Annotated in this window: 201 protein-coding genes, 3 tRNA genes, 1 other RNA gene and 3 pseudogenes (2 of these 208 running past the window's edge); 76 read left to right on the top strand and 132 right to left on the bottom strand. The window is 38.9% G+C overall.

From position 1 onward, the window contains the following. From D172_RS04725 to D172_RS04705, 5 genes are all read left to right on the top strand, one after another. A protein-coding gene (locus D172_RS04725; RefSeq protein ID WP_007376092.1) for a PelD GGDEF domain-containing protein crosses the window boundary here: on the top strand, positions 1-998 show its 3' portion. It extends 304 nt beyond the left edge of the window; 998 of the gene's 1,302 nt are visible here — the last part of the coding sequence; its start codon lies off the left edge, out of view; its stop codon occupies positions 996-998. Further along, a complete protein-coding gene (locus D172_RS04720; protein WP_007376091.1) occupies positions 991-1,974 on the top strand; it encodes a hypothetical protein in 984 nt (327 codons plus the stop codon). The genes D172_RS04725 and D172_RS04720 overlap by 8 nt, the downstream gene beginning before the upstream one ends. Next, a complete protein-coding gene (gene pelF / locus D172_RS04715) occupies positions 1,967-3,484 on the top strand; it encodes a GT4 family glycosyltransferase PelF (protein ID WP_007376090.1) in 1,518 nt (505 codons plus the stop codon). The genes D172_RS04720 and pelF overlap by 8 nt, the downstream gene beginning before the upstream one ends. Continuing rightward, complete coding sequence (pelG, locus tag D172_RS04710) at positions 3,472-4,836, top strand: exopolysaccharide Pel transporter PelG (RefSeq protein ID WP_007376089.1); 1,365 nt, start codon at positions 3,472-3,474, stop codon at positions 4,834-4,836. Before pelF ends, pelG begins: the two co-directional genes overlap by 13 nt. Before the next feature lie 82 nt (positions 4,837-4,918). After that, a complete protein-coding gene (locus D172_RS04705) occupies positions 4,919-5,227 on the top strand; it encodes a hypothetical protein (RefSeq protein WP_007376088.1) in 309 nt (102 codons plus the stop codon). Between the two features lie 99 nt (positions 5,228-5,326). On the opposite strand, the gene D172_RS04700 is transcribed toward D172_RS04705, so the two are convergent. The 3 genes from D172_RS04700 to D172_RS04690 all read right to left on the bottom strand — a co-directional run bounded on the left by D172_RS04700 (position 5,327) and on the right by D172_RS04690 (position 8,853). Further along, positions 5,327-6,328: a D-Ala-D-Ala carboxypeptidase family metallohydrolase gene (locus D172_RS04700; protein ID WP_007376087.1), complete on the bottom strand. Its 1,002-nt coding sequence runs from the start codon at positions 6,326-6,328 to the stop codon at positions 5,327-5,329. Between the two features lie 11 nt (positions 6,329-6,339). Further along, positions 6,340-7,665, bottom strand: coding sequence for a L,D-transpeptidase family protein (locus tag D172_RS04695; RefSeq protein WP_007376086.1), 1,326 nt, complete (start codon positions 7,663-7,665; stop codon positions 6,340-6,342). Positions 7,666-7,875: 210 nt separating this feature from the next. Further along, positions 7,876-8,853 (bottom strand): DNA topoisomerase IB, encoded by a 978-nt coding sequence (locus D172_RS04690; protein WP_007376085.1) that lies wholly within the window; start codon positions 8,851-8,853, stop codon positions 7,876-7,878. A gap of 311 nt (positions 8,854-9,164) precedes the next feature. On the opposite strand from D172_RS04690, the gene D172_RS04685 reads away from it, so the two are divergent. Both D172_RS04685 and purU read left to right on the top strand, forming a co-directional pair. Continuing rightward, positions 9,165-11,051 (top strand): hypothetical protein, encoded by a 1,887-nt coding sequence (locus D172_RS04685; protein WP_007376084.1) that lies wholly within the window; start codon positions 9,165-9,167, stop codon positions 11,049-11,051. Positions 11,052-11,256: 205 nt separating this feature from the next. Further along, entirely contained in the window at positions 11,257-12,087 is an 831-nt protein-coding gene (gene purU / locus D172_RS04680) for a formyltetrahydrofolate deformylase (protein ID WP_007376083.1), read from the top strand. 100 nt (positions 12,088-12,187) lie between these two features. On the opposite strand, the gene D172_RS04675 is transcribed toward purU, so the two are convergent. Both D172_RS04675 and acs read right to left on the bottom strand, forming a co-directional pair. Continuing rightward, positions 12,188-12,838: a response regulator transcription factor gene (locus D172_RS04675; protein WP_007376082.1), complete on the bottom strand. Its 651-nt coding sequence runs from the start codon at positions 12,836-12,838 to the stop codon at positions 12,188-12,190. A 104-nt stretch (positions 12,839-12,942) separates the two neighbouring features. Continuing rightward, complete coding sequence (acs, locus tag D172_RS04670) at positions 12,943-14,883, bottom strand: acetate--CoA ligase (RefSeq protein ID WP_007376081.1); 1,941 nt, start codon at positions 14,881-14,883, stop codon at positions 12,943-12,945. Between the two features lie 443 nt (positions 14,884-15,326). Here acs and D172_RS04665 point away from each other — a divergent pair, with 443 nt between their 5' ends. Both D172_RS04665 and D172_RS04660 read left to right on the top strand, forming a co-directional pair. Next, positions 15,327-16,496, top strand: a complete 1,170-nt coding sequence (locus D172_RS04665; protein WP_007376080.1) for a DcaP family trimeric outer membrane transporter — start codon at positions 15,327-15,329, stop codon at positions 16,494-16,496. A gap of 267 nt (positions 16,497-16,763) precedes the next feature. Continuing rightward, positions 16,764-18,872, top strand: a complete 2,109-nt coding sequence (locus tag D172_RS04660; RefSeq protein WP_007376079.1) for a TonB-dependent siderophore receptor — start codon at positions 16,764-16,766, stop codon at positions 18,870-18,872. Positions 18,873-19,407: 535 nt separating this feature from the next. On the opposite strand, the gene recA is transcribed toward D172_RS04660, so the two are convergent. Beyond that, positions 19,408-20,451, bottom strand: coding sequence for a recombinase RecA (gene recA / locus D172_RS04655; RefSeq protein WP_007376078.1), 1,044 nt, complete (start codon positions 20,449-20,451; stop codon positions 19,408-19,410). A gap of 68 nt (positions 20,452-20,519) precedes the next feature. Continuing rightward, positions 20,520-21,008, bottom strand: coding sequence for a CinA family protein (locus D172_RS04650; RefSeq protein WP_007376077.1), 489 nt, complete (start codon positions 21,006-21,008; stop codon positions 20,520-20,522). A gap of 21 nt (positions 21,009-21,029) precedes the next feature. Here D172_RS04650 and mutS point away from each other — a divergent pair, with 21 nt between their 5' ends. After that, positions 21,030-23,615, top strand: a complete 2,586-nt coding sequence (gene mutS, locus D172_RS04645) for a DNA mismatch repair protein MutS (protein ID WP_007376076.1) — start codon at positions 21,030-21,032, stop codon at positions 23,613-23,615. Between the two features lie 94 nt (positions 23,616-23,709). Here mutS and rpoS read toward each other — a convergent pair whose 3' ends face one another. The 11 genes from rpoS to D172_RS04590 form a co-directional block, all read right to left on the bottom strand. Further along, positions 23,710-24,684, bottom strand: a complete 975-nt coding sequence (gene rpoS / locus D172_RS04640; RefSeq protein ID WP_007376075.1) for an RNA polymerase sigma factor RpoS — start codon at positions 24,682-24,684, stop codon at positions 23,710-23,712. Positions 24,685-24,719: 35 nt separating this feature from the next. Then, positions 24,720-25,544 (bottom strand): peptidoglycan DD-metalloendopeptidase family protein, encoded by an 825-nt coding sequence (locus tag D172_RS04635; RefSeq protein ID WP_007376074.1) that lies wholly within the window; start codon positions 25,542-25,544, stop codon positions 24,720-24,722. Positions 25,545-25,584: 40 nt separating this feature from the next. Then, positions 25,585-26,163: a YqaA family protein gene (locus D172_RS04630; RefSeq protein ID WP_007376073.1), complete on the bottom strand. Its 579-nt coding sequence runs from the start codon at positions 26,161-26,163 to the stop codon at positions 25,585-25,587. 9 nt (positions 26,164-26,172) lie between these two features. Beyond that, on the bottom strand, positions 26,173-26,811 hold the full coding sequence (locus D172_RS04625) for a protein-L-isoaspartate(D-aspartate) O-methyltransferase (protein WP_007376072.1): 639 nt from the start codon (positions 26,809-26,811) through the stop codon (positions 26,173-26,175). After that, positions 26,801-27,565, bottom strand: coding sequence for a 5'/3'-nucleotidase SurE (gene surE, locus D172_RS04620; protein ID WP_007376071.1), 765 nt, complete (start codon positions 27,563-27,565; stop codon positions 26,801-26,803). Before surE ends, D172_RS04625 begins: the two co-directional genes overlap by 11 nt. Further along, positions 27,546-28,598, bottom strand: coding sequence for a tRNA pseudouridine(13) synthase TruD (gene truD / locus D172_RS04615; protein WP_007376070.1), 1,053 nt, complete (start codon positions 28,596-28,598; stop codon positions 27,546-27,548). The genes surE and truD overlap by 20 nt, the downstream gene beginning before the upstream one ends. Continuing rightward, positions 28,595-29,092 carry a 2-C-methyl-D-erythritol 2,4-cyclodiphosphate synthase gene (gene ispF, locus D172_RS04610; RefSeq protein ID WP_007376069.1) on the bottom strand — a complete coding sequence of 166 codons (498 nt, stop codon included), beginning with the start codon at positions 29,090-29,092 and terminating at the stop codon, positions 28,595-28,597. The genes truD and ispF overlap by 4 nt, the downstream gene beginning before the upstream one ends. Then, the gene (gene ispD / locus D172_RS04605; RefSeq protein ID WP_007376068.1) at positions 29,089-29,790 is read right to left on the bottom strand and encodes a 2-C-methyl-D-erythritol 4-phosphate cytidylyltransferase; all 702 of its coding nucleotides are present in this window, start codon (positions 29,788-29,790) and stop codon (positions 29,089-29,091) included. Before ispD ends, ispF begins: the two co-directional genes overlap by 4 nt. Further along, positions 29,780-30,067 carry a cell division protein FtsB gene (gene ftsB / locus D172_RS04600; RefSeq protein ID WP_007376067.1) on the bottom strand — a complete coding sequence of 96 codons (288 nt, stop codon included), beginning with the start codon at positions 30,065-30,067 and terminating at the stop codon, positions 29,780-29,782. The genes ispD and ftsB overlap by 11 nt, the downstream gene beginning before the upstream one ends. Positions 30,068-30,107: 40 nt before the next feature. Then, entirely contained in the window at positions 30,108-30,740 is a 633-nt protein-coding gene (locus D172_RS04595) for a hypothetical protein (RefSeq protein ID WP_007376066.1), read from the bottom strand. Positions 30,741-30,815: 75 nt separating this feature from the next. Beyond that, positions 30,816-31,295, bottom strand: coding sequence for a DUF2947 domain-containing protein (locus D172_RS04590; protein ID WP_002958965.1), 480 nt, complete (start codon positions 31,293-31,295; stop codon positions 30,816-30,818). 60 nt (positions 31,296-31,355) lie between these two features. Here D172_RS04590 and D172_RS04585 point away from each other — a divergent pair, with 60 nt between their 5' ends. From D172_RS04585 to D172_RS04575, 3 genes are all read left to right on the top strand, one after another. After that, positions 31,356-31,595, top strand: a complete 240-nt coding sequence (locus tag D172_RS04585; RefSeq protein WP_007376065.1) for a DUF1653 domain-containing protein — start codon at positions 31,356-31,358, stop codon at positions 31,593-31,595. Between the two features lie 52 nt (positions 31,596-31,647). Further along, positions 31,648-32,493 (top strand): AAA family ATPase, encoded by an 846-nt coding sequence (locus tag D172_RS04580; protein ID WP_007376064.1) that lies wholly within the window; start codon positions 31,648-31,650, stop codon positions 32,491-32,493. Positions 32,494-32,806: 313 nt separating this feature from the next. After that, positions 32,807-33,994 (top strand): vWA domain-containing protein, encoded by a 1,188-nt coding sequence (locus D172_RS04575; protein ID WP_007376063.1) that lies wholly within the window; start codon positions 32,807-32,809, stop codon positions 33,992-33,994. A gap of 145 nt (positions 33,995-34,139) precedes the next feature. Here the strand turns inward: D172_RS04575 and D172_RS04570 are convergent, their stop codons facing one another. The 10 genes from D172_RS04570 to tkt form a co-directional block, all read right to left on the bottom strand. Beyond that, the gene (locus D172_RS04570) at positions 34,140-34,793 is read right to left on the bottom strand and encodes a hypothetical protein (protein ID WP_007376062.1); all 654 of its coding nucleotides are present in this window, start codon (positions 34,791-34,793) and stop codon (positions 34,140-34,142) included. Positions 34,794-34,885: 92 nt separating this feature from the next. Then, entirely contained in the window at positions 34,886-35,440 is a 555-nt protein-coding gene (locus tag D172_RS04565) for a hypothetical protein (protein ID WP_033023280.1), read from the bottom strand. 282 nt (positions 35,441-35,722) lie between these two features. After that, entirely contained in the window at positions 35,723-36,178 is a 456-nt protein-coding gene (locus tag D172_RS04560; protein ID WP_007376060.1) for a GNAT family N-acetyltransferase, read from the bottom strand. 71 nt (positions 36,179-36,249) lie between these two features. After that, positions 36,250-37,425, bottom strand: coding sequence for an NRAMP family divalent metal transporter (locus tag D172_RS04555; protein WP_007376059.1), 1,176 nt, complete (start codon positions 37,423-37,425; stop codon positions 36,250-36,252). A 202-nt stretch (positions 37,426-37,627) separates the two neighbouring features. Continuing rightward, a complete protein-coding gene (gene hpf, locus D172_RS04550) occupies positions 37,628-37,984 on the bottom strand; it encodes a ribosome hibernation-promoting factor, HPF/YfiA family (RefSeq protein ID WP_007376058.1) in 357 nt (118 codons plus the stop codon). 188 nt (positions 37,985-38,172) lie between these two features. Further along, positions 38,173-38,487 (bottom strand): pyrimidine/purine nucleoside phosphorylase, encoded by a 315-nt coding sequence (locus tag D172_RS04545; RefSeq protein ID WP_002958974.1) that lies wholly within the window; start codon positions 38,485-38,487, stop codon positions 38,173-38,175. A 379-nt stretch (positions 38,488-38,866) separates the two neighbouring features. Beyond that, a complete protein-coding gene (locus D172_RS04540) occupies positions 38,867-39,691 on the bottom strand; it encodes a hypothetical protein (protein ID WP_150115552.1) in 825 nt (274 codons plus the stop codon). Next, positions 39,666-40,472, bottom strand: coding sequence for a hypothetical protein (locus D172_RS04535; RefSeq protein WP_058230535.1), 807 nt, complete (start codon positions 40,470-40,472; stop codon positions 39,666-39,668). Before D172_RS04535 ends, D172_RS04540 begins: the two co-directional genes overlap by 26 nt. Further along, entirely contained in the window at positions 40,469-41,659 is a 1,191-nt protein-coding gene (locus tag D172_RS04530; protein ID WP_007377798.1) for a hypothetical protein, read from the bottom strand. The genes D172_RS04535 and D172_RS04530 overlap by 4 nt, the downstream gene beginning before the upstream one ends. Before the next feature lie 234 nt (positions 41,660-41,893). Beyond that, a complete protein-coding gene (gene tkt, locus D172_RS04525) occupies positions 41,894-43,885 on the bottom strand; it encodes a transketolase (protein WP_007377799.1) in 1,992 nt (663 codons plus the stop codon). A 304-nt stretch (positions 43,886-44,189) separates the two neighbouring features. On the opposite strand from tkt, the gene metK reads away from it, so the two are divergent. From metK to serA, 5 genes are all read left to right on the top strand, one after another. After that, the gene (metK, locus tag D172_RS04520; protein ID WP_007377800.1) at positions 44,190-45,341 is read left to right on the top strand and encodes a methionine adenosyltransferase; all 1,152 of its coding nucleotides are present in this window, start codon (positions 44,190-44,192) and stop codon (positions 45,339-45,341) included. A gap of 417 nt (positions 45,342-45,758) precedes the next feature. After that, positions 45,759-46,310: a hypothetical protein gene (locus tag D172_RS04515; protein ID WP_007377801.1), complete on the top strand. Its 552-nt coding sequence runs from the start codon at positions 45,759-45,761 to the stop codon at positions 46,308-46,310. Positions 46,311-46,330: 20 nt separating this feature from the next. Further along, entirely contained in the window at positions 46,331-46,927 is a 597-nt protein-coding gene (locus tag D172_RS04510) for a 5-formyltetrahydrofolate cyclo-ligase (protein ID WP_007377802.1), read from the top strand. A gap of 53 nt (positions 46,928-46,980) precedes the next feature. Next, positions 46,981-47,634, top strand: a complete 654-nt coding sequence (rpiA, locus tag D172_RS04505) for a ribose-5-phosphate isomerase RpiA (RefSeq protein ID WP_007377803.1) — start codon at positions 46,981-46,983, stop codon at positions 47,632-47,634. A 9-nt stretch (positions 47,635-47,643) separates the two neighbouring features. Continuing rightward, a complete protein-coding gene (gene serA / locus D172_RS04500; protein ID WP_007377804.1) occupies positions 47,644-48,873 on the top strand; it encodes a phosphoglycerate dehydrogenase in 1,230 nt (409 codons plus the stop codon). A gap of 411 nt (positions 48,874-49,284) precedes the next feature. Here serA and D172_RS04495 read toward each other — a convergent pair whose 3' ends face one another. Beyond that, positions 49,285-50,217 carry a hypothetical protein gene (locus D172_RS04495; protein WP_007377805.1) on the bottom strand — a complete coding sequence of 311 codons (933 nt, stop codon included), beginning with the start codon at positions 50,215-50,217 and terminating at the stop codon, positions 49,285-49,287. An 87-nt stretch (positions 50,218-50,304) separates the two neighbouring features. Further along, positions 50,305-51,690, bottom strand: coding sequence for a DNA repair protein RadA (gene radA, locus D172_RS04490; protein WP_007377806.1), 1,386 nt, complete (start codon positions 51,688-51,690; stop codon positions 50,305-50,307). Between the two features lie 356 nt (positions 51,691-52,046). On the opposite strand from radA, the gene D172_RS04485 reads away from it, so the two are divergent. Further along, positions 52,047-54,524: a PilZ domain-containing protein gene (locus tag D172_RS04485; RefSeq protein ID WP_007377807.1), complete on the top strand. Its 2,478-nt coding sequence runs from the start codon at positions 52,047-52,049 to the stop codon at positions 54,522-54,524. A gap of 19 nt (positions 54,525-54,543) precedes the next feature. Here D172_RS04485 and serB read toward each other — a convergent pair whose 3' ends face one another. Continuing rightward, complete coding sequence (gene serB / locus D172_RS04480) at positions 54,544-55,572, bottom strand: phosphoserine phosphatase SerB (RefSeq protein ID WP_007377808.1); 1,029 nt, start codon at positions 55,570-55,572, stop codon at positions 54,544-54,546. Positions 55,573-55,720: 148 nt separating this feature from the next. On the opposite strand from serB, the gene D172_RS04475 reads away from it, so the two are divergent. Further along, entirely contained in the window at positions 55,721-56,341 is a 621-nt protein-coding gene (locus tag D172_RS04475) for an AhpA/YtjB family protein (protein ID WP_007377809.1), read from the top strand. Here D172_RS04475 and D172_RS04470 read toward each other — a convergent pair. The 4 genes from D172_RS04470 to prfC form a co-directional block, all read right to left on the bottom strand. After that, positions 56,308-57,075, bottom strand: a complete 768-nt coding sequence (locus D172_RS04470; RefSeq protein ID WP_033023766.1) for a TatD family hydrolase — start codon at positions 57,073-57,075, stop codon at positions 56,308-56,310. The two genes, D172_RS04475 and D172_RS04470, sit on opposite strands and share 34 nt — an antisense overlap. 21 nt (positions 57,076-57,096) lie before the next feature. Then, a complete protein-coding gene (pdxH, locus tag D172_RS04465; RefSeq protein WP_007377811.1) occupies positions 57,097-57,735 on the bottom strand; it encodes a pyridoxamine 5'-phosphate oxidase in 639 nt (212 codons plus the stop codon). Between the two features lie 295 nt (positions 57,736-58,030). Then, entirely contained in the window at positions 58,031-59,773 is a 1,743-nt protein-coding gene (argS, locus tag D172_RS04460) for an arginine--tRNA ligase (RefSeq protein ID WP_007377812.1), read from the bottom strand. A 59-nt stretch (positions 59,774-59,832) separates the two neighbouring features. After that, positions 59,833-61,422, bottom strand: coding sequence for a peptide chain release factor 3 (prfC, locus tag D172_RS04455; RefSeq protein WP_007377813.1), 1,590 nt, complete (start codon positions 61,420-61,422; stop codon positions 59,833-59,835). A gap of 559 nt (positions 61,423-61,981) precedes the next feature. Here prfC and D172_RS04450 point away from each other — a divergent pair. Further along, complete coding sequence (locus tag D172_RS04450; protein WP_007377814.1) at positions 61,982-64,648, top strand: hybrid sensor histidine kinase/response regulator; 2,667 nt, start codon at positions 61,982-61,984, stop codon at positions 64,646-64,648. 17 nt (positions 64,649-64,665) lie between these two features. Here the strand turns inward: D172_RS04450 and rimI are convergent, their stop codons facing one another. The 5 genes from rimI to guaB all read right to left on the bottom strand — a co-directional run bounded on the left by rimI (position 64,666) and on the right by guaB (position 69,099). Continuing rightward, entirely contained in the window at positions 64,666-65,133 is a 468-nt protein-coding gene (rimI, locus tag D172_RS04445; RefSeq protein WP_007377815.1) for a ribosomal protein S18-alanine N-acetyltransferase, read from the bottom strand. Further along, positions 65,120-65,485 (bottom strand): hypothetical protein, encoded by a 366-nt coding sequence (locus D172_RS04440; RefSeq protein WP_007377816.1) that lies wholly within the window; start codon positions 65,483-65,485, stop codon positions 65,120-65,122. The genes rimI and D172_RS04440 overlap by 14 nt, the downstream gene beginning before the upstream one ends. Before the next feature lie 65 nt (positions 65,486-65,550). After that, positions 65,551-65,627: transfer RNA gene (locus D172_RS04435), tRNA-Trp, on the bottom strand. A 154-nt stretch (positions 65,628-65,781) separates the two neighbouring features. Then, complete coding sequence (guaA, locus tag D172_RS04430; protein ID WP_007377817.1) at positions 65,782-67,359, bottom strand: glutamine-hydrolyzing GMP synthase; 1,578 nt, start codon at positions 67,357-67,359, stop codon at positions 65,782-65,784. Between the two features lie 270 nt (positions 67,360-67,629). Continuing rightward, positions 67,630-69,099, bottom strand: coding sequence for an IMP dehydrogenase (guaB, locus tag D172_RS04425; RefSeq protein WP_007377818.1), 1,470 nt, complete (start codon positions 69,097-69,099; stop codon positions 67,630-67,632). A gap of 147 nt (positions 69,100-69,246) precedes the next feature. Here guaB and xseA point away from each other — a divergent pair, with 147 nt between their 5' ends. Next, positions 69,247-70,581: an exodeoxyribonuclease VII large subunit gene (xseA, locus tag D172_RS04420; protein WP_007377819.1), complete on the top strand. Its 1,335-nt coding sequence runs from the start codon at positions 69,247-69,249 to the stop codon at positions 70,579-70,581. A 24-nt stretch (positions 70,582-70,605) separates the two neighbouring features. On the opposite strand, the gene D172_RS04415 is transcribed toward xseA, so the two are convergent. The 3 genes from D172_RS04415 to D172_RS04405 form a co-directional block, all read right to left on the bottom strand. Next, entirely contained in the window at positions 70,606-71,250 is a 645-nt protein-coding gene (locus D172_RS04415) for a hypothetical protein (protein WP_007377820.1), read from the bottom strand. Positions 71,251-71,266: 16 nt separating this feature from the next. Beyond that, the gene (gene cysE / locus D172_RS04410) at positions 71,267-72,085 is read right to left on the bottom strand and encodes a serine O-acetyltransferase (RefSeq protein ID WP_007377821.1); all 819 of its coding nucleotides are present in this window, start codon (positions 72,083-72,085) and stop codon (positions 71,267-71,269) included. A gap of 350 nt (positions 72,086-72,435) precedes the next feature. Beyond that, positions 72,436-75,318 (bottom strand): M16 family metallopeptidase, encoded by a 2,883-nt coding sequence (locus D172_RS04405; RefSeq protein ID WP_007377822.1) that lies wholly within the window; start codon positions 75,316-75,318, stop codon positions 72,436-72,438. A gap of 259 nt (positions 75,319-75,577) precedes the next feature. On the opposite strand from D172_RS04405, the gene D172_RS04400 reads away from it, so the two are divergent. After that, positions 75,578-76,534 carry a methylenetetrahydrofolate reductase gene (locus D172_RS04400; protein ID WP_033023767.1) on the top strand — a complete coding sequence of 319 codons (957 nt, stop codon included), beginning with the start codon at positions 75,578-75,580 and terminating at the stop codon, positions 76,532-76,534. A gap of 318 nt (positions 76,535-76,852) precedes the next feature. Here the strand turns inward: D172_RS04400 and D172_RS04395 are convergent, their stop codons facing one another. From D172_RS04395 to D172_RS04380, 4 genes are all read right to left on the bottom strand, one after another. Further along, the gene (locus D172_RS04395; RefSeq protein ID WP_007377824.1) at positions 76,853-77,836 is read right to left on the bottom strand and encodes a sensor domain-containing diguanylate cyclase; all 984 of its coding nucleotides are present in this window, start codon (positions 77,834-77,836) and stop codon (positions 76,853-76,855) included. Between the two features lie 58 nt (positions 77,837-77,894). Then, entirely contained in the window at positions 77,895-79,142 is a 1,248-nt protein-coding gene (locus D172_RS04390; protein WP_007377825.1) for a DEAD/DEAH box helicase, read from the bottom strand. Between the two features lie 189 nt (positions 79,143-79,331). Then, positions 79,332-80,033, bottom strand: coding sequence for a DUF3581 domain-containing protein (locus D172_RS04385; RefSeq protein ID WP_007377826.1), 702 nt, complete (start codon positions 80,031-80,033; stop codon positions 79,332-79,334). A gap of 350 nt (positions 80,034-80,383) precedes the next feature. After that, positions 80,384-81,814 carry a serine hydrolase domain-containing protein gene (locus D172_RS04380; protein WP_007377827.1) on the bottom strand — a complete coding sequence of 477 codons (1,431 nt, stop codon included), beginning with the start codon at positions 81,812-81,814 and terminating at the stop codon, positions 80,384-80,386. 159 nt (positions 81,815-81,973) lie between these two features. On the opposite strand from D172_RS04380, the gene D172_RS04375 reads away from it, so the two are divergent. After that, on the top strand, positions 81,974-84,040 hold the full coding sequence (locus D172_RS04375) for a winged helix-turn-helix domain-containing protein (RefSeq protein WP_007377828.1): 2,067 nt from the start codon (positions 81,974-81,976) through the stop codon (positions 84,038-84,040). Between the two features lie 212 nt (positions 84,041-84,252). Next, complete coding sequence (locus D172_RS04370) at positions 84,253-86,073, top strand: winged helix-turn-helix domain-containing protein (protein ID WP_007377829.1); 1,821 nt, start codon at positions 84,253-84,255, stop codon at positions 86,071-86,073. A 73-nt stretch (positions 86,074-86,146) separates the two neighbouring features. Here D172_RS04370 and D172_RS04365 read toward each other — a convergent pair whose 3' ends face one another. The 3 genes and pseudogenes from D172_RS04365 to D172_RS21905 all read right to left on the bottom strand — a co-directional run. Further along, positions 86,147-87,811: an SUMF1/EgtB/PvdO family nonheme iron enzyme gene (locus tag D172_RS04365; RefSeq protein ID WP_007377830.1), complete on the bottom strand. Its 1,665-nt coding sequence runs from the start codon at positions 87,809-87,811 to the stop codon at positions 86,147-86,149. A 685-nt stretch (positions 87,812-88,496) separates the two neighbouring features. Next, positions 88,497-88,937 (bottom strand): SLATT domain-containing protein, encoded by a 441-nt coding sequence (locus D172_RS04360; protein ID WP_050554136.1) that lies wholly within the window; start codon positions 88,935-88,937, stop codon positions 88,497-88,499. A 219-nt stretch (positions 88,938-89,156) separates the two neighbouring features. Beyond that, positions 89,157-89,290, bottom strand: a pseudogene (locus D172_RS21905) (transposase); the annotation flags it as partial. 160 nt (positions 89,291-89,450) lie between these two features. Between D172_RS21905 and D172_RS04350 the strand changes: the two are divergent. Together D172_RS04350 and D172_RS21190 are read left to right on the top strand one after the other, a co-directional pair. After that, positions 89,451-90,631 (top strand): IS3 family transposase gene (locus D172_RS04350; protein ID WP_150115549.1). Its coding sequence is split into 2 segments (ribosomal slippage): positions 89,451-89,709 and positions 89,709-90,631, totalling 1,182 coding nucleotides; the frame shifts between segments, so codons are not numbered across the junction. A gap of 6 nt (positions 90,632-90,637) precedes the next feature. After that, a pseudogene (locus tag D172_RS21190) lies at positions 90,638-90,963 on the top strand (group II intron maturase-specific domain-containing protein); the annotation flags it as partial. An 82-nt stretch (positions 90,964-91,045) separates the two neighbouring features. Here D172_RS21190 and D172_RS04345 read toward each other — a convergent pair. From D172_RS04345 to D172_RS04335, 3 genes are all read right to left on the bottom strand, one after another. Then, positions 91,046-92,863, bottom strand: coding sequence for a serine hydrolase domain-containing protein (locus tag D172_RS04345; RefSeq protein ID WP_007376996.1), 1,818 nt, complete (start codon positions 92,861-92,863; stop codon positions 91,046-91,048). 118 nt (positions 92,864-92,981) lie between these two features. After that, positions 92,982-93,965 (bottom strand): hypothetical protein, encoded by a 984-nt coding sequence (locus D172_RS04340; protein WP_007376997.1) that lies wholly within the window; start codon positions 93,963-93,965, stop codon positions 92,982-92,984. A 498-nt stretch (positions 93,966-94,463) separates the two neighbouring features. Continuing rightward, complete coding sequence (locus tag D172_RS04335; protein WP_033023614.1) at positions 94,464-94,778, bottom strand: hypothetical protein; 315 nt, start codon at positions 94,776-94,778, stop codon at positions 94,464-94,466. A 207-nt stretch (positions 94,779-94,985) separates the two neighbouring features. Between D172_RS04335 and D172_RS04330 the strand changes: the two genes are divergently transcribed. Then, positions 94,986-96,068 carry an IS110 family transposase gene (locus tag D172_RS04330; protein ID WP_007376998.1) on the top strand — a complete coding sequence of 361 codons (1,083 nt, stop codon included), beginning with the start codon at positions 94,986-94,988 and terminating at the stop codon, positions 96,066-96,068. A 466-nt stretch (positions 96,069-96,534) separates the two neighbouring features. On the opposite strand, the gene D172_RS04325 is transcribed toward D172_RS04330, so the two are convergent. Then, the gene (locus D172_RS04325; RefSeq protein ID WP_007376999.1) at positions 96,535-96,870 is read right to left on the bottom strand and encodes a hypothetical protein; all 336 of its coding nucleotides are present in this window, start codon (positions 96,868-96,870) and stop codon (positions 96,535-96,537) included. A 509-nt stretch (positions 96,871-97,379) separates the two neighbouring features. Here D172_RS04325 and D172_RS04320 point away from each other — a divergent pair. Continuing rightward, complete coding sequence (locus D172_RS04320) at positions 97,380-98,261, top strand: CPBP family intramembrane glutamic endopeptidase (RefSeq protein WP_033023617.1); 882 nt, start codon at positions 97,380-97,382, stop codon at positions 98,259-98,261. 108 nt (positions 98,262-98,369) lie between these two features. Continuing rightward, positions 98,370-98,765 carry a hypothetical protein gene (locus tag D172_RS04315; protein ID WP_007377002.1) on the top strand — a complete coding sequence of 132 codons (396 nt, stop codon included), beginning with the start codon at positions 98,370-98,372 and terminating at the stop codon, positions 98,763-98,765. 13 nt (positions 98,766-98,778) lie between these two features. Here D172_RS04315 and D172_RS04310 read toward each other — a convergent pair whose 3' ends face one another. The 4 genes from D172_RS04310 to proB form a co-directional block, all read right to left on the bottom strand. After that, positions 98,779-99,078 (bottom strand): hypothetical protein, encoded by a 300-nt coding sequence (locus D172_RS04310; protein ID WP_007377003.1) that lies wholly within the window; start codon positions 99,076-99,078, stop codon positions 98,779-98,781. 159 nt (positions 99,079-99,237) lie between these two features. Next, positions 99,238-100,722 (bottom strand): glutamate--tRNA ligase, encoded by a 1,485-nt coding sequence (gltX, locus tag D172_RS04305; protein WP_007377004.1) that lies wholly within the window; start codon positions 100,720-100,722, stop codon positions 99,238-99,240. 39 nt (positions 100,723-100,761) lie between these two features. Beyond that, positions 100,762-101,121 carry a glutaredoxin family protein gene (locus tag D172_RS04300; RefSeq protein ID WP_007377005.1) on the bottom strand — a complete coding sequence of 120 codons (360 nt, stop codon included), beginning with the start codon at positions 101,119-101,121 and terminating at the stop codon, positions 100,762-100,764. A 116-nt stretch (positions 101,122-101,237) separates the two neighbouring features. After that, positions 101,238-102,341, bottom strand: coding sequence for a glutamate 5-kinase (proB, locus tag D172_RS04295; protein ID WP_007377006.1), 1,104 nt, complete (start codon positions 102,339-102,341; stop codon positions 101,238-101,240). 119 nt (positions 102,342-102,460) lie between these two features. On the opposite strand from proB, the gene D172_RS04290 reads away from it, so the two are divergent. Then, positions 102,461-103,420, top strand: a complete 960-nt coding sequence (locus D172_RS04290; RefSeq protein ID WP_033023620.1) for a DMT family transporter — start codon at positions 102,461-102,463, stop codon at positions 103,418-103,420. Here D172_RS04290 and D172_RS21185 read toward each other — a convergent pair. From D172_RS21185 to pdsO, 3 genes are read right to left on the bottom strand one after another with little or no spacing between them, the layout of a single operon-like run. After that, positions 103,315-103,920, bottom strand: a complete 606-nt coding sequence (locus D172_RS21185; protein ID WP_081824594.1) for a class GN sortase — start codon at positions 103,918-103,920, stop codon at positions 103,315-103,317. The two genes, D172_RS04290 and D172_RS21185, sit on opposite strands and share 106 nt — an antisense overlap. After that, complete coding sequence (locus D172_RS04285) at positions 103,917-105,935, bottom strand: marine proteobacterial sortase target protein (protein WP_007377010.1); 2,019 nt, start codon at positions 105,933-105,935, stop codon at positions 103,917-103,919. The genes D172_RS21185 and D172_RS04285 overlap by 4 nt, the downstream gene beginning before the upstream one ends. A 46-nt stretch (positions 105,936-105,981) precedes the next feature. Beyond that, positions 105,982-106,713: a sortase-associated OmpA-like protein PdsO gene (gene pdsO, locus D172_RS04280; RefSeq protein ID WP_007377011.1), complete on the bottom strand. Its 732-nt coding sequence runs from the start codon at positions 106,711-106,713 to the stop codon at positions 105,982-105,984. Positions 106,714-106,917: 204 nt separating this feature from the next. Here pdsO and pdsR point away from each other — a divergent pair, with 204 nt between their 5' ends. From pdsR to D172_RS21565, 3 genes are all read left to right on the top strand, one after another. Beyond that, positions 106,918-107,607 (top strand): proteobacterial dedicated sortase system response regulator, encoded by a 690-nt coding sequence (gene pdsR / locus D172_RS04275; RefSeq protein WP_002961631.1) that lies wholly within the window; start codon positions 106,918-106,920, stop codon positions 107,605-107,607. Next, the gene (pdsS, locus tag D172_RS04270; protein ID WP_058230534.1) at positions 107,607-109,745 is read left to right on the top strand and encodes a proteobacterial dedicated sortase system histidine kinase; all 2,139 of its coding nucleotides are present in this window, start codon (positions 107,607-107,609) and stop codon (positions 109,743-109,745) included. The genes pdsR and pdsS overlap by 1 nt, the downstream gene beginning before the upstream one ends. Before the next feature lie 252 nt (positions 109,746-109,997). Further along, positions 109,998-110,162, top strand: coding sequence for a hypothetical protein (locus D172_RS21565; protein WP_002961633.1), 165 nt, complete (start codon positions 109,998-110,000; stop codon positions 110,160-110,162). Positions 110,163-110,168: 6 nt separating this feature from the next. Here D172_RS21565 and D172_RS04265 read toward each other — a convergent pair whose 3' ends face one another. Further along, the gene (locus tag D172_RS04265; protein WP_002961634.1) at positions 110,169-111,428 is read right to left on the bottom strand and encodes a multifunctional CCA addition/repair protein; all 1,260 of its coding nucleotides are present in this window, start codon (positions 111,426-111,428) and stop codon (positions 110,169-110,171) included. A 132-nt stretch (positions 111,429-111,560) separates the two neighbouring features. Between D172_RS04265 and D172_RS04260 the strand changes: the two genes are divergently transcribed. Both D172_RS04260 and D172_RS04255 read left to right on the top strand, forming a co-directional pair. Next, a complete protein-coding gene (locus D172_RS04260) occupies positions 111,561-111,779 on the top strand; it encodes a hypothetical protein (protein ID WP_033023621.1) in 219 nt (72 codons plus the stop codon). Positions 111,780-111,907: 128 nt separating this feature from the next. After that, positions 111,908-112,345, top strand: a complete 438-nt coding sequence (locus D172_RS04255) for a hypothetical protein (RefSeq protein ID WP_033023622.1) — start codon at positions 111,908-111,910, stop codon at positions 112,343-112,345. 363 nt (positions 112,346-112,708) lie between these two features. Here D172_RS04255 and D172_RS04250 read toward each other — a convergent pair whose 3' ends face one another. From D172_RS04250 to D172_RS04230, 5 genes are read right to left on the bottom strand one after another with little or no spacing between them, the layout of a single operon-like run. Then, entirely contained in the window at positions 112,709-113,860 is a 1,152-nt protein-coding gene (locus D172_RS04250; RefSeq protein WP_007377015.1) for a murein transglycosylase domain-containing protein, read from the bottom strand. Positions 113,861-113,893: 33 nt separating this feature from the next. Further along, complete coding sequence (locus D172_RS04245) at positions 113,894-114,394, bottom strand: DUF1543 domain-containing protein (RefSeq protein WP_007377016.1); 501 nt, start codon at positions 114,392-114,394, stop codon at positions 113,894-113,896. 10 nt (positions 114,395-114,404) lie between these two features. Then, positions 114,405-115,751, bottom strand: a complete 1,347-nt coding sequence (locus tag D172_RS04240; RefSeq protein ID WP_007377017.1) for a sigma 54-interacting transcriptional regulator — start codon at positions 115,749-115,751, stop codon at positions 114,405-114,407. A 2-nt stretch (positions 115,752-115,753) separates the two neighbouring features. After that, positions 115,754-116,296: a hypothetical protein gene (locus tag D172_RS04235; protein WP_007377018.1), complete on the bottom strand. Its 543-nt coding sequence runs from the start codon at positions 116,294-116,296 to the stop codon at positions 115,754-115,756. A 1-nt stretch (position 116,297) separates the two neighbouring features. After that, on the bottom strand, positions 116,298-117,755 hold the full coding sequence (locus D172_RS04230; protein ID WP_007377019.1) for a sensor histidine kinase: 1,458 nt from the start codon (positions 117,753-117,755) through the stop codon (positions 116,298-116,300). 331 nt (positions 117,756-118,086) lie between these two features. Between D172_RS04230 and D172_RS04225 the strand changes: the two genes are divergently transcribed. From D172_RS04225 to D172_RS04205, 5 genes are all read left to right on the top strand, one after another. Next, positions 118,087-118,320 carry an EF-hand domain-containing protein gene (locus D172_RS04225; RefSeq protein WP_007377021.1) on the top strand — a complete coding sequence of 78 codons (234 nt, stop codon included), beginning with the start codon at positions 118,087-118,089 and terminating at the stop codon, positions 118,318-118,320. Positions 118,321-118,344: 24 nt separating this feature from the next. After that, complete coding sequence (locus tag D172_RS04220) at positions 118,345-118,572, top strand: hypothetical protein (protein ID WP_007377022.1); 228 nt, start codon at positions 118,345-118,347, stop codon at positions 118,570-118,572. Between the two features lie 290 nt (positions 118,573-118,862). Further along, complete coding sequence (locus D172_RS04215) at positions 118,863-119,099, top strand: calcium dependent protein (RefSeq protein ID WP_033016114.1); 237 nt, start codon at positions 118,863-118,865, stop codon at positions 119,097-119,099. A gap of 9 nt (positions 119,100-119,108) precedes the next feature. Then, complete coding sequence (locus D172_RS04210) at positions 119,109-119,345, top strand: calcium-binding protein (RefSeq protein WP_007377023.1); 237 nt, start codon at positions 119,109-119,111, stop codon at positions 119,343-119,345. A gap of 133 nt (positions 119,346-119,478) precedes the next feature. Continuing rightward, positions 119,479-121,155 (top strand): amidohydrolase, encoded by a 1,677-nt coding sequence (locus D172_RS04205; RefSeq protein WP_007377024.1) that lies wholly within the window; start codon positions 119,479-119,481, stop codon positions 121,153-121,155. Positions 121,156-121,207: 52 nt separating this feature from the next. Here the strand turns inward: D172_RS04205 and D172_RS04200 are convergent, their stop codons facing one another. Continuing rightward, a complete protein-coding gene (locus D172_RS04200; RefSeq protein WP_007377025.1) occupies positions 121,208-121,444 on the bottom strand; it encodes a YgjV family protein in 237 nt (78 codons plus the stop codon). Between the two features lie 287 nt (positions 121,445-121,731). Between D172_RS04200 and D172_RS04195 the strand changes: the two genes are divergently transcribed. Next, positions 121,732-122,388 (top strand): Crp/Fnr family transcriptional regulator, encoded by a 657-nt coding sequence (locus D172_RS04195; protein ID WP_002962665.1) that lies wholly within the window; start codon positions 121,732-121,734, stop codon positions 122,386-122,388. Positions 122,389-122,822: 434 nt separating this feature from the next. Here the strand turns inward: D172_RS04195 and D172_RS04190 are convergent, their stop codons facing one another. Further along, a complete protein-coding gene (locus tag D172_RS04190) occupies positions 122,823-123,662 on the bottom strand; it encodes an HDOD domain-containing protein (protein WP_007377026.1) in 840 nt (279 codons plus the stop codon). 300 nt (positions 123,663-123,962) lie between these two features. Here D172_RS04190 and D172_RS04185 point away from each other — a divergent pair, with 300 nt between their 5' ends. Next, entirely contained in the window at positions 123,963-125,663 is a 1,701-nt protein-coding gene (locus tag D172_RS04185; RefSeq protein WP_007377027.1) for a dipeptidyl-peptidase 3 family protein, read from the top strand. Positions 125,664-125,704: 41 nt separating this feature from the next. On the opposite strand, the gene D172_RS04180 is transcribed toward D172_RS04185, so the two are convergent. Then, positions 125,705-126,109 (bottom strand): HIT domain-containing protein, encoded by a 405-nt coding sequence (locus D172_RS04180; protein WP_007377028.1) that lies wholly within the window; start codon positions 126,107-126,109, stop codon positions 125,705-125,707. 111 nt (positions 126,110-126,220) lie between these two features. On the opposite strand from D172_RS04180, the gene D172_RS04175 reads away from it, so the two are divergent. Then, the gene (locus D172_RS04175) at positions 126,221-128,446 is read left to right on the top strand and encodes a S9 family peptidase (protein ID WP_033023629.1); all 2,226 of its coding nucleotides are present in this window, start codon (positions 126,221-126,223) and stop codon (positions 128,444-128,446) included. A gap of 145 nt (positions 128,447-128,591) precedes the next feature. After that, entirely contained in the window at positions 128,592-130,226 is a 1,635-nt protein-coding gene (locus D172_RS04170) for a methyl-accepting chemotaxis protein (protein ID WP_007377030.1), read from the top strand. Positions 130,227-130,588: 362 nt separating this feature from the next. On the opposite strand, the gene D172_RS04165 is transcribed toward D172_RS04170, so the two are convergent. Next, positions 130,589-132,124, bottom strand: a complete 1,536-nt coding sequence (locus D172_RS04165; protein WP_007377031.1) for a M17 family metallopeptidase — start codon at positions 132,122-132,124, stop codon at positions 130,589-130,591. A gap of 130 nt (positions 132,125-132,254) precedes the next feature. Further along, on the bottom strand, positions 132,255-133,307 hold the full coding sequence (gene dinB / locus D172_RS04160) for a DNA polymerase IV (RefSeq protein ID WP_033016120.1): 1,053 nt from the start codon (positions 133,305-133,307) through the stop codon (positions 132,255-132,257). A 202-nt stretch (positions 133,308-133,509) separates the two neighbouring features. On the opposite strand from dinB, the gene D172_RS04155 reads away from it, so the two are divergent. Further along, positions 133,510-133,941 carry an acyl-CoA thioesterase gene (locus tag D172_RS04155; RefSeq protein WP_007377033.1) on the top strand — a complete coding sequence of 144 codons (432 nt, stop codon included), beginning with the start codon at positions 133,510-133,512 and terminating at the stop codon, positions 133,939-133,941. 12 nt (positions 133,942-133,953) lie between these two features. Further along, positions 133,954-135,006 carry an aldo/keto reductase gene (locus D172_RS04150; protein ID WP_007377034.1) on the top strand — a complete coding sequence of 351 codons (1,053 nt, stop codon included), beginning with the start codon at positions 133,954-133,956 and terminating at the stop codon, positions 135,004-135,006. A gap of 54 nt (positions 135,007-135,060) precedes the next feature. Here the strand turns inward: D172_RS04150 and D172_RS04145 are convergent, their stop codons facing one another. From D172_RS04145 to D172_RS04120, 6 genes are all read right to left on the bottom strand, one after another. Further along, positions 135,061-135,675: a fumarylacetoacetate hydrolase family protein gene (locus tag D172_RS04145; RefSeq protein ID WP_007377035.1), complete on the bottom strand. Its 615-nt coding sequence runs from the start codon at positions 135,673-135,675 to the stop codon at positions 135,061-135,063. Between the two features lie 284 nt (positions 135,676-135,959). Continuing rightward, positions 135,960-137,927: a hybrid sensor histidine kinase/response regulator gene (locus D172_RS04140; RefSeq protein ID WP_007377036.1), complete on the bottom strand. Its 1,968-nt coding sequence runs from the start codon at positions 137,925-137,927 to the stop codon at positions 135,960-135,962. 10 nt (positions 137,928-137,937) lie between these two features. Beyond that, entirely contained in the window at positions 137,938-138,399 is a 462-nt protein-coding gene (locus tag D172_RS04135; RefSeq protein ID WP_007377037.1) for a response regulator, read from the bottom strand. Next, complete coding sequence (locus D172_RS04130; RefSeq protein WP_007377038.1) at positions 138,400-139,884, bottom strand: sensor histidine kinase; 1,485 nt, start codon at positions 139,882-139,884, stop codon at positions 138,400-138,402. Positions 139,885-139,912: 28 nt separating this feature from the next. Next, positions 139,913-140,104 (bottom strand): histidine kinase, encoded by a 192-nt coding sequence (locus D172_RS04125; RefSeq protein WP_033016122.1) that lies wholly within the window; start codon positions 140,102-140,104, stop codon positions 139,913-139,915. A 58-nt stretch (positions 140,105-140,162) separates the two neighbouring features. Further along, complete coding sequence (locus D172_RS04120; protein WP_007377040.1) at positions 140,163-141,503, bottom strand: sigma-54-dependent transcriptional regulator; 1,341 nt, start codon at positions 141,501-141,503, stop codon at positions 140,163-140,165. Positions 141,504-141,786: 283 nt separating this feature from the next. Between D172_RS04120 and D172_RS04115 the strand changes: the two genes are divergently transcribed. Continuing rightward, the gene (locus tag D172_RS04115; protein WP_007377041.1) at positions 141,787-142,302 is read left to right on the top strand and encodes an NUDIX hydrolase; all 516 of its coding nucleotides are present in this window, start codon (positions 141,787-141,789) and stop codon (positions 142,300-142,302) included. A gap of 78 nt (positions 142,303-142,380) precedes the next feature. Here the strand turns inward: D172_RS04115 and D172_RS04110 are convergent, their stop codons facing one another. Then, entirely contained in the window at positions 142,381-143,421 is a 1,041-nt protein-coding gene (locus tag D172_RS04110; RefSeq protein ID WP_007377042.1) for an NAD(P)H-dependent flavin oxidoreductase, read from the bottom strand. A gap of 201 nt (positions 143,422-143,622) precedes the next feature. On the opposite strand from D172_RS04110, the gene D172_RS04105 reads away from it, so the two are divergent. After that, positions 143,623-144,999, top strand: a complete 1,377-nt coding sequence (locus D172_RS04105) for an NAD-dependent succinate-semialdehyde dehydrogenase (RefSeq protein ID WP_007377043.1) — start codon at positions 143,623-143,625, stop codon at positions 144,997-144,999. A 686-nt stretch (positions 145,000-145,685) separates the two neighbouring features. Continuing rightward, positions 145,686-146,042 (top strand): hypothetical protein, encoded by a 357-nt coding sequence (locus D172_RS04100; protein ID WP_058230533.1) that lies wholly within the window; start codon positions 145,686-145,688, stop codon positions 146,040-146,042. A gap of 34 nt (positions 146,043-146,076) precedes the next feature. On the opposite strand, the gene D172_RS04095 is transcribed toward D172_RS04100, so the two are convergent. Then, positions 146,077-146,424: a hypothetical protein gene (locus tag D172_RS04095; RefSeq protein ID WP_139016133.1), complete on the bottom strand. Its 348-nt coding sequence runs from the start codon at positions 146,422-146,424 to the stop codon at positions 146,077-146,079. Between the two features lie 150 nt (positions 146,425-146,574). On the opposite strand from D172_RS04095, the gene D172_RS21645 reads away from it, so the two are divergent. Then, entirely contained in the window at positions 146,575-147,300 is a 726-nt protein-coding gene (locus D172_RS21645) for an NBR1-Ig-like domain-containing protein (protein ID WP_007377046.1), read from the top strand. 84 nt (positions 147,301-147,384) lie between these two features. Here D172_RS21645 and D172_RS04085 read toward each other — a convergent pair whose 3' ends face one another. Both D172_RS04085 and D172_RS04080 read right to left on the bottom strand, forming a co-directional pair. Then, entirely contained in the window at positions 147,385-148,464 is a 1,080-nt protein-coding gene (locus D172_RS04085) for an endonuclease/exonuclease/phosphatase family protein (RefSeq protein WP_007377047.1), read from the bottom strand. A gap of 114 nt (positions 148,465-148,578) precedes the next feature. After that, complete coding sequence (locus D172_RS04080) at positions 148,579-148,827, bottom strand: TIGR03643 family protein (RefSeq protein ID WP_007377048.1); 249 nt, start codon at positions 148,825-148,827, stop codon at positions 148,579-148,581. 125 nt (positions 148,828-148,952) lie between these two features. Here D172_RS04080 and D172_RS04075 point away from each other — a divergent pair, with 125 nt between their 5' ends. The 3 genes from D172_RS04075 (at position 148,953) to D172_RS04065 (ending at position 152,536) form a co-directional block, all read left to right on the top strand. Then, positions 148,953-149,654, top strand: coding sequence for a substrate-binding periplasmic protein (locus D172_RS04075; RefSeq protein WP_007377049.1), 702 nt, complete (start codon positions 148,953-148,955; stop codon positions 149,652-149,654). Between the two features lie 90 nt (positions 149,655-149,744). Then, entirely contained in the window at positions 149,745-150,401 is a 657-nt protein-coding gene (locus tag D172_RS04070) for a YoaK family protein (RefSeq protein WP_007377050.1), read from the top strand. 74 nt (positions 150,402-150,475) lie between these two features. Then, the gene (locus tag D172_RS04065) at positions 150,476-152,536 is read left to right on the top strand and encodes a TonB-dependent receptor (protein ID WP_007377051.1); all 2,061 of its coding nucleotides are present in this window, start codon (positions 150,476-150,478) and stop codon (positions 152,534-152,536) included. A gap of 7 nt (positions 152,537-152,543) precedes the next feature. Here D172_RS04065 and D172_RS04060 read toward each other — a convergent pair whose 3' ends face one another. Then, a complete protein-coding gene (locus tag D172_RS04060; protein WP_007377052.1) occupies positions 152,544-153,338 on the bottom strand; it encodes an AraC family transcriptional regulator in 795 nt (264 codons plus the stop codon). A 106-nt stretch (positions 153,339-153,444) separates the two neighbouring features. Here D172_RS04060 and D172_RS04055 point away from each other — a divergent pair, with 106 nt between their 5' ends. Then, positions 153,445-154,641 carry an MFS transporter gene (locus D172_RS04055; RefSeq protein WP_007377053.1) on the top strand — a complete coding sequence of 399 codons (1,197 nt, stop codon included), beginning with the start codon at positions 153,445-153,447 and terminating at the stop codon, positions 154,639-154,641. Here D172_RS04055 and D172_RS04050 read toward each other — a convergent pair. The 4 genes from D172_RS04050 to D172_RS04035 form a co-directional block, all read right to left on the bottom strand. Further along, positions 154,630-154,851, bottom strand: a complete 222-nt coding sequence (locus D172_RS04050; RefSeq protein ID WP_007377054.1) for a hypothetical protein — start codon at positions 154,849-154,851, stop codon at positions 154,630-154,632. The two genes, D172_RS04055 and D172_RS04050, sit on opposite strands and share 12 nt — an antisense overlap. Before the next feature lie 93 nt (positions 154,852-154,944). Then, positions 154,945-155,358 carry a GFA family protein gene (locus D172_RS04045; RefSeq protein WP_007377055.1) on the bottom strand — a complete coding sequence of 138 codons (414 nt, stop codon included), beginning with the start codon at positions 155,356-155,358 and terminating at the stop codon, positions 154,945-154,947. Between the two features lie 225 nt (positions 155,359-155,583). Beyond that, the gene (locus tag D172_RS04040; protein ID WP_007377056.1) at positions 155,584-156,876 is read right to left on the bottom strand and encodes an amidohydrolase; all 1,293 of its coding nucleotides are present in this window, start codon (positions 156,874-156,876) and stop codon (positions 155,584-155,586) included. A gap of 399 nt (positions 156,877-157,275) precedes the next feature. Beyond that, positions 157,276-158,265 carry a fatty acid desaturase gene (locus D172_RS04035; protein WP_007377057.1) on the bottom strand — a complete coding sequence of 330 codons (990 nt, stop codon included), beginning with the start codon at positions 158,263-158,265 and terminating at the stop codon, positions 157,276-157,278. Positions 158,266-158,799: 534 nt separating this feature from the next. Here D172_RS04035 and D172_RS04030 point away from each other — a divergent pair. Then, positions 158,800-159,183 carry a DUF1842 domain-containing protein gene (locus D172_RS04030; protein ID WP_007377058.1) on the top strand — a complete coding sequence of 128 codons (384 nt, stop codon included), beginning with the start codon at positions 158,800-158,802 and terminating at the stop codon, positions 159,181-159,183. 440 nt (positions 159,184-159,623) lie between these two features. On the opposite strand, the gene D172_RS04025 is transcribed toward D172_RS04030, so the two are convergent. Continuing rightward, positions 159,624-159,708 (bottom strand) — tRNA-Leu (locus D172_RS04025). Between the two features lie 282 nt (positions 159,709-159,990). On the opposite strand from D172_RS04025, the gene D172_RS04020 reads away from it, so the two are divergent. Further along, positions 159,991-160,485: an RDD family protein gene (locus D172_RS04020; protein ID WP_007377060.1), complete on the top strand. Its 495-nt coding sequence runs from the start codon at positions 159,991-159,993 to the stop codon at positions 160,483-160,485. 91 nt (positions 160,486-160,576) lie between these two features. Here D172_RS04020 and lptG read toward each other — a convergent pair whose 3' ends face one another. Both lptG and lptF read right to left on the bottom strand, forming a co-directional pair. Continuing rightward, positions 160,577-161,644 (bottom strand): LPS export ABC transporter permease LptG, encoded by a 1,068-nt coding sequence (lptG, locus tag D172_RS04015; RefSeq protein ID WP_033015376.1) that lies wholly within the window; start codon positions 161,642-161,644, stop codon positions 160,577-160,579. Continuing rightward, positions 161,641-162,753: an LPS export ABC transporter permease LptF gene (gene lptF, locus D172_RS04010; RefSeq protein WP_007377062.1), complete on the bottom strand. Its 1,113-nt coding sequence runs from the start codon at positions 162,751-162,753 to the stop codon at positions 161,641-161,643. Before lptF ends, lptG begins: the two co-directional genes overlap by 4 nt. Positions 162,754-163,040: 287 nt before the next feature. On the opposite strand from lptF, the gene pepA reads away from it, so the two are divergent. From pepA to D172_RS03995, 3 genes are all read left to right on the top strand, one after another. Then, positions 163,041-164,552: a leucyl aminopeptidase gene (gene pepA / locus D172_RS04005; protein WP_007377063.1), complete on the top strand. Its 1,512-nt coding sequence runs from the start codon at positions 163,041-163,043 to the stop codon at positions 164,550-164,552. 158 nt (positions 164,553-164,710) lie between these two features. After that, complete coding sequence (locus D172_RS04000; protein ID WP_007377064.1) at positions 164,711-165,157, top strand: DNA polymerase III subunit chi; 447 nt, start codon at positions 164,711-164,713, stop codon at positions 165,155-165,157. 60 nt (positions 165,158-165,217) lie between these two features. Next, positions 165,218-168,073, top strand: coding sequence for a valine--tRNA ligase (locus D172_RS03995; protein ID WP_007377065.1), 2,856 nt, complete (start codon positions 165,218-165,220; stop codon positions 168,071-168,073). A 112-nt stretch (positions 168,074-168,185) separates the two neighbouring features. On the opposite strand, the gene D172_RS03990 is transcribed toward D172_RS03995, so the two are convergent. Beyond that, positions 168,186-169,454 carry an outer membrane protein transport protein gene (locus D172_RS03990; RefSeq protein ID WP_007378487.1) on the bottom strand — a complete coding sequence of 423 codons (1,269 nt, stop codon included), beginning with the start codon at positions 169,452-169,454 and terminating at the stop codon, positions 168,186-168,188. 284 nt (positions 169,455-169,738) lie between these two features. Between D172_RS03990 and D172_RS03985 the strand changes: the two genes are divergently transcribed. Continuing rightward, positions 169,739-170,062: a hypothetical protein gene (locus D172_RS03985; protein ID WP_007378486.1), complete on the top strand. Its 324-nt coding sequence runs from the start codon at positions 169,739-169,741 to the stop codon at positions 170,060-170,062. Here the strand turns inward: D172_RS03985 and D172_RS03980 are convergent. Both D172_RS03980 and D172_RS03975 read right to left on the bottom strand, forming a co-directional pair. Next, a complete protein-coding gene (locus tag D172_RS03980) occupies positions 170,022-171,236 on the bottom strand; it encodes an HD-GYP domain-containing protein (protein ID WP_007378485.1) in 1,215 nt (404 codons plus the stop codon). The genes D172_RS03985 and D172_RS03980 overlap by 41 nt on opposite strands. Positions 171,237-171,582: 346 nt before the next feature. Further along, positions 171,583-171,657 (bottom strand) — tRNA-Arg (locus D172_RS03975). Between the two features lie 245 nt (positions 171,658-171,902). Between D172_RS03975 and D172_RS03970 the strand changes: the two genes are divergently transcribed. After that, positions 171,903-172,085: a hypothetical protein gene (locus tag D172_RS03970; protein ID WP_007378484.1), complete on the top strand. Its 183-nt coding sequence runs from the start codon at positions 171,903-171,905 to the stop codon at positions 172,083-172,085. On the opposite strand, the gene D172_RS03965 is transcribed toward D172_RS03970, so the two are convergent. From D172_RS03965 to D172_RS03955, 3 genes are all read right to left on the bottom strand, one after another. After that, complete coding sequence (locus tag D172_RS03965; RefSeq protein WP_007378483.1) at positions 172,082-172,888, bottom strand: choline kinase family protein; 807 nt, start codon at positions 172,886-172,888, stop codon at positions 172,082-172,084. The two genes, D172_RS03970 and D172_RS03965, sit on opposite strands and share 4 nt — an antisense overlap. Positions 172,889-172,891: 3 nt before the next feature. Next, positions 172,892-173,509 (bottom strand): nicotinamide riboside transporter PnuC, encoded by a 618-nt coding sequence (pnuC, locus tag D172_RS03960; RefSeq protein WP_007378482.1) that lies wholly within the window; start codon positions 173,507-173,509, stop codon positions 172,892-172,894. Between the two features lie 201 nt (positions 173,510-173,710). Continuing rightward, complete coding sequence (locus D172_RS03955) at positions 173,711-173,962, bottom strand: hypothetical protein (protein WP_007378481.1); 252 nt, start codon at positions 173,960-173,962, stop codon at positions 173,711-173,713. 100 nt (positions 173,963-174,062) lie between these two features. On the opposite strand from D172_RS03955, the gene D172_RS03950 reads away from it, so the two are divergent. Beyond that, a complete protein-coding gene (locus D172_RS03950; protein WP_007378480.1) occupies positions 174,063-174,302 on the top strand; it encodes a DUF2960 domain-containing protein in 240 nt (79 codons plus the stop codon). An 18-nt stretch (positions 174,303-174,320) separates the two neighbouring features. Here the strand turns inward: D172_RS03950 and alr are convergent, their stop codons facing one another. The 9 genes from alr to rpsF all read right to left on the bottom strand — a co-directional run bounded on the left by alr (position 174,321) and on the right by rpsF (position 180,726). Further along, entirely contained in the window at positions 174,321-175,400 is a 1,080-nt protein-coding gene (gene alr / locus D172_RS03945; protein WP_007378479.1) for an alanine racemase, read from the bottom strand. Next, complete coding sequence (gene dnaB / locus D172_RS03940; RefSeq protein ID WP_002963050.1) at positions 175,400-176,779, bottom strand: replicative DNA helicase; 1,380 nt, start codon at positions 176,777-176,779, stop codon at positions 175,400-175,402. The genes alr and dnaB overlap by 1 nt, the downstream gene beginning before the upstream one ends. Positions 176,780-176,891: 112 nt before the next feature. Continuing rightward, on the bottom strand, positions 176,892-177,830 hold the full coding sequence (locus D172_RS03935) for a DUF4097 family beta strand repeat-containing protein (protein WP_007378478.1): 939 nt from the start codon (positions 177,828-177,830) through the stop codon (positions 176,892-176,894). A 9-nt stretch (positions 177,831-177,839) separates the two neighbouring features. Then, the gene (locus tag D172_RS03930) at positions 177,840-178,322 is read right to left on the bottom strand and encodes a hypothetical protein (RefSeq protein ID WP_007378477.1); all 483 of its coding nucleotides are present in this window, start codon (positions 178,320-178,322) and stop codon (positions 177,840-177,842) included. After that, complete coding sequence (locus tag D172_RS03925; RefSeq protein WP_007378476.1) at positions 178,309-178,857, bottom strand: RNA polymerase sigma factor; 549 nt, start codon at positions 178,855-178,857, stop codon at positions 178,309-178,311. The genes D172_RS03930 and D172_RS03925 overlap by 14 nt, the downstream gene beginning before the upstream one ends. 437 nt (positions 178,858-179,294) lie before the next feature. Further along, positions 179,295-179,747, bottom strand: a complete 453-nt coding sequence (rplI, locus tag D172_RS03920) for a 50S ribosomal protein L9 (protein WP_002962755.1) — start codon at positions 179,745-179,747, stop codon at positions 179,295-179,297. A gap of 35 nt (positions 179,748-179,782) precedes the next feature. Further along, positions 179,783-180,010: a 30S ribosomal protein S18 gene (gene rpsR / locus D172_RS03915; protein ID WP_007378475.1), complete on the bottom strand. Its 228-nt coding sequence runs from the start codon at positions 180,008-180,010 to the stop codon at positions 179,783-179,785. A 12-nt stretch (positions 180,011-180,022) separates the two neighbouring features. Continuing rightward, the gene (gene priB / locus D172_RS03910) at positions 180,023-180,340 is read right to left on the bottom strand and encodes a primosomal replication protein N (protein WP_033015549.1); all 318 of its coding nucleotides are present in this window, start codon (positions 180,338-180,340) and stop codon (positions 180,023-180,025) included. Between the two features lie 44 nt (positions 180,341-180,384). Further along, the gene (rpsF, locus tag D172_RS03905; protein WP_007378473.1) at positions 180,385-180,726 is read right to left on the bottom strand and encodes a 30S ribosomal protein S6; all 342 of its coding nucleotides are present in this window, start codon (positions 180,724-180,726) and stop codon (positions 180,385-180,387) included. 924 nt (positions 180,727-181,650) lie between these two features. On the opposite strand from rpsF, the gene D172_RS03900 reads away from it, so the two are divergent. Continuing rightward, positions 181,651-184,704: a hypothetical protein gene (locus D172_RS03900; RefSeq protein ID WP_007378471.1), complete on the top strand. Its 3,054-nt coding sequence runs from the start codon at positions 181,651-181,653 to the stop codon at positions 184,702-184,704. Between the two features lie 235 nt (positions 184,705-184,939). Here D172_RS03900 and D172_RS03895 read toward each other — a convergent pair whose 3' ends face one another. Then, complete coding sequence (locus D172_RS03895) at positions 184,940-185,617, bottom strand: glutathione S-transferase family protein (RefSeq protein ID WP_007378470.1); 678 nt, start codon at positions 185,615-185,617, stop codon at positions 184,940-184,942. 176 nt (positions 185,618-185,793) lie between these two features. Between D172_RS03895 and D172_RS03890 the strand changes: the two genes are divergently transcribed. The 5 genes from D172_RS03890 to D172_RS03870 all read left to right on the top strand — a co-directional run bounded on the left by D172_RS03890 (position 185,794) and on the right by D172_RS03870 (position 191,052). Then, positions 185,794-186,564 (top strand): DUF1223 domain-containing protein, encoded by a 771-nt coding sequence (locus D172_RS03890; RefSeq protein WP_007378469.1) that lies wholly within the window; start codon positions 185,794-185,796, stop codon positions 186,562-186,564. 307 nt (positions 186,565-186,871) lie between these two features. After that, entirely contained in the window at positions 186,872-187,552 is a 681-nt protein-coding gene (locus D172_RS03885) for a CsgG/HfaB family protein (protein WP_007378468.1), read from the top strand. Next, entirely contained in the window at positions 187,552-187,899 is a 348-nt protein-coding gene (locus tag D172_RS03880) for a DUF4810 domain-containing protein (RefSeq protein ID WP_007378467.1), read from the top strand. Before D172_RS03885 ends, D172_RS03880 begins: the two co-directional genes overlap by 1 nt. Before the next feature lies 1 nt (position 187,900). Beyond that, positions 187,901-188,578, top strand: coding sequence for a DUF799 domain-containing protein (locus D172_RS03875; RefSeq protein WP_007378466.1), 678 nt, complete (start codon positions 187,901-187,903; stop codon positions 188,576-188,578). Positions 188,579-188,874: 296 nt separating this feature from the next. Beyond that, positions 188,875-191,052: a GAF domain-containing hybrid sensor histidine kinase/response regulator gene (locus tag D172_RS03870; RefSeq protein WP_007378465.1), complete on the top strand. Its 2,178-nt coding sequence runs from the start codon at positions 188,875-188,877 to the stop codon at positions 191,050-191,052. A gap of 3 nt (positions 191,053-191,055) precedes the next feature. Here the strand turns inward: D172_RS03870 and D172_RS03865 are convergent, their stop codons facing one another. The 5 genes from D172_RS03865 to D172_RS03845 form a co-directional block, all read right to left on the bottom strand. Beyond that, entirely contained in the window at positions 191,056-191,397 is a 342-nt protein-coding gene (locus D172_RS03865; RefSeq protein ID WP_007378464.1) for a YajD family HNH nuclease, read from the bottom strand. 283 nt (positions 191,398-191,680) lie between these two features. Continuing rightward, positions 191,681-191,872, bottom strand: a complete 192-nt coding sequence (locus tag D172_RS03860) for a hypothetical protein (protein WP_007378463.1) — start codon at positions 191,870-191,872, stop codon at positions 191,681-191,683. Between the two features lie 45 nt (positions 191,873-191,917). Next, the gene (locus D172_RS03855; RefSeq protein ID WP_007378462.1) at positions 191,918-192,514 is read right to left on the bottom strand and encodes an ACP phosphodiesterase; all 597 of its coding nucleotides are present in this window, start codon (positions 192,512-192,514) and stop codon (positions 191,918-191,920) included. 154 nt (positions 192,515-192,668) lie between these two features. Beyond that, on the bottom strand, positions 192,669-193,163 hold the full coding sequence (locus D172_RS03850; protein WP_007378461.1) for a hypothetical protein: 495 nt from the start codon (positions 193,161-193,163) through the stop codon (positions 192,669-192,671). Positions 193,164-193,670: 507 nt separating this feature from the next. After that, entirely contained in the window at positions 193,671-194,417 is a 747-nt protein-coding gene (locus D172_RS03845; RefSeq protein WP_007378460.1) for a type II CAAX prenyl endopeptidase Rce1 family protein, read from the bottom strand. 434 nt (positions 194,418-194,851) lie between these two features. Between D172_RS03845 and D172_RS03840 the strand changes: the two genes are divergently transcribed. Beyond that, positions 194,852-195,160: a hypothetical protein gene (locus D172_RS03840; RefSeq protein WP_007378459.1), complete on the top strand. Its 309-nt coding sequence runs from the start codon at positions 194,852-194,854 to the stop codon at positions 195,158-195,160. Between the two features lie 72 nt (positions 195,161-195,232). Here the strand turns inward: D172_RS03840 and D172_RS03835 are convergent, their stop codons facing one another. Next, a complete protein-coding gene (locus tag D172_RS03835; RefSeq protein WP_007378458.1) occupies positions 195,233-196,234 on the bottom strand; it encodes a metal-dependent hydrolase in 1,002 nt (333 codons plus the stop codon). Between the two features lie 384 nt (positions 196,235-196,618). Between D172_RS03835 and D172_RS03830 the strand changes: the two genes are divergently transcribed. Beyond that, on the top strand, positions 196,619-197,662 hold the full coding sequence (locus D172_RS03830; RefSeq protein ID WP_007378457.1) for an acyltransferase family protein: 1,044 nt from the start codon (positions 196,619-196,621) through the stop codon (positions 197,660-197,662). Between the two features lie 286 nt (positions 197,663-197,948). On the opposite strand, the gene D172_RS03825 is transcribed toward D172_RS03830, so the two are convergent. Further along, on the bottom strand, positions 197,949-199,259 hold the full coding sequence (locus D172_RS03825) for a hypothetical protein (RefSeq protein WP_007378456.1): 1,311 nt from the start codon (positions 199,257-199,259) through the stop codon (positions 197,949-197,951). Positions 199,260-199,851: 592 nt separating this feature from the next. Here D172_RS03825 and D172_RS03820 point away from each other — a divergent pair. Further along, positions 199,852-200,889: an IS110 family transposase gene (locus D172_RS03820; protein ID WP_007379114.1), complete on the top strand. Its 1,038-nt coding sequence runs from the start codon at positions 199,852-199,854 to the stop codon at positions 200,887-200,889. Between the two features lie 457 nt (positions 200,890-201,346). Further along, positions 201,347-201,580 (top strand): annotated as a pseudogene (locus tag D172_RS03815) (hypothetical protein); the annotation flags it as partial. Between the two features lie 236 nt (positions 201,581-201,816). On the opposite strand, the gene D172_RS03810 reads toward D172_RS03815, so the two are convergent. The 11 genes from D172_RS03810 to D172_RS03770 all read right to left on the bottom strand — a co-directional run bounded on the left by D172_RS03810 (position 201,817) and on the right by D172_RS03770 (position 215,356). Further along, positions 201,817-202,710, bottom strand: coding sequence for an Abi family protein (locus D172_RS03810; protein ID WP_007379111.1), 894 nt, complete (start codon positions 202,708-202,710; stop codon positions 201,817-201,819). A 394-nt stretch (positions 202,711-203,104) separates the two neighbouring features. Further along, positions 203,105-204,073, bottom strand: coding sequence for an IS30 family transposase (locus tag D172_RS03805; protein ID WP_007377509.1), 969 nt, complete (start codon positions 204,071-204,073; stop codon positions 203,105-203,107). A gap of 79 nt (positions 204,074-204,152) precedes the next feature. Next, positions 204,153-204,578: a hypothetical protein gene (locus D172_RS03800; protein ID WP_058230532.1), complete on the bottom strand. Its 426-nt coding sequence runs from the start codon at positions 204,576-204,578 to the stop codon at positions 204,153-204,155. Continuing rightward, positions 204,568-206,079, bottom strand: a complete 1,512-nt coding sequence (locus tag D172_RS03795; RefSeq protein WP_007378842.1) for an AAA family ATPase — start codon at positions 206,077-206,079, stop codon at positions 204,568-204,570. Before D172_RS03795 ends, D172_RS03800 begins: the two co-directional genes overlap by 11 nt. Before the next feature lie 162 nt (positions 206,080-206,241). Then, positions 206,242-206,379 carry a hypothetical protein gene (locus D172_RS21560; protein ID WP_007378843.1) on the bottom strand — a complete coding sequence of 46 codons (138 nt, stop codon included), beginning with the start codon at positions 206,377-206,379 and terminating at the stop codon, positions 206,242-206,244. Between the two features lie 579 nt (positions 206,380-206,958). After that, positions 206,959-208,557: a hypothetical protein gene (locus D172_RS03790; RefSeq protein ID WP_007378844.1), complete on the bottom strand. Its 1,599-nt coding sequence runs from the start codon at positions 208,555-208,557 to the stop codon at positions 206,959-206,961. A gap of 32 nt (positions 208,558-208,589) precedes the next feature. Further along, on the bottom strand, positions 208,590-208,718 hold the full coding sequence (locus D172_RS21845) for a hypothetical protein (protein ID WP_007378845.1): 129 nt from the start codon (positions 208,716-208,718) through the stop codon (positions 208,590-208,592). 1,341 nt (positions 208,719-210,059) lie between these two features. Further along, positions 210,060-212,951 (bottom strand): aminomethyl-transferring glycine dehydrogenase, encoded by a 2,892-nt coding sequence (gene gcvP, locus D172_RS03785; RefSeq protein ID WP_007378848.1) that lies wholly within the window; start codon positions 212,949-212,951, stop codon positions 210,060-210,062. A gap of 161 nt (positions 212,952-213,112) precedes the next feature. Further along, positions 213,113-213,502, bottom strand: a complete 390-nt coding sequence (gene gcvH / locus D172_RS03780; RefSeq protein ID WP_002958029.1) for a glycine cleavage system protein GcvH — start codon at positions 213,500-213,502, stop codon at positions 213,113-213,115. A 73-nt stretch (positions 213,503-213,575) separates the two neighbouring features. After that, positions 213,576-214,658 carry a glycine cleavage system aminomethyltransferase GcvT gene (gene gcvT / locus D172_RS03775; protein ID WP_007378849.1) on the bottom strand — a complete coding sequence of 361 codons (1,083 nt, stop codon included), beginning with the start codon at positions 214,656-214,658 and terminating at the stop codon, positions 213,576-213,578. A gap of 98 nt (positions 214,659-214,756) precedes the next feature. Continuing rightward, positions 214,757-215,356: a hypothetical protein gene (locus tag D172_RS03770; RefSeq protein ID WP_007378850.1), complete on the bottom strand. Its 600-nt coding sequence runs from the start codon at positions 215,354-215,356 to the stop codon at positions 214,757-214,759. Positions 215,357-215,482: 126 nt separating this feature from the next. Here D172_RS03770 and D172_RS03765 point away from each other — a divergent pair, with 126 nt between their 5' ends. Continuing rightward, entirely contained in the window at positions 215,483-216,328 is an 846-nt protein-coding gene (locus tag D172_RS03765; RefSeq protein WP_007378851.1) for a LysR family transcriptional regulator, read from the top strand. A 283-nt stretch (positions 216,329-216,611) separates the two neighbouring features. Further along, the gene (locus D172_RS03760; RefSeq protein WP_007378852.1) at positions 216,612-218,768 is read left to right on the top strand and encodes a TonB-dependent receptor family protein; all 2,157 of its coding nucleotides are present in this window, start codon (positions 216,612-216,614) and stop codon (positions 218,766-218,768) included. 489 nt (positions 218,769-219,257) lie between these two features. Here D172_RS03760 and rlmB read toward each other — a convergent pair whose 3' ends face one another. From rlmB to D172_RS03725, 7 genes are all read right to left on the bottom strand, one after another. Beyond that, positions 219,258-220,001: a 23S rRNA (guanosine(2251)-2'-O)-methyltransferase RlmB gene (rlmB, locus tag D172_RS03755; protein WP_007378377.1), complete on the bottom strand. Its 744-nt coding sequence runs from the start codon at positions 219,999-220,001 to the stop codon at positions 219,258-219,260. Next, positions 219,998-222,493 (bottom strand): ribonuclease R, encoded by a 2,496-nt coding sequence (gene rnr / locus D172_RS03750; protein WP_007378378.1) that lies wholly within the window; start codon positions 222,491-222,493, stop codon positions 219,998-220,000. The genes rlmB and rnr overlap by 4 nt, the downstream gene beginning before the upstream one ends. A gap of 201 nt (positions 222,494-222,694) precedes the next feature. Beyond that, entirely contained in the window at positions 222,695-223,429 is a 735-nt protein-coding gene (locus D172_RS03745) for an enoyl-CoA hydratase/isomerase family protein (protein ID WP_007378379.1), read from the bottom strand. Positions 223,430-223,860: 431 nt separating this feature from the next. After that, positions 223,861-225,027, bottom strand: coding sequence for an FAD-dependent monooxygenase (locus D172_RS03740; RefSeq protein WP_007378380.1), 1,167 nt, complete (start codon positions 225,025-225,027; stop codon positions 223,861-223,863). Further along, a complete protein-coding gene (gene ubiH / locus D172_RS03735; protein ID WP_007378381.1) occupies positions 225,024-226,211 on the bottom strand; it encodes a 2-octaprenyl-6-methoxyphenyl hydroxylase in 1,188 nt (395 codons plus the stop codon). Before ubiH ends, D172_RS03740 begins: the two co-directional genes overlap by 4 nt. A 15-nt stretch (positions 226,212-226,226) precedes the next feature. Further along, positions 226,227-227,549 (bottom strand): Xaa-Pro aminopeptidase, encoded by a 1,323-nt coding sequence (gene pepP, locus D172_RS03730; protein WP_007378382.1) that lies wholly within the window; start codon positions 227,547-227,549, stop codon positions 226,227-226,229. A gap of 28 nt (positions 227,550-227,577) precedes the next feature. Continuing rightward, on the bottom strand, positions 227,578-228,141 hold the full coding sequence (locus D172_RS03725; protein ID WP_007378383.1) for a UPF0149 family protein: 564 nt from the start codon (positions 228,139-228,141) through the stop codon (positions 227,578-227,580). A gap of 193 nt (positions 228,142-228,334) precedes the next feature. Between D172_RS03725 and ssrS the strand changes: the two genes are divergently transcribed. Beyond that, a non-coding RNA gene (gene ssrS / locus D172_RS21175) (6S RNA) lies at positions 228,335-228,517 on the top strand. 186 nt (positions 228,518-228,703) lie between these two features. Here ssrS and D172_RS03720 read toward each other — a convergent pair. Further along, on the bottom strand, positions 228,704-230,686 hold the 3' portion of the coding sequence (locus D172_RS03720) for an efflux RND transporter permease subunit (protein WP_007378384.1). It continues 1,101 nt past the right edge of the window; 1,983 of the gene's 3,084 nt are visible here — the last part of the coding sequence; its start codon lies beyond the right edge, outside the window; the stop codon is at positions 228,704-228,706.

The raw sequence follows: 230,686 nt of genomic DNA, 5'->3' as shown, positions 1-230,686 counted from the left end.
TAATTATGATCGCGGGTGAATTTAGGGATGTTTGGGAGCGTACTAATCAACAACAGACTATTCAACTAGAGTATGTGTCTGATCGGCTTGAAAAATTCACTCGTCAATATCATTTAATTAGCTCTTCACACGATCGAATAGAACAAATGTTAGCTGGGCATACATTGAGTTTAAGGGAGTCATTGCAAGCTGTAAGAGCATCTATAGGCCAACTTAAAGAAAGACGTTTAGATAGTGCAGCGCAAGTGATTATCAATTTATTTGTAGAGTATGGAGCATTAGAAAAAGCCGGGCTATATAAAGTGGAAAACAATAATATAGTGGAGCCCCCTCTTGCTGTTATTGGTAAAATGACTTCGCCAATAACATCTGACCCACTAATCCTTGCTATGTTTGAAGAAAAAGAACTGGTGTCGGTTAAAAGCTCTAAAGTTTATTTAGGCAGCAGTAAATACCATATCGCAATTCCACTTATTGATGTAAACGATACCATTTATGGCGCTATTTTAGTCGAAAAAGTACAGTTTTTTGCGCTCAAAGAAAACACGCTTACTTTACTTGCCGTAATGGCCGGACACGTTGGAGACTTACTTCGACATGAGATAACCAACCCGATAATGACTAGCGAAGAATCTCCGTACTTTGTTCGCCAAGTAAAACGAGCTAACAAAGAAGCTAAACGTTACAAAATTCCTGCACATTTATTAAAAGTTAAAACATTAAATATTACCAACGAATCCCGTCGACTTATGGAGTATTTAACTGAAGCCCGTCGAGGCTTAGATATTTACTTATATGATGATGAGAAGCAAACTCTGTTAATACTTATGCCACTTACTGATGAATTAGAAAAAGACGGTTTTATAACGCGTATAAATGGGTGGAGTAAAGAACGTACAGGTAAAAATTTAGCTGAATTAGATATCGTTATTGAACAACAAATTGCTTTGCCAATTAGTAAAGATGCGATTAAGCCACTGGTAACACTTCATGATTAGAATTGTCATTGCTGTAATAGTGGGATTTATATGTGAATATTTTGCTTTAATAGAAACACTTGATACACCCAATTGGCTTATCGCTATTTTATTACATGCTATAGCAAGTATGCTTTTTACTTTTGTAAGCTATATTGTCATCCCAGCTAAATACAAAAGTACATTATTTGGTGCCCTATTACTGTTATTTTCACTACTGTTTACGCTTCCTCTATTTGGTATTTTAGGCGTTATGTTCGCACTCACGTTTGCTTTGTGTAAACCGCTTAAAAATAATGATATTGAAATACAAGAACACAAAATCCCAGGTCTCCCTTTTGAAGTTCGTAGTATTTCAGCTAATCCAACCTATTCGATGGGTGGATTGAAAGCGATCCTCAAGTATGCAAGTGAGCCAAACAAACGTCTTAGTGCAGTAATGGCTGCACGTCACATGAGTGATACGCAGGCAATTCCTATTTTAAAACTCGCCCTTAAAGACTTAGAAGATGATATTCGTCTGCTTGCTTACTCCACTCTCGATGCTAAAGAAACTAAGTTAAACGAAAAAATAGGCCTATATCAGCAAGAGATATTGTTAACGACTCAGCAACCAAAACTGAGTAACTTGCAACAACAATTAGCTGAAATATATTGGGAACTTAGTTACTTAGGATTGGCACAAGGTGCATTGCGAGAATACGTGTTAAAAAAAGCAGAAACACTTTCCTTGCAAAGCATCGAATATGTGAAAAAGCCTGCAACCTTTGTATTTTTGGGCCGGCTTTGTTTAGCTCTTGGTAAATATGAACTTGCACTTAGTCATTTAGCACAAGCCACAGACCTTGGTATGGCACGTCGTCATGTTTTGCCCTATAAAGCTGAAGTTGCTTTTTGTATGAATAAATTCGATGACTGTAAACGTTATTTAAAAGAACTACCAGAGCAACCAAAGGGTAGCGAGTTACGCCATTTACAGGAGTATTGGAATGCCTAAACCAAACGCTGATGTATTACTGCTTTTAGAAGGCACTTACCCCTATGTCCGAGGCGGCGTATCGAGCTGGGTCCATCAAATTATTGAAGGCTTACCACACTATAACTTTGAGCTGGTTTTTTTGGGCGGTGCACCTGAGCATTATGGTGAAATTCAATATACATTACCTAAAAATGTAACCAAATTACATGTTCATTATTTAGTTGAAAACAACGCCTCTGAAATAAAAGCAAAACATGGCGTAAAGTATAAAAAAGAGTTGTTCGAATTTTGGCAACAACTGCAAAACTATTTCCGTGACTCTAAAGAACCGATCCCTAGCGAGTTACTAAAGTTTGCTTTTAAAAAGCTTGCCCAAAAAGACGGCATAAACGAAGCCGACTTTTTGTATAGTGAATCCTCATGGCAAGTTCTCGCAAAATATTATTTAACCTACTGTGATGAATCATCATTTATCGATTTCTTTTGGTCGTATCGTAACTTATACAAACCGCTGTTTAAAATAGCAGAGATAGCTCGCGAATTACCTAATGTTAAACTTATACATTCAATATCAACAGGCTATGCGGGATTCCTAGGTTCTGGTGCTAGCGCAATTAGCAACACTGCGTATTTACTAACCGAACATGGTATTTATACCAAAGAGCGTAAAATAGACCTTATTCAAGCCAGCTGGATCAAAGAGTCAGAGCAAGTATTAGGTAAAAATTTAAATACCGAAATGGGCTTTATTCGCAGAATGTGGATTAGTTTCTTTGAGCAGATCGGCAGAACATCTTATCAAGAAGCCGATAAAATAATTTCTTTGTATGATGGTAATAGACAACGACAAATAAAAGATGGCGCCGCACCAGAAAAAACACGCGTAGTGCCAAATGGTATTAAAACATCGCGTTTTATTGAAGCACTTGCACAGCGTCCAAAAACGATTCCACTCACGGTAGGCTTAATTGGTCGTGTAGTGCCTATAAAAGATATTAAAACTTTTATCCGTGCAATCAAAGAGGTTCAGTCTAGTATACCTACAATTGAAGGCTGGGTTATTGGCCCATACGAAGAAGACCCTCAATATTATAAAGAATGTCAATTACTTGTCAGCAGTTTAGATTTAGAAAATAACGTTACGTTTTTAGGTATGCAAAATATAGCTGAAATACTGCCTAAATTAGGTATCGTTGCACTAACCTCTATTTCTGAAGCACAACCTTTAGTACTACTAGAAGCGATGGCAGCTGGCGTACCAGTCCTTGCAAGTGATGTTGGTTCGTGCCGAGAGATTATTGAAGGCGCAACTGACGAAGACAAAGCACTTGGCAAAGCCGGAGAAGTGGTATCAATCGCCTCTCCTAGCGAAACAGCAAAGCAAATATCAAATATCTTAAATAACGACGAAAAGTGGCATGAGTATCAATCGAGTGGTCTTAAGCGCGTAAAAGCGTTTTATGACGAAAGCCATATGTTTGCGCAATACGACACACTTTATAAGGATGCAATGTCATGGCCGGAATAGGTTTTGAGATACGAAAAATTCTCAAAAAAAACACCCTACTTTCAGTATTTGAAGCTTATAGTTACGCTGGATTAATTGGTTCTGGCCCGTGGCTACTGTCAATTATTGCGCTTATGCTGATTGGCATTTTAAGTTTAGGTATTGTGCTACCGAAAGTGTTGATCATTCAGTTCTTAACGCTTGTAACCTATATGATGGCCGCATCGCTTATTTTAACGGGTGGTCTGCAATTGATGCTAACCCGTTTTATTGCCGATTTATTTTTTACAAAAGATGATGGATTAGTGCTACCAAACCTACTTGGCGCACAACTAATTACTACAATTGGCGCCCTATTGGTCGGTCTTGCTGTTTGGCCATTTTTACCTTTACCCATTATGACTAAAGTGATTATTTTAGGTGCCTTTATTAGCTTATGTAATCAGTGGCTTGGCGCAATATTTTTATCAGGCATGAAAGAATACAGGCTGATTTTAGTCACGATGCTGAGCGGCTATGCTTTCATGGTATTACTGGCTTACTTGCTTAGGGACTGGCAGTTAGACGGGTTGTTTTTTGCCTTTTTTGCTGGTGAAGCCTTATTATTTTTCAGTTTTCTATTTATGATTATTCGCCGTTATCCGGGTGATAAGCTCATAAGTTTCGATTTTTTGAACAATAAAAAAGTGTATTACAGCCTATTTTTATGCGGCCTGTTTTATAACATCGCTGTATGGGCCGATAAAATCATTTTTTGGTATTCACCAAGTACATCAATCCAAATTATTGGAACTCTCAGAGCCAGCCCTATTTATGATTTACCTATATTTTTAGCCTACCTATCTATTATCCCAGGTATGGCCGTATTTTTAGTAAGGATGGAAACTGACTTTGTTGAAGAATATGACCGTTTTTACTCTGCAATTCGCGACGGCTCAACGTTACAAGAAATTTATCATTTGAAAGATAATATGATCCGCACTGCGCGCAGTGGTCTTTACGACATATTTAAAATTCAAGGAATTACTGTCGCTTGCTTATTATTATGGGGAGAGCAAATACTAACTTTTATTGGTATTGATCCAAACTATAAAACCCTCTTATTTATTGATGTAGTTGGTGTAGGCGTACAAGTTATATTTTTATCTATTTTAAACATTTTATTTTATTTAGATAAACGTTCAACCGTGCTGTTTTTGGCTGGATTATTTTTAGTTATAAATGTAGTTTTAACCTTACTTTCAATTGCATTTGGGCCACAATTTTATGGTTATGGCTTTGCGTTAGCGACCATAATTAGCTCCGTTATTGGTTTATTTTGGTTGTCGAGACAATTTGAAGATTTAGAATACGAAACGTTCATGCTGCAATAGACTATTTAAAACGTAATTGAAAACACATTATTTTTCAAAAGGCATACGTGTAGAGATCTTTTTATGTTTAACGGAGAATTATATGGAAATAGACTATTTAAATTATTCACTCCAAGAGCTACGTGAAGCTTGGATGACAATTGATGATTACACATACCCAGAGCGCGCAATCAAGGTTTATCAACTTTTGAAAAGTGCTGAGGCTAAAGCGTCAGAAGATAGTTATTCCAATGCGTCTTCAACGTGGGTCGTGTCAGTATTACGTAATTTCAGTAGGCCTAGGCTATATGACCCAAGCTTTAGCGATATATTACTAGAAGAAAGTAGTGCAACGATGAAAGAGCAACGTGTCATAAAGCTCATCGCTGAAAGAAAAAGTATTGACCACTAGCAGGCGCTCAATACTTTTAAATAAAGTGAAACTCAACATTACTCATTAGTCTGTACTTGCATAACCCCTTTGCTATCAACAATAGTTAAACTAATGCAATTACTTACTCACCCAACGCGCTTTAAAACCACGCGTATCAACGTGTATAAATGCGCCTCTGTGCGACTTAGGCCCATAAATACCTAAACCACCTAGTAAACCTTTAAATGATTCACGTCTAGCTAACGACTCCACTATATCGGCCATCGCTTTAGCATCCCCTATTGAATGCTTACCGTCGTTATTTATATCATCCATACGGTAGTTGCCATCGTTATCTATAAAAATATCGGCTGCATCACCAAATACATGTCGACTAAGTTTTACATTGCCGATTGATTTGTTGTAGTACGGAGTTCTATAACCGCTCATAACCACCATATTACTAACCGGTATACCTTCTAAAATGAGTTCTTTACGTATCTTTTCTAGTTTAAGTAGTAACTTATTTTGTAAAAATAAATACTTTGGATGCTTACTTCGCTGTTTACTAACAAACTCTTTGAGTGAAAAGTGAGGTGAAATTTTTACGTTTTCATTTTCAGGCGTCACCTCAACAAATCCATCGGGCACTATGTAATGAGCAGTGTCTTTAATCTGCGAAGGTTTAGGGTAGTGGCCAATATGGTAATACTTGAGCTTTCCTCCTTCAACGTTGTCTGCGGGTACTTTTACAAAAACGTTGATTTTCATACGCTGTTTTTTATCGGGCGACTCAATAATTACCGTTGTTAAACCAGGCTCTTTGGGTGCTTGCCATTGCCAACGGTTGGTGTCTGTAAGCTTAGATTTCCCTTGAGTGTTAATTAGTGTGTAAGCATTTTTTGACTGCGCAAAAAGCACCTCAAACTCAACCTGCTCTTGGGGCATTACAAATACCGAAAACACTGAGTATGGCATAACTATATCGTTAATTTTCAAACTAAATTCTGCATCTTCAAAATTGGCTTTGTTTTTTATATCAACTACCTGATGTGCAGGTTTTGTAAGCGCTGCAGCAAATACACTATTGCTAAATATAAGTGTGAATATGGCGATAGAAATATAATGAATAAATTGCATAAACCCTCTCATTATTTATTTTTTAACAAAGCAGCAATTACCGACTGCTTACTATTGTTTAAAAGTGCTTTTTTATCACGTTGATATATGTCATCTCTAAAGTTAACCAGTTTGTTTTCATCAACCCATGCAGTCCAATAGACTAAATGAATAGGAAGAGGCTCATCTAAATGAAACGTTTGAGTATTATTTTGGTCACGAGCGCTATCGATATGACTGAGTGTTTGCGCTTCTCCTTCGTGCTTAATAATCTCACGCGCTAACGAAAAGGGTTCTTCTATCCTTATACAGCCATGCGATAAAGCGCGATTTGATTGGCTAAAGCGCTGCTTAGCTGGTGTATCGTGAACATAAATTGCTTCAGCGTTGGGGAATAAATACTTAACCTCCCCTAGAGGGTTTTCTTCACCAGCACGTTTTACTAAAAAGTGATCAAATTGGTACGGCTTAATAGAATCCCAATCAATATTGTTAGGATTAACAGTTTGTGAATCTAGGTAACTGTTTTTTCTAATTTCAATATTATTTTTTACAAGATAGTCAGGATCCTCGGCTACCTTTGGTGCAATTTCTTTGGTGGCAATTGAGGTGGGTATACGCCATTCAGGATTAACTACAAACTTTTCTATTTCGTCGCTAAATGCAGGTGTTTCCCAACTTGGTTTACCTACAATTACGTTATTTTTTAATTTTACATCGCCAGCTTTTACAAATCGTAAGCTGTATTCTGGAATATTTACATACACATATTGCTCATCACTTGCGCCTGCAAAGTTAGTTATTCTATAAAAGTTAAGTTTTAATTTATCGAGTTTTTGCTGTGCGGGCACATTAAGCGATGCAAAAGTACGCTTACCGACTCGGCCATCAACTTTTAAACCATGGCGGCTTTGAAATTGCTTAACAGCTTGCTCTATATCTTTATCAAACGTGCATATAGCTTCGTCGCATACATTACTTTTTAAGTCGCGCTCTTGATATAAACGCTGTGCAAGTAAGCTCACCTCTTTACTATTACTACCTAGTTCAAGCAATTCGTCGTTATATAAGTGTGTAAAACCACCGTTGTTAACTATTTCTTGATACCAATTAATTGCTTTTTCTGTACGTTCAATTAACTGCGCTGAATATTGGTCAAAGTAGTAGGTGTCATCAGCTTGCATGTACTTTTGTGAGTTGTAAGTAGTTAGTGAAGAGTTAGCGAGTACCACACTTTCGAGCTCATTAGCAGCGAGTGTTGGTGCTGAGCATAAGCCGCCCATGCCAATAAACAATGCTGTTTTTAAAGTAATACCCTTTGCTTTAGTAAGCGCTTGATTTGAAAATGACCCCTTCACTGTGTACCTCCTCGCTAAATATCGTTGATAAATGCTTATGTACTTATCACTAAGTAGTGCTTTGAAGGTGCAACGGTAATGCCAAATTAAACTTTTAAATTAAACAATTGAAATTTAATGACTTTTTAAAATAACTTATTCTAAACGTTAATAAATAAAATTAGAGAATATGTAATTAATATGCCCATGTGTGTAAAGTTGCTATGGCAATTAATCGTTTAAAAAAGCTAAAAAACCACGTTCATAACGACTCAAGTACTTCGTTTTTCGTGGTAATGAAAGGGACTCCCTCCACGCAGTTTGAGTATCTTCATCTTCTTTACACAGCGTAATTAAATCGGGATGCACATACGATTTACGTGCTATAGCTGGAGTATTACCGAGTTGCTGGGAGACACTATCAAGCATGTTTTTTAAAGTAAGCGCCCCTTTAGCTTTAGCTAATTGTTTGAATGCAATAACGCTTGCTCGCCAAGTTCTAAAGTGCTTTGCACTAAACTCCTCGCCCATTATTTGCTGAATGTATTGATTTATTTCACTTGATGTAACATTTGTGCGCTCACCTTCATTTATATACTGAAATAAATGCTGCCCGGGTAAATCTTGTAAGTCTTTTATTACATGGCTAAGCACCCTATCGGTTATATTTACTTCACGTTCTTTACCTGATTTAGCACGGTACTTTAGCTGAATATTTTTACCCGTGAGTTTTGCATGGCGTGTGCGTAGTGTTGTAGCGCCAAAACTTTTATTTTGCTTTACGTTACGCTCGTTACCTACCCTCAACGCGCCTAAATCCATAAGTCTTACAACTGCCGCTAAAGTACGTTCAATATTAAGCTCATCGCCTTGTAAGTCTGTTTCTAAACGCGCTCTTAACAAAGGGAGTTTATTACCAAATACTGCACATGCTTGGTATTTTTTTGCTTCTTGCTGTGCCCTAAATTCAGGATGGTAGCGGTATTGCTTTCGCCCCTTACTATCAAATCCTGTCGCTAAAATATGCCCGTTTTCTTCTGGGCAAAACCAGGCGTTTTTATAGGCAGGCGGAAATGCCAATCCATTCAAACGATCAATCACATTTTGCCCTTTTATTTGCTTACCGATTGGATCAAAGTAAAGCCAACTTTTATGTTTAAGTTTACGAGTGATCCCTGGTAAATTATCGTCTACATAAATTAGCTTCATTAACCCTCCAGTTTTATTTAAGCATGCGTCGAAATATAAAATGTATCACTTTAAAATAACCTTAAACTGAACAAGATTATTGATATATAATAAAAAACCAACAACAATTATAAATACTTAATATATATTAATAATTCTATTTAGGTTTTCGTAAAGTAGGTCTAACTTACGCGCCAGCAACAAGTCTATTACGATTAAACTCAATGCACCTAGCGCTAAAAATAGCTACTTGAGGTAGATTTATTATCCTAAGTTCAGATTAATTACACTTTGTCCCCTGCAATTGGGGTGCTGTTTAAATGGAGAATTCAATGGCTTTTGATTATGGATCGATTGATCTTGGACTAAAAAACCCCTTCAAACTGGAAGGTAAAGTAACAGCATTAAGAGGACTCATTGAGTCTATAGCTGGTATTAGTTTACTTGTTATTGCTGCGGGCTCTGTGAAAGAAGATACAACCGCAGGTTGGATTTTAATGGTGTTTGGCATGCTTATTTTAGCATTCGGCATTCGCTCACTATCGGCAGGTATTTATGCAACTCTTAAATACTTTGTAGGCAGAAACCACCCTACTTCACTTGCTTATAACTACAGCAAATCACAAGCATCAACCGCTCAAGAAGAGCAAAAAGAAGTAGCCTATACAGCGCAGTCACTTGAAGAAATGCTGGTTGGTCGTAAAAACAGTACATTTAAAGAGCCTAATGGTTTTTTATCACGATTACTTCACAGCTTAATCCCTAAGTTATTGTTTCTACCATATCCTATTCGTAATGTTGCCCAGCGATTATTTGGCTCATGGGTAAGCACCTTTGTCGCCCTTATTGCTTATGGCCTTGTTGCATTTGTGTCTTTGTCGGGCTTTACCGGTGAAGCTGGGGAATTAGCATTTCCGGTTTATAGTGCAATATTAATGTTTTACGTTCTTTTTTCGTGGCGCTCTACAGGTAAACCTATCTCTCGAAATGCAGAAAAGAATATTGAAGCACTTGGTACTGGTGCGCTTGCAAAAATTATTTCTTTATCTTTTATTTTACCCATCGCTATTGGTCTTTCTATGTCATGGTTGATGAAAGAGCAGCGCATTAGTAAACAAGAAATAGATAGCTGGCTTGAGCAACTACCTAGTCTTCACGCTGGAATGTACTTAATTGCAATTATTATATTAGCGACTCTAAGTTGTGCGCTTGCTTTTATCATGATTAAAGCGCGTTTAAATTCAGTTACCCCTTCAGCTGAAGTATCTGAACTACGTGAAAACTGGCAAGAGTCTGTTCATCCAGACGAGATTTTCATAAACCTCGATAACCTAGTAATGGCTAATCGTCGCTATAAAGAAGTACCTAACAGAGTTTACAGAGAATTAGACCCTAAGCTTCAAGAACAAATAGAAGGTAAAGGCGGTTTTAAAGGTGAAATGATCCAAGAGATTCAGCCTAAACTGCACTCAATGGACTTAGGTAAAAACTTTACACTCGCGAGATTACTTGCTTTGGTGAGCGGTAACTTACTTTATATTGTAGCGTTAGTATTTACTGTGTTTTTAGCGTATTCGTTTATTAATATTTACCATTACATTGATGCGGCAAATATTAATAGCTTTAAACAAGCATTTAATAACCAACATGTTATTCAATTTAGTGAACTATTAATGACAAGCTTTCACTTATTGCTAATAGGTATACTTATTAAAGCATTTGCACAATTGCTAACAAATACGGCTCATCTGTTTTTTGCTGAAATGCAATTTGAATCACTGCTTGTGTACTTTAAATGCGAAGGTACTTTTACTGAGTCTAAAATATCAACAGGTACTGGTATTCACGATAGCACCCGCTCAGAAAATACTTTAGTACGCAGTAGCATAACGCCTTGGATTATTGTTTCTCGTGTTATTTCTACTACGTTTGCTGCAACAGGTATGAAAAACCTTGAACATCCTCGCCACATTATGGAAATGCATAAAGACGAAGGACAATTACAAGCAATCAAAAAAGACGTTATTGCATTCTTAAAAGACCGCGAATCTATCGCCTCAATCACCAGCGAGCGCGATTTAGGTAATGCGTCACAAATACATCAACTAAACCAACAAACGCGCGCTATACCTACTCAGCAAGCGATAGCGAAAGATGATGAAGAAGCTGCCGGGTATTTAAGACAAGAAGAAAACTTATCTCCCGAGCCCAAGGGTTAATTAACCTCAAACCTAGATAATTTTTATTAATGCCACCTTGGTAACTTAGGTGGCATTTTTTTACCCTCTATTCAATACTTTTTAACTTTATTACCTCTTTTGCACTCAACAACATGATTAATATTGGATTAGTTCACAAAGCCCTTGCTTTATGTGCCAAAACACAAATAATGAAAGGATTAATTACAGGGTAAGAATGAGGACAATGAGCTATATACTAACCACCCAATGTGCTGATGATGTAGGCTTAATAGCTAAAATTACAGGGCTTTGCCATAAAAATAATTTAAACATTACGCGTAACAACGAATTTGTAGATAAAGACGCGCAGCGATTTTTTATGCGTACAGAGCTTACAGGCGAGCCACAAAGCGACTTTTTAGATCAACTACGCGCATTGTTGCCAGATGGGGCTAAACTTGCGCTACATTGCGGCGCAAAAACTAAAGTAGTTTTATTGGCAACTAAAGAAGCTCATTGTTTAGGTGGTATGCTGTTAAAGCAATTTGAACAAACTCTTAATATTGAAGTACTCGCTGTAATTGCTAACTATGCTGATTTAGAGCCGCTAGCTAAAGGGTTTGGTGTGCCATTTCATGTTGTATCGCACGAAGGGTTAACCCGTAGCGAACATGACGAAAAAGTAGGCGATCTAATTGCCAGCTACAATCCTGACATTATTGGCCTTGCCAAATACATGCGTATTTTAAGTCCTGAATTTGTGGGTCGATTTGAAGGTAAAATAATTAATATTCATCACTCATTTTTGCCAGCATTTATAGGTGCTAAACCTTATCATCAAGCATTTGAGCGCGGCGTAAAAATTATTGGTGCTACCGCTCACTTTGTTAATAATGAGCTTGATGAAGGTCCTATTATTTTGCAAGATGTAACCAGCGTTACACATGCGAATACCGCCGAAATGATGGCTAAAATGGGCAAAGATGTAGAGAAAACTGTGTTTTGTAAAGCACTTCAACTTGCCTCAGAGCATAAGCTATTTATTAATGGTAATAAAACCGTGGTGTTTTCTTAGCGTTATTCCAACCGCTTAATTATTCTACATATAAAAAATGCCAGCATTGTTGCTGGCATTTTTTTGCTCATAAATAAGCTAATAACTTTTTAAATCTAAATTATGCCTGCTCTATTGGTTCGAGCTTTAATTTAGCGGCAATTAAAACGGCTTGGGTACGATTGTACACACCGAGTTTTCTAAATATGGCTGTAATGTGTGCTTTTACTGTCGCTTCTGAGATGTGTAGTTCATAAGCAATTTGCTTATTAAGTAAACCTTCGTGCAGATATTGCAGCACTCGGTATTGTTGAGGCGTTAATGAGGCAACTTGCGCTGCTATTTCTCTATCTTCACCTTCAATTTCAGCTACTTTGTTTTTTAACTCTTTTGGTAGCCATGTATCGCCTTCAAGTATTTGGTTAATTGCACTGGCAATATCATCAGACGATGACGATTTAGGAATAAAACCCATAGCGCCGTAACCCATTACTTTTGAAACTATATTCACGTCTTCACTACCCGAAACAACGGCTATAGGTAAACTTGGGTATTCTTCTCGAATACGAATAAGGCCATATAAATCACCATTACCTGGCATGTGAAGGTCTAGCAGTAATATATCAAGATCCTCTTGCTCGCTTAACACTTGCAATGTGCTGTCAAAATCGGATGATTCAAAAACGGCTAAACCTTCAAATTTTGCGCTCAGTGCGCCTTTTAGTGCTTCACGAAATAACGGATGGTCGTCCGCTATTAAAAACTGACTCATGGTTCACTCCTAATAAATTCGGCTGCCAGTTAGGTTTAAAACCCTTACTGACAGCCGATATACTACGTTTAGAATCAACTTGTAATCAAGTTTTTAACGCACATTTAACGATTTAATCTGTTCTCGATTAGTTCATCGACAACTGAAGGATCCGCAAGCGTTGACGTATCACCGAGTTGTTGGTGCTCATTTGCAGCGATTTTACGTAAAATACGACGCATAATCTTACCTGATCGTGTTTTTGGCAATCCAGGTGACCACTGAATCATATCTGGAGATGCTATTGGGCTTAGCTCTTTACGAACCCAGTTACGTACCTCTTTGGTTAACTCATCGCTTACCGTTACACCTTCGTTAGGCGTAATATATACATAAATACCTTGGCCTTTAATATCATGCGGGTAACCCACTACAGCTGCTTCAGCTACAGCTTCATGCGATACAAGTGCACTTTCAATTTCGGCAGTCCCTAAGCGATGACCCGATACGTTTAATACATCGTCCACACGACCTGTGATCCAGTAATAACCATCCTCATCACGACGACAACCATCGCCTGTAAAGTACACTCCTGGGTAGGCGCTAAAATAAGTTTGTTCAAAACGTTCATGGTCGCCATAAACAGTTCGCGCTTGCGATGGCCAGCTATCTAAAATAACTAAATTACCATCTACAGCACCTTCGAGTGTACTACCTTCGGCATCAAATAATGCAGGCGCAATACCAAAAAATGGATGTGTTGCAGAACCTGGTTTTGTATCAGTAGCGCCTGGAAGTGGTGTGATCATTATGCCACCGGTTTCTGTTTGCCACCATGTATCAACAATCGGGCAATTAGATTTACCAATACTCTCGTAATACCATGTCCACGCTTCTGGATTAATTGGCTCACCTACTGAACCTAAAATACGTAAACTATCGCGATTTGACGAAGCTGTTGGCTCATCACCTTTGGCCATTAGTGCTCTAATTGCTGTAGGAGCGGTATATAAAATAGTCACACCGTGTTTATCAACTACTTCGCCCATACGCCCAGCTGTTGGATAGGTAGGTACACCTTCAAATACAACTTGAGTACAACCGTTTACTAATGGCCCGTACGCTATGTAACTGTGGCCTGTGATCCAACCTACATCGGCACTACACCAATACACATCATCTTCTTTTAAATCAAATACGTATTCATGTGTCATTGATGAGTAAACTAAGTAACCACCGGTGGTATGCACAACACCTTTAGGCTGACCAGTAGAACCTGATGTATACAATATAAACAAAGGATCTTCAGCATTCATTGGTTCTGGCTCACACTGTGCTGGTAAGTCAGCAACTAGCTCGTGCCACCATATATCGTGCTTATTCCAATCAACTTCACCACCGGTTAATTGGTGCACAATAACATGTTCAATTGTGGTTACAGAATCTTGCGCTACCGCTTCATCAACGTTTGCTTTTAATGGTACGCAATTACCTGCACGTCGACCTTCATCAGAAGTAATAACGACTTTAGCGCCCGAATCCCTAATACGGTCGGCAATCGCTGATGGTGAAAAGCCACCAAATACAACAGAGTGAATAGCACCAATTCGTGCACAAGCTTGCATTGCGTAAATGGCCTGAGGCGTCATTGGCATATAAATAGCTACACGGTCACCTTTTTTAACACCTAACTTTTTTAAGCCATTGGCAAATTTAGCCACTTCATCATGAAGTTTTTGATAAGTAATGTGCTCACTTTGAGAAGGATCATCACCTTCCCAAATCAGCGCCACTTTATCGGCTTTTGTCTTTAAGTGGCGGTCAATACAGTTATAAGAAGCGTTAAGGTAGCCATCTTCATACCATTTAATGCTGATATGGCCTTTATCAAATGAGGTGTTTTTAACTTTAGTGTAAGGAGTAGACCAATCGAGGCGTTTGCCGTGCTCATCCCAAAAACTTTCTGGATCGTCAATAGATTGCTTATAAAGCGTATTATATTTATTTTTATCAATGAGTGTTGCGTCTTTAATGTGCGCAGGAACTGGATAGATACTTTGTGACATCTTAGTCTCCATTTAAATTACTTGCCTTGGGCTCTTATCAAGGATTACTCAGCAGTGCTTTATTAAGTATTAGACCTTAGTTGTACACACCTTTAAATTCTTCAGTTGTAGTTTATAATTGGCTTGGTTTAATTATTTTACATAAATAATACAAGATGTTAAATGTAAGTAAATGCAAACTACTTATACCTTAAACCTTAGTCTTATAGACCAATAGGTAATTGAGTATATCTCGTACATATTTAACAGTGTTGCCGTAAAATAATAAAACAATTTTGCTAAAACTTAACTAATCTATTATTTAACAAATAAAAATAGAATGTGTATTAGTAATGACAAGTCACGCAAAAAAGCACTTTTTATTCGTAAGTAATACCTTTAGCAAGTAATACAAAATAAATGAATAAAAAGTAATAAACAAGTAGCCTATAAAGGACACCAAAATGAAATTTACTCCATTAAAAACACTCGCAGCAAGTGCTGTTCTTTGCGCGCTTTCAAGCGCAACATACGCAGCAACTGTTGCAAAGGTTGGTGATACCGAATTTACTTACGGCGGATACATTAAACTTGACTCTATGTGGAGTGATTATTCAGCCGGTGCACCAGCAGGCACAAGTGTTGGTCGTGATTTTTACGTACCAAGTACACTTACAGTTGGCGATGATAATAGCTCTGATGCAGTTTTTGATATGCACGCACGTCAATCTCGTTTTAATTTTGGTACAGCCACGTTATTAGATAACGGTAAAACGGTAAAAACTAAAATTGAAATTGACTTTTTAGCGTCTGCAGCCGGTGGAAACGAGCGCGTTTCAAATTCATACGCACCACGCATTAGACATGCATTCATCACTTATGACGGTTGGTTATTTGGTCAAACTTGGTCAAACTTTCAAAACGTAGGTGCTCTTGCAGAAACACTCGACTTTGTAGGCCCAGCTGAAGGCACTGTGTTTGTTCGTCAATCTCAAATTAAATACACAACTGGCGCATGGTCTTTTTCATTAGAAAATCCAGAAAGTACAATTACGACAGCGGGCGGCACACGTGTTGCCACTGATGATGCATCACTACCTGATTTTACAGCACGTTATACGCACAAAGCTGATTGGGGTAACATCGTTGTTGCAGCACTAGCACGTCAACTTACTTATAAAGCCGGTGAAATTGACGCTGATGAAACATCATTTGGCATTAGCGCATCAGGTATGGTTAAGTTAGGTGAAGACAACCTTAAATTTATGCTTACCCAAGGGCAAGGTTTAGGCCGTTATGTAGGCTTAAACGTAGCACATGGCGCTGTTCTTGATGGTGATGATCTTGATGCTATTGATTCTACATCAGGTTTTGTAGCTTACCAGCATAAATGGAACAGTCAGTGGCGTTCAACGTTCTTATACTCTTTCTTCTCTGCTGATAACAATACCGATTTACTCGCTATCTCTGGTGATCCTACAGAATCAAGCCAAAGCTACAGCGCAAATATCTTATACTCCCCCGTTAAACGCTTAACATTTGGCGCTGAACTAAAGCATGCTGAGCGAGAAACTGAAAGCGGCGTTGATGGTGATTTAGACCGTTTACAATTTTCTGTTAAATACTCTTTTTAATAGCTAAAAATCTAATTACTTCCTTAAGCGGCCTTGGCCGCTTTTTTAATAATTCAATTTAAGTTAAAAAACAAAGCATATTTTTATAAGCTGTATCGTTTATCCTAATCATAATATTATTTACAGACTAAGTAATTTACCCTAAAAAAATGTTAACGCGCCTGTAAATGATAATGGTTTTTGTTTGAGTTTTTTAATTCTAACTAGTAGAATGCCCTAATTATTTATATAAATTCAAATAATATTGAATATTAATTAAGGGAAAACATGAAACTCAATCGCACTTTTGCACTTTCTTCTTTAGTTTTAGCCATGGGTTTTTCAGCTCAAGCGCAAGAAACATCAACTAAGAATACAGTTGAAAATAATAATGAAAAAATGGAAGAAATATTAATAGTAGGTGTACGCCAAGATCGCGTTAGCAAAGGTGCTACCGGTTTAACGATGGAGCTTAACGAAACACCACAATCGATTAGTGTAATTGGCGCAGAGCAACTTCAAAACTTTGCAGCAAATAGTATTAATGATGCATTGAAAATGGCCACGGGTATTACTGTTGAACAAGGTGAAACTAACCGCACACGCTATACTTCTCGCGGTTTTGATATTAAAAGTACTCAAGTTGATGGTGTTGGTCTACCTAATAATTGGGGTCTTGTTACTGGTGCTATGGAAAGCTATGGTTATGAAAAAATAGAAGTTATTCGTGGTGCTAATGGGCAATTAACAGGTGTAGGTAATGCTGCGGGCACTATTAACTATGTTCGAAAGCGCCCAACAAATGAAAATGAAGGTGAAGTAGGTATCTCTGTAGGTACTTATGGTTTAAAGCGCTTACAAGCTGATTATTCATTTTTGTTAACAGATTCTGGTAGCTGGGCTGCACGTGCTATTGGTGCTGTAGAAGGATCAGATTCATACCTTGATGGTTTAGAAAACGATCGCACTTACTTCTCTGCAGTAATTGATGGGCAACTTACTGGTAATTCGACACTTTCATTTGGTGCTTCACATCAAGATGCAAATACAGATGGAACAATGTGGGGAGGATTACCGCTTTCATATGCCGATGGTACACAAGCAGAGTGGGACGTAAGTGCGAGCCCAACTCAAGAATGGACTAAATGGGACACTCTTAATACCACTGCTTTTATTGAATATACTTATGTATTTGATAATAACTGGGAAATTAAAACAACTTATAATTACCAAGACTCAGAAGATCAAAGTAAATTACTTTATCTTTATGACCATTATGGAATGTTTGATAGTGAAACTAATTTAGGTTTAGTTAGCCTTCCAGGACGATATGATACAGAATTCTCTGCTGATTTATTTGATATAACAGCTAAGGGTGAGTACAGCTTGTTTGGTCAAGAACATGAGTTAATGCTTGGTGGAAGTATTTCGCAAAGTACATCTTACTCTTTTACCAACTCTTACGATGCAGTAACAACTGAAGCTTATGGCTTGGCGCCTGCTTTTCCATACGCATTAGATGCGATAGCTGAACCTATTTGGGGTGAACAAACCAAGTATGCTGATATTGATGTTACTTTGAAGCGTTTTTTTGGTTCTACTAAATTAAACCTAACAAGTGACTTATTTGTTATTGCAGGCTTTAACGCTATCGATTATGAGCGTACAGGCTTTAGCCAAGGCGTTGATATAAATAATGATGAAAGTGAGATAAGCCCTTACCTTGCAACAACGTATGCAATTAATGATGATGTTAATGTATATGTGAGCTATTCCGATATTTATCAGCCACAAGAGCAGTATGATTACGATGGTAACTTTTTAGATCCAAGCAAAGGTGTTAATTACGAAGTTGGAGTAAAAACTCAATGGTTTGATGATCAACTACTTGCAACCTTTGCAGTATTTAGTGCCAAACAAGATAATATTGCAACTTATGCAGGGCTAAACGCATCTGGATTTACTTACTATAAAGGAGCTGATCAAGATACCCAAGGCTTTGAATTAGAATTAACCGGACATATAACTGATGATCTAAATGCTGTATTTGCATATACATATTTAGATATCAATGATGACGCAGGCGATAGTTCTCACGAATGGGAGCCTGAAAATGTTGTTAATTTTTCATTGGATTATACGCTGCCTCAACTACCTGAGTTTCAGTTTGGCTTAGCCGGAAAATGGCAATCAAAAACAGCAAATATAGCCAGTAATGTTAAGCAGGATTCTTATTTACTTATGAACGCATTTGCTCGATGGGATGCGAGCGAAGACTTATCAATTCAAGCTAACATTGATAACATCACAGATGAAAAACATATTACTAGCTTAGCCAATGTTGGTTTTTATGGCTCCCCTATTAGCGGAAAAGTTAGCTTAACTTATCGCTTCTAAAGTTCTATTTTAATTAAGGCCCATTCTTTAACTATTAGGGCGTGTTTATCTTTGGTGGTTGAATTTGCAGCAGCATATTTGGTTTTTAGGCAAGGCAGAGCCTATATAGTGTGGTTATTCCCCATAAATAGGCGATAACGCAGCATAAATACCAAATATGCGCTACCCTTTGGGTTCTTTCTAGGGACGATTAACTCTTTGTTGCTCGATTTTTACTTAGTCCACTAGGTTACAAATCTCACGCCGCGATTTAACCGCCCCTAGATTGAACAAATTTCAACACGCCCTAAAGAATGCTTTTACCTGATTAAAACGTATAGCGTATGATCGCTCTGCTCTTCATTTAGTATAGTAATTACTAATGCGCGATTTAACCGTAGATTTTTATAGGTTAAATTAAAAACGACACATTTTTATGTGTCGTTTTTATCTTATCTACTTTAAGTTTTTAACAATAAAAAGCGCCAACCATTACTGATTAGCGCTTTTTTAAAGCTCGGGTCAAATCAAGCTAAGAAACTCATTTTGATATAGCTTAAAGGTCTGCGTCATCGCCTAACTTATCTTCACCATCTTCTGGTTCAATAGTTGCTTTTAGTAAAAGCATTTCGCGTAACTTACCTTCAATCTCATCTGCAATTTCTGGATTTTCTTTCAAAAATTTAATTGAGTTAGATTTACCTTGGCCTACTTTGTTGCCACAGTAACTATACCAAGCACCTGCTTTTTCAACAATTTTGTGCTTAACACCTAAGTCAATTAACTCGCCTTGCTTAGAAATACCTTCACCGTACATGATGATAAATTCAGCTTGTTTAAATGGCGGCGCTACTTTGTTTTTAACAATTTTAACGCGGGTTTCGTTACCAACAACTTCATCACCTTCTTTCACAGAACCAATACGACGAATATCAATACGTACCGATGCGTAAAACTTAAGTGCATTACCACCCGTTGTTGTTTCTGGGTTACCAAACATAACACCAATTTTCATACGGATTTGGTTAATGAAAATACATAACGTGTTAGAGCGTTTAATATTACCAGTAAGCTTACGTAATGCTTGTGACATTAAACGTGCTTGTAGGCCCATGTGCGAGTCGCCCATGTCGCCTTCAATCTCAGCTTTTGGTGTAAGTGCAGCAACCGAGTCAATAATAACAACGTCTACCGCGCTTGAACGTACTAACATGTCACAAATCTCTAGCGCTTGCTCACCTGTATCTGGTTGCGATACAAAAAGATCGTCAATGTTAACACCAAGTTTTTGTGCATAAATTGGATCTAGAGCATGCTCAGCATCGATAAAGGCACATGTTTTGCCTTCTTTTTGAGCTTCTGCGATAACTTGTAAAGTAAGCGTTGTTTTACCAGATGATTCAGGACCGTACACTTCAACAATACGTCCCATAGGTAAACCACCTATGCCTAAGGCAATATCAATACCTAATGAGCCTGTAGATACAGATTCAATGTTTAACGCTTTGTTATCACCCAATTTCATAATTGAGCCTTTACCAAATTGACGTTCAATTTGTGATAGTGCTGCGTCTAACGCTTTTTGTTTGTTATCGTTCATTTTGTTCTCCAAATCCAGCTAATGGAACCAAGTATACTGTATGAAATCACAGTATCAAGCTAATTTTTTTATTTTATCTCATCTATTACATTTTTTAATGCAAATACAATAGCTTGTAACCTAACCTGAGCTCTATCACCAATAAATACTTGTTTAAATGTAAGCAACTTATCATTAATTTGTATGCCAAACCACACAAGTCCAACAGGTTTACCTTCAGTTGCACCACCAGGCCCGGCAATGCCCGATACAGCTATCGCAATATTAGCGTTTGTTGCTTTAATAGCACCTACTGCCATTTCTCGCACTGTTTGTTCGCTTACAGCACCATACTTTGCTAATGTACTTGCACTTACATTTAATAAGTCTTGCTTTGCTTGGTTGCTATAAGTGACAAATGCACGGTCAATATAAGCCGAGCTCCCAGGGGTATCGGTAAGGGCATAACTCACTCCGCCACCAGTACATGACTCAGCACTAGTGATCCATAAGCATTTATCCGTTAAAATAGCGCCTAATTGCGCAGCAAGTGTTTTAATCTCTTGATGTAATTCCATATTCAGCCTTTGGGTAAATACATGTCGTTTGATCTTTATGCACCACACACTATAAAACAACAAACCCCTATGATGCAGCAGTATCTAAAAATAAAATCAGAGCATCGCGATATTTTATTGTTTTATCGTATGGGCGATTTTTACGAACTCTTTTTTGATGACGCTAAACGCGCCGCTCAATTACTCGATATTTCGCAAACACATCGCGGTAAAGCCGGTGGCGATCCTATCCCTATGGCGGGCGTACCTTATCATGCAGTAGAAAACTACTTAGCACGCCTAGTCCAAATGGGCGAATCAGTCGCTATTTGCGAACAAGTTGGCGACCCTGCAACCAGTAAAGGTCCCGTTGATCGTAAAGTTGTACGTATAGTTACACCCGGTACAATTTCTGACGAAGCGCTTTTACAAGAAGGACAAGACAACCTTCTTACCAGTGTTTGGCAAAGTAAAAAAGGCTTATACGGTATTGCCTACCTTGATATTAATTCAGGTCGTTTCAACATAGTTGAAGTAAACACCGACGAAGCCTTTAGCTCAACTATTCAGCGCCTATCACCAGCAGAACTTCTGTATAGCGAAAGCTTTGAAAACTTTCATTTAATTGAGCATATAAAAGGCGCTCGTCGTCGCCCAGAGTGGGAATTCGACTTAGATACGGCCCAACACTTATTATGCGATCAGTTTGGTACTAAAGATTTAGTCGGCTTTGGTGTTGATAAAGCTCACAGCGCACTGGTTGCTGCCGGTTGTTTAATGCAATACGTAAAAGATACACAACGTATGGCATTGCCGCATATTCGTGCAATTACACTTGAGCACAACGAGCACGCCGTTATTTTAGATGCTGCAACACGTAAAAATTTAGAGCTTACCGTTAATTTATCCGGTGGGTTCGAAAACACGCTTGCCCAAGTGCTTGATAAAACAGCAACCCCAATGGGTTCTCGTTTATTAAAGCGCCGTATTCATACTCCTGTACGTAATAAAGATGAGCTAAACTCACGCTTAAATGCAATTAGCGCCATTTTAGATGTACAACTTTGTGGTGAATTGCACGAATCATTAAAAGAGATTGGTGATGTAGAGCGTGTTATTGCCCGCCTAGCTTTATGTACTGCTCGCCCACGCGATTTAACGCGTCTGCGCAGTGCGCTACAAGCACTTGCACCACTGCATACCCTGTTAGGTGATGCTAACGACTCTCGTATAACAAGTATTATCAAGCACTCGCCTGAGCTCCCTGATTTACAAGAATTATTAGAACGTGCAGTGATAGAAAACCCACCGGTTCTTATTCGCGATGGTGGCGTTATTGCACCGGGTTACAACAGTGAACTTGATGAATGGCGTAACTTAAGCAAAGGTGCAACCGATGTTCTTGATCAACTAGAACTGCGAGAACGCGAACGTACGGGTATTAGTACGCTTAAAATTGGTTATAACCGCGTACATGGCTTTTTTATTGAAGTAAGCCGCGCCAACGCGCACTTAGTACCAGCCGACTACATTCGTCGTCAAACGCTTAAAAACAACGAACGCTACATTATTCCAGAGCTTAAAGAGCACGAAGATAAAGTGCTTGGTAGCCAATCAAAAGCACTCGCACTTGAAAAGCAACTATACGAGGAGTTGTTTAGATTTATTGCTCCACATATTGAACAGTTGCAAATGATGGCCGCGGCACTGGCTGATTTAGACGTATTAAATAATCTGGCCGAACGTGCATTTGCACTCAATTATGCAAAACCAGAACTGTGCGATAACGACAACATTAGCATTAAACAAGGTCGTCACCCTGTTGTTGAACAAGTAATGAAAGAACCGTTTATTGCCAACCCTGTTGAATTAAACAGCCAACGTAAAATGTTAATTATTACCGGTCCAAATATGGGCGGTAAATCAACCTATATGCGCCAAACAGCACTTATTGTACTAATGGCTCACATTGGCAGTTATGTGCCCGCTGACAGCGCTAAAATTGGTAATATCGACCGTATATTTACACGTATTGGTGCAAGCGATGATTTAGCATCAGGGCGTTCAACCTTCATGGTAGAAATGACCGAAACAGCAACGATTTTAAATAATGCGACTGCGCAGTCTTTAGTATTAATGGATGAGATTGGTCGCGGTACAAGTACCTACGATGGGCTTTCGCTTGCGTATGCAACAGCGAATCATTTAGCATCAAAAATATCTGCTAAAACATTGTTTGCTACGCACTACTTTGAATTAACAGAACTTGCTGAGCAAACCACAGGCCTTGTAAACGTGCACCTTGATGCAATAGAGCACAACGATACGATTGCATTTATGCATACAGTTCTCGACGGTGCAGCAAGTAAGAGCTTTGGTTTACAAGTAGCCGCTCTTGCAGGTGTGCCAAAAGCTGTGATTGCACAAGCAAAGCAAAAACTTAAGTTGCTTGAAAATCATCAAAGCGTTACTGCACCAAATACAGAGCAGCAAGCCTTTACTTTTAATAACGAAATTGCACAAAGTACACCTTCTGAAGTTGAAGAGCAGTTAAGTGCAATTGACCCTGATAATTTATCGCCACGCCAAGCGCACGATTTGTTATATAAACTAAAAGCATTGTTGTAATTTATATCATCTGATTTACAAGCATAAAAAAAGCCGAAGAATAAATTCTTCGGCTTTTTAACACACATAATAGTCTCTTAAACTATTTAACTAGCTACGAAAACTGATTAAATAAGCTGTCTGTACTTAAACCTTCTTGTTGCAAAATGTCTTTTAAACGACGTAATGCTTCTACCTGAATTTGTCTTACACGTTCACGTGTTAAGCCTATTTCGCGGCCTACATCTTCAAGTGTAGATGGCTCATAGCCAAGTAATCCAAATCGACGTGCTAACACTTCGCGTTGTTTAGGATTTAACTCACCTAACCAATCTACAATGTGTTTATTTATATCATTCGTTTGTACTTGGCCTTCAGGGCCTGCACTTTTTTCATCAGGAATAATATCTAATAACACACTGTCATTTTCGCCGCCGATTGGCATATCAACAGAGGCTATTTTTTCGTTAAGACGTAGCATTTTTGTTACGTCTTCAACGGGTCTATCTAAGCTCTCTGCAATTTCTTCAGCAGTGGGTTCATGGTCCAACTTTTGAGTTAATTCACGAGCGGTACGTAAATAAACATTAAGCTCTTTAACCACATGAATAGGCAAACGTATCGTACGTGTTTGATTCATAATGGCACGTTCAATTGTTTGGCGTATCCACCATGTCGCGTAAGTTGAGAATCTAAAGCCACGTTCAGGATCAAATTTTTCAACAGCGCGGATTAAACCTAAATTACCCTCTTCAATTAAATCAAGTAAGGCAAGTCCACGGTTATTATATCGGCGAGCTATTTTAACAACCAAGCGTAAATTGCTTTCAATCATGCGTTTACGAGAGGCGTCACAACCTTTAAGTGATTTTCGTGCAAAAAAGACTTCTTCTTCTGCACTCAGTAATGGAGAGAAACCTATTTCACCAAGATAAAGCTGAGTGGCGTCAAGGTTTTTTGTTACTTCTTCTTTGGCAAATATATCTTCGTCATCTACTTTTTCAAGTAACGATGTGTTTTCTTCAACGGTGGTATCATCGAACTTGTCATCATTCGTGATGTTTTTGTCAAATTTTGCTGCGTTAGCCATAAGCCTTCTCCCGAGCAATTATCAATACCTTAAAATTAGGGTAGGTATTTAGCAGGATTGACAGCTTGCCCTCGGTAGCGAATTTCAAAACGAAGTGCCGTAACCGAAGATTCTGAATTACCAATTTCTGCTATTTTTTGTCCAGCCTTAATTTTCTGCTTTTCTTTAACAAGTAATTTCGAGTTATGTGCATAAGCACTTAGGTAATCATCATTATGTTTCAATATGATTAAACTACCATAACCTCGAAGTGCGTTACCCGCGTACACCACCGTTCCTTGTGCCGCGGCTAATACTGAAGCCCCTTTTTTATTAGTAATCTGTAAGCCTTTGTATCCGTTTTCCTTATTAGAAAAGCGTTTAGTAATTTTACCTTTTGCTGGCCAAAACCACTTCACCTTACTACTCGACAAATACTTTTTATTACTAACTTTGTTACTGGCTTGTTTTTGAACATACTCTCGTTGTTTTGGCTGATCAAGCTCTTTCTTTAATTTTTTGTTATTTTTTTGTGTGCTTTTTCTAGACTTTTTACTCGAATTCGTATATTTTTTCGACTTTTTATTTTCTGACTGCAATGGTGTTAAAGAGATATCTTGCCCAGGATATATTACATAAGGTGATGAAATAGAATTGTTTTTTGCTAATTTACGAAAATCTTGACCTGCACTAAAAGCAATTGAATATAAAGTATCTCCTTTTTGAACTTTATACTCATCACCACTAATGTTAATTTTATGATCTAAATAGTTAACATTATTATTTAGACTGCTGACTGGTGCTGGAACATGACGAGACGAGCAGCCAAAAAGCAAAATACTAATAAATAAAGCAACATAACGCATAAATTGTTTATTCATTGTATTTAGCTCCTTATGTAAAAAAGTTATTTTATAAAGCTTAACGCAACAAAAAGTACGCTACTGCAATTAATACTACTAATCCCCAACCAAGTATTTCAATATATTGACGTAATTTTTGCTCCATCTTAGCTCCGCCCCACTTCATTAAAGCTGAAACTAAAAAGAATCGCGCACCGCGCCCGATGGCAGATGCAATTAAAAAAGGCAAAAAGGCCATTTGTAAAACACCCGCGCCAATCGTAAATACTTTATAAGGTATAGGTGAAAAACCAGCTAAAAAAACAACCCAAACACCGTAATCTTTAAACCAGTTTAATGCGACATCAAACTTTTCTTGCCAGTGCATTTGTGCAATTAATGGATCAACAACGGGTTCAAATAACCAAAAGCCGAGTAAATACCCAATTATTCCGCCAACAACCGATGCGATTGTGGCAAAACTTGCAAAGCGCCATGCTTTTTTAGGTTGAGCAAGCGACATAGGCGCAAGCATAACATCAGGTGGGATTGGAAAAAAAACAGACTCAGCAAAGCTCATTGCAGCCAAATAACGCTCGGCATGGCGATGCTTGGCCCATACAAGGGCCATATCATATAACTTAGTAAACAACTTCAAAATGAATTCCTATTCAATATCGCCAGGTACTAACGGCACAAATCTAACGGGAGCAATAACATGCTCTTTATAATTATCGCCTTTGCGGATAACCATTACTAATTTTTGATCGCTCTCACCAATTGGGGCTAATAACACGCCACCATCGGCCAACTGAGCAAGTAAGTCTTGCGGAACTTTAGAGGCCGCAGCAGTCACTATAATACCGTCAAACGGCGCTTGTGATTGCCAGCCTTGCCAACCATCGCCATGCTTCATGGTTACATTATATAAATCGAGTTGCTGCAAACGTCTTTTTGCCTGCCACTGAAGTGTTTTAATACGCTCTACCGAGTAAACCTTTGTAAACGTTTTGGCCAATATTGCAGTTTGATACCCAGAGCCGGTACCTATTTCTAGCACTTTATTGCGAACACCCGCAAGGCGAAGTAGCTCAGTCATACGGGCAACAATATAAGGTTGCGATATAGTTTGCCCCTGCCCGATGGGTAACGCTGTATTCTCATACGCTTTATGTTGCAACACGTCATCAATAAAAACATGGCGCGGAATATTCGCAATAGCACTAAGCACTTGGGTATCTTCTACGCCTTCGCGCTGTAGTAAATCAGATAACGCTTTGGCGCTGCGCGTATAATTAGCGAGCACGGTTTATCTCCAAATCGGCAAGCCAGTCTCCTACCGCTTCTAAGCTATCTTTAGCGGTCATATCAACACTTAATGGCGTAACTGAGGCATAGCCATTATTGATTGCGTAAAAGTCGGTGCCTTCACCTGCATCACTTTCGGTGCCAAGCGATCCATACCAATAAATATCACGACCCCAGGGATCCGTTTGTTTGGTCATGGTTTCGGCTTTATGACGAGCGCCTAAACGTGTTACTTGCACCCCTTTTAATTCACTTAGTGGAATATCTGGCACATTAATATTTATTATTTGATCTTTTGGAAGCGGATGCGAAGCCAAGCCCTTAATAATATTTACGGTAACAGCAGCGGCTGTTTCAAAATGCTCGCCTTTATGTGAGCAAAGCGATACCGCAATTGCAGGTAAGCCCAAATGACGTCCTTCAGTCGCGGCAGCCACTGTGCCAGAATACAGCGTGTCGTCACCTAAGTTGGCACCATGATTAATACCAGCAACAACTAGATCTGGTTTTTCATCAACCAGCTGATTTACACCTAAATGTACACAATCTGTAGGCGTGCCATTAACCGACATAAAACCATTTTCGAGTGTCGTCGCTCGTAGCGGGTTCATTAATGTTAAAGAATTACTCGCGCCACTGCAGTTACGATCGGGCGCAACAAGAGTTACCTCTGCAATTTGTATAAGCGCCTGATATAAAACCGCAATGCCTTTGGCATTTACGCCATCATCGTTACTTAACAGTATCTTCATTTATGCCATTATCCTTTTCTTTGCGCTCTCGTGGGCTTGCATCTGTATAATCCACCAGCTCGCGTAATAATGCGGTTGCAAAACACCCTTTAGGCAAACCAAAACTCAGTTTTAAACTCGTTTCATCTATGGTCTCAACCGTTAAGTTTTGCGGAATTAAACGCAGCATTCTGCGCTCATTTTTAAGGCCGAGTTCACCCAAGCCATCGCACCATGCTTGGTAAGGTGCAAGCCATACTTTTTCTTGCTCGGTTAAGCCTTTTTCACTTTTACCCACCATAGGTGCCGACATCATAATATCGCCAGTGGCTAATCGCTCAATGTTTTCATCGTTAATCGCATCTTCAAAAAATGCATTACTGCCGCTGAGCATAAATACTTCACGGTGCATTGTTTTAGCTAAACCATGCTCTTTTACACGCAGGCTCACTAACTGATTAAATACATGCGATCGTGCTGCTGAAATAATAATACCGCGCAACTTTTTATCGCGAATACGCTCACCGGCAAACATTTTTTCAGCCATAACTAAGTTATGACCACCATGACCAAAGCGCTGCTCGCCAAAGTAATTAGGCACGCCTGCGCGTACTGCGTTAATACGGCATAGAATATCAAGAGGCTTGGTTACATTACGAAGCGTAATAGTAAATTTATTACCTTTGTGGCAGCCCGTACGTAACTTACGGTCGTGGCGCTGTTGCGAAACAATAAAAATACTCTCGCTATTCAAGTCGCTAAAATCGATAGGCTTTTTAATCGGTACTTTTACACTAAACCACTGCGAGCACACACCGTGGCGATCTTTCATGCCTGCGTAACTTACGTCTCGCGGTGAAACACCCGCACGCTGCGCAATTAGCTTTGCAACGTATTGCGTGTTTTCGCCTTTTTTAACCACCTGCAAACACACGTGTTCGCCACTGCCGGTAAATTCTATACCTAAGTCTTCATCAACCATAAAGTCTTCAGCAGTGGTTTTAAAATCAGCTTTAGAAAGCGGTGCACCGTATAAATAATTTAAATCGCTCATGCGTTTTTTGTACTCGCAAGCTCTTTACTCATAATAACCACCGCATGGCTCGAAATACCTTCTTTGCGCCCTTCAAAGCCTAGCTTTTCGGTAGTAGTGGCTTTAACGTTAATTTGGCAAAGGTCACAATTTAAATCACTGGCTAAATTAGCACGCATAGCTTGAATATGTGGCAGCATTTTTGGCGCTTGCGCAACAATAGTCACATCGCCATTGCCAAGTACGTAACCTTGCTCTTTAGCTAAGCCCACCACATGGCGAAGTAAAATACGACTGTCGATATTTTCATACTCACTAGCTGTATCGGGAAAGTGCTTACCAATATCACCCATAGCAAGGGAGCCTAAAATAGCATCACATAATGCATGAATAGCAACATCGCCATCGGAGTGCGCTAAAAAGCCCTGTGGGTAATCAATTTTTTCACCACAAATAGTTAACGGGCCTTCGCCGCCAAATTTATGTACGTCAAAACCATGGCCAATTCGTATCATGATGCACTCTCGTTTTGTTGTTTATGTAATAAAAACCCAGCCAAATCTAAATCCTCTGGTGTGGTTATTTTAATATTGTCGCTGCGCCCTGCCACAAGCTTTACCGGTTTGCCCGCCCATTCAATAGCACTGGCTTCATCGGTAATAGTTGCCCCACTTGCTAATGCGTTTTGAAGTGCATTTTTAAGCTCGTCATATTTAAAAAATTGTGGGGTAAGTGCTTGCCATAAATCGTCTCGTGGCACAGTTTGTAGGGCATGTGTGTGGCCACGTTTTATGGTGTCTTTTACTTTGCTAGCTAAAATACCACCTTCGTCAGCACACATGCATTCATCAATTAAGCGTTCTATATCACTAATATTAACTAACGGGCGTGCAGCATCATGTACCAGCACCCATGCTGGAGGATTGGGCGCTAAAAAAAGTAAGCTATTGAGCACTGAATCGGCACGTTCATTTCCGCCACTGGCGCGAACAATGCGTTTATCAACGAATGAAAGCTCGTCAAAATAGGGGTCGCTGTCGCTAAGAGCAACAACAATAGTGCTTAATTTAGGTAATTGAGAAAGTTTAGCTAAGGTGTGTTCTAAAATGGTTTTACCCGCTAATTGTATGTATTGCTTAGGCGCATTGTGCTGCATTCTACTGCCAACACCTGCAGCAGGTACAATTGCTGCAATAGTCTGTTTATTTGTCATATTGTTTGCCCGGTAAAACACGAATAAATGTTTCGTCCGGTTTAATCATTCCCAATTCGTTGCGTGCACGCTCTTCAATACCTTCTTGGCCAAGCTTTAAATCTTCTATATCAGCTGTAAGCACTTTATTTCGTTTAATAAGCTTTTCGTTAGTGTGTTGGTGTGATGCGACAGCGCCTTTTAATCGCGTGTAGTCTTGTACGCCATTATGACCAAACCATAATCTATATTGCACAAACAGTGCTAAGCACAATAAGCAAGCTTGAAAAAATCGCATTTAACACTCCTTATTTTAAATCCCGAATACCTTAACTTTATTAAGCTAAAGGGCGCTTTAAATTGCGCCAATTAATACTACCCGCTAAAAGCATTTCGCGTAGTGATAAGAGCCGTGGTGAGCAGCGCTTTGAAAACTGCCATTGATGCCCACAACAAGCTGCGGTAAAACTTACCTTACTTGGCTTTATTAACTGAGCGTTTTGCTGCTCAAGCCCATTTCCTAAAAAATCAAACCAACCTAGCTCGTTACAATGCAGCTTATTTTCGTCTAACTGATCGATACTGTCTATTCTCAGGCGCACCTGATCGTAGCCATGCAACATAACAGGCACTATTAACCCCACTTTGGCATGTGTTTGATAAAAAAGTTCATTAGCTTGAACATTCACATCGGGTGGTGTCGGTTTTTGTTTTTCAAGCCAAGACCCATTTTGCGAGTCCAACGTAAAAGGTGTGTCACCATTGGCAACTAACGTTGCCGCTCGCTCAATATAATAGGGTAGGCTTTTTAACTGCCGACGTAGCTTATCAGCATTAGGCTCTGCGACTAAACGCAAAACCTCACGCTGATAAAATGCATTGCACAATTGTGCATATAACACTTTTTGCGCATCAGTTTGCCAAATTTCAACTTGTTGCAGAGCACCAAGTGACTGATTTTTCGCTACCAATAGCTCTACTCAAAAACATTTAGGTAAATGTTTTATAGCACAGTACTGAATGCTTTTTAAGCATTACATACTAATTTAAGCGCTTGGCTTTTCACCTAATTTAGCTTTACCTGATTCTAAAAATTGCACAACCGTATTACGCTTTTTACCAATTAATAAACTGCCATCAGCTAAAAACATAAAGTTTTGCCAATTGCGTTTAAATACATCAAACGTCGTTTCGATAATATTATCGCGCGCCATACAAAAATAAACCGTGGTGTTAGCTTCCCAATCTAAAAACGTTAAGATTGCTTCTGGTGGTAGCGCATCACCATTTTCCCACGCATCTTGCCAATCTACTTCTTGGCTAAAGCTTTTTTCTTGGCCACACCAATCGGTGTCTTCAAAAAAATCAGGGTGATCAAACTCACGGCTCACCATGGTTGTCCAAAGTACTGCTGCGCGCTCGTCGCTCATAGGCTTTATTTTTGCTGCGTCTTCATCAGATACAGGTAAATCTTTGTGGCGAAAAACCCACGCCTTTTTGTAATCATCTAAAGAAATATAGTTCATAGTATTGGCAAATTAGTTAACATTAAAAGTGCAAAGCCAAATTATACAAGAGATCAAAACATGACTACAGCAATAAAACCACTTTCCCTAAAACCAGGCATATACCAACACTACAAAGGCCCGCAATATAAAGTTATTCATGTTGCCACCCATAGCGAAACCGAGGAACAGCTTGTGATTTACCAAGCACTTTATGGTGAATTTGGTATATGGGCGCGCCCATTAAGCATGTTTAACGAAACAATAGAAAAAGACGGTAAAACTATACCGCGTTTTGCTTATATTGGACCTGCAGCTTAACTATGGCATTATAACAAAATAACTTACTGCTCAGACCAGACAAGGGTACACCGTGCAATTTAATTCAACTGACAATTACATAGCGAGTAGCGCGCTTAAACAAGCTGTAAATGCTGCCATTATGCTCGAAAAACCACTTTTAATTAAAGGCGAACCAGGCACAGGTAAAACCATGCTGGCTGAGGAGTTAGCTAAAAGTTTAGATACCACACTTATTCAGTGGCATATAAAATCGACCACTAAAGCGCAGCAAGGTTTATACGAGTACGATGCGGTTTCGCGCCTGCGCGACAGCCAACTAGGTGACGAGCGCGTACACAACATTAGTAACTACATCGTTAAAGGTAAGCTTTGGCAAGCATTTACGTATGCAGAGCTCAACGGCAAACGCCCAGTGCTTTTAATTGATGAAATAGACAAAGCTGACATAGAGTTCCCAAACGACTTACTACTTGAGCTTGATAAAATGGAGTTTCATGTTTATGAAACTAACGAGCGCATTGTCGCAAAAGAGCGCCCTATTGTGATCATCACTTCCAATAACGAAAAAGAATTACCGGACGCATTTTTACGCCGCTGCTTTTTTCATTATATTGATTTTCCAAGCAGCGACGAAATGCAGCAAATTATTGACGTGCACTACCCTAACGTTAAACAGGATTTAGTACGCCAAGCACTTGAAGTGTTTTTTAACCTGCGCGAAGCAAACGGCCTTAAAAAGAAACCTTCCACCAGCGAATTACTCGACTGGTTAAAGCTTTTAATGGCTGAAGACATAGACGCAAAAACACTGCACGACAAAGCTAAAAAAGGCGGTTTAATGCCCTTGTTTGGCGCATTACTTAAAAATGAGCAAGATATAAGCCTAATCGAAAAGCTCGCGTTTATGAGCCGCTAGGGCCTGTTGACCTTTCAGGATTAAAATTTGTTCTAACTAGGGACGATTTAATCGTGGCGCGAGGTTTGTAACCTAGTGGGCTAAGTAAAAGCCGAGCAAAGCTTCCGCGTCCTGCTCACGCCCCTTACCTACATCCATGTAGGCAACAAAGAGTTAATCGTCCCTAGGACGAACCTTCAGGCAGCGCGTGTTTGGTATTTATGCTGTGTTATCGCCTATTTATGGGGAATAACCACACTACATAGGCTCTGCCTTGCCTAAATACCAAACACACTGCTGCAAATTTAACCTCGAAAGATAAACAGGCCCAAACATGCTAGTACAGTTTTTTTTCAAATTACGTGAGTACCGCTTGCCTGTAAGCCTGCGCGAGTTACTCGATTTAATTAACGCCTTAAAAAAAGGCGTTATATTTGCCGACGTAGACGCCTTTTACCATTTAGCGCGCACCATAATGGTAAAAGACGAAACGCACTTTGATCGATTCGACAAAGCCTTTAGCGACTACTTTAGTGGTATTGCCGACCTTGATTTGCTCGAGAGTTTAAAGCAACAGCACAACTTACCTGAAGACTGGCTACGTAAAGAGTTTGAAAAAAACCTAAGCGATGAAGAAAAAGCTCAACTTAAAGCCATGGGCGGACTCGACGAGCTTATGAAAACCCTAAAAGAGCGTTTAGAAGAGCAACAAAAACGCCACGCAGGTGGCAATAAATGGGTAGGCACTGGCGGCACATCACCTTTTGGTGCATACGGCTATAACCCAGAAGGTGTGCGCATAGGGCAAGACGGCAACCGTAATCGCCAAGCGGTAAAAGTGTGGGACAAACGAGAATACAAAAACCTCGACACCGACAGAGAAATTAGTTCGCGCACAGTTAAACTCGCCCTTAAAAAGTTACGAAAGTTCGCCCGCACTGGCGCAAGCGACACGCTTGATTTAAACGAGACTATTCGCGCTACTGCAAAACAAGGCGGCATGCTTGATGTAAAAATGGCACCCGAACGCCACAATGCAGTAAAAGTATTGATGCTGTTTGATATTGGCGGCTCAATGGATGACTATATCCACACCTGCGAAGAATTATTTAGCGCCGCTCACAGCGAATTTAAACACCTAGAGTTTTACTACTTTCATAACTGTTTATACGAGCACGTTTGGCAAGACAACGCACGCCGCCATTCAAACGTAATAGACACCATGACGCTGATTAATAAATTTACCAGCGACTATAAAGTAATATTTGTTGGCGATGCCACTATGGGCCCATACGAAATAGCTTATGCGGGCGGCTCGGTAGAACACTACAATGAAGAGCCCGGCAGTGCATGGTTACAACGTATAACAAACCACTTTGATAAAGTCGCCTGGCTCAACCCACAACCCGTTGAACACTGGCCGTACTATCAATCAATTGGCTTTATAAAAGAGTTAATGAACAATCGCATGTATGCGCTGAGTTTGGATGGGATAAGTAGAGCGATAAAAGAGCTGAGTTGATAGTTAATATCAATGACAGCTCAGTGCCATGAGCGGACGTTGGTAGCGCCTTTGCCGCAGGCTCAGTTGGAGCGTAGTACTTTGGTAGTAATTGTGAAGCCATGCCAAAGTGTGGAGGAAAATGTAAGTCCCGTTCACAAACCTATTAAGCATTTTTATACTGGTTTTGAAAAGCATCTCTTGAGAAGTCAAAGAATACTTTTTGATGCTCTTTCAGGAATGAATCAATACTAGTGTTTGTTAGATCTAATATGTTCTCTAAACCCTTCTCTGCCTTTGGGTTATCCCAATTCAGATTTGGGCTCCCAATCATGACTGCAAAAGCTTGTAACCTGTCGTATTGCCATAGAAGGTTGTTACATGAATTTATGCAGTCAACAAAGTTTGGGATACTATAGATTTGCCCTTTAACTAAAAGGGATTTAATCTTATTGTAACTTGCTTCACTGTCCCTGAGAGAAGCAAATAATCTTTCAGAAGTTTCTTTACCTTCTTTCTCGATAAATTTAATCACCCATAACTTTTTATCTGAGTTCTGACCTACGTTCATATCAAATTGGTAACTATCAATACCTATTTGTGCAAAGTTTAAATACTGGATTGTTACGCTTAGAGATTGAAGATAAGAATGGACGCTATCCGTTAGTTGATCCAATAAATTAGAAACTTGAGAAGCCTTATGTTGTTTTTTCCAAACATTTAAAGCGGAGATTGCTATACACAGTGTTGCGAAGCCAATAAGGCTTTGAGAAATTCCAATCCAATTCCAGCTTAATATACTACATATGATTTCTTTCATTACTTTCCCTGCTTAACAGCTTTATAAAATTGGATTTCCCAGCTACCACTAGGCTTTTTTTAAAAGGTGATGGCTTTTACTTGTTAGAGACTCTATTTTTCTAGTGAAAATACCTTACTCTTTCCTATCTTTTGTTCTCTTCTACACTGAGTTGCAGATTTGAGCGTGATTAGCATTGATGCCAGAGGGTCTTTAGTTTCCTTAGCAAGATTCATAAAGCGTTCATCACAAAGTTTATCCCTTCCAAGATACTTAACACATTGGAATTTAACATTCGCAACGTGAATATCATTATAATCACCTTTATCATTCAACAAGGAATTAAACGCAATCATAGAAAGCCTTACTCTATCCAGTGATATTCTTTCCAAGTGTTCAGAACATTTACCTTTTCCAACAGGGAAAAAGTTGTCTTTGTACAGCCCGGCACCACTGTATGAATAGTCATTTCCTTCCATGCTCTCCCCGTTGGGGCCGTACCCAATAATACTCAGATATTCATGGGGCTGATTATAATCGGGTTTTAACCACCTAGTATTATTGTCAATGCAGCTATACAGAATGACTATAGGAACCAGAAGCCATAACCCTTTTATGAATATACCAGCCATTTTATTGCCTATACTTTCTAATTGTTCCCAAATCATATTTTACTCTAACAGTTTTATCAGAGGACGCTTTCCGTATTTTAGTGCGAAAACGTCCTTATTTTGTGAACTTACATTAATAGCAAATAGTGTAAGTGATTGCCATCTATGAAAATTATGCTTTCTGTAACTCATTTAAACATGTAAAAAAGAGGAACGTTTCTTCTTATTCTTACCAAACTAATGAAGACTCACCTGACTGACCGGTTATCGCTCTGAGCAGCCATGCAGATAATATTTAAATCATACAACTACAAAACGTTACTTCTCGTTCATTTTAGTTTAAATCGATTTACTCATAAACAAGCTGTACGGATCTACCTCATAATCACCAAATGGCTCACACTCTTTAAAACCAAATTGAGCATAAAGCTTTTGTGCGGGTAAAAATGCCTCTGCAGTGCCGGTCTCTAAACTTAACTTTTTGTAACCTCGCAAAGTTGATTGCTCAATAATATGCGTAAGTAACTTAGCAGCGATGCCTTGGCGTAAATAGTTGCTTGATGTGCGCATTGATTTAATTTCGCCATGCGTTGTATTTAGTGCTTTTAAAGCGCCAACACCCGCTAAATTATTATCAATCCATAAGCTATAAAAAGTTATATCGGGCTGAGTGAGTTTACTCACATCAAGTGCATGTACGCTCTCAACGGGCGAGTGTTTTAACATATCGTTATGATGCGCTTGTAGTAACTTTATAACGTGTGGGTTTGAAAGCTCACCTATTCTAACATCCATTTATACCTCGTTTAATCCTAGAATTTAATGCTTTAGGGCTTTAATTAAAACCCTAAAGTAAGTGGCTCTATTTAGGCTGCTAGTTTCCATACTACAAAAGCGACAGCAAACCCAACTAAGTACACCAAACCTAACCACGTTAAACTACGTAGTAAAACGCTATGCCTTATAGCAGGCTCTGATCGCACGAGGCTAAAGTTGAGCCATGCAAATACAGGCGTTGTAACAAATGAAAGTGTCATTGCAAACGTAAGCATGGGGCCAAGGGCTGATTTAAAAAATAAAATAACGGCCATACCGGCAAGTGCTTGTAGTATTAACCAAATATTTAGGCTGTGTTTTGATTGCTTAAAGCCAAGTAGCTTATGGGATTCGTTAAGTGTGCGAGCGTAGCCATCTAGCACGGTGAGTGTAGTGCCAAACATACATAAAGAAGCGATTGCTGATACAAGTGGCCTTGCCCACTCGCCTATTGTTAATGCGTACATATCAATAAGCTGCTTGGCAAACGCGACACCGCCGAGCTCTATACTACTGGTTTGCCCGTACTGCACTAATACACCTAAGCTAAAAAATACCAAGGCTAAGCCAGCTGTAAGCCAGTAACCTACGTTAAAATCGAACAAGCCTTGGCTTTTAGAAACTGTTTGCTGCGCTTGTTTTTCTTTTAGCCAAAGCGAGCTAAGAGCTGATATTTCTATTGGGGCAGGCATCCAGCCCATTAAAGCCACCATAAAGCTAAGCATGGCAAGCTCATATGGTGAAGGCCCTACATAGTCAGCAGGCGCCACTGGGCCGTTACTAAACGCGATAACTAACGCAATAACGGTAGCCAGTGTTAATAATCCCATTATGCCTTTGGCCACACTGTCGAGCGCTTTAAAGTGCCCTAACAATAATATGGCTAAGCACACTCCTAATAATATCCAACATAGCAGTGTTACCTCTATCACTACAGGCAGCGCGTAATGCAGTAAGCTTGCGGTAAGTAGTAGTACGCCGGCGGTGTTAACGACGGCGGCTACAATGTTTAAACCGATAAAGCTGTAAAAATAAAACGGGCCTTGACTCTTATAGCCCTCCACTAGGCTATTTTTAGTCGCGAGTGTGTATTCCATACCAAAGCGAAAAAACGGGTACTTTAAAACATTAACAACAAGGATTAGCCAAAATAGTTGCCAACCAAATATTGCTCCAGCTTGCGTAGAGGCAACTAAGTGAGAACCGCCAATAGCGGCTGTTGCCATGAGTATTCCAGGTCCAAGCGCACCTAGTCGATACTTCCATACTGCTTTTGTTGTGTGCATTAATTTCTCAAAATATGTGTGTTGTACGCTGCTTTTATTAATTCTTTTGATTAATAAACTGCAAGAACGCATAACTTACCTAAATTACAGGCAATAAAAAAGAGCCATACGGCTCTTTTTTATAATACTTTGGAACTAAATTTTATTTAAGATCCATCTCTTGGATGATCTCGTGTGCGATTTCAGGTGTCGTGCTAACAGGCTTTTCGTGTAGGTTTGCTTTTATCTGCCCTTTTCGATGTTTTAGTGCCGCATCGAGTTTTTTAGCTGCACTTGCAATGGCAGGGTACATAACTTCGTTTTCCCCTTTTACCGATATGCGCGTGCCTTCGTAATTAGTGCTAATTTCAGCTTGGATTTTATGATGCTCTTTAGACAAAATAATATCGAGTGCAATAAGCGATGGAAAGTGGCTCTCGATTTTTGAAAATTTTTCGTTGATGTGCTCTCTAATAGAGTCAGTAACTTCAACATGGTGACCAGAAAGATTAATTTTCATAGGGTATCCTTTTATTTGTTACCTCATAAATAGTATTGGGGGCTATTTAGATTAACACAAGGAAAAAAGAGAGATATTTGAGGTTTATTTGCGGCTTTTGGTGATTTAAATCATGCGTTGTGCAAAGTTTATGCAAAGCCCATTGTACATGGGCTTTCAGACGTCTACTTAACTTAAACTAAGATTGGTTAATCTGTGTACGAACAACAGTAGTCAGCAAAATCAGATACTTTTACTTTAAAGCTTACATTTGCATCAACATTAAACGACTCACCCGCGTTAAATGTTTTCCACTCACTTGCACCTGGTAATAAAATATCCCATTGGCCAGCTAAAAGCTCCATGCATTCTTTTTGGTTTGTATCAAAAACAAACTCACCTGGTTGCATAAAGCCTAACGTTTTCGCTTCGCCATCACCTAAAATAACGGTACGGCTTGACACTTTTCCGTCAAAATATACATTGGCTTTTTTTACTACACTTACGTTATCGAACTTTGGCATTTTTAGCTCCTGCTAATTTTTATATTTAATTGCGGTCACATTGCCTGATACATAATGAGCTTGCAAGGAAGTGGAGCGAAAAACATTAAGTCAAAATATCATAACGGCAAACAACAACTTATTTTTATTGAATATTAGCTTTTAGAGGATATGTTAAATAATTAGAAGCTACGCTTCTCACGTGAGCAAGCTCTACGTCTACAAATAACGCTCCTTAACTTTTGGTGCAACTTTTTGTAAAGCTAGCTTTTCTTGTTTTAAAAGTAACTCTTTTACAAAATTTTAAACCAGCGAGATCGCGCAACAGAACTTATAATTTATTACAAGGAGGAATAAGAGACACTGCGCTTTCAAAAAAAGAGATAAGGCTCTGACAAAGTTAAACGCCCTGCGAGTTATTAGTAATTAAATTATCGTGGTCGGGGGGTAACTCAGTAAGCTTTATTGATTCCATAATCCGCTGTTGTGACTCAAGTGCATGCTTAGCCCATTTTTTATGCTTATCAGAGCGATCAATACGATGATTAAATTCAACCTCTAAAAAAGCATGTTCACTTAATGGTAAACAATAAAAATCTTGGCGAGAGAGGCTATTATTTCTTTTTACTTGGTAGAACACCCACTGGCAATTGTTAAATATAACTTCTTTGGCTGCTGGTAGTGGTGGATATCCTCGAGTCTCAATACGCCCTAAAATTTCTTCTTTCAGTGCCTCACCTTCCCAAGGGTTTGCTCTTTTACTGGATTCTAACGTGGTATCATTTTTAACTTCGGTATTTCTGCCATCAGGTCCCCAATGGAAGTTATCGTATGATTCAATCACAAAACGCTTTAATTGCACGGTATCCAGTACATTGATTTCATTAGTTTGTTTAATCCTTAGTTGGCAACTAAGCATGCCATACTCACTACTTGGTAAATAGCTTACTGGTGGCAAGTACATCCAGTTTTTAGTAAGCATATGTACATATACGTGGTGGAAATAATCTTCCTTGTGCTGATTAAACCAACTTGTTGAATTATAGGGAAATGAGACATCAATTGTAGAAGGTACAGCAGCAACATTACTACTAGGCATATCAAGGGTTAATAGCTTACCTTCTAAAATAAAGCGATAGTAGATGCAATTTTCAAAATTAGGCCCCTCAATAAAACCACGATAAAACGCCTTGGCTAAATTAAACACTTTTAGAATTATCAGCAATTAAATTATCGTGATCTGGAGGTAAATCACTGAGCTTTATTGATTCCATAATCCGCTGTTGTGATTCAAGTGCATGCTTAGCCCATTTTTTATGCTTGTCAGAGCGATCAACACGATGGTTAAACTTTACTTCTAAAAAAGCATGCTCACTTAATGGCAAACAATAAAAATCGTGACGAGAGCGCCTATTACTTTTTTTTACTTGGTAAAATACCCATTGGCGATTATTAATCATAACCTCTTTAGCGGCAGGTAATGGCGGCTTTCCATAAGATTCAATACGACCTATAATTTCTTCTTTTAAAGCTTCCCCCTGCCAAGGATTTGCTCTTTTACTCGATTCTAAGGTGGTATCATTTTTGATTTTAGTGTTTTTTCCATCTGGGGCCCAATGAAAGTCATCGTACTCATCAATTACAAAATGTTTTAATTGGCTGATATCAAGCACATTGATTTTATTGGTTTGTTTAATCCGTAACTGACAACTGAGCATGCCATACTCACTACTGGGCAAATAACTAACTGGTGGTAAATACATCCAATTTTCAGTGAGCATATGTACGTATTCATGGTGTAAATAGTTTTTTTTATGTTGTTTAAACCAGCTGGTCGAATTATAGGGAAACGATATATCAATAGTAGACGGTACAGCTGCGACATTGCTATCCGGTACATCGAGAGTGAGTAGTCTGTCTTCTAAAATAAGACGATGGTGAACACAATTTTCAAAATTGGGCCCACCAATAAAACCACGATAAAACGCCTTAGCTAATTTGATCATAACCGTGCATCCGTAGTCGGTAGAGTTTTAATAAACTTTCTTACTACATCGGCCTTATCATTATAACCAAGCATTTGAAGTTGGTCAGCGTAAGTGACTAGACCTAAAAATGGTAAAGTATGAGGGCTGGCACCAGCATCATCACCTGTAACTAAGCCTTTAAATTTCATCGAACGGACAAGACTGCTTGACGATAAGTCATTACGGCCAGCTAGATTAGGTACTAAATCATAGGGGTTATTACGCACCGCAACAACTTTTAATCCGGTACTATGGGCAATGCGTTTTAAACGCTCGATATTTGAGCCTGAGCCATGCACGGCTAATTGTTGGCCTGTAAGTGACTTACCATAATATATACGATAGTGCTCCAGGGCTGCGCAAAAAATTATCGCGCCTTGGCTGTGCGCTAACCATTTAACCTGCTTACCTTGCTGGTTATTTTGTGCCAACACCGCTGCTAAATGTTGAGCGTTATGGGATTTAGTACCTAAGCGTTTATCAAACGCACATTCCACCAAATCTAGCTTTGGTCGATCTGTTGGGTTATGAAACAGCGTATAAGCTTTAATACCGTCTCCCTCATAAGCTCTATCAAGGTGGGTGCCCATTAACCATGTAGCTTTGGTAAGCTCATTTTGCATACCATTGACTGCTGCGTGTTGTGTATTGACTCGAGTCGTTGGAGTAACGTCTTCATCCCACGCTCCTTGTATTTCTTCTATCTCTTCCCTCTTCATGGCTTTATTATAAGTATGATTACTAAGCCTTTTTACTTCATAAAGCATCGTACGCTCTGCAGCAAAGTTACTTTTAGCTCCCTGCAATTGCCTATCGAAAAGTATATCTTCCAAATTGATAAAATTATTTTTAAGTGAGTATTCAATTAAAAAATGATAATTACGAAATGGGTACTTTGTTCGCCATAAACGGCGCAGCGGGTTACGGCTATGCTTAATTGAGTTTGTAGCATTAGGGTTCGAGCATATTTGAATAATATCGGCGCATACCATTTTTAAATCATAGTCATTGAGCTGCGATAGCATAGCAAGTGCTTGGCAAGTAAATTTAGCTTTACTAAATGGGAAGTTAACGGGGAGCTTAACACCAAAATCTCGACAGCTAAGCGCGTCAAGTGGGATAACAGAATGAGCATTGATAGTTTTATTGAGTTTAGACCAAGACATATTTCTTCCTTGTAAATGAGTCTGGGTTAAAATACTACGTTAAATTATTTATTAGAGCAAAAATAATTTAACGCAGTATTTTAATGTTGAATTACATCTTTCTGGCTCCATTGTAGGTCGTCATTTATGGCGTCATATTTTTGATTTACCTTTAACGCGCTAAAGCACGACCTACAAACAAAAAAGCCCGCCCTGTTTTAAACAGAGCGGGCTTTTAATCTTTAAAGCAATCGATTAAAAAAGCTCGTTTGCTTTGCTTACAATGTTTGCCACTGTAAAACCAAAGTGCTCAAACAACTCATTAGCTGGTGCCGACTCACCAAAGGTAGTCATACCTACTACTGCGCCATTTAGACCTACGTACTTGTACCAGTAGTCAGCAATACCCGCTTCTACTGCTACGCGGCGTGTAACAGATGCCGGTAATACGCTTTCTTTATACTCTGCGCTTTGATCTTCAAAGGCATCAGTACATGGCATAGATACAACACGTACCTTTTTACCTTGGCTGCGTAGCTCAGTTGCTGAATCTTGTGCTAGTTGCACTTCAGAGCCCGTCGCAATGAAAATAATCTCAGGGTTGCCGTCACAGCTAAGGATGTAACCACCCTTTTTAACATCGCTTAATTGCTGTGCGTCACGCGCTTGTTGCTCAAGACCTTGGCGAGTAAAGATTAACGATGTAGGACCGTCTTTACGCTCAATAGCTTGTTGCCATGCAATTGCCGACTCAACTTGGTCACATGGACGCCAGTTGTATAAGTTAGGCGTTAAACGCATGCTTGCAATTTGCTCTACTGGTTGGTGAGTTGGACCATCTTCACCTAAACCGATTGAATCGTGCGTGTATACAAAAATGCTTGGTTGCTTCATTAATGCAGCCATACGTACAGCATTTTTTGCATATTCAACAAACATTAAGAACGTAGCACCGTAAGGAATAAAGCCTTTATGAAGGGCAATACCATTCATAATTGCCGACATACCAAACTCACGTACACCGTAGTAAATATAGTTACCGCTTGCATCGTCGTGTGTTAAACCTTTAGAACCATCCCAAATTGTTAAGTTTGAGCCTGCTAAATCGGCTGAGCCACCCATAAATTCTGGTAATAACGGACCAAATGCGTTTAATGCATTTTGCGATGCTTTACGAGACGCTGGGTTTGCAGGGTTTGCTTGTAATTGCTCAATGTAAGCTTGAGATTTTTCAGCCCAATCACCAGGAAGCTCGTTGTTAATACGACGCTTGTATTGTGCTGCAAGCTCTGGGTATGCTTTTGCGTATGCTGCAAATTTTTCGTCCCAGCTTGATTCAAGCTGTTGACCTTTTTCTTTGCTATCCCATTGTGCGTAAATATCATCAGGAATTTCGAACGCATCGCCTGTCCAACCTAAGAATTCGCGAGACGCTTTAATTTCGTCATCACCTAGTGGTGCACCGTGGCAATCGTGGCTACCAGATTTATTAGGTGAACCGTAACCAATAATTGTTTTACAACAAATTAGTGATGGCTTATCGGTAACACTTTTAGCCTCTGCAATTGCAGCGCTTATAGCATCGCTGTCGTGACCATCAACATCGCTAATTACATGCCAACCGTATGCTTTAAAGCGAGCTGGCGTGTCATCTGTAAACCAACCTTCTACTTCACCATCGATTGAAATGCCGTTGTCATCCCAAAATGCAACAAGTTTACCCAGACCTAATGTGCCTGCAAGTGAACCTGCTTCATGAGAAATACCTTCCATAAGGCAGCCATCGCCCATAAATGCATAGGTAAAGTGATCAACAATATCGTGACCTTCACGGTTAAACTGTGCAGCTAGCGCTTTTTCAGCAATGGCCATACCTACGGCATTTGTGATCCCTTGACCTAATGGACCCGTAGTAGTTTCGATTCCTGGTGCATAGCCGTATTCAGGGTGACCTGGTGTTTTAGAATGCATTTGACGGAAGTTTTTAATTTCGTCCAATGGTAAGTCGTAACCACTTAGGTGCAATAGAGAATAGATAAGCATTGAACCGTGGCCGTTTGAAAGAATAAATCTGTCACGGTCAGCCCACTCTGGATTTGTTGGGTTATGTTTTAGATAATCGCGCCATAATACTTCTGCGATATCAGCCATGCCCATAGGGGCTCCAGGGTGACCAGATTTGGCCTTTTGTACTGCGTCCATTGACAAGACGCGAATTGCATTTGCAAGTTCTTTGCGAGATGGCATGAATTCTCCTACCTTTATATGTGTATTTGCACGGGTATTTATTATTCGTTTATGTATCCAAGTTTATTGAATACTGTTATACCGACCATTCTTACTTATTGTGGGGGCGGTGTGCAATTAAAAACCCCATAAAAGGGAGCATTATGAATATTTTTTAAGACCAGAACGACATTCGTAATTTTATTTAGACGTCTAGGCGTAAAAACACTATGCAAGGTGTTTTGTTTTCGATAAAATACGCCCCTTAATTTTTTAGCGCTAATACCGACGTTTGTGAAGCGCAATATTTGTGAGCAGAAATACAATGGCAAAACATTTATTTACTTCTGAATCAGTTTCTGAAGGTCATCCGGATAAAATCGCCGATCAAATCTCTGATGCGGTACTTGATGCTATCCTAGAGCAAGACTCTCATGCTCGCGTAGCGTGTGAAACGTACGTGAAAACCGGTATGGTTATGGTTGGTGGTGAAATCACGACTAGCGCATGGGTTGATATCGAAGAAATTACACGTAAAACAATTCGTGACATTGGCTACACAAATTCAGACATGGGCTTTGATGCCGATTCATGTGCAATTTTAAACACAATTGGTAAACAGTCTCCAGACATTAACCAAGGTGTTGACCGTACTAGCCCAGAAGAGCAAGGCGCTGGCGACCAAGGCTTAATGTTTGGTTACGCATGTAACGAAACAGAAGTACTAATGCCTGCTCCAATTACTTACTCACACCGTTTAGTACAGCGCCAAGCGCAAGTTCGTAAAAGCGGCGAGCTTAACTGGTTACGTCCAGATGCAAAATCTCAAGTTACTTTTGCATACGAAAACGGCAAGCCAGTAGGTATTGATGCTGTAGTGCTTTCTACTCAGCACAGCGAAGACATTTCGCAAAAAGATTTAGTAGAAGCGGTGATGGAAACAATCATCAAGCCGGTACTTCCTGCAGAACTTATTACAAGCGCGACTAAGTTTTTCATTAACCCAACAGGTCGCTTTGTAATTGGCGGACCAATGGGCGATTGTGGTTTAACAGGTCGTAAAATCATTGTAGATACATACGGTGGTATGGCTCGTCACGGTGGTGGTGCTTTCTCTGGTAAAGATCCATCAAAAGTTGACCGTAGTGCTGCATACGCTGCACGTTATGTTGCTAAAAACATTGTTGCTGCTGGCCTTGCTGACAAATGTGAGCTACAAGTTTCTTACGCAATTGGTGTTGCAGAGCCTACTTCTATCAGCGTTGAAACGTTTGGTACAAGCAAGCTAGAAGAAAGCCGTTTAATCGAGCTTATTCGTGAACATTTTGACCTGCGCCCTTACGGCTTAATTCAAATGCTTGATTTAGAACGCCCTATCTACCTTCCTACAGCGGCTTACGGCCACTTTGGTCGTGACGAATTCCCTTGGGAACGTACAGATAAAGCTGAAGCACTTCGCGCAGCTGCTGGCCTTTAATTGGTTAGGTAACTATCTAAATACAAAAAAAGCGCCAATTGGCGCTTTTTTTATGTATTATAAATAGCAGAATAAATTCAAACTTAATTAAAATAACGGTACATTAATAAAAATATTAAGGCAATTTACTCTTTGTTGCTCGGTTTTTACTTATTCTTACATGGATGTAAGCCAGTAGCGCAGCGCAGGAGCCGTTACCGAGCCCACTAGGTTACAAACCTCACGCCGCAATTAAACAGCCCCTAGATTGAACAAATTTTAATCCTGAAAGGCCAACAAGCCCTAATCCACAGACTTTATTTTGTGATCGCACAGAAAGTAGCTCATAAGTTAAAATAATTTAATTTTACATATGGATGCCTTTATAAAGGAGTTCGGTTTATACTCTTTTTATTAAAAAGCTTTAGGGGTACTTAAATGGCCGACAATTTTCGCGTTATATTTGCTGGACTTGCTGATGGAATAGACAGTAACGCTGCATCTATCAACCTTGCAGATAAACTAAAAACCTCAGAAGAAAAAGTAGCTCTTTTTTTTAAAGGAAAGCCACTGTTTGCACCGAGCCATAAAGACAAAGCACTAAAACAAGCCAAACTATTAGCTAGTTTGGGCATTAAAAGTAAGTTGCAGGCAGTTTCAAATGCAGCTAATACCTCAACTGAGCAGCCTCAAAGCAGTCAACGTGATGAACGTATTTTTGATGCCCTTGATTACATCACCAGTAGCTTAATTCGCCTTGAAGAAAAACTCGAAGAACTTGAACAACGCTTACCAGAAGAGCAATCAAAAAACCCTGAAATAGATGAGGATGACGATTGGCAAGACGACGATTTATTGCTTGATGAAGAGTTAGTAAGCACACCTAAAAAACGCAGTAATGTGCTTTTATATTCTTTAATAGCAACAGCCGTGACGTTACTTATTATATTGGCTGTATATTTGGCATTTCCTAGCTTATTTTCTTTATAATTGCATAGTGAAAGCATCAAATGAATAATAACCGTGCGCAGATAAGAAAATCTATCCGTGAAATACGTAATAACTTGTCAAAAAATCAACAAAATTTAGCGGCGCAATCGCTATATATGAATTTTATTCAACATTTAAAAAGTAAAAAAACGAATAAAACAGAGCATATAGCAATCTACTTAAGTAATGATGGAGAACTAGATACCTCACTGTTAATTAAAGAGTTATGGAATCTAAATCACCACATTTACCTCCCAGTAATACACCCATTCAATGGCGCTAATTTACTATTTCAGCGCTATGAGAAAAACTCACCCATGAGAGCAAATCGCTATGGTATCTTGGAGCCTAAGCTGAACTGCTCTCAAATATGCCCATTACCAGTGCTTGATTACCTCCTTATGCCATTAGTTGCATTTGATAAACAAGGTAATCGCCTAGGAATGGGAGGTGGGTTTTACGACCGGACATTGGCGCGTTTACACGAACAAAATTGGCAAAAACCACAACTAATTGGCCTTGCACATGAATGCCAAAAAGTTGAGGCTCTACCAATCGAGTCGTGGGATGTACCACTTAAAACCATTATCACTCCAGATAAAACATACTGTTGGTAACAATTAAATTTGATTACTAACCGCATATTTCTGACATACATGAGCACAAAGCAATGACACAAGACGAATTAAAAAAAGCAGCTGCTTGGGCAGCACTCGAGTTTGTAAAAGAAAACACTATTGTAGGTGTGGGTACAGGCTCTACTGTTAATCACTTTATTGATGCACTTGGCTCAGTAAAGGACACTATTGTAGGCGCTGTATCAAGCTCTGAAGCCTCTACCGTTCGTTTAAAAGAATTAGGTATTGAAGTATTTGAGCTCAATAACATTGATGTTTTGGATGTCTACGTTGATGGCGCTGATGAAATTAACGCTCAAAATGAAATGATTAAAGGTGGCGGTGCAGCCCTTACTCGCGAAAAAATAGTAGCGGCAGTAGCTAAACAATTTGTGTGTATTGTAGATGACACCAAATTAGTAGAAACGTTAGGTGACTTTCCGCTTCCGGTAGAAGTTATCCCTATGGCGCGCAGCTACGTTGCACGAGAATTATTAAAACTTGGTGGTGACCCTGTTTACCGTCAAGGTGTAGTTACCGATAATGGTAACGTTATATTAGATGTATTTAACTTAAAAATTACCAATGCCAAACAACTTGAAACACAAATTAACTCAATTGTTGGCGTAGTTACCAACGGCCTATTTGCGATGCGTGGTGCTGATAAAGTGATTATCGGCACTAAAAATGGGCCTCAAATTAAATAGGATGAGGTTATGAGTAAGGTATCGTTAGCAAAAGACAAAATTAAAATTCTCTTGCTTGAAGGTGTTCACCAAAGCGCTGTTGAAACGCTAAAGCGTAACGGTTACAGCAACATCGATTACGTTAAAACATCCTTACCTGAGGACGAACTAAAAGAACGCATTAAAGATGTACACTTTGTAGGCCTTCGTTCTCGCACTCATATAAGCGAAGCGGTATTAGATGCCGCTGAAAAGCTCGTTGCAGTTGGTTGTTTTTGTATTGGCACAAACCAAGTTGACCTAGACAGCGCACGCGAACGTGGTATTGCTGTATTTAACGCACCGTTTTCTAACACTCGTTCTGTTGCTGAGCTTGTACTTGGCGAAATTCTGCTTTTACTACGTGGTATTCCAGAGCGTAATGCAGCAGCTCATCGTGGTGGCTGGTTAAAAACAGCAAATGGTTCGTTTGAAGCACGTGGTAAAACATTAGGTATTATTGGCTACGGTCACATTGGTACTCAGCTGGGTATTATGGCTGAAAACATCGGTATGAACGTGGAGTTTTACGATATCGAAGATAAGTTATCACTGGGTAATGCCAAACAAGTTCATAACCTAACTCAGCTATTACAACGCTCTGATATTATTAGCTTACACGTACCAGAAACGCCGCAAACTAAAAACCTAATCGGCACAGCTGAACTTGCTGTTATGAAGCAGGGATCTATTTTGATCAACGCTTCTCGCGGAACTGTTGTTGATATTGATGCACTTGCAGAAGCGCTTACCGAGAAAAAGCTAAGTGGTGCAGCAATCGATGTGTTCCCTACTGAGCCTAAATCTAACGATGAAGAATTTGTATCGCCACTGCGTCAATTCGACAATGTTATTTTAACACCACACATTGGTGGCTCGACACAAGAAGCACAAGAAAATATTGGCATTGAAGTAGCAGGTAAACTGGCTAAATACTCAGATAACGGCTCAACGATTACTGCGGTTAACTTCCCCGAGGTATCGCTACCAGAGCTTGCTAATCGTAGCCGTTTATTACACGTGCACCACAATCGTCCTGGCGTACTAACACAAATTAACCAAGCGTTTGCACAGCACGGTATTAATATTGCCGCGCAATATCTGCAAACAGATTCAGCAATTGGTTATGTTGTTATTGATGTAGATACTGATCACTCTGAAGTTGCACTTAAAGAGCTAAGCGCTGTTGAGGGTACAATTAGAGCACGTATTCTTCATTAATAATGAGATTGGCTCTTTGAGCAATAACTACAGTTTTATAAAAACACCGCACTTAATTTAAGCGCGGTGTTTTTTTATAAGCTGTGTATTTCTCATAAGTTACATGTGCGCGATGTAAAATCGCACCTACCGCTTGGATATATATAATTTTGTAGGTGAGGTTTTATACCTCGCTTTTTAAACATTAAAGCGATATTGCACAAGCGCGAAATAAATTCGCACCTACCGCTTGGACATATATAATTTTGTAGGTGAGGTTTTATACCTCGCTTTACATATCTAAATATATTAAATAACACCGTTTAAAATAAAAACCTCAAGGCACAAAAAAGCGCGAGTAAAACTCACGCTTAAATCATTTAAATTGAACTATCAACACCTTTTCGCTTCACTGACAGCTCAACGCGATTATTAATCACCTTTTACTTCTAAATTAATAAACTTAACGAGCTCTTCAGGTTGCCCTACTAGCATCATAATGTGTTGATTAACTTCCATCATGGTTTTACCTTCAGGTAATTTTGCAGATACGCTAAATGAATTCAAACCTTTAGCAAAGCTAGTTAAAGCCTCAGCTATGTCTTGCGTTACGGGAGCTTGTTGTAACTGCTGCTGTAGCATAAGTTCCATTTGCTCTAACGTCATACCTTGCTTTTCAAGCTCACTTGATAATAAATCTTTTAGCTTACCTTGATTATTTAAGGCAAAACTAACATTGCGCGGCTCCAGTTTGCTCATTGCTTGCATAACAAGTGTTTGCTGCTGTAACTCTTGCTCGTAAGTCAGAGGTTGATTACCGGCTTCTTGTTGCGCCTTACTAATAGCCAATGACGCATCCATTAATGCTTTTGAATTAGCTAAGCCCATATCCATATTAAAACTAACAATATCTTTTGCATCTAATTTAACAACCACATCACTGTTGCCCGACTGTTCGTCGTAATCAAGCGATGAGTGTAAGTCATAGCTTGCCGATGCTAACATTTCGTTCGTATCTGCTGGTAATTTTGCGGCAAAGTCTTTATCAAACTGGAAGCTTTTTACATCAAACGATGTATGAGGCGAAATATTATCCGGATCGTAACCCGTTATTTCAATACTTTGAATCTTAGCAACATTGTCACCCTCAGGGCTTATTACTTCCATATTTGTTATTTCTACGCTTTTTGAAATAACACTTGCTGATAAACCAGCATATTTAAATATAGCGCCCGTTTGCTCACTTACTAAAGCAAGTTGCTTATCTACTTCTGCACGCACTTCTTGTGTTGCTACGTAATTTGCATAACTTACACCACCAACACCTGCTGCAACAATAGCGGCAACTATAACTAATTTTTTCATGTTATCTCCTTATTTAATTCTTAATATAAAATGCTCTTAACTCAAGAGTAACACTGATGAACATTACCGGTTAAGCGTTTTTGCTGGCTAGTTAATTAAACTAAGTAACTCATGCACTGTTTTTACTGGGGTAATTTTAGCACCCAACCCTTCCATGGATTTATGATAATTACGAAATGGAATAAATATTTCAGTAAAACCATGTTGTGCTGCTTCTTTAACGCGCGGTACACCACTATCAATTGGGCGTACATCGCCGTTCAAGCTAAGTTCCCCCATAATACACGTGCTACGAGGTACAACAAATTCATTTAAACTACTAAGTAATGCGGTAACTAACGCCAAATCAATACAGGTTTCTGATTCATCAATTCTTAAACCACCTACTATATTGAAAAACGTATCGTGAAATATTTTAGTTTTAGTGTGCTTGCGCAATATACCGGTCAGCATTTTTATACGATTCATATTTAAACCAACGCAAACACGCTGCGGAAATTCCGCCTCAGTTTCGGTGGTTAAACATTGAATTTCGAGTAATAAATTACGATTTCCTTTACGAATACAAGTAATTGTAGACCCAGGTGAATCGGTGGTTGAACCCGATAAAAATATTTCGCTTGGGTTATCAACACTTAACATACCGCGTTCGCACATTTTAAAAATGCCCACAGTATCAATATCACCAAAGCGATTTTTATTGGCTCGCAAAGTACGAATTTGCCCATCGTTGGTGTCAATATGTAAAAGCGCATCCACTATATGCACCAAGGTCTGCGGGCCAGCTATTTCGTTATTCTTATTTACATGAGCAATAATGAACATGGTGACATCATTTTGCTTACAATATTGAGTCAATGCTTGTGCGGCACTCTTTACTTGCGAAGGCGAGCCTGGGCTACCATTAGCGGTATCGGTTACAACAGCTTGAATAGAGTCGATTACAGCAAACTTAATTTTATTCTTCTCAAGCTCATCAATAATTGTTTCAACGCTTGTTTCTGAAAGTAAATAAAGCTCGTCCGGGTTGTAGTTTAACTTTAAACGGTTAACCCTGTTTTTAAACTGTGATAAAGACTCCTCTGCCGTACAGTAAAGTGATGGCATACGCTGTGACATCCTAGCCACTAAATCAGACAGCAATGTAGTTTTACCAGCGCCAGGGTCGCCAGAGATTATATTAACCGACCCAGTTGTGACACCACCGCTTAGCACACGATCGAGTTCGCCGATTTCAGTTAGCTGTTTTTCAGCCTCTGTTGTAGTAATGTCATTAATTTTTTTAGAGCCGCCACCAATACCACCAGCATAACCGCCTACACTTGCTCGCACTGCCGCTTTTTTACTGTGCCCTGCTGAAGGTTTAAATTCTGCTAATGTGTTCCATGCACCGCAGCGGCATTGACCTTGCCAACGTTGGTAGTTCATGCCACATTCAGTACAAACAAACTCTACTTTTGCCGCTTTTGCCATTAATAACCTTACCTACTATTCTTTAATTTTTAAAATACTTACTATTAAATGATTATCTTGCCATTCCACGCTTTTTCTCAGCAACGATTTTTACCTGTGAAAAACCTAGCATCACAATCATTAAATACAATTCTGTTTTTATTCCCTGTAATTTAGGGCATACTTTTTGCTTTGAAATAATTTAAAGTAACTTGCCAACAAAATGGCATTTAACACATAATAACAAGAGCTAAACTGTAGTTACTCAAATAACCGTACCTATATTAATAACATAGAATGGTTTAACGTTTATTTTTTTTAATAAATAGACTCAACAGTATACCTACTTTTTCAATTAGACGGTGATGGTTTTATAAATGGCTGATGACATAATGCTCAAACACGAAGACCTCGTGAATGAGCTAAAACAATATTTAGGTAACACCAAGTTTGACATGATTTTCAAATCAAAAACGGCAGAGCTTACAAAGCCTGAACAATTTTTGATGAAAATGGAGATGTCACGCTTATCTCAGCCTGTTGCCCGATTTGTTGATTTACGCGGTTTAGTTACCGGACATGTAAAGCCCTATGAACACAATGGCAAACAGCACTTTATGGATGATACTGCCATTGAGGTTTTTGAAAAAGCTTTAGAACAACATGGTGAGTACACGTTAGCCGTTTACGAAGCAGTAATGAATACTGAGAATAATCATCGTGTGTTACAAAAAAAGGCTATAGAAAAGGCTGAATTACCAGAACTAGATGACTCGTTAGATACCGATGTCATTAAATTTGCCTCTTATGAGAGTCGCCGTGAAGAGCGGATGAACTACTCAATAAAAGTCACTATTACCTACGATGACAAGAAAAACATTGCGGCAAGTACCTCTGACATTTCTCTTAGTGGCTGTAAAGTAAAGCTCGTTACCCGCCATATTTTAAAGAAAGGTCAACTCATCGCAATGCGTTTAGTCGGGCTTGAGCAAGACTTTGAGCTAGGCTTAAAAAACGGTATTCAATACGAAGTAGTGGCTGTGGAAAATATATCTCGTGAATACAACCACATTCGTTTAAAGCGTACTTATGTAGAAAATAATGAAGCATTTGATCGCTTTTTAAAGAGCTTTATTCATGGCAATAAACGCCGTTATAAAGTCAACCTTGATAACACTCTTGATGCTGTCGTTTCAAAAGGCTATGAGCAATATTACATTCCGCGAGTAACTTCTTTATATGTATTTTTAAGCAAAAAAGATGATCACTATTACCCAAGCTTGAGCTTAACAACAGAAAATAATATTTTTATTCAGCGCTATTTTACTGACGAAAGAGCAACCCCTTGCTTGTACAATGTACTCAATCACCAGCGTATAACCCAATTGCTAACGCAAACAACGGCCGTTAAAGAAGATTATCTATATACTTTTACGCATGTATCCTCAGGTAAAATTTACTATTATTCTGCAACACGTAGTGAACTTGAAAAAACGCCTGAGTTGAGCAGTTTATTTTTAAGTTTTGGCAGTCAAAAAGAAAGTTGGCAATGTTTTAAACTTCAAATCATGCCTACTCACCCAGACGATTCGTACATTCCACTTTCTTTACCTAATAGTGCTGGTGAAAACATTGAAAAGCTTAATAAGCCGCCTTCGCCTCGCGTTGAAGGGCTAGTAAAAGATGTAAAGTACATTGTTGTTTTAACAAGTATTGGTAATGCTGTAGAACAAGAGCAGTATAAAAAATTAAATTATGATAAAGCACTTGTTAATCAGCTTAAACATTTTGGTCATGCTAAACATCAAACACCACCTTATTTAGATATTGTTGCACTTGAATATGTAAATTTACGTTCGCATAAGCGCTATCTATATAAAACAGCAGCAAAAGTAACCTTAGGTGATATTACCTTTAGTGGCTACACGCGTGACTTTTCTGTAATGGGCTTACAACTTGAGTGCGAGCAACCCATCACCTTTAAAAAAGGTGACATTATTTTATTATCATTTCCTGACTTGCAAAAAATAACTAAAAAGCACCAACTTAGTGAATTAAAATATGAAGTAATGGCAATTGGTAAATCGTTTACTACCATTAACTTAAAAGCAAGTCGGGTATCTGACTTCCCTCATGCTGGCGTTACCTTTTTCACTCAGTTAATTGAAAACAACAAAGACAAACTTAAAGTATCTGAAGAAGCACCTAAAGTGGAAGGCTTATCTACCGCGCTTAGAAATATGGTTACAAAAAGCGTATGTCAATTTCCATTATACTTACATAAAGAAGCAGCTCATTTTAAAACGGGAGCCATTGGTTTTGGTTTATACGCTAGCCCGTTACATGTAATTTTACAAAACTTTGGGCTGCTGAGTAATAAAACAGACTTATCTAGTATATTGACCGATGAGCAAATAATTAATGTAATTTCGCCGCATATTAAAGATAGAAGCCGCCAAGATCCTCCTCTGGCATTTACAATCGCTATTAACTTTGATCCCCGCAAAGGAGATATCAAAGAGGCTATTACAAGCCAATGTGTACTAGGTGAAGACTACAGCGGCTTTGAGAAACAAATTAGCCAAGGTATTAAATCGGATCTAATTTTTGTGATGCGTTTATATTTATCACGTACGGGACGTCCTGATACCGATTACTTATCTAACGAATTAAAATATGTAAGCCAATACGCTATGCATAAAGCAAAAGATTTGGAAAAAGCATTATGGTCTGTAGCAGGCGTAGGTGACGTAGTAGATATTACTGAAGAAGCGCTTAGCCACCTAGACCTCAATCAACAACAAATTGAGCAAATGGGACGTCGTAAACTTATTTGGTTAAACCGCTTACGTTAACCGGTTTAACCTAATCTATTTAAAAAGTAGGCTCTTCTCCTAACGGAATAGCCAACATATACAACAATTGCAATAATGATCCTTGGCAAATAGCAGCTTGTGCCTGCTCAACTACTTTAGGTTTACCATGTACGGCAACACCTAGGCCTGCTTTAGCCATCATGACTAAATCATTTGCACCATCACCGATAGCAACCGTTTGTATTTTTTCAAGTCCTAGCTTTTGTTGAAGCATCTCTAAAACAACCGCTTTTTGCTGTGCATCGACAATTGTACCCAGTACTTTACCCGTTAGTTTATCGCCTTCAAATTCAAGTACATTAGCATGAACTTCATCTAAATGAATAAGCGCTTGTACACGTTCTGCAAACGGTACAAAACCACCTGATGCGATAGCTAAGTACCAGTTATGTTGTTTTAAAATTTGGCAAAGCACTTTAATACCTGGCATGAGTGGTAATGTATTTTTAAGCTCTTCAATCAAGCTTTTTTCAATACCAGCCAGTTTAGCGACACGTTGATTTAAGCTTTCGCTAAAGTCGAGTTTACCTGCCATCGCGAGTGCTGTAACCGACGCTACTTCGTCATACACATTGGCCAAACGCGCTATTTCATCAATACATTCAATGGTAATCGCCGTTGAGTCCATATCCATAACCAACAAACCAGGCTCATAAAGGTTAGGAGGTGTGGCTACTTGTACTAACTGGCAATCAAGCGTACTTGAAAACGTTTGAAGCTCTAACGGGTTTATAGCTTGCTCTGCATTTTGCGTATAAAAGCACAGTGCGGGGGCTAGCCCTAAATCAGGTTGATACTGGCATATAGCTGTAACTATTTGGTTATGCTTAGCTAAAAAATCAATAATGCTAGTCACATGGCTTGTGTTAAAGTCACCTGCAAATGCGATACTAAATAATCCCAGCTGTTTATTTGGAACATTATTAAGCGGTAAAAAAGTACAATCCTGATAACTAAACCATTGATTTAAAGTTAACATTGATAATGATTGATCAGTATTAAGCTGTGCCATGCTCGTTTGCGCCATGAGATCTCCGTATTTATTTTTATTTTCCTGATATAAACTAATTGATGTAGGTATTATTAGCGCTAAATTCGCCATCAGGTGAGGTTTAAGGTTATAGTGCTAGTTGTAACATCAAATCAAAATCCTGTCAGCAGCATATACGGTGACTATGAAAAATAACCATCTTAAAAATCCTATATCGGCTTCTCAAAGAAAGCGGCTTGTGCGCCTGCTACTTGCGGCTGCCTGTTTTGTGTTGCTAAGTTGGGTTGCTGTCAGTAGCAGTTTCCAAAGCCACCAACTGCTTTATAATAGTGCCGATAGCACTGCAAAAAGTTTAACTAAGTTTATGGCTTTGAATGTAAAAACACCTTTAATCGAAAAAAACAAACCACAGCTAAATACAATTTGTAACGATATAAGCAAAGATGAATTTGTACTTTCGGCCACTATTTACGATCAACAAGGTATTTTAATAGCCAGTAGCGATAACTGGCAATCGCATCATATTTTTGGCCAACTTCCTGATTCAACACCAGGTATTAGCAAATTAAAAACCCCCTTTGTAGAGCCTGTGATAAGTGATGATGATCGTCCACTTGGGTTTGTGTCAGTTACGTATTTAACACGAGCAGCAATTGCCGACAGTCATAATCATTTTCATGATTTAGGTCGCCAAGTACTTTTAATGCTAGTGATTGCCTGCATTTTCACGTGGCAATTAGGGCGAGGCTTAAAACGTTGGCAGGTTAATCGCTACATGCAAAAAACATCTGAGCAAGAATCATAAAGCAGCTTAGCAAGCGTCTCTCTCTTACTGTGTGGCTTTAAATCACACAATGCATTAAACACATCGGGTATATGCAATGGCGTGTTAACTTCACCTTGATAGCCGCTTAAGGGCATTGAGGGAGAATCTGTTTCTAGCACTAAATTCTCTGGCTCGATAGCAGCAATAACGGCGCGTGTTTTAACTGCGCGCTCATAGGTAATAACACCGCCTACTCCTAGCTTAAAGCCCTGTTTGATATAGTACTGCGCTTGTTGGATTGAACCTGAAAATGCATGAATCACTCCCCCATTTTTTGGCTTACAACGTTTAAACGATTGCGCAATTAAATCATGGCTTTGCCTATGATGCACAATGAGCGGCAAGTTAAGCTCGTTTGATAGCTCTATTTGCTGTTCAAATAAATAAGTTTGTTTGGATAGGTTTTCAATACTTCTATCAAGCCCACACTCACCAATGGCCACCAGCTGATGCGTATTTGTAGTTGCAAACTCAAATAACGCTTCAATGTGAGATTCTTCATGTTGCTCTAAAAAATAAGGGTGTAGCCCTGCCGCTATTTTTATACTTGGATAGGTTGCTTTGAGCTCTATGAGGGCATGCGATTGAGCAAGGGTAATGCCTGGCACAATAAACTGATTAACTCCCTTTGCTAGACACTCTCTTATGAGAGATTCACGATTTGAATCAAACTCACTAAAATCGAGATGGCAATGAGAGTCAATAAATTGCACAGTTACTTACTCATCTATTGATTAAGGATTTAAGCGCGTAATTTGCCAGCTATTATCTGCTTGGCGCTGATATATAAAGCGGTCATGCAAACGATGCGCTCCACCTTGCCAAAACTCAATTTTAGTGGGCACTACACAATATCCGCCCCAAAAATCGGGAAGTGGAATTTCACCTTTAGCAAACTTGTTTTTCATATTGGCAAAGGTTTCCATTAGTACTTTACGTGATGACACAGGACGACTTTGCGCTGATGCCCAGGCGGCTAATTGGCTTTCTTTAGGACGAGATAAAAAGTACTTTGCCACAGCAGAAGTTGGTAATGGTTTAGCCTCGCCATAAACAATAACTTGGCGCTCCATGTGATGCCACGGAAAGTGCAGCGATATTTTGTTATTACCTTTAAGCTCTTGCGCTTTACGCGAACCTGTATTGGTAAAAAACACAAAGCCGTTATCATCAAAATGCTTTAAAAGCACTATACGCTGTGAAGGCTGACCGGTTTCATCAACAGTTGCTACAACCATCGCTGTTGGATCGGGTAATTGGCTTGCTACAGCATGCTCAAGCCATGTTTCAAACTGCTTGAATGGGTCATCTTGCAAGTTATCTTCGCTTAACGCGTCTTGCAGGTATTCACGGCGGATATCTTCGAGTTTCATAACAAATCCTTTAAATAAAGCCTTAGAAAAGAGCTTAGAGTAGCGAGCTTAAAACATTAGATGTTGAGCAGTAACAAATATTAAGATTCAGGTGTATCGATAGCAATAAACATAGAGTCTCAGGTGTATCGTTGGGTTTCGTTTCACTCAACCCAACCTACACAGCTCAGATATCTGCAAGTGTAGGAGTGCTAGCAAGGCGGTAAAACTATTTATGCCAAGGAGCATACGGTTTGTATGTGACTTAGGCTAAATAGTTTTACCAACGCAGCTAAAGCGAACTACACGCAGCAGATTACATTTGCTCCATAACTTCAATACCTAGCAAATCCAATCCCGTTTCTAGTGTTTTAGAAACCAAATTACACAGCACTAAACGGCTATCGCGCACGCTTGGCTCTACGCCTTCTTTAAGTACTGGGCAGGCTTCGTAAAATGTCATGTATAAGCTTGCAAGCTCATATAAGTAACCACATAGTACGTGCGGTGTTGCTTCGTTGATCATTAAATCAAGGACTTCTTCAAGCTGTAGTAGCTTAAGTGCTAGTGCTTTTTCTTGAGGCTCAACAATTACAACATCTGAATTTAATGTAGTTGCATCAACGCCTGATTTACGGAAAATACTGCGTATACGTGTATAAGCATATTGTAAGTAAGGAGCGGTTGCACCTTCAAAGCTTAGCATGCTGTCCCAGTTAAAAATGTAATCGCTGGTGCGATGCTTAGAAAGATCGGCGTATTTAACTGCACCAATACCTACTTTACGGGCAATCTCGCTGCGATCGCTATCACTTAAATCAGACTCACGTTCAGCTAGTTTTGCGGCTGCACGGTTAATTGACTCTTCTAATAAATCAGCAAGTTTTACTGTGCCGCCAGTACGTGTTTTAAATGGTTTATTATCGGCGCCCATCATGGTGCCAAACGGGCAAAACTCGTAGCTTGTTTCGTCTCGTAATAAACCAGCTTTACGCGCTGTTAGCTCTACTTGGTTAAAGTGTAGATTTTGACGTGCATCTACAAAAATTAAGATACGATCGGCACCTAATTTATTTGAACGGTAGTCACATGCAGCTAAATCTGTTGTTGCATATAAAAAACCACCGCCAGATTTTTGTACGATAAACGCTGATGGCTCGCCATCTTTATTAGCAAGTTCATCTAAAAACACCACTTGCGCGCCTTGCGACTCAACGGCAATATTTTTATCTTTAAGTAGGCTAATAATATCGTTAAGCTCTGCGTTGTATGCGCTTTCAGCCATAATATCGGCTTGAGTAAGCGTTACATTTAAACGCTTGTATACTTCTTCAGAGTGTTTAACTGAGGTGGCTATAAATAGTTTCCAAAGCTTTTCACAGTGCGTATCGCCGCCTTGTAGTTTAACAACATAGTCACGTGCTTTATCTGCAAAGCCTTCTTCATCGTCAAAACGTTTTTTAGCATCGCGATAAAAGGTTTCTAAATCAGCAAGTGCTACAGAATCTAAATCAACACCTTGGCTAATTTGATCTTCTAAATGCGCGATTAACATACCAAATTGCGTGCCCCAATCACCCATGTGATTTTGACGTACAACCGTATCGCCTCTAAATTCAAGCGCACGCACAATTGAGTCACCAATAATGGTTGAACGTAAATGGCCTACGTGCATTTCTTTAGCAAGGTTTGGTGATGAATAATCAACAACCACTTTTTGTGGCTTAGCATGCTCATTTACAGCAAGCTTTGCATCACTGTTAGCGGCTTGTACGCTTTGCGCTAAAAACTCAGGCTTTAAATGAATATTAATAAAACCTGGGCCTGCAATTTCAGTCTTTTGAGCAATATCGCTTACATCAAGGTTATCTATAATTTTTTGCGCAAGCTCACGTGGGTTGCTTTTCATTTTTTTAGCCGCGCCCATGGCTGCATTAATTTGGTAATCACCAAATTGTGGACGTGTGCTTTGCGTTACTGCTGGGTTTGTATCTTCAGGTAAGCCTGCACCAACCATAGCTGCAACGGCTTTTTCGATTAAAATAGTACGAATATTCATATTTTTTACCTTTGTAAGCCCGACAAAGCAGGCTTTCAGTTAACTGTAGTCAGTCGATTCTAGTTTTCGCGTGTATGGCTAAACGTTACTTCAGGGTAGCGCTCTACCGATAAGTTAAGATTTACACGGCTAGGCGCAATGTAAGTTAAGTTATCACCGCCATCGAGTGCTAAATTACTTTCGCACTTGCGCTTAAAGTCTTCAAACTTTTTCACATCATCGCTACTTACCCAACGCGCTGTATTTACGTTTACACCTTCGTAAATAGCATCTACGTTATATTCGGCTTTTAAGCGCGCTACAACTACATCAAACTGAAGTACACCTACCGCGCCCACAATTAAATCGTTGTTTATAAGCGGTCTAAATACTTGCACAGCACCTTCTTCAGAAAGCTGCACTAAGCCTTTTAATAATTGCTTTTGCTTAAGCGGATCGCGAAGACGAATACGGCGGAATAATTCAGGCGCAAAGTTAGGGATACCACTAAATTTAAGTTTTTCGCCTTGCGTGAATGTATCACCAATTTGAATAGTTCCGTGGTTATGCAAACCAATAATGTCGCCGGCGTAAGCGTCAGCTGCGCGCTCGCGGTCGCCCGCCATAAAGGTTACCGCATCAGAAATGCTCACTTGCTTGCCAATTCGCACGTGATTCATTTTCATGCCTTGGCTGTACTTACCCGATACAATACGCATAAATGCAATACGGTCACGGTGCTTTGGATCCATGTTGGCCTGAATTTTAAATACAAAACCAGTAAAGTTTTCTTCAGTTGCAACAATAAGTCTGTCTTCTGTTTCGCGTGGTAATGGCGTTGGCGCCCATTTAGTTAAACCATCTAACACGTGGTCAACACCAAAGTTACCAAGTGCTGTACCGTAATAAACTGGCGAAAGCTCACCGGCTAAAAACAGATCTAAATCAAATTCGTTTGATGCGCCAATAACAAGCTCAAGCTCATCGCGTAATTGCGCAGCTAAATCTTCACCAATGGCAATATCAAGCTCTGGGTTATCAAGACCTTTAATGGTACGAACTTCTTGAATTTTATGACCCTGACCTGTTTTGTATAAAACAGCTTCGTCATTATGAATGTGGTAAACACCTTTGAACTCTTTACCACAGCCAATTGGCCAAGTGATGGGGGCACAGGCAATATTTAGCTCTGTTTCAACTTCGTCCAGCACTTCCATTGGGTCGCGAATATCACGATCACATTTGTTCATAAAGGTAACAATAGGTGTGGTACGCAGGCGTGTAACTTCCATTAACTTGCGGGTACGGTCTTCTACACCTTTTGCTGCATCAATAACCATTAAACACGAATCTACCGCTGTTAATGTGCGGTAAGTATCTTCAGAGAAGTCTTCGTGCCCTGGAGTATCAAGTAAGTTAACAAGTGCGTTGTTATATGGAAACTGCATTACAGAGGTAGTAACAGATATACCACGCTCTTTTTCCATTTCCATCCAGTCAGACTTAGCATGTTGGTTAGAACCACGGCCTTTTACAGTACCAGCTCGTTGAATAGCTTGTCCGAATAACAATACTTTTTCGGTGATGGTTGTTTTACCAGCATCTGGGTGAGAGATGATAGCAAAGGTTCGTCGTTTATTAATTTCGCTAAGGAGATTTTGATCTGCCATTAAAAAGTTCTTTTAGTTTGTATACGGATATTATCCACTTTAAGTATGCTGAGCTTTCAAGGCTTAAATAATAACAATTGCATTAAATTAGTGATCTATTATAGCGATAAGTAAATAGTGTAATAACAAGGCGAAAATTATCACATAGAGTTGTTCTCTATGAATAATTTTTTAACCTAGTTAGTGAGCTATTCAATACGCTAGAATGATCATATTTTTAATAAAATTGGTATAAAGCAACCTCGAAAGCTCAACACACCATCAGAAAAGCCCTAAATTGGCTCTTCACATGCGATCCGTTATGTTAATCGTAATTGAAGACTATTTTCGCTGATCTTGGCCTTATAAACAATCAATGGTTAGTTATTAACTGATCTTTTTATTAAAGGCCGTTGAGTTCTAAAATAAAATGCAAAGCTCGCCTCCCCATCCCCTTATTATTTTACGTAAGTTTCTTTGGTTGGTTACAGAAATTAGCCATCAAGACACCTACAGGCTTGTGTAATATAGCGGTTACGCATATTATTGATAAATTGCATGGAGGATAAGTAGTTTGGTCATGAAAACCAGTAAGTTAAGCATTCGATTATTATGGTATATAACGCCGCTTGTTATATTGCCTCTATTATTTTTAGGGGGCTTCACGCTCACGAATGTAACTAACTCCACTCAAAAACAAGCCGATCTAATAATGAGTCGTTTTGTTGAGCAACAACAACAAAAAGTATTTAACTATATAGACTCTTTTCATTCAACTACAAAGCTGCTCTCGACTTCTCCCGTACTGAGTGACTTTTTAGCAAATGATGTACGAGCTAATGGCAGTTATACACGCCAACTAGGTGCCTTAATGGATGTATTTGCCAGTTATAGCGAAGCCTATCCAGATATAGTTAGTATTAATTTAGTCTCTGCAAGCGGAAAAAGCGACGCTTATTATTCAAACAACCTGACTACAGCCCCTAAAAGCTATCCCTTTTTAAATAAAGTACTGCAAAGTAATTTAAGCCAGCAACAGTTCATGGATCAAAAATCAGACGGAACAACCAGTTTGTATTTTATTCAGCGAATTTATAGTGTTGACTACTATTTAAAACGCCCTCAACAGTTAGGCTTTATCGTTGTCCATGTTGAGCCTTCAATACTCAATACCAGTATTTTAGAGGCGCCTTATAACAATACACTTAATTTACTACTCACCAAAGATGGTAAAATTTTATTTAGTTCCGATTACAGTATGCGCGGCCAATACATTAGCGAATACGAACTAAACCGAATACATGATTTAGCTGATATTGGCACCTTGTCGACTATCGAACTATCAAGTATAGATAAAATAGAGCGCATGATTTTTGCGGTACAAATGAGTGGCGGTTATTATTATGTTTCTACTATTCCTAAAGCTGTACTTTATCAATCTGGTAAGGCTATTAGTTTAATAACAGGCTTAATTGTTCTTATTTCTGTGATCACCCTGCCTATATTAATTTTTGTGGTTGTGCGTAACTTACTACTCAACCCTATCGAGTTATTAGGTGCAGCAAGCCACCGCGTTGGGGATGGTGATTTATCGGTGAATTTACCTGCGCATACAAATGATGAAGTAGGCATTTTATTTAACGATTTTAATCACATGGTTAACCAGATAAGACACTACCAACAACAGCTGGAAGATTATAAACATCACTTAGAAGATAAAGTAGAAAGCCGTACCAAAGCACTTGAAGCAATGAACAGCCAACTAGAGCTGGCGATTGCTCAAGCTGAACAAGCGAATCAACTTAAAAGTCGTTTTTTAGCAAATATGAGTCACGAAATACGTACACCGCTCACTGCTATTATGGGCTTTACAGAACAATTACTACACAACGATAAAATAGCGAACGATAAACAGCACCTCAGTACTATTTTACGAAATTCAAAACACTTGCTAGAACTAATCAATAACATTTTGGACTTATCTAAAATTGAGGCCGAAAAGCTTGCAGTAGATCAAGCGCCTATCAATGTAGTACAGCTCGTACATGATATTGAATCTATTATTGAACCCTTAGCAAAAGAGAAACAGCTTACTTTAAATATAAACTATGAATTACCACTGCCTCGTACCATATACAGTGATATTACGCGTTTAAAACAAATATTAATTAACGTTGCGAATAATGCAGTTAAATTTACAGAGCAAGGCAGCGTTTCTATTTGCGTACACTTTCATCAAAAAAGAAAAATGCTTGAATTTGTTGTCACAGACACCGGCATCGGCATGTCTGAAAATCAAATAAAGCGTGTATTTAAACCATTTGAGCAAGCTGATGCAACGACTACCCGTCGATTTGGCGGTACAGGGCTTGGTTTATGTATTTCCAAAAACTTGGCGCAACTACTCGGTGGTGATGTAGTACTAAAAAGTGAAATAGGTAAAGGAAGTAAGTTTTCTATTAGCGTGTCGTGTCATTTAACAGGCAGAAAACCCGCACTACAATTACTTACAGATAAAAGCCAATTAACGCCAGAAAGAGATCCACTACTATCGTTTGCAACCAACCACTTTGATGCCAATATTTTAGTGGCTGAAGACAACCCTGATAATCAACTACTAATAAAACTGCTTCTGCAAACGTGGGGCCTAGAACCCGATATAGCAAGTAATGGCGCACAAGCAGTAGAAATGGCGCTAGTTAACGACTATCAGTTAATTATTATGGATATGCAAATGCCGGTTATGGGCGGGTTAGAAGCAACTAAAATGCTACGCCACGCTGCGTACGACGGCCCTATCATCGCATTAACCGCAAACGTAATGAACCATGATATAGGCACTTATTTGGAGGCTGGTTGTGATAAAGCACTTGGTAAGCCGATTGATAAAGACGCATTAGAAAACGTACTAGTGAGTTATTTACACCTTGAAAAAGATAACCAAAATAAATGGGATAACTTATTAAAAAGTGAAAAATTCCAACAAATTGCAGACAACTACTTAGCTAATTTGCCGACTTACTTAGATGAAGTAAAAACATATCAACGTTCTGATGACTGGGAAGCACTACGAAATGTTGCCCACAGTATTAAAGGAAGTGCTGGGTGCTTTAACTTTGACGATATTTATCACAGCGCAGGCGCACTCGAAGATTCATTAAAAAGTGATAACAAAATAGTTCGCGATGATCTTATAGCCGACTTAATTACCGCTATTGAAAACTCTATAAATAATAAGCAAGTATAAACAACACATGCTCGCTGTTATTGGAAACCTAAACTTAATGCCATCCCCATTAAAATGGCATCTTCAAAGCCATTTTTAGCTGGGTTGTCGCTTGGGTAGTAGTTTTTACGCACTGACATTTCTATAAAGCCAGCGTACTCATACAGCGCAATTGCTCGCGTGTTAGATTCGCGTACCTCTAAAAATAAGTTTTCAGCGTTTTGTTGCTCACCGTATTCAATAAACTGAGCTAACAACTGCTTAGCAATGCCCTTGCCTTGATAACTTGGTGTTACGCAAATATCCATAAGCGTAAAATCAGGACCTGCTTTTTCACCAATATAAAAACCAACCATAGTCTCATTTTCAAACGCGGCTACATTAAAATAGCGCCCACCTAAACACGAACTCATTGTATTTAACGTCCACGGATGGCTATGGCATGCTGTTTCTATTGCCATTAATTGAGGTATTGCGGTTTCGTCTACTGGTTTAAAGTTTATCAAGGTGTTCACTCATTAAAGCCCATAAAGCGCGCTTATCGGCCGTGCTGAGCTGTGGTTTTGTAAGTACTAGCTGATTGTCATTTAATTGCATCTCAGCGCTTTGTACAACGCTGTTAATAGCAATTGGTAATGCTGCACGTCTAATATCTGCAAATAATTGTTCACAAAGCACTATAGGCTCAAGTACATTGTTTTTTGGTGCAGTATCAGGTGCATGACTACTTGCCGCAACACTATCTATTAAAAGATTATCTGCAGGAGGGCTATCCGCTGGAAATTTATCGGCTGGTTTAAAGTGTTTATTTAATTCGAGGTTTTCAATACCAAAAACAGCTGCGTACCGTGAATGCATAACGACTCGATGAAATTAGTAAGTAAGGTAATATAAGAATTAATAAATACGATGTAAAGAAGAAATGGCAGGGGCGGAGAGACTCGAACTCCCAACCATCGGTTTTGGAGACCGCTGTTCTACCAATTGGAACTACGCCCCTGCAATGACGACGAATTATAGAGAAGTTTCGCCAAAGGTAAAGAGAAAAATCACACTTTTAGTTCAACTGCTTTTTAAATAAACAAAACGGCGAATTAGCATGCTAATCCGCCGTTTTTAATCACTTTATTTTATCTGACTAAAACTAAAATTAATTATTCCCATTCGATAGTTGCAGGTGGTTTACCTGAAATATCGTAAACAACACGAGAAATACCATCAATTTCGTTAATGATACGGTTTGAAACCAAACCTAAGAACTCATACGGTAAATGTGACCAGCGCGCTGTCATAAAGTCGATTGTTTCCACACAACGAAGTGATACAACCCAATCGTACTTACGTGCATCGCCCATAACCCCTACCGATTTAACCGGTAAGAATACAGTAAACGCTTGGCTTACTTTATGGTAAAGCTCTGCTTTGTGTAGCTCTTCGATGAAAATCGCATCGGCGCGGCGTAATAAATCACAGTATTCTTTTTTAATCTCGCCAAGTACACGCACACCTAAACCTGGTCCAGGGAAAGGGTGACGGTAAAGCATGTCGTACGGTAAACCTAGTTCTAGGCCAATTTTACGTACTTCATCTTTGAATAATTCACGTAATGGCTCAACAAGGCCCATTTTCATGTCATCTGGTAATCCGCCCACATTGTGGTGAGATTTAATAACATGCGCTTTACCAGTTGCAGATGCCGCTGATTCAATTACATCAGGATAAATTGTACCTTGCGCTAACCATTTTGCATTTTTAAGCTTTTTGGCTTGCTCATCAAATACATTAATAAACGTATGACCAATGGCTTTACGTTTATCTTCTGGGTCTGACTTACCCGCTAGATCATTTAAAAACTGCTCTTCAGCTTCAACTTTAACAATATTTAAGCCAAATTTATTACCAAACATGTCCATTACTTGTTGGCCTTCGTTTAAACGAAGTAACCCATTATCAACAAATACACATGTTAACCTTTCGCCAATTGCACGGTGAATAAGCATAGCCACAACCGATGAATCAACACCACCAGATAAGCCTAGAATAACTTCGTCATCGCCAACTGTTTCTTTAATACGCTCGATAGCATCATCGATAATTTTTGCAGCAGTCCATAATTTTTCACAGCCACAAATATCAATAGCAAAACGTTCTAATAAGCGCTGACCTTGATGTGTATGTGTTACTTCTGGGTGAAACTGTACGCCGTAGAAACGTTTTTCTTCGTTAGACATTGCAGCATGTGGACAAGTAGATGTTTTAGCTGTTGTTGCAAAACCAGCTGGAATATCCATTACTTTGTCGCCATGGCTCATCCATACGTCGAGTATGCCGTTGCCGCCATCGGTAATGCTGTCTTCAATTGCATCAAATAATGCACAGCTGCCTACTTTTTCTACTTGTGCGTAACCAAACTCTTTTTTATCAGAGCTGTGTACACTTCCGCCAAGTTGAGCTGCCATTGTTTGCATACCGTAGCAAATACCTAGCACAGGCACGCCTGCATTAAATACATACTCAGGAGCGCGCGGGCTGTTTTCAAGTGTTGTTGATTCTGGGCCACCAGAAAGAATGATACCTTGTGGGTTAAACTCGCGGATTTGCTCTTCAGTCACATCCCATGCCCACAGTTCACAGTAAACACCAATTTCGCGTATACGGCGCGCGATTAGTTGAGTGTATTGTGAACCAAAGTCTAAAATGAGAATTCGTGAATCGTGAATATCTTTGCTCATGGAGTATCTCGTAAAGTAGATGCTAATGCTAAATGCCGTTTTGAATACCAATTTTATTAAACATTACTAATTCTTGCAGGCTAAATAACTCTCTAACCACGTTAAAAACTTCTTATTTAGAAGAAACTAAAAGTCGAAGTTTTTGCCTCGTTATTGAGCCATTTATCTGTCGCAATAATTGACCACTTTATTAATGCAATTGGTATTTATATAAACGACTAAAAAGAGGGCTTGCAAAGCAAGCCCAGTATATTAAATTAATTACGCTGCTTAACCTAAGCGGTAATTTGGTGCTTCTTTAGTGATTTGCACATCATGAACGTGCGACTCACCCATACCTGCTGAAGTAACACGTACAAATTGTGGTTTTGTATTTAGCTCTTCAATTGTTGCACAACCCGTTAAGCCCATAGCGCTTCGTAGGCCGCCCACTTGCTGATGAATAATTGTTGCAATAGGGCCTTTGTAAGCTACGCGACCTTCAATACCTTCAGGTACTAACTTGTCTGCTTCGTTTGATTTTTGGAAGTAACGATCTGATGAACCTTCTTTTTGATCCATCGCGCCCAATGAGCCCATACCACGGTAAGATTTGTAATAACGGCCTTGGTACAATTCAACTTCACCTGGTGCTTCTTCAGTACCAGCAAGAAGAGAACCCACCATTACACACGATGCACCAGCAACAAGTGCTTTAACAATATCACCAGAAAAACGAATGCCGCCATCAGCAATAACAGGAATGTCGCGACCTTTTAAGCCTTCAACAGCATCTGAAATAGCTGTAATTTGTGGAACGCCACAACCGGTAACAATACGTGTAGTACAGATAGAACCTGGGCCGATACCTACTTTAACTGCATCCGCTCCCGCATCAGCTAGTGCAATCGCACCTTCTGCTGTTGCAATGTTACCTGCAATAATTTGTAAGTCTGGGTACTCTTTACGCGTTTTAGTTACACGGTCAATAACACCTTGAGAGTGACCATGTGATGTATCGATAAGTAAAACATCAATACCCGCTTCAACTAATGCAGCAATACGCTCATCAGTACCCGCGCCAACACTTACAGCAGCACCTACACGTAAACGACCTTGGTCGTCTTTACATGCGTCAGGTTTGTCTTGGGCTTTTTGGTAATCTTTTACTGTGATCATGCCTTTGAGTTTAAATTCATCATCAACAACAAGGATTTTTTCAATGCGGTGTTCGTGCATTAAGCCTAAAATTTCTTCGCGTGCTGCGCCTTCTTTAACGGTAACAAGCTTTTCTTTTTTAGTCATAACGGTAGAAACAGGCTGTTCAAGCTTAGTTTCAAAACGCATATCACGGCTAGTAACAATGCCTACAAGTACATTATTGCTGTCGGTAACCGGAAAGCCTGAAAAACCTTTTTCGTGCGAAAGCTCAACTGCATCAGCAATTGTTAAATCGGCAGTCACCGTTACAGGGTAAGAAACAATACCTGCTTCGTAGGTTTTAACTTTACGTACGTTTTTCGCTTGTTCTTCGATAGTCATGTTTTTATGAATAAAACCAAGACCACCCTCTTGCGCAAGGGCAATAGCTAAACGAGCTTCTGTAACAGTATCCATAGATGCTGAAATAAGCGGCAAGTTAAGTTTGATACCACGCGTTAAGCGAGTTGAAATGTTTGCCGTGTGTGGCAAAACAGTAGAATGACCAGGTACTAAAAGTACGTCATCAAAGGTAAGAGCTTCTTTAGCGATTCTAAGCATTTTGGCAACTTCTCACATGTGGAACTACGATAAGGAATTGCGGCCAAATTTTAACAGCGTTGTTGGCATGAGTAAATAATATTTCGTAAATATTTATGATAAACTTACCTTATAACTTGCCTCATAAATAGTTTTAGGTTGTTTTTTATGTTTTCGAAGCCTTCGCAGACGGTTTACACCGTGTCACGCCTTAATAGAGAAATTCGCACATTACTTGAGCAAGGCTTTGCCTCATTAGTATTAACAGGCGAAATTTCTAATTTCATTACCCCTGCATCCGGTCATTGGTATTTTTCGCTAAAAGACGATAAAGCACAAATTAAAGCCGCAATGTGGCGCGGCAACAACCGCAACCAAAGCTACCGCCCTGTAAATGGAGCACAAGTCACAGTAAAAGCGCGTGTATCACTTTATGAACCTCGCGGTGACTACCAGCTTATTGTTGAGCATATGGAGCCCGCAGGCGAAGGTCAGCTAAAGCAAGAGTTTGATGCGCTTAAAATGCGTTTGGCCGCCGAAGGATTATTTAGCTCTGCTCACAAGCAGCCATTACCGCAAAATATTAATCGTATTGGTGTTATTACCTCAGCAACCGGCGCTGCTATAAAAGATATTTTAACGGTACTTAAACGCCGTGCGCCGCAATTAGAAGTCATTATTTACCCTGCGATGGTGCAAGGCAAAGAAGCACATGCACATTTAATTAATCAAATTGAATTAGCTAATGCTCGTGATGAAGTAGACGTACTTATTTTAGGACGAGGCGGCGGATCACTTGAAGATTTATGGTGCTTTAATCACGAACAGCTCGCCCGCGCTATTTTTAAAAGTGAATTACCCATAGTAAGTGCGGTAGGCCACGAAATAGATACTACCATTAGCGACTACGTGGCTGATGTTCGTGCAGCAACCCCATCAGCCGCAGCTGAGCTTGTAAGCCCAAATACGCAAGAGTTACACAACAAAGTAACGCAATTAGTTAATCGTTTATCTAACGCGTTTAAGCACGGCATTGCCGACAAGCGCGCATTAGCAACGCAGTTACAACACCGCCTTAATTTATGTCATCCACGTAATCAGCTTAATCAAAAAACGCAACGTTTGGATGAGCTAAGCATTGCACTGCAACAAGCTATGCGTAATCGCTTATACCAGCAAGAACGCACACTTAATAACTTAACGCCGCGTTTAATGCGCCAATCGCCTGACAAAAAACTCGCTACAGCAAACCATATACTCACGCAATTACACACAAGACTAAACCAAGCTATACAGCATCAATTGCAGCAAGCAAATAACAACTTGGCACTACAGGCAAGTAAATTAGATTCGGTAAGTCCGCTAAATGTTTTAGCACGCGGTTACAGCATTACAAAAAATGAAAAAAATAAAGTGGTTAAGTCAGTAAGTGATGTGAAAACCGGTGATGCACTTATTACCGAACTTGTTGATGGTGTTATACATTCTAAAGTAGTGAGCTAGCACGCTTAACTAAAATAGGAGCACTTACTCTTTGGTGCTCACTATAAATTCTATTCGCTCGTCGTTTGAGCTTGATGAGGTGATTTTAAACTGTTGCCACCAAGGTGTCGTTGCCAACTTATCATTAAGTTCACGCCACTGTGCATGGCCTTGTTCATTATTCTTATCGGCTAGTAATTCAAATTTACAGATAGTTTGTTTACAAGTTAAATAGCTTAGCTGCGCCGTATTACTTAAATCACTGATGATTAAAAAGTCAGTAAGTGCCGTTTCTATTTCGAAGCTCCACTGCGTATTTTCACTTTCACTATCAAATTTTTCATCAAGCTGCTTAGCAAAATCAGTGCCTTCTAAGCGAGTTCGCTTTAACTGCTGCTGAGCAACTTTCAGCTGTTTTGTAGCTACTGACAATTCGTTATTTAGCGCACTTATTTTCGTAATGTACTCTTTTTCCAGCGGTTGTTGAAGTGCTTTGGTTGTAGTGTTTATAGGTGATTTTTGAACTGATTTATTACCGCTTACTTCAATAATAACATCTTGACTAGCATGTATAAATTGAGCCGTTTTATCGTTAAACGGTTCATACAAATGCAAAAAGTAACCACTTGTTAATCCTACCCCCACAAAAAAGCTGAGTATCATTGCAAATAAGTTACTTTTATATGGCATTTATTTTCGCCTACTTTTATAGCATTGCACTTGTATGTGAAGCATTTTCAGGCTCAGGATTTGCTAAAAAGTTTTGGTTCATACTTTGCGCCGGACACTCACAATCCGGTCGACCAATAATTTTAGCGGGTACGCCAACAGCGGTTGTGTGTGCTGGAACATTGCTAAGTACAACTGAGCCTGCACCAATTCGTGCGCCCTCGCCCACTTCAATATTACCAAGTACTTTAGCACCAGCGCCTATTAACACACCGGCTCTAATTTTAGGATGACGATCCCCCTGCTCATTACCCGTGCCGCCAAGCGTTACAGATTGCAAAATTGATACGTTATCTTCTATTACCGCTGTTTCACCAATAACAATACCGGTTGCATGGTCAAACATAATACCTTTACCCACTTTACATGCTGGGTGAATATCGACCCCAAACACTTCAGATGTTCGGCTTTGTACAAAGCGCGCTAACTCTTTACGGTTTTGTTGCCATAAGCAATTTGCTAAACGGTGCGCTTGAATAGCATGAAAACCCTTTAAGTTTAATATCACCGTAAGGTAAGTTTCGGCTGCGGGATCTCTGTCTTTTACCGCTTTAATATCCTCAGCTACATAAGTAAGCATACGATCGCACTTTACAAATGCTTGATCGAACAACTCACGAATAGTAAACGCAGATACCACCGCGTCCGCCAATTTATTAGCAACAATAAAGCTCAACGCTGAACCCAAACACTCATGATTCAAAATACATGAATACACATGACTCGCTAAAAGAGGTTCACGGGTTACGACTTCATTTGCTTCACTACGAAGCTGTTGCCAAATTTCATGACGCATAATACTGCACTGCCTTAAATTGATATAAAAGAGCCTTTTGCCAAGTCTAACGGATTTAAAGCCTAAGGTGTTAACCCCTTAGTTATTTGTTCTGGTTATTAGGTATAACCGTTTATTAAGTTTCATTATTAAATAACCTGAACTGTGGATAATAAATCTATCTGGAGCAGCTATTTTCAGCGCTAACTGCGTTGAATTTACTGAAAACCTCTGGCTAGAGAAAATAAATTTAAATACCACCATGATTCAATACGTTAGTAAATCTCTTAACCAGAGTTCAGATTAAATAATAAAAAAGCCCCAATACTTTAAGCATTGAGGCTTTTTCTAACGCTTAAAAACCACTTAAATTATTGAAATACTTTATCGACTTTCATCACTTCAATATTTTTTGCAGGAATTGCTAATTTGTAATCAGCAATCACTTTATCTTCAGCCACTAATTCGGCAGGTTTATTCGTGTTGTAAATCATTGGCGATGTTTGCTGCGATGCTAAACGTTTTTGCATATCAGCGCCGTCACCAGTAATAAATACATAGTGAACATTGTTTGTTTGTAAGTTTTCTTTAATAACGCGATTAACATCAGCAAGCGTTAGCGTTTTAAGTTTGTTAGTTACGTAACTTACAAAGCTATCTGTGTTGTAAAATTCGCTATCAAGTGCGTAACCTAATTGGCGGTTTTGACTTGCAACCATTTGCGGCACAAAGTTAATTAAAAAGTTACGCGTAGCTTCAAAGTCGTCTTCGCTCATACCATTTTTAATTAGCTTATCTAGTTCAAACAAGGCGGTACGTGTTGCAAAGTGCGCATCGTTATTAGAGCGAAGTGGGCGTAACCACACTTGAAATATTTGCTCTGAGCGCCCTAGGTTTGCATCTGGCTTGGTTTGAAACATACCACGTGGAAAGTATTCAATGTATGCGTAATCGCCATAGTTCATGCCGCGAGTTTCACGAATGCGCTCATATAAAAAGCTGTTAGAACTACGGTGCTCACCAAAGTACGAACGCACAAGCCAAAGGGTTGTCCAGTCTTCGCTACTTCTTATTGTATCAATAGGGAAACCAAATGATACCGCAGTCGATTGCGCTGACTTTTCTACAATAGTTGCATGATGACCTTTAAGCGCTGGCGCATCAGGAATACTTAAACGGCTTTGCTCACCTTTTGGTAGCGTTGCAAAGTCGCTCATCATTTTAGCTTTAAGTTTTGCTGGCACAGCCCCAATTAAGCCAACCGTGAGTTTAGATTGCGTAAGCTCGCTGTTATAAAACGCTTTAACATCATCTAGCGTCAGCGCTTCTAAATCCGAAATATCACCGTAGTTGTAGCTTTCGTAAGGGTGATTTTTGTAAAGCGCACTGTATAGCACTTCTTTACCTAGCTCTTCATCGTTAGATGCTTTTAAGCCTGACTTAATACCATCGATCATTTCTTTTTTAAGGCGTTTAAAGTCGTCATCTCTAAAGCCTGGGCTTAATAATTGATCGCTCACAAGTGAATACCACTGCGCTGCATTGTCTTTATGAATACGCCCTTGAAACGACAGCATTTCTTTATCTATTTGATAACCAAAGCTACCTGCAAGCGGATAAAGTGCTTTTTGAATATCTTTATAGCTTGTCGCCTCTGAGCCACCTTGTGCAAGCATAGCCGCAGTTAACGCAGCAACACCTTTTTTGCCTTGTGGGTCGGCAGCCGCACCGGTATTGAATAAAAAGTTAACATCGATTAATGGCGAGCCATTGGTTTTATCAAGTACTTTAAATGCAGGCTTCGCAGGTGCTTGTTCAAGCTTTGCAGTAAGCGCATTTAAATCAACTTCTTGCTCAAAACTTGGCGCTTTATCAAGTGCCGACATTGTTAATGTGGTACGTGCGTTATCAGTAAAGTATTTATTAGCAACGGCTTTAATATCTGCGCTGGTGATGTTATCTGCCGATTTATACAGCTGGTTTATAACCTCAGGATCACGCTCAAAATGCATGTAGCTGGCAAGGGTTGATGCAATCGCTTGCGACGAATCTAAACCATTAATAAAGCTGTACTTAAGGTTCGATTTTAAATCACTGAGCTTTTGCTCATCAACAAGCTCAGTGCGTGCTTTTGCATAAGTGCGGTTAATGGCATCGCGTGCAGTGGCTAAATCATCTGCGTTTTCTACTTTAACAAATACGTGTAATAAACCCGGATCTTTAGTCTCTGGGTTATAGGTAAACATTTGGCTGGCAATTTGTTTGTCGACCACTAGCTCTTGGTATAAATCTGAATTATTTGAAAAATAAAGCTGTGAGATTAAATCAAGTGCCGCTCTGTCTTTTTTAGCAGGTTCCCACGCAGCGCCTTTGTACGATACGAGTAACCAATGTCCTGGTAGCGCTTCATCTTGCTGGTGCAAATATTTTGGTGCTTGTTGAACAGGCTCTGCTTTAATGTCAGCAACATAGTTACCCTTTTTCCAGCTGCCCCAATGCTTTTTAACCATTGCCATTGTTGCTTGCGGGTCTACATCGCCCACAATGACAAGTGACACATACTCAGGCTTATAAAATTTAGCAAAAAACTCTTTCCCGTACGCCATTTGATCTGGCATGGCTTCTATGTCTTTAAAAAAGCCCATAGTGGTGTGTTTATACGTGTGCTTATCAAACGCTTCTTCGCGTACAGCGCTTAATAATTTACGAATTGGACTCGCGTTGTTTTTTAAGTACTCACCTTTTACCGTTTGTGCTTCTGTTCTAAATTGCTCTTCGGTGTAGGTTAAGTTTTGAAAAATATCAGCTTCAAGCTCAAGTACTTTATCAAGATGCTGCTTTGAAAAGTTTAAATGGTAATTTGTGTAATCGTTTGTTGTATAAGCGCGGTTATCAACACCTGAATTTTTTAATATGTCTGAGTAAGCATCTTCAGGGTATTTTTGTGAGCCTTTAAACATCATGTGTTCAAAAAAGTGAGCAAAGCCTGTTTTGCCCTCTTCAACTTCGTTACGCGATCCAACCGATACCGGAATTTGCAGCGACACTACATCAGGGTAATCGGTTTTAACAACCATGACACGTAAGCCGTTTTCTAGCTCTTCAATGACATAATCTTGCGAAAAAACACGATCATCAGCTTTATTTACTTGTTCTTGTTGTGCTGTTGTTTGGGTGCTTTGGTTTTGTTGCATGGCGCAACCTGTTAACGCCAGCGATACCGCTAAGCTGGTTGCTAATAATTTAAATTTCATTGTTGTCCCTTTTTAAATTGAGCAAATTTGTTGTCAGATGTATTACTAACTCACCCTCGATTATGCCCCAAAGCCAATAAATATAAGACCCCCAAGGGGATTTATTATGTAAACAACTGTGTCAATTATAAATTATGGGAACAAGCCCTATGAATAAACATCATGTTAGTTGAAAAACTTTCATTAAATAAATCTATCTAGACGTCTAAATGGCTGCTATATTAAATCCATCAAAACAAACTTAGCTGGAATGAGGATTATGGCTTTATCACTAAAAGAGAAGATAGTGGACACCAATCAAGGTGTTTATCTTATTGGTACTACCCCGCCTAAAATTGGCACCGATAAAGCGCAATTAAAAACCATTGCAGAAAAGCTATTAGGTCGCTTACACGAAATTGAATACGACGGCGTGATAATTTACGACATTCAAGACGAAAGCAGCAGAACTAACCAAGACCGCCCATTTGCGTTTAAACAAACCGTTGATCCGCGTGAATACAGCCATTTACTTCGTAATTTATCTGCACAAGATGTGATTACTTATAAAAGTGTGGCGCAGCGTGGCGTAGGCGAATTTAAAGATTGGCTAAGTGAAACTAAAAATGACTACGATTTACAAAATGTTGTTTTAGTAGGTAGCCCATCATCGATAGGCGATATAAAGCTAAGCCTGCCAGATGCTTATAAAGCGATGGCAGAGCAATCCGATGATTTCTTTTTAGGTGGCGTTACGATTGCCGAGCGCCATTCAAGTAAACGAAATGAGCACGAACGATTAATAGAAAAAACAGCACAAGGTTGTCAGTTTTTTATATCGCAAGCTGTTTACGATGCACAAGCTACTATAGAGCTAATCACTAGCTACGCACGTACGTGTAAAGCACAGAGTATTACACCTCAACGTATTATATTAACGTTTACCCCGTGCGGCGGCGAAAAAACCTTAGAGTTTATGCAATGGTTGGGTATCTCAGTGCCAGAGGCAACTAAATGGCGCATGCTCGATGCAGACAATACATTAAGTGAATCCGTCCGTATTTGCCGCGAAAACCTCGACTTAATACTTAAAAGCTGTGCGCACCTAGACGTGCCACTGGGCTTAAATATTGAAAGCTTAACAAACCGTAAAGAAGAAATTGACGCGTCAATTAACTTATACCGTTTATTAAAAGCCATTATGGAATTGAACCTTGCGGAAAAGCTAATAGCTTAAAGGCTAGGTTAGAGCTAATTAACACCCTTCTTGGCAAGCCTAATGGCTTGCTTTTTTATGTCCGTTCTTTGAAAAATTAATTAATAAATACAAGTAAAGATTTGCAGCTTAAGCTATCAATGAAAGCTATTTTTGGTTATTACTCTCAAGCCTTTTTAAGGCAACCCCCATCGATGAGCACATAACACCAAAAATTATTCCCTCATTAGATATAAATCTAATGCTAGGGAACGTTTCAAATAAGCTTATTATTGCTAAGGAAAAAATAAAACCTATCGCAGAAAAAACTAGCCAAGTTTGTGTGGCATGAACCTCCTTTTATAATTGTGCTTTTTTAGCGAGCTTATACGCTTGTTTATTTTTATACATTGCCTGGTCTGCATCATTTAATAGTTTTTCAAATGACTGCCTTTGTTTGTCAGTAAAGCTATAACCAATACTGAGCGATAAATCGCAAACGTCTTCTTTGAGTAAGGCTTTTGAATACTCAGTCGAAATTTTATCCATAATGTAGCCAATCTTACTTTTATCGCTTACTTGCATTACCACAACAAACTCATCACCTCCGATACGCCCGACTATATCAGCATCTCTTAAATGGGTTTTTAGCGTATCTGCCAATATAATTAAGGCTTTGTCACCCACTTCATGACCAAAGGTGTCATTTAATTTTTTAAAGTCGTTTATATCAATAAATAAACAACATACATCAAAACCTAAGCGCAGCGCTAAATTAAGCTTTTGCTGAGCGAGTAAACTAAGTGCTCGGCGGTTATAGATATTAGTTAGCGCATCGAGCATGGCTATTTCGCGCATTTGTTCATAACTATAAATAAGCGCTAAGTCGTCTTCAATTAAATCGCGTAGTTGTTCTATAAGCTCAAAATATTCATTGGTATAAGTTGTTTTTTTAGTGTCTTTTAAGCATAGCGTGCCAAATACTTCGCCTTCTGGCCAATGGATTGGTAAACCTAAGTAGGATTCAACACCATCTTCAACAACCTCCGGTAGAGTGTTCCATGCATCATTATTACTTGCATTATTAACGTATAAGGTATTGTTATTCTCTGCTACGTACTTACAAAAAAGAGGTGTTTGGGGAGGAAGGATAGGATTGGTCTCAAAGTTAGAGCCACCTTCGTTATTTCTAATAACAACGCGATAGCCTTTGCTTGTTGCCTGAACTATATAACCTGACGGGGCCGAAAATAGCCCCGTGATAAGATCAATTGTTTTTTGCCATTTATGCAAAGATATTTGGCCATCAATACCAGAAAATGCCCACTTATCAATTTCAAACATTGCTTTACCTCAGCTACTTATTAGCTTCAGTATAGGCAAAAAAGCAAAGGAAAAGCTATTATTTACGACGCCTACTTGGCTCTCTTTTTCCTGTGATGCGTTTTTTATCGCGATCTTTTCGCGACTTGTTGGTGTTTTTACGATTATCTTTTGGCTTTTTATTAGGATCTGGCTCGTAACCTTCTAACCACTGCGGCGTTAAACGCGTATCGAGTAGTACTTCAATTTCTTCTAGCAGCCATTGCTCTTCAAGACTTACCAGCGACATGGCAAGCCCTTGCTCACCAGCACGACCTGTACGGCCAATACGGTGTACGTAGTCCTCGGCAATATACGGTAGTTCAAAGTTAATTACGTATCTAAGTGTAGAAATATCTAAACCACGCGCGGCTACATCGGTTGCAACAAGTACGCGTGTAATACCTTCTTTAAAATTTTGCAATGCACGGTCGCGTGCGCCTTGAGATTTATCGCCATGGATTGATTCTGTTTTTAAACCGTCTTTACACATTTCTTTAGCGAGCTGATCAGCCATTTGTTTTGTGCGAGTAAAAATAAGCACTTGGCGCCAGTTTTTCATGCCAATCATGTGCGATACAAGTTCGCGCTTGCGGTCTTCATCTACAGCGTAAATAACTTGCTCTACTTCAACTGCGGCTGAGTTGCGCTTATCAACTTCAATTAGTTCTGGATTTTTAAGTAGTTTTTTACTGAGTTCAAACACGCTGTCATCAAACGTAGCAGAAAAGAGTAAAGTTTGGCGATCGCCCGGGATATGTCGCAATATACGTCTAATTTCATCAATAAAGCCCATATCAAGCATACGGTCTGCTTCATCAAATACGAGCGAATCTACACTTGAAAGTACCACACTGCCTTTAACTATATGATCGAGCAGACGCCCAGGTGTTGCCACGATAACTTGCGCTGTTTTAAGTGCTTTTATTTGTGGGCCAATACTTACGCCACCATAGGCTAAAGCGCCATTGATATGAGTGCCTTGTGCGTACTTTTCAAAGCTGGCAAATACTTGCTGAGCAAGCTCACGGGTTGGCGTTAAAATTACAACGCGGGCAAGGCCTTGCTCATCTTTTTTAGGGGTATTTAAAAGCTTATGTAACAGCGGTAAAACAAAAGCAGCTGTTTTACCCGTACCTGTTTGCGCGCTGCCCATTACATCACTTCCGGCTAAAATAGGCGGAATGGTTTTAATCTGAATTGCGGTAGGTTGAGTGTAATTATTTTGCTCAATCGCTGTTAATAATAACGGGTCGAGATTAAGTGATGAGAACGTAGTGACAGACATAAGCTTAGCTTTAAAATAACAAAGAGCGCTATTGTACGCATATTACTGTACTGCGTAAATTAACCAGTCCAGAAAAGTATTTAATCGTGATTGCTCACTTTCGCTTTAGCGCTAAAACAATAAAAAAACCCAATAAAAAAGGCGCTAAATAACAGCTGTATTTAGCGCCTTTTATAATTTGCTGTAGCTTTAAGCTGGCTTTAGTGTTGCTTTACGTTCGTTGTAAAACGCTATTAAATCGTCAACTGTTGCTTGGCAGTATTCGCGAATACCCGAAACCACCATGTGCTTTTCACCACAGCCCACTTTAACGCCGTTTTCTAGCAGGTTAAAACGTAGTGTAATTTTTCCGCGCTTACCGGCATACTCAAAACTAGGCTCTGCAAATTCAAGTATTGGCGCTGTTATATCAAGGTTATCAAGATTAATAAGCATTGATTCGTAAATTACCATCGGACGAGCAGGGTTTATCATTACCTCTTGCTTGCCCATTAATGGGATAATTACATGCGGAAAGGTAGTACCAGAAAACTCAACATAATTTTTTATTAGACTATTAGTTAGTGCTGGGCATTGGCTGGTTTTACCGCTGCGCTTTACCTTTAAAATAACTTTTTCGCCATTGGTTACATCAAACTCATCAGCCCCCTCAGGGAAGTTAAGTTTGGTGTTTTCATCAACCATACCAGCAAAAGTAAATTCCATTTGTTCACTAATACCGTAGCGATCTAGTACCAATGAAAAAAGTAAGTCTCCTGGCGCGCAAAACTTTTTGGCATCTTTGTCATGAAGTGGATTGTAATCATCAGCAACGCATTTAGCGAAGCGACAACCTTGCTCACGAGAGATAGAAACATAATCAGCGTGCTGCTGAAAAAAAGGACTTAACATAGTGTGTTCACTGCTTAAACTGCTTATAACCTGTCCATACTACCAGAAAAAAAATACTGAGAGGTCGAATCTGTTAGATTAGTTACAACCAATGCTATATTCCACTTTTAAAGCACTGCGTTTAATAGATCACTTTTAGTGATTTTTTGCCTATTTGAATAAACACAAACTAGGCAAGTCGGGCTCAATTACTATTCAATCAATTTGATAATCGCCTTGCTACCAATCTGAGTCAATCGAGTAATGCCTAACGATTGTGCGAAAAATATAAAAGTAGGCACCTGCTAATATTTAAAAAGGGACTGGAGAAAAGACCAATCCCGTCAACTTATTTCCTTAGAACGTATTTATTACAAACGCTCTATCAACTGATCTACTTTTGCTACAATAGGCCATGCTGAAGATTGAAAGTTACCTAATACCACTAAAATGTAACCTTTGTCTTGATACATATTTAGTCTGGCAGTCATACCTAAATGAGCACCATTATGACCCACTATTTTGTTATTATCAGCGCCTCTCACTGAAAATCCATACCCCCAGTTTTCTGCACCAAGTTCGGGCTTAGAAGTAAGAGCTTCTTGGGAAAGTTTACGACTAATTAAAGTTCCATTTTGCATTGCTAAAGCGAACTTATATAAATCGCCTACTGTCGAATACCCACCTCCAGCGGGACCTCCTTTAACTGATTGAAACATTAAGTTTTCAGTAATTTCTCCAGTTTCTACTGAAAACCAATAGTTACGCGCAGTGTTCTTTATAGGCACATCCAAATCAAAACTACCACTATGTTGCATATTAGCTTTCTGATAGATGTTTTTATCAATGTATTTAAAATAACTTTCCTTAGTAACAGATTCAATCACCTGACCAAGTAATAACATACCTGTATTACTATATCGCCATTGAGAGCCTGGTTTAAACGTTGTTTCAATGGAGCTGTATAAGTGTTGAATATCTTCAAGTGAACGTACTTTATGCTGTATTTCGTCAAACCCAGCTATATTACCAATTCCTGATGTATGACTTAGTAAGTGGTGAATCTGGATTTTATCAAAGTCTCCCTTACCTAAAAGGGTTTTATCAATGAACTTAGTAATCGGATCATCGAGCAATACTTTTCCTGCTTCAACAAGTTGCAAAATAGCGACGCTAGTAAACATCTTATTCATCGAACCTATTTGAAATTTAGTATCTAAATTATTTTTAACGTCATAGCGTCGAGAGGCTAAGCCATGCGCTTTAGTAAATAAAACTTTGTTACCTTTGGCAAGCAGTATTGTTCCTGAAAAAATGCCATTTATAGCAAGTAGATTGCTATAATTTTTTACCTCATTAACTAATTGTGACTCAGTTAAAGAAATCATATCAAGGCTTTTGGGATTTTCTCCAACAAACCAGCCCGTAACGGCTTGTTCTTCGTTAAAATCGATAACTATTTCGTACTGCATGTCGGTATTTTTTGAATACACTTTACTAATGTGTTGTATGCGGTTATTGGAAGTATCAAGCTCCGTTGAAAGTAGGCTTAATGACCCATGAAAAAGTGCTACGTTCATCGAATAACCAACATAACGATCTTTTCCTGTATTATCCCAGCGAGAAAGTGCATCCGGCGAAAAGTTTTTTACAATAAAATCTTCGACCTGTTTTAAATCTTTGCTGTTTAAAACAGATATAAACTCATCAGCTAGCTTATTGTAGTTTAGCTTATCTGCTGCTAGCGCTTGATTGCAGATAATTGTTATTAAAAATAATAGTGTTACTAAATATCGCTTCATAATGTATTCCTTTTGTAATTTATTTATTAATATGGCGCTGACCTTTCGATTCCTTTTTAACTGTTGTTACCAAGAGAAAGCGATGAATTAGTAATTAAGAAAACGTTAAGAAAAGCTTAAGGGATATATATCTATTAATAACAGTGGGATGGGAAAGGTTTGAGCGTAAACGAACTACCAAATAAATTTTATATTGATGATTTTTTAATTAATATCAAAACCGGTGAGATTATATATAAAGAAAAATCTCAGGTAATTGAACCAAAAGTAATGGCGCTTTTGAAAGCGTTAGCACAAAACCCCAAAAAAGTTATTGCAGCTGAAACGCTTTTTGAAATTGTTTGGCCTCAGGCAATTTACAGTCCAAACTCAGTTCGTAGAAATATAGCCTTGTTAAGGCAAGCGTTATCTGATGACGACAAACGCATTATTAAAACACATCCTAAACGAGGCTACAGCCTAGACTCCGAAGTTAGCTTTCCAGAAAAAAAAGCAAAGGCATCATCAAGAAAAAGCCCCCTTATAAAGTATTTAAAATTATCTTTACTCCTCATTCCTGTTTTCATCCTAATTAGCGTATTTTTTAATTTATCAGATACAAATAAACAGGTTTTTTTGTTAAACCTAAAACCAATAACTGCAAGCAATGAACAAGAGCGCTATATGCAAATCAGTCCTGATGGACGATTTATGGCGTATATTCAAAATACCAATCAACCAAACAAGAGAAAAATATTAATTAAAGATCTAGTAACTGGCTCAAGTTGGCCCTTAAAGGATACTTTAAACGCATATACCTACCTTGCATGGGATTCTCACAAAAATGCCTTGGTGTATTCATGCCAAGGTGAGAAAGGTATTTCATTTAATCGCTTGCTACTCGACGCACAATTAAAAGTAGTAAGTGAAGAGCTACTTTTTTCGCGTAGCGATATAACTTGGAATAGTTTATTTTTTATAGATAAGCGCCAACAACTTTATTATTTGGCCAATCAAAACAGTTCTGAGCATAGCCGAAACGTTAGTTTATATCGGCATAATTTGGAGTCAGGACAAACTGAAAAACTACTTAAACCAAATGACTACTTTAAGCCTTATAAGCTTGCTTTGTCTCCGTCTCAAACACAATTAGCGTTAGTCGGTTTTAATAAACAAGCATTATCAGAAGTAAAGTTGTTAAACTTAGATAGTAATGATGTTGTCTCAATCAGACAAATAGATCATAACTGGTACTTCTTAACTTGGTTTGAAAACAGTGAATCTTTATTGCTTAGTAATGGCAGTGAATTAAAGCAACTCTCATTAAATGGTGACCTCACAACGCTTAACTACAAAAGTTATAACTTTTTAGTTTATCCGCAAATTATTAAAGATAAAGTGTACTTTATTGGAGCTAAATCAGATCAAGACATTTTACTGAGTAAATTAAAACAGCTTTCACCTCCCCAAAAAATAATAAACTCAAATACAATTGATAAAGCTGCAGCGCTTTCAGCAGATGAAAAACACATAGCCTATATATCAACAAAAAATGGCTATCCTCAGATTTTTGTCAAACATCTTGAGACAAACAAAGAACGAATATTATTCGAAAATTCAAAGCAAGAACTTGCTTTAACCAAACCAGTTTGGCACTGGTCAGGAAAGCGTATAGCGAGCAGTGTAAATAACAAACCGTTTATTATTGAGTTGGAGTCAAACCTATTCTCGATAAAATGGCTAAACGTGATTATTGGTGAGCCTATAGCTTGGTACAACAAATCTGACGCTATATTGTATGTTGATAAAAAAACTCACAATGATGAACTAGTAAAGTTTAATTTTACAACTGATGAAAGAACAACATTAAAAATAAAACGAGCACATGATACATTCTTTTTAAACCATAAAGACGAACTACTGAGCTTTGTAAAAGGTCAAGTTATACGCCATGATTCAGATAACACTTTACTCAAAAGTCCCTATTTATTTACTCAAATATATCCCGAAAAAAATGGTTTTTATTATCAATACACACAAAATGGCAAGTCATTAATAAACTATTACGATTACGAGTTAGGTGCACAAAATTTAAGTAGTAAAACCGAAGAGTTTTGTGCGAAATTTTGTGATCAAATAACCGCATTAAGTGACAATATAATCTTACTCAAAAGCAAACATAAATCGGCAGACATTTTGGTTTTAGATATTACTTCAAAAAGCACAAAAGTGAGGGGGAGTTTATAGTTTCGTAGCAACCAATCCTCAATCAGGGATTGCGTTGCCCTCACCCACTGGACTCATAATTATTTGCGACAAGCATGGATTGCCCCCTTTAGCTGCACAGGATACAGGGCCATAGTATTTTTAATATATGATTAACAAACTTATACTCTTTATCAGCTAATAAGTTAAGATGAGTGAAATAAATAACCAAATGATCCATTTTTATAAAAACAATGCGTTATAAATTTAATAATTTTGAATTTGATAGTACAAGCTGTGTACTAAAAAAAAATGGTAATGACTTAGCCATTCGACACAATGAAGCCAAAGTACTAAAACTATTGCTAGAGCATTCGAATCAAGTCTTTAGCAAAGAAGATATTTTATCTCATGTCTGGCAAAATAAAGTTGTATCTGAACAAGCCGTTTTTCAAAGTATTAGCAATCTAAGGAGACTGTTGGGTAACCACGCAATTAAAACCTTTTCAAAACGAGGTTATCAGTGGCAACTCCAAATTGATTCTAAACATTCTGATATTGAGGCACACTGTAACATCAGTCAAAATAAACCACTGCAGCATGCAAATACTTTATCAAAACCAAAAAGCCGAAACCATTGGATAACCATTGCACTTACCGGTATTGCCCTTCTTGTATTTACTATCATTAATAACAGTACTGACCAACCTCAAACAGATGAGAGCTCAGTTATTAATATTTCTTATATAGCAATAAGTAATCAACAAGGGACGGAAACCTTTAAACTCAATGATACTGAACTCTTTAACTTTACCGAATTACCTCAGCTAAATACGGCGCATTTTCAGGTTTCAGCGGAGTTTGAATACCCGCTTTTAGCAAAAGAACACCCATTGATTTTATCTGGCACTATTCGCACACATCATAATTTGACATATATTGATTTTATATTAAAAGGCCCATTTGCAGATTGGCAAGGGCAATTATCTGGAGTAAATCAACAAGCCGCTTTAAATCAGTTACAACAACATTTACAGCAGCCAGTTATTTTAAAATTACTTAATAAAGCCCAAACACTCGAACTCAAGCAAGCAAATTTATCCATTGCTCATCAGCAAGCACCACATGATCTCATTATCCTTGGTCATCTAGCTAATACTTATATAATGATGGGAGAACTTGATAAAGCGATGGTGATGGCAAATAAACTAGAAAAAATAGCTATTTCACAAAATAAGACACACCATGTAGGTAATGCTTTGCTCTTTCAAAGTGAGGTATTAATCCGTAAAGAGCTATTTGATTTAAGTAAATATAAGCTCAGTAATGCTATTAAGCAGTATCAAAATATTAATGATTTGCACAGACAAGCAGACGCGTGGTTTACGCAATCTTGGATAGACCATAACCAAGGCAATTACCAAGCAATTAAACAAAGCCTACTTAATTCAGTGCAATTAGCTTTTGATGCACAAGATAAACGACGAGAGCTAAGCGCCTTAACTTATCTATCTGTATTAGCCCATAAGCATCAGCAAGAGGATGATAAATACCTTTATTTACAACAAGCAGAAAATAAAATGAAGGATTATCAAATGCCTAACTATCACTTTGCTATAGTGCCGTATCACTATGCTATTTTTGCTAAAAGCCTACAAGATAAAGAGCCTCATTTAAAACAAGTACTAGAGCTTGCTACATTAACACCTGATTTTTGGGCTGCACAAAGCAGTCGTCAGCAATTGATGGAATATTATATAAATCAAAATAATCTGGCAGAAGCACAAAATCTTATTAATGGTATTACTACGGATAATGCCAAGAACTCCTACTTAAAAACATTGTTAGCTCAAGCACTGAAAAATGATGATGCATTTACAACTCATGCACAGCGCACTTTTGAGCAAGCTGAGTTGGCGGGTGATCTTTATCTCAGTTTAGATATGGCGTTACTAATTTGTAGCTCCCAAAGTATGCAAGATAATTATGATTTTTATTCTCAATATATTGATAAAAAAGGGACTGACTACTGGCGACGTAATAATGAAAAAAAACTGTTAGCATTAAATTTATAATGTTATCCAAAACTGGATTTAAAATAGTAAGAGACAGCAATACCACGGCCTCTTATTTTATACTTTACAGAAACTAATGTGGGTTAAAGCTTACCCAATTTAATTTCCAGTTTTTATCAAGTGATTTTAGGGTCAGCTTATTTTCACCTTGTTTCAGATAAAAATAAGTGGATCCTCTTTGTGTTTGCCATTTTTTATAACCACCGGTACTCGTTATTTTTTCTACTGCTAATTCCTTGCCATTGATTACAACTGCAAAACCTTTTGTATCTCTAGGAGCCGCTACACGGTAGCTAAGGTTATAATTTCCTGAGTGTGCAACTTCAAGCTGATAGTTTATTATCGCATTATCACTAATTCCCTCCCCTCCAGTTAAATTAAATTTACCATCAATATCAGAGGTTCTTCCTATGCTAGCGTTACTGAACTTAATGGCAGATTCTGCTTCCACTCTGCCAGGTGCATGCACCCATGATGTCGGCGTTTTTACGACACTACTGTAATCACCTTGTTGATTATGCCTTACCGCAACAACAGTATATTCATATTGATGGTTATCTATATTGGCATCTTTAAATGTAGTTTCAATTATATTTGCAGCTAATAGTTTAAACACGCCGCCAGTAGCTGCATTTCTATAGATTCGATAACTTTCAATATCACTTTGGGAACTTTTATCCCACTTTAAGGTAATAATACCCGCTTCTTTATCTAGTTTTAAGTTTGTTACAGTGGCAGGGTAAGGTAAAACAGCATCACGCCTTAATTGTTCGCTGCGTTGAGCTGTTTTGAGTGCTTTGATAAATTTTACAGTGTTGCTAGATATAGCTGGAGCAGCTCCATCTAGTGCAATTCGAAACCCCTCTACCGCCCCCACAAAGTCCTCACCCACAACGCCCCTCTGGCTTACGGGAAAAGTATTCCAATGCCAACTACCTCCTCGTGCTACCCTGTATTTACAATCATTATCTATCCAAGCCTGACCATTATTGTGCGCGTTTTTATAATTATCTTTATAACAATCAGTAATGAACTCAACCACATTACTAACGATATCGTGTAATCCAAAGGGATTAGGTTTGTACATTCCAACGATGCTTGCATAAGCCGCGTGATCAACACAGTTCGATTTGCCATTAAAAAAATTGACATAACTCGTACTCGAGTCCCGTTGTAAAATATTCTCACCGGTTAAGTCTGCGGTGTTTTCGTATTCACAAACTAAGGCTTGTTCAAGATCGTCACCAAAGTAATACTTACTAGTTGTACCAGCCCTCGCCGCATATTCCCACTCTGCTTCACTCGGTAAACGATAAGGACGGCCAGTTTTTTTTGCTAGCCACTGAGTATACGCGTTGGCTGCGAGCCAACCAATGCAATTTACTGGTTGAAAATCACTAGTATTGAGAGAGTTATTCTCCCATGAACCATTGGTTTCTCCATAATTAAACCAACCATTTAACTGATGAATGCACTTGGTTGGCATTTCATAATCAGTTTCTTCAACAAACTGCCGAAACTCTCTTACGGTTACTTCATATTTCCCTAAACTAAACTCAGTTAGTGTCACTTTATGAATAGGTTGAGCATCTTCGTCTTCGGTGTTACCCATTTGAAAACTACCAGCAGGGATAGTTACCATAATGGGCTCAATTAGCTCACTGGCATTTTGATTAGCATAAATTACAGCGCTATTTACTGATAAAAATAGGGGGATTATTAGTTTGTTTAGTTTCATTTACCTTTCCTTCTTAATGAAAGTACCATCATGAAAAAATAAGCAAAATAAATCTTATGAAAAACCTAAACACTTATAAAAATAGAAAAAATATAGATAAACAAACCCTAATCACAAAACAACCTGACACAAAAAAGCCGAGCTTATTTTACTAAGTTCGGCTTTTAATACCTTTAAAAACAGACTATTGAGCCGTTATTATTAAATATTATACGCTTGGGTATTCGCGGTATGCGCGCTCTATATTTTTAGCCTGCTTTTTAGAAATACCTAAATGAGTAAGTGCTACACGTAAACGAGTTAGAGTGGGTGTCTAGTTTAATTATTTTACGATGAATCAACTTACTTAACTGCATTGAAAAGTAAGGGATCACCGCTGTTAAAATTTGCGATGGAAAGTGAGCTTTAGCGCTTGCCATCCACCTCAGGCCGTGTTGTTAGCCTTTTGGTAATAGCGGAACCAATATATCACTAAGAACAGATATGATTTTTAGCATATCTAAGATTATTAACGAAGCCATTAAAAACATAAAAACAGGGCCAATAAATGTAAACCACTTTCTCAGGTACGCATTAATAATGACAACTAACCTCTTAACTCCATTCAAATTATAAATAGTGGAAAGGTGCAAACGCGCAAAACAATAATCAACTCGAGCATGATTTTCTGAGTCGACTTCAATATCTAAATAACGGTTATGAAAGTCTTGATAACATGGTGATTATTATTATTTAGATCAAAGCTTAGCTGTCTTTGTAATTCTTTAATTTTATCTCCACATTGATTTAACTTCTCAGCTCTCAAACTATACCGTGCTTTGGTGTTTATTACAGAAAACACTAAAACAGAAACAGCCAAAAAGACTTGAATTACATTCATCAAAACCGTAGGAAAAGAAAACTCTAATCCCGCAATCTGCATTAGAGGCATAAAAATTAGAAGCATAGATAATAAGGTTGTTGTATGGGATGCGACTTCTCCTAAGTGCTTTAGTCTTGCTGAAGCCAGGTATCTGCATTTAGCAGCCATCATAAAAGAGCGATTTAACTCTTCTATTGCCGTTAAATCCCTCTTTTTGTATCCATCTTCTCCCAAAAACCACTTAACCACACTTTTAAAATTCATCCTTGCTCCTTGAAAAAGGCTAACGAGCCTGTAGATTAACTCGTTTTTAAATTTGTTTTTATTGATAAACAAACCATAGCTGAGTTCCTATTTTGGTTCAATTGATTACTGTATTTTTACGCAGAATATTGAAGTGTTTGATATTGTTTTAATTGGCGTTTTAGAAGAAATTACGGGTGTTTGAGTGGCTTTTATTTAGGGTAAAATGGCTTATCCTTCTTAATGCATCGTGTTTTGCAACTTTTCTATATTATGAACAAGGCAATACAGTTGCCGCAGCGTAAACTAAAGGCATTCACTTTCATTTGACCCCGTAAGGTCAATTTATTCATGCCTTTATTCACTGTAATATTCCGCTAGAGAAATTTAAAGCAAATGTAAGAGAACTCACTAACCGCAACTGGGGGATCTCAATGACCCTACAAATTCATAAACTTGTAGTGGTACAGTGATTTTGGCCACCCATTAAGAAAGAAATGTTATGCTAATAAGCATACAAATTTGGGTGAAAAAATGACGAAATTAAAACGCGCAACATATTCAGCGGCAATTAAATTAGAAACGGCTCAGCTTGTAGTAGACCAAGGTTATACGCAAGAAGACGCAGCAAAAGCGATGGGGGTGGGTAAATCAACCGTAAGTAAATGGGTTACTCAATTAAAGCTAGAACGCAATGGTCAGTCACCATCAGCGTCACCAATGACGCCCGAACAAATTGAAATCCGCGAACTTAAAAAGCAAATCCAACGCATTGAATTAGAAAAGGATATATTAAAAAAGGCTACCGCTCTCTTGATGTCCGACTCCCTGAACAATTCTCGTTAATCGAGAAGTTAAATCAACGAGAGCGTTATCCAATTAATGTGCTATGTCGCGTATTCAATGTGCATCGCAGCAGCTATAAGTACTGGGCCATACGGGATACAACGCCGACACCTGAGCAAGTAAGGTTAGAGGCTGAAGTAAAAGCAATACATGCGATGAGTGGTGGTTCAGCAGGGGCACGGACAATCGCAGCGATAGCAACGAACAATGATTTTGAATTGAGCCGTTATCGTGCAGCTAAGCTAATGGTTAAATTAAAGCTCGAAAGCTGCCAAGTACCTCAACATTCATATAAACGTGGTGGTAATGAACACCTTGAAATCCCAAACCTGCTTGATAGACAGTTTGATGTTGTTGAGCCGGATACCGTGTGGTGCGGTGATGTGACGTATATTTGGACAGGCAATCGCTGGGCTTATTTAGCCGTGGTTATTGATTTATTTGCACGCAAAGTGGTTGGCTGGGCAATGTCGTTGTCACCAGATACTAATTTAACGCTAAAAGCGCTTGAACTCGCATATGAAAGCAGAGGGAAACCGACAGGACTCATGTTCCATTCAGACCAAGGTAGCCATTATACAAGTTTAAAATATCGCCAACGTTTATGGCGCTATAAAATCACACAAAGTATGAGTAGACGTGGAAATTGTTGGGATAATGCGCCAATGGAGCGATTTTTTAGAAGCTTTAAGACGGAATGGATGCCAAAGATTGGATATGGAAACTTTATAGACGCTAAATATAGCGTAAGTGATTACATAAATGGATATTACAACAATGTTAGGCCGCATCATTATAATGCCGGTTTAGCACCAAATGAATCTGAGGTTAGATATCAAGGTTCTAAAACTGTGGCCAAAATTAGTTGACCACTACAACTCACGCAGTATTTACGTGGCTGGGGACACTATTACCTAATAGCCAACGCTTATCAGTTAACGGTGGATTTAGATCATTGGATCCGCCGTAGGATAAGAATGTGCTACTGGTGGCAATGGCGTAAACCACGCACGACAGTACGCAGTTTAATAAAACTGGGTGTTAGCGAACGACTCGCGATAGCATGTGGTATCACCAACAAAGGTCTTGTCGAAGCTCAAAAACAAAAGGAATTAACATTGCGCTAGGCAATGACTATTTAGCATCACAAGGTTTAGTGTCATTGAGAGATATTTGGATCGGTATTCATTACGGGAGATGAACCGCCCATTGCACTTCCTGTCAATAAAAAGCGCATGATGGGTGGTGTGAGACCTCCGGCTACCCGATTAAAGCGCTACTCTTTATTGCCAAAATATAACGGGGAGCTGCCCCCAGAAAACCAATACTAAAACTAATTGTACCGATATCAAAATTGCCGCAACATCCAATTTAATTAGTTTACTTTGTAATTTTACTCTTAGAGAAATCCATAAAGAAAATAACAGTGTTAGTGGCAAAATTCCTGAAAGAAAAGCCAAGGAAACACTTGCCGCTGTAATATCACCAAATTGTAGAAAGGATTGCTGAACATAGAGGTATACAGGAAAGCTGAACAATAGTAGGTTTATAAATCCCCATTTTATTCGAACGAAGCTTTCTTTGTCTCGTTTAATGACCCTAATTAATCCGACTAAAAATATATAAAACAGTCCTATTAGACCAAAGCTTAAGCTTAACCAATAAAGTACCAATGCTATAATTGAAACTTGCTTAAACGTTTTAAGACCATCACTAACAAACAATCTCCTCTCACTATCCCAATAGAAAACATGGGAAGCTTGTGTCCTGTTAACATCTCTAAATAAGTGATCGCCGACTTGAATTAAGCGCCTATCGGCATTTTGCAATGACTTCATTAGAAGGTGCTCGTTTGATTGTTCTAACCAAATAAAATTGAAAAGCATATCAATGAATTCAAATTCGGCCATGTTATTTGGGGATGGTAGATAAATGCCCTCCAACTTTGACAACCCAGTTCCCTTTCCCGTGCTCTCTGCAATAGACGCTGACACCACGCTTAGTTTATTGATAAATAATTTATTAAACTTTTCATAGTCGGCAGTTTCGTTATCCGTGTTAGCGGCGTAAAAAAATCCCTTTTTTTCATCTGGAAAAAGGCAAATATAGGCTCTAAATCCAAATGTTGTACCCGGATGACACATGCCAAGCACGTTATGCCGATCTCTATTAGCAAACGCAAGGCCATGCCCAATATTCAGGCCTTCTATATGTGCTTTAGTGTTGAAAGGATTAGTAAGCATTTTCATATGCTCAGGTTTTACAAAATTTTGACCATTTACTTTGCCTTCATTCAAAATAAAATTCATAAACTTAGCCATGTCAGGGGCGGTAGTTGTGAATTGTCCCGCAGGTCTAAGATAGCTAGACACAGCAATTTGAGTAACATTATTTTCATGATAGCCCATCGCTAATAAAGGATCGGCGTACTGACCTTGTTGGCTGATAAACTCAAAGCTACTGTCATACATTTCTAAAGGGGCTAAAAGGTTGTCATCGAGGAACTCTTCATAACGCTGGTTAGTTACAGCTTCTATAACCATTGCAAGTAATGTATATCCCATATTGGAATATGAGTATTGCGTTCCTGGTTCAGTTCTAATCTTTAATAAGTTTTGTCTGCTTGATTCAAAAGCTTTTCCAAGTGGCGTATTTGGCAAAGGTTTAGTGCTTAGTAACTGCCACATCCTGATATTGTCTAATCCAGCAGTATGATCGAGTAAGTTTTTGACCTTGATAGGTGAACGATGATGCCAAACATTGTCGAAGTTCAATCCTGGCAATAGTGCTTCAATATTACTATCTAATGAGAGTCTTCCTTCAAATATTAAATGGAGAACGCCCATTGCCAGAACCGATTTGGTAACTGAGCCTACATGCATTTTTTGTGCAGGCATCATATGTTCAAGTTTTGAAATATTTGCATATCCAACACTACCAACCTCAACATGCCCCTTTGAAATTGTTGACCAAGATAATCCTACAATATCTTCAGTGTCGATAGTATTTTGGATTTCGGTTTCAATATGAGTATCGCTTTCGGCATAAGTAATATTTAATGAAAACAAAACTAAAAATAATGATAAGAACTTTGGGTGCATCAACTTCTCAGAATACGACTAGCGCTTTAACGCCCTGTTAATGGGCAAAATATAGTTGGTTAAAATAAGCGACGAAGGAGCAAAAACCAACTGTATTTTGTCCTTATTAAACAGATTGTTATAACGATTTTTCTCGATACTTTTCCATAGTCATTAGAAATTCACTGGGTGAATCTACGCCTAAATAGATGAGCTTACCCGAATTAAGCTTAATCTCAATATTTGGATTACCAGCCAAATTGAATCTATTAACATTACCTGACCGATGTATGAAAATTGAATTAGATTGAACGTGAGCAATTTCACTTAAAGTAATTCTTAATGGATTCCAAACACCATACCTAACAATAATGCTGTCAGGTAGAATTGAAATAGGTCTAATTGCAATGGCTTTATACTCTGCAATAAAAAACACTAAACCAAGAAGAGTTAAACCCGTTGTGACATTAGCCGCAAGTGGTGACCATAAAAAATGTAACAGCAAATGCATTACGGGTAGTTCAAATAAAATCATTAAAATAAAGCCTAATTGATTGCTTTGAGCGCCATCTTTTTTATGACAGCTAAAATGACTATCTCCAGTAAAACTTTGTTGTCTTATCTTTTTTGAAAATAACGCGTATGTCCAAACTCGCGCCTCAAAAGTGAGTAAAGAGCTTATAGCACCTTTCCCTAAAATTCTTTCAATTGGTTTGGATATAGCCAAATCAGGATCTTGCTCTTTGGTAAGAGAAGCTTTGATCGCAAAAAACACGGTCAAAATAGTAGTGATTTCTAAAACGATAAACGCAGCTAAAGCAAGATAGCGCAATGATTCAAGGTAAGGCCATAAAACCTTTGAACTTTCAGGAATTACAAAGCTGCCAAGAAAAATAATTAAACAGCTGTAGGCAACAGCTTTGATAGCGGCTTCTTTCTTATCTTTAACAAACCAAAAGCATAAAATAGGTAAGACAACTAAACCATCGATTAGCAAAAGCCATTCTGATTTTTCAGCGCCATACCCATTAAGAGCATTGGTGCTTTGATAGTAAAAAGTCCAGAAAACAGAAATAACTACAAGAAATATAAAAGGGATATTCTTTTTAGTTAAAGTTTGCACCGATGATCCTTATCGTTATAACGAGCCTGTAGATTAACTCGTTTTTAAATTTGTTTTTATTGATAAACAAACCATAGCTGAGTTCCTATTTTGGTTCAATCGATTACTGTGTTTTTCATAGAATATAAAAAGCTGGTTTGGTGTTGTTTCAATTGGTGTTTTGGAAGAGATTACGGGTGTTTGAGTGGCTTTTATTTAGGGTGAAAGGGCTTACACTTCTTAACGCATCGTGTTTTGCAGCTTTTCTATATTATGAACAAGGTAGCGTGGGTGAATAATATCTATTAAATTAGATCAAAGCGAACAGATGGATTGGAGGTTGAAAGACAATCAATTCAAAGTAGTAGGATACGTTCCTATAAAGATTAATTTCTACAGCATCCACGCCTCATTTAGCGGAAATTAATATCATCTTAAATTCAATGTTCAAAAAATATGTAATGTGGGAAACAACAAAAGTTATAGATTAACTATTGACATAATAGTCTCTTGTTATATTTATTCGAGTTCAACTATAGAAAGGGTACAAATCTCATTACTATCTTTGTTATATGATAATGTTGATATTTTCTTAGCCCCCATTTTTGCAGCCAACAAAGTTGACAAATAACCCCTGCCAGAGTAACTGCTTAAATCAAAGTAAATAACACCATACCTACACGGGAGTGTTAAAGGTTCAGCAACCTTTACATAAGCTTTATTATTTGGCTCTACAGCAATTTTTTGAACAGTCTTACTATAATCGACTTGATAAGATAAAGCATTCGATGATATCAATAATAATGACAATCCTAATTTCATTTTAAACTTCATTTATACCTCTAATTGATAAATATAACGTCTTAGTATTTATGCGTTACGTTGTTTATATCGTATAAATACCTTGTTGAATGAAGCATGCTGCTCACTCAACACTTTTATTGCTATGCTTAATGCTATAGGAATTATCTTTTTTAGGGAAGTTGTTGATTGCAAAACTTAGAATGGGTGATGAGATGGACGCTCCCCAAAACGGCGTCAATGCGCCAAACTGGTTATAACTCACACTCAGTTAAAGGGAACGTCCACCATGAAATTAGCACATTATCAATTGATTTGGCAAAAAATGTATTCCAAGTCGCTGGCTTTAGTTCTAACCATAAAAGGGAGTGCAATAAACGCTTAAAAAGACCTAAACTCAACGCCTTTATGGCAAATACCCCACCGTGCCGTGTCGTGATGGAAGCCTGTTATTCTTCCCACTATTGGGGAAGAATATTTACGTCTTACGGTCATACCGTTGACCTTATCCCTGCACAACACGTTACACCCTTTGTTCGCGGTAATAAAAATGATAGTAATGATGCGCTTGCTATCTATGAAGCCAGCTTACGCCCTAGTATTAAATTCGTTCCCATAAAAACCGAAGCCCAGCAAGAAATACTCGCGCTTCATAAAATACGCGAGCGGTTGCTACAAAATCGCATTGCTGCAACCAACCAATTACGCGGTTTATTGGTCGATTTCGGGTATGTATTTCCTGTCGGTATTAAGGCGTTTGAGCAAGGGATAATTGCGTTAGAAAGTGATTCTGAGCTTCGCCCACTATTACGTACAATGGTGAGTGATATTTACGCTGAGTACAAAAGCCTTGTTAAACGCATTAACGCCATTGAGGCAATGTTGCATAAACACGTTGATACCGATACGAATGCTAAAATATTGCATTCTATTCCTGGCGTCGGTGTACTCAATGCCTCCACCTATGCGGCATCTATCGGGAGCGCTCAGGCATTTGAAAATGCAAAAGAGCTGGGGTTGTGGCTAGGATTAACACCTAAACAATATGCGTCAGGTGATAAAAGTAAAATGTCTGGTATTACTAAACCTGGTAACAGTTACCTACGAAAACAACTTATTTATGGTGCTCGCGCCATTATCGCCAGAAGCCACCATAAAACAGATGCGTTAAGTTTGTGGATAAACCAATTACGCGAGAAAAAACATGTTAATTGTGTGGTGGTTGCCACCGCGCACAGATTGGCGCAGCTGATGTGGACATTGCTGACCAAGCAAACTCTCTACTCTCCTCAGCCTGTGAAAAATACACGCAAGGATGCTTAATTATGCCTATTTTACACGTCAATCACACCAGAGTTTACGACTTGAGACAGCCCGTCGAAGACATTGGTTTTTTTAGGTCCCTTGGTACGAAGCTCATTAGGAGCATGGCGTATGATAACCATAGCTCGAATATATGTCAGTACCTTTGCTTTTTAGCGAGCTTGTGATGCATCATTACTGCGAAATGGAATACATGATAATGAATAAAAGCACCAACTTAGATGTTTATACATCGGCTCGTCTTGACTTCAAGGGAGCGTCCATATATGTCATCCTAATTTTGGAGCTCGAAAACAAAAGGAACTAACATCGCGCTAGGCAATGACTCTTTAATGTCACAAGGTTTAATGTCATTGAGAGATATTTGGATCAATATTCATTATGGGAGATGAACCGCCCATTGCGGACCCGCATGATGGGTGGTGTGGGGGCTGAAGGTTAGAGACCTCCGGCTACCCGATTAGCTTTACTTGAGTGCTATATATCCAATATGACAGTAATCTTGGCCAGACGAAGTTTCTTTATTAGAATAAATAACCACCTCTCTATCTCCCATCTTTGCTGCTAACAAGACACTAACAAAAGTATTATAATTAGAATCTGACTCATTTAAATAAGCCCACGCATGAGAACTCCCACATAATTTTGGAGCACCTATAAATGAAACCCTAAAACCATAACTTTGACCAGGCGCAACATCAATAGTGTTAATTTTTCCTGCAAGTGCACCATCCCATGAAGCGAGTGCGCTTGATGATACTACGATAGAAGTGGTAAATAATAATTTAGAAATGATATTCATAATGTTCCTGTAAAGCCAACAATTTTGTCTACGACATTTGTCGTTTTATAAACCGACAAATGTCCATATTACAATGCATTTATCTTAACCATCAAATAAACATATGTAAACAATTGGTTAAATGAAAATTATTTTTAATCAGTGCAAAAATACACCAAAATAGTGGAGATCAGTAATATTGGACAAAACAACAATCACTGTCTGTATTCACAGCATTTATTAACCTAGGCAACCAACTAAATTGATAACAAAAGACGGTGTTACTAATAACAAGTACTGCTTTGGCAGTTGCTTTTTATAGGCTGACCAAGATCAAATTTTAATTTCATACACTAAGTACTGCCTAGCTACTTATCGCTCATTACTGTCTGTTTAATAAGATAAGCCTGTTCATTAAATCTATAAACACACACCAACGATGACAGTACCGATTAGTGAAAATATAATGGTTTATTAATACAAAATTGCACGTTATTGTTTAGTACTTAACACTAGAAAATGATAAATAAATGGCTTTTTATATTCTGGCATTGTCAATATTATGCGTTTTTTCTCGCTGCAATATTCTTATAATACGACAACCCCTTTTGCACTACTTAGTAGCTTTAAGTGTTGTAAGTGCTTATGCTGAAGGTTATATAAATTTATATGCTCTGCTGAACACTGGGCTTTACGTTGTTTTATACTACTGTGCGCTAAATACAAAGCGGGCAATAATACGCACTATATTAAGTACTGTCTTTGTTATTACCTCATTAGCATTAGCACTTCATTGGGTGCCTGGTTTTAGTAACCTCCCTATTGTTATAAACGAGCGTATTACCAGCGATGCGATTACTTTTACCCTTTATGCTAATTTTGATAAAGCTATGGCTGGGTTATTTCTTTGTACTTACTTTTTTTCAAACTTAGATTCAAATAAAAAGCCTTTAAAAACAGACTCTAATAAAGCGGGTCAATTAAACGTTAAACAACCCATTTTAATAGTTATTGCTACTGTTTTAGCTACGCTCATAGCGGCTTTAATGCTTGGACTTGTAAGCTTTAACCCAAAAGTGCCCGACTTTTGGTTAGCCTTTATTGCTATTAATCTTTTATTTACCTGTGTTGCCGAGGAAGCTTTATTTAGAGGATTACTGCAAACTAAGCTTAGCCAAATTATTATACCAACCCGTTTAGCGCTACTTGCTCCTTTAATTACGGCTGGTATTTTTGCTTTGGCACATTTTGCAGGGGGCATTAACTATGTGCTGGTCTCGTTTATAGCAGGCTTAGGATACGGCTATATTTTTTATAAAACGCAGCGTTTAGAATGGGCTATTTTATGCCATTGGTTAGTGAACGTTTGCCACTTCTTTTTGTTTACTTACCCTATGCTCAGTAAAATCTAAATACATTTACAAATGCTAACAATTTACCCGTTGGCAAACATTGCCCGCATTTGATTTTGTTAGTAATTTATTACTTTATTTAAATAATAAATTAAGGGACTAATAAATATGCGGCGTTTTATAACAATAATGAGCGTGGTGTTCGTGTTAACTGGCTGTTCTGGCGTTACTTTTCATACAGATATAGACAACGGCGTTTTATCTCAAGAAATTGGCACCTACATTAATAAAAGAGATTTACAGCAATTTTATAGCGACCAAGAAGCACACGAAAGTGGCGCAACACTTTTAGGCCGAATAGAAGCTGAAAGCTGTGATGGCGATGGACTGGGCAGCAATAATGTAAGCTACAATCGCTCTAAATCAAATGCTATCGATTTACTTAAAGCGGATGCCATGCGCAAAGGCGGAAATGCTTTTACTATTAATTCTTGTAGCGAAACGTCTGTATCGTATTGCGACCTATCTGTTTTATGTAGCGGACAAGCCTACGACTATCAATAAGTAAAAGTGCAAATTATATATTAAGCGCAAAGCTAAGTAGTACGCGCTTTCCAGACTCGATTTTAGATACGCTGTGTTCGTACTTATCGGGTCTAAACAAATACACGCGATTAAATAAATTTATAATGCATTTTGAGCATTTAAATACCCCACCTGTTTTAGGTTGCTCTAATACAAAATTGAGCTTGTAATAGCGCCCTTGCTGCACAGGGTCAATATGGTTCATTACGCTGTGATTAGTTGGGTAAGTAACAAGGTTTATCGAAAATGTATTACTGCTAAAAATAGCTTTGTTTTTAACGGTTGCAATCATACTGCCTCCTATGAGTTTATATGCTGCATTGTAGCATTTAGTAAATTATGAATGCTTAGGCTAAACAATATCAAAATACGATGTCATATAGCTAAACAGCCTGAAACAAAAAAGCCGAGCTTAGTAAAGCTCGGCTTTTAAAAGTACATTGTTTAGCAATTATGCACTTGGGTATTCGCGGTACGCACGCTCTATATTTTTAGCCTGCTTTTTAGAAATACCTAAATGAGCAAGGGCTACACGTAAACGAGCACGTGATAAGTCAGACCCCAATATTTCCATTGCATCAAGCACTGACGTACTTGATGTTTTGCCTGTAATTGCGACAAAAATTGGCTCTAAAAAGTCTTTAATTTTAAGCTCGTGGAATGTTGCCACTTCTTTTGCAATTGCAAAAATAGCTGGCTTTTCAAAGCTACGTAAACCTTCAAGCTGCCATACAAAAAATTGCAGCGCTTGGCGAATCACGTTTTCGTCTGCTTTGCCGGCTGTTAATAGCGCAGGATCGTAAGTTGGAATACCACCTACAAAGTGCCCTGCAAGCTCAACCATATCCGACAGCGTATTAATACGTGTTTTAACTTCTGGTAATATTTTAGCGAGCATTTCGCCGTTAAACTTCCAATCAACAAAGCGCTGAATTAACTGCTCGTCGGTTAGGTTTTCGCGGATCCACATGCCGTTTAACCAGCTTAATTTATCTACGTCGAATACTGGACCACCAAGCGATACGCGCTTCATGTCGAAGTTTTCAATCATCTCATTAAGTGTGAACTTTTCACGCTCATCAGGCATTGACCAACCCATACGACCTAAGTAGTTAAGTACGGCTTCTGGCAGGTAACCCATTTCTTTATAGTAATTAATAGATGTTGGGTTTTTACGCTTAGACAGCTTTGATTTATCTGGGTTACGTAGTAATGGTAAGTGACCAAGTACTGGCGCTTCCCAACCAAAATCTTCGTAAAGTTTTAATAACTTAGGTGCTGAGTTAATCCATTCTTCACCACGGAAAATATGGCTAATTTGCATGTGGTGGTCGTCAACTACGTTCGCTAAAAAGTACGTTGGGAAACCATCTGCTTTTAATAACACTTGCATGTCTACGTTTTCCCACGGGATCTCAATTTCATCACGTAGGTAGTCGTTAAACTTAAATGTGCCTTCGCTTGGGATTTTCATACGTATAACGTAAGGTTTGCCTGCCGCTAAGTTTGCTTTAATTTCTTCATCTGTGTAGTTTAAACCACGACCGTCGTATTTAGGGCGCAAGCCTTCTGCCATTTGCTCTTCACGCATTTGATCAAGCTCTTCGCTTGTTGCAAAGCAGTAAAACGCTTTGCCATCGTCAACTAACTGATGCGCGTATTTTTTATATAAATCGCTACGCTCAGATTGACGGTAAGGACCAAATTCGCCACCCACATCAGGACCATGATCCCACTCAAGCCCTAACCAACGTAGGCTATCCATAATCGCAAGTTCAGACTCTGGCGTGCTACGTACTTGGTCTGTATCTTCTATACGAAGTACAAATTCACCGCCTTGTTGTTTAGCAAAACAGTAGTTAAATAAGGCGATATAAGCGGTGCCAAGATGCGGGTCACCAGTTGGCGACGGGGCAACACGGGTGCGAATTGTCATGGTATATTCTCTTTAAATAAGTGAGATAATAAAAGTGGTTTATGCAGCTACTTTGTTTAAGTAAGCAATAATATCGTTTGATTCATACAGCCATTGTACTTGACCGTTTTGCTCTATACGCAGGCAAGGAACTTTAACTTTACCGCCTTGCTCTAGTAGCTCTTGACGATATTGCTCATTGTCTTTTGCATCACGCGTTTCTATGTTTAAGCCTTCGCGTTTAATGGCGCGACGTACTTTTACACAAAACGGGCATGCTTTAAATTGATACAGTTTAAATTGTGAGGTTTGCAGATCAAGCTGTGCTTGCTCGTCGCTTGCGCGCTTTTTACTGCGAGGAGTAAATACAAAATTAAAGAATAAGATTATACAACCTAAAAACCAACGAACTAATTTCATGTTCTGTGCTCTGCTTACAACAATTTAAGGAGCCAGATTTTAGCACAAATTTACAATCAAAAAAGTGTAATACTGCGAGAATTACACCCAAGTAATTTAATTTACTAAAAGTGCTTCTATAGCAATACCATATCATCCCTATGAAGTACTTCTGCGCCACTATCGTAATCGAGTAATTGGCCTATTTGACTAGAATGAGCACCCTTTATTTTGTTTACCTCGGTACTACTAAAGCGCGTTAAGCCCCGTGCAATCACTTGATTTTTATTATCTATTAAATCAATTAAATCACCGCGTTCAAAACGTCCAAATGCATTAGTAACGCCTTTAGCAAGTAAGCTTGCGCCTTTATTTTGCAGCGCTGCAATAGCACCTGTATCTATAACAATTTGGCCGGTACTTTTAGGCCCAGCGAGTAGCCATTTTTTACGGCCATCTTTTGGAGCGGTGAGTTTTAAAAAGCGTGTACCTGGTAACTCGTCACTCATACATTTTAAAATAACGTTTTTACCTGCGCCTTTAGCAATAATAACTTCAACACCTGCACGCCTTGCGATGTCGGCTGCTTGTAATTTGGTTGCCATGCCGCCAGTACCTAAGTTTGTACCACTGCCACCAGCAAGTTGGCGCAGCTCATCGTTTATATGTGTTACTTCGCCAATGAGGGTGGCATCGGCGTTTGTGCGCGGATCGCTGGTAAATAACCCTTCTTGATCGGTAAGTAGCAGTAACTTATTAGCATTAGCCAAAATAGCGACAAGTGCCGATAAATTATCGTTGTCGCCTACTTTTATTTCACTGGTTGCGACTGCGTCATTTTCGTTAATGATGGGTACAACGTCGTAATTTAATAACGCATTGAGTGTATCGCGGGCATTAAGGTAGCGCTCTCTGTCGTCTACATCGGCGCGAGTAAGTAGCATTTGCCCTACGTTTACACCGTATAAAGCAAATAGGCTCTGCCAAATATGAATAAGTTGACCTTGTCCAATTGCAGCAAGCATTTGTTTATCAATTAAGCTTCTGCCACAGGGTTTTAATAGTTGTTCGCGCCCAGCAGCAACCGCGCCGCTCGATACTAAAATAACGTGATGCCCCTGCTTTTTAAGCTCGCAGCATTGGCGTACTAATTCAACCATATGTGCTTTATCTAGTTTATCGGTGCCGCCAGTGAGTACGCTTGTACCAAGCTTTACAACTATTACCTGTTCCCTTTGCATGTGCTTTTTACTACTGATTAATTAAAGATGAATTAATTTATACCAGCTCGGTATTTTTGAACAAGTTAAAAATATTCATGCTAGGATCTGATTTTATTAAATTATGTAAATTACTCTCTATGCCTGCCAGTTTATGTTTAATTATTGCCACCTTTTTATGGGGCAGCTCTTTTATTGCGCTCAAATACGCCATTGCCATTTACGACCCTGCATTGGTGATATTTTTACGCATGCTCACCACGTTAGTTTTGTCGCTTTGTTTATGGCGCTACGTTATTCGGTTTGAGTACTTAAAAGGTGACTGGAAGTATTTAGTGGGTATGTCGCTTGCTGAGCCTTGCTTGTACTTTTTATTTGAAGGCCATGCAATGGAATACACATCAGCCTCGCAGGCCGGTGTTATTGTCTCTTGCTTGCCTATTATTATTGCGCTGCTTGCCTTTGTATTACTTAAAGAACATATAAGCAAAGCCATTGTTGTCGGCTTTACGCTGTGTATTGGCGGCAGTATTTTACTTACGCTTCTTTCACCCAGTTCTGAGCAGGCACCTAATCCGTTACTGGGTAACTTTTTAGAGCTTATGGCTATGGTGTGCGCTGCATTTTATACCGTAAGTATTAAACATTTAGCTAATCGCTACTCGCCCCTGACTTTAATTGCGTTGCAAGGTATTAGCGGCAGCTTGTTTTTTGCGCCGTTTTTGTTTTTTATCGACCTACCAAGCGAAAACCAACACGACTTAACCGCGCTTATGAGCATTTTGTATTTAGGTTCGTGTGTAACCCTTGGCGGGTATGGCATGTACAACTATGCAATTAGCAAGGTATCGGTATTAACCGCTGCTGCGTACTCTAATTTAATTCCTATTTTTACACTTATTTTGTCAGCTATTATTTTGGGCGAAGTGCTCAACGTTTGGCAATGGCTGAGCATATTTGTGGTATTTATTGGCGTAATGGTAAGCCAGCGCCATCAAGAACTCGTGGTGGATATACCGCTTAGCGAATCAGGCGAAGACATTTGCGCAGATACAAGCAATCTTAAATCAGTACCCGAGGCAAGCGAATCAAAAGGGTAACAGGTAAGCAAATACAGCCCAGGTGTTTGTAAAAATGAGTTTTGGGATTGATGAATAACCTCAATCCCCGTTACCTTATAATTTTGAATCACCCCACTTTGCAGTTGCAAAGTAAACGCCTCTCCCACTTTGGCGTTTTGTAAAAATGCAAAGTGGGTGTCGTTATGCCCGGCTATTAGCGCGCCCTTTTCGTTTCCAAACTCTTTTCCGCCAAGCTCTCCTGCGGGTAAAAATTGGCTAGGCGCAAACGCTAAGTTACGGCCACTCGCTCCAGCCAATACACTTAATGTTTTATTATGACTTGGCCAATCAAGCTTTGCAGTAACGTAGCTGTCGGCGTAATACCACGGTTTTACTTTAGTGCCGGGTGATTTAAGCGCCTCTTGCCATGCTTGCTCAATTAATACTTGAGCAAGCCACGCTTTTGCCTGCATATAAGCGCCGTGACCAAATAATCCAAGCCCAGCTATTAGTAAGCCCACGCTTAGCCACTTTTTCATTTACGTGCCCTGCTTAATTTAAGCCCTCGATTTATTTTAAGCGCGCTAAATCCCAATAATAAAATACAGCCTAGTAATATATGTAACCTGCTTTGCCCATCGGTTTGCGGTAAACGCATTGCCATACCTTGTGGTAATGCATTAGTAGCTTGCGCCGTTTGCTCTGCCACTTCTTTTATTTGAGTTTGTTCAATCGCTATAAAAGCAGTAAACGGACTAAGTAATTGATGAGTAAGCGCAAGATCCTGTACTTCATCTTTAACTGTACTTTGCTCGTTGTATAAAAGTAATGACTTGATTTTTTGGCGCGCCCACAGTTTTGCTATACCTTGAGCGCTTGAACTATTTTGTGTACTTAATTTAATACTTAAAGGCCCTTGTGCTGCTTGCCCAGCAAGTACCACATTTTTAGCATTATTAAGTTTTATAGCGACCATGATAGGCTCGCCAAAATATAAATCAGGTAGTGGTGATGGCCAAAAATCTAAGTTGTTACCGCTTTCATCGCTTAGTGCCAAATTAGTAATAGCCGGATGTGCTAGCTTATCAAACAACTGCTGCATTTTAGGTTGCACCTCGCTTGTGCTGCCTATAAACGTGAATGAGCCTTTACCTATATCTGCTGCTCGGCGCATAAAAAAGCTGTTAGGTGCGCTGCCAATACCCACTGTAAATAAGCGGCTATCGCCTAACTTACTTTGAATATTTTTAAATAATGCATCTTCATTACTTACGCTGCCATCAGTTAAAAATACAACTTGGCGTACAAAACTATCAAACTCGCTACCATCAAGTACGGCATTAAGCGCACCTTGTATTTCAGTGCCGCCGTCGGCCTCTAGGCTATAAATAAATCGCTCTGCACGGCGCAAATTAAAGTCACTGGCTATTAGTGGTTTATCGCTCATTGGAGTTACTATGTTGTCAAAACCAATAATGTTAAAGCTGTCGTCGCTATCAAGTAATGAAAGTGCATAAAACAAGGCTTTTTTAGCTTGCTCCATAGATTGCCCGTGCATAGAGCCTGACGTATCAACTACAAATACCATTTCACGAGGTAAGCGCTGAGTTTGTGTAAAGTGATCCCCTGGTGGCATTAGCATAGCAAGCCCGTATCGATCACCATTTTCAAACTGCTGAGTAAAAAATGCGGCTTGAGCCTGCTCTTTTTGCAGCGGTTTAAACTCAAGTACAAAATCGCGATTAACTGCATTTGTCTCATTTAAGGCTATTTTATATTGTCCAAACGCAGTGTTTTGTACATCAACATTATGAAATTTAGAATTGATATCCACCAGCTCTAAGCCTACGTCTATATTAATGTTTAAGCTAAATTGGCTGCTTGGTACGTTATCATTTTGAGTACTGCTTTTAATACTGTAAACAGGGCTTAACCATCCCGTTAGGAGTGAGTTAACGTGCGCTTGATTTTGAGTATTAACCTCAACCTCACCACTAATCGCGTGATAACGCGGTGTAATGGTAGTAGGAAACCTAATAGCAAATGTGCCGCTGCTGTAATCAATTATTTCTTGATACTCAAGCTCAATAATCACTTGCTCACCAGGGCCAATATTCGCCACATTAGTAATAAACATATTGGCGCGTTGCTGGCGTACAAGGGCCGCTTGCTTACCTGCTTTTTTAGCCTCCTCGTATTTTTTTTCGGCTTCCACTTTTTTATCAATTTGGCCTTTAATGACTCGCTCACCTATACGCATCGTCATGGCATGTACGGCGCTTTCATCAGGCAATGGAAAAACGTAGCGCGCGTTGACTGCAAACGGGTTTTCGTTTTGATAGGTTTGCGTTACTACAACATGATTAATTAGGCCTGTTAAGGTCATATTGGCGTCGCTTTTTAATATTATTGCTGGGCTTGCTGGCGCACCATTACTATCAAAAAGCTCTAACTTGGGTGATTGCGCATGGCTTTTGAAGCTCGCTAACAGCACAATCGCTATGAATATAAAAATGCTTACTTTAGTAAGCATTTTGGTTGGTTTACTCAACATAAAATCACTCCATCGAACGCTTTATTTTACTTAGATTCAGTTAGATTTAGTTACTCGCCGTTTGGCCATTTACTGGGTTCATTGAGCGAGTGGTAAGCGTTACGCGTCTATCAAAAAAGTTATCTTCCACCGTGTTGCTGTTAGCCAATGTTTGCTGCTCGCCAAATGCCTGCGTACTTAAGCGTTTGTGGCTCACACCGTGTTTTATTAAATAGCTTTGCACGGCATTTACACGCGCTTTAGAAAGTAAAAGGTTAGCTTGCTCATCGCCGCGCTGATCGGCAAAGCCACTTAAATCAAGTGCGAGTTGTGGTTGGTTGTTTAACAAGGTAACGAGTTGGTCTAACTGCAGCGCAAAATGCGGGGCAATAACACTTGAACCTGTTTTAAATTGCACCGTCATCGCCAATAAGTTATTAATTTGAACTTGAGTCAACTGCTCATTTTGATTGGCAAGCACTTCTAGCTGTTGCTCTAACATATTATTGTGGTTAAGCACGTGTTGGTAATCGCTGGTTTTTTCTTTCATGACCGTAATTGCACGCTCTTGCTCTGCAATTTTGTTATCAGCTACTTTTGAATCACCTATTAAACCACCAGCAAATGCCCCAATAAATGCACCAATTGGCCCGCCTACTACGCCGCCAATAATAGCGCCTGCACCTAGCCCAATAGCCGTTTCTTTATGGGCTTCTTTTGATGGCGTGTTAGATGTTGAGGCAATTGCTGGAGTACAAAAACTAGCAACGAGTGTTAACGCAATTAATGTCTTCTTCATGATGTGATCCTTAAACTTACTTTTTAATTTGTGATGTTTTGTTTTGATGGGTGTATTAAAACAAGCTCAAGTGGCAGCAAAGGGGATCAAAAATGGCAAACTGCTGAGCAATTGTGGCAAAAAAATGGCAATTGCCTTTTTAACCTTACTTAGCTTAAAAACTTCGATATAGTGCACAACAGAGCCGATAGGATAATGATTAAGATGAAAAAAATAGCCATCATTGAAGATGAACCCGCAATCCGCGAAAACTACATAGAAATGCTGAGCGCACAGGGCTACCAAGTGAGTGGCTTTGCAGATCGCGCCAGCGCTGAAGCTGCATTTAAAAATACCCTGCCCGATTTAGCCATTGTTGATATTGGCCTAGGCCATGAAATAGATGGTGGTTTTTTACTCTGCCAAACATTGCGAACGCTTTCTAAAACACTGCCTATTATTTTTTTAACCGCCCGCGATAGCGAAATAGATACCGTATGCGGCCTGCGCATGGGCGCCGACGACTACCTAACAAAAGACATAAGCTTGGCTCACTTGGCTGCACGTATTGGTGCGCTGTTTCGCCGAATGGAAGCACTTGAACAACCCGCTGATGCAAACGCCCTCATAACACGCGGGCAGTTAACGCTCGACACGCAACGTATGCAGGTATTTTGGCAGCAACAATTAGTTGATTTAACCGTAACCGAATTTTGGATGCTGCATTCACTCGCCCAGCGACCAGGCCATGTTAAAAGCCGTAACGATTTAATGAGCGATGCAAAAATTTATGTAGACGACAGCACTATTACTTCACACGTAAAACGTATTCGTAAAAAGTTTATAGCACTCGATAGCACCTTTGATTGTATAGATACCGTGTACGGTATGGGCTATCGGTGGGAACAACACTAATGCTACGATTTGGTCTGCGCAGTAAATTTATATTGCTTTCATGTTTTTTGTTTTTGCTGCCATGGCTTGGCTACGAGTACGTATGGGAAATGGAAAAGTTTTTACGCCAAGGCCAAGAAAAAACCCTCGTAGGCACTACTCGCGCACTTGCCACTGCACTACATGAACGCCCTGCATTATTTGACGAGCAAACCAACTTTTTAGACCAAGTAGTAAAAGGCCGCGATTTATACGCTTATAATCTTAAAAATCCTATTCAGCTCGACGGTAAACTTAACGATTGGGACAGCTATCAACCGCTATTTTGGCATTACGATAAGCGCTACTTACAAAAAACAGATAACAAACATCAAGCCAGTGACTTATCGTTTGATCACATGGTGGGAAAATTTGATAACTACTTATACGCCGTATTTAAAGTCACCGACAATACCCTTATTTATCGCGCTAAAAATAGCTTAAGTATTACCAATAACGATTATTTACAAATTGGCTTAAAAACACCTGACGGCCAATTTAATACCTATATAATTGCGCCACGCCAAGATGCCTGGGTTAATGCGTTTGATGCAAATACCAAAGCCCCTTTTACAAAAATTCAGGGCTATTTTGAAAGTACCGAATCAGGTTATAACGTAGAGCTGCGCTTTCCTATTAGCATGCTAGGCAACAAACTTGGCTTTGCTATTGTTGACGTAGATAGTAAAGAGGCATTGTTAGAGCCTAAAATAATGTCGACCTCAAACTTAAATAACCCAAACGATTTAGGCTCAGTATTAGTCCCTTCTCCAGAAATTAGCCGTATTTTAAAAGGCATGGGCCACAGTGGTAGCCGCATTTGGGTGGTCGATAACCATCATCGCGTACTTGCGCAATCGGGTACTATTCAAAATGCAGATGGCGTATGGGCTGATGGGCTTGCTAACCAAGCACCTGAAACGTGGTGGCAGCGCTTTGAGCAAAATTACTTACACCCTATTTACTATAAAATATTAACGCGCCCCGAAAATGAGTTTTTAGATACCCTGCACGATGTAGCCTCTATGCAGGGCACACATTTAGCGAAAGCATTAAAAGGACAACCAGCATCGTCTTGGCGATTAACACCCGACAGTAAAGCCGTTATTTTATCGGCCGCTTACCCTATTTGGATCCAAGACCAAGTAATTGGCGCGGTAATAGCAGAGGAAACCACAAACGGCGTACGTACGCTGCGTAACAAATCGCTAGAAAAACTCTTTAACGTTATTTTAGCTGTGATGCTAATTGGTACTGTCACCTTGTTCTTTTTTGCCTCACGTATATCAAACCGAATTAGGCGACTGCGCGATACTGCTGAGCAAGCGATTGATGCACAAGGGCGTGTTACCGGCAGTATTAATTACAGCGACGCTAACGATGAAATTGGCGACCTATCACGTAGTTTTTCAAATATTGTAAGCCGACTTGGCGGCTATACCGATTACTTAGAAAATATGTCGTCGCGGTTGTCACATGAGCTGCGCACGCCGGTTGCCGTAGTGCGCTCGTCACTCGAGAACTTACAAAGCTTGCCACAAAACGAGCTGAGTCAAAAATACCTCGATCGCGCCAGTGAGGGCGTTGAACGCTTAGGGAAAATAATAACCACCATGAGCGAAGCCACTCGCCTTGAGCAAAGTATTCAAAGCAACGAGCCTGAGCCTTTTGATTTACAAAAAGTAATAAATGGCTGCATGCAAGGCCATCAGCTTACTTACCCAAACCAGTTATTTACGCTTGATGTATGCCAAAACAAATTACCAATGCAAGGTGCACCGGAGTTTATAGCTCAGCTGCTTGATAAACTTATTAATAACGCGCTGGAGTTCAGTGAAGTCAATACGGCTATTAATGTAAGCCTTACGCAGAGCGAAAATAAAGCAATATTAACTGTGAGAAACACAGGTCCTGCTTTACCCGAAGGATTAACTGAGCATATTTTTGATTCAATGGTGTCGGTACGTAGCCAGCAAATGCAGCAACAGCCACATTTGGGGTTAGGGCTTTATATTGTAAGGCTGGTGTGCGATTACCATAAAGGCAGCGTAACTGCGCAAAACAACGAACAAGCCGATGGTGTAGTATTTACCGTAACACTGCCGTTAGTAAATGGTTAAGGCTGTATTTATACCGTTATATTTATAGCCACAGCATTATATGCAAATAGTAAGTACGTAATAAATTAAGCTGTATATTTTTAGTTAAAAAGAGTTAATTTAATTTACCTTAACTCCATATAAATTAACAAACAAACCCCTCTCACCCCTTAAAACCTGCCGATTACAATTTAGTACAACTTCATATGTAACTATTCACTTTTAATTCAGTCGAACGACCATACCCTAGTTGCTTATTGAGGAGATTACTTTATGAAAGAATTACTAGAACGTGAAGAGCTAGACTTTATTTTTGACCTATATAGGCCATCTAAAAAGCCTAAATCTGAAAATGTAAAACCAAAGAACGCTAATTATAAAGAACTTCGAAAACCCGACATACCTAAAAACGAAGGCGTGTCACACTATTTAATTTAACTCAGCCTAACGTTGTTGAGCTTCCAATTTCTCGCTTTGTAAAAATGCTTTAATGCAGTTTATTTCTGCTAGTTTTACTTCTTCGCCTATTTCAGGGCCTTTTTTGCCATTTTTAAGCGCATCTTGCACTACTTGCTTCTTATCCATTTTTTGCAGCTCAGTATGAATTGCTCGCAGTTTAGCTGCTTGCGGGTATGGCTTATCAACCAATGTTTCACCACGGCCTTGCGCATCACATTGGCACGCTTGAGTAAACGCTATAAAACGATTCGGATGCACCAAAGCATTTAAGTTAGTCACTATTAGCTTGTGAACGGTTTGCGGCCTTAACTGATCAATTGTGTGGCAAAGGGTGTGATTATCACTGGTGAGTACACCAACATCGCGAAAGCGATTAGGCACTTTTAAGCGCTCACAAAACGCCTCAATAATTGCAACACCTTCGCGTTCGTGCCCACGTAAATTTCCATACTTTTTAAAACTAAGCGCCTTACCAAAGTCATGAGTCAGCGCTGCAAAACGAGTTTCCAAATCAAAATTTAAATCTGCGGCGCGTCTAAGTACCAACATAGTATGCACAAATACATCCCCTTCAGGATGATGGTTTGCTGGCTGCGGTACATTAACCATGCGCTCAAGCTCTGGAAAAATACCCAAGCCTTGCAATGCTTCAAAATAAAGCTCAGGGTGCTTTTCACCCAGTGCTTTTTCTGTTTCGAGCCACACGCGCTCAGGTACTAAATGATTTAGCTCACCTTTATTTTTAAGCTCGCGCATCAATGCATACGTACTTGGGTGAATACGCCAATCGCTGCCATAGCGCGCTAAAAAACGGGCAATACGCAGTACCCGTACAGGGTCTTCTACAAATGCAGCGGTGGTATGGCGCAGTATTTTATTTTGTAAGTCTGTTTGGCCATTAAACGGGTCAATAATATTACCGTGTTCATCAAGCGCCATTGAATTTATAGTTAAATCGCGTCTTGCTAAATCTTCTTCGAGCGTAACGGTTGGGCTGGCATCAACCACAAAGCCAGTATAGCCTTTGCCACTTTTGCGCTCTGTGCGCCCTAGTGCATATTCTTCTTTTGTTTTTGGGTGTAAATAAACCGGAAAGTCGCTACCTATTGGCACAAAACCAAGCGATTCCATCGTTTTTGGTGTTTCCCCAATCACTACATAATCGTTATCTTTTGATTTTATATTTAGCAGTTTGTCGCGCACTGCACCGCCAACGAGGTAAACTTGTTTTAAGTTACTTTTCACTTTATTCCCAATAACACTTGCCCAATTGTTTGACGCTAATCATATCATTAATTAAAAAATTCTGCGGTATTTGCCAAGCCTAAACAAGCTCATTACAATGGCGCATTATTTTTAGCTACAGCCTCGTATTCAATGAAAAATCATTCATCAAAAAAAGAACTTATGTTACTGCCTATTTTATTGGTAGTTATTTTAATGTGCGTAGCAGGTCACTTTTTGCTACAAGCAAACTTTCAAGACAGTAATGTGGTTGAATACATGTTGGCAGCACTGCCGTTTGCTATGTTTGGATTGGTTATTGTGGCGTTTAAAATGGCGGCTAAGAGTGAAAAAGAAGAACAGGAGGAATAACTGATTTTTCGTGGCGTAATTAGCGAGGGTATAGTTACCAATAGGTCATGCCTTATCCTTCGGTGTAAAAACGAGATTCCAATCCAGCCTAACACTTCATTATTTATGAGCCATGGGGATATATTGCAATGTCAAAAGAGTACTTAAAAGAGCATAGGCTAGGCGAAGTCATCGCACTAATTCAGGTCTTAGCATTCCATCGACATACAAGTCGTAGTGAAGAAGGCTTAATTGAAGAACTAAAACTAATTCCAAGGTCTGCGAATTCTTGGGTGGAGCTATCAAAATCCCACCCTGAGCTATTTCGTGTTAGAGATGAGGAAGATAAAATAAATAGGGTCTCTTTAGTATCTCGTTACGTAGCATCTTACGAAACCAAAAATGGTAAGAAAATACGTGAGCGATTAGAGCCGAGTTTAGTGCAAAAATTAATTGAAGTTGCTATTGAAATTCATGATAGGCAGGTTTCAAACTTTGAGCGATGGAAGGTTATAGTCCCACTACTAGTAGCATGTATTAGTGCAACGGCTGTCATAACTGCAACTCTAATGAAGATAGCTAATTAACAGATAACAACACACGCTGATGAGCACTAAAACTTATTTTCCACCGCAGATTTTAGTAACGTTGTTCCGTTATTTTTCAATGCAGTAAGGAAGCTGATTCATCATAGGGCGTATGTATTTTCAAGCACCTAAATAATATTCACTTAAATGCCAATGTTTTGAAAGTAAACAAGATACACAGCCTAAAAAAACACACAAAGAAAGTAAAGCCACTCCCACTCAAACACCAGTAACAGCCTTTAAACGGCAGTTAAAATAGCACCAAACCTCCTTTTAATATTTCATCTGAAATTGAAGTAACCGATTGAACCAAAACAGGAACTCAGCTATGGTTTGTTTATCAATAACAAATAAATTTGAAACTTATTGATATGCTTTTTCTGCTACGGTCACTTTTTCTAAGTAATGTCTCGATTCAGCTCTAGAGTGCTTAGTTGTGAGTATTTTATAAAACTGGCTCGACGTTAGTTGGTTAATTTTTGAAAATGCGATTGTTCTATTTGAATTAAATATTTTTAGTACATTGCCTGCGCCACCGTTATATGAAGAAATCATGGCGTAATGTTGGTTTTGTTTGGTTTGTATTTTATTTAAATAGCTATTTTTTAGTACACTTAAATACGCACTGCCAATATCTATATTTCTTTTAGGATCAAACAATACTTCTTTACTGGGCTCCCCTGGTATTTTCTTTATTTTTTGATAGACGTCTCTTCCTGCGCGCGATGGAATTATTTGCATTAAACCATACGCATTTGAAGAACTTACTGCGTAAGGGTTAAAGTGACTCTCTGTTTCAATAATACCGTAGATAAGCGACGCAGATATTTGGTATTTCTTTGCCGCAGCCAAAACATACTCACTGTATTTTTGCTTTCGTAAGTGAGCGTTTTGTTCTACCAGAGGAAAAGATACCGATGTAATTGAATGACCATCACTACGTTTTTTTTGTACCTTAGTGTCTACTAAGTAACGAGCAAAACGATTTGCCCGCCATTGGTATTTTATGGGGAGCCCGTCTTCATCAAGCACTTGTTGATACAAAAAAGGTTCATCCCCTAAAATAGGCGATTCACTGGTAAAAATGTCTGTTTTATGTGGATCACTTGAGGTTAATAATGTCATTACAATTGCTTGAGTTAGAAGCGAATTGGTATTTTTAGTGGCTATGGTTTCGACCTGTACCATATTACGGTCAAAATCAATAACAGCGCGTGCTTGGTAATCATTGCTGTATTTTACATACTTTCTGCGTGTTGGTTGCTGAGTATTTTTTTTACCCCATTTACGACTAACTACACTTTCTAACGTTGCTAATAGCTGACTAACGCTCCCTACTTGCTGCTTAATTGAACGCCGCGTTTTTTTTACTTGTTTTTCAATTGCTTTAACATCGGTGGGATTGTTTTTTACTTGTTTTGCAAGTTTATTGAGATCCCTTACTGGCGCTAAGTGCGATATTGACTCGCAACCGGTCAATAATAGAATAAACACTAAGAAGCCATACTTTTTCACAACTTATCCCTATTGAACCAAGTAAAATTATAATTACAATATATGGTAGCCAAACCAATCTGGCTTTATGGTTTGTGCTTCACCGCTGGGGGTTAACTTTATATTCAATTGGCTGTCGAGTAAATCAATGGCAAAGCAATCGTCTACATCATGTAAATCATCTTTATGAATATGGCTAAGCCCTGCAAGTAAATCGTTTTTAGCACGCTCTTTAGCTTCATGGCTACTGCTTGCAACATACAGTGCAAAGTCGTGTTGCTCAGCCATAGAATCACTTCGGTAAGCGCCTAAATTTACAAAATAGAGTTGTTTATTTTGCTCCACATAGCTCTCGACTACTTCTACTTTAAAACCATCTATATGATTAATTGCCATGTAGCTATCCATGTGAACATTACTTCTGTCGCCTACCCACTGGCTTTTTAACTTTGAGTAGGTTTGTTCTATATTCTCCCCTACAACAAAACGAATATCATGCATTTCTATATGGCAACCCTGAATTCGCCCCCCTAAATACACCATAAATAACTGCATTTGCTTCTCTTTATAAATTATCTACATCAATATTATGTTTTTTAATCAGTTTATAAAAGTCTGAACGGTTACGTTTGGCAAGCTTAGCGCCTTCAGCTACGTTACCACCAGCCATTTTTAAAGTGTTAATTACATAGTCGCGTTCAAACTCTTTTTTAGCATCGTTTAGTGATAATGGTTCTACGTTTTTTTCATTACTATTAAGAGCTGCTAACACTAAGTGTTCTGATATTACTTCGCTTGGCGTTAATGCAACAACTTGCTCTACTACGTTTTGTAATTGGCGGATATTACCTGGCCAATCGTAACGTACAAGTGCATGCATAGCATCGCTTGCAAAGTGTTTTTCATTTTGGTTCATGCGCTTAGCAATGCTTGCACTAAAATGTTGTGCTAATAAGCTTATATCTTCGCGGCGTTCACACAGTGGCGGTAATTTTAAATTAACTACGTTTAAGCGATAGTATAAATCTTCTCTAAATTGCTGGTTTAAAATAGCTTCAGGAAGATTTTTGTGTGTTGCCGATACAATACGCACATCTATTGCTATCTCTTCTTGAAAACCTACTGGGCGAATTGTTTTTTCTTGTAATACGCGCAGTAACTTAACCTGCAAGTTAAGCGGCATATCGCCTATTTCGTCTAAAAATAACGTGCCACCCTGTGCTTGTTGAAACAAGCCTTGGTGATCTTTAATTGCACCCGTAAACGAGCCTTTTTTATGACCAAATAATTCGGATTCTAAAAGCTCCCCCGGTACAGCGCCGCAGTTAATTGCAACAAAAGGGCCACCGCTTACATGACTATGCTGATGAATCGCCTGTGCGAGTAATTCTTTACCAGTACCACTAGCCCCCGAAATAAGTACATTAACTTGCGTTGGCCCAAGTAGTTTTACTTGCTCTAACAAGTGCAGCATTGCACCACTGCGCGTAACTATATTACTTTTAGGTGCAGCTTCATCAGCGTTAACACCGTGAATTTCAATTGCTTTAGCAAGGCTGTCAAATAGCTCATCTTTATCTACAGGTTTAGTTATAAATGCAAAAATGCCCTGCTTAGTTGCCTCTACTGCATCAGGAATTGAGCCGTGCGCTGTCATCATGATGACAGGTAATGCTGGGTAGCGGCTTTGCAGCTGACGATGCAGTGCCATACCATCCATTTCATCCATGCGTAAGTCGGTTATTACGGCATCAAACACTTGGCTTTTAAGTATTTGTAGTGCGGTTAAGCCGCTTTCACAGGTTGTCACTTCGTATCCTTTTGATTCAATACGAATAGCGAGCAGTTTTAATAAGCTAGCGTCGTCGTCAACGAGTAATACTTTTGCACTTTGCACTTTAGTTGCTGCCATCGTTACTGCTCCTTCGTTTCTTCTCGTAGTAAAAGTTGCTGCTCAATCGTAGCTAACGATGAGAGGGTTTCTTGCATTTTATTATTAAGTGCTTGCTGCTCTTTTTTAGCATTTATTTGCATAGTTACTTGCTGCTTTTGAAGCCATAAATATTGCTTTATGTCATCAGGCCAAAAGTAAGCAAGATCGAGTTTTAGCAACTTAGTCATTACCGTATTTGGATCATCATTTATGTTTAAGCACATAAATTTAAAAAAGCGTTTAAGCTCGTTTTCACCTGTAAAAACATCTTTGTTAGGTACCAATTTAAATCCGCCACACTGATTAGCGTGCCATGCAATAACTTGCTCTGCAGGAGGATAGCTTGGTTCAATTTTTGGTCTAGGTTTTGGACTAGGGTTACTGTTTTTGTCGTTCGTTTTTTTTGTATCGACCACAGGTGCAGGTGTAATTGACACACGCTCTTTTTGCCCATTATTAATTTCACAACCTGATATAACCATGCTACTAAGCACACATAAAATAGCAATTAAACGCAAGCGCATGTTAATTAACTCCTAGACTTTTTGTTATGGGAATTTTAATTGAAAACCGGCAACCATGTGGCTCGTTATGCTCAACAGTAAGTGTACCTCTTAGCTGTTCAACAGACTCTTTTACAATAGTTAAGCCCAGCCCACTGCCTTGCAGCGTAACATTTTTACTGTGTTTACCTTGATAAAATGCGCTGAAAATTTGAGTTTTTTCTTGCTCTTTAATACCGCACCCTTTATCAAGTACAACGATACAAAGCTGGTTTTGCTCAAGCGCTAAATTAATAGTAACGCTTTGCTTATTATCTGAAAATTTTAAGCCATTTGAAATAAGCTGAATTAAAATCATCTCAATAAGCTCACTAGGTAAAGCAAGCGGTTTGTTAGGTAAAGTGTTTTGCCACTGCAGAGCTTGCTCACGCGCACTTAAGCGATGCTCAAAATGGCTATTAATTTTATTAATAAGAAGACTAAACTCAACTTCACTTAAGCTGTCTTTACTGGTGCGAATCGCATTATAACTCAGCAGGCTGTCAATCATTGTGCGAAGGCGCACCATAGATTGGCTAATAAGCTCAAGCACTGCTTTTTGCTCAGCGGTAATTGGGCCTACTATTTCATCAGTTAATAAGTCAGTGCCTTCAACCATTGAAGCAAGGGGCGTTTTTAGCTCATGGGTAACATGGCGTAAAAAAGTATCTTTTTGCTGCTCAAGCATATGAAGTTGCTCTTGCACCCATTGGAGCTTTTCTCCTAGCTCAACAAGCTCAGCTGAACCTTTCACAGATATTTTTTGCTGCCAATGCCCCTGCCCTAGCTTATCAATAACCGTAGTTAACCCTTTTAGTCGCCCACTTATACGCCATAAAAAACCACCACCAACAATTAAAGTAAGCGGAATAAGTGCCACCAGCCAGTTTATAAATGACGCTTGCAGGCTTGTAAGCTCATTTTGGTTATTGGTAATTTGCGCTTCGTTTTTATCACGTAACCATAAAGTAAGCTCAGCAACTAAATCGCTCACTGGCACAAATAGCTCAGCTTGTTGTTGTTTTTGCTCAACGAGTTTTACATGCGCGGTTTGTAAGGTGGTATATAAGCGTTGCCATTGGTGAATATACTCTTTATTCGTGTTTACAAATTTAAGTTCATCAATGCTTTGTAGGGATGATTGCCATTTATCGACAATGAGCTTATCAAGCGATTCACTTTTTAATACCCAGTTTTGCCTAGTGGCGCGCTCAAGGCTGTTGAGCTCTTGTTTTAGAGTATTAAACGATTTGGTAACTTGATAGTTGTTACTCACGATACTTTGAGTAACTGCTAATTGCTTGTTAAGCGCATTTAAAAATACAATCACCACTATAGAAAGCGGGAGTAACGAAAGCAGCATACTCATTGCAAATTGCCCAATTAAATTAGGCCGCCAGTTAAGCATTGCTTGGTATTTTTTAGCTATGGTTGCTGGCATTTCGTTTAGTCCTTTTAAGTTAAGCGTTCTATTATTAAGTGCTTACCTTATACACTAGCTGAACCAGCAATTATATTTAATACGATTAACAGCCAGCGCTACAAAAACAATGTGTCGCCAAATAGAGACAGCGTAACTCGTTGATTTTAATAAACTCCCTTTCACCCCCACCAAATAATGTTGCAAAAGGCGCACAAAAATTACAATAAACCCAGTAAAAACTTCTCATTGGCTTAAAGCAAAAACAATAACCAATTGAAAAATAACAATAATTATTATTGGCACCATTTTTGTAACAGGAGTAATAACTTTAATCAATAAGGAAATAATTATGAACAAACGCATTTTAGTAATTTCATCATTACTGACTTTAGGCTTTTTCGGCGCTAATGCACACGCAGTGGACGTTCACGCGACTTTTAACGAACTTGATCAAGACAGTAACGGCACATTAAGTGAAGCCGAAGCAGGTGAAGATGCTGTGTTACACGAGAATTTTTCTCAAATTGATACTAATCAAGATGGGCAATTGTCGCTAGATGAATTCAAAAAATTTATTCAATAAACTCATTTAATAAGGAACGTGATTATGAAACAACTTATCGCCGCTTTTTCATTAATGTTTTTAGCAATTAGTGCCACCGTAATTGCATCGCCAACAAATGTGCGTTTTGCCCACTTAGATAAAGATATGGATGGACAAATATCAATTATCGAAGCCAAGCAAGACAAAGAAGTAATGAAGCAATTTACCGATTTAGACGAAAACGATGATGAAGTAATTTCTAAGACAGAGTTTAAAAGCTTTAAGCCTTAACAAGTTAAGTTTTGCTTAAGCTTTTATCTAGTAGAGTGAACTAAAGCATTTGCCATAATCCCTGAGGGAGTGTGTAAAAGGATTTAATGTTGGGATTTAAATTATGGCAAGTGCTTTCCCCGCTTCTACTAAATTGTTTATAACCTAAATAACCTGAACTCTGGTTAATAAATCTATCTCAAGCAGCTATTCCCAGCGCTGACTGCGTTGAATTTACTTGTAATAGGCCTGATGTGTTAATTAACCTCTCAACCAGATTACAGGTTAAATAATCTTTTGGAAGAAATACCATGAGGATACTTTCCTTTGTTACAAGCATCTTAATACTATCAAGTTTTGACGCCCTAGCACTTGATGTTAAGCAACGCTTTTCCCATCTCGATACTAACAAAAATGGTTATTTAACCCATGATGAACTTGAACCTCAACCACAATTATTGAGCACATTTTTGATATGGGATAAAGATCAAGATAACCAAATTTCATTAATCGAATTTAAAAATTATCTAACCAATAACCTCTACTGAGTATTTCCTATGAAAAAAATACGCTATATGGCACTTTTTGCATTCAGCACTTTTTGCACTCTAAGTTTTGCCGCAAGCAATAATATTGTTGAACAATTTAATAAATTTGATAGAAACCAAGATGGCTTTTTAACACGTGGCGAAGCATCAATAGACCCTGCTCTTTGGTCTCGATTTTCAAGCTATGATCAAGATAAAGATGGTAAGCTAACATTAAATGAATACGGTTTATACGCGAGTAAATAATTGTTAACTCTTAAGCTAGGTAGGTATCACTAACTAGCTTTAGTTTACTTCGTCCCCCAACCATCTCATCATATTGGTATTATAAAAATGATTTTGTTAGTGTTGATTCACTAACAATAAAAAATAATGCCTTATGCTACTCAAAAAACTAATCAAACCACTCATACTAGCCAGCCTTTGCGCAAGTTCTAGCTACACTCTTGCACAAACAAAAGTAATTTATAACGCCAATGGTTACACCCCTTTATACAAAGGCGAAGTACAGCAGTTTTCTACCCTTGTCATTAAAGATGGAAAAGTAGTAAAAGTAGGTGGCGATACACTAAAAAATAGCTACCCAGACGCCAAGCTCATTGATGTACAAGGTAGCACCTTATTACCAGGCTTAATTGATGCTCATGGTCATGTTATTGGCCTGGGAGATAACTTATCGCAGCTTGATGTACGTGGTGCAAAATCGGTTGATGAAGTCAAAAATAAACTAAAAATATTTGCCAATAACAAACAAGGTTGGATTATAGGGCGAGGTTGGAACCAAGAGCTTTGGGCTGATACCCGCTTCCCAACAGCTAAAGATTTAGACAAAGTAGTTAATGATCGTCCAGTTGTGCTTTCACGTGTAGATAGCCACGCTATTTGGGCAAATTCAAAAGCGCTCGAACTTGCAGGTATTACCGCCCAAACAAAAGCACCTGAAGGCGGTGAAATAATTAAAGACGAATTTGGCAACCCTACCGGCATATTTGTAGATAAAGCAGAATCGCTAATTACCCAGCATATGCCAGAAGCTTCCAAGCAAGATATAAGCGATTCGCTTGATGCAGCAGGAAAGCATTTATTAAGTTTAGGTATTACCTCTACCCATGATGCTGGCATTGATAAAGCAACGTGGGAAGTTTACAAAGAACGCAGTGAACTAGGAAATTTACCTGTGCGTATTGTGGCCATGTTAAGTGGCGCTAGCCCCGACTTAAACACAATGCTTAAAGCAGGGCGATACCAAGACGCAAACAGTTTCATGTCAATCCGCAGTGTTAAAGTATACGCCGATGGTGCACTTGGATCTCGTGGCGCAGCTCTTATTGAAGATTATGCAGACCGTACAGGCCATCATGGATTAATGCTAGAGACACAAGAAAAACTCGAAGCACTCTTTACGCAAAGCTTTAAGCGCGGTTTTAGCGCTCACACCCATGCTATTGGCGATAAAGCAAATAAAGTGGTACTTGATGCTTATGAGAAGGTGTTTAAAAAAACGGGAGGGATATTGCTTCGTAACCGTATAGAACATGCGCAAATTGTAACGCTTGAAGACATTCCTCGCTTTAAAAAGTTAAAGATAATCCCATCAATGCAACCAGTGCATGCTACATCAGATATGCATATGGCAGAGCAACGCTTAACTGAAAAACAACTAAGCGGTGCCTACGCTTGGCAATCTTTTTTACAGCAAGGATCTATTATTGCGGCTGGGTCGGACTACCCTGTAGAACTCGCTAATCCATTCTATGGGTTATATTCAGCCATTACACGCATGGACCACAATCAATTACCTAAAAATGGTTGGCGTGCAAGTGAAGTATTAAGTAGAGAAGATGCATTACGTGCATTTACTTTAGGCGGTGCGTATGCCGCACATCAAGAGTTTAAAATTGGTAGCTTAGAACAAGGTAAATGGGCTGACTTTATTTTAATAGACAAAGATTACTTTAAAATACCTGTTGATGAAATTTATGAAACGAATGTGTTGCAAACATGGATAGCAGGAATAAAACGGTACGAAAAAGAAAAAAATATTATCGATAAATAAAAACTATAAAGGGTTAACGCAAGTTAACCCTTTATAGTTACAGCCTAGTATTTTAGCTTTTAGGCGCTTCAACTTTTGGCTGACGATATATTTTTATAATGTGATATAAATTTACGAGCGACAATAAGCCGTTGGTAAAAATCACAGGTACTGCACCAATGGCAACACCATATGCAGTAAATACAATACAACCAAACATGTTGTACCAGCGTAGTTTTACTACATCAGTCATTGTTAACGATGCAACCAATAAAGCTGACGCAATATAACCTAAATATTCCCAACTCAATTGTTCTCTCCCAGCCTTTAGGTTAGCATTACACTACTGCTAGCTTATGACATTTATAAGTATTGCAAAGTAACAACAAAATAAAAAAGCTAACTTGCTTAAAAAACCTGAAAAAGTTTGCCGGAAAATACCAGCAACTTCTTAAATCATTACACGGGAAATGAAGGTAAAATAATACTCTTAGCAAAGCTAATAGTATTAGTAGCAAGTTAGCGTAAATTCTTAGTGTCTTAATGCTATCGTCATTAAGATGTAATAAATAGGACAAATGTCCGAAGAGCACATTGATGTTTCAATACCATTTTTCTAGTTACCTTGTTGATCAGCTTTTAACCTTTGCCGGTAGTAGCTATCAACAATCAAAAAAAGAAGTTCTGATCCATCAAGATCAGCCTTTAAGCAAGCTTGTGCTTGTACGCAGTGGCACTGTGTCGTTTAGTTACGATGTAGGAAATGGACGACGCCTGCTGTTAGGACAATTGGATTGTAACAACACCCTTATTGGTGAAATAGAAGCGCTAAATAATAATCCGTGTATTTATACGGTCACGTGTTTTAGTGATGTAACCTATAACCTTATTGAATTAAGGCATTGGCGCGCGCTGCTGCTTGAAAAACCAGAACTGAGTTTATACACAGCGCAGACTATAGCGGCTAAATTTCAAGAAAATCAAAAAATCAATCTAGATAAGCTATTACTACCGCTAAGCTACAACATAGCTAAAGATTGTTTACTAAGAGCCGAAAACAACAACCCTACACTGCTTAGAGCTTACCCTACGGTAAATGCAGAAGCCGAACGTTTTGCAACAACTGAGAGAGCTTACAGACGGGTTGTTACAGAACTTGTAGAAAAAGGCTTAGTGCTTAGAAGTAACGATGGTTTGCAAGCGGTTGATATACCAAAACTAAGTGAATACGTAGACAGCTTTGCTCAGCTTTAAGGTTTTTGATTAATTGGCTTGGCTAGTTAAATAATTAGTAAAACGTTATCCATAAAAAGGTTATTTAAGGCCTTACAACATTCAGTTAAAAATTTGATATGAGTTGCGATTATCAGATTTTTAATATGACAATGTTAGAATGTGCGTGCTTGTACAGCAAATAATCCCCAATTCGCTTAATTAAGAGACCTATTTTGAGATAAGAAAATACTGTCGATAACTGGCCTATTGCAAGTAAATTCAACGCAGTTAGCGCTAAAAATTGCTGCTCGGGATGGATTTATTATCCAGAGTTCAGGTTATTTAAATATTTCAAAAAATTGCTCCAATGTATACCTTAAACAGCATTGCAATTAAATCGTGTTTTAATAATCAACATTAATACCAATCCGTATAAACCTTTAAATAATCTAAACGGACTGGTATTACTTACTTTAGCTAAACATGTCTTTCACATCGTCAAGCATATCGTTGTATTCATCACTCGAGAACAGATCCATGGAAGGGATAACCCCTTTTTCTATATACACTTGTAAAGCAGCTGACTTATCAGAAACCTGGAGTGTTCCCTCTAAAATAGCGCCAATACGAATGAAATCGACATAACTTATTTGTTCTAACTTATAACTCGGATCAGCCCAACTTAAAGCGACATTAGAAAATTCTTCAGGAAACTCCCAAGCACGCATGATAGAAGAACCAATTTTCCCACTAAGCTTTTGAATTGCATGAGCTAAAAAGCTCGGGTTAGCAAATACTTCAGGATGACGCTCAGCTTCAGTTAAAATAGGTAACACGCCAATGTTATAAACCAATGCAGCTAGAGTGATTGAATCGCGATTTAATGAAGTATGTTTATTATTTTTTAAGTAAAACTCCATAAGTGTTATTGAATGACTCGCAACCGTTAATGTTTTTTGCCAAGCTTTGCCCATGTAGCCTTTAATTATCTCGTTATTAGATACAAATAATTGCTCCATAGCCATTGCTGTTGCAATATTTTTAATTTGACGAAGTCCAATACGTGTCACTGCTTGTTGTAAATTGGATACTTTTACAGAGCGCCCCATAATCGCACTATTAGCTACTTTTATCATACGAGCAGAAAGCGCGGGGTCTTGTGATATCACATCTGCCATTTGCATCAAATTGACATCAGAGTTATCAGCAGCTTGGCGAACCTTTACAGCAACTTCAGGTAATGTAGGTAAAACGAGTGTATCGTTATTTATTCTATCGACTAAAATTGTTAATAATGCATTTTCTGTAGACATAGATCTGTCATCCTTTTGTTCTTCGATTGCAATGCAACTGCAAACTTCGACAATTAATTTTTGTAATTTTCATAGTACAATTAGTATTGTCTAACTTACCGTTAAAGTTAAGAAAATTATAGAAGTTTATTCCTTATTCTATGTCTTTTATCGCAAGGGCTTGTCTTACAACGCCTAACACTTGCTATTTACCATTTAGTTTTGCTTTAATGCAGTCACTATAAGCAAACGTTTATATGTATTTAGCTACTTAGCTGGTGCATAAAAATTATTAAACTTACTTTTCAAACAGGCAACATAATGATCTTAAATAAAATTAGCCAAGCAATTATGCTCTCTGGTGTCGTTTTTCTTAGTGCATGTTCTGAACAAGCACCGTCTTCTACCGACAACACAGCCGTAGAGCTTGCTCAAAAAAGCAGTGCACAATCAGGCCCTAAGCTTATTAATGCAGATAAACAACGTTTAGATATTTACACCGACTTTAGTCTGCAAAGTGATTTATCACACCTGAGCGACAACCAGCGAGCGATGGTTGCAAAGCTTATTGACGCTTCAAAAGTAATGGATGAGTTATTTTGGAAACAAGCATTTGGTGATAATAAAGATGCTTTTTTAGCAAAGCTAAGTGACGAAAAAGTACGTCAATTTGCCGATATAAACTATGGCCCATGGGATCGTTTAAATGGCGATAAAGCATTTTTATCCAGCTATAAAGAAAAGCCACTTGGTGCACAGTTTTACCCTGCTGACATAACCAAAGAAGAATTAAATAATGCAGACGTAAAAGACAAAACAGGGCTTTATTCTGTAATTAAGCGTGACGAGCAAGGTAAGCTTTATAGCGTACCCTACTCAAAAGAATACGCTGCAGAACTTGCAAAAGCAGCTGATCTTTTGCGCGAAGCCAGTAAGCTCGCCGATGACAAAGAATTTGCTAGTTACTTAAATCTTCGAGCTGATGCTCTGCAAAAAGATGACTTCCAAGTCTCTGACTTTGCATGGATGGACATGAAAAATAACCCTATTGATGTGGTTATTGGTCCTATAGAAACTTATGAAGATCAGTTATTTGGTTACCGCGCTGCTTATGAATCTTATGTATTAATTAAAGATTTAAAATGGAGTGAACGCCTAGCTAAATTTGCAGCATTTTTACCTGAGCTTCAAAAAGACTTACCCGTTGATGCTAAGTACAAACAAGAAGTACCAGGCTCTGACGCCGACCTAAATGCATATGATGTTGTTTACTACGCTGGGCATTCAAACGCGGGTAGTAAAACAATCGCAATTAACTTACCAAACGATGAGCAAGTACAGCTAGAAAAAGGAACTCGTCGTCTACAACTTAAAAATGCGATGCGTGCTAAATTTGATAAAATTTTAGTGCCAATTTCAGAGCAGTTAATTGTACCAGAGCAGCGTAAACACATTACTTTTGATGCATTTTTTGCCAATACGATGTTCCATGAAGTGGCTCACGGTTTAGGTATTAAAAATACAATCACAGGTAAAGGTACTGTTCGTCAATCACTACAAGAACACGCAAGTGCACTTGAAGAAGGTAAAGCCGATATTTTAGGTCTATACATGATTGAACAGTTACTTAAAAAAGGCGAAATTACTGAAGGCACTATTGAAGATTATTACACGACCTTCATGGCAGGTATATTCCGCTCAGTTCGTTTTGGAGCATCAAGCGCGCATGGTAAAGCAAATATGATCCGCTTTAACTTTTTTGCTCAAGAAGGTGCTTTTTCTAAAAATGAAGCAGGCTTATACCGCGTTAATATGGAAAAAATGAGCATTGCAATGGCCAAGCTTTCTCGCTTAATTTTAACCTTACAAGGTGATGGCGATTATGAAAAAGTAGATCAACTAATTGCAACGCATGGCGACATTAAAGAAGAACTTGCTAAAGACTTAGAAAAACTAAGTAAAGCTAATATCCCTGTAGATGTAACGTTTAAGCAAGGTAGGGAAGTACTAGGGCTTAAATAAGTTTAGTTAAACTTAGTTAAACCCTAAAAAAGCGTTGCAGCTTAAAACTGCAGCGCTTTTTTTAGCTCTGTGATTTGTAGATCTGTATAAGGCACTGCTGGGTGCTTACCCCAAATTGGCGCAGGCCATGCAGCATCACTCGTAAAACGCGCAATATGATGAATATGTAATTGCGGCACCATATTACCTAAAGCCGCTATGTTTAATTTATCAGGTTTAAATACATCCATTAATAATTTACTTAGCTTGGCTGACTCTTTTAAATAAACAATTTGATCATCCTCAGATAAATCAATTATCTCTTTTAAGTTAGCCTGCCTAGGCACTAATACAAACCACGGATACAAGCTGTCGTTCAATAAAAGTACTTTACACAACGGCCAATCGGCAAGTTCTATACAGTCGCGTTTAAGCTCTGGCGCTAATTTAAATTCAGGGTTAGTCATTGTTATGTCCTACTTTGTCTTTAATAATTGCCACTTTATAGCATTTAGTTGCAGTTGCACACGCTTGGCTTTACCATTCAAAGCAATATTTATAAAAGCGAAGGCAACCTTGTGCTAAAAAAAATAAAACATCTTTCACTGGCCCTGCCATTAATGGTTGGCACCCTTGCTGTTCAAGCAAAACCTTTATCGCTGGAGCGTATTTTTGACGATCCAAGCCTTTCAGGTAAATCACCTGTGCAACTTAAATTTTCGCCTGACGGCAGCCGTGTGACTTATTTGCAAGGTAAAAGCGATGACTACAATCGCTACGACTTATGGGAATACAACCTAAAAGATAACACCAATCGTGTGCTAGTTGATTCAGCAAAGTTATTTTCAGGCCCAGAAAACCTATCAGATGAAGAAAAAGCACGCCGCGAACGCCAACGTATCTTTGGTAAAGGCATACTTGAATACAAATGGTCTAAAGATGGCAAAGCACTTTTATTCCCACTCAATGGCGACCTTTATTATTACGATTTAGCCTCTGCTAAAAGTAAAAAACTAACCGACACTGAAACATTTGAAACCGATGCACGCTTTTCACCTAAAGGTAACTACGTATCGTTTATTCGAGAGCAAAACCTATTCGCTTTAGAGCTTGAGTCTGGTAAAGAAATTCAGCTTAGTAAAGATGGCGGCGGCGTAATTAAAAACGGCATGGCCGAATTTGTAGCTCAAGAAGAAATGAGCCGCATGACAGGTTACTGGTGGTCAGGTGATGAAACTAAAATTGCCTATACCCGCGTTGACGAAACCCCAGTAAAAGAAGCTATCCGTAACGAAATTTACGCTGACGAAGTTAAATTATTTAACCAGCGCTACCCGTTTACAGGTACCGATAACGTTAAAATTCAACTTGGTGTGGTTAAGCTAAACGACCAAAAAGTAGATTGGATTGATTTAGGTAAAGATGAAGACATTTACATTGCGCGCGCTAAATGGCTAAAAGACGGCAATACACTGTCGTACCAATGGCAAAATCGCTCGCAACATAAATTAGAACTGCGTTTTTATAACAGCGAAACTAAAGCCCAAAAAGTAGCACTGACCGAAAATAGCGAAACGTGGATTAACCTACATTTTGATCTTGAGTTTTTAAAAGACAAAAAACATTTTGTATGGGCATCTGAGCGAGACGGCTTTAAACATTTATATCTGTATCGCACAAACGGTCAACTTGTACGTCAAATCACCTCTGGTGATTGGGCTGTTGATAGCTTAAAAGGTATTGATGAGAAAAAAGGCATTGTTTACTTTGCCGGTCGAAAAGATACACCGCTTGAAAGCCATTTATACAGCGCGCCTTTATTTAAAAAAGGCGATGCCAAACGTATCACCGAAAAAGGTCAGTACCACAATGTTGTGCTAGCAAAAGACAATAAAACCTTTATCGATAATAGCTCGTCTGATAATAAACCAAACTCAGCAGCACTTCGTAAAGTAAACGGCGAATTCATTACCTGGCTTGAAGAAAATAAGCTAGATAGTAGCCACCCCCTTACTCCTTATTTAAGCGACTTAACAAAACCAGAATACGGCACAATTAAAGCCGATGATGGCCAAGTTATGCATTACCGTTTATTTAAGCCTAGCACCATTGCTGATGGCAAAAAGCATCCTGTTATTGTTAACGTATACGGCGGCCCGCATGCTCAGCGAGTAACGAATAGCTGGCGCAGTAAAAACTTGTACTTTCAGTACATGGCGCAACAAGGTTATGTCATTTTTCAACTGGATAACCGTGGTTCGTACAACCGTGGTAAAAAGTTTGAAGATGCTATTTATAAAAAATTAGGTGTGGTTGAGGTTGCCGATCAAATTAAAGGCGTAGAGTTTTTACGTACCCTTGATTACGTAGACCCACAACGCATTGGTGTTTATGGCCATAGCTACGGCGGCTACATGGCACTTATGACTATGTTTAAAGCGGGCGATTACTTTCAAGCCGGCGTATCAGGTGCACCAGTAACCGATTGGGCTCTATACGATACACATTACACAGAGCGTTATTTAGGTCACCCCGATACAAATGCTAAAGGCTACGAAGACAGCGCAGTATTTCCATATGCAGATGGCTTAAAAGGCCCATTAATGATTTATCATGGTATGGCTGACGACAACGTATTGTTTACGCATTCCACTAAATTATTTAAACAGCTTCAAGATAACGAAAAACAGTTTGAAATGATGACCTACCCTGGCTCTAAACACAGCCTACGTGGGAAACAAGTGCAAACACACCTACATCAAACCATAACAAACTTCTTTAATCGTCATTTTGATGTTAAATAGATGAGTTAATATTAAAGGTAGACTAAAGGCTGATTGAAAAATCAGCCTTTTTTTGTTTTATTAGCAGCTAAGCCTAGATTAAATACACTTTTTAGCTACGCTTATTCTATGCACTTAATAGTGCAAACTCATAAAGGATAAATGTATGCTTAATCTTCGTCGTTTTAGTATTTTCCAACGTTTTGCCATTTTAGTAGGTATTGTTATTTTTGGCTTAATTGTATTGAGTATTTCGAGCTTAACTCACCAATACAATGCCCTTAAGAACGAACAATACCTTAAAACACAAAATGTAGTAGAAACCGCGTATAGCATAATCGATCACTTTTATGAGCTGGAACAAAATAAAGCGCTTACCCAAACACAAGCTCAATCCCAAGCGATACAAACTATTCGTGCACTTAGATACGATGAAACTAATTACTTTTGGATTAATAACTACCAACCAGAAATGGTAATGCACCCCATAAAACCGGCACTTGAAGGTAAAAGCCTAAGCAATAATAAAGATCCCGACGGGAAAGCATTATTTGTTGATATGGTAAATATAGTGAAAAAGAATGGCGAAGGTTTCATACCTTATAAGTGGCCAAAACCTGGTAAAGATAAACCTGTTGAAAAAATTGCATTTGTTAAAGGATTTAATCAATGGCAATGGATTATTGGCTCTGGTGTTTACCTTGATTCAATTGATACCGCATTTTCAGAACAACGAAACCTAATTATTCTCAATGCTGTTGTAATGATATTAGCCATTATTTTACTTAGCTATTTTATTGGCAAAAGTATTCTTATCCCAACACGTCTTGCAGCCGATATGATGAAAGATATTTCTCAAGGCGAAGGCGATTTAACGCGCACTTTAAATGAAGAAGGCAACGATGAGATTTCTGAGCTTTCTAAATCATTTAATTCCTTTATATCAAAAATGCGTGAATCACTAACTAATGTTTCACAAAGTGTACGAGACGTTAATGAGCACGTTCATACTGTTGACGAATCAAGTAAAACAAGTCAATCGTTCATAGAATTACAAAACGACAGCTCTACTCAAGTTGCCGCCGCAATGGAGCAAATGACTCACCAAATACATGATGTAAGCCGTAATGCGGAAGCCGCAGAACAGGCTGCTAATGATGCAGCTAAAAATGCATCTACTGGTAAAAATGTTGTAGCTAAAACAATCACTGCCATAGAAACCCTTTCTAGCAATATAGAAACAGTGAGCCGTGTAACGGAAGATCTAGCTAACGAAAGCCATAATATAGGTTCTGTACTCGATGTTATTAGAAGTATTTCGGAGCAGACCAACTTACTTGCACTTAACGCTGCAATTGAGGCAGCTCGAGCAGGTGAGCACGGCCGAGGCTTTGCCGTTGTTGCCGACGAAGTGCGCACACTAGCGAGTCGTACGGGGAAAAGTACTGATGAAATTCAATCAATGATCACCAAGCTGCAAGAAGGTACTAAAGCAGCTGTTGAAGCCGTAAAAGCGAGCCAAACACTTTCCGTATCAACGGTTGATCAAGCATCATCTGCCAACACGTCACTTAACGAAATTGAAAGACTTGTATCAGTAATAACTGAAATGAACAGTCAAATAGCACGTGCTACTGAACAGCAAACATCTGCAGCTGATGAAGTTAATTTACGTATTAATGACCTATCACATTCAACTGAACAGTCGTTAAGCAATACAAAACAACTTACCGATGCTAGTGATAAACTAAAACAAAGCAGCTCGGAGTTATCCAATGTTGTTAATCGCTTTAAGCTATAGTTTAAATATTGAACTCAGAATAAAAATCAGCCTCGAGTCACATTTTAAATAGTGTAAATTAAAAGCCCCAAATTATGGTTCATAATTTGGGGCTTTTATTTATATATTGAGGCCTACTTATCTTTCCAGATTAAATTTTCAGCTGTATGTTTGGTAATTAAGTAAAGCAGTGCCTATTTATGGTATCTGGTTATTCTTCATAAATGACAAACATACTCTACCCTTTGGGGTCATCCTACGTTACATATATAAGTAACGCAGGAGCAACTACCTAGCCCACTAGGTTAAAAATTTCGAGTCGTGATCAAACCGCCATTGGGTATAACAAATTTTAATCCACAAAGGTCAACAGGCCTTAAATTTTATAAACAGTAACGAGCAAACAAGCTAGTTACTGATGCCGCAGTTGGCTTACCATGCTGCCAATCACCGCCTTCAACACCGCTACCTGCTATATCCATATGAACATAAGGTAGAGGCTGTGCAGAGTCGTTACCGTGCTTATCTAGCCCACCTACGATAGCCATAAATGCCATTGGGAACTGATGCCCACGCGCAGTAACTGCAGATGCTGCGTTATTGCTAGATAAAACATCGTCAGCTAGCGTACGTGGTTTAATAAAGTCGTAGTCTTCACGGCGTGAACGCGATACTTCAGCGCCATCGGCCCACAAATCTCCAAGGTCAGCTATTTGACGTGAAACACCAGCGCTACGAGCAGGACCATTTTCAACATACGCACCGTATGGACCCATTGCGCGAGCTGCATGACCCGTTAATGTAGCTACAGTAAATAACGTTGGATTAACCTCAGTTTTAGCTAAATCTTTCATTTCGCTAAGCAGGTCGCCCATTGCTAAACGCCCTTCTGCATCGGTGTTACCGATGCGTACACGGATACCTTCACGACTAGTAATTATTTCATCTGGTACAAAACAATCTGAGCCAATAGAGTTGCGAACAACGGCTAAGTACGATACTACTTTAACGCCTTTAGGTTGATAATCAGCAACTGCTTTCATAAAGCCAGCAACAGATGCTGCGCCGCCTTTATCACGACTCATGCCAGCCATATATCCGCCTACTTTTAAATCGGCTCCACCTGTATCGTATACAAGGCCTTTACCAACAAACATTAGGGTACGAGTAATTTCACCCTCTGGTACATATTCAAGCTTAACAACACGTGGGTGGTGGCGCTCAACTGCATACGATGCGCGAGCAACAGTGCTTAACATTGGGTAATTTTTATCAATAGCTGCAATATCATCGATTACATCAACCGCAATGTTTGAGCCTTTAAATAAATCAACACAGTAATCTGCAAAGCGCGGTGGAGCCATACGTTCAGGTTCAGTACCGCATAAATCACGCGCAGCATATTGACCAGCAGCAATTGCATTAACGGCTTTAATTGTTTGCTCGCTAGCACCAACTAAACCAATACTTGTTATCGGTTCAATACCTTCACCATGAAACTCACGCGCTTCTAATGGCTGCCATAATGCTTGGCAAGCACCTAAATAAGCAACTTCTAAAGCATGCTGATAACGGCTATCGCCATTTAAATTTGGTAAAAATAATACAGGGTTGATACTACCCGATGCTTTCGCTTCGTTGATTGCAAGTTTAGCTGCATCAAAATAACGGCGCACATCGTCATAATCTCTGTTTAGTGGACCGGTTGGCGCAAGTACTACACGCTTATTTTCAATCACTAATAAAATAACTTGCTTACCAATGCGAGAATCTACTTTTGATTGTGCTAAAACAGCATCACGTAGCGAGTTATTTGGTAATTGAGAAAAGTCATCACTAATAATGATTAATGCATCATGTGATGCGAATTCAAGGCTAGCACTTACTGGCTGAGCCAACACGGCTTTTGGATATGCCATAAATAAAGGTCCTGTTAAAAAACATAAGCCCCTATTATCGTCGATTTGAATATTGAAGACCAGCAAGCTGCGATAAGTGTTTAGTTTAATCCACTTTTTAGTGGCAACTTGCAATTACAGGCTTTACAGCTTAATCGAGAATACTAAGTTGGAAGTTTTGATCTGGTTGATTTTTTATGCCCACCCCAATACCTAAAAGCCTGACCGGTTGCTGCACACCTCGCTGGAAAGCTTTAGTAAGTAGTTGTGTAAAAACCTCAGTATTTAATTGGTGATAAGCCTGATCCGCAGAGGTTACTATAAAATTCGCAAATTTAACTTTAACGCTCAGTTTATTAATCCGATTTTGTAATTGTTGTTTTTCCAAGCGCACCTTTAACTCATCTAACAACGTAGGCAACTGTTCTAGGCATTCTTGTAAGCTGGTTTTGTTATACTCATAGGTATGCTCAACACTTAGCGACTTTCTAATACGATTAGTAGATACCTTACCGACATACTCACCTGCACATTTTTGGTAAAGCGATACGCCAAAATTACCTACATGCTGTTGCATCCAATTTACGCCTTTTTCGCGTACATCTTTACCTGTATATAATCCTTTTAAATTGAGTTTTTCGAGCGTTACTTTACCGACACCCGGAATTTTACCCAGAGGTAACTGTGCTAAAAAATCATCCACCTCATCAGGTAATACAACAAACTGACCGTTAGGCTTGTTTTCATCACTCGCTATTTTGGCAATAAATTTAATAGGAGCAATACCAGCGGATGCAGTAAGCCCTGTAGCATTATAAATATCAGCTCTTATTTGCTGCGCAATAAGCGTAGCACTGCCTTTACAAACGCTACTATCAGTTACATCAAGGTAAGCTTCGTCAAGAGAGAGTGGTTCAATTAAGTTGGTGTAACGATTAAATACTTCACGTATTTGATTTGAAGCTTCTTTATAAACAGCCATGCGCCCAGGTACAATAACTAAATCAGGGCATAATTGTTTTGCATGATAATTAGACATAGCTGAGCGCACGCCATACTCTCTGGCAATGTAGTTGGCTGTAGAAAGTACACCTCTGCGACTATTGCCACCAATAGCAAGCGGCACATTGGCCAGCTTAGGATTATCGCGCATCTCAACTGCCGCATAAAAGCAGTCCATATCTATATGAATAAACTTTTTCATCACCATTACAACACTGTTTATTTATACAGCCATTATTGTTTAATCATTATTAATAAGCAAGCTCCTAAACTCTGATTAATCGATTTATTATGGTGGGTTCAAGTTTAGTAAACTCGTCATACATAAAAACAGCGCACTAATTACCTTGAGGTCATATCGTCATATTGATAATCTAGTGCTTTAAAATAAAGAGTTAAAGTGCATGCAAACGTTTAAAGATCAGCACCCTATTCATACTGACATTACTGTAGCGTGGGCCGATATGGATGCCCTTCAACACGTAAACAATGTGGTTTACCTGCGTTACTTTGAAATAGCCAGAATCGACTTTTTAAATAAAATAAACTTATTTGATACAATTAGCCCAAGCGGCATCGGCCCTGTTATAAGCGAAAATAATATTCGTTATAAGCGCCCTGTTACTTTTCCAGATACCCTTACTGTAGGCGTCACTATTTCTGACATTAAAACAGACCGATTTATGATGAATTATACAGTATTTAGTCACGCACAAAATGCCATAACCACAACCGGTAATTCGAAAGTGGTTATGTTTGATTTTGAAACAGGTCAAAAAGCCCCTATTTCAGAGCCTCTTTTATCGGCTTTAATTAGCTACGCTCAAGACGAGTAATAAGGAAATTTTATGCAATACAGTCCACTAGGAAGCAGTGGTGTTAATGTTTCAAGAGTATGTCTAGGTAGCATGACCTGGGGAATGCAAAACACCCAAAGTGATGCAGATGAACAAATAGCCTACGCACTTGCTCAAGGCGTAAACTTTATTGATACAGCCGAAATGTACGCAGTTCCTCCATCACCCGATACCTATGGTAAAACTGAGCAAATTATTGGTAACTGGCTCTCTCGTAACCAACAAAAGCGCGATAAAATTGTACTTGCAACCAAAATTGCTGGTAACGGCTTAGCATGGGTTCGCGATGGCGGTAATATTACTCGCCAAACTGTTATAGAGGCGGTTGATGAATCACTAAAACGCTTACAAACTGACTACATAGATTTATACCAATTACATTGGCCAAACCGCTCTACCCCACACTTTGGTAGACAATGGCCAGGTATGCTTAAATTTACCGACGTAAACACACAAGAACATCAAGCTGGCATGCTGGATATTTTAGAAGGTTTAAACGATTGTGTTAAAGCAGGTAAAATCAAGCACTGTGGTTTATCTGACGACACACCTTGGGGAATAAGCCAATTTTTAAACCTGTCAAAAGAGCATAATTTGCCGCGCATAGTATCTATTCAAAACGAGTTTAGCTTAGCGCATACCAAAGATTGGCCGTATCTAATAGAGCAATGTGTTCACGAAGATATTGCCTACTTACCTTGGTCGCCTTTAGCGGCAGGTTTATTAACGGGTAAATACTTAAATGGTGCTCGGCCAGAAGGCTCTCGCTGGACCTTTATGCAACGTAACGGTATTTTTAGAGATACACCAAACGCAGAGCAAGCAACCAAACAGTATGTTGAACTTGCGCATGATCACAATATTTCCCCTGCTCAACTAGCTCTTGCATGGTGTAATCAAGTAAACGGTGTAACGTCTTCAATTATTGGCGCAACAAATATGGCGCAATTAAAAGAAGATATAGATGCGTTTAATATCACGCTAAGTGACGACGTACTTACAAGTATCGATGTTATTTTTAGAAACAATCCAATGCCCTATTAATACAAACCTAAACAGGTAACTAAATCACGTTTAATTACCTGTTTAATTGTCCAGTTAACTTACACTCCATTGCTGCTCAAGTAAGCATTGCTCATTAGCGTAAAGTCTTACTGTGAACACACTTTCGGCAATCACTTCACCTACGCCTGACGGCGTACCTGTCATAACCACATCACCATCTTCTAGGCTCATAAATTCACTAATTTCGTGTAAAATTGAGTCAGGGTTATGCAGCATAAAATGAGTATCGCCTTGCTGAATTACTTCATTATTAATTTTAAGTTCAAATGTAAAATGCTTCATCGCATCGGTTAGCTCTACAAAATCACTTAAAATAACCGAGCCATTAAATGCTTTAGCGCGCTCCCAAGGTAGCCCTTTATTTTTTAATTTACTTTGCACGGTACGCTTAGTTAAATCAAGGCCGAGTCCAACACCTGCAAATTTTTTATTTTTAATTACAAAACATAACTCGGTTTCGTAATGCAGCGTATCGCCGTTATGAGCTGCAAATAGCGTATTAGTAATCGCGCTATTTGGTTTGTTAAATAACACCATTTGATCTGGCGTTTCGTTGTTTAGCTCTGCAATGTGTGCGGTGTAGTTACGGCCAACACACACTATTTTTGTTGGCGTTAATTCTTCGGATACTAACTTTATTGAATTCATATAAATAATGTCTCAGTTATTGGGCCTGTTGACCTTTCAGGATTAAAATTTGTTCAATCTAGGGGCTATTTAATCGCGGCGCGAGGTTTGTAACCTAGTGGGCTAAGTAAAAACCGAGCAACAAAGAGTAAATAGCCCCTGGGCAGAACCCTTCGGGCAGCACATATTTGGCATTTGTGCTACGTTATCGCCTATTTATGGGGAATAACCACACTACACAGGCTCTGCCTTACCTAAACACCAAACATACTGCTGCAAATTTAACCTCTAAAGATAAACAGGCCCTAACTAATAAGCGTTTCAAGTAAGCTCAAATTAATAGGTTTAAGTAAAACTCGGTCAATATTTAAATCTTTTATTTCTCTTGGATCTGGCTCTGCGCCACTTACAATTACCAAGCGTAGCTCTGGGTAACGCTCGTTAATTTTCTGGCCTAAATCAATGCCACGCCCATCAGGTAAGTGCATATCTAACAATACTTTATTAAATTGCTGATCGTGATTGAGTATTTGTAAACATTGCGCGCAACTCGATGCAATCACGGTCTCTACGCCTAAACTTTCTAAGAGTAGTTGCGTAATTTGCGCAGCATCGTGGTCATCTTCAACAAGTAAAAAACGCTGTTTTTTCTCGGTTAAACTTTTACTACTATTTATATTTTTAGGTTGTGGTGCGCTTTCAGGCGCCACTAAGTAATCTTGTAAACACTGGTACAAAACTGCACTGTCAACCGGTTTGGGGATTACATCGTTAAAACCAAGGGCTGCCAATTCCTCTCGAATGCCTTTCATCGTTGCCGCTGTAAGCGCAATTATTGGGCCTTTATAGCCCATTTTTCTAAGCTCTATAGTCGCTTCCTTGCCACCCATTACAGGCATATGAATATCAATAAAAATAATATCATATGGAGCTTTGTAAGCATCCGCAATACGCACTTTTTCCAGCGCTTGTTGCCCATGCTCCGCATAATCAACCCTTGCACCACAAGTACTAATCATGTGGCCAACCAACATGCGTAAATCGCGTAAATCATCTACCACTAATACACGTCCATGCACCTTACAAGGTGCTGATTTACTTTGTAATTGTGGGGCACTGCTAAAATTAAGTACCTGTCGTTCTACTTCACTAATATCGCCCGGATACACAGAAATAGTAAATGTAGAGCCTTTGCCAATTTCGGAGTCTAAACTAATGCTTCCTTGCATACGCGCTAATAACTCAGCGCATATTGCCAAACCAAGACCAGCACCACCAACAGAGCGCGATTCTACATCGGCAATTTGCTCAAACGGTTTAAAAATCAGTTCTTGTTTTTCAGGGGCAATGCCCATACCTGAGTCTTTAATGCTAAAAAATAGCATTTCGCGCTCATCAACCCACTGTGTCCACGCATTAACAACTATTTCGCCTTTATCGGTAAATTTAACCGCATTATTTATCAAATTTATTAAAATTTGACGCACCCTTGTTGCATCTAGTTGTGCAACCAAAGGTAATGGCTGATTTGATTCAAAGCGAAGCGTAAGGCCTTTATCGAGCACAGACACACGCATTAATGTGTATACATCAGCAAGCATGCTATCGAGGTTAACTTCACTTAGGGTCAGCTCTAGTTTATCGGCTGCTATTTTAGATAAATCGAGTACATCGTTTAACAAGCTCAATAAGTGCTTACCGTTTCGATAAATAACACCTAGCTCATTTTCTGCTTGCTGACTAAAGTCGCTCTGCATTAAGAGTTCGGTGTACCCTAAAATGGACGATAGAGGGGTACGTAATTCGTGGCTCAAATGAGCTAAAAAGCGATCTTTTGAGCGATTTTCGGCTTCGGCTTTTAAACGCTCTACTCGCTCGCCTTCAACATCTTTACGAGCAAGTGCATAACGAATAGCGCGTGCAAAACGGCTCGAGCTCATTTCTGTTTTTATTAAGTAATCTACTGCACCAGCATCAAGCGCCGCTGAATCTAATTCGTCGTTTGACTGCCCAGTAAGCATAATAATGGGTCCGCTAAAGCCATTCGCAATGGCTTCTTTTAATACATCTAATCCATTAGATGCACCTAGGCGGTAATCAAGCAGGCAAATGTCATGCTCATTTTTACTAAGCGTTTCAATTGCCTGCTCTGGGGAGCTAATCCATTGAATGTTAAACGTGTGTGAATCCAATTGGTCTAAATAGTCGCAGGTGAGTATGTAATCATCTTCATCATCTTCTACAAGCAGCAACTGAGTCACTTTATCTAACATAAAATCTCCTTTAATCGTTAAAAGTTGTCGGCAGCTCTACAAACTCTACCCAATACTTTCCTAGCGTTTTCATTAGCTCAACCAAGCCATCAAACGTCACGGGTTTGGTTATATACGATGCAGCGCCTAAGTTGTAACCTTTAACCATGTCCTCTTCTTGTTTAGACGTAGTTAAAATAACAACCGGAATACCTTTCAAGTTGGGATTTGATTTAATGGCCTCAAGTGCCTCACGTCCATCCATTCTTGGCATATTTAAATCAAGCAATATAAGTCCTGGTCGTGGCGACACAGCTTTATCTTCAAATTTACCTCTGCGCTCTAAATATTCAAGTAGCTCAACACCATCTTCAACAAAGTGAAGCTCGTTAAGTACACGACTTTCAGCAAGGGCATCTTGTGTTAGCAAACGATCATCTTCATCATCATCAGCCATTAAAATAGTAATCGGTTTTACTTTTGAATAGGGCATTTAAGCCTCTCCTTGCAATGTAAAAAGCGCAGCTTCCACAGGTAGTTTTATAACGAAGGTAGCACCTTCACCGTCTTTACTTTGGGCTGTAATTGTTCCACCGTGACGCTCTACAATACGCCGACATACAGAAAGACCAATACCTGTCCCTTTGTATTGTGAACGACCATGTAAACGCTGAAATGGAACAAATATCTTGTCGGCATAGTCTTGTGAAAAACCAATGCCATTATCTTTTATAGTAATAACTTGGAAACTTAAATGCGTATTATGATCAGCACTAAAAATATCCTCATGCACATAACTAATCTTTATGTGTGGGCTTACATCCGGATGCCTAAATTTAACCGCATTCGACAATAGATTTAAAAATAGTTGCTGCATTTGGCTTTTATCAGCCTGAATAACCGGCAAGTCTTCTACATCTACTCGTGCATTAGACTCTTTTATCGCAATTTCTAAATCACTTAATATATCGCTTACCACTTCGTTTAAATTTGTATCAGCGAAGTCTTTACCGCGCGTTGTAATGCGTGAAAACTCTAATAGATCGTTAATTAAGTTAGACATGCGTTGCGCCGCATTTTTCATACGGCCAATATAATCCATCCCTTTTTCACCCAGTTCATCTTTAAACATGGTTTCGAGGCGGTCGCTAAAGGCTTGAATTTTTCGAAGCGGCTCTTGTAAATCATGACTTGCCACAAAAGCAAACTCTTCAAGTTCCCGGTTACTTCGGCTTAGCTCATCAGAATACAGGGTTAACTCTTGCGTACGCTCAGACACTTTACCTGCTAATGTTTCATTTTGATTTTCAAGTTCTAGCCTATATTGCGCCGCGTTTCTTAAATTAAGTCTGGTCATAATAAACATACCAATAATAAGCAAAGCACTTGTTATGGCTGTAATGGCAAAGGTAATTTTTGCCTCATTTTTTATTTTTGCTAATTTCGAAAAGTGACTCACCTTAAAGAGTAATTCACGGTCTTGAATTTCATTAATATGTTCACGAATTTGCTTATATAGGTCTCTACCGCTATGTGTGTTAACTATATTTAACGCACGTCGTTCTTTATCATCTAATGCAAGATTAACTGTTTTCTTTAATTCACGTATTTTACGCTCAACAAGCAGTAACAACTCAGCAATTCGCTCAGCTTGACCATCAATTTCAGAACGAAGTGACTTTACATGATTAGTTTGTGCTTCTAACTGCCCAATAGCATCATAATACGGTGTTAAATAATCATCTTCTTCTGTTAATAAATAGCCACGCTGTCCAGACTCAGCTTGCACTATGGATAGATGCAGCTTCTCAATTGCCGTGGTTAGCATACTGGTGTTGTCTAAACTCTTTTGGGTTTGCGTTAACCCCTGAATAGTATTTAACGCCAAAAAAGCATTACCCACAATAATACTTAGTACTACGACTATAAAAGCGGCCCATGTAACATTCGCTTTACCTTGCTGTTTTTGCTTGCTCATAGATGTATAAGTGCCTTAGTTGAATTTACTAACCGTTATTATGCTCTGTAATATTTTGTAAACTCTCACTGCACTGCTGACAGTTTAAAATTATTTTATCTAGGGCCTCGAGTGCCTTTTGTTTGGGCATATCGTTTTCCAACACTAATTTAATTAGCTCCGCATTCATTGAGATTCTATTTAACGGGGCTCTTGCATCATGAACTAATTTATTAAGCATTATGGCTTCGTTATTTTCTTCAGACACTCTATTTCCTTTTATTTAACCTGAACTTAAATTACTTGTATTCACCAATCCCACCGTACGCATTAAGGCGGTTATAAAGTGTTTTTGTACTAATACCCAGCATTTGGGCTGCAAGCGTTTTATTACCTTGTACTTTATCAAGCGTGGCATGAATAAGTTCTTTTTCGACTTCTTCGATTGTTTGCCCTGCCGATACCTGCTTTTCAGCGGTTTTATTATTAACCCGAGAAAAAGGTGACTCTAAATTATCAGGCAGTGTAATTTCACTTGATTGCGGATCGCTCATAATAAATGCACGATGTATCGCATGGCGAATTTCACGAACGTTACCCGGCCATTCATAATTTTGCAGCTCTTTTAACTGTTCACTCTTCCAACTAAATGAAGTGCCATTTTCATCATTTAGTTGCTCTAAAAAAGCTTTAGCTAAAAGTGGAATATCTTCTTTACGATCGCGAAGTGGCGGTATATCGATAGGAAAAACAGCCAGCCTAAAATAAATATCTTCACGAATTACATTATTTTGCGCTAAATCTATAAGCGAGCGATTCGTCGCCGAAATAACTCGGCAATTGGTGGGTATCTCTTTATTTCCACCAACACGCGTTACTTTTTTAGTTTCAAGTACACGCAATAAATTTGGCTGCATATCAATCGGCATTTCAGTTACTTCATCTAAAAATAAAGTACCGTCGTTAGATTGTTCAAACACACCTTCCTTGCGCGCTATAGCACCGGTAAATGCGCCTTTTTCATGGCCAAATAATTCACTACCAATTAACTCTTTTGAAAGCGCACCACAGTTACTTGCAACTAATGGACCTTCGCACTGGCTAGCGTTATGGATAGCCTGAGCAACCACTTCTTTACCTGCGCCACTTTCTCCCATTAGCATCACGTTAGCATTTGTTTTAGCAACACGTTCAATCATGGTGTAGAGTTTTTGCATTGGCTCTGATTCACCGATTAAGCTACCAAAGTGGCGCGTAATACCACTGGGTTTTACTTTTTTAGCTGTTTTTTTAGGCCCATTTAAAACCAGCTCTAAGTCTTCTCGCTGTAATGGTTTTAATAAATGCCCAACATTAGGCTCACACATTTCAGCTAAAATCCCCTTAACTGAAGGATGGCCCGATATAAGTGTAATTTTTGGAGATTGACCAATCATTTTCAAATGATCAAGTAGGTGTAAACCGCTGCCGTCAGGTAACATAAAATCAAGCAGCACATGGTCAAAAGTATTATTTTCAAACCATTGGTGTGCTTCTTTTAAACTGGTTGCGGTGTTTATATTATGGCCGAGGAATTCGACTATGTGGCAAACAACGTCACTAAACTCAACGTCATCATCAACTAAAAGTATGTTTAACATGATAAATCCCTATGCTTTTTTATTATTCTACGCACCTTAAATACAAATTTAAAGTCACGCCTAGAATCTAATAACCCGAATTAACTTAAGTGATTCACTGCGTTTATATTACCAACTTAGTATTTACGTATGCTTAAAAAAATCGATCACTAGCCGTGGTAATATTTCAAGATTGAATTTTTTTAATCTCGAAAAAGAAACACACCCTAAAAAATAATTAAAATCGTTTCTATTTATACAATGGTAGCAACTGTTATCATTACAAACTTAAAAAGGAGACGAAATGCAGCAATTAAAAACCTTGATTCACTCTGGTATTAATATTAATAAAGGCACTATTTTTACCCGCTTAACAGCCCGTGCCATTGTTACTAAAAATAATAAAATACTTTTAATGTATACAAATCGTTATGAAGACTACAGCCTGCCAGGCGGTGGAGTAGATGACGGCGAAAGTATTGAACAAGGCTTAATACGTGAGCTAAGCGAGGAAACCGGTGCACAACAAATAAGTGTAGTTAAAGCTTTTGGACTCTATGAAGAGTATCGCCCTTGGTATAAAGAGGACTTTGATATTATCCATATCAAATCGTATTGCTACGTCTGTAATATTGCCGACGAGCTGGGTAAAACACAACTAGAGCATTACGAACAGCAAAATGGAATGACCGCTAAATGGGTTAATATTAGCGATGCAATCGCACACAACGAACGCACGTTAGCAAATAGTGAAAAGCAAGGGTTATCGATCCTTCGTGAAACCTATCTACTCAAAAAGATTGCTAAACAACTTTTTTAATTACGACTCACGCTTAATTACTTATACGCCCTTTTACCTGCGTAGCTAACATGCGTTCAACTATTTACAGCTACGCATTTATACAGACCATTTTTGCATTAATATTTGTGTAATCTGAGCTGCGCTAATGTTCTCTCTTGGAATGTATTTTTGACCACACCACAAAGGTGAAAAGCCACTACCACCTAGCAATTCAGCTCTACTTCTTAAAGCCGTTATTGCAATACTTGCGTAAGGAAATGGTGGCACATGTGCAGGTATTGCACCAAGCTCTTGCATAACGCGATTACAAACGCCTCTCGCAGCACGACCTGAAAACAACGTAGTAAGCGCGGTACTATCTTTTTGTTGAGCTAAAATAGCATCACGATGAAGCTTTGACGTAGTTGCCTCATTACAGAGTAAATACGCACTGCCAACTTGTACCCCTGATGCGCCTAATGTTTGCATATTTGCTACATCATCCTCAGTTGCAATTCCACCAGCAGCAATTATAGGAACTGATACGTGCGCAACGCATTCTTGCACTAGTTCAGCCGTACTTTTATGCAAACTTAAATCCATAGATAAAAAATGACCACGGTGTCCGCCCGCTTCTAAGCCTTGGGCAATAACAGCATCTGCACCATTATCAGCAAGCCATTTAGCTTCCTCAACAGTTGTTGCGGTAGAAATGACTTTTGTTCCCCAACTTTTAATTTGTTCAAGCAAAGAAGGCGCAGGTAAACCAAAATGAAAACTCACCACGGCAGGTTTATAAGGCGCAATAATATCGATAACACTTTGATTTATTGGCTGTCGAGAAGCTTCGTCCGTTAAACTACTTTCAGCAATCGCGTATTCATTAAAATAAGGGGCTAATAATGAATGCCATTGTTGTTTTTGCAGCTTGGTATATTGCAAGGTTGAATGGCAAAAAAAGTTAAGATTATAAGGTTTACTGGTTGAGCGGCTAAGCAACTCTAGCTGTTCGATAAGCTGCTGATTAGAAAGCATCGCACATGGTAATGAGCCAAGCCCACCAGCCTCACAAACACTCGCAGCTAAGTTGGCATCTTGCACACCTGCCATAGGCGCTTGTATTAGCGCAACTGAAATATCAAAAAGTGTCCGTATCATTTTATTCTCCATGTAATTTTTTCTGCAACTTGCATTATTTACAGAACATATCAGAAAACTAACTAAATAAAAAATAAGCACACTCACAATAAAAAATTGAAAACCCATAAATAACAAAAGGTTACGATTGATTTTATATTTTTATAATAGTTGGTGTTCGTTTTGCACTACTACCTATACATAATTAGTAAGGAGATATAAATGAGTAACACAGTTAAAACGATTAATCCCGCAACTGAGCAAACCATTGAAACCTATACACTGCTTTCTCAAAAAGAAGCGGAGCAGGAAATAGAAAAATCTCACGAAACATATTTAAAATGGCGCTTAACGTCATTCGCTGAACGCGCGAAATATTTAAATAACTTAGCATCACTTTTTGAAGAGCAAAAAGAAGCGATTGCAAAACTTATGACCGAAGAAATGGGCAAGGTGTACAAGCAAGGCTTACAAGAGGTTGAGCTGTGCGCAGGCATTTGTCGTTATACTGCTGAAAACGGCCCACAAGTACTTGCCGATGAAGATCGCGAGATGGATGGCGGCCGTGCAATCATTAGCTACCAACCAACGGGTGTACTACTGGGTATTCAACCGTGGAACTTCCCGCTTTATCAGGTAATTCGTTACAGCGCCGCTAACATCATGGCAGGTAACACAACCGTATTAAAGCATGCTGGTAACGTATTTGGCATGGCTGAAAAAATTGAAGCGCTATTTAAGCAAGCCGGTTTCCCGGAGTACTGCTTCAACAACTTACTCATCGATGGTAAAACCGCCAGCTCACTCATTGCTCACGAGGCAATTAGCGGCGTAACCTTTACGGGTAGTGATGCCACAGGTAAAAAAGTAGCTGAAGAAGCGGGTAAACACGCTAAAAAAACAGTGTTAGAACTGGGCAGCAACGACGCTTACTTAGTACTCGATGACGCCGATTTAGAGCTTGCAGTTAAAACCTGTGTAACCGGGCGCATGATCAACAATGGCGAAACATGTGTTTCAGCTAAACGCTATGTTGTTGTTGAGTCACTTTACGATGACTTTAAAGCGCAAATAAAAGAGCAGTTTGAAGCCATGAAAATGGGCGACCCAATGGCAGATGACACAGACTTAGGCCCAATGGCACGTGAAGATTTACGCGACGGCATTCACGACCAAGTAATGGAATCAGTAAAAGCAGGTGCAAATATAGTAACAGGCGGCGAAATACCATCGCAAACGGGTTACTACTACCCACCAACGCTACTTGATAATTTATCGCCAGGTATGCCTGCTTACGACGACGAATTATTTGGTCCAGTTGCTTCGCTTATTAAAGCTAAAGACAACGACGACGCAATGCGAATCGCCAACGACTCTCGCTATGGCTTAGGCGGTGGTATTTTCTCAAAAGATGAGAAAAAAGCCATTGAGCTCGCTAAAAAGCACTTTGACACCGGCATGATCAACATCAATGGTTATAGCTTAGCACAACCTAACTTACCGTTTGGTGGCGTTAAAGGCAGTGGCTACGGCCGAGAACACGGCGGCTTTGGTATGCGTGAATTCGTAAATGTTAAAAGCATTATGATCGCCAGCTAATTTGGCTACATAAATGAAATAAGTGTTCAAAATACAGATTTTTAATACGTGTTTAAAATACAAAAATTATTAAGCCTAAAAGTGGGTAACCACTTTTAGGCTTTTTTATTTATAGCTTTTAGAAAGTAATTTTCAGGAGACAATACTTAGTTTTTAGTAAGAGATAGTACCGAATTTTGGATATATTCGTAGGTGCGATTTTACATCGCGCTTTTAAGAATTAAATATCCAGGAAAGTAATGGGATTCTACCTTTTATAAAGGTAATGATGGTGTGTCCACTGAACTAGGGGAACACCATTTCCCTATTCAATTAATTGTTATGAATACTTTGCTTGTACTATTTTTGTAAGTTTATTTTTAATTATATTTTGTTCCGCCAGAACAAAAATGAGCCACTAACTAAAAATCACACCATCCGATGATGCTTTCAAAAGACAAAAAGCTTATGGAAGTAAGCAGTGTATATAAAGGAATAAGCATGGTAAAACTATCAAGAAAATAGTTATCATAGGGGGGATTATTTATATGCTGGTGCGATAGCTAAAACTTACAATGTATATAACCATCAAATAATGGTTCTATAATCAGGCGGTACGAAATATAAAAGAGTCGTTTCTAAAAAGTATGAACGTATAAAAGCAAATAAAAAAACTACCCATAAACAATTAATAAAAAATGGATCATATGAAAAAAAGTATATTACTAGTCTTCGTGATAGGGCTTATTGGCGCATTTTATCTAAATGCATCTGAAGATGCGTTAACCTTAATGTCAGCACCTCAAAAGTCTACTTTAGAAAAGTTACGTAGCTTTGATACTCACACATCTAAAGCTGATATATCAGATGAATTTGGTGAACCTGTAAACAGCACATTAAATGACACAACAATTTCATGGGAAGTAAAGCAAGATTCTAAAGTAACGCGAGTTAAAGCTTATTTCCTAACTGGGGAATTAAATAAAGTTCAATTTTTGTCACTCGACCCATTTTGGGGTTATACGCTTTACTATTCAAAAAATGGCGTAGAAAATGAGCTATAAAAAAGTTATAGCTCATTCCTTTCACTAATTTTGATTACGAACAACTTACTTCAATATCAATCATATTAGTCGTTACATACGTTTTGATACTATTTATTTGATATGGTCCATTATAACTAAAAAAGTAATTTTGCTTACTAGGATTGAGCCGTTGTGGATCAAAACTAATAATTCGACCCTCTTGGGTAAAACCATGAGCTTGAACGCTTTCATGATCCCACCAGTCATTCCAAGTAATTCCACTAATATTTACAGTAAGCTCAGCTGTAGATGAACTGCTTTCGCATATAACAGTTCCAATATCAGCAGCATGCGAGTCATTTACAAATATGCTCATTGCCATAATAGAGCTGATCGTTAGTAGTTTAATTTTAGTCATCATTGTTTCCTTTTGATTATATGAATTAATGTCGAATGCTAAAAAGCAAAACAAACATCTCAGAAAAAGATCACAAAAAAAACACATAAATAACATCCGATAACAAATTAACAGGCTATTATAAATACAAACAAACTAATTAATATCAACAACATGGTAAACATTAAGGATAAACTCAAAACATTATCGGATAATAAAAAAATACTAATGAAACAGATTATTGCCGAATCAGGAGTAAGCCAACCTCATTTTTATAAGGTAATTAACGGAGAAAGAGCACTTACTGCTGATTTAAAAACTTACCTTTCAACCGCACTAAATATCACAGAAGATCAAGTAGCCAAATTAATAGTTTGTCAAAATAAAACTATTAGCTCACTAGAAAATAAAAAAAGTAGATATATACCTGTATGGCTATCAACATCCATATTCATTTCATTGTTAACCGTTATCATTGCTATCTCGGCAATTTATAGTTATATCAACAATTCTAAAGTAATTGAAAAAATATTAGAGCCCATACCGGTGCCTGCTGATAGTTCCTACTTTATAAAAGACGTTACTATACCGGATGGTACCCCAATAAAAGCAGGTACAACTTTTGTTAAGACTTGGAGAATTAAAAATTCGGGTAATATAACTTGGGAGAATAGATACCTACAAAGAGTAACACTGAACTCAATAGGCCTCTGTCAATCTGTTCAAAAAGTCCGTATTAATAAAACAGTTCCAAGCGCTAGTGTAGATATTTCAGTCAAATTTCATGCACCTAAACACCCAGGCTCTTGCAGAATAGACTGGAAAATGGTCGATGAGAAAGGAAAACTATTGTTTCCTAATCTCCAGGGACTCTATATGATAGTCCAAATTATAAAGTGAACCAATGTAACACACTGAATTAAAATAATAATCATTCTTAATAAGCGATTATTTAGACCTTATGCTTTTACAAGTTGATAGCCGTTACTCTTCCTCAAATCTTGGCACTTTTCGCTTATCTGCTTTACTCATGGCAAGCTCTTGAATTTCTTCTTGCTTAAGTTCATCGGATTTAGTTTCTAATGATTGCTGATTAGCGTTTTCGTAGATAAGCTCAGTGAGTAGCGCAAAGTGATCAGACCCATATTTAGCTAGGCGCTTAATACGCTTTACTTTAAAACCTGGGCTGTGAAATAAGTGATCGAGTGGCCAGCGCATAAAAAAGTAACTTGCATGAAAAGTATTATAAAAACCTCGGCCTTTTCGAGGGTCTAAAAAGCCACTTATTTGCATAAACAAACGGGTGCTGCGCGACCAAGCTACATCATTTAAATCACCGGCAACTATGGTAGGTCGTGTTGGGTTTTTAAGCGCTTTAGCGACCATTATTAGCTCCGAATCGCGCGGACGCGATGAGTCTTCCTCTGTCGGGCTTGGTGGTGCGGGGTGAATAAAGTGCCCTTGCATTTGCAGGCCTTCATCGTTTTCAAACAAAATATGAATTGAGGGAATATCTTTTTCTATTAGCTCACATATTTGTGCATCGAGTATTTTAAACTTGCTGTATAAGTGCATGCCGTAACGATTGTCTTTAGAGCATTCTATGTAATATGGGTAATTTTTTTTAATGACTGATAATTTATTTTCCCACCAGCTATCGCTCTCAAGCGTAATGAGTAGGTCGGGTTGATGCTCATCAACAAGGCTAATTAACTGCTCACTTTTATGGTTCGACATAAGTACATTTGCCGACATAATTCGTATGCTATGGTCGATGTGCTTAGGTGCGCTTTGCACTTCTTTTTTAGCAAGCCACGTATACGGGTAAATCCATTTACCTTGTAAAATCATTATAAGTAATGAGGTTAAGGCTATAAATACATAGCCTATTGCGCTACTTTGCCATAATAAAAATAACGAAGTAACAGTGACTAAACTGGCAATATAAAACACTTGTAAGCGCACAAAGTCGCAACTACGCACCAAATAGTGTTGGCTGTAAGACATAGGTAACAAGGTAACCAGTAAAAAAAAGCCGATGATGATAGCCAGCGCAATGAGCATTTTAATATCCTTATAAGTTAACTTAGTGAATTTAATAACTGGGATTAATTTACGAGTTTAACAAACGGGTATGAACAACGAATGAAATTGCCAGCCATTAAAATTTAAGCTAACTCATCGCTGTTTATATTGTGTTTTACAGTGACTACGCATAATAGCAGGGTCACGTAATTTTAAGTGTTTTGTTTTGCGACCAGCATGGCGTTTACGCCAAACTTTAAAACTGCCTTTTGAAACGTTGTCTCGCATAAAAACCACCAATTGCGGGTATTTTAATCCGTATGACTGCTCTATTGCCTCGTAAGGGGTTCTGTCTTCCCACGCCATTTCTATAATTCGTGATTGTTGCTCTGTGTTAAACATTTAGATTTGCTCAAATTGTGTTAATACGCTTTTTATATTTACTTAGATCAGTACAGTTAAACGCACCAGACTGGATAATCAAACATAATCTTCTACACTAATAAAAAAAACTGGGTTTTGGCTTAATGCGTGTAATTTTCTTTTTTATAATTTTATATTCAACACCGTTATTTGCATCGCAAAATAAAATCATACGCTGTGTTACTACTCACTACCCCCCTTTTACAATATATGACACTAACACCGAAACATTTACTGGTTTAGATATTGAATATTTAAGGTTTATTGAGCACAACCTAGAATTAAATATTGAACTAGTGCATTTACCTTGGGCACGTGTTCAAAAAGAAATGAAAAAAGATAACTTTGACTGTTATTTTTCATTAGGCAATAATCCAGAGCGTGCTAAATACTTAGACTTTACAACGGTGCCGCTGCATATAACTAAATTTGGCTTGTTTACGATTAACGATCAAAACGTTATTAATAATAATTTATCTCAAGCTGCAATATCAATGCTCAGAGGCGTTGATTTACCAGTAGAAATTGCCAAAAAGTACGCAATAGATTCAAATAATATAATGCGTTCACTTTCTAGCGAAGACACGTTTAAGCTCCTTAAAAAAGGGCGAGTGCAGTACGCTATTACAAATTACCAAGCTGGCCTTTGGTACACACAACCTTTCAAAAACATCACCTCTATTGAATTAAATGAATTTCAACTTCCTGTGTATATCGCATTTAAATTTGGAGTCATTGATACACATAAAGTCGATCAGCAAATTAAAGCTTTTCAAGCAAAGCGACTTAACAAAAACGATGACTAAATGCGTTTATCTTTATTTTATGTTCCTAAAAAAAATATCTTTAGGTGTATGATATAAACCTATCTACATAGAAATTATAAGATCTAAGCAATGTTTACAAAACTACCAAAGTGGGTTGAATATGGCGCGTTTACACTCGCATTTATAGCGGGCATAGTAAACGCTGTAGGCTTATTAGGATTTGAGCACCAGGCTATTTCGCATGTATCTGGCTCTGTTACTTTACTTGGTATTAAAGCAATAACTAATCCCAGTACTGCCTTATTGTTACTTTCAATAATTGTTAGCTTTATGTTGGGTTCGGCACTGTCGGGCTTTTTGCTCTCTGGTGGCTCATTAAAACTTGGTCGTCATTACGACACTTTGCTTTTTATTGAAGGATTGCTACTACTTGCGAGTGCTTATTTACTCAAAAACACATTCGTTTACGGCATTGTTTTAACGTCTGCTGCGTGTGGGTTACAAAATGCGCTAGCAACTAATTACAGTGGCGCAGTAGTTCGTACCACACACTTAACCGGTATTTTTACTGACCTTGGTTTAATGCTAGGTAAAGCGCTTAAAGGTGAGCAATTTGATACCCGTAAAGGCGTTATGTTTTTACTCATTATTGCAGGCTTTTTACTAGGCGGTATAACCGGCTACGTTTTATTTAAGCATTACTTAGTGCTGGCTTTGGTGTTTCCTGCTGTGGCTTGTTTTGTTTTATCAATTACGTATCGGGTTTATAGGTTACGTACGCTTTAACGCAACAAGTTTAAATGCATATTAAAACCGCATATTATAGAGGCAATGCAATATAGATTACTTTCAAGGAATGTATGAAACCTTATTTTTTGCCCCTGATATTACCCTTTAGCCACACTGCGTTTGCCAATAATCAAAACAACGATGCAATAGAAACCATAACAACTACGGCATCACGTATTGAAGCGCTATCTACCCCACTCCCTTTATCAATAAGTACACTCAGCGAAGCGCAGCTAAATAGCATAGCGCCTACCCATATTGAAGAAGCCCTGCAACGTGTAGCAGGGGCTAATATTCAACGCGGAAATGGCCAAGAATATTTACCCGCACTTCGCTCCCCCGTACTTTCGGGCGCAGGCGCATGTGGTGGCATATTAACCTTAGAAGATGGTATACCACTGAGAGCCGCTGGGTTTTGTAACATAAACGAGTTATTTGAAGCGCACAGTGAAATGGCGCAACGTATTGAAGTGCTAAAAGGCCCTGGCTCTGCGCTTTATGGCTCAAACGCTGTGCATGGTGTTATTAATGTAATAACGCCCGACACCACACAAGGCGGTGGTTTAGTTGGTTTAGACTATGGCTCGTACGGCTATACCCGCTACAAATTACGTGCAGGACAAGATTACGGCAACAGCGGTATCGGCATTAACGCAAGTGTTACCGATGATAGCGGTTACCGCGACGACGAAAGCGTAGAGCAACAAAAAGTAAATATTCGCCATCGCTATTCAAATAATAATTTATTACTTACCTCAGGCCTTACTTACACAAATCTTGATCAGCAAACGGCTGGATTTATTACAGGCTTTGAAAGCTATAAAAACGAAGACCTCGCGCAAAAAAACTTTGACCCTGACGCATTTAGAAGAGCACGTGCATTTAGAGCATGGAGCAATGCAACATGGCAATTAAATAACGATGATGTGCTCTCTACTACGTTATATTTTCGCGACCAAAGCATGGACTTTTTTAAGCACTTTTTACCCGGCACACCGCTTGAAAAAAACAGTCAAACTGGTTTTGGTGTGCAATCACTTTATCAACATAATTTACAAAGTAATATAAAAATAAACCTAGGGCTTGATGGCGAATACACGCAAGCCGACTTTACTCAAAGCCAAAACGAGCCCACTCAAGGTTCTGCATTTTTAGTTGCTACAGTACCCCAAGGTAAGCATTACGATTACGATGTAAACGCCACGCTTTATGCCCCTTTTGCATCTATTGATTGGCAATTAAGTAAGTGGTTACTTACCGCAGGTGTGCGCTACGAGAATATGCAGTACGACTACACCAATAATATGCTAGCAGGTAGAACAAAAGACGATGGTACAGAATGCGGCTTTGGTGGCTGCCGATACAGCCGCCCAGCGAGTGCTAAAAATAGTTTTAGTAATCTATCGCCAAAGCTTGGGGTTAGTTATCAGTACAATATAAATAACACGCTTTATGCAAACTTCTCTCGCGGTTACAGAGCGCCACAAGCGGCTGAGCTATACCAATTACAACGCGAGCAAACTACTGCAAATTTAAGCGCCGAAATAGCGAATAACGCAGAGCTGGGTATTAAAGGGATTTACGAAAAACTACGTTATGGCGTGTCGGTTTACGCTATGAGTAAACACAATACGATTTACCGCGATAGTGACTTTTTTACGGTAAATAATGGCAGCTCTCGCCATCGTGGTATTGAGCTTGAACTTGACTACCAGCTCACTAAGTCGCTTGCACTTAACTTTGCAGGCACACACGCAAAGCATACTTATACTAACAACCAAATACTTAACGGTTTAAATATAAACGGCAACGACATAGATACCGCGCCGCGTAATATTGCTAATCTCGATTTAACATGGCAGGCATTAAACAACGCGCAATTTGCTTTGCAGTGGCACCGCGTTGGTAACTACTACACCGACCCAGAAAACTTAAATAAATACCAAGGGCATGATGTTTTAAGCCTACGCGCACAGTGGCAAGTTACTAGTAATCTTGAGCTACTTGCTCGTATCATTAACTTAACTGATGAGGCTTATGCGGAGCGCGCCGATTACACCAGTTTTACCGGCGACAGATACTTCCCTGGCAAACCACGTAACGCCATGCTTTCGGCGACTTACACGTGGTAGTGCTTACTTAAGGGCTAAGCTGATTTAAGTCGCTCATGTATTTCATGGGCGACTTTTTCATTACCTTTTTAAACATAGTAATAAATGCACTCACCGACTCATACCCTAATAACTCCGACACCTGCTGCACACTTTGCTTATCAGAAAGCGCTTTTAAGGCTGTAATTATATGCAATTGCGTACGCCATTTTCCAAATGTCATGCCTGTTTCTTTTTTAATTAACCGCGCTAATGTGCGCTCAGTTAATGCAAACTGCTTAGCCCATTGTGGTAGTGTTTTTCGGTTGTTTGGCATATTTATAAGCTGATCGCTCATAGTTTGAATTACCTCATTTTTAGATAATACAAAATCAAGTGGTTGTACGGGCATTTCAATAAGTTGATCAAATAACACCTGCGCTACACGTGCTGTTTTACTATTTAAAGTATAGTGCTGATTATGCCCAGCCAACTCACACATTAGCTCTTTAACCAGCGGCGTAATGGCTAACGTGCAGGTATTTAACGGCATACCGTTTTTACTACTATCAATAAATAAATGACAAAGCTGCGCGTTATCAGACGCCCTATTACTATGCACCTTTTGTGCTGGGATCCAAATTGCACTGTGCGTAGGCACCATCCACATTTTTGCCGACACTTCACACGTTACATAACCATGTAGCGCTAAAATTAATTGCCCTTTAGGATGGGTATGTAGTGGTATTTCGTGACTGGCATGGGCGTGCTCTATTTTGGCTATTATAGGCTGCGCCATAGTTTCAAAATTTTTAATATCGTCCCAGCCAATTGCATCAAACATAGTTTTGTCTGTTTTTAGTTATTTAATGTCATTATCTCTAAATTATAGTTTTTGCTAAGCCTTTATACTAGCGCCCATTAAGTATTAGCTTTAATGGTCTTCCCTTTTGTTAAATAACACACCTAAATCACGCTTTGCTGGCATATTACTTGTGCTTGGCATATTACTTATTGCCGCTAATTTACGCGCCACATTTACAGGTATTGCACCTGTGCTTGAACAAATTATTAATCACTTTGGGCTTAGCGCATCGCTAGCTGGTTTTTTAACAACACTGCCACTCATTGCCTTTGCGGTTGTATCGCCAATGGCTGCAACTCTTGCTAAAAAGCAAGGGCTAGAGCGCACCTTGTTTGTAGCTTTGTTATTTATACTTGCAGGGGTTGCGGCGCGAGTAATAAATACCTCAGCCATGCTTTTTGTAGGCACCGCTATTATTGGTGTAGGTATTGCTATAGCAAACGTATTATTACCAAGTTTAATTAAGCGCGACTTCCCTGCAAAGGTCGCGTTAATGACCTCAGCTTACGTGCTTACTATGGGCGTTGTATCGGGCGGGTTTTCCACTTTGGTATTTCCGCTTAGTCAGTTAAACGGATTAGGATGGCAACTTGCGCTGGGCTCATCAGCTCTTATTACTTTGGCGAGTATTATTGTATGGATGTCGCAATTAAGTAAGCACACAAAACCTGTCAGTATTGCTCAACACACTGACACATCAAAAAGTGTATGGCGTTATTTACTAGCATGGCAAATTACCCTACTGCTGGGCTTAAACTCGTTTTTAAATTATATAATTATTACGTGGTTACCAAGCATATTAACCGAAACCGGTCACTCAGCTACCCAAGCAGGTGCTTATCATGGTGCTTTTCAAATAGCGACTGCATTACCGGGTTTAATATTAATCCCCCTATTGGCAAAATTAAAAGATCAAAGCGCGCTTAGCTTTATTTTAGCCATGTTGAGTGCACTCAGTGCATTGGGGCTGCTTTACATGCCTAGCTTTGCTTTTGTTTGGACCCTAATGCTAGGTTTTTGCTCTGGAGCGTGTTTTATATTGGGGCTGTCGTTTATTAGTTTACGAACTGACGATTCGCAACAAGCAGCGTCGCTTTCGGGAATGTCGCAAAGCGTAGGTTATTTGCTCGCGGCTATTGGTCCTATGCTAGCTGGTGCATTACACACGACTACGGGAAGTTGGAGTGCACCATTATGGCTGTGCGCTATTGCCGGAGGACTGTGTGCTTTATGTGGTTTAGGCAGTGGTAAAAACACCACTTTAGCTAAATCAGCTAACTAGCTGCTGTAACCACGAAAATAAACCAGACGAAGGTTTGTTGCTCGTGTGTTTTTGCTCATAACGTTTATTAGTTGCTTCGCGCTGTTCACGGCGCTCTTGTGCTAAATTAGCTTTTGCAGCAAAACGCAAGCGCTGCTCTTGCGTAAGCTCATCATTAAAGTTTATTGCAGTTTTATTTACTGCTCGGCTGCTTTTAGGTGAACTACACATATTATTCTCCAAATGACTGACTTATAAGTAGACAGTCATTTGGTTAAATAAATTTCAAACCGCTTACTAAAAAGTGATTTTTTATCAGTATTACTAGTTTTGTGGGGTTGTATCAAATGCAGGTACTTCGTGTAAGCCGCTCAACCAGCTCAATGTTGATTTAGCCCAAATTTGTGCTGTTGGCGTAAATTGATCTCGCTGATCAACCGCACCAATACGCAAACCATATACACGGTCAGCTTTAGCTTCGTTAGTTGCATAAAGTGTTGTACCACATGTGCCACAAAAACCTTGCGCACGTTTGTTACCACTTTGCGCTGTTTTAACAAACTCTTTTGGCTCACCTTGGGTAAACACGACCGAATTTGGCTCTGCAATTATAACTGCTCTAAATGGGCCGCTCGACATACGTTGGCAATCGCTACAATGGCAAACAAGTGCGTTGTTATTTTGAGACTTTGCCTGGTATTTAATTTCACCACAGTAACAGCTTCCAGTAATTTCCATTATTTAAATCCTTAATGCTTATGAAGATTGAATCGAGATATAAGACCGACAGTATCGATTCATTATTTTTAAAATATAAAAAATTGCTCGCCGGTTCATTTGTATATTCGGTTAGGTTTTTAATTTTTGAGAGTGATTTTTTCAAAGTTGAGCAAGTGCTACAAACATGATCCGATGTTTTAGCAATACCACGTTAAGCTAATAGCGTAACGTGGTGTGTTTAAGCTATCTTTTATGTGCGTTTAAATAATCAACAGCTAACCGGCTAAGCGCCTTAGTGCCTACTTTAAACGATGATTCGTCGGCATAAAAATAAGGTGAGTGATTACTAGCCACTGTATTTAAATCTTGCTCACTTGGTGTGCCGCCTAAAAATACAAATACACTCGGCACTTCTAATGCGTAAAACGAAAAGTCTTCTGCGCCAGTTATTTTTCCCATTTCAACTACGTTTTCATTACCTGCTGCTTTTTTAAGGCTAGGTAACATTTGCGCAGTTAACTTTGGGTTATTAATCGTTACCGGATAACCTTCGTGAATGTGTACCTCTGCAGTAGCACCTGACGATTTAGCAATGTGCGTGGCTGTGGTTTTTATTTTTTCAAATATTTGTGCTCGGTTATCCATATCAAAGTTACGAATTGTGCCTACCATTTCGACTTCTTCAGGAATAATATTATTACGTACCCCACCCGCAATCTTACCAAACGAGACAATAGCAGGCTCTTTGGTAATATTAATTTGGCGACTAACAATATGATTTACGCCTGTTACTATTTGCGCGGCAGCAGCAATAGGGTCAACCCCAGTCCACGGTGCAGAGCCGTGTGCCTGCTTGCCATGTACAGTTATTTCAAATCGATCTGCACTGGCCATTGCAGGGCCACTTCTATAGCCAATTTTACCGCTGTGCAAACTAGATGTTATGTGTAACCCAAAAGCAGCCTCTGGTTTGTATTGTTTAAATATGCCTTCTTTAAGCATAAGCTCAGCGCCACCCTCTTCTCCCTCAGGTGCGCCTTCTTCTGCAGGCTGAAATACAAACATAATATTACCGTGTAGCTCATCTTTCATGTTTGCAAGCACTTGTGCAGCGCCCATTAGCATAGCCACATGCGTGTCGTGCCCACAAGCATGCATTATGCCTACATCAACACCACGGTAATTAGTGGTTTTAGTTGATTTAAAATCAACATCGGCTTTTTCAGTAACGGGCAGCGCGTCCATATCTGCACGTAGCATTACTGTCGGGCCTGGCTTTGCACCTTTTAATAGCCCCACAACACCTGTATAAGCAATCCCTGTTTGTACTTCCATACCCAGCGACTTTAAGTGCTTAGCGACGATACCTGCTGTGCGGGTTTCGCGATTTCCAAGCTCAGGGTTTTGATGAAAATCACGTCGCCAATCAATAACCTGTTGCTCTATCTTTTTCACTTGCTGATCAATGTTTGCATTGGCATTAAACGCACTAAGGGCAGCAAAGCCCAGCGCTATTGAAATTAGTGATTTTTTCATCCTGTTTGTCCTTATTATATTTATTGGTTTTATAATATTGATGAGCACGAGCCCTTATGTATTATTGAGAACATAATTAGTTTGCTCTATAACCACTATTACTGAAGGCTCTACAATAATCAATCCCATTTAAGCTAGATGACCAACTATGAAGGGCCACTTCACTTTTCACTGGTTTTATCTATTTTTAGTTTGAAGTTTTAGCGCTAATTAAGCCTACCACTTTTGCTTTTGTTGATTTAAAAATGGCATTGAATAGTCAACCAACGCACGTAAAGTGAGTTTTAATAAGCGCGGTGGTGGATAGAAGAAGCTAGAGAGTAATAGCCTTGGTACATAATTGCTATTCAGATTATAAAATAAGAATAGCAATGTAAGACCTCCTAATGTTGGAGGTAATTATTTATAAGCATTCGCATTTTTAATGCTGTCAAAATCGTTAAAGCGCACGTTGTGTTGTGCCATTACTTTAAGTACTTTTTCACTTAACATTTGACGTAAATAAAATGGCTGATTTGGCACAAAATGATGAATGGTATGCGTTTTACCAAAGTTAAAACAAAACAAGTGAAACGGCATAAATAAACGACTCGTTAGCACGTGTGTTTGCTCTAGCATGTTATTAACGCCGCCATAGTAATGCATGCTTGAGGTAACAAAGTTAAGCGAGCTTGAACGAATAATATTAGGCACAATGAGCACAACCATTAAAAATTCAAACACGTTCATTATACCTAGTACCCAGCTAGGTGAATTTAGCGAAAGTGGTATAAATAAATCAACAATATGAAATAAAATAACGCTGTATAAAATAGCAAAATACGCAGTTGTTACCGGAAACCCAGCATTAAAAACACTCGAAAAACTAAAGCCATTAATTTCTTTTCTAAAACGTTTGGTAGAAATAACTAACCCTAATAACCCATCTACAATAACTAGCGCACGTAAAAATGGATTTTTAATACCGTTTCCCACCAAGCGTTCTTCTAGGTCTTGTTGTGTGCCGGAAGTTTTGTGATGGTGTAAATGCATTTTACGTCGGTACCATGGGCTAATAGTATTTGGCCGCATTAACCATACTACTAACATCATAAAATTATGCATGAAAGGCTGATTACTAAAGTATTGTTTATGTATAAGGTCGTGCTCTAACTCATGGGAAATAGACGCAGCAATAGCCGCAAATACTATACATACCCAAGCGGGTATTAGGGCTAAATAATATAAAACACCAACACCAATTAATGCGCTAAGCGACAGCAATAAAATAATTAACCCTAAGGTATTTTGATGTGCAAGTAATGGGTGTTTTTGACGAAGTAACACTTCTTCTGCCTTGATTGCTTTAACAATCGCTTGAATGTTCTGTTTGGCACTTAATTGAGTCATGATGATGTCTTAAAAAACTTGATGTACAAATAATACCTGAATTAAGCGAAACATCGAAAAAAACGACAATAAAAAATTACAATACGCTTGATGCTAAAGTGTGCTTTCGCACAGCAATAAATACAATAATAACGAGACCACACACGACTAAACTCATACCTACTATATTTTATATTCAACTACTCTGGCTTTAATCACATGATTTTCGAGATCCAAACATCTAATTAGGGACACCTTTGCCTGTAATGCTCTGTAATACATATTTAGCTGCAATCGTTCTACACTTTCCTTAGTTAACCTGAGTTCTGGATAATAAATCAATCTCAAGCAACTATTTTCAGCGCTAACTGAGTTGAATTCATTTGAATCAGATCCGCTATTAGCGGTGAATTCACCTTATTTTCACTGAAAAAACCTAACTATAAAAAAATATCAATACAGTTCAATATGTTAGTAAATCTTTACCCGGGTTTTAGGTTAGTTAGTGAATAACCACTAAATATTGTTTATACACACTTAAAAAGGAAGATTAAAATGTCTAACGAAAGCTTATATCTGGTTAAACTACAGTTTAAATCTGGCGTTGTTGGTGGTGGTTCTATGGAATTACAATTATCAGTAGATCCAAAAACAGGAGCATTAAATGGTAGAGCAAATGGGGCCATTTTAGAGGGAACTCAGCATTCGCCGCAATTTACTTCTAGCGCATCAGGGCATATGCATGCAACAGGTTACAATGACGTAACCAAAGTTGGTGCAGTCACAGGCCAAGCCATTGTATCCTTCCCACCACCTGCAATTGGTAGCTATCAGTCGCCATTCACGGCAAGCTTCGCAGTAGATAATCAATGGAATGGTAAAGGTAGCTTTTCGGTTGGTGATAATACTTACCAAGGCCAAGTAAGTTTAATCGACTAATATAAAGAAAATATTTTTAACGGCACTTAATACATTTAAGTGCCGCTGTTACAGTCTTGCAAAACCCCCTCATTACAACAAAAATAAACAGCACGTAAGTAAAGCAATCAAAAGTTAAAACAGAGTACTTAAACTATACCGTTCTGCTTATTGTATGGGGCCTATTTTTAGGTAAAAAACCTTGCCGATAACAAGGCAAAAACTCCGTTATTTAATTGTTCTCGGCAATTGATCTTACATTGCTCTACTTTCTGCATACATGGAGTCGTAAGGCAGAAATTTCAAATGCAGTTGGTATCAGGTTTAATCCCTAAAATTAATTAAGAATTATCACGAATTGATATTATATCTGCGCTATATTATTAGTAATACTTTAAGCTAATCACTCAAAATTCAGGCATAAAAAAACCCCTGCTAAATCTAGCAGGGGCTATAAAAAGTGGTACCAGCGGCCGGACTCGAACCGGCACTCCTTTCGGAAGGGGATTTTGAATCCCCCATGTCTACCAATTTCATCACGCTGGCGTCATTTTTCTTTAACCTTCTAAACACGAGAAGATAAAGAAAAACCACTTTAGAGCTAAGGTTTGTTTATATGCCTTCGTCTCTATGCCAAGCATTATACAAACAATACATGCAGCAGCAAGCGTTTTATGACATTAGCATGTTCAACCGCTTAACATTTAGCCATCTATTAACATTTACAAAAGAGATTGTTAGGTTAAATAGTATCGCTAAACTATAGCACTTAGTATTTGTAAGCTTTTTTGCTAAACTAGCGAGCATATTAATAGTGAGAGTGTCTTTATGTCTGGTAAGTTTCCACGGGCGAGTTTTTGGCGTCGTTTTGCGTCTTTAATTTACGATGCCTTAGTCGTAATTTCTTTATCTATGCTTACAGCCATACTTTATTTTGCAGTAATTCAAGGACTAAGTGCCTTGGGTTTTATTGCTCAAGCAGAAGATCCTGCAGCTTATATACAGGATTCCCCACTGCTATACGGTATTAGAAGTACGTTATTTGTAGGTATAAACATTTTCTTTTTTGCTTACTTTTGGACTAAAAGTGGCCAAACCATTGGTATGCGCGCATGGCGTTTAAAAGTACAAACACTCGACGGGAACCTTATTAGCTGGCCTCAAGCGATTATCCGCTGTGTAAGCTCACTACTTGGGTTAGGCAATTTAGTGGTGTTAGTTGATTTTAAAAACAAAAATGCATTACAAGATTATATTTCTAAAACTGAAGTAATTGCACTGACAAAAGAAGAAAACAAGCGTATTTATCGTGAGCTAGATTGAACCTATATCACTTATTTTAAAGTAAAAAAGCGTGGCTACTGTCACGCTTTTTTATGTTTATAAGTTTATTACCTACACTATTTTAAAAGCATTAAACTCGTTTATTCATCAAGTATGTCGCAAAACTTATAAATATTATGCTTGGTAATACAGCACCTACAATAGCTGGTATTTGATAAACCATAACCACTGGGCCAAATATTTCGTTAGTTAAATGAAACACGATACCGGTTACAACACCCATAATAATACGCGCCCCCATAGTAACGGTACGTAGTGGGCCAAATATAAACGAGAGCGCCACCAGCAGCATTACCGCAACAGATACAGGCTGCATAAACTTACGCCAAAGGGCAAGCTCGTAGGTACTAGTGTCTTGCTCATTTTGTTCTAAATACCCTAAATACGACCATAAACCAGTAAACGATAACGACTCTGGCTTGACTGATACAACACCCAGCTTTTCAGCGGTGAGTTGTGAGGCATAAAATTCTTCAGGCACCTGTTCTGTGGTAATTTTTTCGTCGGTGATAATTACCTTATTTATATCACGAAGTAGCCAACCGTCATTACGACTCAAAGCATTTTTTGCTTTAGTGATTTGAGTCAAATCTAATGATTTGTCAAAATGATACATATACACACCATGCAGCATTCCATTTTGATCAACATCTTCTATGTTAATAAAGTTATTACCATCTTTAGCCCATACGCCTTTTTGCGCATTAAATACATCACCGCCATGTATTGCCTGATTACGCATTTCTTTAGCGTGCAGCTGTGCCTCTGGTGCACCCCACTCGCCAAGTGCCATCATACAAAAAGCCATAAATACGGCCGTTTTCATTACCGAGCCGATTATTTGTAAACGCGACATACCAGCGGCTTGCATTACCACCAGCTCACTGTTCGAGGCGAGTGCCCCTAAACCCGTTAATCCGCCAATTAGCGCAGCCATAGGGAAAAATACAACAAGATCACCCGGTATAGTATATAAAGTGTAAAGCATTGCGGTAATTAAGTCGTAACTACCACGCCCTACCGATTTTAACTGTTCAATAAATTTTATGAGGGTACTAATACCCACTAATACCAATAAGGCAAAGCCTGTTGTTTGTAAAATACTGCGGCCTAAATACCAATCAAGCGTTTTCATCATGAGCCTAGTTCTCGCTTAGTTACAACAGCTTTGAGCCAAGCGCCCAATGGACGCCCTTTAATTATTAATAGCCCACCTATAAATAGGGCACTTATGTGGATCCACCACAACCCTATTGATGGTGGTATTTTACCATCCTCAACTGCAAATTTAGCTGCATTAAGTAAAATAAAGTAACCCAAATACAAGCTAATAGCGGGCACTAATTTAGCAAACTTACCTTGACGCGGGTTTACAACACTTAATGGCACAGCGAGCAAAGTAAGCAGTGGAATAGAAAGTGGAATAGCGAGACGCCACTGCCATTGTGCTATAGATTCAGGGGTATTTATTGCCAGCAACTGATTAGTTGGCACCGCTTCTAGCTTACGGCGTTGATGCTCTATTTCTTGATCGCGGATTTGTACGCTGTAGCCGTCAAATTCAGTTAAATTAAGTGCAGGTGTTAAACCGTCAGTTTCATAACGTTTACCATCAGTAAGCACTAACTGCTGTTCACCATTAACGGCTTCTACTACTACGCCTTGTTCTGCGTAAACTAGGCGTGCAAGGTTATCTTTTTCGCTGTTAGGTAGTTGCGCTACAAATACCTTATTAAGCTCTTTGCCGCCTTTTTCAATATTATGAATAAATACCACGGCTTTTTCGTTACCGGTTTCTTGAAATCGCCCCGCTCTTAGCGCGGATAAACCGGCATCGGCTTTAGCTTGTTCTTTTAATTGGTATTCTTGCTCACTTGCCCATGGTGCTATGTACATGGTGAGCGCTGCGGCTAAAAATGCCAACCCTGCACTTGATATAAGCGTAACGCGCACAACGTACCATTCGCTTACGCCACAGGCTTTAAGCACGGTCATTTCGCTATCAGCATAAATACGGCTGTAAGCTAAAATAATGCCTAAAAATATACTCAGCGGAAGTATTAAAGAGGCTAATTGCGGTAATTTAAGTGCAATCATCGACAGAACTAGTTTGGCAGGGATACTACCCTCGGAGGCATCGCCTAAAATAACAACTAACTTTTGTGACAAAAAAATGGTCATTAAAGTTAAAAATACGGCGACCTGCGATTTTAAAACCTCTGAGGTCAAATAACGGAAAATTAGCAATGCTCGCCCCTGTTAAACATGGAATTTCACTAAGATAGTGATAATTTAATAGTTAAATAGCTATTTTACGCAGCTTGTACTGGCAAATTAGCCATTATTATAAGCCATCAAATTTAATTATCCTACCTAAGAGCACGATATAATGTTGCATTAGTAGCCCTTAAGCATATAAAGTTCAATTACACAGTAAGAGTCTAGCAAAATCAGCTAATATTAGAGTTATTAGACTAGAAATCTTTTTTTAGCCCCTATTTAATAGCCTAATCGACTCAAAACCAGGAGTGACAATGGAATTTAGCGTAAAAAGTGGTAGCCCAGAAAAACAACGTAGCGCATGTATTGTAGTTGGCGTTTACGAGCCACGTAGGTTATCCCCCATTGGTGAACAACTCGATAAAATCAGTGACGGTTATATCTCAAACTTACTTCGCCGTGGTGATTTAGAAGGTAAACCAGGTCAAGTTTTATTATTGCATCATGTACCTAATGTATTAAGCGAGCGCATATTGCTTGTAGGCTGTGGTAAAGAACGCGAACTTGACGATAAACAATACAAACAAATTATTTCTAAAACAATAAATACCTTAAACGATACTGGTTCAATGGAAGCGGTATGCTTTTTAACAGAACAACACGTTAAAGGTCGCGACACCTACTGGAAAGTGCGCCAAGCGGTAGAAACTACGCAAGATTGTTTATATACGTTTAACCAATTAAAAAGCAAAAAAGTAGACCCTCGTCGTCCATTACGTAAAATGGTATTCAACGTGCCAACACGCCGTGAACTAACTATTGGCGAAAGTGCCATTGAGCATGGTTTAGCCATTGCTGCAGGTAGCAAGTTGTGTAAAGACGTAGCCAATATGCCACCAAATATTTGTAACCCTGCTTACTTAGGTGAGCAAGCACAAGAGTTGGCAACTAATTTTGACAACATCACTGTTGATATTATTGGCGAAGAGCAAATGGCAGAGCTAGGCATGAACTCTTACCTCGCTGTTGGCCGAGGTAGTGATAACGAATCAATTATGTCGATTATTAACTACAAAGGTGCCGCTGACGACCAAGCCCCTATTGTACTTGTTGGTAAAGGTTTAACGTTTGACTCAGGCGGTATTTCATTAAAACCAGGCGAAGGCATGGATGAAATGAAATATGACATGGGCGGCGCTGCAGGTGTTATTGGCGCAATGCGTGCGCTTGCACAAATGCAATTGCCAATTAACGTTATTGGTGTTTTAGCGGGCTGTGAAAACATGCCTGGTCCAAATGCTTATCGCCCGGGTGATATTTTAACAACCATGTCGGGGCAAACAGTTGAAGTGTTAAACACCGATGCTGAAGGCCGTTTAGTATTGTGTGACGCGCTAACGTACGTTGAACGCTTTAATCCAGATACGGTTATTGACGTAGCAACACTTACTGGCGCTTGTATTGTAGCCCTTGGCGCGCATGCGACTGGTTTACTATCAAACCATAACCCACTTGCACACGATTTATTAAAAGCGTCTGAGCAAAGTGGTGACCGTGCATGGCAGTTGCCACTGTGGGACGACTATCAAGATCAGCTAGATAGCCCTTTTGCTGACTTTACGAACTTAGGCGGGCGCTCTGCGGGTACTATTACTGCAGCATGTTTCTTATCTAAATTTACTAAAAAGTATAATTGGGCACATTTAGATGTTGCCGGTACAGCTTGGCGCAGTGGCGCTAAAAAAGGCGCAACGGGTCGCCCTGTTCCTATGCTTACTCAGTATTTACTAAATAGAGCTGGTGTAAGTGAAGCCGCTCAAGATTAAACGTTTAGTTTAAATTAATATCTGTTTATAAGGCGCCGTTTGGCGCCTTATTTATTTGTGTATTAATTGAAGCAAAACGCGTTATATGGCAAAATCTGCCTCTTAATTTATGTGTATCAACTTAGTGCACATTTAATGTTATGGGAAACCCCGATACAATGAACATGAACGCCCAATTTTTCGTTCTAAAGCAACAAGATGAATCGTTAGCAAAGCCAGACGATCATTTTGCTTTGGCAGCTCAAATTGCAGCCGATCAGTATCGAAACGGTCAACGCGTATTTATATGTGTCGATAACAACGAGACCGCCTGTGCCATTGATGAAATAATTTGGGCATTCGATCCCGACAGTTTTGTACCTCATAACCTACAAGGTGAAGGCCCTAAAGGCGGCGCACCTGTAGAAATTGGTATTACGCCTCCTGTTGGTAATCGTAAAGTTTTAATTAATTTGGCTAATAACTTACCGGATTTTATTCGTCGATTTAACCAAGTTTTTGATTTTGTACCCGTAGAACCCGTTGCTAAGCAAGCTGCTCGCGAGCGCTTTAAAAAGCTGCGCCAACTCGGTGCCAATCTCACCACGCAAGATATTAATAACTAAAAACACGTTTAGTTAAATAGCTAACCAACTAATTTAAGTACTTATTTAAGGTTCTGTGTAATGGATAAAACCTACAATCCGCAAGATATTGAACAGTCTCTATATCAAGACTGGGAACAAAAAGGCTACTTTAAGCCGTCTGGCAAAGGCGTACCATATTCAATTATGATCCCGCCGCCAAATGTCACAGGTAGCTTACACATGGGCCACGCCTTCCAAGATACAATAATGGATACCTTAACGCGTTTTAAACGTATGCAAGGTAACAACACATTATGGCAAGTAGGTACTGACCACGCAGGTATTGCAACGCAAATGTTGGTTGAGCGTAAATTGCATGCAGAAGAAGGCAAAACACGCCACGATTTAGGCCGTGAAGATTTTATTAATAAAATCTGGGAATGGAAAAAAGAATCGGGCGGCACTATTACTAAGCAGCTTCGTCGCCTTGGCGCATCGGTTGATTGGGATCGTGAACGCTTTACAATGGACGATGGTTTATCTGAAGCCGTTAAAGAAGTGTTTGTACGCCTTCATAAAGAAAACCTAATTTACCGTGGCAAACGCCTAGTAAACTGGGATCCTAAATTACACACTGCTATTTCTGATCTTGAAGTTGAAAACAAAGACAAGCAAGGCCACATGTGGAACTTACGTTACCCACTGGCTGATGGCGTAACAACACAAGACGGAAAAGACTACATAGTAGTTGCTACAACTCGCCCTGAAACCATGCTTGGCGACTCGGGTGTTGCAGTAAATCCAGATGACGAACGCTATACAGATTTAATCGGTAAAGAGATTTTATTACCAATAGTTAATCGTCGTATTAAAATTGTTGCTGACGAACATGCCGATAAAGATAAAGGCACGGGCTGTGTAAAAATAACCCCAGCGCACGACTTTAACGATAACGAAGTGGGCAAGCGTCATCAAATGCCGATGATCAACATTTTCGATAAAGACGCCGCTATTCTTACCCAAGGTGAAACATACACCTTTGACGGTAAAGAGCTTGAGTTTGATGCGCCAATTCCTGAGCGCCTGCACGGCCTTGATCGTTTTGCTGCGCGTAAAGCGATTGTGGCAGAATTTGAAGAGCTAGGCCTACTTGAAAAAATTGAAGACCATGGTTTAACGGTTCCTTACGGCGATCGCTCTGGTGTGGTAATTGAGCCACTACTTACCGACCAATGGTATGTACGTGTTGCCCCCCTTGCTGAACCTGCAAAAGACGCAGTTAAAAACGGCGACATTCAATTTGTACCTAAGCAATACGAAAACATGTACTTCTCGTGGATGAACGACGTACAAGATTGGTGTATTTCACGCCAGCTTTGGTGGGGTCACCGTATTCCAGCTTGGTACGACAGTGAAGGCAATGTATTTGTTGGTCGCGACGAAGCAGAAGTACGCCGTGAAAACAACATTGCAGACAGCGTAACGCTAAGCCAAGACGAAGACGTACTTGATACGTGGTTCTCATCAGCGCTTTGGACGTTCTCTACACAAGGTTGGCCAGAAAATACCGATGATTTAAAAACCTTCCACCCGTCTGACGTGTTGGTAACTGGTTTTGATATTATTTTCTTCTGGGTTGCGCGCATGATTATGATGACGCTGCACTTTGTAAAAGACGAAAATGGCAAACCACAAGTTCCGTTTAAAACCGTGTATGTAACTGGCTTAATACGTGACGACAATGGCGATAAAATGTCTAAGTCAAAAGGTAACGTACTTGACCCATTAGACATGATTGACGGCATTGAACTTGAAAACCTAGTACAAAAACGTACTGGTAACATGATGCAGCCAAAACTTGCCGCTAAAATCGAAAAAGATACGCGTAAAGTATTTGCAGGCGGTATTGAAGCACACGGCACCGACGCCCTTCGCTTTACACTTGCTGCAATGGCATCTACTGGTCGTGATATTAACTGGGATATGAACCGCCTTGAAGGTTACCGTAACTTCTGTAACAAATTATGGAACGCGAGCCGTTACGTATTAATGAACACAGAAGAGCAAGACTGTGGTTTTGCAAACGGTGCTCAAACGGAGCTTTCATTAGCTGATCGTTGGATTTTAGGTCAGTATGAAGCTACTGTTAAAACCTATACAGAGCATTTAGATAACTACCGCTTTGACTTAGCTGCTAACACGCTTTACGAATTCACTTGGAACCAATTTTGTGATTGGTACTTAGAGCTCACTAAGCCGGTATTATTTAAAGGTAATGAAGCGCAGCAACGTGGTACACGTAATACACTTATTACCGTACTTGAAAGCTTACTGCGTTTAATGCACCCAATGATGCCATACATCACTGAAACTATTTGGCAGCGTGTTGCACCTCTTGCAGGCCTTAAAACAGAGAACACCAGCATTATGCTTCAGCCGTTCCCTGTATATAATGAAGCAAGCGTTGATGCTAAAGCAATGGACGATTTAGAATGGGTTAAACAATTCATTTTAGCGATTCGTAATATTCGTGGTGAAATGGATATTAGTCCAAGTAAACCACTTAGCGTATTACTTGCTAATGCATCAAGCGACGACGTGCGCCGCATTGAAGAAAACAAATCATTTTTAGCATCACTTGCAAAAATTGAAGAGTTTACAATGCTTGAAAACAAAAACGACGCACCAGCATGTGCAACGTCTTATGTTGGCAACCTTGAGATCATGATCCCAATGGCGGGCTTAATTGATGTAGAAGCCGAGCTTTCGCGTATTAATAAGCAACTCGAAAAAGCCGAAAAGGGCCTAGCACAAGTGCAAAACAAACTCGCTAACGAAAAGTTTGTTAATAACGCACCTGAAGCGGTACTTGCTAAAGAAAATGCAAAATTGGCTGAGTTTAGCGATGCTAAAACTAAGCTACTTGAGCAAAAAACTAAAATAGAAAGCTTATAATTTTAGTTATTATGCCTATTAACACTATTTAATAGGCATTAAAAAAGCCGCTCACTTTAATAAAGTGAGCGGCTTTTTTGTGCCCTGTGATTAACCACAAGACACTCCTACATTAAAATTTGTAGTTATACTGAGCACCAATTAGTACTGCGTGGCCTTTAGATTCGAAGCCCCACTGGCTGCCTGAGTCATCAGCTTCTGTAAACGTTTGTGTTTTACCACGGATAATACTTACACCAAGATCAACATTAGAGTTTTGATCGATAGTGTAGTTACCACCAAACGAGAACCAGAAACGGTCTGTATCAGGAATCGAAATTGATAGATGTGTTTGTGATACAGGAGACTCATCAAATGCAACACCGGCACGTAGTAATAAATCTTCGTTTAACTGGTAATCTGCACCGACTGAGTAGCGGAATGAATCGCTAAAACTCTCGTTCTTTTCAAACGCGGTAAACTTGTTACCCGTTGGTGCTGTTACTTGCGCTTCTAAAGACTCAAAGCTACTCCACCCAGTCCATAATACACTGTAGTGCAGCCCTAATTTTTCGTCTAACTGATGCGAACCAGAAAACTCAGCAATAGCTGGTAAAGTGATTTCTACAGAACCAGGAAGCACTGTGCCTTGTGTGCCGCCAGCGGCTGCAGGTAGCCCATTAGAAAAATCACCATCAAACGTGATATCAGTTTCTGTTCTGTAGTTAAAACCAAAACGGCTGTTTTCATCTAATTGATACATTAAACCTACGTTTAAACCAAAACCAGTATCATCACCTTGAAGATTTACTGCATCAGTACCAAAGTCAAAGCCACTTGCATTTGCACCAACTTTACGAATAACTGTTGCATCAGCATAAATAGCATTTAGGCCTACACCAAAGCTAAATTGCTCAGATACTCTATAAGCAACGCTTGCATTAAGATTAACAGTAAATATTTCTGTTTCACCTGCAATTTGCCCTGCTACGTAGTCATTTTTAAACTCAGTAGATAAACCAAAGTTAGAAAAAGCACCAAAACCAACTGATACTTTGTCGTTATAAGGCATAGTAAAGTAAATTGCAGGAACAACGGCGCTAGGAGCAATGCTGTCATCATCTAATGCGCTTGGGTCAATACCGTTATTAGTACTTTCACCTTCAAGACTTACATCAGGAATAACGCCAATAGCAGCAACACTTAGTTGCTTGTCTTTAAATAAAGTCATTAGTGCTGGGTTACGTGCAACAACAGATGCGTCGTCTGCAATAGAAGCTTCACCAGCATATGCACGGCCTAAACCTGATGCATTTTGTTCTGCTAGTTGAAATGCAGCTGCAAAACTGTCTGCAGAAACAAATGCAAGCGAAGCTGCAATAAGAGTTTTAGTAAATTTCATTGTTGTGTCCTTAACCAAACTAACTGTTTGGATAGCTATGTGTGTTGTTATTAGGATTTCAAACCCGGCTACACTACCTGATTTTTTTATAAAAGACTCTATGAATACGTCAAAATACTATGAAAAACATGATTTTTAACGACATTTTAACAACTAATTAAAACTCATCGGACTAGATCTGTGCTATTAGAGCATATACTCTAAATGTAATTGGTTATCATTTAGATTGACTTGAAGTGGTTAGCAATTTACACTCACTACAAAATCACAAAGGAAATAAAACTGTGATCATTTCACTTATTGTAGCTGGGCTTATTTTTTGTGGGGCGAGTGTATTTTGTTTTTATAAAGCAAATTACTGCGCATGTACGCAAGCAGGACAATGCGACAATCCAGTAAATCACTATTGGCTTGGTGCTATGCTAAACGCACTAATTTCGCTCGCATTTTGTTGTTTAGCACTGCATGTAGAGCTAGGCACTTTATTGTGGCTAACACTGATGGGAAGTTGTTTTTTAGGGGCATTTATTTCAGCTAAGAAAAGCAATCAACGAAAGTGCACAAACACTACGCAAGCAGATGCTCTTTTAGCAAACGAGACAAATTAATTTTATAGTCTAGTGGTTTAACACTCGCTAAAATTTTAAGCTCTTGGTTACTGTCACTTAAATCAATATCTTTAGCAGTTACATGATGCCCATGTTTAGCATTAAAAAATAACTTAATTTTTGGCTTTATCGGATTCAAGTTATTCCCCTCCAATACTAACGCTAGGCGTTCATTAGTTAGCTTCACAATAGTCCCTACGGGATGCACGCCCAAGCACTTTATAAAACGCTGCACTAATTCAGCATCAAACATTTGCTTGTTAGCCAATAAGTAACGCAGTGCATTAATAGGTTCTTCGCCATCTTGATGAGGCCTGTCTGCTGTCATCGCATCATATACATCTACAATTGCCATTATCCGTGCGGGACGGCTTATTTTTTCTGCAGCAATGCCCCGGGGATAACCTGAACCATCTAATCGTTCATGGTGATTGACTATCATATCTAACATAAGTGGCGAAATACTCTTTTCACCTTTGACCAGACCCAGCCCTAAAGCAACATGTTTTTTAATACTAGCCATTTCGTTATTAGTAACTTTGCCTGGTTTTGATAGTATGCCTTGCGGTAGTTTAGATTGCCCTAAATCATGCAGTAGTGCGCCCATAGCAAGCTCCTGCACAAGCGCTTCTTTGTAACCTAGGTATTTAGCAAATACACTCGTAAAAATGGCGCAGTTGATCATATGACGCCAATTATAGCTGTGCTTATCTTTAATTCGAGTAAGGATTGTCATCGCATTTGCATTACGAAATACTGAAGCAACGATTTCATTTGCTATTTCATCAAGTACTTTTACGTTAAGAGTTAAACCGGCTATTAAATCGCTATATAAAGATTGTATTTTACGGTTATGTTGATCGTAGCTTACACTCGCTTTAGCAAATTCTTGCTGTACCGTTATTGCAGATTTGGCCTTAACTGGTTTTTGTTGGCTGCTCGATGTTTTAGGTTTATTTTGTGGCTTATATTTGGCGGGGATTGCGACTTCACTCTTAGCGAAATCAATAAGAAGTTCAAGAACCCCTTCTGCAATTAAACGCTTAATTATAGATTTATCTCTGACTAACCCGCTAGTCTTAATTTTTATACTATTAATCCCTTCATGTTGCTTAGTAACACTGTCGACATACATGCCAGGTATTAGCTCAGGGATAGGTAAAGTTATTAGCATAAAAGCGGCTATTTCTACAATTAATGAATATGTACCTTAAATAGCATTGTTTAATACTTAAAGTCCATTCATTCGTACTTTAGTAGTTATAATTCACTAAAAAGTAGTAATTTATATTATTAAATAATATCTCATTTAATTTAATGGGGAACACTAAAGGGTTTTGAACTGAGATACGAAAAGTTTATTTTCATTCAAGTTTAAATGTAATTAATAAGAACACTATTTTTATAAAAATGAAGTTCAATCAATGTTATCTAGTATCGTTAACCAATTTTAGATATTGAAAAGAGTTTGATTATGCAAAAGTACTGAAATAATTTAGGGCATAAACATATAAAGCAAATGGCGCTCTCGGTAGGGATCGAACCTACAACTCAGCCTCCGGAGGGCCACGTGATATCCATTTCACCACGAGAGCACATTTGTTGCCGCAGCACTAACTCGCGATATCAATGCTTTGGCGTCTATAATGATAAAGATATCCGTCGTTAATTGCCAGCACCATGCGTTTAGATGCCTATTAATTAAGCAATTTAGAATAAAACACTTCACAATTAGTTAAAAACACGCTTTTTATCAATATTAGATAAAAAAAAGTAACTGTTTAGCAACATTTTAACTATTATAGTGACTATGTGATTTGATTTAAAAGAGGAAGTGATTATGAGTTTGATGTCTACTGAGCAAGTTGCTGAGTTTTTAGGTGTAAAAGTAGAGCGTGTTAAACGCCTTACTCGTGAAAGTTTACTAATTGCGAAATCGCAGGATGAAAATGGCGAACCGCAATTTGATGCTGATGAAGTAAAAAAATATAAAGAACTAGCTGCACGTTTTGGTGGTCTTTAAAAACTCATAGATAAAGTGAGTTTATTTAGTTGCGCGCGTAATTCAATTAAGTGATTAGTTATGTCGCGCTGCTCATACCATCCTATACACAATATTAAAAAAAACAGCTTAAAAAAATCAAGCTTATTTACTGATTTAAAAAAGCTTACACCGGCTCTACTGTACTTACTATAATTATCTAATAACTCACCTTCACTTTGCCCATCCAGATTAAAGCTCACGCACAACGCGGCTAAATCAAAATACACATCGTTAGTTTGTGCGTACTCAAAATCAATTAAATACATACCCGAAGCATTTACAACAATGTTGTCTCTTACTAAATCGTTATGACAAAAGCCCGCATTAAATGGCATCGCTGTAACTGCTTTTAGTGCCCGCTCTATTTGTGATTTGTATAACGTATATACATCCGTATTTTGATAAAAGTGCAGCTCTTTGGCTATATCCATTGGTGTAGTCGTTGCGCTGTAACTGTGTACTTGGGCTAATTTATTAACTAAGCTGAGCGTTATATCTGACTGTGCGGTTTCACCCTCAATATAATCAAATACCGCACGACTATTCTTTTTATCGAGCCAAATAGGCGCAGGGCATATATCCAAGTCACTTAAAAAGCGCTGCGCTTCAAGGCCGTCACTTGGCCAACGGCTTTTATAACACTTTAACAAATACCCTTGTTGCTCGGTACGTATTAAAAAATTATCGTTGCTAAAGCCATTCAGCAATCGCTCGCTTGAAACAATGCTTTTAGGCTCTATAAACGCACTACACATTTTTACTAACTGATTATGCTCAATCATTAATTAAAGCTGCGCTAAAGGCTTAGCTTGGCTTTGTTCGTACTCTTCGTACCAGGTTTTGAAGCCCCACGCTGCCATAATGGTATAAAATATAAAGAGTGCTAGCGTTGGGTAATAGCCTTTTTCGTAGTATAGATACATAGAAGCGGCATCTATTACAATCCAGTACAGCCAGTTTTCGAGGACTTTTTTAGCAACTAAGTAAGTAGTTACTACTGCAAAACATGTTGTAAAGCTATCAAGATAAGCAAAGTCGGCATGAGTATAGTTTTGCATAACGTAGCCAATAACTATTGCAGCGAAGGTTGTTAAACTGATTAAAACAGCATGACGGTTCATCGACCAAGACGTAATATTTAGATTTTCAGCTTTGCCTTTTCGCCATACAACCCACCCAAATACAGCCATATACATATAATAAAAATTAAGTAATGACTCCATTAACAATGCACCATTCCAGTACATTATTGTATAAATGAGTGTGCTAAAAAATGCTGCAGGCCAACACCATAAGCTTTCTTTTATTGCCAATAATAAGTACGCCATCGACAGCCCCACCGCTATGTATTCCCAATGCGACATCGCTGTAAAACCACTTAAGGTTTGTGTTAAAAAGTCCATACTATGCAATCACCGTTCAGTTGTGCCGATTGTTATACCAATCTGCTTATATACGGGGTCTATTTAACGTTAAGAAAATCACGCTAGAACTAGGCAAAAATTTTTGTATCTAGTTGTTCTAAATAAAAAATTTTTAACGACGTTATAGTGCAATTTAATTCGTTAAATTGATCAAAGATTTATGCAGGTTGGTATTATAGATTATTCAGGCGATAAGTCGCCAGAGAGAAACTTACATACAAAAATAGCTTTACCAAATTCTTCATATGAGCGCTTAATTTCGGTACTTAACACCTGCATTACTAAATCATAATCACCAAAAATTTGCGTTGATAACGTATTAGTAATCACTTTTAAATTTTCGTATTCGTTTAAGCGGTCGATAAAGCCTTTAATAAACGGAATGTAATCTTGGTGAAGTGGATATTTACTGATCTCTACTGATAATTTCATTTTAAACTCTACTTTTTAATTATTTGATTTAAACAAATCATTCAATGCCAGTTCAATACAGTGTAAAATTATACTAACACTCAATTTAACTGAGCTTATTATGGCACGTAGAATAACGTATACGTTTAAAAACCAACCGCGCGAAATTAACTTCGCAAAAGATAAATACCACGACATGTATCAAGCAATTGCTGCCGCCGAAGGTATTGATTTAACAAATTACTTAAGCATGGTACGCCAAATAGAAATGACCTCAAAAGGGTCTGCTTCTGTGCGTAACTTTCGCGACCAAGAATTTGCCCGTATGGGCTTTAGCGACATTTACTTTATAAAAGAGTAAGTATCGCTTATAGCTGTATTAACGCTGATACTCATAACTTACGCGCGGTGTAATATTGCATAATAGCTCGTAAGGAATGGTACCAGCGCACAATGCTATTTCTTCAACGGGTAGATCAGGGCCCCACATAGTGACTCTGTCTCCTACTTTAATATTGTTCTCATTAGCCCCTATATCAACGCTAATCATGTCCATAGCTACACTACCTACAATACCATAACGCTGCTTACCAATTATAACTGGCGTCCCCTCTTTAGCATGCCGAGGATAACCATCGCCATAACCCATAGCCACAACAGCTAACTTGGTTGGTTTATCGCTTTTCCAACGACCACCATATCCAACAGCCTCATTAGCAGGCACATCACGCACTGCAATTACGCGCGTAGTTAAGCGCATAACTGGTTTTAATTTGTGTTGCTGCCCAATGCTATTTGCCATTGGCGATACACCATAGAGCATAAGCCCAGGACGTACCCAGTCGCCATGACCGCTCGGCCAGGCAATAATACCAGCAGAATTTGATAAACAATGCGCTTGGTCAATGCCATTCACTAAATTATCAAACAACGTAATTTGCTGAACCGTTTTAGCATTATCAACATCATCAGCACACGAAAAGTGGGTCATTAAATTAACGGAATTTTTAGCGTTAGGTGTTTTTTGTAAGCGGTTATAAAACGCTTCAAACTGCTCTGGCGCAATACCCAATCGATGCATACCTGTATTTACTTTTAACCAGCATGTTATTGGTGCATCTAGCTTTGCTTTTTCAAGCGCCGCTAATTGGTACTCATCGTGAATAATAGTTTGAAAATTGTTGGCGAGCAGAATCGGTAAGTCGGCTTTGTTAAAAAAGCCTTCTAGTAAAACAATTGGCTTTGTTAAGCCCCCAGCTCGAAGGGCGAGCCCTTCATCTATACGTGCCACAGCAAATGCGTCAGCATTATTTAAATGCTGCGCAATCGTTACTAATCCATGCCCGTAAGCATTTGCTTTTAGCACCGCCATTACTTTGCTGTTAGGTGCAAAGCCCTTAACTTGCGCTAAATTATGCGCAAGTGCCGTTAAGTTAATTTCAGCAGTGGCTAAGCGCATTAGTAATCGTCATCTACCGCTGGTCCCGCGTAATTATCAAAGCGAGAAAATTGACCTTGGAACGTTAAACGCACTTTACCAATTGGGCCGTTACGTTGTTTACCTATGATAATTTCAGCAATACCTTTATCGGTACTGTCTTCGTTGTAAACTTCGTCACGGTAAATAAACATGATTAAATCGGCATCCTGCTCTATCGACCCTGACTCACGTAAATCTGAGTTAATTGGGCGTTTATCGGCACGTTGCTCTAGCGTACGGTTTAGCTGCGAAAGCGCAACAACCGGACATTTTAGCTCTTTTGCTAGCGATTTAAGTGAACGCGAAATTTCAGCAATTTCAAGTGTTCGGTTATCAGCAAGGCTAGGTACGCGCATTAGCTGCAAGTAATCGACCATGATCATACTAATGCCGCCGTGGTCACGCGCAATACGACGTGCACGAGAGCGAACATCGGTAGGTGTTAAGCCCGAGGCATCATCAACATACATTTTGCCTTTTTCCATCAACAAGCCCATTGTTGATGAAAGTCGCGCCCAATCGTCATCATCTAACTGACCTGTACGTACCTTAGTTTGGTTAATACGGCCAAGAGACGCTAACATCCTCATCATAATTTGTTCTGAAGGCATCTCTAGCGAGTAAATTAGCACGGGTTTGTCTTGAGTCATTGCGGCATGTTCTGCAAGGTTCATCGCAAAGGTGGTTTTACCCATAGATGGACGCGCTGCCACAATAATTAAGTCAGACGGCTGCAGGCCCGTTGTCATTTTATCAAGATCGGCATAACCTGTACTCACACCCGTTACACCATCTTGTGGCGATTGATAAAGCTCTTCTATTTTATCAACGGTTTTTTCGAGTATGTTATGAATACTTTGCGGGCCTTCCGTACTTTTTGTACGTTGCTCGGCAATTTTAAATACTTTGCTTTCGGCAAAATCGAGTAGATCGTGACTAGTACGCCCTTCGGTATTAAAACCCGCTTCTGCAATTTCATTTGCCACGCCAATCATTTCACGTACAACAGCACGCTCTCGTACAATGTTTGCGTAGGCATCAATGTTGGCTGCACTTGGGGTATTTTTAGCAATTTCGGCTAAGTAAGCAAAACCACCAATGCCTGCAAGCTTATTATTTTTTTCTAAACTTTCAGAAATAGTGATTAAATCTATCGGATCGCCAATCTCAGCAAGTGCCGTCATCGCCTCAAAAATTAACTTGTGCGTGCGGGTATAAAAATCCTGTGATACAACAAGCTCAGCTACGCGGTCAAAAGCTTGGTTATCAAGCATTAAGCCACCTAAAACAGATTGTTCAGCTTCTATTGAATGGGGAGGAACTTTAAGAGTATCGACTTGCTTATCTGGTTTGGCCATAACTTCACAGTAGTAAAATTGAATGGCTCTATTCTATCGACTTGCAGGGGCTGTGCAAATAGAAAAGCAGGAAATCTTTCCTGCTTTTTGTAATCGTGATGGGGAATGAGTGTTATTTGGTACGCAGCTCTATTCGTCCACTAATGGTATCCATTTCAACATTAGCATTACCGCCATTAATACTAAACTCTAAATCACTGGCTGGGCCATATTTAGCTTTACTGACTTTATCGCTAGTAACTTTATTAATGATTTTACCATTAGCATGGGCTTTAATTTCAAACTTTGCTGATACACTTTGTGGGAAATAAAAGTCGGCATCACCACTTACTGATTCAAAACGTACATCACCGCCTTTTAAAAGCTCGTTAATCTGTACTTCTGCTTCGCCATTTACCGTATTAATACGTAGGTTTTTAATAGCCGATAGCGTAAATTCTATATCGCCATTTACGTTTTCAAGGCGTACATCATTAGCGCTTGAAGTTGATTTAATATCACCATTAACAGCGCTAAAACGCAGCTCTCCACTTGATTGCCTATCGTTAATTTCACCATTTACGGTTTCAAACTGAATATTACCGTTTAAGTTCTCAGCGTTCACATCACCATTTACAGTGGTGAGCTTAATGTTGCCAGTAATATCATTTACCGTAATTTCACCGTTAACCACATCAACTTCAGCGCCGTTTTTAAGCTCCTTTGCAGTCACCGATACATTAACGCCAGCAAACTCTAAGCTACTGCTTTTAGGCATAAATATAGTTAGGTTTGAGCCGTCACCACTATTACCCCAATTTGATTTACGGGGCATTTTTACAATAAACTGTGTTTTATCGCCACTTGTTTTAAGCTCATAACCTTGTGCTTTATCATCAAGCTCGCCAGATACTTTAAATTCGTTTTTATCCCAGCCTGTAATATGTATATCACCGCGTTGGTTTTCAATAAAAATAGTGCCGCCACTTGGTACGTCTATTTGCTTATCTATTTTTTCACCCGCAAATACTGCCAATGGAAATAAGCTCAGTCCTAATAAAATCGCTTTCATGTCGTACTCCTAAATGTGCTGCCAACGTGGCGCGTGCACCTTGTTAATTAAATCAAGTTGTTGTTGATATATTTGCGCTAACATTGTCAGTAGCGCTTGGTTTTGTGGTTCGTTTTCAAGAGCTTGCTTTATTGCTTGCTCAGCTTCTTCCAGTTCTTGTAGTTGCGTTTGCCAGTTAGTGGTCAATGCTTCTTTATTTTCGTATTCAACCAACAAACTGTTTTTTTGCGCCGAAAAGTAATCACTTATAGCCACTACGGGTTGTGGCTCGGGCGCTATAACAATTAGATTTACAGCAATTAAAGCAGCTAATGTGCAGGCAGCTATTGCTGTTAGTTTTGGCCAAATAATAGTGCTGTTTGGACTCTGCTTATTATTAACAATTGCTCGCTCAATCCCCGCCCATAAATCTTTTTGTGGCGTAATTTCTTTATCAAGCGTGTTTAATGACTTATTTAAGTAGTCGTTAAAGTTTGGTTTACTCATTTTCATACCACTCTTGTAATAACTGCCTAGCACGATGATATTGTGACTTACTTGAACCAACAGCCATACCTAATTGCTCCGCGATTTCCTCGTGCCTGTAACCTTCAATAGCAAATAATACAAATACCATACGTGCGCGCTCAGGAAGCCTTACTATTAACTTATCGAGGCCATTTAAGCCTTTGCAGTCGTTAGCTGATTGCTCATCCATACCGCTGTGTTCAATACTTACTACTTTTTGCAACCAGTTTTTTTGCTTGCGCAGGTAACTTATCGCTACATTACTGGCAACACTATATAGCCAAGTAGAAAACTGCGAACGCCCATCAAACAATGCTATTTTATGCCATACCTGTACAAATACCTCTTGGGCGGCGTCTTCGGCGTGTGCTTGGTCTGCTAATAAGCGTAAACATAAACCGTATACTCGTTTTATATGTAACTCATAAAGCCTTGTGTATGCGCCTTGATCACCCGATTTAACTCGCTCAATGAGTGCAGCTTCGCACAAAGGCGTTGGTTCGGGTTTAACGTGTAACATCCGTGATGCCGCCTTTTAATTATTATTGTTGAATTGCTATTTAAGTGTATTGATAAGTTAGACGTAATGACAGTTCGAAAAGGTTTAAGGAGAATGAAAAAATAATTGAATAAAAAAGGGACTTTTACGAGGCTTTATACCAATTCGCTTAATTAAGTGATCTATTTTGAGGATGGAAAAACGTGTTGATAGCTAGACAAAAAATTCGCTATTTAGTTGTTCTCGGCAATTGCTCCTGCATTGCTCTACCTTCTGCATCCATGCAGTCGTAAATGAGAATTTTTTAACACAGGTAGCGACACGTTTAGCCCCGCAACATGATTAAGTATTATTGCGGATTGGTATTATTTAACAGTGCCCTTAACTAATAAAGTTAGCCAAATTATAGGCACAAAAAAGCCGTGCTAATAGCACGGCTTTTGTCGCTTAATTAAAAATTAAGCTTCAGCGATTACGATTACTTTGATAGTAGCCGTTACGTCTGAGTGAACTGAAATTGATACGTCAAATTCACCAGTCTCACGGATAGTACCTAGAGGCAAACGAACTTCTGACTTAGCAACTTCAACACCAACAGCTGAGATAGCGTCAGCGATGTCACGAGTACCGATTGAACCGAATAACTTACCTTCGTCACCAGCTTTAGATACTAATGTAACTTCTGCTAATGCTTCTAGTTTTTCAGCGCGTGCTTGTGCAGCTACTAACTGTTCAGCGATTTTCGCTTCAAGTTCTGCACGACGAGCGTCAAACGTTTCAATGTTAGCTTTAGTCGCAGGAACTGCCTTACCTTGAGGGAAAAGGAAGTTACGTGCGAAACCAGATTTAACTACAACCTGTTCACCTAGGCTACCTAGGTTAGCGATCTTATCTAGTAGAATAACTTGCATGTTTCTACACCTTTTAAAAACTGTTAATCCGCTGCTTACTTATGTAAGTCAGTGTATGGAAGAAGGGCTAAGTAGCGAGCACGCTTAATAGCAGTTGCTAGCTGGCGCTGAAATTTAGCGCTAGTACCTGTGATACGGCTAGGTACGATTTTGCCACTTTCTGTAACATAGTTTCTAAGAGTAGCTAGATCTTTGTAATCGATTTGTTTTACGCCTTCCGCTTTAAAGCGGCAGAACTTACGACGTCTGAAATAACGTGCCATGAGATTAATTCCTCAAATAATTCTTTCGATATGCTGAGCATGCAAAACCAATTGGCTAAGGCCGTTACGACCTTCGTGGCGATTTAAAAAACCACTCACTTGCAATGCCTGCCCAACGTGCAAATGTTGAGTCTGTTGTTGCATTTGCTTTCCACTGGCAACTACCTGAAGCCTCACGTAACTATTACGGTTAAGGTCTGCTTCGGTTTGCATCGATTTATGTTCTACAACAAAAATACAATGCGGGATGCCAGCTGGGCTTTGGCTAAACTTGGGCGTTTTACAAACTACCCCAGATATAACCAGCTGATTCATAAAAGGGCTAACCATTTATATTTACCGCCAGTTAAACGCCATGCTTGGACTCAAAACAATTAAGCAGCTGGTGCTTCTTTCTTCTCTTCTCTTGCAAGAGGAGACGCTTCAGTTTCAGCAGTTTTAGTGCGGATAACTAAGTTACGAAGCACTGCATCGTTGTAGCGGAAAGTAGTTTCTAGCTCGCTGATTACTTCAGTTGGTGCTTCAACGTTCATTAGAACATAGTGAGCTTTATGAAGCTTGTTAATTGGGTAAGCCAATTGACGACGGCCCCAATCTTCAAGACGGTGGATAACACCACCAGCTTCAGTGATAGAACCAGTATAACGTTCGATCATACCAGCAACTTGCTCACTCTGATCTGGGTGAACCATGAATACGATTTCGTAATGACGCATGGATATTCCTTACGGTTAATAGAGCCTTCTACCGTTTCGGCCGGTCGGTTTAAGGCAAGGAATTAATAGTTTAAAAGCCGAAATGAGCGCGCATTTTACGCTTAGTAGGATAATTAAGCAAGCAAGTTTTTAAAGCTTTTATAGATAAGTGTTTATAGGTAAGTATTACGAGCTTTGCTCGTCGCGTCAGCAAGCTGTACGCCTACAGGTAAAGCTAAACTTGGGGTTTAATATTTATTGTAGACGCCGAGCTTGCTCGCGTGAAAAGCGCAGCTTTTAATCAAATCGTTTATTCTAGTTACACTTACAACCAAAAAACATTACGAGCTTTGCTCGTCGCGTCAGCAAGCTGTACGCCTACAGGTAAAGCTGAACTCGGGGTTTAATATTTATTGTAGACGCCGAGCTTGCTCGCGTGAAAAGCGCAGCTTTTAATCAAATCGTTTATTCTAGTTACGCTTACAACCAAAAAACATTACGAGCTTTGCTCGTCGCGTCAGCAAGCTGTACGCCTACAGGTAAAGCTGAACTCGGGGTTTAATATTTACTGTAGACGCCGAGCTTGCTCGCGTGAAAGCGCAGCTTTTAATCAAATCGTTTATTCTAGTTACGCTTACAACCAAAAAACATTACGAACTTTGCGCGTCGCGTCAGCAAGCTGTACGCCTACAGGTAAAGCTGAACTCGGGTTGAATATTTATTGTAGACGCCGAGCTTGCTCGCGTGAAAAGCGCAGCTTTTAATTAAATAGTTTATTCGAGTTACACTAACAACCAAAAATTAAGCACTTATGATTCAATCAATATGTTGTTTAAAATATAGCCTTGCCATTTATTTAACAGCAATTTATTCTAGGTTACAGTTGATGTAGTCGCATAAAAGGTGATCAATAAAATATAAACTAAAATCAAAAGGATTTTTAAAATGATATCACTAACATCACTTGATCGCGTTGTTCCTTCCTCATATTTAGCACCAGCTAAAGCCCACGACTTACTCGAAAGCCTATCCTCTACTGCAAATTTAAAAAAGTACTTTAATATTGATGAAGCAAATAGCACTAAGCTTTCTGATATTATTACTTTGGTTGACAGTGCTTATGGAATTATTAAAGACCCCTATATAGATGACCTAGTCGAGGAAATAAAAAAGGTCATTGAAAATATAGTCGTTCTTTTTTCAGCTGAACAAATAAAAAAAATTAAAAGCTCTGAAATTTATCAAGAAGCCTATAAAGCATTTCAACTTTGGTCTGTTCTTGAAACACCAATTGGTGAACAAACTAACGGATTAAAAAAAGAGTTTGAATTTACTAAAGAGCACAAATCAAAAATTGATCAACTTAGTGTTGGTGTAACAGCTGGTGCCTACGGTGAATTTAATATCTCTGTTTTAAATGACACAAAGCGCCCAACATTTTTATCCAAAACACTTCCAAATGGGTTTTGCCTCGTCAATCAAGATGTAAAAGCTGCCTATGATATTAATGTATCAACATCAACCTCTGCTAATATTTTTAAAATAGGTGCCGGTTTAGATAAATCAGGTAGTGTGGAGTTTGATTCGTACTACCAAGTAAATGAAGAAACTACTAGCTATAAAACCCTGTGGAGTATGTTTAAAAAACCAGTTCGCCCTTGGAACTTGAACGATATAAACACTCAATTAGTCAAGCGTACTAGTAGTGATGCTAGAGAGGGATATCGTGCATTTTCAATTAAAATGGCATCTTCTCTAATATTATCTGGCGAATTAGAAATTGGAAAATCGCTCGCTTCAAAAACAAATCTTAAAGGGCATCTTATTGGAGTAGACGCCTCCGTAGCAGTCTCACTTTCAAGGCGCCAAGAAATAGCTGGTGACTTGGAACTTGATGTATATCGTAATGATCAACAGCAAATAGAACTATTACTAACTTTAAGAGAAACAGAGCAGACAAAAAACACCTTAAAACTAGCACTTGAAGCAGAAATTGAAGGAATGGATGCACTCGCCAAACAGTACATAGAAATGCTGCTTGGTAAAGGTAATGAACTGGTTAGTAAGCTTGAGGAATACAGTAACCCTGGCCAAATCTTGGTTGATGACATATTACATACAATTGATGAAGATACATGGTACAAGCCAATAGCCGAAATCACACTAGGACAAAATGAGATCGATGATGTAATTAAAAAGTTACTTGATGATGAGCTAATCGTGCAATTCAATAAGACATTGCTCTCAACAGAAGCGGCCCCAGACGACTTAGCAACATCTATAATTAATAGATTACTGAGTTTATTTGGTGTTGTGCAATCAAATGCTGACCCTATTTTTATGGCTGCTCAGCACAAGTCAGAAAAATATCTGTCTGAAAAAATAAAAATATTACAGCAAAAACTTCGTGAGAAAGCGGATGAGTTTGCTAACGATTTAAAAGAGAAAACAGCTTCCCAACTAAAACCTATCGCTTCGCTCGGCGATGACGTAGCACAGACGATTGCTAGTTTTGATCAAAATATAGAAGCTAATTTTAATCGTGTAATAAATCGATACCAGATATTTAAAAAGAACATCACTGAAAAATTAGAAAAAGCAGCCAACATTAAGTTTGGTCTTAATTTAGAATCGATTAAACAACAACGTTTATTCGAACTTCAAAAATTAAAAATAACAATCCTCCAACCAGAAAATAAACAAGTACAAACCTTATTCCGCTGTTTAGCGATAGGCGACGGGAAAAAAGCCTCATTACTTATGCAAGCATTAAACAGAGCGGGTGCAATAAACTTAATACCTATCACTACACGGTTTGAAACAGCACTTAATAGTTCAACTCGGCTGGGCCTAAACATTATTGGCTTTGATATTAGTAAAGTACGCGATATTAATCGAGACTTAACGGTTGAAGTTGATGCCAATGGTAACTTATATGTTAAACACGATTACACCATTAAAGGAACTGCATCAGGGCTTTCAGAATCCAGACAAGCAAAATTAGGAATCATCTTTGGTGTTGCGCAATCAGCATTAGATCCCGAGTTTAATGGTGCTATTTCACTTGAATATACAAATCAAGATAACAAACTGCACAATTTAAGAGAGATTGAAGACTTCTTTGATTCCCTTGATTTATCGACCCACCGTCATGCCGACTCTTTACCAATAAATGTACCCATACTTATTCCCGAGCAAAATATAAAAGTCGCAATTAGTCGTTATCAACATAGTATTGAAAACAGCAACATTTATACTAGTAGCGTCATAGCAATGACGATGCGTTCTGGGCATGAAGTCTATGCACAATTTGAACAACTAAATGGCGATAAGCTATATCATAATGCAGCACGTTATTTAATTTACTTACAAAGTGGTTCGCCTTTTGAAAGGAAAGTTATTTTTAATATACTGCATTTATATGCCCTAAAAGATGAATCATATAATGATCTAAGTATATTGTTTGACCATTTATTAGATGGGGATTCTAGTAGAACCGTTGATTTCCGTCGTATTAAAAAAGATTTAAAAAATACAGATAAATGGGATGACTATCTTGCGCTTGTCCCTGATTCTCAAAATGGTGCCAATGCAAATAAGTCATGGAAGGGAGTAGCTAAACGCCTTACAACCATTGGAAAAGCTGCAAGAGCACTAAAGCGTTTTCCAACAACATTAAAAAATGTAAAAAAAGCAGTTAAAGCATTTGATGCCAGTACAAACCATTTTGAAACGCTAGAAAAACTAAATCAAACCTTATTAAAACTCACTCACGAATTGGAAGAAGACTTAGATTATTGGATTGGGGTTAAAAGCATAACGCAAAACCTGATAGATGATTTATTCTCAAAATTAGGATGGGGTAAAGCAGGAATAAATACGCGTTTACTTATTTTTTGTCTTTTACTAGAGGACTCTATCGAACTTGAGAGTTCACTATTTTTAACGACCATCACGTTAAGTAATCAGTCCAACAATAGAGAAATCATTAAAATTTGATAATCAACCTGGATTCTGGTTAAGATACTTACTAACCTACTGAATTATAATGATATTTAAATTTATTTTCTCTAGCCAGAGATTTTCAGTGAAAACAAGGCGAATTTACGCGTCAATAGCTGGCCTATTGCAAGTAAATTCAACGCAGTGAGCGCTGAAAATAGTTGCTTGAAGTAGATTTATTATCCAGAGTTCAGGTTAACTAGCAACCCATAATAAGCTCGCTTGCTATAAGTTATTGCTTAGGGTAATTGGAAGGGAAAAATGCTTTTTTAGCATCTTCATCAAACTCTTTTTTAAAGGCTATATCAGTACCAATTACGCGTGCACGTGCAACCGCTGGGCGGCTATCAATGCTTTCAAACCAACGTTTAAGATTAGGATAAGGTGCTAAACCCTCTTCACCTAATACAACCGGTGCTTTATCAATCCAACCCCATGCAGATACATCAGCAATGGTATATGTATCACCCACTATAAAGTCACGACCTTCAAGATGAGTATCAAGTACTTCGTAATGGCGCTGCGCTTCACGTAAATAACGATTAACCGCGTAATCAAGCCCTTCTGGCGCCATGTGTCTAAAGTGAACACTTTGCCCTGAATACGGACCTAAACCCGATGCGATAAACATTAACCACGACAGCATTTCAGCGCGGTCATCGGCCTTACCCTCTAGCTTTGCATATTTTTCAGAAAGGTACATTAAAATAGCATTCGAATCGAACACACGCGTTTCACCATCGACAATGGCAGGTGCTTTAGCGTTTGGATTAATTGCTTTAAATTCAGGTGTATGTTGCTCACCTTTCAAAGTATCAAGAGGAACAAGCTCAAACGGCAAGCCTGCTTCTTCTAAAAAGAGTGCCACCTTCATTGGGTTAGGCGTATGGTGAAAATAAAATTTAATCATGTAAAGTCCCTCAATAATTGAACAATGATTAAAGCACAGCTTGAGCGGGTGTTCAAATTAAGTTTTTAATAGATAAATATACGGTTAAAACGTGATTTAATTGTGAGTATTTCGTGATACTTCATCTACAAATATCACTTATGCTACAAACAGTATAAATCTTTTCGAGAAGTAACATGCCTTTTAAAACACTGTCTCAATCGCTTTTTCCAGCATTGGCTGGGTTAATAATATTTTGCTCTCAAAGCCAAGCTGCTGAGCAAGTAACCATTGCAAGCACAGCTAATCCAACTACCTTTTTAGAGCTTTACACATCGCAAGGTTGCAGTAGTTGTCCACCAGCAGAGCGCTGGATTTCAACGTTTACAGATGATGAAAAGCTATGGACTGATTTAATCCCTATTAATTTTCATGTTACTTATTGGGATTATTTAGGATGGAAAGACCCCTTTGCCTCTGCTGTTTTTAGTAAAAGACAACGCACCTATAAAGCCTTAGGTAAAAGCCGTATTGTAGCAACACCCGGGTTTATGGTTAACGGCAGCGGGTGGCAAGGTTGGTTTTATAAACAAGCCATACCTATAACTAAAATCCCTTATTTAGGTAATTTAAAAGCGACTATAAACAACAGTAAAATTAATCTCGAATACGATACTGTTAATACCAAAGATAAAACTAACCAAAACTTAATAGCTCATGTAGCTCTGTTAGGCTTTGGTATAGAAACACAAATACACAGCGGCGAAAACGCAGGCCATAAGTTAAAACACGACTTTGTCGTTATTGGTTACGAGCAAAGTAACATGCAAACTAAGCGGCAATTATCATTAACTGACTTAACCCTGCCTCGCGCTAAAAAAATATCGCCAACAAAGCAAGCCTTAGTGTTTTGGGTATCTAAAAAAGGCGACCCTACTCCACTACAAGTTGCAGCAGATTGGTTTTAAAACTTTAGTTGACTCAAATAAAACCTTAACTAACAGCTTTATATGTAAATTAAGTGGCTACATATCAATTATAGCCATAAGGCTGTAAACCACCGAAAAAACCAATGATTTAGTTTTATTATTGAGAGTGATTTATTAATTATTCTTGCTTGACCCTGCATAAAACATAAATAACATTGTATTTACATCGACTTTTGTTTATAAAGTAAGTTGAATGGACTCTTGAAATAAGTAATTGACTTATAAGTATAAAAATCAAGCGCCTATCAATAAAAACTTCTGCAATTATCTATATGGACAAAAATTTATGCGAATTAACCAAAGCCACATTAAAACAATTGTAATCGCTGCAATTACAGCTTCGTCTTTAGCTGGGTGTGCTACAACATCATCAAAAGTAATAGAAACACCAACTGTTGCTAGCTATAACACAACCTACTCAGGTACAAAAAGCAAACTAGTCGTAGGTCAGTTTGTAAACCGTTCAAGCTTTCAAAATGGTATATTTTCATCAGGCCAAGACCGTTTAGGCAGCCAAGCAAAAACAACACTAATGAGCCACTTACAACAAACAAATCGCTTTAGTGTGCTTGATCGCGACAATATGGCAGCCCTTGCAGAAGAAGCAAAGTTAACAGGTACAAAACAAGTTCTTAGCGGTGCTAAATTTGTTGTAACTGGTGATGTAACAGAGTTTGGCCGTAAAGCTATTGGCGATCGCCAACTTTTTGGTTTATTGGGTAAAGGTAAATCGCAAATTGCTTATGCTAAAGTAACGCTTAATGTTGTGGATGTTACTACATCAGAAGTTATTTATTCAGTACAAGGTGCTGGTGAGTACAGCCTATCAGAACGTGAAGTTATTGGTTTTGGTAGCACAGCTTCATACGATGCCACATTAAATGGCAAAGTACTTGACCTAGCTATTCGTGAAGTAGTTAACAAGTTAGTTACTGGTCTTGAAGCTGGCCAATGGGGCAATAAATAATGAAAAAGCTAATTACCTTAGCATTTGTTTGTATAGCCCTAACAGGTTGTAACGCAACGAAAGAACCTATTTACTATTACGGCGACTATAGCACTGCCGTATACGCCTATTTAAAAGCAGATGACGTAACAGCCGAAGAGCAAATTAGTATGCTTGAGCAAATTATTGTCGATGCCGCAAACAAAAGTAAGAATGTTGCGCCTGGCCTACATGCTCACCTAGGTATGCTGTATTTTGAAACGGGTAATCCTTCATTAGGTACTACTCACTTCGAAACTGAGAAATCACTTTTCCCAGAATCAGTTCATTACATCGACTTCCTTCTAAAATCTGCGAAAGGCGCTTAATATGCTTAATTTAAAATCATACACAGCGATCGCATTAGTCGCATTACTCGCTGGTTGTGTTTCACCTCCACCAGCACATGACTACACAGCATTTAAACAAGCAGACCCTCACTCTGTTATTATTTTACCTCCGCTAAATAATACACCGGAAGTAATTGCACCATACAGTGTGATGACTCAAATGGTCGCGCCCATAGCTGAGTCGGGTTTCTATGTTTTTCCTGTTGCTTTAGTTGAGCAAACCTTTAAAGGTAATGGCCTCACTGTTGCAAGCGACGTGCACCAAGTACCGGTAAATAAATTACATGAGATTTTTGGTGCAGACTCTGCGCTTTACATCACTATTGAAGAATACGGTACTAGCTATGTTGTTATTTCTAGCGAAACTGCTGTTACTGTATCTGCTTCATTAGTTGATTTACGCACTGGCGAGCAATTGTGGCAAGGTAAAGCAAGAGCCTCTTCCGCTGAACAACAAAGTAATGGCGGTGGTGGCCTTGTAGGTATGCTTGTTATTGCAGCAATTAATCAAATTGCTGAAACTGTAACCGATAAAGGCTTTGAAATCGCAGCAATGACTTCAACACGCTTACTTTCTTCAGATGTTTACAACGGCTTGTTATATGGACCTCGTTCACCTAATTATGGCCAACCAGCACCAAGCGAAAAGAAAAAATAACTTTTATTGTTATTAACCTAAAGTTTGAAAAGGCCGAACCATTAAATGGGGTTCGGCCTTTTTAATAACAGCTTACTTAGCTAAAAAGCTTAGCAAAGTTACTTTTAAGTATTTAGAGCAGATTTTAAAATACGAGTTTAAAAACCAATATTAGTCACAATAGAAAAAACATTTCAAAAAAGTAATAATGGAGTAGCAAAATACAGAATCTATTTATTAGCCTGATTTACATGTTAAAGTTGTCATTATCACTAAATTACTCTTATAGTGAATCTATATAAATATTGAGCAATACTATGATAAAAGCACAAATACCAGCTGACGAAGAATCTAGATTAAAGGCCCTTTACGAGTATGAAATATTAGATACTGAAGCCGAAAAAGTATTTGATGATTTAACTCAACTTGCTTCTGATATTTGTGAAGCCCCCATATCACTTATAAGCTTAGTTGATCCACAAAGGCAATGGTTTAAATCAAAGTATGGTATCGATGTAGACTCCACCGAAAGAGATATCGCATTTTGCTCTCATACAATACTGCAAGACCAAGTATTTGAAATACAAAACGCTCTACTTGATGAACGTTTTTATGATAACCCTCTAGTAACCAGCGATCCAAACATTAGGTTTTATGCGGGCACACCGCTAGTTACACCTAGTGGCAGCACAATTGGTACATTATGTGTTATCAGCGACCAGCCAAAAAAGCTAACTCAAACACAAATTAACGCACTGAAAATACTTGGCAAAGAAGTTATCGCACAACTTGAGCTCAGGTTAAACAACAGAAAGCTGGCCACTGCATTAAAACAACAACAAATACATAATAAAAATCTTGAAGAACTAAAAAAAGAAGCTGATACAGCTAACACTCTAAAAGGTCGATTTTTAGCAAATATGTCGCACGAGCTAAGAACTCCGCTGCACGGCATTTTAAATTTAGCTGAGTTTGGACTAGCAGAGACTTCAAATATACAAAAAGATAACGCCTTAAAGAGTATTTTAAGCTCCGCGAATATACTCTCAAATATTGTAAATGACATTTTAGACTTTTCAAAAATTGAAGCGGGTAAGTTAAATATTGAGAATATTAACTTTAACCTGAGCGAAGTCATTAACAATGTAATTAATCCACTAATGAAACAAGCCACAGATAAAGGCATAAAATTTATTCCATCTATAGATAAAAATATCGCTACAACCCTAAAAGGCGACCCTGTCAGAGTTTCTCAAATTTTAAATAACTTATGCTCAAATGCGATTAAATTTACACAACAAGGCCAGGTAGAGTTTAAAGTCACTGTAAAGGAGAACCTCTTAAACACGCAAAATATTGTATTTGAAATAATCGATACGGGTATTGGTATTAGTAAAGCTGCACAGCAAAATTTATTTCAAGAGTTTCATCAGGCAGATTCATCTACATCTAGAAAGTACGGGGGCACGGGACTTGGTCTCTCTATTTGCACCAAGCTAAGTGATTTAATGAATGGCAAAATCAACTTCACGAGTAAAGAAGATAAAGGTTCTGTATTTACTTACCAACAAAGCTTTGAAACATCAGAACTCGATGAATTATTAAAACCAAATAAAGAAATAACCGATTTACAAGGGTGCACTATTTTGGTTGCCGAAGACAATAAAGTAAATCAAGTTGTCGTAAGTAAAATGCTACAAGCTCATAATGCGAAAGTAATATTTACCGAAAATGGCAAAGAATGCGTTGATTACTTTTTTGCCAACCATGTTGATTTAATTTTTATGGACATTCAAATGCCAGTGATGGATGGAGTGCAAGCCACTAAGATAATTAGAGCGCAACAAACAGATAAAACAACGCCAATTATTGCCATGACAGCCAACACCATGAAACCAGATATTGAACATTATTTAGATATTGGTATGGATGGCTATTTAACGAAGCCATTTAATAAAGATCATTTAAATAGCTTGCTCAATGTTTATAATCCAAAAAACTCAAATCTCAAAAATTTAGCAGTTAAAGTTAGTAACCCAAACATTACGAGTGAACGTAAGCTAAAACAGATATGCAATGAGCTAAAAAAGTTAATTTCAAATGCCGACAGAGTCAGTCTCTGGTTGTTTAATCACGACTATACTGCCATTAATAGCTTAATTTGCCTTGATGAAAAAAATGAGATAGTAAGTAATGCAGTTTTAAAAGCTAAAGACTTTCCTGCATACTTTGACTATATTTTAGAGCATAAAGTATTAGACGCATCAGATGCGAGAAACCACGAAATCACTAAAAACTTAACCAAGGTTTATTTTGAACCATCAAACATTTACTCCTTGCTTGATTACATCTACTTTATTGATAACAAACCGCTAGGTGTTATTTGTTGTGAAAGTGTTGGCTCAAAAATTTCATGGAGCCATGCAGATAAACTGTCACTTATTAAAGTAGCTGATGTAACAACCTTGTTTTTATCCAAACAGTTGAAATCATAGTAGCTACTTGGATTTATTAAGCATCGCTTTTAAATCAGCAAACGGAGAATGCGTTGCAGCCTCTACTTTTCGCTCTGTAGTCGACCCGCCATACATAATGTGTTCGTGGTATTTATTGTGCTCATTATCGTGGCAATAAATACACAATAACTCCCAATTACTGCCATCCTCAGGATTGTTACTGTGGTTGTGATCAACATGATGCACCGTTAACTCACGTAAATTAGAGTACTCAAACTCACGAGCACAGCGCCCGCATACCCAAGGGTACAATCTTAAGGCCTTTATTCGATAGCCTTCCTCTTGCTTCACATAAGCCTGAGGTACATCGTTATTCTTACTCATAATATTCCTGCTAAATTCACTATTTCGGTGATCAATACTAAAAAAACTTAATTACTGACAAATCACCAAAAGAAGTATCTATATGCCGGCCTGTTTGTTCTCAAGCGCGTAGGACGACCATAAGTTTTTTATTGTCGGAAGTCCAAGAAATTTCACCGCTGTATGTCGCTACCCAGATCTTTTAAACCTAGATCTGGATTTGTATTATTGAAGGTATAAAAGTTGTGTTGGCCAGATAGCTCAAACTTAGTTGAACGTGTATTTTTCGAGAAAATTGTCCTAACTAATTGCCGCCTAAATTGCTAGCCGTGCCTTGCAGCCCTTCAAGCGTTTGATAGTTAAAAGTGATGCTAGAATTTTTAAATTTTCTATAAGAAAGCAGTATATCTTGTGTTTTTGTTTCAACATCATCTTCAAAAATATCGGCTGAACAACCAATTTCAATGTCGTTAATAGCAAAAAAACGCCCAGCCAAATCATCGTATAGTTATGCGTACTGACTTTAAATAAAGCTCTTTATCTAACTTTTTAAAGTGCTTTCAAAACCAGACTTACTTACATGCTTAATTAGCTCCGGAAAAAACGCTAGAAACACGGCTTCTAATTCATCGTAGTTACGCGCTATATCATCAGCCGCACCCGAAAAAGTGTTAGTGAAACGAATACGCTTGGCAATATTATCAAGTGCTAGCCCTATTCCATCAATGGTTTCGTATTCTTTAAACCAATCGTTTTTAGTCATACTTGTTATAACATGCTGCATACGCGTTGGCATAACAGGTATGCGCTGATTTAAAAGCTGGTAGCTGGTGTACTTAAACTCACTTAAAGATTGCTTGCTAAAGTGTTGCCAATGCACAATTAAAAAGTGATCAAACACCACATCAATAGCCACACCAGCAAATCGCTTACGCTCGGGTGAAAAGTACTGCTTGGCGTGTTTAACTAAAGGATGGGAGTCGGTAAATTTATCGACTAAATAGTGGTTATCGAGCCCATTTTTAACCGTGTTTGGTAAGTGTTCTACATGCCTTTTACCACCAAAGTCGCCCAATAAGTTCCCAAAGTGAGAATCGGCTGTAGGCTGTGCTAAATAAAGGTGAGCTAAATAATTCAAAGTGTTCTCGGGCTTGGTATTAATACAGTTAAAATAATAACTTAATTATAAGCGCTACTTAAAGTTAGATTTTATGAGTAATCAAAAAAATAGCATAAAAAAGGTGAAACTAAGTTTCACCTTTTTTATTAATTTTGAAACTAATTAGCTAGCATTACGCTGTAGAAACGTTACTTGCGCCTGCATTATTAAGTATTTCTTCAATAGCATTTTTGTTGTCACTATCGTACTTAATACCAATTAATATAGAGCCTTTTTCAATGGCATCTTCGTAATACTTAATTTCATGCTCAGGGATAAACGCACCAACTGCGGCCCCTAAAGTACCACCTACTGCAGCGCCTGCTCCACCAGCAGCAAATGCAGCGACTAATGGACCGGCAACTAATAAGCCTGTACCACCGGTTGCTACAGTCCCTACGGCAGTAAATCCGCCAATAATTGCAGCAAGAATACCACCTGAAGCCGCGCCTATAATACCGCCTTCAGCAGCTTTTGTACCTTCGTCTACAGCAAAATCTTCCTTTGCGTATGAGTCATTGGCTACAATACTAATATCAGCTTCATTAATACCTAAAGCTTCTAATCTGTAAATTGCGAGTGTTGCTTGTGATGCACTTTCGAATAACCCAGTAATAACGGTACTCATAATAACTCCTTTATTTATTTAAGAAAATACACTTACTACTGAGCAAAACTCGAACCAAATAAATTATTATTTTAAATCAATGAGATAAATTAAAATCCAGTTCTAACATTCTTATTATTAAAGTAAAAATTACTAAATTTTGTAAAAAACTCCTACCCATATAATTACACTCATCAACAAGTAGTGCGCGTTTTTATATAAATAACATGAACCCCTAGTTAAGTAGATCCCGGAGTTCACTTACAGCACATAAAGGTATTGATGCCCTGTGGCAAGTATGAATAGCGTAACTATAAATAAAAACGAGCTTCCCAGTCACCATGCCCTGAACATAAGCAACTGATGAATAATTTATTTCATGACGTTTACGTTCAAATCAATTAATTGCCTCCGGAATCAAACGTAATAATCGGGGCCAGAGAAAGCGAAGACACCTTCCTTTTCACTGCAATCTGTACCACTGTAATCCTAGGGCGAAAAAACCTTAAACAAGGTTTTAGTCATTGCCTAAATTAATTGCCCAACAAAGTTAACACTATTATGGGCTAGGATTGGAAATACCAAGCTCCCCGTTCGCTCTCTTAGCCACAGTAAAATAAAACCATAACCTCCGGTTAATAAAATAGAGGTAAACGAAAAGTACCACTCACCAGCGCTAAACATAACGCCGTGCACCAAGCCAAATAACAAAACTAAAAGTAATCCACCTATATTTATCGGCGCGCTCGCCAAACTGTATCGCTTAGATACTATTGCCAAGGAAATACAAAATAGTAAGACCCCTCTAAACATCGGTTCTTCGTCAACCCCTGGCATGGTTGCTTGATAAAGTAATGTTTCTAAATCATAGCGAGGCTCGCCACTCCAGAACCATGAAACAATGACTTGGAGAACTACAAACAAGCACAGAACAATAAAAGCAGGTTTTAAAGAACCTTCACTTTGTTTGAAAGTAAAACCAGCATCAGCAATACGAAAGCCATGTTTATATTTCGCTAAGGCTAGGATTGCACTCCCCCACAGGATAATTACAGCTATTTTTCCTGACCAATTCCAAGACATATCAGTAAAAAATATATCCAAAGGAATTACCTCGGCGCCTCTAAATAGAGCAAAAACGTAACACGTAAAAATGCCTAATGAGATTAAAGACCACGTTATATTTATATCGACTTTATTAAATGCTTTTAATGTTAAAGCTAAAATTAAGATAGCACCGACATTTGCAAATACGGCTATGAATGCATCTTCCATGTATACCTCTTTAGTAAGGGCGCATTGCTTCTTACTTTTATTGTTGTTTTAAGTAGTTTCTAATACTAATCCTAAATTGGATATTATTAAACAACTACTTAGTTAGTAAAGTAGCCTTAGGCTTCATAAATTACAGAGGCGTATTTGGAGAGCTTTTGTAAACGCAGTAAACTTTGAATAAAATTTTATACCTTGAGCGAAACACTTAAGCACTGGCGGTAGAATCCGCTTATTGAGCTATCACCCAACGCATCGGCAAACTATGCGCCAACAACGAATAACATTCACATTTATCTATAGCTCTGTTTGTTACATTAGCTATGCGTTGGGTTTCGTTTAACTCAAATCAACCTACGGTTGTTGCTTGCCTACAAGCTTGCGTATAATGCCCCCATTCCGGCTGCATTTTTTAGCCGCTAACTTGGATTTTAATAATGAAAAAACTCTCTGCGGTGCAAATAAAACAGCAAGCACTTGTACTTAATACAGCTGAAAAATTAGAAGAACTAGGCCGCGCTGAGCTCCCAGGCATGCTGCAATGCTGGTTTGATGTTCAATATCATTTATTTCCAAGTTCACTACTTTTGTGTTTTCAGTTTGAAAGCGAGCAAGCCTTAGCGGCCGCAGAGCCAAATTTATTAAAATGGCAAAAACGCTTAAGTGGCGAAATGCTTAAAAAAGGCGTTATTTTAAAAGATATGCGCAAGCATTTAATATTTACGCTCAAAGGGCCTGATGACTAAATTAGGCTTAGGTAATAGTGAGCAATCCCAACTAAAACCCATGATTAAAAAAGTGGATACTGCCACGCTCGTTTATAAATCGATATTTGGATCTGTAATACGAGCAAAAACCAGCTTAAGCTTATCTAGCGGCAATCGATTACTGAGCTTCTGATATTGCCCTGGGATCAACTGCTGATCTTTTTGTTCAGCAACCACAAATGAAAATACATAGTTGCCCTCTACCCCCATTCTTAAATCACTAATAACAACCTGTTCATTTTGCTGATAAACACCGTAAAGCCCTTTGGTAAATCGTTTTAATAACACGATCTGCTTTGCATCATTGAGCTTAGTTAGCAACGCGTTTTCTGTAGGGTAAAATTGAATATCAACGTTTTTAACTTCATCAAACACAGATACATAAATCTCATAATGACCTTGCTTAGTAATAGCCACAGCGCGCCACAGCAAAGTATTAAGCGGAGTCGGCATGCTTTCAAAATGTGAGAATGTGATATTTTTTTGATTCAGCGCCTGATAAATTTTACTATTAATGTGGTATTTAGCCGCAAAGCCCCAAATTAAATACAACGAACTAATGACTAACGCGCTCGTGTTTATAAGTTGTGCATGCGGTCGCATACGTGCAAAACACAGCGCTATACAAGACAACACGAGAGGCAAAGTATACGCAGGGTCAATAATAAATATACTCGAAATACTAAAAGGATATGTCGACAACGGCCATAACAACTGCGTACCGTAAACGGTAAAATTATCGAGTAATGAATGCGTACTTAAAATTAAAAAAATGCCAGCCGACCAACGCGTCATCGTTATACATTTAGCCCAATTCATTTTGAGTAAAAGCCACGCAAATAAGGGGCTCAATAACAGCTGTATAAACAAAGAATGACTAAAGCTACGATGATAAACAAAATTTTCAACATCGCCACCAAAATTAATTAGCACATCTAAATCAGGTAAAGTGCCAAACGCCGCCCCAATTAATAAAGATTTGCGACCTAATTTACTGCCCAATGTTGCATAAGCAACTGCACTGCCAAGCACCACTTGTGTGAGTGAATCCAATTAAATCCCCTTTTTTAAAATCAATTAAAGCACGCATTATAATGTACTGCTTCGCAGGCTCTGTCGCTCTTAAAAAATAGGCACTTGTTGGGTTTGGTAAAATATACATTAGCGAGAAAGACGCAAAGTGAGACCCCTCAAGCGACTCATTATCTATTGCATCGTGTTTGGATTAGCAATTAAAAGACACTAAATCGCTGCGTTATAAAATGAAAAGGCAAGATACAAAAAGCTCAAGGTGGCATTTTGGCGATAAATTTGGAGTAGTAAGATTTACCTCGTTTAAATTTATAAGCCCTGAATACGTATGTAATGGGTATCTATCGCACCACCTGAACAGTAACATAATTATAACGTATATTTAACGAGCGATGATTTTTGTCTATGTCTTCATATATTTCTCATTTACAAGCCTTTAGAGGCATTGCGATCTTAAGTATTGTCGCAGCACATGCGTGGTCATTTGCTATTTTTTGGACTGGCGATTTAGATTCTCTCGGTTTAAAAACGCTTTTTTACTCAACTGAACTATTGTTTCACGGCAGCACACTATACTTCGCCATTATCTCGGGATTACTTTTCAGTAAAATTTTACAGAATAAAGGGTGGATTTCATTTTATAAGAGTAAAATACTAAATGTTGTTTTACCCTATGTTGCCGCAAGCACAATAGCGACAGCTGTGTACTGGCAATATTATCTTGCTGATGGTGCAGCAACCGATATATCGTTTATTATCACAGTCGCCACAAACCTAGTATCCGGAACCGCAGCTATTCAATTTTGGTACATCCCGATTTTATTAGTACTTTTCATATTGACACCATTGCTAGATTTTGTGAATAAACGCACACCAAAGCTGATGTTTTTTCTTGCATGCGTGCCCTTGGTTATATCCCGCAGCGCCTTTCCTGATTTTCTAAGCATGCAGAGTTTGGTGTATTTTTGTGGTGCATATTGTTTCGGAATGATAATAGGGAGTCATTACGAAAAGACAATGGCTAAGGTCAATCAATATAAAACGTGGTTAATCGCTCTTATTGCCTTGATCAGCGCAGCCATCCTTACCCAATATATTAATGAATATAAAGTAGATGGGTGGTATTCATCTCGACAAACTCTTTTCTACATTCAAAAAATATTAGCTTGTTTACTACTCTTAAAGTGGCTTCAAAATATTGAAACACGTCTACCAAAAACCATATGCAACATTGGTGAATATTCGTTTTCTATTTATTTTTACCATGTTTTCTTCGTTGGCTTTCTAATTATGGGCCTGCAAGACTATATTCAAAGTCATCGAGATGCTTTCATTATCGGCTTATTAGGTATTGCAAATATGATTGTTGGTGTCGGTGCAACGATGGCCTTCGCATGGCTAATAAAGAAACCAATAGGGCGACACTCACGAAAGCTAATCGGCACCTAACGTATTGGTACAATTAAATAAGGGTTGTGGTGAGTGCTCGTCGTTCGGATAAAAATGTGGGGTTCCTCAAGGTTTGGTCCTTTTGGATTTCAAGTAAAAAATTTGTCATGCCAAACACCGCCTACTAAAAAAGTAACTTAACAGTAAAATGGAGTGCTTATGTTACGGTGCCATTAATTGAGAGCATTGGTGTTATCCAACAAACCTTCATAACTATTAAAAGCAAAAATATCATAATTTATAAGGCCACAAATGTGGCCTTATAATACAAAATTAAACGTAATTATTAATCTAATTCAGCATTTAAAAATACATATACGTAATTACTAAATTCAGGCTTAGTTAAATGCCCACCTTCAGTAATCGTATCTAAAAGCTTCGCATAACTGTTTGCATCAGTTGCATTACCTGCGTAACCAAACAGAAATAATGTGAGTTCTTCTAATATAACTTCATCAGTAGGTTCAGGAAACACAGTACCAAAAGATAAATCTGGTATTTGACCGCTTATGCCACCTCTTATTGTCCAATCAAATCGGCTTTCTGCTTCATCATCAACCAAAAAGCTGTAATCCCATACTGCTCTTGCAAATCGGCTATCAACATTACTAAAATCAAAGCTTGAATCATTGCTTTCAGTAAATTGAAGTAAACTGAATCCTAAGTCTTCGGTTATAGTAGGCAGCTCTGTCAACTCATAACTACCATCTGAATTTACACTACTTCGAGCATAACTATGCATGTCGATTCGGGCACCATCAACTGTTGTTGGCTCAACCGATGAATCTGTTTGTACATAAAAGTTATGCTCAGTCACCGTTGGGAAAACAAATAGCGGTTCAGGGGAGTTAATGTATGTAAACTGTACAAACTCATAGGAATTTATATCTTCTATATACCCTCGAGTACTAACAGAAGTTGCATTAAAACTGCCTTGATTAGCCACCTCTACACCATCATGGCTAAAATCTGTATCCGTTATTTTTATCACAGACGCATTTTGCGGAACTTCAATAACAGCCACTTTAGCGTCATTTGAAAAGTAAGATTTTGCGGTAAGGTAAAGGTTTTCTGTAGTTGGGCAAATAAAAACAGAATCTGAAATTTCTGAGCCTTCGTATTGATACACCCTATAATCATTAGGTATTGTATTTAGTTCAGATGTATCTATGCTCACTGCGCGACAACCACAGTTTTCGCTAAACTTATTAAAATGGTATTTACCTAAATTAGTTCTATTTTCAATATCAAGCTCTGTAAATATGTGCCTATAAGCACCATCGGCTTCATCAACAACATCACCCAGTACTGATACATGTTTTGTACCAGAAGGTAGTTCACCTGAAAAACTACCTTGGGCGTCAGTTTTAACAGAGCCGATAGCATCACCATCATCATTGTGAAATACCACATCAGTTTGATACGCAGAATCGGTTCCACACTGGCGAGTTAATGTTTGTAATGAAATGGTTTGAAGCTGAGCAGTACTGCCGCCACTTGATGAGCTTACAGAGTTCCCCTCTGATGATGAGCCGCCACATGCGCTGAGCGTTAAAGAAAGTGCAATAGCGAGTGGGGTAAGTATAAATTTATTCATTTTTATTAGTCCATTATGTTTATTCCATTTCATTATCTCAATTTAAATAGGTCAAAAACAGGTTAGCAAGTAACTAAATTGAAATAATTTGTAAACAAAAATAAAACATACACCTCACAAACAAAGCCAACAAATAGTCATCCCTGCAAAGTTAAACATTTATTAAAGCTAAAGTTACTCGCTAAAACCTAGAATACAGAAGAATGCTAAGTGTCAGGTCTTGTTTCTTGCCAAGACCAAAACAAGTATCACGTTTAACACCTTTCCCCGTCACCATGCCCTAAAAATAGGCAAGCATGGATATGTTTTCACGGCGTTATTACCCAGCCCACAGTGTATATTCACACCAATCGACTTAATTACTTGATGTGTAGCCATCTTTAAATTGAGTTTAAATAATAAGAACACTTGGTTTTTGAATAAAAAGTTCAAGAAAACACAGCTGCCTGCTTGACTGAAACTTTCTAATGGGTGCCCCCTTTGGTCCCATTGATGTATGAAGTCAAGATTTGATAATCATATAGAAAGCTCCTCGAGTTTTTCGATACAGTTGTGTTGACCAAAACATAAACAGTACCTCGAGGAACTTAGTATGAAACTATATGGTGGAATTGACTTGCATTCAAATAATAGTGTTATTGCTATCATTAATGAACAAGGTGAAACGCTTAGCTGCAAGCGTTTAAATAATGACATGTCTGTCATTTTATCTTTTTTAGCCCCTTATAAAGACAAGTTAACAGGGCTTGTTGTCGAATCAACATTTAATTGGTATTGGTTAGTTGATGCATTAATGGATGCAGAATTTAAACTACACTTAGCGAACCCTGCTGCAATTCAACAATATTCAGGTTTAAAACATGCTGACGACCATAGTGATGCACGTTGGCTAGCTGAAATGCTACGTCTAAATATTCTGCCTGAAGGCTATATTTACCCCCGTGAACTCAGGGCTGTTCGCGACTTAATGCGTAAACGAATGGACATTGTTCAACAGTCCACTAAAAACTTATTATCGGTGCAAAGTTGTTACATGCGTCATCTTGGTTATAAGCTCAGTAGCAACAAAATAAAGCAAATGGCAGCTATAAGGAAAGGCGTTGATACTGAGCAGGTACACGCAGATTTTAGCTCAATGAATACTGCACTGTCAGTCATTTCTAACCTCTCATTAATACGCTGTGCTCAACAGCAAATCAATGCAATAGAGGGCGCTATTTTAAAACAAACATCACTCTCCCCTGAGTTTATAAACCTAACAAGTATTGATGGAATTGGAAATACTTTAGCACTGACTATTATGTTAGAAACTGGCACGATTAGACGTTTTGATAGCCCAGGAAACTTCTCATCGTATTGTCGCTGTGTTAAAGGGGCAAGGTACAGCAATGGAAAGAAAAAAGGCGCTACGAATCAGAAGAATGGTAATCGTTATTTAGCGTGGGCTTTTACTGAGGCCGCTAATTTTGCAATTCGTTATAACCCAACAGTTAAAAAATATTATCAACGAAAACTGGCTAAAACAAACAAGGTAGTTGCGATTAAAACGGTTGCACATAAGCTCGCAAGAGCGTGTTATCACGTGCTTAAAGACAATGTACCATTCGATGAACACAAGGCGTTTGCTTAGCGTCTATAAAACAAATTAGGTTAACGTGTTGAGCTCGTAATGGGGTTGGTAAAACCATTAGATTTGATTGAGCCTGCACGTTAACCGCTCATATTTTAAATACTGGATATGCCCAATGTTTGAGCCACAAAGGGTTGGTTATGTGTAAGCATAAACCACAGACTTGTTACAGCGCAGTGTGTAAACACAGCCAGAAACTGGACTGACATTGGTACTAAACGATGACTGAGGCGAAAGCCAAGGGCCTTAATTAATCATCAATAATGCTTAATTAAACTGCCTAAATTCATATGGGTGACTGGTGCATATTCACACCAATCGACGTCATTACTAGTTGCGTAGTCATATTTAAATTGAGTCTAAATAATAAGATCACTTGGTTTTTGAATAAAAAGATCAAGAAAACACAGCTGCCTGCTTGACCGAAATTTTCTAATGGGTGACCCCTTTGATCCTGTATAAAGCAGATTCGTACGGCGAGCTCAAAAATAGTATTGCGGTTAATGGCGGCGGTGGTTACCTGTCTAACGAAATATCGTACCGAAGTATTCGCCTGCGCGATGCGCTTAATTCAAGTATACCTACAGGGCATATTCATACCCCACGTATACAACAGTTCGAACCTGAAACAGAAGCTAAAATAGTAAAACAAATAAAAGCAATGCTAGAGCAAAGCTTAGTAGCGCTATAGTTTATAACTACCAATTTAAGCGCATTAAAGGGCAATAACATTGCCCTTTATTTTCTCACGCACTCTCCCACGGTTAATCACATGGTAAATGCATTTTCATATTCTATTCGCAGTGGTCTCGACAGAGTAATTAACTCAACGAACAACAAACTATAAACCTAAACCCTTGGTGTATGAAGTCAAGATTTGGTGCCCTTGGTTTTTACAGTTAACTGAGGGCTTAATTAGCTCTTAATTTATTTAATGCTATTCCAAATAGGTAACGCTTTCCAATTTTCAGGGAAGCCCATTTCGGTTACGTCAATATTATACACCTCAATCAAGCTAGCTAACTTTTGTTTCCAATGGTGATTAGGGCTAATTAAATCCATAAAATAAGCACACATAACGAGTGTGTTGTATAACTGCTTAGTTGTATCACTAAAACTATTAAGTAAAACACTATCGCCATTTGTTGGCAGCTTCATGGTAAATGTAAAATCTCGGTTGTATAAACGGCTGTGGTGGGCACAGATATTACGCACCGTCGTTATGTGGTGTAAAAAAGATGAAAGTATTGTTTCTTTTACTTTATATGAATCTGCAATATCATTTTTTAGCGCTCGTCGCCCTATTGCATCATAACTTCTTGAAAGCCAGCCGAAGCTCATTACTTCAGCAATAATCCAAATAGCGGGTGTTTCTTCATTATATTTGTAATTTTGCTTTTTTATATTTGTATCTGACGTTCGTTGAATTTCAGCACAAATATTACTAACAAAGTCGTTATGATTAAATTTAGAAGAAAATGCAGTAGGCTCTAAGTGTGCATGTGAACCATGCTTTTTTGCTAAATGATATGCCCACTGAGTTCGCAGAGAAACTTCTATTCGCTCAATGGCATCAAGTAGTAACAGTCTTAATTCTCTATCGAAAGAATACAGATTTAACACTTGCTCAAACGTAGTAGCAGACTTAAAAGTATGGTTTTGATGATCTTCAATAAACGACCACCAATAAGTGCCTAGCCTGTAATAATTGATATGGCTAAGATAAAAGGCTGCTGATTCTTTATCATTAATTACTAGCCCGCGATCTTCTAGTAAGTCGACTTGCTGCGCAAATGTTATGGGGGCTTTAGGGAACTGCATGAAGGCTAAATCCTTTTATCATGCTATAGAAATAATTAACCCCTCGCAGGGCGCTGAGCTTACGGGTAGCGGGAGGGGTGTTGTTACGCGTAATTATAGAGCTTAAAAGTATAATTTCAAGATATTTATAGTTTGGGCTGATATTGGTACTAAACAATTACTGAGGGGCAAACCATTATGTATATTGATACCAATCGGTGTAATGACTAAGTGCGTGTCATATTTAAATTGTTGCTCTAGCAATTGTGGGGATCCCTCAGGATTTGACCCCTTTGGTTTTTATTTTACTTGAAGAATTTTTTTACTTCTTTAACCCAAGTAGGTGTTACTTTTTCAAAATCATATTTTTCTGATATTTCAATATACGCGGATTCAAATCTGAAGTGCATAACGTTTAGGCGGCTTTAGCCGCCAAATGATCTTGCATCAATTTTGCAGGCGTTTCAAATCCAAGTGTCTTTCTCGGACGATTATTAAGTTGCTCAAGTACTGGTATAACTTGCGCTGGTGTTACCGCCTTAAAATCTGTGCTCTTCGGCCAATACTGGCGTAGTAATCCATTCGTGTTTTCATTCAATCCGCGCTCCCATGAGTGATAAGGGTGAGCAAAATAAACAGGAACACTTAATGCCTTTGTGATTTGCTCATGATAAGCGAACTCTTTTCCATTGTCAGCCGTGATGGTATGAAGCGCTGACCTATATGGCCTTAATAGTTCTATCGTCGCCGCAGTGACGGCTTGTGCTGTTTTGCCTGCCACCTGAGTTGATACAGTGAATTGGGTGACCCGCTCTACAATGGTAACAAGGGCGCCTCGATGGCCTTTACCTATGACGGTATCTATTTCCCAATCTCCGATACGGCCTTTCTCATCAACTATTTGTGGACGTTCTTCAATGCTAACGCGATTTTTTATTTGCCCTCGGTTTGTCTTACCATGACTGCGCTTGTGATATTTCTTACCGTGTCGGCGCAGATGTAGGTATAACTCACCACCTGCTTTTTTATCTTCCCAGATATATAGATAAATGCATTCATGACTGACAGATTGTTTATTTTCCTTGCGCAACCATCCCGTTATTTGTTCAGGACTCCACTTCTCATTAAGCTTCTGGGTAATTAAAGCCATCATTTCAAGTGTCATCTTAAGTGGTTTTCTTGCACTTCTTCGGCGAGACAAAGCCCGCTCATGAGCTTGTTTGTATCTGTAACCTCGCTTGCCTGTATTTCTAGCAAGCTCTCTTGAAATCGTAGATTGCGATAAATTAGTTAGCTCAGCAATACTTTGTTGCGTAAAACCGCTTTTCTTTAGAACAGCGATCTGGCATCTTTGCTCATAGGTCAGTTGTTTGTAATGTCTCATTGTAAAATCTCTTGCCGGAGAAAAAGCAGTTAGCTTATGAGCAACTGACCACTTAATCTAGTCAAAACAAGTTATGCACTTACAATTTGAATCTAGGATATTTATTTGCAAATAATATTTTATTTTCACCATTATTTATTTTAAAAAATATCTCTAGGTTAAAACTTCTGAAGTTTTCTCTAAAGTCACTATTTCCATTTTCATTTAAAACTTCTTCTATTTCATATGACTCATCATTAGTAAGCAGCTTTAAAGTTTCTCTAAATACTAAAGGGTTTAAAGATTGTTCAATATCCGTACTGTTAGTTATTTTATTATCTAATGTCAATAAACTAGTCTTGCTATGTGCACCTTCATTACACAGCCTCTTTATGGTTAAATTAGGAAAACCATTATTTATTTCCTCACAACGTTGATTATCAGTATCGACAATACAATAAACTTTACCCTCTGGCTTATCTTCTGAGATCGGTGTGGAAAGATATTTATACAGTCTAATTACCATTTTTTGCCCCCCCCATCGGGAGTATTCTCAATTTATTATTTTTCACTTCATTTTCAAAAAAATATTCAAAATAAATTTTTTCACTTATGCCTTCACAAATAATCCAGTTATAAGGTTCTTTACTACGGAGTGAATAGAAGATAGATTGAACTAGATCGTAGGTGCTTTTCAGAACGAAATTTTCAGGTAAATTAAACCGAGAATTTTCACAATCTTGTTTCACTTTAGCTTTGTAATCGTATAGATCGTAAGTTTCAAAGCTGATTTGTTTATTATTATTTATAAAATGACCGTAGCCTTCACTAACTACAGGAAGAAAACCATACCAATGAGTTGTAATTAAAATTTGATTATTCACTGATATTTCTTTTAACTTTTCAAACTGGTCATAACATAGAGCCGTATGTAAAGAGTTTTCAGGCTCATCGATAGCAATAATAACCATATTCTCACGATCTATATTTCTCAATAGAAACGCATAAACAATATTGATAAGAGCTTGTCTCTTTTCTCCTGCGCTTAACTCGCTAACTTTAGTTAAGCCTAAACTACTATTTTTATTTAGTATTCTTTTTTGAAAATAAACCTCTAGAATTTTATTTACAAGGTCATTTTTAGTGACTCCATTATTTCTATCTTGACCTGTATGATAACAATACTCTTCATTTAAAATAGTTTCTATTTCTGATACAAACGCATCAAGCGTCTGATTTATACCATCTTTCCTAGTCAGATTAACTTCCTGTAAAGATTTTTCAATTTCAGTCTTAATTTTTTTATCAAATATTTTTTGCATTTCGACTGTTTCTATTTTTGTAAAGCTTTCAACATCAAGCTCTACAGGAAAGTATACATATGCATAAATAGATTTTAGTTCGGCGAAAAACTTTCTCCAGTCTTTAATTAAAAGTTCTTTTTTTAATCTATCTTTCAACTCTATAATTTTTAATTTTCTTTCTTCTTCCGGTAGTTCCAATGTACTTTCTTTCTCATCCAGCATGTGTAATATAAATGACTCGGAACCCTGAAAGCTAGAGAAGTAAGGTTTAGGTAATACATCATTATCAATGATAGATTCACCAACAAGCATTAAATAATAATCATCGCTAGTATAGCCATCGTTTATTAACTGCTCTCTGATTGAGAAAAACTCATTAATAGGACCGCGAATCCTCCTAAATGAGTCTACCTTTTTTATATTCCAGAAATATTGACTAACTTTCTCAAACTCTTTTTTTAATCTAGAAACCTTAGTCTTTTCAATTAAAAATATAGGAGCTACAAATGCTTCATTTCCCGTTGTCTTAATACCATCCTCTAATGCACTTTTGTTTATTGGGTATGGTTTATTATTAAAATATGAGTCTAAAGCTTCAAGAATCGAGCTTTTACCTACACCATTTTCACCAACATATGAAACAAACTTGTACTTGCTACCAATTGGTACAAAAGTTATACCTTTATAAGCTTTAATGTGCCTAATAAACAAGCCGATGATCATATGACGAGAACCCCAAAGAAAGTAATGTTATTAATTAGTTATATATTTATAAATACATTATATAAAAAGCGCATAAAAGACCATAGGCAATAATATTTAAATAACTAAATAGACGTGTTACAGAACCAAAGGAATCGAAAATTTACTACATACATTAAAATATTAATCGATAGATATTGCACTTTGATAAAACCAAGCACCAATCTCACGTCTAACACCCTTCCCCGTCATCACGCCCTGAAAATAAGCAATTGATGAGTAATTCATTTCATGGATGAAATGAAAGCCATGCTTGCACATGGATGTGCTTTCATGGCGTTTACGTTCACATCAATTGTGCATTGAAGGATTAAGCGTGATGCTCGGGTGCGCTGAGAGCGTCCAGAGAGGGACCAGCGGCAGCCCCTCTTTGGCTGCCGTCGCCAGCGCGACAAAACCTTGAATAAGGTTTCTAATCATTAGAAAGTACCAAATGTATTCGCGTTATCTGTAATAGTAACTCCAAGTACCTATTCAAATACTTATTCGGGCTATCGCCCGCGCGTCTGCAAGCTGTTCGCCAACAACAGTTAAACACCTTTTGGGCTTCGCCCAACACGCCAGCAAGCTGTGCGTCTACAATGTTTAAACACACACAAAAGCCGTTGCATTGCTGCAACGGCTTTTATAATTTTGATAAATTTTCAAACTATAATGGAACTTACTACCCATTAAAGGTCAAAAAATTAGTCTGTGTGTGGTTGTTGAATATAGTTTGCAACTGGCACATATTATAACTCAATAAGTTAGGTTGGGCTTTTTTCAAATAAAAAATGCAACTATAGCGTTAATCTATTTCTCTTCCTCGCACTCGTTCTAAATAAAGTTTGCAACTAAGATTTATAGTTGAGCGTACTGCATATTATGATTACCCATTAAATTGTACAAACTTTTCAAATTACCTTCTGACTCTGGGTCATCCCAACCTCTCAACCACCTTACTTTGATACCCAAATATTGTGCCCAAGCCACTGCTTTTTTCATTTCTTTAAATTTACCATTTTTAGCGCATGACTCTATGTACTGGTTAACAAGCGGATATTGATTCCGACCAGCGCTATACTTAGCCTGATTAAACGCTTGCTCATAATACATATAAGATTTTTCGAATGATTTATGATGGTAGTAATAATTTGCATAACACCAATTACATAACCACCCCAAAACATTATCAAGCTCAGCTTGCTTCAATTTATTATGATAATTATCGATGTTATCCAAAGAATCATAGCTATTCTTGAGTAACATACCTTCATTAAGCAACTCGATAAATTCTGATGGTATCTCTTTTATAGCTGGAGTTAATGCCAGTTGTGTTAGTACTTGGTGACCAGTAAAAGAGCCAACATGAGCTAAAACTAATTTAGCCTTTTCTATTTTGTTTAATTCTTGAAAAGATTCATGCACTATATAACTTTGTAATACCTCAGTACCGTGCCCAATAGCTAATCCATAATGCTCCCAATGCTTAGAAACCTCATAAAAATAAAGCCGATTAATATCAACTTCACTAGTTAAACCAATAGATTTTTTTAAACCCTTTATTGATTTATCTAACTTTGAATTTATGCGGTATAACCTACCAGATTGACCTTTAACATGATCAATGCAACTAATTAAAAATTCACGACCAAAATTACTTTCCAGTTTTCTAAAACAATAAGAAGAAACCCGCCCAATAAATAAGATTATTTTTAAGCGCTGCTTTTCTGATTTACTAAGTAACCTTCTCAAAGAGCCATTAGAAGGACACTCCAACAACGACAATGAATATTCCAAATTATTAAACAGTGAGCTAATGCTTGGAATTTGATCAGTTGTGCTCCAATGCTGAGCATTTTCTAAATTCTGATTTGCTCTGTAATCATCCACACTTTTATCAGGGTAGTGAAATGATGATTGGCTAATAGATAAAGACTCATAAATGAGTTGCCATGCTTTCCTTAATGGCCAGTTAATATTTTGCCCTTCAATATCGGGCAAAGCCCATACTTTTAAGTTTGGTAGATTGAGTTTTGAGGCTGGTACATTTATTTTTAAATAGTTCTTATAAAAAGAAAGTAAAACCCGATCTAATAAATATTGTCGGATAAACCATTTTGAAGAGTTTCTTTTATTGAGATATGTACCATCATCAGCTAAAACACTTTTATAGCTGGCGAGCAGCTCTTCAACAGCTTCCAATACCATAAAAATAACTCTCTCTTCACCTAAAGCACTTTCAAGCAATAATCTAAGTGAATCAATTAATTCCTCAAGCTTACCATCAATTTTCGAGCTTTCGTCAGCCAAACGTTTTAACTTGGTTTGCAGCTTTTTCTTGTTGCTCTCGCTCAAGAATGCATTACTTCTATCCTTTTGTGCCAGAAGCCCAGTAATATTAAAAATCTCACGAACGAGCTCACCTATAGTAGGGAATGTAGCTTTATTATTTTCCATTTAAATAAAGGGCCTCAAGGGCCCATTCCTTATTATTTTTTGCCACTTTTAGGAGCAGCATTACCTCTATCTCCACCTGATTTATTGCCTGTAGTAGATGGCCAGTTACCACCAGGGCCTGGATGACTAGAAGCGGGTTTTGATGAATTTGGTTTTGACATAATAATAACCTCAATAATTAGTTAAAAAAATAAAAACAACACCTCAGCGTTGATTCGACTAAAACTATAACTATTCAATTAAGTTCTGACTTCAGGCATTTTGGAAACAAAAAAATAACTAACCAAGAACATCAACATTTCAAAATTCATATGTATAAATTATCTATCCCTTGGCAAAGGCTTCACCTCTATCTTCCTCACTCAAATTAAGACTTGATTACAGTCTTTGTAAAGGAGTTAAATCTCGCCTTCATACATTAAAGTATTAGCTGATAAATATTGTATTTTGCTATGACCAAACACCAACCTCACGTTAACACCCTCCTCCGTCATCACGCCCTGAAAATAAGCAATTGATGAGTAATTCATTTCATGGATGAAATGAAAGCCATGCTTGCACATGGATGTGCTTTCATGGCGTTTACGTTCACATCAATTGTGCATTGAAGGATTAAGCGTGATGCTCGGGTGCGCCGTGGGGTTCCAAGGGGCGGTCGGCGGTAGCCGCCCCTTGGTTGCCGCCAGCAATCTGGCAAAAAACCTTGAATAAGGTTTTTTAATGTAGGTCGCGGATTTATCCCGACAATATATGTAAGTTAGCAAATTTGAAAACAACATATTTACACGCAATAACACAGAATTTCAAACAAGCTCTGTAAGTTAAATTCACTATTTCGCCCTAAAGGACGACCTACAATTTAAATCAACCTCGTAGGATTTCGTTTCACTCTACCCAGCCTATGCAATTTGTGTTGAGGAAATACAGAGGGTCAGGTCTTGTTTCTTGCCAAGACCAAACACCAACCCCACGTTTAACGCCCTCCCCCGTCATCACGCCCTGAAAATAAGCAATTGATGAGTGATGTCGCGCATGGATGCGCGATAAGGCGAAACTAGGCCATGGATGGCCTATCTTCGCCGTTTACGTTCACATCAATTAATTATTTGAAGGATTAAGCGTGATGCTCGGGTGCGCTGAGAGTGTCCAGAGAGGGACCAGCGGCAGCCCCTCTTTGGCTGCTGTCGCCAGCGCGACAAAACCTTGAATAAGGTTTCTAATTTCTAGAAGTACCAAACGTATTCGCGTTATCTGTAATAGTAACCTCTAGCACCTATTTAAATACTTATTCGGGCTATCGCCCGCGCGTCAGCAAGCTGTTCGCCAACAACAGTTAAACACCTTTTGGGCTTCGCCCAACACGCCAGCAAGCTGTGCGTCTACAATGTTTAAACACACACAAAAGCCGTTGCATTGCTGCAACGGCTTTTATAATTTTGATAAATTTTCAAACTATAATGGAACTTACTACCCATTAAAGGTCAAAAAATTAGTCTGTGCTCTTAGTCGCGATAAGTCTCAACCGCAGGGCATGAACATACTAAGTTACGGTCGCCGTATACGTCATCTATACGTGTAACCGTTGGCCAGAACTTGTTTTTAGCCACTGCAGGCACTGGGAATGCAGCGTAAAAACGGTCGTACGCGCGGTCCCATTCGTTACCTAATACGTCGCCTTGTGTATGCGGTGCAAACACTAGCGGGTTGTTTTCGATTGACCATTCGCCAGAGATTACTTTTTCAATTTCGCCTTTAATCGACACCATTGCTTCGATAAAACGGTCAATCTCACCTTTTGATTCAGACTCAGTTGGCTCAATCATTAATGTGCCAGCTACTGGGAACGACATAGTTGGTGAATGGAAGCCGTAGTCTTGCAAGCGCTTAGCTACGTCCATTTCAGTAATGCCTGATAGCTCTTTAAGCGGGCGTAAGTCAACAATACATTCGTGAGCAACACGGTTGTTACGGCCACGGTATAAAATTGGGAAGTGCTTGCTTAGCTCATGCGTTAAGTAGTTAGCATTAACAATGGCCATTTCAGTGGCTTGTTTTAAGCCCTCTGAACCCATCATGGTGATGTAAGCCCATGAAATAGGTAAAATAGCAGCTGAGCCGTAAGGCGCTGCCGATACCGCACCGTTACCGATGTTAGTACCTGGTACGTTAATTACGCTATGGTTTGGCATAAACGGCGCAAGGTGTGATTTAACACCAATTGGGCCAACACCTGGACCACCGCCACCGTGTGGAATACAAAACGTTTTATGCAAGTTTAAGTGCGATACGTCTGAGCCAATAAAGCCTGGGCTTGTTACACCAACTTGCGCGTTCATGTTTGCGCCGTCCATGTAAACTTGGCCGCCGTGCTCATGAATAATGTCACAAATTTCGCGAATTGTTTCCTCGTATACACCGTGCGTAGACGGGTATGTGATCATAATGCACGATAAGTTTTCAGACACTTCCTCAGCTTTCGCTTTAAGGTCGCTCATGTCTACGTTACCGTTTTTGTCGCAGTTAACTACCACAATTTTCATGCTCGCCATTTGCGCTGATGCAGGGTTAGTACCGTGCGCAGAGCTTGGAATTAAACATACATTACGGTGTGCATCGCCGCGTGACTCGTGGTATTTACGAATCGCGATTAAGCCTGCGTATTCACCTTGCGCGCCAGAGTTTGGCTGTAGTGATACTGCATCGTAACCGGTAATGTTTACTAACCAGTCGTGTAGCTCGTTAATCATTATTTGGTAACCCTCTGCTTGATCTAGCGGGCAGAATGGGTGAAGGTTTGCAAACTCAGGCCACGTAATTGGGATCATCTCAGCAGTCGCGTTTAGTTTCATGGTACATGAGCCTAACGAGATCATTGAGTGATTAAGCGATAAGTCTTTGCTTTCTAGTCGCTTAATGTAGCGAAGCATGTCTGTTTCGCTGTGGTAGCTGTTAAAGTTTGGATGCGTTAGTACTTCGTCGTCACGTACTAAACTTGCAGGGATTGACTCGCTGCCATTTGCTTCAACGTCTGCTGCAATAGCGTCAACACTTAGGCCATGGCCTTCGCCTAAAATAATATCGAATAACTCAGTAATATCGGCGCGTGTTGTTGTCTCTGATACCGAAATTGAGTACTCGCCTTCGTGATTTGTTGCAAAGTTTACGCCTTTTGCAATTGCACGCGCTATTACGTCGTCTTTGCTATCGCTTACTACTGTTAGCGTATCAAACCAAGTGCTGTGCTTAAGTGCGATGCCTTTAGCTTTAAGGCCACTTGCTAAAATATCAGCAAAGCGATGTATACGCTGCGCGATAGTTTTTAAGCCTTGTGGACCGTGGTATACCGCATAAAACGCTGCCATATTGGCAAGTAATACTTGCGCTGTACAAATGTTTGAGTTGGCTTTGTCGCGGCGAATGTGTTGTTCGCGCGTTTGCATTGCCATACGTAGTGCGTCGTTACCTAAACGGTCTTTAGATACACCAATAATACGACCTGGTAATGAACGCTTGTATGCGTCACGTGTTGCAAAAAATGCAGCGTGTGGACCGCCGTAACCCATAGGTACGCCAAAACGCTGAGCCGAACCAAGTACTACGTCTGCGCCTAGCTTACCCGGTGCTTTTAATAGTAATAAACTCATTATGTCGGCAGCAACACAGGCAATGGCCTTTTTGCTTTGCACGCCAGCAATTAGGTCTGTTATGTCTACCACTTCGCCTGATGTAGTTGGGTATTGGAACAATGCGCCAAAAATGTCGTGGTTTACGGCATCTTCTGCTTTACCTACAATTATTTCAAAACCAAACTGCTCGGCACGCGTTGTTACTACGTCGATAGTTTGTGTGTGTACGTCGTCGGCAATAAAAAAGGCATTGGCTTTTTTAGCTTTTGATACGCGTTTTGCAAGGCCCATAGCCTCTGCAGCGGCTGTTGATTCGTCAAGTAGTGATGCACTTGCTAAATCAAGACCAGTTAAATCTAGGGTCATAGTTTGGAAGTTTAATAATGATTCTAAACGCCCTTGTGCAATCTCCGGCTGATACGGTGTGTACGCTGTATACCAACCTGGATTTTCTAGTACGTTACGTAAAATTACGTGCGGTACGTTAGTTGGGTGGTAGCCTTGGCCAATGTACGATTTGAAAACTTTATTTTTGCTTGCTACTGATTTTAAGTAGCTTAGTGTTTCAACTTCAGTACGGCTTTGTCCAACTGTTAGCGGTTGCTCTAAGCGAATGCTAGCCGGTACAGTTTGGTCAATGAGCTCTTGCACACTCGATACTTCTAAAGCACTTAGCATATCGCTTACTTGTGCTGGGCTTGGCCCAATATGGCGGCGAATAAAATCTTGCTTTTGCTCTAGTTCTTCAAGAGATTTGGCGTTTGACATGAATCCAGATTCCTATGATCCTAAATGCTAATGGGTAACTAGCATTAATTAAAATATTTGACGATTTAACAGCTCACTCAGTATGGGGTTGTGCGCTGTAAAATCATAAAAGCCCCATTTTTATACATTAAACGGGGCTTTTAGTTATCTACAAAAAATGATTATTCTTCGTCGATAGTGTGCGAGTAACCTTCAGCGTCTAATAAGTTATCTAGCTCAGACTCGTCAGATGCTTTAATACGGAATAACCAACCGTCGCCGTAAGCGTCGTTGTTTACTGTTTCAGGTGAATCTTCAAGTTCTTCGTTAATAGCAACAATTTCGCCACTGATCGGTGCGTAAATATCTGATGCCGCTTTAACCGACTCTGCTACTGCACAGTCTTCGCCGGCGTCTACTTCGTCGCCAACTTCTGGTAATTCAACAAATACCATGTCGCCAAGAAGTTCTTGTGCATGCTCAGAAATACCAACAGTAAATGTACCGTCGCCCTCGTTACGAACCCACTCGTGTGAAGGTGCGTATTTTAACTCGCTAGGAATGTTGCTCATTTTATTTGTCCTTTGGTTTATATTGGGAGGATACCAATCAAAATAATGATTGTGATTGGTATAACCAAATTATTTAAATTATTGATTTACCGTTACGTACAAAGCTAGGCTTTACTACTTTAACGTTTACTAATTTTTTACGCATTTCTACTTGAGCTGTATCGCCTGTTGAACGTGGTACACGTGCAAGGGCTACACTAAAACCAAGTGTTGGTGAGAAAGTACCTGAGGTAATAACCCCTTCACCACCATCAACAATTACTTTTGAACCGCTACGCAAAACGCCTTTTTCTTCAAACACTAAGCCAACAAGTTTGTCAGTGCTTTTTTCTGCGCGTTGCTTAACAAGCACGTCACGACCAATAAAGTCGCGATCTTCTGGTTCCCATGCAATGGTCCATGCCATGTTAGCTGCAAGTGGTGATACGCTTTCGTCCATATCTAGGCCGTAAAGGTTCATACCTGCTTCTAAACGTAGCGTGTCGCGTGCACCTAAACCAGCAGGCGCTACACCTGCGTCTACCAGTTGTTGCCATAAATCGGCTGCTTGGTCGTTCGGTACTACTATTTCGTAACCGTCTTCGCCAGTATAACCCGTTGTGGCAATAAATAAATCACCTACTTGAACACCAAAAAATGGCTTCATACCTTCAACAGCGGCTTGTTGCTCAGCATTTAAAAGAGTGGCTGTTTTTGCTTTAGCGTTAGGGCCTTGTACTGCAATCATTGCAAACTCTGGGCGCTCTGTAACAGTGACGTCAAAGTCGCTCGATATGTTAGCTAAATGCGCTAGGTCTTTTTCGCGCGTTGCTGAGTTAACAACTAGGCGGTAAAACGTTTCGCTAAAGAAATAAATAATTAAGTCGTCTATTACACCGCCTTGCTCGTTAAGCATGCCTGTGTAAAGCGCTTTACCTGGTACGGTTAATTTTGCAACGTCGTTAGCTACTAGCTTACGTAAAAATGCTTTTGCTTGAGGCCCTTCAATATCAACAATAGTCATATGTGATACGTCAAACATACCAGCGTCGGTACGCACGCTATTGTGTTCTTCTATTTGTGAGCCGTAGTTGATTGGCATTTCCCAGCCATGAAAATCAACCATTTTTGCGCCCGCTTCTAGGTGCTTAGCATGTAGTACAGTTTTAGAAGTCATAACATTCCTTCACGTTTAAATTAACCCTGTTTAGGGCGTGGCTTAAATAGATATAAAAACAGGCAAGCATTGTTATGCTTACCTGTTGTTTGTATTCGTTATGCGGCTTCACTATGCATAAGTGCAAAACCTTGCGCTTGCATGTAGCTTTGCCATTTTTGTAATTCTTGTTGTTTAGCGACTAATACAAAGTGTTGTTCGTCGTTATTATCAATGGCGGTAATAAATACATCACCGCTTTGTGCACCGTAACAAAGTTGCGCGTCAGAAAGGCGCAAACCTGGTGTTAATTTAAAAGCATTTACTAGGGTGTCAAATGCATTGCTACCGCTTAGAGTAAAAGTAGCTAGGTCGGTTCGCATTACATAATCGATATCAAAACGAAGTTGTTGCTCATTTATAAGCGCTTGTAATTGAAGGCTTGCGCTGTGTGGCAGTACGAATCTAAACGCAGTTTCACTAAAGTAATAAACAGCAAAGCTGTAGTCAGAATTATAGTCGCCATCAAGCGTGCCTTTTAAGCCTAAACCGCTGGCGGTAAGCTTAGTTAAATCAAGGCCTAAAATAGAACTTAAAAATACACTGGTTTCGGTGCCACTAAAATCCATTACAACATTGCTGCTGTTTGCTTGCAAAGCGTTAGTAACCGCACTACTTGCGTTGCTGTGGCGGGCAAACATTATTGGGTTAAAAGTCATAACAAACACCTGTGTATTTTCAATGCTAAAAGTATATTGCGCGAGGTGTGTAACAACAAATTGTAATTATTTATCAATTGATAAATAATACTTATATATATAGCCATATAAATTGCAATTATAAATATGAAAAACATATCAACCGACAGTTTACGCACCTTTGTAATGGTAGTTGAAGTAAGTGGTTTTGCTAAAGCAGGCGACTTACTTGGCCTATCGCAACCTGCGGTAAGCCTACAAATAAAACGTTTAGAAGATGTGCTTGGCTATAAACTATTTAAAAAACAAGGACAGCGCCAAGTATTAAACCAGTACGGCGAGCTATTACTGCCTATGGCAAAACAGATGATGCAACACAACGATGCTATTTTGCAGCAGTTCACCTCAGAAAACATTGCAGGTAAAGTGCGCTTAGGTATTCCGAGCGAATTTGCGGCGCGTATTTTACCCTCAATTATTGGCGACTTTGTGGCACTCTACCCAGAGGTGTCGTTAGAAGTTAAATCGCGTTTAAGTAAACATTTGCTTTCGGCCTCAAGGCAAGATCAGTTTGATTTAGTGCTGGCGCTAAATGAGCGTCTCAGCTCTGAAAAATTCCCTATTTTTATGCAAGACAAACTCGTATGGGTAGGCGATTTATCACTTGCACAAAACGACGTGGTTACGCTAGTTACCGCACCAGAGGGGTGTATTTATCGTCGCCGTGCTACTGATGCATTAAAAAGTGCAGGTATAAAATACCGAATTGTCTATAGCAACGCCGATTTAACCGGTCTTATTGCCGCGTTAAAAGAAGGCTTAGGTATTACGGTACTTGCTAAAAGCACAGTACCGAGTGAACTTAACTATCAAGTTCAAACCAAGCATTTACCTGCTCTTGGTAATATTGGTATTAGTTTGGTTAAAAGTTCGGGCGAGTCGGAAAATGCAGTAGATAAACTTGCTGAGTTTATCGCACTACGTTTAGGCTAACACCAATAAACATAACCAATTGAAAAATAAAATGAATTAACGATAATCACATCTAAACTAGTTAATATAAAGCGCTTAAAAGTAAATATACCTAGTTCAAACTTTATAACTAGTTAAGTAATTACAAACTGCTACAAAAGAAATAATTTAGTTAACTAAGTTGCATAAGTAGGTGTTTTTAGTTCTAAAAAACTGAATCATTAAATAGTTAATAACATTGATTCGTATTCGTTAACGTGTTCCAATTACGCCAATTTGGATAATTGACATAATTAGGAACACAATGAACCCTAAATTTTTAGTATCTACCCTAGCAACTGCGGTTGCTTTGTCTTTTAGCGCTACTGCAATAGCAAAAGACACCAGCAATAAAGAACAACGCTTTGAACAAATTACCGTTATTGGCTCTCAGCAGGCAATTAACGATATTCCTGGTTCGGCTACGTTTATTTCTGAAGAAGAGCTTCAAAAATTCCAGTTTACCGATATTTCTCGCGTTTTAGCATCTGTTCCAGGCGTTTACGTGCAAGAAGAAGATGGCTACGGCCTTCGTCCTAATATTGGTATGCGCGGTACAGGTACTGGCCGTAACGATAAAATATCAGTAATGGAAGACGGTGTGTTAGTTGCACCAGCGCCATATTCGGCACCTTCTGCTTACTACTTCCCTACTATGGGTCGTATGGAATCTATTGAAGTATTAAAAGGCGCAGCCTCAGTTAAGTACGGCCCGCGTACTACGGGTGGTGTTTTAAACTTACTTTCTCGCAGCTTACCCACTGAGCCAAATAGCTCAAAAGGTATGGTAGATGCAGCCCTTGGTAGCGACGGTTACTACAAAGGCCACGCTTACTTTGGTAAAGAAAAAAATAACACAGCAGGTTTAATTGAAGTATTTACTTACGGCGCAGATGGCTTTAAAGAGCTGCCAGTAGGTAATGACAACACCGGTTTTGAAAAAACAGATTTACTATTAAAGTTTGGCCACACGTTTGGTCAAAACGATGCGCATAATCTTGAGCTAAAAATTAAGTACTCTGACGAAACATCAGACGAAACATACATGGGCTTAACTGACGAAGATTATAAACAGAGTCCTTACCGTCGTTATGCTGCATCGCAAAACGATGAAATGAATACGCGCCACAACGCATATCAACTTAACTACGCGTACCGTTTTGGTGATGGCTATGAGTTTTTAGCAACCGCTTACTTAAACGATTTTCATCGCAACTGGTACAAAGCCAGCAAAGTAAGCGAAAGCTACCTTGAGCAATACAGCGAATTTGAAGCAAACCCGACAAGCGAAGGCATTGAAGGTATTGCTGTTAAAGCTAATAATCGCGATTACCAAGCTAAGGGGATTCAGTCTGAATTACATATTCCGGCAGGCGATCATTACATCACTGTTGGTGTGCGTTACCACGAAGACGAAATGGATCGTTTTCAGTGGGAAGACAAATACACACTTAATCAAGACCTAAGCTTAACGCTTACAGAGCAAGGCGTTCCGGGCTCTGATAGCAACCGCGTAGATAGTGCCGAAGCAAGCACCTTGTTTATTCAAGACGAGTGGACAATTGATGCATTAGTAATAAGTGCTGGTCTTCGTTATGAAGACATTACTATTACGCGTGAAGAGTGGTCTAAATCAGATCCAACGCGCAGCAACGGTTTAACTAAAGATGTGTCGAACGATACCGAAATTTTAGTTCCGTCGTTAGGTGCTACTTACACGCTTAACGAAAACGTAACGCTACTTGCGGGCATTCAAAAAGGTTATGCGCCAGCAGCACCTGGTAATGCAGACCAAGAAGAAGAAGAAAGCGTAAACATTGAGTTTGGCTCTCGCTTCAACATGGATAGCTTTAGTGGTGAAATAATTGCCTTTTATTCTGACTACGACAACATGCACGGTAACTGTACTGCAGCGGTTGGTTGTAGCGACGACAACATTGGCGACCAATACAACTACGGTGAAGTAGAAGTAGCAGGCTTTGAATTTAGTGCAGCACGTACGTTTGCAACTGATACAGCTATGTTCCCAGTTAAATTAACATACACCTACACAGACTCTGAGTTTAAAAACGATTTTGATTCAGAAATTTGGGGCGCGGTAGAAAAAGGCGATGCAATGCCTTACGTACCAGAAAACCAAGTAGCGTTATCGTTAGGTGCAGAGTTTTCTGCGTTTGTAGTTAACAGCCAAATACGTTACGTATCTGATGCGCATGCTAACTTAACTGAGTCGGGCTTAAACGCAATTGATAGCCGCGTAGTATGGGATTTAGCCGCTAAATACTTAATCGATGAAAATCAAAAAGTATACCTAAGCGTTGATAACTTGTTTGATAAAACATACGTTGCTAACCGTTCAAACGGTGGCATTCAGCCAGGTAAGCCGCGTACTGTACAGATGGGCTACACTTACTCATTCTAAATTAAAAGCTGGTTAAACGGTTCACTAACAGCGTTAATAATTTTTTATGTAAAAGCACTACACATCTAAACTATTACCTTGTTATTAAACCGTTTACCTGCGCTTTGTATAGGAGAAATAGTTCACTAGCTACGTTAAAAGTAACTCATATAAGAACACTATATTTTGTTATTTTTGCCTTATACCAATCTGCTTATATATGAGGTCTATTTAACGTTAAGAAAATTACACTAGAACTAGGCAATAATTTTTGTATCTAGTTGTTCTAAATAAAAAATTTTTAACGACGTTATAGTGCAATTTAATTCGTTAAATTGATCAAAGATTTATGCAGCTTGGTATTACTATAGAGCTATTTTCCTATCGCTATAATAGAGCATCAATTGGTGTAAAGTTAAAGCGTAAATTACAGACACAAAAAAGCCGAGATTGAATTTCAATCTCGGCTTTTTTAATACTTAATTTTAATTAGGTATTATTTATTAGGTATTAGTTATTTGCGTTACGTTGGCGTAAAACTTCAAACAAACAAATACCCGTGGCTACCGATACGTTTAAGCTTGAAACTGTACCTGCCATTGGAATTTTAACAAGCATATCGCAATGCTCACGCGTTAAGCGTCGCATGCCCTCGCCCTCTGCACCCATAACAATAGCCATTGGGCCTGTTAAGCTTGCATCAAATACGTGGTTATCAGTTTCGCCAGCAGTGCCTACAACCCATACGCCTGCATCTTTAATTTCGCGAAGCGTACGCGCGAGGTTAGTCACTTGAATAAGCGGTACTGTTTCGGCTGCGCCACAAGCTACTTTACGCGCTGTGCCGTTAAGCTTTGCAGAGCGATCTTTAGGTACAATGATAGCGTGAACACCAGCAGCGTCTGCACTACGCAGGCATGCGCCTAAGTTATGCGGATCGGTAATACCATCAAGCACCAGTAAAAACGGTGTGTCTTCACGAGCGATTATCGCATCAAGATCTTTTTCGTTAAACGTTGGCGCTGCTTTTACGTTAGCAATAATACCTTGATGCTGCTCACCTTTTGATTTGCTATCAAGGGCTTTGCGCTGCATAAACTGTACTGAAATACCAAATTTACGTGCTTCATCAATAATCGGAGTTGAGCGTTTGTCGTCACGACCTTTAAGGGCATAAATTTCTACAAAGCGCTCTGGTTCGCTTTCTAAAATTGCTTCAACAGAATGAAAGCCAAAAATTAATTCATTACTCACGTATTGTCTGCTCCTGGGCTAGTACGTTTACGGGCATTTTTGCCTGCTCTTTTAGGCTTTTTAACGGCCTTTTTCTTCGGTTTTTTCTTTACGGCAGTGTCTGCTGCTTTTTTATCTGCAGGTTTTGTTGCAGACTTATTTGCAGGCTTGCCTTTATCTTTATTTGCTGGCTTTTTTTTACCTTTTGGTTTGTCATCGCTGTGCGACTTTTTACCCGGTACTTTGCCTGCTTTTAATTGCGAACGCACACTTGCTGGCGCATGCTCAGATTTGCCTGAGCCTTTTTTAGGTGCACGACGACGTGAGTATCTGTCTTGTGCAACATCGCCTTTAAGCGTTAAGTTTATACGGCGATCGTCTAAACTAACCGATGCAACTTTAACTGTTACTTTATCGCCAAGGCGATAAACAGTATGCGAGTGCTCACCTATTAGGGTGTGTTTTGCAGCATCATGTGCAAAAAACTCATCGCCTAAATTAGTAACGTGAATAAGCCCATCAATTTGTAAATCATCTAAACGAATAAACAAGCCAAAGTTAGTGACCGATGAAATAACACCGTTAAACTCGTCACCTACGTGATCTTGCATAAACTCACATTTAAGCCAGTCGGCTACTTCGCGAGTTGCATCATCGGCGCGGCGCTCTGTTGTAGAACACTGCTCACCTAGTTGATCAACTTCGTCGTCTGTATAAGCATATTCGCCAGACGTTTGCTGACCTTGTGCTTTTATTACTGCTTTAATAGCACGATGCACGACTAAATCTGGGTAACGACGTATTGGCGATGTAAAATGCGCGTAAGCCGATAACGCTAAACCAAAGTGACCAATGTTATCTGGCTGATATACAGCTTGTTTCATTGAACGCAGTAACATAGTTTGAATAAGTTCAGCTTCTGGGCGGTCACCTAGTCGCGCTAATACTTGCGTTATTTCTTTTGGTGTTGGCTCGTCGCTTAATGTACTTTCAATACCTAACTCGCCTAAAAACTTAGTAAAGTTACCTAGTTTTTCTTGGTCTGGTTCGTCATGCACACGATAAAGCGCACTCGCTTCATGCTTTTCAAGAATTTTAGCCGCCGATACGTTGGCTAAAATCATACATTCTTCAATGAGTTTGTGCGCGTCGTTACGAATAACAGGCACTATTGATTCTATTTTACGTTGAGCGTTAAATACAAAACGTGTTTCTAGGGTTTCAAACTCAATGGCACCACGGTCTTGGCGTGCTGCTTTAAGTGCCATGTACATTTGCTGTAAATCAGTTAAATGTGGCACAACGGCTGAGTATTCTTCGCGTAGTTTTTCGTCGTTTTGTAAAATGGCATTTACTTTGGTGTAAGTTAAACGTGCATGCGAGTTCATCACGGCTTCGTAAAACTTATAACCCGAAAGTTTACCCGCGCTCGATACGGTCATTTCGGCAACCATACATAAGCGATCTACTTTTGGATTAAGCGAACATAATCCGTTAGAAAGCACTTTTGGTAGCATCGGAATTACTTGCTCAGGAAAATACACTGAGTTACCACGCAAAATTGCTTCTTTGTTAAGCGGCGTGTTCATTCCTACGTAATGCGATACATCGGCAATGGCAACCCATAAGCGCCAGCCACCTGATTTTTTAGGTTCACAGTATACGGCGTCATCAAAGTCGCGTGCATCTTCGCCATCAATAGTTACAAGTGGTAAATCACGTAAATCTACGCGACCTTGTTTGTCAGCTTCTTCAACAAATTCACCTAGGTGAGCAACTTGTGCTTCAACTTCTTCTGGCCATACATGTGGAATATCGTGATTGCGCAGTGCAACTTCAATTTCCATACCTGGGGCTAAATGCTCACCAAGTACATCTATAACTTTACCTACCGCGTTCATGTTACGGCTTGGATTTTGCGTAATTTTAACCTGCACCATTTGGTTATGGCGGGCACCGTTTTCGTTGCCTGGTAAAATCATTATATCTTGCGTTATGCGCGGGTCTTCAGCGACTACCACAGCAACACCGTGCTCAACAAAGTAACGGCCAACAATTGGCGCGCGCTCGTTAGTAAGCACTTTTATAATACGTGCATCGCATTTTGAGCCAGAACCACGTTTAGTGCCTTTAGCTAGTACAATGTCGCCATGTAACACCATATTCATTTGGTGCTTAGCAATGAACCAATCTTTACTCTCGCCTTCAACTTCTAAAAAGCCGAAACCGTCTCTGTGGCCTATTACTTTGCCTTTGGTTAAACCGGCTTCGTCAATTAGGGCGTAGCATTTAAATTTATTGAAATACAGCTGTCCGTCACGCTCCATAGCGCGAAGGCGGCGTTTAAATGCTATTTGGCGTTCGTCATCGTTTACTGCTAGTTCTTCACATAATTGCGCGTAGTTAGCAGGCTTTGAACGCTCTTGAAGGTGAGTAAGTATAAACTCACGACTAGGGACTGGGTTTTCGTACTTTTCTTGTTCTCGACTGAGATTTGGATCTTGGTTTGACATTCACTATCTTGTTAGTTGGTTATGTAGGTATTTTAACCCATATAGTTATAATGAGACAGGTAAAAGCTATTAAACTTTTAAGAAAGCACTTTTACCTTACTGTTTACCTTGGTGTATAGTTGAAAAATCTAGCGCAATGGAGCTTAACGATCCCTTAACTGCAAAGCATTTAGTCATCTAGTAACAATACTAAGACTTATACTATTTTTTTTGTAGGTTTTTCCACAGCAGTTTACTTATATTATCAATAAAGCTTGGGTCTTCTTCTTTCATCGTAAGTAAAATCTGCTTATTCATTTGTGTTTTATTTTGAGCGTAAATCCAACGGTTTTTATTAAACTGCTGGGCAAACTCAAGTGCACCCGCTTGTAGTTCGTCATTATTTGCAAACACAGCTTCAACTACTTTGTTCTCTAGCAGCTGCTCTGCACCAACCCGCTCTCCTGACATAGCTAGACGATTAAAGAATGTTTGCGAAATTGCTTTATTAATTATAGGAAACATCGACGGAACAAACGGCACCATAACATCCACTTCAGGAAAACAAAAAAAGCCTTTGTCTGATTTCATAAATCTAAAGTCGCACGCACACGCAAGTACAGCACCATTACCATAGGTATGCCCGTTTAACACAGCAATAATAGGCATAGGAAAAGTAACGATGCGTTTAAATAAATCGCCTATTTGCACCATAAAGTCAGAAATTGCTGCAGGTAAAATACTTGGATTAGACATCCATTGAAGGTCGATACCCAATGACCAATTTTTATCACTCGAAGACGTTAAAATAACTGACTTAATATTTTGATCTGCTTCAATGTGGTCTAGGTGTAAATTAAACTCAGCCAAAAACGCTGGATTATGACGGTTTTCAGCGGTATTCATGGTGAGTATAGCTGTGTTATTTTTAGTTGTTAGTTCTATTAAATTTGCCATTAAATCCTCTTTTTTGCTTTTTAAGTTAACTTTAAGCGCAGTTCATTATTTTTATAGTTATCAATAATACCAACTCGATTAATTAAGTGGTCTATTTTGGGGCAAGAAAACCTTGTCGATTATAAGGCAAATTAGTTGTTCTATATCAGAAAATTTTAACACAGTTAGTGTCAGATTTAATCCCTCAAATTGATTAAGTATTATTGCGGATTGGTATAAGGCATGTTTATTTTTTGAGGTTAAATTTCCAGCGATATGTTTAACTTGGCGCTTATAAAATTCGAGGTTTTGTAATTAATCGTCTTGAATTCAAGTGTTTAGTTTGGATGAATTTCAAAAAATAAGAAGCACTTAATTTAACTCAATATAAACATTAAAAAAGGCGCTCTTAAATTAAGCATCGTTCTTTACAAAACTTATTGTCGATGTTTTTACTTTCCTATCGCTTCTTTGGCGAACAAGTGTTTTATTGGCCCTAGGTTATCAACTAGCGACAACCCTACTCCGCGAATAAGCTTTTTAAACGGATTAGCCCCTTCAAATAACTCTTTTAGCCCTTGCATCATGGCTATGTGTTTTTGTGCGTCGAGCTTACGGGTACGTTCGTAATCGCGAAGTGTGCGCGTGCTTGCAAACTCCTTGCTATCACTTGTTAAAAGCTCAATTAAATAAGCCGCATCTTTTAGGCCTAGGTTCATACCAAGCCCTGCAAGTGGATGGATTGTATGTGCAGCATCGCCAATGAGTACCACTTTGCCTGAAACCCATTGCTGAGCGTAGCGCATTTTAAGTGGGAAAGCCACGCGCTTACTTTGCACTTCACACAAACCGCATTGACCATCTATTGCAGCCATAACGGCTTTATTAAAGCTGCTGTCGTCCATTGCAAGCAGCTCATCGCAGTGGTTTGGGCTTGTAGACCATACTATTGAATGCGTATTTGCATCGCTCAGAGGCAAAAATGCCAGTGGCCCGGTTGGTAAAAACACTTGGCGTGCGGTATTTGCGTGCGGCTCTTTAGTTTTAACAGTCGCAACTAGCGCATGATGGCCGTAATCTTTAAAGCTCAGCGCCATATTAAATTGTTTACGTATAGCTGAATTTGCACCATCAGCCGCCACCAGCAGTTTTGCAATAATTGGCTCGCCGCTTTTAAGCGTTATAAATACATCAGATTCGCTTTGATGTATTTGCTGATACTGCGTATCAAACATTAGTGTTGCACTGCTTTGTTGCTCTAGCTCTTTTATAAGCGCGTAGCGGATAATGTCGTTTTCAACAATATGGCCTAAATGTTCAAGCTCAAGTTGTTCGTTATCAAACGCTATTTTGCCAAAACTGTCGGCATCACGTACATCCATATGTGTATAAGCGCACGCTCGCTGTGCGATAATTTCGGGCCATACATTTAACTGCTCAAGCAAGGTTTGACTTGCAATGCTTAGCGCACTTACGCGCAAACCATATTCGTCAGTTGGCAACGCTTGTGTTGGTGCTCCGTCGAGTACAACGACGCTTATATCGGCTTTTGCCAATCCAAGTGCCAGTGTCAACCCTACGCAGCCACCACCTACAATACAAACCTGTGCTTGCTTCATAAACGCCTACCTTGTTTAACTTGCCCCATTAACTGTTTGGCTAATGGCGCTTTTAATGCGGGAAATAAATCCATCGAAAACAACCCAATACTGCGCCCCAATGCGAGCACTCGCGATGAGTTTGAAAAAAGCCTAACAAGTGCATCGGTTAAACTCATTACGATTTTTATATCATCACAGCGCTTTTTTGAATATTCACGTGTAAACGCATAGCTGCCTAAATCGTGTTGGCTGTTTGTTATTAAATTACTAAGTACTTGCACGTCGCGAAGGCCTAAATTAAAACCTTGCCCTGCAATAGGATGAATAGCATGTGCAGCATTACCAATAACCACTGTACGGTGCGCAATTAAAGACTCAACTTGCCCGTAAACGAGCGGGTAACTCGTGCGCATGCCTACTTTAGTAAATTGCCCACCGCGATAACCAAACGCGCTTTGCAGTGCACTTATAAAGTCTTGTTCATTAAGTGCCATGTGCTGTTCAACCTGCTCTTGACGCATACACCATACTAACGAATAACGGTTATTGCTCATGGGTAATAACGCCATAGGCCCGTTTTGTGTAAAGCGCTCAAAGGCATGATTATTATGCCCACCAGCCACTTCTACATTAGCAATAATAGCGCCTTGTTCATAAGGCTGGGTATTAAAACCAAGCCCAAGTAAACTACGTGTTGGTGATTGTGCGCCATCAGCAATAACCAATAGCGCTGCGTTTAATTGCTCGCCGCTTTGTAGGGTGAGTGTATTGCTATGCAGAGTTTGCTCAATGGCAGTTACGCTATCGGGGCACAAAAGCGTAATATTTGACTGCGTTAAACGCAGGTGAAGCGCTCGGCCAAATGGATTTACTTCTACTACGTAACCAAGTGAGGGCTTAGCAAATTCGTCGCAATTAATGTGCGCTTTGCCAAAGTGGCCTCTATCAGACACGCTCACTTTTTTGATTGCTGCGGTGTAAGGGGCATTTTGCTCAAATAAATTGAGGCTTTGTAAATACTCTACCGATTGCTGAGCAAGTGCAATACTTCTGTCGTCAAAGCTTGGGTGGTAGTCGCCGGTTACTTGATTAGCTTCTACAACGGCAATATTTAACGCGGGATTAGTTTTAGCCACACTTAATGCGCAGCTTGCTCCTGCTAAACCACCGCCAATAATAACTACATCAAACTGCTTAGCCACTTTACTCTCCGAGCTTTATACGTTTTTAGCACTTTGCATAAGTGCTTCTATATCGCTAATTTTTTTAGGTACGCTTAGGGTCAAGTTTTCATGGCCGGTTTCGGTAACTAGCAAGTTATCTTCGATACGAATACCAATGCCTTTGTATTTTTGCGGTGCGCTTGAGTCTTCGCTTATATAAAGCCCAGGCTCTATGGTGAGTACCATACCGGGCTCAAATGCACGCTCAACGTTATTTACTTTGTAATCGCCAACATCATGTACATCTAAACCAAGCCAATGTCCAAGCCCGTGCATGTAATATTCTTTACATGCCCCTTTTGCCATTAGCTCATCAAAGTCGCCGGTTAAAATACCTAAATCAAGTAAACCTTGGGTCATTACTTCCATTGCACGTTTATTAGCGTGCGACATAAACCCGCCGGGTTTTACTTCATCAAAAGCAACTTCTTGCGCTTTAAGAACAATATTATAAAGCGCGGCTTGCTCTTCGCTAAATTGTCCATTTACTGGAAAAGTACGGGTGATATCGGCGGCGTAACCTTGTAGCTCGCAACCGGAGTCTATAAGTACCAGGTCGCCATTTTTTAATACGTCGCTATTTTGCGTGTAATGTAAAATATTGGCGTTGTCGCCACTACCAACAATTGTGCCGTACGCCGGGTGCGGCGCACCATTCATGGCATAATGATGATGTAGCTCAGCCTCTAGCTGAAATTCAGTAGCTCCGGGGTGTGAAAAACGCATAGCGCGCATGTGCCCTCGCGCACTAATTTCACAGCCTTCTCGCATAACATCTATCTCGCTTGGCGATTTAAACAAACGCATTTCATGAATAAGGCCGCGTATTTCTTTTAAAGTACTCGGTGCTTTAAGGCCTTTTCGTGAGCCACTTCGAAGTGTACCTAGTAACGAAAACACTTTAGTATCAAATGAAGGATAAGCACCTTGTGCAAAATAAATCGCATCTTTTTCATTTAGTATATCGAGTAGCTTATCGTTTAATTCACTTAGCGGGTAAGCTTCATCAAACAAGTAGTCACTTTTAGCTTTATCAAAGCCAACCCTGCGGCCATGCCAAATTTCGGCAAGCTTGTCTTTATCTAAGCAAAATAAAGTACTCGGTGCATCGCTGTTGTTACATAGTACAAGTACAGCGTCGGGTTCGTTAAAGCCTGTTAAATAGAAAAAGTCGCTATCTTGTCTAAATGCATATTCGGTATCGCGGCTGCGCGTCACTTCGCTCGCAGCAGGGATAATAGCAACGCTATTTTTATCCATTTGCGCAAGTAAACGCTCGCGGCGTGCTTTAAATTCTGACTTTTGTACTTCAACCATTATTAACCAACCCGTTTAACTTTTTAAACTAATGAAGTGTTTTTTTAGTACTTTGCGTGTTTTGCTCTTTACCAAGCTCTGCAAAACAAAGTAGTGCTGATACGCGCACATATTCAATCACTTCGTGCAGCGCTTGGCTGTCTTCTTCGGTTTCTTCAAAAGTGGTATCTAAGCGAGTGATTTCGCTAAAGTCAGTAATAACTTCTTTAACATCGCTCGATAGTTTACCGTAATCTTTTTGCTTTAAGCCAAAACCAAGCATAAAGCCTGCTACCCATGATACGAGACCATTAGCCTGATCGATGAGTGTTTCATCGTCGCTTGGTAAAAATAAATCAAACTGAAATTCATCATCATTAAAGCTCGCAACTACTTGCTTATAAATAGTGCCAAAAAACTGCTTTAAATCGTTACTAAACGATTCACCATCGTTAAACACATCGCTTAAAAGGCCTAAGTATTCTTTGTCGTCAATGGTTAAACCACACGCAAGTAAACCACTAATTACACCATGCGCTTCAGCAGGTGATACAAATATTTCGTTTTTTTCTAAAAGCAGTTGAGCTTTTTCGTAATCGGGTAAATCGTTCATAATCGAATCTTCGCTTTGCAAGTTAAGGCAATGCTACCACTCGATAAAAAGCAACTCCAATTAATTGTATGATCAAGCTCAAAAACCATGCGATAAAGTAAATGGCGAGTTAAAGGTGCGGGAAAACTAAGCGAACGGTTTAATTTTTTACGTTTGGGGTTTAAGGATTGGATTATGTCTTATATACTTAAATTGTTCCCTGGGGTACCGGAGCTTGGTTAAGTCCCTGAGCCGATAAATTTTATACCAGGATTTCTGTTCGTCTACTATTGTGCAAGCTCGGCATGTACCGAGAAGCCTACGGTAAACCGCAGATTTCCGCCCTGAAACCTTCTGGTTTCAGGACTGAAACCGGGTACCGTATCTTGGGGAACACCTTTTTTGCAAACCCTCGCCTTTAAAAGGCTTTATCAAAAAAATTAACCTTCCTGTTTACTCTTATATTTATCTAAATTTTTTATTCACTTATCTTCAATTGTCTAATATTACTTTTTAGCTTATAAAAAAAGCCGCAGGTAATTACTTACCTACAGCTTTAATAATCACGTATTTAAGAGTGAAGTTATTTAAACCAACCTTGAAAACGCTCCATTAGCATGTAGTTTATTGGTACTAACAATAAAGTAATAAAGGTCGCAAAAATAATCCCAAACCCTAAGCTCACCGCCATTGGTATTAAAAACTGCGCCTGAGTCGCTTTTTCAAATAATAACGGCATTAAGCCAATAAAGGTCGTTAAACTAGTTAGCATTACAGGGCGAAAACGCGATGCACCTGCAATTTTAACCGCATCTAGTAATTTGCCGCCTTCACTGCGCTTTTTATTGATAAAATCAACTAGTACAAGGGAGTCATTTACTACCACCCCAGTTAAAGCGAGCATACCAAGCAAGCTCATAATGGTTAAATCCATGCCCATAATCCAATGCCCGACTACAGCACCTATCATGCCAAATGGAATTACACTCATTACTATAATTGGCTGTAAGTAAGATTTAAGCGGTATTGCTAATAGCGCATAAATTATGAAAAATACAAACACAAGTGCCCAAGCCAATGAGCCAAACGACTCTCGCTGCTCTTTAGCCTCACCTTCTAGTTTATAATCTACTCCAGGATATTGCTGCATTAATCCATCTAAATACTCCGTTAGGTCAGCCTGAAGTATGGTCATGTTGGTGTTATTTTTTTCAATATCCGCTGTTACATTTAAAGTACGGTAGCGGTCTATTCGGTTAATGGTTGATGGACTTTGCCCTGCGGTAAGAGTTGCAACATGCGATAACGGCACCGAGCCACCAGCTGGTGTATTTATAAGTATATTTTGTAAATCGGCTACAGAGCGACGCTCTTCAATAGGCAAGCGTACCATTACACGAACATCATCACGTCCGCGCTGAATACGCTGTACTTGCGAGCCAAAGAACGAGTTACGCACTTGCCCTGCAACATTGACTCTATTTAAACCCAGCGCTAAGCCTTGCTGCGTGAGCTCTATTTGTAACTCTTCTTTACCATCAGACATGCTATCGGCAATATCAAACACCGTTGGGTAGGTCGATAAACGGGTTTTAATGTGATCAGCCACGTCTTGTAAAATAGTCAACGAAGTCCCGCTAAGCTGAACATCAATTGGGTCAGAACTTCGGCCAATTTCAGCTCTAAACGTTAAACTTTCGGCGCCTGGAATGACACCAATTAAATCGCGCCATTCGCTGGCAAGCTCTCTTGATCCTATGTCTGATTCACGCTTTTCAGCCGGTGTAATTTCAAAGCGTACAGAACCTGAATTAGATACACCACCGCGCCCACCTGTTGTGGCTAATATATTTAAAATAACGCTTTCCCCCGTATCTGGGTCGCGGTATTTTTCTTGTAATTGCTGCGCCTTTTGCGACATATCAATTACGTATTTATTAGTGACTTCAAACGGCGTACCTGTTGGTAGTGTTAAGTTAACGCGGACTGTTTCGCTTGGTATACGCGGGAAAAATACAAACTTAGTCCAACCGCTAGTGATCATGGTTAAAATTATTATAAACACACCAACAAACAAACTTACCGAAGCCAATTTATGGCGCAGTGCTAAATTTAAAGTGGGTTGATAGTATTTTAAAATCGCGTTTTCAAATCCATCTGCAAAACGCTGTTGAATAACATCAAACTTTGAAGGTTCGCCTTTTTCGTGGCGTAGTTTTATATATTTTAAATGTGCTGGTAGTACAAATTTAGATTCAATCAATGAAAACAATAATACCGGAATAACCACTACCGGTATTTGTGCAAACAAGGCACCACGCGCCCCTTCAATAAAGGCCAAAGGTAAAAAGGCAGCGACGGTAGTCAACACACCAAATGTTACTGGTGTTGCTACTTCTTGAGTACCTAAAATTGCGGCCTGCTCGCCCGACGTAGCTGTTTTTAAATGGGTGTAGACGTTTTCACCGGTAACTATGGCGTCATCAACAACAATCCCCAGTACCAATATAAAGCCAAATAAGCTCATAATATTAAGGGTTACGCCAAAAATAGGCATCGCTAAAAA

This window comes from Pseudoalteromonas sp. Bsw20308, assembly GCF_000310105.2.
Lineage (GTDB): Bacteria > Pseudomonadota > Gammaproteobacteria > Enterobacterales > Alteromonadaceae > Pseudoalteromonas > Pseudoalteromonas fuliginea.
Note: the sequence above shows the minus strand (reverse complement) of the source record. Positions and strands in the feature narration are given on the sequence as shown.

Coding starts and splice junctions, on each gene's coding strand:
- D172_RS03900 (WP_007378471.1), top strand. CDS start 181,651: ATGATATCACTAACATCACTTGATCGCGTTGTTCCTTCCTCATATTTA.
- D172_RS21645 (WP_007377046.1), top strand. CDS start 146,575: ATGGTAAACATTAAGGATAAACTCAAAACATTATCGGATAATAAAAAA.
- D172_RS04395 (WP_007377824.1), bottom strand. CDS start 77,836: ATGTTTGAAATTGATAAGTGGGCATTTTCTGGTATTGATGGCCAAATA.
- D172_RS03850 (WP_007378461.1), bottom strand. CDS start 193,163: ATGAGTACCGTTATTACTGGGTTATTCGAAAGTGCATCACAAGCAACA.
- D172_RS03965 (WP_007378483.1), bottom strand. CDS start 172,888: ATGATTGAGCATAATCAGTTAGTAAAAATGTGTAGTGCGTTTATAGAG.
- D172_RS03980 (WP_007378485.1), bottom strand. CDS start 171,236: ATGCTAATAACTTTACCTATCCCTGAGCTAATACCTGGCATGTATGTC.
- purU (WP_007376083.1), top strand. CDS start 11,257: ATGAGCTATATACTAACCACCCAATGTGCTGATGATGTAGGCTTAATA.
- D172_RS03725 (WP_007378383.1), bottom strand. CDS start 228,141: ATGAACGATTTACCCGATTACGAAAAAGCTCAACTGCTTTTAGAAAAA.
- pepA (WP_007377063.1), top strand. CDS start 163,041: ATGGAATTTAGCGTAAAAAGTGGTAGCCCAGAAAAACAACGTAGCGCA.
- D172_RS04705 (WP_007376088.1), top strand. CDS start 4,919: ATGGAAATAGACTATTTAAATTATTCACTCCAAGAGCTACGTGAAGCT.
- D172_RS03760 (WP_007378852.1), top strand. CDS start 216,612: ATGAACCCTAAATTTTTAGTATCTACCCTAGCAACTGCGGTTGCTTTG.
- D172_RS03825 (WP_007378456.1), bottom strand. CDS start 199,259: ATGAATAAATTTATACTTACCCCACTCGCTATTGCACTTTCTTTAACG.
- D172_RS04000 (WP_007377064.1), top strand. CDS start 164,711: ATGAACATGAACGCCCAATTTTTCGTTCTAAAGCAACAAGATGAATCG.
- D172_RS04210 (WP_007377023.1), top strand. CDS start 119,109: ATGAAAAAAATACGCTATATGGCACTTTTTGCATTCAGCACTTTTTGC.
- D172_RS03935 (WP_007378478.1), bottom strand. CDS start 177,830: ATGAAAGCGATTTTATTAGGACTGAGCTTATTTCCATTGGCAGTATTT.
- pepP (WP_007378382.1), bottom strand. CDS start 227,549: ATGGTTGAAGTACAAAAGTCAGAATTTAAAGCACGCCGCGAGCGTTTA.
- D172_RS04315 (WP_007377002.1), top strand. CDS start 98,370: ATGCGGCGTTTTATAACAATAATGAGCGTGGTGTTCGTGTTAACTGGC.
- rpiA (WP_007377803.1), top strand. CDS start 46,981: ATGACACAAGACGAATTAAAAAAAGCAGCTGCTTGGGCAGCACTCGAG.
- D172_RS04225 (WP_007377021.1), top strand. CDS start 118,087: ATGAACAAACGCATTTTAGTAATTTCATCATTACTGACTTTAGGCTTT.
- D172_RS04220 (WP_007377022.1), top strand. CDS start 118,345: ATGAAACAACTTATCGCCGCTTTTTCATTAATGTTTTTAGCAATTAGT.
- D172_RS04450 (WP_007377814.1), top strand. CDS start 61,982: ATGAAAACCAGTAAGTTAAGCATTCGATTATTATGGTATATAACGCCG.
- D172_RS04380 (WP_007377827.1), bottom strand. CDS start 81,814: ATGAAGCGATATTTAGTAACACTATTATTTTTAATAACAATTATCTGC.
- D172_RS04475 (WP_007377809.1), top strand. CDS start 55,721: ATGAAAAATAACCATCTTAAAAATCCTATATCGGCTTCTCAAAGAAAG.
- D172_RS04685 (WP_007376084.1), top strand. CDS start 9,165: ATGGCTTTTGATTATGGATCGATTGATCTTGGACTAAAAAACCCCTTC.
- D172_RS04485 (WP_007377807.1), top strand. CDS start 52,047: ATGGCTGATGACATAATGCTCAAACACGAAGACCTCGTGAATGAGCTA.
- D172_RS04085 (WP_007377047.1), bottom strand. CDS start 148,464: ATGCTCATTGCGCTGGCTATCATCATCGGCTTTTTTTTACTGGTTACC.
- D172_RS21565 (WP_002961633.1), top strand. CDS start 109,998: ATGAAAGAATTACTAGAACGTGAAGAGCTAGACTTTATTTTTGACCTA.
- gcvP (WP_007378848.1), bottom strand. CDS start 212,951: ATGTCAAACGCCAAATCTCTTGAAGAACTAGAGCAAAAGCAAGATTTT.
- D172_RS03990 (WP_007378487.1), bottom strand. CDS start 169,454: ATGAAATTTACTAAAACTCTTATTGCAGCTTCGCTTGCATTTGTTTCT.
- D172_RS04070 (WP_007377050.1), top strand. CDS start 149,745: ATGTTTACAAAACTACCAAAGTGGGTTGAATATGGCGCGTTTACACTC.
- D172_RS04260 (WP_033023621.1), top strand. CDS start 111,561: ATGAAAAATCATTCATCAAAAAAAGAACTTATGTTACTGCCTATTTTA.
- D172_RS04545 (WP_002958974.1), bottom strand. CDS start 38,487: ATGCCAAAGTTCGATAACGTAAGTGTAGTAAAAAAAGCCAATGTATAT.
- guaB (WP_007377818.1), bottom strand. CDS start 69,099: ATGCTTAGAATCGCTAAAGAAGCTCTTACCTTTGATGACGTACTTTTA.
- pelG (WP_007376089.1), top strand. CDS start 3,472: ATGGCCGGAATAGGTTTTGAGATACGAAAAATTCTCAAAAAAAACACC.
- D172_RS04230 (WP_007377019.1), bottom strand. CDS start 117,755: ATGCCAGCAACCATAGCTAAAAAATACCAAGCAATGCTTAACTGGCGG.
- D172_RS03830 (WP_007378457.1), top strand. CDS start 196,619: ATGTCTTCATATATTTCTCATTTACAAGCCTTTAGAGGCATTGCGATC.
- dinB (WP_033016120.1), bottom strand. CDS start 133,307: ATGAAAAAGTTTATTCATATAGATATGGACTGCTTTTATGCGGCAGTT.
- D172_RS04510 (WP_007377802.1), top strand. CDS start 46,331: ATGAATAATAACCGTGCGCAGATAAGAAAATCTATCCGTGAAATACGT.
- surE (WP_007376071.1), bottom strand. CDS start 27,565: ATGAAGATACTGTTAAGTAACGATGATGGCGTAAATGCCAAAGGCATT.
- D172_RS03840 (WP_007378459.1), top strand. CDS start 194,852: ATGAAAAAACTCTCTGCGGTGCAAATAAAACAGCAAGCACTTGTACTT.
- D172_RS04255 (WP_033023622.1), top strand. CDS start 111,908: ATGTCAAAAGAGTACTTAAAAGAGCATAGGCTAGGCGAAGTCATCGCA.
- D172_RS04215 (WP_033016114.1), top strand. CDS start 118,863: ATGAGGATACTTTCCTTTGTTACAAGCATCTTAATACTATCAAGTTTT.
- D172_RS04585 (WP_007376065.1), top strand. CDS start 31,356: ATGACTACAGCAATAAAACCACTTTCCCTAAAACCAGGCATATACCAA.
- D172_RS04700 (WP_007376087.1), bottom strand. CDS start 6,328: ATGCAATTTATTCATTATATTTCTATCGCCATATTCACACTTATATTT.
- D172_RS04065 (WP_007377051.1), top strand. CDS start 150,476: ATGAAACCTTATTTTTTGCCCCTGATATTACCCTTTAGCCACACTGCG.
- D172_RS04120 (WP_007377040.1), bottom strand. CDS start 141,503: ATGTTAAACATACTTTTAGTTGATGATGACGTTGAGTTTAGTGACGTT.
- cysE (WP_007377821.1), bottom strand. CDS start 72,085: ATGCGTCATGAAATTTGGCAACAGCTTCGTAGTGAAGCAAATGAAGTC.
- argS (WP_007377812.1), bottom strand. CDS start 59,773: ATGAATATTCGTACTATTTTAATCGAAAAAGCCGTTGCAGCTATGGTT.
- D172_RS04390 (WP_007377825.1), bottom strand. CDS start 79,142: ATGTCTGTCACTACGTTCTCATCACTTAATCTCGACCCGTTATTATTA.
- D172_RS21185 (WP_081824594.1), bottom strand. CDS start 103,920: ATGAAAAAGTGGCTAAGCGTGGGCTTACTAATAGCTGGGCTTGGATTA.
- D172_RS04150 (WP_007377034.1), top strand. CDS start 133,954: ATGCAATACAGTCCACTAGGAAGCAGTGGTGTTAATGTTTCAAGAGTA.
- D172_RS04035 (WP_007377057.1), bottom strand. CDS start 158,265: ATGACTCAATTAAGTGCCAAACAGAACATTCAAGCGATTGTTAAAGCA.
- ispD (WP_007376068.1), bottom strand. CDS start 29,790: ATGACAAATAAACAGACTATTGCAGCAATTGTACCTGCTGCAGGTGTT.
- D172_RS04030 (WP_007377058.1), top strand. CDS start 158,800: ATGTCTAACGAAAGCTTATATCTGGTTAAACTACAGTTTAAATCTGGC.
- gcvH (WP_002958029.1), bottom strand. CDS start 213,502: ATGAGCAACATTCCTAGCGAGTTAAAATACGCACCTTCACACGAGTGG.
- pdsS (WP_058230534.1), top strand. CDS start 107,607: ATGCTACGATTTGGTCTGCGCAGTAAATTTATATTGCTTTCATGTTTT.
- D172_RS03875 (WP_007378466.1), top strand. CDS start 187,901: ATGCTTAATTTAAAATCATACACAGCGATCGCATTAGTCGCATTACTC.
- D172_RS04665 (WP_007376080.1), top strand. CDS start 15,327: ATGAAATTTACTCCATTAAAAACACTCGCAGCAAGTGCTGTTCTTTGC.
- D172_RS03950 (WP_007378480.1), top strand. CDS start 174,063: ATGGCACGTAGAATAACGTATACGTTTAAAAACCAACCGCGCGAAATT.
- D172_RS04045 (WP_007377055.1), bottom strand. CDS start 155,358: ATGGAAATTACTGGAAGCTGTTACTGTGGTGAAATTAAATACCAGGCA.
- D172_RS03820 (WP_007379114.1), top strand. CDS start 199,852: ATGAAACTATATGGTGGAATTGACTTGCATTCAAATAATAGTGTTATT.
- D172_RS03955 (WP_007378481.1), bottom strand. CDS start 173,962: ATGAAATTATCAGTAGAGATCAGTAAATATCCACTTCACCAAGATTAC.
- D172_RS04495 (WP_007377805.1), bottom strand. CDS start 50,217: ATGAAAAAATTAGTTATAGTTGCCGCTATTGTTGCAGCAGGTGTTGGT.
- proB (WP_007377006.1), bottom strand. CDS start 102,341: ATGCAAAGGGAACAGGTAATAGTTGTAAAGCTTGGTACAAGCGTACTC.
- D172_RS04675 (WP_007376082.1), bottom strand. CDS start 12,838: ATGAGTCAGTTTTTAATAGCGGACGACCATCCGTTATTTCGTGAAGCA.
- lptG (WP_033015376.1), bottom strand. CDS start 161,644: ATGATGAAAACGCTTGATTGGTATTTAGGCCGCAGTATTTTACAAACA.
- D172_RS03895 (WP_007378470.1), bottom strand. CDS start 185,617: ATGATTAAATTTTATTTTCACCATACGCCTAACCCAATGAAGGTGGCA.
- D172_RS04195 (WP_002962665.1), top strand. CDS start 121,732: ATGTTTCAATACCATTTTTCTAGTTACCTTGTTGATCAGCTTTTAACC.
- D172_RS03800 (WP_058230532.1), bottom strand. CDS start 204,578: ATGGTAATTAGACTGTATAAATATCTTTCCACACCGATCTCAGAAGAT.
- D172_RS04575 (WP_007376063.1), top strand. CDS start 32,807: ATGCTAGTACAGTTTTTTTTCAAATTACGTGAGTACCGCTTGCCTGTA.
- D172_RS03765 (WP_007378851.1), top strand. CDS start 215,483: ATGAAAAACATATCAACCGACAGTTTACGCACCTTTGTAATGGTAGTT.
- D172_RS03810 (WP_007379111.1), bottom strand. CDS start 202,710: ATGCAGTTCCCTAAAGCCCCCATAACATTTGCGCAGCAAGTCGACTTA.
- D172_RS04370 (WP_007377829.1), top strand. CDS start 84,253: ATGCGTTATAAATTTAATAATTTTGAATTTGATAGTACAAGCTGTGTA.
- D172_RS03790 (WP_007378844.1), bottom strand. CDS start 208,557: ATGGAAAATAATAAAGCTACATTCCCTACTATAGGTGAGCTCGTTCGT.
- D172_RS03880 (WP_007378467.1), top strand. CDS start 187,552: ATGAAAAAGCTAATTACCTTAGCATTTGTTTGTATAGCCCTAACAGGT.
- D172_RS04155 (WP_007377033.1), top strand. CDS start 133,510: ATGCAAACGTTTAAAGATCAGCACCCTATTCATACTGACATTACTGTA.
- D172_RS04320 (WP_033023617.1), top strand. CDS start 97,380: ATGGCTTTTTATATTCTGGCATTGTCAATATTATGCGTTTTTTCTCGC.
- D172_RS04690 (WP_007376085.1), bottom strand. CDS start 8,853: ATGAAGCTAATTTATGTAGACGATAATTTACCAGGGATCACTCGTAAA.
- D172_RS04020 (WP_007377060.1), top strand. CDS start 159,991: ATGTCTGGTAAGTTTCCACGGGCGAGTTTTTGGCGTCGTTTTGCGTCT.
- D172_RS03845 (WP_007378460.1), bottom strand. CDS start 194,417: ATGGAAGATGCATTCATAGCCGTATTTGCAAATGTCGGTGCTATCTTA.
- D172_RS03795 (WP_007378842.1), bottom strand. CDS start 206,079: ATGATCATCGGCTTGTTTATTAGGCACATTAAAGCTTATAAAGGTATA.
- D172_RS04040 (WP_007377056.1), bottom strand. CDS start 156,876: ATGAAAAAATCACTAATTTCAATAGCGCTGGGCTTTGCTGCCCTTAGT.
- D172_RS04660 (WP_007376079.1), top strand. CDS start 16,764: ATGAAACTCAATCGCACTTTTGCACTTTCTTCTTTAGTTTTAGCCATG.
- D172_RS04360 (WP_050554136.1), bottom strand. CDS start 88,937: ATGAATTTTAAAAGTGTGGTTAAGTGGTTTTTGGGAGAAGATGGATAC.
- D172_RS04165 (WP_007377031.1), bottom strand. CDS start 132,124: ATGGCATATCCAAAAGCCGTGTTGGCTCAGCCAGTAAGTGCTAGCCTT.
- tkt (WP_007377799.1), bottom strand. CDS start 43,885: ATGCCATCTCGCAAAGAACTTGCAAATGCAATTCGCGTCTTGTCAATG.
- D172_RS04635 (WP_007376074.1), bottom strand. CDS start 25,544: ATGAATAAACAATTTATGCGTTATGTTGCTTTATTTATTAGTATTTTG.
- dnaB (WP_002963050.1), bottom strand. CDS start 176,779: ATGGCCAAACCAGATAAGCAAGTCGATACTCTTAAAGTTCCTCCCCAT.
- gltX (WP_007377004.1), bottom strand. CDS start 100,722: ATGACAATTCGCACCCGTGTTGCCCCGTCGCCAACTGGTGACCCGCAT.
- rnr (WP_007378378.1), bottom strand. CDS start 222,493: ATGTCAAACCAAGATCCAAATCTCAGTCGAGAACAAGAAAAGTACGAA.
- D172_RS04135 (WP_007377037.1), bottom strand. CDS start 138,399: ATGCCCTATTCAAAAGTAAAACCGATTACTATTTTAATGGCTGATGAT.
- ispF (WP_007376069.1), bottom strand. CDS start 29,092: ATGATACGAATTGGCCATGGTTTTGACGTACATAAATTTGGCGGCGAA.
- D172_RS03970 (WP_007378484.1), top strand. CDS start 171,903: ATGAGTTTGATGTCTACTGAGCAAGTTGCTGAGTTTTTAGGTGTAAAA.
- pdsO (WP_007377011.1), bottom strand. CDS start 106,713: ATGAAGAAGACATTAATTGCGTTAACACTCGTTGCTAGTTTTTGTACT.
- rplI (WP_002962755.1), bottom strand. CDS start 179,747: ATGCAAGTTATTCTACTAGATAAGATCGCTAACCTAGGTAGCCTAGGT.
- D172_RS04535 (WP_058230535.1), bottom strand. CDS start 40,472: ATGATCAAATTAGCTAAGGCGTTTTATCGTGGTTTTATTGGTGGGCCC.
- rpsR (WP_007378475.1), bottom strand. CDS start 180,010: ATGGCACGTTATTTCAGACGTCGTAAGTTCTGCCGCTTTAAAGCGGAA.
- pdsR (WP_002961631.1), top strand. CDS start 106,918: ATGAAAAAAATAGCCATCATTGAAGATGAACCCGCAATCCGCGAAAAC.
- truD (WP_007376070.1), bottom strand. CDS start 28,598: ATGAGCGATTTAAATTATTTATACGGTGCACCGCTTTCTAAAGCTGAT.
- recA (WP_007376078.1), bottom strand. CDS start 20,451: ATGAACGATAACAAACAAAAAGCGTTAGACGCAGCACTATCACAAATT.
- D172_RS04415 (WP_007377820.1), bottom strand. CDS start 71,250: ATGCCATATAAAAGTAACTTATTTGCAATGATACTCAGCTTTTTTGTG.
- D172_RS04285 (WP_007377010.1), bottom strand. CDS start 105,935: ATGTTGAGTAAACCAACCAAAATGCTTACTAAAGTAAGCATTTTTATA.
- D172_RS03865 (WP_007378464.1), bottom strand. CDS start 191,397: ATGAGTAAGAATAACGATGTACCTCAGGCTTATGTGAAGCAAGAGGAA.
- D172_RS04125 (WP_033016122.1), bottom strand. CDS start 140,104: ATGCTTAATAAATTAGTTCATGATGCAAGAGCCCCGTTAAATAGAATC.
- hpf (WP_007376058.1), bottom strand. CDS start 37,984: ATGAAAATTAATCTTTCTGGTCACCATGTTGAAGTTACTGACTCTATT.
- D172_RS03740 (WP_007378380.1), bottom strand. CDS start 225,027: ATGAAGCAAGCACAGGTTTGTATTGTAGGTGGTGGCTGCGTAGGGTTG.
- D172_RS04110 (WP_007377042.1), bottom strand. CDS start 143,421: ATGATACGGACACTTTTTGATATTTCAGTTGCGCTAATACAAGCGCCT.
- guaA (WP_007377817.1), bottom strand. CDS start 67,359: ATGAGCAAAGATATTCACGATTCACGAATTCTCATTTTAGACTTTGGT.
- D172_RS03995 (WP_007377065.1), top strand. CDS start 165,218: ATGGATAAAACCTACAATCCGCAAGATATTGAACAGTCTCTATATCAA.
- serB (WP_007377808.1), bottom strand. CDS start 55,572: ATGGCGCAAACGAGCATGGCACAGCTTAATACTGATCAATCATTATCA.
- D172_RS04590 (WP_002958965.1), bottom strand. CDS start 31,295: ATGAACTATATTTCTTTAGATGATTACAAAAAGGCGTGGGTTTTTCGC.
- serA (WP_007377804.1), top strand. CDS start 47,644: ATGAGTAAGGTATCGTTAGCAAAAGACAAAATTAAAATTCTCTTGCTT.
- radA (WP_007377806.1), bottom strand. CDS start 51,690: ATGGCAAAAGCGGCAAAAGTAGAGTTTGTTTGTACTGAATGTGGCATG.
- D172_RS04185 (WP_007377027.1), top strand. CDS start 123,963: ATGATCTTAAATAAAATTAGCCAAGCAATTATGCTCTCTGGTGTCGTT.
- D172_RS04565 (WP_033023280.1), bottom strand. CDS start 35,440: ATGATTTGGGAACAATTAGAAAGTATAGGCAATAAAATGGCTGGTATA.
- rpoS (WP_007376075.1), bottom strand. CDS start 24,684: ATGGCTAACGCAGCAAAATTTGACAAAAACATCACGAATGATGACAAG.
- D172_RS03870 (WP_007378465.1), top strand. CDS start 188,875: ATGATAAAAGCACAAATACCAGCTGACGAAGAATCTAGATTAAAGGCC.
- D172_RS03805 (WP_007377509.1), bottom strand. CDS start 204,073: ATGAGACATTACAAACAACTGACCTATGAGCAAAGATGCCAGATCGCT.
- D172_RS04560 (WP_007376060.1), bottom strand. CDS start 36,178: ATGGATGTTAGAATAGGTGAGCTTTCAAACCCACACGTTATAAAGTTA.
- D172_RS04440 (WP_007377816.1), bottom strand. CDS start 65,485: ATGCATTCACGGTACGCAGCTGTTTTTGGTATTGAAAACCTCGAATTA.
- pdxH (WP_007377811.1), bottom strand. CDS start 57,735: ATGAAACTCGAAGATATCCGCCGTGAATACCTGCAAGACGCGTTAAGC.
- D172_RS04365 (WP_007377830.1), bottom strand. CDS start 87,811: ATGAAACTAAACAAACTAATAATCCCCCTATTTTTATCAGTAAATAGC.
- D172_RS04095 (WP_139016133.1), bottom strand. CDS start 146,424: ATGATGACTAAAATTAAACTACTAACGATCAGCTCTATTATGGCAATG.
- D172_RS04100 (WP_058230533.1), top strand. CDS start 145,686: ATGAAAAAAAGTATATTACTAGTCTTCGTGATAGGGCTTATTGGCGCA.
- D172_RS04515 (WP_007377801.1), top strand. CDS start 45,759: ATGGCCGACAATTTTCGCGTTATATTTGCTGGACTTGCTGATGGAATA.
- D172_RS04170 (WP_007377030.1), top strand. CDS start 128,592: ATGCTTAATCTTCGTCGTTTTAGTATTTTCCAACGTTTTGCCATTTTA.
- D172_RS04245 (WP_007377016.1), bottom strand. CDS start 114,394: ATGCAGTTATTTATGGTGTATTTAGGGGGGCGAATTCAGGGTTGCCAT.
- D172_RS04240 (WP_007377017.1), bottom strand. CDS start 115,751: ATGGCAGCAACTAAAGTGCAAAGTGCAAAAGTATTACTCGTTGACGAC.
- D172_RS03930 (WP_007378477.1), bottom strand. CDS start 178,322: ATGAAAATGAGTAAACCAAACTTTAACGACTACTTAAATAAGTCATTA.
- D172_RS04330 (WP_007376998.1), top strand. CDS start 94,986: ATGCGCCAAACTGGTTATAACTCACACTCAGTTAAAGGGAACGTCCAC.
- D172_RS04145 (WP_007377035.1), bottom strand. CDS start 135,675: ATGAATTCAATAAAGTTAGTATCCGAAGAATTAACGCCAACAAAAATA.
- D172_RS04235 (WP_007377018.1), bottom strand. CDS start 116,296: ATGCGCTTGCGTTTAATTGCTATTTTATGTGTGCTTAGTAGCATGGTT.
- D172_RS04555 (WP_007376059.1), bottom strand. CDS start 37,425: ATGGCAACAGCCGCTATTGGCGGTTCTCACTTAGTTGCCTCTACGCAA.
- gcvT (WP_007378849.1), bottom strand. CDS start 214,658: ATGACTTCTAAAACTGTACTACATGCTAAGCACCTAGAAGCGGGCGCA.
- D172_RS21845 (WP_007378845.1), bottom strand. CDS start 208,718: ATGTCAAAACCAAATTCATCAAAACCCGCTTCTAGTCATCCAGGCCCT.
- D172_RS04075 (WP_007377049.1), top strand. CDS start 148,953: ATGCGTGTAATTTTCTTTTTTATAATTTTATATTCAACACCGTTATTT.
- D172_RS03745 (WP_007378379.1), bottom strand. CDS start 223,429: ATGGCAAATTTAATAGAACTAACAACTAAAAATAACACAGCTATACTC.
- mutS (WP_007376076.1), top strand. CDS start 21,030: ATGTCGTTTGATCTTTATGCACCACACACTATAAAACAACAAACCCCT.
- D172_RS04345 (WP_007376996.1), bottom strand. CDS start 92,863: ATGCACCCAAAGTTCTTATCATTATTTTTAGTTTTGTTTTCATTAAAT.
- pelF (WP_007376090.1), top strand. CDS start 1,967: ATGCCTAAACCAAACGCTGATGTATTACTGCTTTTAGAAGGCACTTAC.
- D172_RS04570 (WP_007376062.1), bottom strand. CDS start 34,793: ATGAAAGAAATCATATGTAGTATATTAAGCTGGAATTGGATTGGAATT.
- D172_RS04530 (WP_007377798.1), bottom strand. CDS start 41,659: ATGTCTTGGTCTAAACTCAATAAAACTATCAATGCTCATTCTGTTATC.
- D172_RS04205 (WP_007377024.1), top strand. CDS start 119,479: ATGCTACTCAAAAAACTAATCAAACCACTCATACTAGCCAGCCTTTGC.
- D172_RS04115 (WP_007377041.1), top strand. CDS start 141,787: ATGCAGCAATTAAAAACCTTGATTCACTCTGGTATTAATATTAATAAA.
- D172_RS04190 (WP_007377026.1), bottom strand. CDS start 123,662: ATGTCTACAGAAAATGCATTATTAACAATTTTAGTCGATAGAATAAAT.
- metK (WP_007377800.1), top strand. CDS start 44,190: ATGGCAAAACATTTATTTACTTCTGAATCAGTTTCTGAAGGTCATCCG.
- D172_RS04300 (WP_007377005.1), bottom strand. CDS start 101,121: ATGAAATTAGTTCGTTGGTTTTTAGGTTGTATAATCTTATTCTTTAAT.
- D172_RS04130 (WP_007377038.1), bottom strand. CDS start 139,884: ATGAGCAAGCAAAAACAGCAAGGTAAAGCGAATGTTACATGGGCCGCT.
- D172_RS04720 (WP_007376091.1), top strand. CDS start 991: ATGATTAGAATTGTCATTGCTGTAATAGTGGGATTTATATGTGAATAT.
- D172_RS03770 (WP_007378850.1), bottom strand. CDS start 215,356: ATGACTTTTAACCCAATAATGTTTGCCCGCCACAGCAACGCAAGTAGT.
- D172_RS04385 (WP_007377826.1), bottom strand. CDS start 80,033: ATGTTAAGTCCTTTTTTTCAGCAGCACGCTGATTATGTTTCTATCTCT.
- D172_RS04140 (WP_007377036.1), bottom strand. CDS start 137,927: ATGTTAGATAAAGTGACTCAGTTGCTGCTTGTAGAAGATGATGAAGAT.
- D172_RS21560 (WP_007378843.1), bottom strand. CDS start 206,379: ATGTGCAAGCATGGCTTTCATTTCATCCATGAAATGAATTACTCATCA.
- D172_RS04400 (WP_033023767.1), top strand. CDS start 75,578: ATGGCTTTATCACTAAAAGAGAAGATAGTGGACACCAATCAAGGTGTT.
- D172_RS04310 (WP_007377003.1), bottom strand. CDS start 99,078: ATGATTGCAACCGTTAAAAACAAAGCTATTTTTAGCAGTAATACATTT.
- D172_RS04650 (WP_007376077.1), bottom strand. CDS start 21,008: ATGGAATTACATCAAGAGATTAAAACACTTGCTGCGCAATTAGGCGCT.
- D172_RS03890 (WP_007378469.1), top strand. CDS start 185,794: ATGCCTTTTAAAACACTGTCTCAATCGCTTTTTCCAGCATTGGCTGGG.
- D172_RS03925 (WP_007378476.1), bottom strand. CDS start 178,857: ATGTTACACGTTAAACCCGAACCAACGCCTTTGTGCGAAGCTGCACTC.
- D172_RS04325 (WP_007376999.1), bottom strand. CDS start 96,870: ATGAATATCATTTCTAAATTATTATTTACCACTTCTATCGTAGTATCA.
- D172_RS04405 (WP_007377822.1), bottom strand. CDS start 75,318: ATGAAATTTAAATTATTAGCAACCAGCTTAGCGGTATCGCTGGCGTTA.
- D172_RS04105 (WP_007377043.1), top strand. CDS start 143,623: ATGAGTAACACAGTTAAAACGATTAATCCCGCAACTGAGCAAACCATT.
- priB (WP_033015549.1), bottom strand. CDS start 180,340: ATGGTTAGCCCTTTTATGAATCAGCTGGTTATATCTGGGGTAGTTTGT.
- ftsB (WP_007376067.1), bottom strand. CDS start 30,067: ATGCGATTTTTTCAAGCTTGCTTATTGTGCTTAGCACTGTTTGTGCAA.
- D172_RS04080 (WP_007377048.1), bottom strand. CDS start 148,827: ATGTTTAACACAGAGCAACAATCACGAATTATAGAAATGGCGTGGGAA.
- prfC (WP_007377813.1), bottom strand. CDS start 61,422: ATGGCAGATCAAAATCTCCTTAGCGAAATTAATAAACGACGAACCTTT.
- D172_RS04050 (WP_007377054.1), bottom strand. CDS start 154,851: ATGTGTAGTTCACCTAAAAGCAGCCGAGCAGTAAATAAAACTGCAATA.
- xseA (WP_007377819.1), top strand. CDS start 69,247: ATGTTTTCGAAGCCTTCGCAGACGGTTTACACCGTGTCACGCCTTAAT.
- D172_RS03885 (WP_007378468.1), top strand. CDS start 186,872: ATGCGAATTAACCAAAGCCACATTAAAACAATTGTAATCGCTGCAATT.
- acs (WP_007376081.1), bottom strand. CDS start 14,883: ATGTCACAAAGTATCTATCCAGTTCCTGCGCACATTAAAGACGCAACA.
- D172_RS04180 (WP_007377028.1), bottom strand. CDS start 126,109: ATGACTAACCCTGAATTTAAATTAGCGCCAGAGCTTAAACGCGACTGT.
- alr (WP_007378479.1), bottom strand. CDS start 175,400: ATGCGCTTAGCCACTGCTGAAATTAACTTAACGGCACTTGCGCATAAT.
- D172_RS04335 (WP_033023614.1), bottom strand. CDS start 94,778: ATGAAGTTTAAAATGAAATTAGGATTGTCATTATTATTGATATCATCG.
- rpsF (WP_007378473.1), bottom strand. CDS start 180,726: ATGCGTCATTACGAAATCGTATTCATGGTTCACCCAGATCAGAGTGAG.
- pnuC (WP_007378482.1), bottom strand. CDS start 173,509: ATGGACTTTTTAACACAAACCTTAAGTGGTTTTACAGCGATGTCGCAT.
- D172_RS04060 (WP_007377052.1), bottom strand. CDS start 153,338: ATGTTTGATGCAATTGGCTGGGACGATATTAAAAATTTTGAAACTATG.
- D172_RS04290 (WP_033023620.1), top strand. CDS start 102,461: ATGCCTGCCAGTTTATGTTTAATTATTGCCACCTTTTTATGGGGCAGC.